The organism is Paenibacillus sp. OAS669, from assembly GCF_014873645.1.
Taxonomy (GTDB): Bacteria; Bacillota; Bacilli; order Paenibacillales; family NBRC-103111; genus Paenibacillus_S; species Paenibacillus_S vulneris.
The window spans coordinates 1,006,947-1,237,632 of record NZ_JADBDR010000001.1 but is presented as its reverse complement, the minus strand read 5'-3'; the positions used below and the strand labels follow the sequence as shown (position 1 = coordinate 1,237,632).

201 protein-coding genes, 1 tRNA gene, 2 pseudogenes and 2 riboswitches (1 of these 206 running past the window's edge) are annotated in these 230,686 nt (G+C 50.4%); of the genes and pseudogenes, 157 read left to right on the top strand and 47 right to left on the bottom strand.

Annotated features, from left to right (window positions below; translation table 11 throughout):
• Positions 1-1,416, top strand: the 3' portion of a protein-coding gene (locus tag GGC63_RS05035) for a copper resistance CopC/CopD family protein (protein WP_192701312.1). 261 nt of this gene lie to the left of the window's left edge; the window shows 1,416 of its 1,677 coding nt (coding positions 262-1,677); its start codon lies beyond the left edge, outside the window; it ends in the stop codon at positions 1,414-1,416.
• A gap of 60 nt (positions 1,417-1,476) precedes the next feature.
• On the opposite strand, the gene GGC63_RS05030 is transcribed toward GGC63_RS05035, so the two are convergent.
• Entirely contained in the window at positions 1,477-1,848 is a 372-nt protein-coding gene (locus GGC63_RS05030; protein ID WP_079914435.1) for a winged helix-turn-helix transcriptional regulator, read from the bottom strand.
• 216 nt (positions 1,849-2,064) lie between these two features.
• Between GGC63_RS05030 and GGC63_RS05025 the strand changes: the two genes are divergently transcribed.
• On the top strand, positions 2,065-2,424 hold the full coding sequence (locus GGC63_RS05025) for a DoxX family protein (RefSeq protein ID WP_192701311.1): 360 nt from the start codon (positions 2,065-2,067) through the stop codon (positions 2,422-2,424).
• Positions 2,425-2,500: 76 nt separating this feature from the next.
• Here the strand turns inward: GGC63_RS05025 and GGC63_RS35305 are convergent.
• Positions 2,501-2,589: pseudogene (locus tag GGC63_RS35305) on the bottom strand (EamA family transporter); the annotation flags it as partial.
• A 197-nt stretch (positions 2,590-2,786) separates the two neighbouring features.
• On the opposite strand from GGC63_RS35305, the gene GGC63_RS05020 reads away from it, so the two are divergent.
• The 3 genes from GGC63_RS05020 to GGC63_RS05010 are packed head-to-tail and all read left to right on the top strand — an operon-like array spanning position 2,787 to position 6,480.
• Entirely contained in the window at positions 2,787-4,292 is a 1,506-nt protein-coding gene (locus tag GGC63_RS05020; RefSeq protein ID WP_192701310.1) for a spore germination protein, read from the top strand.
• A gap of 6 nt (positions 4,293-4,298) precedes the next feature.
• A complete protein-coding gene (locus GGC63_RS05015; protein WP_225947901.1) occupies positions 4,299-5,390 on the top strand; it encodes a GerAB/ArcD/ProY family transporter in 1,092 nt (363 codons plus the stop codon).
• Positions 5,383-6,480: a Ger(x)C family spore germination protein gene (locus tag GGC63_RS05010; protein ID WP_192701309.1), complete on the top strand. Its 1,098-nt coding sequence runs from the start codon at positions 5,383-5,385 to the stop codon at positions 6,478-6,480. The genes GGC63_RS05015 and GGC63_RS05010 overlap by 8 nt, the downstream gene beginning before the upstream one ends.
• Before the next feature lie 74 nt (positions 6,481-6,554).
• Here the strand turns inward: GGC63_RS05010 and GGC63_RS05005 are convergent, their stop codons facing one another.
• A complete protein-coding gene (locus tag GGC63_RS05005) occupies positions 6,555-7,475 on the bottom strand; it encodes an aldo/keto reductase (RefSeq protein WP_079914439.1) in 921 nt (306 codons plus the stop codon).
• A gap of 157 nt (positions 7,476-7,632) precedes the next feature.
• Between GGC63_RS05005 and GGC63_RS05000 the strand changes: the two genes are divergently transcribed.
• The 6 genes from GGC63_RS05000 (at position 7,633) to GGC63_RS04975 (ending at position 11,161) form a co-directional block, all read left to right on the top strand.
• On the top strand, positions 7,633-8,076 hold the full coding sequence (locus GGC63_RS05000) for a hypothetical protein (RefSeq protein ID WP_192701308.1): 444 nt from the start codon (positions 7,633-7,635) through the stop codon (positions 8,074-8,076).
• 86 nt (positions 8,077-8,162) lie between these two features.
• Positions 8,163-8,690, top strand: coding sequence for a signal peptidase I (gene lepB, locus GGC63_RS04995; protein ID WP_192701307.1), 528 nt, complete (start codon positions 8,163-8,165; stop codon positions 8,688-8,690).
• 135 nt (positions 8,691-8,825) lie between these two features.
• Positions 8,826-9,344, top strand: coding sequence for a DUF402 domain-containing protein (locus GGC63_RS04990; protein ID WP_192701306.1), 519 nt, complete (start codon positions 8,826-8,828; stop codon positions 9,342-9,344).
• Positions 9,345-9,361: 17 nt separating this feature from the next.
• Entirely contained in the window at positions 9,362-10,141 is a 780-nt protein-coding gene (locus GGC63_RS04985) for an HAD family hydrolase (RefSeq protein WP_192701305.1), read from the top strand.
• 142 nt (positions 10,142-10,283) lie between these two features.
• Positions 10,284-10,354, top strand: a tRNA-Gly gene (locus GGC63_RS04980).
• A gap of 285 nt (positions 10,355-10,639) precedes the next feature.
• On the top strand, positions 10,640-11,161 hold the full coding sequence (locus tag GGC63_RS04975; protein ID WP_192701304.1) for a hypothetical protein: 522 nt from the start codon (positions 10,640-10,642) through the stop codon (positions 11,159-11,161).
• Positions 11,162-11,346: 185 nt separating this feature from the next.
• On the opposite strand, the gene GGC63_RS04970 is transcribed toward GGC63_RS04975, so the two are convergent.
• Complete coding sequence (locus tag GGC63_RS04970) at positions 11,347-11,631, bottom strand: DUF4183 domain-containing protein (RefSeq protein WP_079914444.1); 285 nt, start codon at positions 11,629-11,631, stop codon at positions 11,347-11,349.
• A 466-nt stretch (positions 11,632-12,097) separates the two neighbouring features.
• Here GGC63_RS04970 and GGC63_RS04965 point away from each other — a divergent pair, with 466 nt between their 5' ends.
• The 3 genes from GGC63_RS04965 to GGC63_RS04955 are packed head-to-tail and all read left to right on the top strand — an operon-like array spanning position 12,098 to position 14,047.
• On the top strand, positions 12,098-12,709 hold the full coding sequence (locus tag GGC63_RS04965; protein ID WP_192701303.1) for a DedA family protein: 612 nt from the start codon (positions 12,098-12,100) through the stop codon (positions 12,707-12,709).
• A 28-nt stretch (positions 12,710-12,737) separates the two neighbouring features.
• Positions 12,738-13,304 (top strand): class I SAM-dependent methyltransferase, encoded by a 567-nt coding sequence (locus GGC63_RS04960; protein ID WP_225947900.1) that lies wholly within the window; start codon positions 12,738-12,740, stop codon positions 13,302-13,304.
• A 59-nt stretch (positions 13,305-13,363) separates the two neighbouring features.
• Positions 13,364-14,047, top strand: a complete 684-nt coding sequence (locus GGC63_RS04955; RefSeq protein ID WP_192701301.1) for a response regulator transcription factor — start codon at positions 13,364-13,366, stop codon at positions 14,045-14,047.
• 414 nt (positions 14,048-14,461) lie between these two features.
• Here GGC63_RS04955 and GGC63_RS04950 read toward each other — a convergent pair whose 3' ends face one another.
• The 3 genes and pseudogenes from GGC63_RS04950 to GGC63_RS04940 all read right to left on the bottom strand — a co-directional run.
• Entirely contained in the window at positions 14,462-15,187 is a 726-nt protein-coding gene (locus GGC63_RS04950) for a hypothetical protein (RefSeq protein ID WP_192701300.1), read from the bottom strand.
• A gap of 444 nt (positions 15,188-15,631) precedes the next feature.
• Positions 15,632-16,165, bottom strand: a complete 534-nt coding sequence (locus tag GGC63_RS04945; protein ID WP_192701299.1) for a DUF3221 domain-containing protein — start codon at positions 16,163-16,165, stop codon at positions 15,632-15,634.
• A gap of 219 nt (positions 16,166-16,384) precedes the next feature.
• Positions 16,385-16,633, bottom strand: a pseudogene (locus GGC63_RS04940) (transposase); the annotation flags it as partial.
• A 541-nt stretch (positions 16,634-17,174) separates the two neighbouring features.
• Here GGC63_RS04940 and GGC63_RS04935 point away from each other — a divergent pair.
• The 7 genes from GGC63_RS04935 to GGC63_RS04905 all read left to right on the top strand — a co-directional run bounded on the left by GGC63_RS04935 (position 17,175) and on the right by GGC63_RS04905 (position 30,214).
• A complete protein-coding gene (locus GGC63_RS04935) occupies positions 17,175-21,026 on the top strand; it encodes a helix-turn-helix transcriptional regulator (protein ID WP_192701297.1) in 3,852 nt (1,283 codons plus the stop codon).
• Positions 21,027-21,457: 431 nt separating this feature from the next.
• Positions 21,458-25,423 carry an S-layer homology domain-containing protein gene (locus GGC63_RS04930; protein WP_192701296.1) on the top strand — a complete coding sequence of 1,322 codons (3,966 nt, stop codon included), beginning with the start codon at positions 21,458-21,460 and terminating at the stop codon, positions 25,421-25,423.
• Between the two features lie 167 nt (positions 25,424-25,590).
• Entirely contained in the window at positions 25,591-26,043 is a 453-nt protein-coding gene (locus GGC63_RS35300; protein ID WP_412973850.1) for a stalk domain-containing protein, read from the top strand.
• 101 nt (positions 26,044-26,144) lie between these two features.
• Entirely contained in the window at positions 26,145-26,309 is a 165-nt protein-coding gene (locus GGC63_RS04920) for a hypothetical protein (RefSeq protein ID WP_192701294.1), read from the top strand.
• A gap of 187 nt (positions 26,310-26,496) precedes the next feature.
• The gene (locus GGC63_RS04915) at positions 26,497-27,234 is read left to right on the top strand and encodes a tRNA(His) guanylyltransferase Thg1 family protein (protein ID WP_192701293.1); all 738 of its coding nucleotides are present in this window, start codon (positions 26,497-26,499) and stop codon (positions 27,232-27,234) included.
• 2 nt (positions 27,235-27,236) lie between these two features.
• On the top strand, positions 27,237-27,677 hold the full coding sequence (locus GGC63_RS04910; protein WP_192701292.1) for an AAA family ATPase: 441 nt from the start codon (positions 27,237-27,239) through the stop codon (positions 27,675-27,677).
• Positions 27,678-28,111: 434 nt separating this feature from the next.
• Entirely contained in the window at positions 28,112-30,214 is a 2,103-nt protein-coding gene (locus GGC63_RS04905) for a TerD family protein (RefSeq protein ID WP_192701291.1), read from the top strand.
• 113 nt (positions 30,215-30,327) lie between these two features.
• Here GGC63_RS04905 and GGC63_RS04900 read toward each other — a convergent pair whose 3' ends face one another.
• From GGC63_RS04900 to GGC63_RS04890, 3 genes are all read right to left on the bottom strand, one after another.
• Positions 30,328-31,074, bottom strand: a complete 747-nt coding sequence (locus GGC63_RS04900) for a sulfite exporter TauE/SafE family protein (protein WP_192701290.1) — start codon at positions 31,072-31,074, stop codon at positions 30,328-30,330.
• 315 nt (positions 31,075-31,389) lie between these two features.
• Complete coding sequence (locus GGC63_RS04895; RefSeq protein ID WP_192701289.1) at positions 31,390-32,025, bottom strand: TetR/AcrR family transcriptional regulator; 636 nt, start codon at positions 32,023-32,025, stop codon at positions 31,390-31,392.
• Between the two features lie 110 nt (positions 32,026-32,135).
• Positions 32,136-32,750, bottom strand: a complete 615-nt coding sequence (locus tag GGC63_RS04890; protein WP_192701288.1) for a VC0807 family protein — start codon at positions 32,748-32,750, stop codon at positions 32,136-32,138.
• Between the two features lie 301 nt (positions 32,751-33,051).
• Between GGC63_RS04890 and GGC63_RS04885 the strand changes: the two genes are divergently transcribed.
• From GGC63_RS04885 to GGC63_RS04865, 5 genes are all read left to right on the top strand, one after another.
• Positions 33,052-33,558: a hypothetical protein gene (locus tag GGC63_RS04885; RefSeq protein ID WP_192701287.1), complete on the top strand. Its 507-nt coding sequence runs from the start codon at positions 33,052-33,054 to the stop codon at positions 33,556-33,558.
• 89 nt (positions 33,559-33,647) lie between these two features.
• Entirely contained in the window at positions 33,648-34,112 is a 465-nt protein-coding gene (locus tag GGC63_RS04880; RefSeq protein WP_192701286.1) for a hypothetical protein, read from the top strand.
• A gap of 638 nt (positions 34,113-34,750) precedes the next feature.
• Positions 34,751-34,951 (top strand): hypothetical protein, encoded by a 201-nt coding sequence (locus tag GGC63_RS04875; protein WP_192701285.1) that lies wholly within the window; start codon positions 34,751-34,753, stop codon positions 34,949-34,951.
• 32 nt (positions 34,952-34,983) lie between these two features.
• Positions 34,984-35,439 (top strand): signal peptidase II, encoded by a 456-nt coding sequence (lspA, locus tag GGC63_RS04870; RefSeq protein WP_192701284.1) that lies wholly within the window; start codon positions 34,984-34,986, stop codon positions 35,437-35,439.
• A 36-nt stretch (positions 35,440-35,475) separates the two neighbouring features.
• A complete protein-coding gene (locus GGC63_RS04865) occupies positions 35,476-36,003 on the top strand; it encodes a hypothetical protein (protein WP_192701283.1) in 528 nt (175 codons plus the stop codon).
• Positions 36,004-36,146: 143 nt separating this feature from the next.
• Here GGC63_RS04865 and GGC63_RS04860 read toward each other — a convergent pair whose 3' ends face one another.
• Positions 36,147-36,845 (bottom strand): helix-turn-helix domain-containing protein, encoded by a 699-nt coding sequence (locus tag GGC63_RS04860; RefSeq protein WP_225947899.1) that lies wholly within the window; start codon positions 36,843-36,845, stop codon positions 36,147-36,149.
• Positions 36,846-37,474: 629 nt separating this feature from the next.
• Here GGC63_RS04860 and pheS point away from each other — a divergent pair.
• From pheS to GGC63_RS04820, 8 genes are all read left to right on the top strand, one after another.
• On the top strand, positions 37,475-38,509 hold the full coding sequence (pheS, locus tag GGC63_RS04855) for a phenylalanine--tRNA ligase subunit alpha (protein WP_079914466.1): 1,035 nt from the start codon (positions 37,475-37,477) through the stop codon (positions 38,507-38,509).
• Between the two features lie 22 nt (positions 38,510-38,531).
• Complete coding sequence (gene pheT / locus GGC63_RS04850; RefSeq protein ID WP_192701282.1) at positions 38,532-40,979, top strand: phenylalanine--tRNA ligase subunit beta; 2,448 nt, start codon at positions 38,532-38,534, stop codon at positions 40,977-40,979.
• Positions 40,980-41,712: 733 nt separating this feature from the next.
• Entirely contained in the window at positions 41,713-46,155 is a 4,443-nt protein-coding gene (locus tag GGC63_RS04845) for a hypothetical protein (protein ID WP_192701281.1), read from the top strand.
• A gap of 9 nt (positions 46,156-46,164) precedes the next feature.
• Positions 46,165-46,710 (top strand): CvpA family protein, encoded by a 546-nt coding sequence (locus GGC63_RS04840; protein ID WP_192701280.1) that lies wholly within the window; start codon positions 46,165-46,167, stop codon positions 46,708-46,710.
• A gap of 224 nt (positions 46,711-46,934) precedes the next feature.
• Positions 46,935-48,242 (top strand): spore germination protein, encoded by a 1,308-nt coding sequence (locus GGC63_RS04835; protein ID WP_192701279.1) that lies wholly within the window; start codon positions 46,935-46,937, stop codon positions 48,240-48,242.
• 64 nt (positions 48,243-48,306) lie between these two features.
• Positions 48,307-49,404 (top strand): hypothetical protein, encoded by a 1,098-nt coding sequence (locus GGC63_RS04830; RefSeq protein WP_192701278.1) that lies wholly within the window; start codon positions 48,307-48,309, stop codon positions 49,402-49,404.
• Between the two features lie 18 nt (positions 49,405-49,422).
• Positions 49,423-50,502 (top strand): Ger(x)C family spore germination C-terminal domain-containing protein, encoded by a 1,080-nt coding sequence (locus GGC63_RS04825; RefSeq protein ID WP_192701277.1) that lies wholly within the window; start codon positions 49,423-49,425, stop codon positions 50,500-50,502.
• Positions 50,503-50,529: 27 nt separating this feature from the next.
• On the top strand, positions 50,530-51,117 hold the full coding sequence (locus tag GGC63_RS04820) for a uracil-DNA glycosylase (protein WP_318780981.1): 588 nt from the start codon (positions 50,530-50,532) through the stop codon (positions 51,115-51,117).
• 91 nt (positions 51,118-51,208) lie between these two features.
• Here the strand turns inward: GGC63_RS04820 and GGC63_RS04815 are convergent, their stop codons facing one another.
• Both GGC63_RS04815 and GGC63_RS04810 read right to left on the bottom strand, forming a co-directional pair.
• The gene (locus GGC63_RS04815; protein ID WP_079908135.1) at positions 51,209-51,607 is read right to left on the bottom strand and encodes a cupredoxin domain-containing protein; all 399 of its coding nucleotides are present in this window, start codon (positions 51,605-51,607) and stop codon (positions 51,209-51,211) included.
• A gap of 198 nt (positions 51,608-51,805) precedes the next feature.
• Positions 51,806-52,165, bottom strand: coding sequence for a phage holin family protein (locus GGC63_RS04810; RefSeq protein ID WP_192701276.1), 360 nt, complete (start codon positions 52,163-52,165; stop codon positions 51,806-51,808).
• A 232-nt stretch (positions 52,166-52,397) separates the two neighbouring features.
• Between GGC63_RS04810 and GGC63_RS04805 the strand changes: the two genes are divergently transcribed.
• From GGC63_RS04805 to GGC63_RS04625, 37 genes are all read left to right on the top strand, one after another.
• Positions 52,398-54,761 (top strand): endonuclease MutS2, encoded by a 2,364-nt coding sequence (locus GGC63_RS04805; RefSeq protein ID WP_318780980.1) that lies wholly within the window; start codon positions 52,398-52,400, stop codon positions 54,759-54,761.
• 132 nt (positions 54,762-54,893) lie between these two features.
• Positions 54,894-55,571 (top strand): PspA/IM30 family protein, encoded by a 678-nt coding sequence (locus tag GGC63_RS04800; protein WP_192701275.1) that lies wholly within the window; start codon positions 54,894-54,896, stop codon positions 55,569-55,571.
• A 209-nt stretch (positions 55,572-55,780) separates the two neighbouring features.
• On the top strand, positions 55,781-56,179 hold the full coding sequence (locus GGC63_RS04795) for a DUF350 domain-containing protein (protein WP_412973849.1): 399 nt from the start codon (positions 55,781-55,783) through the stop codon (positions 56,177-56,179).
• A 138-nt stretch (positions 56,180-56,317) separates the two neighbouring features.
• On the top strand, positions 56,318-56,833 hold the full coding sequence (locus GGC63_RS04790; protein ID WP_192701273.1) for a hypothetical protein: 516 nt from the start codon (positions 56,318-56,320) through the stop codon (positions 56,831-56,833).
• Positions 56,834-56,957: 124 nt separating this feature from the next.
• Positions 56,958-58,268, top strand: a complete 1,311-nt coding sequence (locus GGC63_RS04785; RefSeq protein ID WP_192701272.1) for an MFS transporter — start codon at positions 56,958-56,960, stop codon at positions 58,266-58,268.
• A gap of 124 nt (positions 58,269-58,392) precedes the next feature.
• Positions 58,393-59,322 (top strand): cysteine synthase A, encoded by a 930-nt coding sequence (gene cysK / locus GGC63_RS04780; RefSeq protein WP_192701271.1) that lies wholly within the window; start codon positions 58,393-58,395, stop codon positions 59,320-59,322.
• Between the two features lie 183 nt (positions 59,323-59,505).
• Positions 59,506-59,784 carry a hypothetical protein gene (locus GGC63_RS04775; protein ID WP_079908143.1) on the top strand — a complete coding sequence of 93 codons (279 nt, stop codon included), beginning with the start codon at positions 59,506-59,508 and terminating at the stop codon, positions 59,782-59,784.
• Positions 59,785-60,060: 276 nt separating this feature from the next.
• Positions 60,061-60,552: an Lrp/AsnC family transcriptional regulator gene (locus tag GGC63_RS04770; protein ID WP_079908144.1), complete on the top strand. Its 492-nt coding sequence runs from the start codon at positions 60,061-60,063 to the stop codon at positions 60,550-60,552.
• A 13-nt stretch (positions 60,553-60,565) separates the two neighbouring features.
• Positions 60,566-61,756: an aminotransferase class I/II-fold pyridoxal phosphate-dependent enzyme gene (locus GGC63_RS04765; protein WP_079908145.1), complete on the top strand. Its 1,191-nt coding sequence runs from the start codon at positions 60,566-60,568 to the stop codon at positions 61,754-61,756.
• A gap of 123 nt (positions 61,757-61,879) precedes the next feature.
• Positions 61,880-62,146, top strand: a complete 267-nt coding sequence (locus GGC63_RS04760) for an aspartyl-phosphate phosphatase Spo0E family protein (protein ID WP_079908146.1) — start codon at positions 61,880-61,882, stop codon at positions 62,144-62,146.
• 132 nt (positions 62,147-62,278) lie between these two features.
• Positions 62,279-62,821 (top strand): hypothetical protein, encoded by a 543-nt coding sequence (locus GGC63_RS04755; RefSeq protein ID WP_079908147.1) that lies wholly within the window; start codon positions 62,279-62,281, stop codon positions 62,819-62,821.
• A 44-nt stretch (positions 62,822-62,865) separates the two neighbouring features.
• Positions 62,866-63,065: riboswitch (cobalamin riboswitch) on the top strand.
• Between the two features lie 188 nt (positions 63,066-63,253).
• Positions 63,254-64,282, top strand: a complete 1,029-nt coding sequence (locus GGC63_RS04750) for an ABC transporter substrate-binding protein (protein WP_192701270.1) — start codon at positions 63,254-63,256, stop codon at positions 64,280-64,282.
• A gap of 1 nt (position 64,283) precedes the next feature.
• Entirely contained in the window at positions 64,284-65,321 is a 1,038-nt protein-coding gene (locus tag GGC63_RS04745) for a FecCD family ABC transporter permease (RefSeq protein WP_192701269.1), read from the top strand.
• A 42-nt stretch (positions 65,322-65,363) separates the two neighbouring features.
• Positions 65,364-66,185: an ABC transporter ATP-binding protein gene (locus GGC63_RS04740; protein ID WP_192701268.1), complete on the top strand. Its 822-nt coding sequence runs from the start codon at positions 65,364-65,366 to the stop codon at positions 66,183-66,185.
• A 44-nt stretch (positions 66,186-66,229) separates the two neighbouring features.
• Entirely contained in the window at positions 66,230-67,294 is a 1,065-nt protein-coding gene (cobT, locus tag GGC63_RS04735) for a nicotinate-nucleotide--dimethylbenzimidazole phosphoribosyltransferase (RefSeq protein WP_192701267.1), read from the top strand.
• Positions 67,295-67,313: 19 nt separating this feature from the next.
• Positions 67,314-67,931 carry a bifunctional adenosylcobinamide kinase/adenosylcobinamide-phosphate guanylyltransferase gene (locus GGC63_RS04730; RefSeq protein ID WP_192701266.1) on the top strand — a complete coding sequence of 206 codons (618 nt, stop codon included), beginning with the start codon at positions 67,314-67,316 and terminating at the stop codon, positions 67,929-67,931.
• Between the two features lie 142 nt (positions 67,932-68,073).
• On the top strand, positions 68,074-69,057 hold the full coding sequence (gene cbiB, locus GGC63_RS04725; RefSeq protein ID WP_225947898.1) for an adenosylcobinamide-phosphate synthase CbiB: 984 nt from the start codon (positions 68,074-68,076) through the stop codon (positions 69,055-69,057).
• Positions 69,030-69,854: an adenosylcobinamide-GDP ribazoletransferase gene (cobS, locus tag GGC63_RS04720; RefSeq protein WP_318780979.1), complete on the top strand. Its 825-nt coding sequence runs from the start codon at positions 69,030-69,032 to the stop codon at positions 69,852-69,854. Before cbiB ends, cobS begins: the two co-directional genes overlap by 28 nt.
• Positions 69,855-69,910: 56 nt before the next feature.
• Positions 69,911-72,760: a cobyric acid synthase gene (locus GGC63_RS04715; protein WP_192701265.1), complete on the top strand. Its 2,850-nt coding sequence runs from the start codon at positions 69,911-69,913 to the stop codon at positions 72,758-72,760.
• Positions 72,757-73,323 carry a cob(I)yrinic acid a,c-diamide adenosyltransferase gene (locus GGC63_RS04710; RefSeq protein ID WP_079908155.1) on the top strand — a complete coding sequence of 189 codons (567 nt, stop codon included), beginning with the start codon at positions 72,757-72,759 and terminating at the stop codon, positions 73,321-73,323. Before GGC63_RS04715 ends, GGC63_RS04710 begins: the two co-directional genes overlap by 4 nt.
• Positions 73,320-74,273 carry an RluA family pseudouridine synthase gene (locus GGC63_RS04705; protein ID WP_192701264.1) on the top strand — a complete coding sequence of 318 codons (954 nt, stop codon included), beginning with the start codon at positions 73,320-73,322 and terminating at the stop codon, positions 74,271-74,273. Before GGC63_RS04710 ends, GGC63_RS04705 begins: the two co-directional genes overlap by 4 nt.
• 142 nt (positions 74,274-74,415) lie before the next feature.
• Complete coding sequence (locus GGC63_RS04700; protein WP_079908157.1) at positions 74,416-74,781, top strand: arsenate reductase family protein; 366 nt, start codon at positions 74,416-74,418, stop codon at positions 74,779-74,781.
• Positions 74,782-74,788: 7 nt separating this feature from the next.
• The gene (locus tag GGC63_RS04695; protein WP_192701263.1) at positions 74,789-75,883 is read left to right on the top strand and encodes a site-2 protease family protein; all 1,095 of its coding nucleotides are present in this window, start codon (positions 74,789-74,791) and stop codon (positions 75,881-75,883) included.
• Positions 75,884-75,908: 25 nt separating this feature from the next.
• Positions 75,909-77,099, top strand: a complete 1,191-nt coding sequence (locus GGC63_RS04690) for an LL-diaminopimelate aminotransferase (RefSeq protein ID WP_192701262.1) — start codon at positions 75,909-75,911, stop codon at positions 77,097-77,099.
• A 218-nt stretch (positions 77,100-77,317) separates the two neighbouring features.
• The gene (locus GGC63_RS04685) at positions 77,318-77,881 is read left to right on the top strand and encodes an RNA polymerase sigma factor (protein WP_318780978.1); all 564 of its coding nucleotides are present in this window, start codon (positions 77,318-77,320) and stop codon (positions 77,879-77,881) included.
• Entirely contained in the window at positions 77,878-79,251 is a 1,374-nt protein-coding gene (locus GGC63_RS04680; protein ID WP_192701261.1) for a DUF4179 domain-containing protein, read from the top strand. Before GGC63_RS04685 ends, GGC63_RS04680 begins: the two co-directional genes overlap by 4 nt.
• 184 nt (positions 79,252-79,435) lie before the next feature.
• Entirely contained in the window at positions 79,436-80,518 is a 1,083-nt protein-coding gene (locus GGC63_RS04675) for a Gfo/Idh/MocA family protein (RefSeq protein ID WP_192701260.1), read from the top strand.
• An 89-nt stretch (positions 80,519-80,607) separates the two neighbouring features.
• The gene (locus GGC63_RS04670) at positions 80,608-81,624 is read left to right on the top strand and encodes a Gfo/Idh/MocA family protein (RefSeq protein WP_192701259.1); all 1,017 of its coding nucleotides are present in this window, start codon (positions 80,608-80,610) and stop codon (positions 81,622-81,624) included.
• A gap of 215 nt (positions 81,625-81,839) precedes the next feature.
• Complete coding sequence (locus GGC63_RS04665; protein WP_192701433.1) at positions 81,840-82,775, top strand: AraC family transcriptional regulator; 936 nt, start codon at positions 81,840-81,842, stop codon at positions 82,773-82,775.
• 158 nt (positions 82,776-82,933) lie between these two features.
• On the top strand, positions 82,934-83,815 hold the full coding sequence (locus GGC63_RS04660) for a 5'-3' exonuclease (RefSeq protein ID WP_412973844.1): 882 nt from the start codon (positions 82,934-82,936) through the stop codon (positions 83,813-83,815).
• Between the two features lie 520 nt (positions 83,816-84,335).
• Positions 84,336-85,097, top strand: coding sequence for a DeoR/GlpR family DNA-binding transcription regulator (locus GGC63_RS04655; protein ID WP_192701257.1), 762 nt, complete (start codon positions 84,336-84,338; stop codon positions 85,095-85,097).
• An 83-nt stretch (positions 85,098-85,180) separates the two neighbouring features.
• Positions 85,181-86,272, top strand: a complete 1,092-nt coding sequence (locus GGC63_RS04650) for an alcohol dehydrogenase catalytic domain-containing protein (RefSeq protein WP_192701256.1) — start codon at positions 85,181-85,183, stop codon at positions 86,270-86,272.
• Positions 86,273-86,481: 209 nt separating this feature from the next.
• Positions 86,482-87,360 (top strand): carbohydrate ABC transporter permease, encoded by an 879-nt coding sequence (locus GGC63_RS04645; RefSeq protein ID WP_079908166.1) that lies wholly within the window; start codon positions 86,482-86,484, stop codon positions 87,358-87,360.
• 151 nt (positions 87,361-87,511) lie between these two features.
• Entirely contained in the window at positions 87,512-88,285 is a 774-nt protein-coding gene (locus GGC63_RS04640) for a carbohydrate ABC transporter permease (protein WP_079908935.1), read from the top strand.
• Between the two features lie 26 nt (positions 88,286-88,311).
• On the top strand, positions 88,312-89,604 hold the full coding sequence (locus GGC63_RS04635; protein WP_192701255.1) for an ABC transporter substrate-binding protein: 1,293 nt from the start codon (positions 88,312-88,314) through the stop codon (positions 89,602-89,604).
• Positions 89,605-89,637: 33 nt separating this feature from the next.
• Positions 89,638-90,399, top strand: coding sequence for a glycerophosphodiester phosphodiesterase family protein (locus tag GGC63_RS04630; protein WP_079908168.1), 762 nt, complete (start codon positions 89,638-89,640; stop codon positions 90,397-90,399).
• Between the two features lie 97 nt (positions 90,400-90,496).
• Positions 90,497-90,814 (top strand): cupin domain-containing protein, encoded by a 318-nt coding sequence (locus GGC63_RS04625; protein ID WP_079908169.1) that lies wholly within the window; start codon positions 90,497-90,499, stop codon positions 90,812-90,814.
• A gap of 91 nt (positions 90,815-90,905) precedes the next feature.
• Here GGC63_RS04625 and GGC63_RS04620 read toward each other — a convergent pair whose 3' ends face one another.
• Positions 90,906-91,199 carry a DUF3055 domain-containing protein gene (locus GGC63_RS04620; RefSeq protein ID WP_079908170.1) on the bottom strand — a complete coding sequence of 98 codons (294 nt, stop codon included), beginning with the start codon at positions 91,197-91,199 and terminating at the stop codon, positions 90,906-90,908.
• 206 nt (positions 91,200-91,405) lie between these two features.
• Here GGC63_RS04620 and ilvD point away from each other — a divergent pair, with 206 nt between their 5' ends.
• Positions 91,406-93,091, top strand: coding sequence for a dihydroxy-acid dehydratase (ilvD, locus tag GGC63_RS04615; protein ID WP_079908171.1), 1,686 nt, complete (start codon positions 91,406-91,408; stop codon positions 93,089-93,091).
• Positions 93,092-93,244: 153 nt separating this feature from the next.
• Here the strand turns inward: ilvD and GGC63_RS04610 are convergent, their stop codons facing one another.
• Positions 93,245-93,556: a hypothetical protein gene (locus tag GGC63_RS04610; RefSeq protein WP_079908172.1), complete on the bottom strand. Its 312-nt coding sequence runs from the start codon at positions 93,554-93,556 to the stop codon at positions 93,245-93,247.
• Positions 93,557-93,757: 201 nt separating this feature from the next.
• Here GGC63_RS04610 and GGC63_RS04605 point away from each other — a divergent pair, with 201 nt between their 5' ends.
• On the top strand, positions 93,758-94,768 hold the full coding sequence (locus tag GGC63_RS04605) for an HRDC domain-containing protein (RefSeq protein WP_192701254.1): 1,011 nt from the start codon (positions 93,758-93,760) through the stop codon (positions 94,766-94,768).
• A 151-nt stretch (positions 94,769-94,919) separates the two neighbouring features.
• Here GGC63_RS04605 and GGC63_RS04600 read toward each other — a convergent pair whose 3' ends face one another.
• The gene (locus GGC63_RS04600) at positions 94,920-95,549 is read right to left on the bottom strand and encodes a universal stress protein (RefSeq protein ID WP_192701253.1); all 630 of its coding nucleotides are present in this window, start codon (positions 95,547-95,549) and stop codon (positions 94,920-94,922) included.
• Positions 95,540-96,475 carry a magnesium/cobalt transporter CorA gene (gene corA, locus GGC63_RS04595; protein WP_192701252.1) on the bottom strand — a complete coding sequence of 312 codons (936 nt, stop codon included), beginning with the start codon at positions 96,473-96,475 and terminating at the stop codon, positions 95,540-95,542. The genes GGC63_RS04600 and corA overlap by 10 nt, the downstream gene beginning before the upstream one ends.
• A gap of 544 nt (positions 96,476-97,019) precedes the next feature.
• A riboswitch (SAM riboswitch) is annotated at positions 97,020-97,162 on the top strand.
• Between the two features lie 122 nt (positions 97,163-97,284).
• Here corA and metA point away from each other — a divergent pair.
• The 10 genes from metA (at position 97,285) to GGC63_RS04550 (ending at position 108,275) form a co-directional block, all read left to right on the top strand.
• Entirely contained in the window at positions 97,285-98,211 is a 927-nt protein-coding gene (gene metA, locus GGC63_RS04590; RefSeq protein WP_192701251.1) for a homoserine O-acetyltransferase MetA, read from the top strand.
• Positions 98,208-99,389 (top strand): aminotransferase class I/II-fold pyridoxal phosphate-dependent enzyme, encoded by a 1,182-nt coding sequence (locus GGC63_RS04585; RefSeq protein WP_192701250.1) that lies wholly within the window; start codon positions 98,208-98,210, stop codon positions 99,387-99,389. Before metA ends, GGC63_RS04585 begins: the two co-directional genes overlap by 4 nt.
• 233 nt (positions 99,390-99,622) lie before the next feature.
• Positions 99,623-100,996: an EAL domain-containing protein gene (locus GGC63_RS04580; protein WP_192701249.1), complete on the top strand. Its 1,374-nt coding sequence runs from the start codon at positions 99,623-99,625 to the stop codon at positions 100,994-100,996.
• Positions 100,997-101,157: 161 nt separating this feature from the next.
• Positions 101,158-102,294: a cyclic dehypoxanthinyl futalosine synthase gene (gene mqnC / locus GGC63_RS04575; protein WP_192701248.1), complete on the top strand. Its 1,137-nt coding sequence runs from the start codon at positions 101,158-101,160 to the stop codon at positions 102,292-102,294.
• Between the two features lie 224 nt (positions 102,295-102,518).
• Positions 102,519-103,448 (top strand): putative sporulation protein YtxC, encoded by a 930-nt coding sequence (ytxC, locus tag GGC63_RS04570; protein ID WP_192701247.1) that lies wholly within the window; start codon positions 102,519-102,521, stop codon positions 103,446-103,448.
• 307 nt (positions 103,449-103,755) lie between these two features.
• The gene (thrS, locus tag GGC63_RS04565) at positions 103,756-105,696 is read left to right on the top strand and encodes a threonine--tRNA ligase (protein ID WP_192701246.1); all 1,941 of its coding nucleotides are present in this window, start codon (positions 103,756-103,758) and stop codon (positions 105,694-105,696) included.
• A 378-nt stretch (positions 105,697-106,074) separates the two neighbouring features.
• Positions 106,075-106,779: a 3D domain-containing protein gene (locus GGC63_RS35070; protein ID WP_079908181.1), complete on the top strand. Its 705-nt coding sequence runs from the start codon at positions 106,075-106,077 to the stop codon at positions 106,777-106,779.
• A 65-nt stretch (positions 106,780-106,844) separates the two neighbouring features.
• Positions 106,845-106,973 carry a hypothetical protein gene (locus GGC63_RS34840; protein ID WP_264082003.1) on the top strand — a complete coding sequence of 43 codons (129 nt, stop codon included), beginning with the start codon at positions 106,845-106,847 and terminating at the stop codon, positions 106,971-106,973.
• A gap of 221 nt (positions 106,974-107,194) precedes the next feature.
• Positions 107,195-107,545 carry a hypothetical protein gene (locus GGC63_RS04555; RefSeq protein WP_225947896.1) on the top strand — a complete coding sequence of 117 codons (351 nt, stop codon included), beginning with the start codon at positions 107,195-107,197 and terminating at the stop codon, positions 107,543-107,545.
• 241 nt (positions 107,546-107,786) lie between these two features.
• The gene (locus GGC63_RS04550; RefSeq protein WP_079908182.1) at positions 107,787-108,275 is read left to right on the top strand and encodes a hypothetical protein; all 489 of its coding nucleotides are present in this window, start codon (positions 107,787-107,789) and stop codon (positions 108,273-108,275) included.
• 108 nt (positions 108,276-108,383) lie between these two features.
• Here the strand turns inward: GGC63_RS04550 and GGC63_RS04545 are convergent, their stop codons facing one another.
• Complete coding sequence (locus tag GGC63_RS04545) at positions 108,384-109,676, bottom strand: ammonium transporter (protein ID WP_192701245.1); 1,293 nt, start codon at positions 109,674-109,676, stop codon at positions 108,384-108,386.
• A 190-nt stretch (positions 109,677-109,866) separates the two neighbouring features.
• On the opposite strand from GGC63_RS04545, the gene GGC63_RS04540 reads away from it, so the two are divergent.
• The gene (locus GGC63_RS04540) at positions 109,867-110,283 is read left to right on the top strand and encodes a YugN-like family protein (protein WP_192701244.1); all 417 of its coding nucleotides are present in this window, start codon (positions 109,867-109,869) and stop codon (positions 110,281-110,283) included.
• 17 nt (positions 110,284-110,300) lie between these two features.
• On the opposite strand, the gene GGC63_RS04535 is transcribed toward GGC63_RS04540, so the two are convergent.
• Positions 110,301-110,603, bottom strand: a complete 303-nt coding sequence (locus GGC63_RS04535) for a hypothetical protein (RefSeq protein WP_192701243.1) — start codon at positions 110,601-110,603, stop codon at positions 110,301-110,303.
• A gap of 245 nt (positions 110,604-110,848) precedes the next feature.
• Here GGC63_RS04535 and GGC63_RS04530 point away from each other — a divergent pair, with 245 nt between their 5' ends.
• From GGC63_RS04530 to glnA, 7 genes are all read left to right on the top strand, one after another.
• Entirely contained in the window at positions 110,849-112,408 is a 1,560-nt protein-coding gene (locus GGC63_RS04530; protein WP_192701242.1) for a S1C family serine protease, read from the top strand.
• Positions 112,409-112,529: 121 nt separating this feature from the next.
• The gene (locus tag GGC63_RS04525; protein ID WP_079908186.1) at positions 112,530-113,222 is read left to right on the top strand and encodes a response regulator transcription factor; all 693 of its coding nucleotides are present in this window, start codon (positions 112,530-112,532) and stop codon (positions 113,220-113,222) included.
• 1 nt (position 113,223) lies between these two features.
• Positions 113,224-114,747 (top strand): sensor histidine kinase, encoded by a 1,524-nt coding sequence (locus GGC63_RS04520; RefSeq protein WP_192701241.1) that lies wholly within the window; start codon positions 113,224-113,226, stop codon positions 114,745-114,747.
• Positions 114,748-114,771: 24 nt separating this feature from the next.
• Positions 114,772-115,728, top strand: a complete 957-nt coding sequence (locus GGC63_RS04515; RefSeq protein WP_192701240.1) for a 4-hydroxy-3-methylbut-2-enyl diphosphate reductase — start codon at positions 114,772-114,774, stop codon at positions 115,726-115,728.
• Positions 115,729-115,750: 22 nt separating this feature from the next.
• Positions 115,751-116,287, top strand: coding sequence for a DUF2062 domain-containing protein (locus GGC63_RS04510; RefSeq protein WP_079908189.1), 537 nt, complete (start codon positions 115,751-115,753; stop codon positions 116,285-116,287).
• 156 nt (positions 116,288-116,443) lie between these two features.
• The gene (aroF, locus tag GGC63_RS04505; RefSeq protein ID WP_079908190.1) at positions 116,444-117,487 is read left to right on the top strand and encodes a 3-deoxy-7-phosphoheptulonate synthase; all 1,044 of its coding nucleotides are present in this window, start codon (positions 116,444-116,446) and stop codon (positions 117,485-117,487) included.
• Positions 117,488-117,739: 252 nt separating this feature from the next.
• Complete coding sequence (gene glnA, locus GGC63_RS04500; protein WP_079908191.1) at positions 117,740-119,164, top strand: type I glutamate--ammonia ligase; 1,425 nt, start codon at positions 117,740-117,742, stop codon at positions 119,162-119,164.
• Between the two features lie 86 nt (positions 119,165-119,250).
• Here the strand turns inward: glnA and GGC63_RS04495 are convergent, their stop codons facing one another.
• Entirely contained in the window at positions 119,251-119,736 is a 486-nt protein-coding gene (locus GGC63_RS04495) for a GNAT family N-acetyltransferase (RefSeq protein ID WP_192701239.1), read from the bottom strand.
• 296 nt (positions 119,737-120,032) lie between these two features.
• On the opposite strand from GGC63_RS04495, the gene GGC63_RS04490 reads away from it, so the two are divergent.
• On the top strand, positions 120,033-121,349 hold the full coding sequence (locus GGC63_RS04490) for a DUF1800 domain-containing protein (RefSeq protein WP_192701238.1): 1,317 nt from the start codon (positions 120,033-120,035) through the stop codon (positions 121,347-121,349).
• A gap of 17 nt (positions 121,350-121,366) precedes the next feature.
• Positions 121,367-122,608 (top strand): DUF1501 domain-containing protein, encoded by a 1,242-nt coding sequence (locus GGC63_RS04485; RefSeq protein ID WP_192701237.1) that lies wholly within the window; start codon positions 121,367-121,369, stop codon positions 122,606-122,608.
• 66 nt (positions 122,609-122,674) lie between these two features.
• Here GGC63_RS04485 and thpR read toward each other — a convergent pair whose 3' ends face one another.
• Positions 122,675-123,250, bottom strand: a complete 576-nt coding sequence (thpR, locus tag GGC63_RS04480) for an RNA 2',3'-cyclic phosphodiesterase (RefSeq protein WP_192701236.1) — start codon at positions 123,248-123,250, stop codon at positions 122,675-122,677.
• 177 nt (positions 123,251-123,427) lie between these two features.
• On the opposite strand from thpR, the gene serC reads away from it, so the two are divergent.
• A complete protein-coding gene (serC, locus tag GGC63_RS04475) occupies positions 123,428-124,516 on the top strand; it encodes a 3-phosphoserine/phosphohydroxythreonine transaminase (RefSeq protein WP_079908196.1) in 1,089 nt (362 codons plus the stop codon).
• Between the two features lie 130 nt (positions 124,517-124,646).
• On the opposite strand, the gene GGC63_RS04470 is transcribed toward serC, so the two are convergent.
• Entirely contained in the window at positions 124,647-125,360 is a 714-nt protein-coding gene (locus GGC63_RS04470; protein WP_079908197.1) for a response regulator transcription factor, read from the bottom strand.
• A 151-nt stretch (positions 125,361-125,511) separates the two neighbouring features.
• On the opposite strand from GGC63_RS04470, the gene trmL reads away from it, so the two are divergent.
• Both trmL and GGC63_RS04460 read left to right on the top strand, forming a co-directional pair.
• Entirely contained in the window at positions 125,512-125,976 is a 465-nt protein-coding gene (gene trmL / locus GGC63_RS04465; RefSeq protein WP_192701235.1) for a tRNA (uridine(34)/cytosine(34)/5-carboxymethylaminomethyluridine(34)-2'-O)-methyltransferase TrmL, read from the top strand.
• 130 nt (positions 125,977-126,106) lie between these two features.
• A complete protein-coding gene (locus GGC63_RS04460) occupies positions 126,107-126,352 on the top strand; it encodes an AbrB/MazE/SpoVT family DNA-binding domain-containing protein (protein ID WP_028551173.1) in 246 nt (81 codons plus the stop codon).
• A gap of 298 nt (positions 126,353-126,650) precedes the next feature.
• On the opposite strand, the gene GGC63_RS04455 is transcribed toward GGC63_RS04460, so the two are convergent.
• From GGC63_RS04455 to GGC63_RS04440, 4 genes are read right to left on the bottom strand one after another with little or no spacing between them, the layout of a single operon-like run.
• A complete protein-coding gene (locus GGC63_RS04455) occupies positions 126,651-127,727 on the bottom strand; it encodes a phosphodiester glycosidase family protein (RefSeq protein ID WP_192701431.1) in 1,077 nt (358 codons plus the stop codon).
• 15 nt (positions 127,728-127,742) lie between these two features.
• Positions 127,743-128,174 carry a hypothetical protein gene (locus tag GGC63_RS04450; RefSeq protein WP_079908200.1) on the bottom strand — a complete coding sequence of 144 codons (432 nt, stop codon included), beginning with the start codon at positions 128,172-128,174 and terminating at the stop codon, positions 127,743-127,745.
• On the bottom strand, positions 128,171-129,787 hold the full coding sequence (locus GGC63_RS04445) for a response regulator (protein WP_192701234.1): 1,617 nt from the start codon (positions 129,785-129,787) through the stop codon (positions 128,171-128,173). The genes GGC63_RS04450 and GGC63_RS04445 overlap by 4 nt, the downstream gene beginning before the upstream one ends.
• A gap of 40 nt (positions 129,788-129,827) precedes the next feature.
• The gene (locus GGC63_RS04440) at positions 129,828-131,609 is read right to left on the bottom strand and encodes a sensor histidine kinase (protein ID WP_192701233.1); all 1,782 of its coding nucleotides are present in this window, start codon (positions 131,607-131,609) and stop codon (positions 129,828-129,830) included.
• Positions 131,610-131,760: 151 nt separating this feature from the next.
• Here GGC63_RS04440 and GGC63_RS04435 point away from each other — a divergent pair, with 151 nt between their 5' ends.
• From GGC63_RS04435 to GGC63_RS04425, 3 genes are all read left to right on the top strand, one after another.
• Positions 131,761-132,645, top strand: a complete 885-nt coding sequence (locus GGC63_RS04435; protein ID WP_079908203.1) for a carbohydrate ABC transporter permease — start codon at positions 131,761-131,763, stop codon at positions 132,643-132,645.
• Entirely contained in the window at positions 132,645-133,481 is an 837-nt protein-coding gene (locus GGC63_RS04430) for a carbohydrate ABC transporter permease (RefSeq protein WP_192701232.1), read from the top strand. Before GGC63_RS04435 ends, GGC63_RS04430 begins: the two co-directional genes overlap by 1 nt.
• A 167-nt stretch (positions 133,482-133,648) precedes the next feature.
• A complete protein-coding gene (locus GGC63_RS04425; RefSeq protein ID WP_079908205.1) occupies positions 133,649-134,950 on the top strand; it encodes an extracellular solute-binding protein in 1,302 nt (433 codons plus the stop codon).
• Between the two features lie 90 nt (positions 134,951-135,040).
• Here GGC63_RS04425 and GGC63_RS04420 read toward each other — a convergent pair whose 3' ends face one another.
• The gene (locus tag GGC63_RS04420) at positions 135,041-135,415 is read right to left on the bottom strand and encodes a nuclear transport factor 2 family protein (RefSeq protein WP_192701231.1); all 375 of its coding nucleotides are present in this window, start codon (positions 135,413-135,415) and stop codon (positions 135,041-135,043) included.
• Positions 135,416-135,861: 446 nt separating this feature from the next.
• Here GGC63_RS04420 and GGC63_RS04415 point away from each other — a divergent pair, with 446 nt between their 5' ends.
• Positions 135,862-137,133, top strand: a complete 1,272-nt coding sequence (locus tag GGC63_RS04415; protein ID WP_192701230.1) for an MFS transporter — start codon at positions 135,862-135,864, stop codon at positions 137,131-137,133.
• Positions 137,134-137,422: 289 nt separating this feature from the next.
• On the opposite strand, the gene GGC63_RS04410 is transcribed toward GGC63_RS04415, so the two are convergent.
• Positions 137,423-138,574 (bottom strand): hypothetical protein, encoded by a 1,152-nt coding sequence (locus GGC63_RS04410; RefSeq protein WP_192701229.1) that lies wholly within the window; start codon positions 138,572-138,574, stop codon positions 137,423-137,425.
• A 165-nt stretch (positions 138,575-138,739) separates the two neighbouring features.
• On the opposite strand from GGC63_RS04410, the gene GGC63_RS04405 reads away from it, so the two are divergent.
• Positions 138,740-139,669: an NAD(P)/FAD-dependent oxidoreductase gene (locus tag GGC63_RS04405; RefSeq protein ID WP_192701228.1), complete on the top strand. Its 930-nt coding sequence runs from the start codon at positions 138,740-138,742 to the stop codon at positions 139,667-139,669.
• A gap of 14 nt (positions 139,670-139,683) precedes the next feature.
• On the opposite strand, the gene GGC63_RS04400 is transcribed toward GGC63_RS04405, so the two are convergent.
• Both GGC63_RS04400 and GGC63_RS04395 read right to left on the bottom strand, forming a co-directional pair.
• Positions 139,684-140,553, bottom strand: coding sequence for a polysaccharide deacetylase family protein (locus GGC63_RS04400; RefSeq protein ID WP_225947895.1), 870 nt, complete (start codon positions 140,551-140,553; stop codon positions 139,684-139,686).
• Between the two features lie 164 nt (positions 140,554-140,717).
• Complete coding sequence (locus tag GGC63_RS04395) at positions 140,718-141,557, bottom strand: DUF2161 family putative PD-(D/E)XK-type phosphodiesterase (RefSeq protein WP_192701227.1); 840 nt, start codon at positions 141,555-141,557, stop codon at positions 140,718-140,720.
• Positions 141,558-141,675: 118 nt separating this feature from the next.
• On the opposite strand from GGC63_RS04395, the gene GGC63_RS04390 reads away from it, so the two are divergent.
• The 3 genes from GGC63_RS04390 (at position 141,676) to GGC63_RS04380 (ending at position 145,625) form a co-directional block, all read left to right on the top strand.
• Entirely contained in the window at positions 141,676-143,004 is a 1,329-nt protein-coding gene (locus tag GGC63_RS04390; protein WP_192701226.1) for a sn-glycerol-1-phosphate dehydrogenase, read from the top strand.
• Between the two features lie 195 nt (positions 143,005-143,199).
• A complete protein-coding gene (locus tag GGC63_RS04385) occupies positions 143,200-145,095 on the top strand; it encodes a PrkA family serine protein kinase (protein WP_192701225.1) in 1,896 nt (631 codons plus the stop codon).
• 233 nt (positions 145,096-145,328) lie between these two features.
• Positions 145,329-145,625 carry a cobalt transporter gene (locus tag GGC63_RS04380; RefSeq protein ID WP_192701224.1) on the top strand — a complete coding sequence of 99 codons (297 nt, stop codon included), beginning with the start codon at positions 145,329-145,331 and terminating at the stop codon, positions 145,623-145,625.
• Between the two features lie 96 nt (positions 145,626-145,721).
• Here the strand turns inward: GGC63_RS04380 and GGC63_RS04375 are convergent, their stop codons facing one another.
• The 4 genes from GGC63_RS04375 to GGC63_RS04360 form a co-directional block, all read right to left on the bottom strand.
• Positions 145,722-147,266 (bottom strand): ATP-binding protein, encoded by a 1,545-nt coding sequence (locus GGC63_RS04375; protein ID WP_192701223.1) that lies wholly within the window; start codon positions 147,264-147,266, stop codon positions 145,722-145,724.
• A 56-nt stretch (positions 147,267-147,322) separates the two neighbouring features.
• Positions 147,323-148,615: an arsenic transporter gene (locus GGC63_RS04370; protein WP_318780985.1), complete on the bottom strand. Its 1,293-nt coding sequence runs from the start codon at positions 148,613-148,615 to the stop codon at positions 147,323-147,325.
• A gap of 264 nt (positions 148,616-148,879) precedes the next feature.
• The gene (locus GGC63_RS04365; RefSeq protein WP_179135820.1) at positions 148,880-149,050 is read right to left on the bottom strand and encodes a hypothetical protein; all 171 of its coding nucleotides are present in this window, start codon (positions 149,048-149,050) and stop codon (positions 148,880-148,882) included.
• 45 nt (positions 149,051-149,095) lie between these two features.
• Positions 149,096-149,857, bottom strand: a complete 762-nt coding sequence (locus tag GGC63_RS04360; RefSeq protein ID WP_192701221.1) for a TIGR02206 family membrane protein — start codon at positions 149,855-149,857, stop codon at positions 149,096-149,098.
• A 202-nt stretch (positions 149,858-150,059) separates the two neighbouring features.
• Between GGC63_RS04360 and GGC63_RS04355 the strand changes: the two genes are divergently transcribed.
• The 15 genes from GGC63_RS04355 (at position 150,060) to GGC63_RS04285 (ending at position 170,211) form a co-directional block, all read left to right on the top strand.
• A complete protein-coding gene (locus GGC63_RS04355; protein ID WP_192701220.1) occupies positions 150,060-150,827 on the top strand; it encodes a methyltransferase domain-containing protein in 768 nt (255 codons plus the stop codon).
• Between the two features lie 239 nt (positions 150,828-151,066).
• Positions 151,067-153,004, top strand: coding sequence for a DUF2334 domain-containing protein (locus GGC63_RS04350; RefSeq protein ID WP_192701219.1), 1,938 nt, complete (start codon positions 151,067-151,069; stop codon positions 153,002-153,004).
• Between the two features lie 122 nt (positions 153,005-153,126).
• A complete protein-coding gene (locus GGC63_RS04345) occupies positions 153,127-153,819 on the top strand; it encodes a response regulator transcription factor (RefSeq protein WP_225947968.1) in 693 nt (230 codons plus the stop codon).
• A gap of 186 nt (positions 153,820-154,005) precedes the next feature.
• Complete coding sequence (locus GGC63_RS04340; RefSeq protein WP_192701217.1) at positions 154,006-155,301, top strand: Gfo/Idh/MocA family oxidoreductase; 1,296 nt, start codon at positions 154,006-154,008, stop codon at positions 155,299-155,301.
• 193 nt (positions 155,302-155,494) lie between these two features.
• On the top strand, positions 155,495-157,300 hold the full coding sequence (locus GGC63_RS04335) for a sensor histidine kinase (protein ID WP_192701216.1): 1,806 nt from the start codon (positions 155,495-155,497) through the stop codon (positions 157,298-157,300).
• Positions 157,287-158,837, top strand: a complete 1,551-nt coding sequence (locus GGC63_RS04330; RefSeq protein WP_192701215.1) for a response regulator transcription factor — start codon at positions 157,287-157,289, stop codon at positions 158,835-158,837. Before GGC63_RS04335 ends, GGC63_RS04330 begins: the two co-directional genes overlap by 14 nt.
• Before the next feature lie 150 nt (positions 158,838-158,987).
• Complete coding sequence (locus tag GGC63_RS04325) at positions 158,988-160,088, top strand: Gfo/Idh/MocA family protein (RefSeq protein WP_192701214.1); 1,101 nt, start codon at positions 158,988-158,990, stop codon at positions 160,086-160,088.
• Positions 160,085-161,131, top strand: coding sequence for a Gfo/Idh/MocA family protein (locus GGC63_RS04320; protein ID WP_192701213.1), 1,047 nt, complete (start codon positions 160,085-160,087; stop codon positions 161,129-161,131). Before GGC63_RS04325 ends, GGC63_RS04320 begins: the two co-directional genes overlap by 4 nt.
• Positions 161,121-162,080, top strand: a complete 960-nt coding sequence (locus GGC63_RS04315; RefSeq protein WP_192701212.1) for a sugar phosphate isomerase/epimerase family protein — start codon at positions 161,121-161,123, stop codon at positions 162,078-162,080. Before GGC63_RS04320 ends, GGC63_RS04315 begins: the two co-directional genes overlap by 11 nt.
• Positions 162,081-162,096: 16 nt before the next feature.
• The gene (locus tag GGC63_RS04310) at positions 162,097-163,851 is read left to right on the top strand and encodes a hypothetical protein (protein WP_318780977.1); all 1,755 of its coding nucleotides are present in this window, start codon (positions 162,097-162,099) and stop codon (positions 163,849-163,851) included.
• Between the two features lie 302 nt (positions 163,852-164,153).
• Complete coding sequence (locus GGC63_RS04305) at positions 164,154-165,119, top strand: ABC transporter permease subunit (RefSeq protein ID WP_079908226.1); 966 nt, start codon at positions 164,154-164,156, stop codon at positions 165,117-165,119.
• A gap of 21 nt (positions 165,120-165,140) precedes the next feature.
• Positions 165,141-166,013 carry a carbohydrate ABC transporter permease gene (locus GGC63_RS04300; protein WP_079908227.1) on the top strand — a complete coding sequence of 291 codons (873 nt, stop codon included), beginning with the start codon at positions 165,141-165,143 and terminating at the stop codon, positions 166,011-166,013.
• 82 nt (positions 166,014-166,095) lie between these two features.
• Complete coding sequence (locus GGC63_RS04295; RefSeq protein ID WP_079908228.1) at positions 166,096-167,766, top strand: extracellular solute-binding protein; 1,671 nt, start codon at positions 166,096-166,098, stop codon at positions 167,764-167,766.
• A 235-nt stretch (positions 167,767-168,001) separates the two neighbouring features.
• Complete coding sequence (locus tag GGC63_RS04290) at positions 168,002-169,342, top strand: jacalin-like lectin (protein ID WP_225947894.1); 1,341 nt, start codon at positions 168,002-168,004, stop codon at positions 169,340-169,342.
• A gap of 260 nt (positions 169,343-169,602) precedes the next feature.
• The gene (locus GGC63_RS04285) at positions 169,603-170,211 is read left to right on the top strand and encodes a TIGR00730 family Rossman fold protein (protein ID WP_192701428.1); all 609 of its coding nucleotides are present in this window, start codon (positions 169,603-169,605) and stop codon (positions 170,209-170,211) included.
• A gap of 141 nt (positions 170,212-170,352) precedes the next feature.
• Here the strand turns inward: GGC63_RS04285 and glsA are convergent, their stop codons facing one another.
• The gene (glsA, locus tag GGC63_RS04280; protein ID WP_192701211.1) at positions 170,353-171,291 is read right to left on the bottom strand and encodes a glutaminase A; all 939 of its coding nucleotides are present in this window, start codon (positions 171,289-171,291) and stop codon (positions 170,353-170,355) included.
• 377 nt (positions 171,292-171,668) lie between these two features.
• On the opposite strand from glsA, the gene GGC63_RS04275 reads away from it, so the two are divergent.
• From GGC63_RS04275 to GGC63_RS04260, 4 genes are all read left to right on the top strand, one after another.
• Positions 171,669-173,090 (top strand): polysaccharide lyase family 1 protein, encoded by a 1,422-nt coding sequence (locus GGC63_RS04275; RefSeq protein ID WP_192701210.1) that lies wholly within the window; start codon positions 171,669-171,671, stop codon positions 173,088-173,090.
• Between the two features lie 17 nt (positions 173,091-173,107).
• Entirely contained in the window at positions 173,108-174,655 is a 1,548-nt protein-coding gene (locus tag GGC63_RS35065) for a pectinesterase family protein (RefSeq protein WP_318780976.1), read from the top strand.
• Between the two features lie 229 nt (positions 174,656-174,884).
• The gene (locus GGC63_RS04265) at positions 174,885-175,817 is read left to right on the top strand and encodes a manganese-dependent inorganic pyrophosphatase (RefSeq protein WP_192701209.1); all 933 of its coding nucleotides are present in this window, start codon (positions 174,885-174,887) and stop codon (positions 175,815-175,817) included.
• Between the two features lie 112 nt (positions 175,818-175,929).
• Positions 175,930-176,649: an NAD-dependent deacylase gene (locus GGC63_RS04260; RefSeq protein WP_192701208.1), complete on the top strand. Its 720-nt coding sequence runs from the start codon at positions 175,930-175,932 to the stop codon at positions 176,647-176,649.
• A 130-nt stretch (positions 176,650-176,779) separates the two neighbouring features.
• Here the strand turns inward: GGC63_RS04260 and GGC63_RS04255 are convergent, their stop codons facing one another.
• The 8 genes from GGC63_RS04255 to GGC63_RS04220 all read right to left on the bottom strand — a co-directional run bounded on the left by GGC63_RS04255 (position 176,780) and on the right by GGC63_RS04220 (position 185,278).
• The gene (locus GGC63_RS04255; RefSeq protein WP_192701207.1) at positions 176,780-178,204 is read right to left on the bottom strand and encodes a SpoVR family protein; all 1,425 of its coding nucleotides are present in this window, start codon (positions 178,202-178,204) and stop codon (positions 176,780-176,782) included.
• The gene (gene yhbH, locus GGC63_RS04250; protein ID WP_079908296.1) at positions 178,201-179,358 is read right to left on the bottom strand and encodes a sporulation protein YhbH; all 1,158 of its coding nucleotides are present in this window, start codon (positions 179,356-179,358) and stop codon (positions 178,201-178,203) included. The genes GGC63_RS04255 and yhbH overlap by 4 nt, the downstream gene beginning before the upstream one ends.
• A 284-nt stretch (positions 179,359-179,642) precedes the next feature.
• Entirely contained in the window at positions 179,643-180,683 is a 1,041-nt protein-coding gene (locus GGC63_RS04245; RefSeq protein ID WP_192701206.1) for a copper amine oxidase N-terminal domain-containing protein, read from the bottom strand.
• A gap of 160 nt (positions 180,684-180,843) precedes the next feature.
• Positions 180,844-181,170 carry a cytochrome o ubiquinol oxidase subunit IV gene (cyoD, locus tag GGC63_RS04240; RefSeq protein WP_079908298.1) on the bottom strand — a complete coding sequence of 109 codons (327 nt, stop codon included), beginning with the start codon at positions 181,168-181,170 and terminating at the stop codon, positions 180,844-180,846.
• Position 181,171: 1 nt separating this feature from the next.
• Positions 181,172-181,786, bottom strand: coding sequence for a cytochrome o ubiquinol oxidase subunit III (gene cyoC / locus GGC63_RS04235; protein ID WP_192701205.1), 615 nt, complete (start codon positions 181,784-181,786; stop codon positions 181,172-181,174).
• A complete protein-coding gene (locus GGC63_RS04230) occupies positions 181,786-183,759 on the bottom strand; it encodes a cbb3-type cytochrome c oxidase subunit I (protein ID WP_079908300.1) in 1,974 nt (657 codons plus the stop codon). Before GGC63_RS04230 ends, cyoC begins: the two co-directional genes overlap by 1 nt.
• Positions 183,760-183,782: 23 nt before the next feature.
• Positions 183,783-184,745 carry a ubiquinol oxidase subunit II gene (cyoA, locus tag GGC63_RS04225; protein WP_192701204.1) on the bottom strand — a complete coding sequence of 321 codons (963 nt, stop codon included), beginning with the start codon at positions 184,743-184,745 and terminating at the stop codon, positions 183,783-183,785.
• 257 nt (positions 184,746-185,002) lie between these two features.
• Entirely contained in the window at positions 185,003-185,278 is a 276-nt protein-coding gene (locus tag GGC63_RS04220; protein WP_079908302.1) for a hypothetical protein, read from the bottom strand.
• A gap of 420 nt (positions 185,279-185,698) precedes the next feature.
• Between GGC63_RS04220 and GGC63_RS04215 the strand changes: the two genes are divergently transcribed.
• The 13 genes from GGC63_RS04215 to GGC63_RS04155 all read left to right on the top strand — a co-directional run bounded on the left by GGC63_RS04215 (position 185,699) and on the right by GGC63_RS04155 (position 202,572).
• Positions 185,699-186,502, top strand: a complete 804-nt coding sequence (locus GGC63_RS04215; protein WP_079908303.1) for a heparin lyase I family protein — start codon at positions 185,699-185,701, stop codon at positions 186,500-186,502.
• 188 nt (positions 186,503-186,690) lie between these two features.
• On the top strand, positions 186,691-187,878 hold the full coding sequence (locus GGC63_RS04210) for a glucuronate isomerase (protein WP_192701203.1): 1,188 nt from the start codon (positions 186,691-186,693) through the stop codon (positions 187,876-187,878).
• Between the two features lie 43 nt (positions 187,879-187,921).
• Entirely contained in the window at positions 187,922-188,881 is a 960-nt protein-coding gene (locus GGC63_RS04205; protein ID WP_192701202.1) for a Gfo/Idh/MocA family protein, read from the top strand.
• A gap of 180 nt (positions 188,882-189,061) precedes the next feature.
• A complete protein-coding gene (locus tag GGC63_RS04200) occupies positions 189,062-190,621 on the top strand; it encodes an extracellular solute-binding protein (protein WP_192701201.1) in 1,560 nt (519 codons plus the stop codon).
• A 93-nt stretch (positions 190,622-190,714) separates the two neighbouring features.
• The gene (locus GGC63_RS04195; protein ID WP_192701200.1) at positions 190,715-191,734 is read left to right on the top strand and encodes a response regulator; all 1,020 of its coding nucleotides are present in this window, start codon (positions 190,715-190,717) and stop codon (positions 191,732-191,734) included.
• Positions 191,731-193,539: a sensor histidine kinase gene (locus GGC63_RS04190; protein WP_192701199.1), complete on the top strand. Its 1,809-nt coding sequence runs from the start codon at positions 191,731-191,733 to the stop codon at positions 193,537-193,539. The genes GGC63_RS04195 and GGC63_RS04190 overlap by 4 nt, the downstream gene beginning before the upstream one ends.
• Before the next feature lie 243 nt (positions 193,540-193,782).
• Positions 193,783-195,381, top strand: coding sequence for a glycoside hydrolase family 28 protein (locus tag GGC63_RS04185; protein ID WP_192701198.1), 1,599 nt, complete (start codon positions 193,783-193,785; stop codon positions 195,379-195,381).
• A 21-nt stretch (positions 195,382-195,402) separates the two neighbouring features.
• A complete protein-coding gene (locus GGC63_RS04180; RefSeq protein ID WP_192701197.1) occupies positions 195,403-196,422 on the top strand; it encodes an NAD-dependent epimerase/dehydratase family protein in 1,020 nt (339 codons plus the stop codon).
• A gap of 176 nt (positions 196,423-196,598) precedes the next feature.
• Positions 196,599-196,892 (top strand): DUF3817 domain-containing protein, encoded by a 294-nt coding sequence (locus tag GGC63_RS04175; protein WP_079908311.1) that lies wholly within the window; start codon positions 196,599-196,601, stop codon positions 196,890-196,892.
• A gap of 200 nt (positions 196,893-197,092) precedes the next feature.
• Positions 197,093-199,408, top strand: a complete 2,316-nt coding sequence (locus GGC63_RS04170) for a glycosyl hydrolase family 95 catalytic domain-containing protein (protein ID WP_192701196.1) — start codon at positions 197,093-197,095, stop codon at positions 199,406-199,408.
• A gap of 163 nt (positions 199,409-199,571) precedes the next feature.
• Positions 199,572-199,874, top strand: coding sequence for a hypothetical protein (locus GGC63_RS04165; RefSeq protein WP_079908313.1), 303 nt, complete (start codon positions 199,572-199,574; stop codon positions 199,872-199,874).
• Between the two features lie 116 nt (positions 199,875-199,990).
• Positions 199,991-200,371, top strand: coding sequence for a DUF423 domain-containing protein (locus GGC63_RS04160; RefSeq protein WP_192701195.1), 381 nt, complete (start codon positions 199,991-199,993; stop codon positions 200,369-200,371).
• Positions 200,372-200,640: 269 nt separating this feature from the next.
• Positions 200,641-202,572 (top strand): EAL domain-containing protein, encoded by a 1,932-nt coding sequence (locus GGC63_RS04155; protein WP_192701194.1) that lies wholly within the window; start codon positions 200,641-200,643, stop codon positions 202,570-202,572.
• Positions 202,573-202,698: 126 nt separating this feature from the next.
• Here GGC63_RS04155 and GGC63_RS04150 read toward each other — a convergent pair whose 3' ends face one another.
• Positions 202,699-203,202: a hypothetical protein gene (locus GGC63_RS04150; RefSeq protein ID WP_192701193.1), complete on the bottom strand. Its 504-nt coding sequence runs from the start codon at positions 203,200-203,202 to the stop codon at positions 202,699-202,701.
• Between the two features lie 183 nt (positions 203,203-203,385).
• Here GGC63_RS04150 and GGC63_RS04145 point away from each other — a divergent pair, with 183 nt between their 5' ends.
• The 6 genes from GGC63_RS04145 (at position 203,386) to GGC63_RS04120 (ending at position 209,404) form a co-directional block, all read left to right on the top strand.
• The gene (locus GGC63_RS04145; RefSeq protein WP_079908317.1) at positions 203,386-203,688 is read left to right on the top strand and encodes a YunC family protein; all 303 of its coding nucleotides are present in this window, start codon (positions 203,386-203,388) and stop codon (positions 203,686-203,688) included.
• A 167-nt stretch (positions 203,689-203,855) separates the two neighbouring features.
• Positions 203,856-204,380 (top strand): hypothetical protein, encoded by a 525-nt coding sequence (locus tag GGC63_RS04140; protein ID WP_192701192.1) that lies wholly within the window; start codon positions 203,856-203,858, stop codon positions 204,378-204,380.
• Positions 204,381-204,631: 251 nt separating this feature from the next.
• Positions 204,632-206,254 (top strand): LytS/YhcK type 5TM receptor domain-containing protein, encoded by a 1,623-nt coding sequence (locus tag GGC63_RS04135; RefSeq protein WP_192701191.1) that lies wholly within the window; start codon positions 204,632-204,634, stop codon positions 206,252-206,254.
• Positions 206,239-206,988 carry a LytR/AlgR family response regulator transcription factor gene (locus tag GGC63_RS04130; protein ID WP_192701190.1) on the top strand — a complete coding sequence of 250 codons (750 nt, stop codon included), beginning with the start codon at positions 206,239-206,241 and terminating at the stop codon, positions 206,986-206,988. Before GGC63_RS04135 ends, GGC63_RS04130 begins: the two co-directional genes overlap by 16 nt.
• A gap of 132 nt (positions 206,989-207,120) precedes the next feature.
• Positions 207,121-209,208 (top strand): carbon starvation CstA family protein, encoded by a 2,088-nt coding sequence (locus GGC63_RS04125; protein ID WP_192701189.1) that lies wholly within the window; start codon positions 207,121-207,123, stop codon positions 209,206-209,208.
• Positions 209,201-209,404: a YbdD/YjiX family protein gene (locus GGC63_RS04120; RefSeq protein ID WP_079908322.1), complete on the top strand. Its 204-nt coding sequence runs from the start codon at positions 209,201-209,203 to the stop codon at positions 209,402-209,404. Before GGC63_RS04125 ends, GGC63_RS04120 begins: the two co-directional genes overlap by 8 nt.
• 74 nt (positions 209,405-209,478) lie before the next feature.
• On the opposite strand, the gene GGC63_RS04115 is transcribed toward GGC63_RS04120, so the two are convergent.
• Positions 209,479-209,961 (bottom strand): dihydrofolate reductase, encoded by a 483-nt coding sequence (locus tag GGC63_RS04115; protein WP_225947892.1) that lies wholly within the window; start codon positions 209,959-209,961, stop codon positions 209,479-209,481.
• Positions 209,962-210,085: 124 nt separating this feature from the next.
• Between GGC63_RS04115 and GGC63_RS04110 the strand changes: the two genes are divergently transcribed.
• Positions 210,086-211,855: a glycoside hydrolase family 36 protein gene (locus GGC63_RS04110; protein WP_192701188.1), complete on the top strand. Its 1,770-nt coding sequence runs from the start codon at positions 210,086-210,088 to the stop codon at positions 211,853-211,855.
• Positions 211,856-211,911: 56 nt separating this feature from the next.
• Here GGC63_RS04110 and GGC63_RS04105 read toward each other — a convergent pair whose 3' ends face one another.
• The gene (locus tag GGC63_RS04105) at positions 211,912-213,216 is read right to left on the bottom strand and encodes an ABC transporter substrate-binding protein (protein WP_192701187.1); all 1,305 of its coding nucleotides are present in this window, start codon (positions 213,214-213,216) and stop codon (positions 211,912-211,914) included.
• 144 nt (positions 213,217-213,360) lie between these two features.
• On the opposite strand from GGC63_RS04105, the gene GGC63_RS04100 reads away from it, so the two are divergent.
• Together GGC63_RS04100 and GGC63_RS04095 are read left to right on the top strand one after the other, a co-directional pair.
• The gene (locus GGC63_RS04100; protein ID WP_192701186.1) at positions 213,361-214,215 is read left to right on the top strand and encodes a helix-turn-helix domain-containing protein; all 855 of its coding nucleotides are present in this window, start codon (positions 213,361-213,363) and stop codon (positions 214,213-214,215) included.
• A 75-nt stretch (positions 214,216-214,290) separates the two neighbouring features.
• Positions 214,291-215,829 carry an FAD-dependent oxidoreductase gene (locus tag GGC63_RS04095; protein ID WP_192701185.1) on the top strand — a complete coding sequence of 513 codons (1,539 nt, stop codon included), beginning with the start codon at positions 214,291-214,293 and terminating at the stop codon, positions 215,827-215,829.
• Positions 215,830-215,895: 66 nt separating this feature from the next.
• On the opposite strand, the gene GGC63_RS04090 is transcribed toward GGC63_RS04095, so the two are convergent.
• Positions 215,896-217,866, bottom strand: a complete 1,971-nt coding sequence (locus tag GGC63_RS04090) for a beta-galactosidase trimerization domain-containing protein (protein WP_192701425.1) — start codon at positions 217,864-217,866, stop codon at positions 215,896-215,898.
• Between the two features lie 219 nt (positions 217,867-218,085).
• On the opposite strand from GGC63_RS04090, the gene GGC63_RS04085 reads away from it, so the two are divergent.
• The 12 genes from GGC63_RS04085 (at position 218,086) to GGC63_RS04030 (ending at position 230,609) form a co-directional block, all read left to right on the top strand.
• Positions 218,086-218,958 (top strand): helix-turn-helix transcriptional regulator, encoded by an 873-nt coding sequence (locus tag GGC63_RS04085; protein WP_192701184.1) that lies wholly within the window; start codon positions 218,086-218,088, stop codon positions 218,956-218,958.
• 197 nt (positions 218,959-219,155) lie between these two features.
• Positions 219,156-219,869: a FadR/GntR family transcriptional regulator gene (locus GGC63_RS04080; RefSeq protein ID WP_079908329.1), complete on the top strand. Its 714-nt coding sequence runs from the start codon at positions 219,156-219,158 to the stop codon at positions 219,867-219,869.
• A gap of 173 nt (positions 219,870-220,042) precedes the next feature.
• Positions 220,043-221,143 (top strand): GerAB/ArcD/ProY family transporter, encoded by a 1,101-nt coding sequence (locus tag GGC63_RS04075; RefSeq protein WP_192701183.1) that lies wholly within the window; start codon positions 220,043-220,045, stop codon positions 221,141-221,143.
• Entirely contained in the window at positions 221,140-222,576 is a 1,437-nt protein-coding gene (locus GGC63_RS04070) for a spore germination protein (RefSeq protein WP_192701182.1), read from the top strand. Before GGC63_RS04075 ends, GGC63_RS04070 begins: the two co-directional genes overlap by 4 nt.
• Positions 222,573-223,754 carry a Ger(x)C family spore germination protein gene (locus tag GGC63_RS04065; protein ID WP_192701181.1) on the top strand — a complete coding sequence of 394 codons (1,182 nt, stop codon included), beginning with the start codon at positions 222,573-222,575 and terminating at the stop codon, positions 223,752-223,754. The genes GGC63_RS04070 and GGC63_RS04065 overlap by 4 nt, the downstream gene beginning before the upstream one ends.
• Before the next feature lie 383 nt (positions 223,755-224,137).
• On the top strand, positions 224,138-224,881 hold the full coding sequence (locus GGC63_RS04060) for a (Fe-S)-binding protein (RefSeq protein ID WP_079908333.1): 744 nt from the start codon (positions 224,138-224,140) through the stop codon (positions 224,879-224,881).
• The gene (locus GGC63_RS04055) at positions 224,865-226,367 is read left to right on the top strand and encodes a LutB/LldF family L-lactate oxidation iron-sulfur protein (protein ID WP_318780975.1); all 1,503 of its coding nucleotides are present in this window, start codon (positions 224,865-224,867) and stop codon (positions 226,365-226,367) included. Before GGC63_RS04060 ends, GGC63_RS04055 begins: the two co-directional genes overlap by 17 nt.
• Positions 226,357-227,133, top strand: a complete 777-nt coding sequence (locus tag GGC63_RS04050; RefSeq protein ID WP_192701180.1) for a LutC/YkgG family protein — start codon at positions 226,357-226,359, stop codon at positions 227,131-227,133. Before GGC63_RS04055 ends, GGC63_RS04050 begins: the two co-directional genes overlap by 11 nt.
• 378 nt (positions 227,134-227,511) lie before the next feature.
• Positions 227,512-228,270 (top strand): IclR family transcriptional regulator, encoded by a 759-nt coding sequence (locus tag GGC63_RS04045; RefSeq protein WP_079908336.1) that lies wholly within the window; start codon positions 227,512-227,514, stop codon positions 228,268-228,270.
• Positions 228,271-228,297: 27 nt separating this feature from the next.
• On the top strand, positions 228,298-229,071 hold the full coding sequence (locus tag GGC63_RS04040) for an SDR family NAD(P)-dependent oxidoreductase (RefSeq protein ID WP_192701179.1): 774 nt from the start codon (positions 228,298-228,300) through the stop codon (positions 229,069-229,071).
• A gap of 52 nt (positions 229,072-229,123) precedes the next feature.
• On the top strand, positions 229,124-230,047 hold the full coding sequence (locus tag GGC63_RS04035) for a fumarylacetoacetate hydrolase family protein (RefSeq protein WP_192701178.1): 924 nt from the start codon (positions 229,124-229,126) through the stop codon (positions 230,045-230,047).
• Between the two features lie 241 nt (positions 230,048-230,288).
• Positions 230,289-230,609 carry a UxaA family hydrolase gene (locus tag GGC63_RS04030; protein ID WP_192701177.1) on the top strand — a complete coding sequence of 107 codons (321 nt, stop codon included), beginning with the start codon at positions 230,289-230,291 and terminating at the stop codon, positions 230,607-230,609.
• Positions 230,610-230,686: the final 77 nt, after the last annotated feature.

Sequence of the window (230,686 nt, the reverse complement as noted above, 5' to 3'; positions counted from 1 at the left end):
AAGAAGCAGGTGACCGCGAATAAAGCTCAATTGAATGCCAACCGGACTTCCGTTGAACTGCAGCTGCCCAAGCTCGGGCAAGGAAGCTATCTGGTCACTTATCATGTCATCTCAGCTGACGGACATCCCGTAGAAGGCACATATTTATTTGCCGTAGGCCAAAGCTTGGGCAATCAGCCTGCGGAGGCGCTGCCATCGATGGAGCATATGCATTCCCATGGCTTGTCGACGCAGCTCGGATTTATGGAGATTCTTCAATATATATCCAGAATCCTATATTATGCATTGATGCTGCTGTTCACCGGCTGGGTCGTATGGCAGAGATTTTATGGCAGCCGCAGCGACAGTGTGTCATCATTGCTTCAACAATGGAGCATGCAGCTGCAGCGCGGATATTTACTTGCCTTCTTGTTCTTTATGTTCACTCACGTGTTTGCACTTATCGGGGATGGCGGACCGGAAGCGTTCGCAGTCATTTTTACCAAAACGATTATCGGCTATATTTGGATAGCCTCTCTTGTAGTGTCCCTTTTGGGCCTTGTCCTGCTGTACCGCCGTCTCTGGCTGGATTTGACCTGGGTAGCGCTTGTATGGCTGACCAAAGGTCTCAATGGCCATGCCGCCGCATTTCAGCCTCTGAAGCAGACCTTGCTGCTGGATATCATCCACTTGGCTGCTGCAGCTCTATGGGTAGGCGGTCTGCTGATGCTGATCGTCCTCTGGAGGCACAGCAAGGAAGAAGGCTTGCGGTTCTTCCCGCGGTTTTCCTCCACTGCGCTGGCTTCCATTGTCCTGCTGGTATTGTCGGGAATATTGTCCGTTCTGATCTTTTTGCCGAATGTCGAATATATTGTGGAGACCCAATGGGGCAAGCTTCTGCTCGTCAAATGTGCTCTGGTGCTGCTGGTTATTTGTACGGCGGCATGGCTTCGCTGGGCATACAGGAAGCGCGGCGAGGGCAGGATCGCAGCATTGCTTAAAGCGGATGCTGTACTGGCGCTTCTCATCGTGTTCATTGTCGGCGTGTTCACGTATTTGACGCCGCTGCCTGCGAACGAGCCGCTGAATTGGCATGTGATGGGAGACAAGATCCACATGACCACGCAGATCACGCCTAACGTGCCGGGAGTGAATGATTTCACGGTGAAGGTGTGGCTGCCGGAATCGTTAGGCAAGCCAAAGCAAATGATCTTGAAGCTCCACGATGCCAGTGCCAAAGATATAGCTCCTATCGAGGTTCCTCTCCAGTATACCGAGGATGCCAGCGTGGAAGACAGCTTTGGGGGACTGAAGAAGCATACGTATAAGGCCAAAGGTGCTTACCTGCCTTATCCAGGTTATTGGGACATCGAGGTCCGGGTTATGGACAGCAATGATGACGAAACGGTCTACAATAAACAAATCCGTTTATTTTAATTCGAAAAGAATACTTATGTAACAACGAACCCGGCGCGAACGCCGGGTTTTTCTTTGGATTTATTTATCTATTGCATCATTGGTTTGCGGTTCCATTGAATGATTCGTTCCGTATAATTCATTTAAATGCTCCACATGAGCTACTCCCCAATCATTTAACGCCTGCAAAATGGTTGCCATCCCTTTACCGTATTCTGTGATGGAGTATTCTACCTTGGGGGGAACTTGATGATAGATCTCACGATGAACAATATCGTGATATTCCAACTCCCGTAATTGTTGGGTCAGCATTTTTTTGGTGATATCCGGTATCGATTTTTGAAGCTCGCTAAATCTCATAGTTCCGTTTGAAAAAAGGCGAAGAAGAATAACTGGCTTCCATTTCCCGACAAGGATCTCCAACGCCGTCTCGAATTTACAAAAGGTAGACATGAATATTACTCCCCATTCCTTTACCCGCCTTAGGTTTCTTTTTGTATACTACGTTTATTTTAAGTAACTACTTCCTTAAGAGATTCCTATGGATTATTATGCATCTAGAGCTCAATAGACACAAGAGGAGTAGATGTTGAAGAAAAAACAGTATGGATTCTCGTTAATCAGGTTGGGATATCAACATATGAAAGTGATAGGGAGTGGGCGTCATTTATGAATGTCGGTTTATGGATCGTACAAGGGATATTGGCATTGGGATTTATTTATTCCGGTTGGTTGAAGGCGTTTCAGTATGAAGCAGCAAAAACGTCCTGGACATGGGTGAGTGATGTTCCCCGAAATCTCGTTTTCTTTATTGGTTTAGTGGAATTGCTTGGAGTAATAGGGTTAATTTTGCCTCAAGCTTTCAAAATCGTCCCTGTTTTGACACCGATTGCTGCGGCCGGACTTGCTGTAATCGTTCTTTTGGGTGCAGTATTCCATATTATGCGCGGCGAATATGGGGAAATTGTCGTGAACTTCATTTTCTTAGCGCTTGCCTTATTTGTTGCGATTGGCCGTTTAAAGTATTGAGCTGCTGTATCCTATTAGCGTAATGATTCTCGGTTAAACAAAACCAAACCCCTTCAGCCTAGATGAAGGGGTTTTCGGGTTGAAAGAAGAAAAACAACCTGCCGTAGAGACGTTAAGCATTTGTAATCCACGATTCCAGAGCAGAAATCCGCCTGCCGTTTTCACTCCACTAAGGGCGCGGAAGTGCTGCTGGTACATCATTTTCAAATAATGGAGAATAATACATTTGGATCAACCTTTCTGAACAGACAAACAGCAATTTAGTAAATCCTAACTGCATGCAGCGGCATCCAATACATCCTTATTTCCCCTTTCCATGAGTAATTCCATGAAAATGCTGCAAAATACAGAAGAAGCACAAAATGAATTTGGGGTGGCATATGAACATCATCCATCGACTGTTTCATTGGACGCTTAAAAAATCCGGTCAAGCTGAACCCCATTCCAATAAGGAAGAACATAACGACATGCCTTCCCTGAATCAAACGCTGAACGAATTCAGGGATTGTGCCGATTTAGTACATCGTTCGTATGCAGATATCGGCATAGATTTGTTATATTTTGGCCCCTTGGTCAAAAGCGATACTCTCCTAGGGGACGTGGTGAATTCGTTACTAGGATTACAAAAGGAGCAAGTGGCCCGGTATCTGCAGCAGTCCCAATTTCACCTGGCTTCGAATATGAAGGATGTGGTTAAAGGGATTTTGGCGGGTCAGGCAGCCATCTTTTTCAAAGAACAAGCCTATCTCGCGGACGTATACGGGCCTCCTTCCCGTTCTGTATCGATATCGGAAACGGAGACCGTCATTACCGGTCCTCATGATGCGTTTACGGAAGAAGCGGGAGTGAATCTTTCCTTAATTCGCCGAAGGGTCAAGAGCTCTCATCTGAAGGTGATTAAACTATCAGTAGGCGAGGTCACCAAAACAGATGTGTACCTCTTATATATCCAAGATATTGCCAATGAGGCTTATGTGGAGGAGGCCATCCTCAGGATCAGAAACATTGAAATCGACGAGGTTTTCGATACGAATATGCTTATTCAATATATTGACGATAGTCCCTATTCCATCTTTCCTCAGTTTCATACCTCCGAACGACCGGATGCTATCGCTTCCAAGCTGGTCGCAGGCCGTATTGTCGGAATTACGGACGGCAGCCCTTCCGCTTTCAGCGCGCCGACCTCATTTTTTGAGTTTTTTTCCTCGTCGGATGATTATTACCAACGATGGCTGATCGGCACGGCGACACGCCTGTTAAGGCTACTGGCTTTCGGAATTACCATTATCTTCACAGCTCTGTATGTTTCGATAACAACTTACCATTATGAAATGATACCTGAGAATCTGCTCATTACGATAGCCGAATCGCGAAGTAGAGTCCCATTTCCACCTGTTTATGAGGCATTCCTAATGGAAATTACGATTGAGCTTCTGAGAGAGGCAGGCGCGAGGCTGCCGACGAAGATAGGTCAAACCATCGGTATCGTTGGAGGTATTGTAATTGGGCAAGCTGCCGTACAAGCGGGGCTTACAAGCAATATATTAATTATTGCCGTGGCTTCCTCTGCCATCTCCTCATTCGTTATCCCGAGCTATGTTATGAGCGCTTCTATCCGACTTCTTCGTTTCGGGTTAATTTTGCTGGCGGGCTTGGCGGGCAATTTCGGTCTGGCGGTAGGAATTGCAGCGATAGTCGTTCATATGAGCGGAATCACAAGTCTCGGGACGTCTTATCTAACCCCTGTAGCTCCATCTCAAATGAAGGATTGGAAGGATATGTTTATCAGGGCCCCTTTCAATTTACTGACCGCCCGGCCAACGCAGAGCAATACGCCCAATAAGGTGAGAAATAAAATGAGGAGATAACGCCAGTTGAGAATTCAAGAGAAACTATCCTACTTTCACGCTTCCATCCTTATTTTTATGATTCAAACCGGAGTCGTGCTGTTCAGCCTTCCTCAGCTATTGGCCCAGCAATTTGGCACCAACGGATGGATAATGCTGTTTTTCTTCGGGGCAATTGCGCAAGCCAATATTTATTTAATATCGCTTGTGTACCGTCTTGGCCAAGGCAGGTCTCTGTTTGAAATCGTAGAACAGTCGGTTCCTAAATTCATTCTATACCCTCTTTATGTAGCTTTGGTGAGCATATGGGCGTTGTTAGGTTGTTTGGTTAGCAAAGAATATGTGCTTATTTTCCAAATGGTTGCTTTCCCTACGACAAGTCCGATGGTTTTCAAGCTTATTGTCGATATTCTTGTCTACGGTTTATTGATTAAGGGCATATACAATATTTCCAAAGCCGCAACCGTCTTCTTTTGGCTCGTCGTATGGATGAATCTTTTGATCTTTTTTTTATACGAGGAATTTAACTGGTCAAGACTGACTCCTTTCTTTTTGCAGGGGGGAGATAATACGGTCAAGGGATATTTTCAGGTATATTCTGCGTTTCTCGGGTACGAGCTTAGCCTTCTTCTCTTCCCCTATTCCGATAAAAAAACGAAGCTGATGAAAGCCGCCACATGGGGAAATATGATCTTGTGCGTAACTTACGCTTACCTCTGCTTGATCGTCTTCGGTTTTCTTGGTGCGGAACAGTTGAAAGTGATGCTGTTTCCCGTTCTGGATATTTTGGCCTACATTAAATTCCCGTTTGTGGAACGTATAGAAAATTTGTTTTACGGTTTCTTCTTATTCACGGTAATGATCACCACCGTTATGTATACCTGGTCAGCTAATGAAGTAGGCATAAGGTTGATCCCCAAAATGAAGGAGAACGTCATGGGATTTCTGATTGTTGGCCTTGTTTATCTCGTATCCTTTATCCCGGATATATTAAGTAAAGTCCAGCATTGGTTAAACGTGCTGTCTATGATTGAAATGGGCATCGCTTTTGGATTGCCTATCTTGGCCATCTTCATACTGCTCTTGCAGAAATCAAAGGGAGAATTGCCGGATGGATAAAACAAGATGGATGGCAGGCCTGCTTCTTCTAATTTTTCTTACCGGCTGCGGGGACCAGCGTGTATTGGAAAGAGTGGGGTTTATTCAGACCACGACATATGATCTGATGCCGGACGGCACCTACAAAATTGTTATCGCTCTGCCTAAGGTGGATCCCGAATCGAAGGTATCCCGCGATATTCTTGCTACTGTCGCACATAGCGTTAAGGAAGCCAAGATTAACCTTTCCAAAAAAAGCAGTCTGATGTTAGTCAACGGGCAAATACGGAATGTTCTTTTTGGTTTGGCGGTTGCCAAGAAAGGATTAGACAATCACTTTGATACGTTGGCTCGAGATCCGTCCATTTCCCCTCATATGAAAATAACGCTGGTTGATGGAAATGCGGGAGCCATCATGGAGAAAACCTATTCGCATCACAAAAACATAGGGAAATATATCGATCATTTACTGGAAAAGGAATCAAAACAGCACGCAGTGCCTAAAGTCACTTTATACAGCTTTTTGAGAGATTACTATGATGATGGTATTGATCCGGTTGCCCCTGTGATTAAGGATATCGGGGAAGGGATAACTATCGATGCCGTTGGATTGTTCCGGGATAACAAGTATATCGATAAGATCAGCTCGAAGGAAACGATGATTCTCGCAGTTCTAAGGGACTCGTTCAAAAGAGGGAATATCGCTATTCCTTTGGACAAGAATAATCCGACGGAAGTGGCCATGTTCAATTCTTTGATCAGCCGGAGGAAAGTAAACATTATACCAAATAGCGAAGGGAAGCCCGCCGCTCGCATCCTTGTTCGTATCAAAGGAACCCTGTTGGAGTATACGGGTGATTTAAAGCTAGGGGAAGACAAGGATAGGCGGGAGCTGGAGAAGAAGATATCGGCCTTTCTTACGGCTCAAGGTAACCAAATGATTCGGTTCATGCAGAGCAAAAAAGTCGATAGCCTGGGAATTGGAACCTACGTTAGAAATCAAATGAGCTATAGCGGATGGAAAAAGATGGACTGGCACGAGGAATATTCGAAAATGGATATACAGTGCAGGATTCAAATGGAGATAAAAAATTACGGGAAGATCAAATAGAAAGCCTGCGACTGGAGTCACCTCGGTGAAACAACGAGACGCAGGCTGTTGAAGCAAGGAGGAAAAAGTCCGCTTTATTCTTTCCAGCTTTGCTTGTGCAAGTCGGACACGTACTGAGCAGCTGCCGCGTTGGAAATGACCTGCTCCGGACTTTTGCAGCCGGGAATAACGGCCGTCACCGCAGGATGCTTCAAGCACCAGGCCAGCGCCCAAGTGGCCATATCCATTCCGGCGGGAACCTCATGCTCACGGATCCGTTCCACTTCCTCCAAACGGCGGATGGTTTGTTCACGGTCATGGCGGTTGCGGACGTCGTTATCTGGGAATACGGCACCCGGTTTGTACTTACCGCTCAAATAACCGCTTGCCAACGGCACGCGCGCCAATACGCCCAAATCCTGTTCTTCGCAGGAAGGGAATACGCGTTCTTCGGGCTTGCGGTCCAACCGATTGTAAACGACCTGAATCGTTTGAGAATGAACCTTGGTCGATGCCGCAGTCTGGTGCAGATTATCGTTGCTGGCGATCGAGGTACCCAGATGACGGATTTTGCCTGCTTGTACCTGCTTGTCCAGTAAGGTCCACAGATCGTCTTGATCGAAAGCCTCATCCGTTCCCGAGTGGAACTGGTATAAGTCGATATAGTCCGTCTTGAGCGCCCGTAGAGATGCTTCCAGCTGCTCTAGCACTTCCTTCGGAGACCAGTGCTGCGTACGCTCCTGGTGGCCGTGAAAATGATGGCCGAATTTGGTAGCGATGATCCAGTCCTCGCGGCGGTTGCGGGCTACATAATCTCCAATAAGCGATTCGGAAGTATGATCACCATAGCATTCGGCCGTATCGATCAAGTTAATGCCGGAAGCTTTGGCCTGGTCCAGAATGGCGTCCGCTTCGTCTTGCGTAAATGCCTTGCCCCATTCTCCTCCGAATTGCCAAGTTCCTACTCCAATGACGGATACCTTCAAATTGGTTTTGCCTAATCTGCGGTATTTCATGCGGATCCCTCCCTAATATGGATGACTCTCTTTTATTTAACGACAACGGAGCGAAGAAGTCAAAAAGCGGCGCAGCTTGAAAATACCTTTTTAAATCGCATAAAATAATGCCAGCAGATACAAATTAACACTAAAGCAAGTTAGGAGGACAATCCGTATGACTCGCAAAAGATTCGCACTATCAACACTATCCTTATTAATAGCGGTAACGGCTTTAACGGCGTGCAACAAGAACACCGCAAATCCGAACGATCCTGGAACGAAGCCGGCGACACTGCAAGGAGAATCGGAGCATTGGAGGGTGAAGGTTGATTATACGGCCAAAGGCTCCAAGCTAGAAGAAAGCGTTACGGTCGAATATAAAATTGATGAAGAGATAAGTGATGCTGCGCTAGCTGTCATTCATGCAGACGGTACCTCTCTAGTGAACGCTATAACGGAGCCTTCCTTGGCAAAACCGGGACAGCCGATTACGCTGGATAAAAAAGGGGAAGTCACAACATGGACAGGAACAGATCAGGCTCAGGTGGAGTGGAAGGTTGGAGAACAAAGAACAAAGGAATATATAACGTTAAAGAATAAAACATCCGCTACCCCATAATCACACAAAAATTTATGTTAAATTAATCTTTCTTTTGCCAATATGTTGTAGAATGGACAAATGAAACGGCAAAAGGAGCTGAAATAATGCAACGGGTGAAACGATGGATCAAGGAATGGGTTCCAACGTTGGCAATCGCTGTGATTGTCAGCTTTACCTTTAATACGTATGTTGCCCAAGGGATGAAGGTACCGACCGGCTCGATGCTGCCTACCATTCAGCTGGACGATAAAATACTGGTGGAAAAAATGGTCAAGCTGACTGACTTTCAATTCGGCGATATCGTCGTGTTCTATCCCCCGCTGCCTGATGAGGCCGATCAACGCTTTGTAAAAAGGCTAATAGGTCTTCCAGGCGATACGATAGAGATTAAGGACGGAGCCTTGATTCGCAACGGGCAAAAAGTAGATGAGCCTTATTTGAAGGAGAAAATGAATTACACCTACGGACCGATTACGGTGCCCGAGAATAAATACTTTTTCCTCGGAGATAACCGCAACGAGAGTCTCGATTCCCATTTATGGGCTACGACCCCTTTTGTAGATAAGGATAAGCTGATAGGCAAAGTTATGTTCCGTTATTTTCCATTCAATCATATCGGGACCTTGGACTGATTCGATCTGATGCCAACTTATGAAAATACCTTCTATCCCTATGGGGAGGAGGTATTTTTTGGTATAATCGTCTTTATATTATCATCTATTGAACTGCAGGACGGTTTTTGTAACTAGATAAGGGAGTGGAGCCGTTTGGACAAGGAGTACATTACGATTCAGTCGAGGAAATACGGGAACCGTCTCCATTATGAATGGAAAGCAAGGCCGCTCGAAAAGACGGACAAGCATATCTTCGTACTGAGCGAGCCCGGCCGTGAACTGCATCATTACACTAGAGGCAAAATCTTTATTTGTCAGCATTGGACGATTGAATATTTCTCCTTTGCCTCCTGGTTTACCGTGAGTGCCGATGTAGTGGACGGATCTATCACGCAGTATTATTGTAACATCAACCAACCCGCCACATGGGACGGGAATACGGTAACTTATGTTGATCTGGACCTGGATTATGTCCGAAGGAACAACGTTTGGAAGGTCATCGATGAAGATGAGTTTGCGAGTAATGCGGTGGAGCTTGCCTATCCTCCGGAGCTAGTTGAGAGAGCGAAGCTGGAATTAGAGAGCCTTCAGCAGCGCGTAGCGAATGGGCAGTTCCCTTTTGACGGGACGATAGAAAAATATGTTCAGGCGATCCCGAAGGGGACGCAGTGATGGGGGGAGATAAGCGGATGAAGGTTTCCGTGGTCGTTTTGGATTTGGACGGGACCTACCTGGATTCCCGCAAACAGGTGAGCGAGCGTAATCTGAAAGCAGTTCTAGCCTGCCACGAACAGGGCATACCGATCCTCATCGCAACCGCACGCCCCCCAAGGTCCGTTCAAGATTTGCTTCCAGAGCCCATACGGAATATCGGAATTATTATTTATTATAACGGGGCGCTTATCATTCACGAGGCCTTGAACCTAAGAGAGCATTATCCGATAAACCCGACGATTAGTAAAGAATTGATGGATTATATTTTTACGCATGAAAGCGATACTTATCTTTCAGTTGAGGCGGAGGACAGCTGGTTTAGCAGCAGGGAGCTGGACTATATGGAAATGATGCATATTAACCATAAGCCGCGTGTTGTATCGTTAGAGGAAATGCAGCAGCTGTCGCCTTCCAAAATTTTGATAAGCCATTATGACGATGTGCAGCCATTAATAGATCGTTTCGGACATAAGGTGAATCTGGTGGTCACGGACTCCGGGACATTGATTCAAATCTCATCGAAAGAAGCCTCCAAGGAAAACGCAGTTTCGCGGATATGCGAACGCTTGGGTGTTCCAATGGAGGAAGTCATGGTATTTGGAGATGACTTTAATGATGCAGGCTTATTCCAGTGCTGCGGCTATGCCATTGCCATGGGAAACGCCATTAAGGAGTTAAAGGACATGGCCTATGAGGTTACGGAAACCAATGATAACGATGGGGTTGCCGTTGTGTTGGAGCGGTTATGCAAATGATCAAGTATGTAGTAAGTCCTGCGCGTAAAGGAAGCTTGCGACGCGGGCGGCATACGAATTGTCTAAACGCGGGTAGTTGTAAACGTTATCTAGACAGGATGCCAATAACTGTATATAATATAGAAGAGTTATTTCATCCCGCGCGGGTGTAGTTCAATGGCAGAACTCCAGCTTCCCAAGCTGGTGGCGTGGGTTCGATTCCCATCACCCGCTTAGTGTGAAAACCCTTGATGCATAAGGGTTTTTTTTCTTTTTATTGGAGAATTGATTGAGTGCTATTTTCTTTCTATGGGGACGGAATGGGGACAAAACTGTTTTTGGGGTTCAATTGTTCGAATTGCTAGCGAATGTGTGGAAGCCCGTGCCGTTTTAGAAATTTACGCCATGTTACCGTTGCTGTGTTAACAAAGTGCAATACACCTATTTTTTTACATGGTAAAAAATGTAATAATATTCATGTAGCTGGCCAGCTATAGAATTTATTATAGGAGGAAGTGTATGAAGTTTAAAAAACTCTTTAGTATTTTACTTTTGGTTTTTGTAGTGTTGGTTTCAGTACAACCTACATTTGCTCAGGCTGGGCCTATCCAATGGACTTATTATGATGTTGCAACATCTGATAATAATTGTAGAAATAGCAAATTAATTACAAATTTCACTCCAACTAGTGCATTTATCAGTGAGGATTCTGGCGGGGAGAGATCTTACTGTTATGGCCAAGTTTGGGGTGAAACCTACGTTGAAAATATCAGTCAAGTTACTTTCAATTGGTACTACCTCCTAGAAGATCCATATTGCAGTGTCGAAATGCATGTAATTACCGATTCTCCATACAGCACTGATTTTTATTTCAATGATGATACGTACTCCAAGGAAGACTTCAGTGATGGTGGTGTACATACAGTCCAATTGCCTCCCAATTACACAGGCAAAGTTTACTTCTATATTTCAGTTGATGTTGGCTCTTGGCCTTCTCCTCGAACTGCTTGGGCAGGCTTCGAAAATATTACGTTTCAGTAATACGTAAAATAACAATGGCGGAGACTCTTACTGTCTCCCCTTTTTATTAATCTGACTGTGGAACCTTTTCAGCTAATAGCGCATCACCATACAGTGTATCTACTGTGCAGATAAGCGAGTAAGTCTGATTGGTTAAAGGAATCAGCCCTTTCTGTCAATTGACTGAAAAGGCTGATTGAAAGAGATTAAGTTACAACAAACTCTACAGTAATTGGATTTCCGGGATCCAGAACGTCCCCTCCAGGGATGGTGATAGCGGTGGTTGTTACAGTGGAAGTATCGGCTGTTTGGATCATACCATTGATGTATAGATTATAGTAAGAATATAATCCAGGAAAAGCAGTTGCTGCAACACCAGCGTCTGTTGTAAAAGCAGTAGCGGCGATAGCAAAAGTCGCGCCTGTTCCTGTTCCGAGTCCTGCAGTTGAATTAAAACGTCTAGAATTGATATATGGTGTAGTTATTGGCATCATTTTCACCCCCTTGTCTTATTTCAATAAATGCGGGGAAGTCATTTTATGGAAGGGCAAATCATGTGCTAAATATAACCAAATTGTGGAAAATGAGAAGAAGCCCCGGAGAATGATCCGAGGCTTTTTTTATGGGGACTATTTGGGGACGGATTAATGACTTGAACCCTTGAGCCGTAAGGGTTTTTTCTTTGCATATTTTTCGGTAAACAGATGACGACTTTCGGCTTATGGGGCCAATCATGGGGTGAATGCTCACCTCTAGGGTTGAGAGCCTCAAAACGGGGGTGTGAACCAAACCCCCAGGCCTGATTAGCTAAGCTATGAGCTAATCAGGCCTTTCATGCATTCTGCGTGACCAAAGGCTGCTTTTGCTTCCTTCAGAATTTCTTTAGAAATATCCCCATAAGCTCCTAAGATTTTTACATTAACATACTCTTATCGACATCAACGAGGAGGTTAGAGAGTGATTAGCGATATCATCATACAGTTAGTCGGACACTATGGATATCTGATTTTTTTCCTAGCCTTCTGCCTAGGTCCATTCGGGATCCCTGTTCCTAATGAAATAACCATACTAACAGGCGGCATTTTGAGTAACAATGGGGCTTTAAACCCGTGGATTGTATATATGGCTATCTTCGCAGGCTTATTTACAGCCATTACATTTGCTTATTTTGCGGGCAGAATCTTTGGGGAAAAATGTAAAAGCAAGCTCCAAAACAGCAGACATTTCCAGAAAGCAGAAACCCTTTTTAAACAACATGGAGATATTGCAATGTGTCTTGGATTATTCATTCCGATCGTACGGTATATTCTGCCCGTGTTTACTGGTTTTAGCGGTATCTCGTACAAAAAGTTTGCTTTGATTTCTTATCCAAGCGCTTTGGCTTGGACCGCCGCATTTTTTACAATCGGTAAGTTCTTTGGAAGCCACATATTGAATTTGCTGGCTTTATTTGATCTTAAATCGGCCGCAGTTGGTTTGATGATAGCTGTCGGTGCCTTTATCATAACCAAGCTATTAAGGTTAAAAGCTTCAAGCCGCTCTTTCTTGCATGAGCTATTCAACAAATGAAGTAATTAAAGAAACGGGAGGGAATCATTTGAATTCGAATCAGAATCTAACGTTCTTGCTGCGGTTTATCCAAAATCCAAAACAAGTGGGGAGTGTTATTCCCAGTTCTCGATTTTTAGCGGAAAAAATGGTTCAATCTGTGCCGTGGGATCGTGTATCCGCAATCGCTGAGCTTGGCTCCGGTACGGGAGCTATCACGCGATTTATCAAACCGCGGGTTAGTGATGCTGCTAAGGTGTTATTGTTTGAAATGGACGATACGATGAAGAGCGACTTGCAAACAAACTATCCCCATTTTTCAAGTTATTCAAACGCCTGCCATTTAACTAAAATAATGAGTCAACATGGTATTCATCAATTAGATTGCGTGATTAGCGGGCTACCCTTTTTTAATTTTAAGAGCGATCTCAGAGAAACGTTACTTCATCAAATTACCGAAGCATTAAAACCGGGAGGCTACTTTATCGCCTTTCAATACTCTTTACAGATGAAGAAACATTTATCCGAGAAATTCATCATTGAAAAAATTGATTTTGTGCCCCTTAACTTTCCTCCAGCCTTTGTTTATATATGCCGTAAAAAGGAGGAGATTTAATGCTGACCTGATCATCTTCATATTTCGTTTATTAAAAAAAGGAATAGGGGCAAAGCAGGATGATTACAGTACTTGTCGTCGATGATGACCCCGAAATTCGGGATGTTATTCACGTATATTTGCGGAATGAAGGATATCGTGTTCTAGAAGCTGCAGACGGTCTGGAAGCACTGGATCTATTAAAGTCAAACCTCATCCATCTGGTTATCTTAGATGTAATGATGCCCCGAATGGACGGGATTAAAGCTTGTATCAAAATTAGGGAAACTTCAACGCTCCCTATTATCATGCTCTCAGCAAAGGAAGAGGATATTGATAAAATTACTGGTCTTACGACCGGTGCCGACGATTACGTTACGAAGCCTTTTAATCCATTAGAATTACTGGCCCGGGTCAAAGCCCAACTAAGGAGGCAGACGTTTGCGGAGAAAGGAACAAACGATTCCCTAATCCGCATCCGAGACCTCGTTATCGACAAGGTCAAACATTCCGTAACATTGAAAGGAAAAGAAGTTTCGCTGACACCGTTAGAATTTACCATATTAGAATTACTCGCAAGCCATCCAGGGCAAGTATTTAGCGCGGATAAAATTCACGAAAGCGCATGGAAGGAGCCTTCCGGATATTCAGAAAATACGGTGATGGTTCACATTCGGAATATTCGCGAAAAAATAGAGGATACCCCAAGAGAGCCGCGATATATTAAAACCGTTTGGGGAGTCGGGTACAAAATGGAAAAATAAACGGGTCCGATCTGAAAGGGGGCCAGGACGTGGTTATACTGCTTTTAGTTGTGATAGTATTCATTTTACTTTACGTTGCCGTCAAGGTACGCCGTGATAGTATGTTGGAGATGATATTCATCATTCTTCTTTTAGTTGGAGGCATGATCCTCTTTTATCAAATCCTCTATTTTGAAGATAGAATACCGTTTTATGGAGTAAGCAGACTGGGACACTTTCTTTGCCATGCTATTATTTCCTTCTCATAGATGTATAATAATTCCTCTATCAATTTAGAATAATATCACATAGTAAGCACAAAGTCACTGTTTATCCTTTTTCATATAGTTCTTTAGGTATAAATAAGAATAAAATTGATATCAGTAATAGATCTGAAAAAATAGAATGAAACATGCCTTTTATCACAAATTTCAACTAATTAATACCTTTTCTTTTTAATTTTATAGCCCTCCAAACTTTTTCCGCAATTTCAACAGCATCATTAAAAAGAAACTGTGTTCTTCCATGTTGTTCATTAGTATTTTCTTTAACATATGCATAAACAAAATCTCTTCTAAGTTGTTTATTAGTACATAAATGAAATTGATCATTATTAATCAATTCATCTTCAAGTTCCTTTAGGAGTTTGTTTTGTGCTTCTAATTCTTTTTCTCTCTTTTCGTGGTTTATCTTATTAATTGCATCCCTATGATCTTCAATAATTTCTTTTAATACTTCATCAGGATCTTCAACTAGAAGCAAATCGTCATTAAAAAAACTGATTGAATAGGTAGTTCCATAAAGTGAAAAAAATAATATTAAAAAAATAGTTTCCCCTATATATTTGGACTTGAATATTAAATCATCATTGTACTCTTCAACTTCCTTTTCAATAACATTCATTAATTCATCTGGAACATAATTTCGGCTTATCATTTCTTCTGTAATTAGTTTTTCATCAATAAGGCTTTGTGAGAATTTGTCTTCTAAATAAAAAATATATTTAATATCCGAATTATGTGCAAAATCCAAGAATTCTTCAAAAGAACCGTTTTCCACATCACTAAATTCTATATCAATATTCTTTGTGCGACCTATAATTGTTTTAATACCAATTTGATTTACCCTAGATATGATTTTTTTCGTGTTTATTTTTGGCATAATAGATCCTCCAAAGAAATAGCCATTTCATCGTTTTTGTGCATCCACTCACATAATTTCCCTTGCACTTACTCTTTGTCTTTTATTTTTATTATTATAAAATCCTCTTCATTAGTAAGTATTCTATGTTCAATACTAAATTCTTTTAAGACTGCATGGACTTTCTTACTAAATTATACAGGATTTTCGTAGTCTGTCGAATTTATAACCAATTCTTTAAAGTGTTTCAAATTTTCTATTACAACAAACAATCCACCTAAATCATTTTTGAATTTCATTAATTATCCCCCACATAAATAACCTTTTTTTCTAAATTGCTACTGACCAAACAATGACTATGAACTATTAATAAATTCCATTAATATATCCACTGTACAAAAAAATCATGTAAACAATAAATCATATTTTATTTATTTTAATGAAGAGAGAAACTCCCTTCCTTTTTCATCTAGCGATAACCTCACCAGTGTCTGAGTTGATTTTTTTTACGATTATCTTTGCTTCATCTAAAAAGTTACCAATCTCAACATGCCATTGCTTAATTGCGACGTGAAATTCAGCTTTCCTTATATATGGGTTATTAATTTCATCTTTAGAGTATCCTAACGCTTTTCCTATTGCTACCTCTTGACTTATTGAGCTTCCACTTTTGTTTTCCAGCGTTTTAATAACTAATTTTGTACCCATTGCTTGTTCAGGATATGATTCTGCAATTTCATCAGTAACCCATACTTCAACATTCATTCCAAGCTTTAATTGATCTTTATTAAGGAAATTTTTCTTTTCATCAATGATTTTTGCATTAGTGATGGATACATAAATCGCTCTTGGTTTGTTTTCTTTCTGTTCGACAACTAAAACAGAGTTTTCTCCTAATTTTACAATAAGTCCTGTCATTACAGCTCTTTCATTCTTTCCACAACCTGTTGTAGTGAAACTAAGGATTAAAATTACAATAATAAAACACTTATAGTTCACTTCATCATCTCCTTCCAATATGGTAATTAAAGAGTAAGATAGCTATTAATATAGCTATCTTACTTGAAAAAAACTATGGGCTTGTAGTAACCGGATAAACCCCTAGAGCACTAATTACATTTTGGACTTGCGTATAAATTCCACCTGACCCAGTATGAATACCCATGATTGTATATCCAGCCCAGATAGTAGAACCGCTATCTCCTTTCATTGAAGAATAACTAGCCTGTTCTCCTCTTCCAGATCACGAATCCGTTTCTGAAGATCACGTATGGCCTTGTCTTCCGGTTTTAGTTGCCCACTACCGGGAAACGCCCCGCTGCCGTCCTGTTTAAACTCGGCGATCCAGCGATAGATCGTATTCTCATGCAGATCCATCTCACGGGCTACCTGCGCCACCGACTTCCCTTCTTTTTGAACGAGTCGAACGGTTTGAAGTTTGAATTCTTTGTCGTATTTTTTCGTCATGTCGGACACCTCGATTATGAATGCTTTTATTTTCGCACTCTCGGTTCTCCGTGTCCAATATTGAGTCTAGCACCACAATTGATGGAATACATCATTGGGGAAAAAAACAGGAAATATCTTGAAATACTCAGGAATCATAATGCTATCATACTTGTTCCCGTCAGTCATGAAATGTTATTAGGGGATTTAGCGGATGAATGGATCCATTTGTAATTGCTCAACGAAATACAGAATTTTTTACCTTGAGTTAGCTTCAAGCTAGCGGCGCGGGTTCGATTCTCAATACCTGCTTCTACCAGATTGGCTATTGAATGTTGGTTTGTAGCATACAAGTAAGGTCTTTTCCAATGCATTCCCATAAAAACTATCCCAATGCATCAATATTCGCCGGTGACTGTGCGAGTATTATGCATTTTTTTGTATCAAAGCAATTAGAGAAGAAACGAGCTTGCAGCAAAAAGGGGAACAGCGCACATTGTCGAATTATTGTAGTTACATGCAATATGGACGTATGCTGCTTATAAAGGGGTAGTGTTAGACAATGCAAGAGCTTCACAAAACCTTCCAGATCCCGGATGAAATCTATGGAAGAGATGAGGAATTGACTGTCCTGCAACATGCATTTCACTGGGCTTCTCTGGGCTCAACCGAGGTGGTGGTTATTTCGGGGCAGCCCGGCGTGGGGAAAACCTCCCTCGTGCAAAAGAGCTTTAAGTCCGGCGTTATCGGGGCTTGCAAGTTTGCGTCAGGAAAATTTGATCAATATAGTACCGGAACCCCTTACGAGCCCTTCATCAAATGCTTTCAAACCGTCATTAGGCAGGTGCTCACGGAGCCGGATTCCGTACTCCAAGCATGGATTCAACGCATACGAGAAGTGGTTGGATCGAACGGTGCGGTCATTACGGAAGTGATTCCAGAGGCAGGGCTGCTTCTACAGCCTGAGCTTCCGCTAGAGGAGCTGCCTGCTATAGAATCCCAGAACCGCTTTGAATCGGTTTTTTGCCGATTTGTTCAAGTGTTTGCCCAGATGGATCATCCTCTCGTCTTATTTTTTGATGATGTACAATGGGCGGATGAGGCTTCTCTTCGGCTGCTGCACTCCTTGATTGTCTCTCCGGAAAGTCACAATTTGCTTGTTATCGCGGCTTATCGGGAGCAGGAAAGCATAGGGAGGATCGAACAATGGCTATTGGAGGAGCATACCGGATATTCGGTGCGCAGAATCTCTCTTAAGCCTCTCGAATTCGGGCATATTCAAAGCATAGTGGCGGCTTCGCTTGGCTGCACTCCTGCTGAATGCTTGCCATTGGCCCATTTGCTGTTTGCCAAATCAGCAGGCAATCCGTTCTACATGAAGCAGCTGTTCAAATTGGCGCAGGACGAGCAGTATATCCGATTTAATGTCCAAGATAATATGTGGGAATGGCAGTTGGAGGCCATGAAGCATTTTCAGGAAATGGATGGGCAAATCGAATATTTGGAGGAACGTATCAACAAGCTGCCGATGCGCTCCAGGCAGTTGCTTGTCATCAGCGCTTGTCTGGGGAACAGGTTTCATGCTGCGCTGCTTAGTGCTGTAAGCGGTTATAAGGAAAATGAAGTTTATGAGCTATTGTCCCCTGCTGTTGAAGTGGGCCTCTTGGCTGCGGTTGAGGAAACGGAAGCGGCTAGGGGATATCAATTTATACATGATAAAATCCGGCAAGCGGCCTATTCCATGCTAGATCCTCAACATTTAATGGAGGCACATCATCGGGCAGGACATTATTTGCTGAAGGAACATGCCGATAAAGAGCCATTTTTGTTCGATATTGTGAACCATTTCAACCGTGCATTGGATTTGCTATCTCCCGAAGACCGTATAATGGCCGCAGGTTTGAACGAGGAAGCGGGCAGGAAAGCATTGCAATCCTCCGCCTATTCGACAGCCCTGCATTATTTTCAAACAGGGATGGATTGTGTCCCGGATACCTTCTGGAACGATCGATTTGAATTCATGTTTCAGCTCCATCTAAAGTATGCCGAGTGTGCTTACCTATGCGGTCAATATGAACAGGCCGATGCGGTGCTGAATGCACTTTTGAACCGGTCGGAGCATTGGCCGGATCGGGTGCAGGTTTATAAATTACAAATTGATCGGTACAGCAACACTGGAAACTATTCGCAAGCCATCGATTTAGGACTTCAATCGCTGCGGGAGGTTGGGATTCGAATAGCGCAACAGCCGCATAAGTTGGTCATTCTAAAGGAGGTTTTTTTGACCAAACGGTTACTGCAGAAGAGGATGGAGGAGCTGCCTTCTTTACCAGAGGTTACCGACCCGCAAGCCAAAGGGGTGATGGAGCTGTTAGTAGCTCTTGTAGCGCCGACGTTCTTCTTCAACCGCGCCGTATTTGCTATTATTGCTTCCAAATTCATTCGCCTCGTTTACGAATATGGATCTTCTACTGTAGCTCCCAGCTTATATGCGGCTTATGGCATGCTGTTAGGTACCGCACTTGGCCAATACCAGATGGGCTACCGCTTGGGGCAAATAGCAATTGAGTTGGCCGATCGTTCTGGTGTGGCCTCCATTAAAACCAAAGTACATGTCATGTTTTACGGTGTCATTTCTCCCTGGGTGCGGTTTGACCGGGATGATGAGGTTAAGCTGGAGCAGGCGGCCCGATTAGGCCTGGAGGCAGGGGATTATGTCTATGCAAGCTACGCGATCGGCAGCCTCATCAATTTATCTTACGTTCGAGATTCCATGGATCGCATGTACGATGTCAATCGCAGAAATTTGCAGGTGATCGAGCAAACCAAAGAGGATTTGGTATACAAGAACGCTCTGATTTACATGGAATTGGCCAACAGCTGGAGGTTCTCTCAGGGAGAAATTTTATCTATTACGGACGGCAGGGGCAGCGAAACGGAATTTTTGGAAGAAGTCATGAAGGATGAGGGAAAAGCTGTCACGCTGTATCAAGTATGTACGTACAAGGCACAAATGTACTATTTGTTTGGATATTACCGGGAAGCGGTCCGCTTATCGGAGCAAGCCAATCCCTATGAGCATTTGTCAGCCCATGCACCTCACTTATCGGAGCATCACTTCTATGAGGCATTATCCATAGCAGCCGCGTGGGAGGAATTGACGGCAAGCGAACGAAGTACATATTCCAAAACGTTAAAGCGAAGATATAAGCAGTTCAAGGCATGGGATAGGATGTCGCCGGAGAACTTCAGACATAAGCTGCTGCTGATTGAAGGGGAAATAGCCCGTTTAAAAGGGAATGAGCAGGAGATGACCGATTTATATGACCGTTCCATACTGTTTGCCCGTGAGCGGAATTATGCGCAATACCAAGCGATTGGCTGCGAGCTGGCCGCGAAGTATCATTTGCATAAAGGCAGGGAAAGAATTGCCCTGGGCTACATGCAGGAGGCGTATGAGCTGTACGGTGTATGGGGTGCTGAGGCCAAACGATATCGATTAAGAGCACAATACCCGCAATGGCTGCAGGAGCCTTCCAACAACCAGCCACTAGCATCCTTCGACATTTCAGACGTTGGCTTGGGGCAATCCCAGCAAAAGGATATAGACATTCATGGTACACCAGAGGATGTGAATGTAAGGAAAGAGACTGCTGCAAAAGAGATCGATTTTGGTGCGATTGTAAAAGCGTCCTTATCTATGTCACAGGGGCTAGATCTGAAGGAGCTTCAGAAGCATCTGCTTGAAATTATTATGGAGACCTCGGATGCAGAAAAGGGATGCCTGCTTGTACTAAGAAACGGCGAGTTGCGATTGGAAGCCGTTATGCGAGGTAAGGGGGAGGCGGCGGATGTATCTATCGCATTAGAGGATAGCGAGGAAGTTCCGGTCACTATGATTCAGTACGCATCCCGTCTGGGGCATTGGGTACAATCCGAAAATGCTTCCCAGGATGATCTTTTTCAAACAGATCCCTATATTATCCGAAAGCAAAGCCGGACGGTTTGCTGCTTACCGCTTTATTTGCAAGATCGATTTTCAGGCATGCTTTATTTGGAAGATAGCAGACGATGCCATTCTTTCTCGGATGATAGGATCGACACTGTTCGTATACTGGCCTCCCAAGCTTTATTTGTCTGGAAGCTGTCCGGTTCATTCGGAGATCATTCGGATTCTCCTCCCGCGACAACAGAGATTAAGCAGGAGGAGGGCATTGTTGACGCCTTGACCGACCGCGAGCTTGAAGTACTGAACCTGATGGCCTCCGGAATGACGAATAAGGAAATCGCTTATCAGCTGGGAGTAACGGCAGGAACGGTTAAGGTTCATATCCACAACATCTTCAGCAAACTGAATGTGAACCGGAGAACGAAAGCTATCGCCGAAGCCAAAAAGAAAAACATACTGAATTAGCAAAAAGGATGCGCGAAGCATCCTTTTTTTACATAATTTATAAATTTCGGGGCACCCCGCAAAGTACCTGAATCAGCTTCGAAGCTAAGGCTCCACTACTTTGTGGGGTTATTTTACCATAATAGAGTTTATAAGACTCCGAGGTCATCGGATGCGAAAATTCTATTTGGCGATAAAACCTACCTCTAAACGCGGTCGCACGTCTTTGAAAGGCCTCGATAGAGGTTTTCTCATGCGAAAAAATGGTTTTTTCTTTGGGTCTATACCATTTGGTATATGCGGTTTTTTGTCGAAATAGATACAATCGTAGCGTACTTCAAACAGAGAAAACGGTTTGAAGCATATTCATATAGGCAGGAGGAACTAATTTATGGGAGCCTCATAGACATCGGTACGAAGGATAGAAATTATGAAGTAGGGAGGATACTGTTTTGCAATCGGCATGGTCCAAAAACAGCTTCAAACACTGGCGAATAATTATCACTTATATTCTTATTGCAGGGTTGACAGCGCTTGGTGGGGTGCTTCCGGTTCAAGCCGATTCAAGTGCTGCCGGCAGCTCTTTCAGCAGCTTTACGGTGACTACGGATACCCCCGCTTATTTTAGCGGCTACATGGATAACCAAGGGGGCTATTCAAAAGAAACGCCGGTCTATCATTTTAAGTTCACTGCTGCTGATCCTGTCCAAGCGGGTGATATCGTACAAGTTGAGCTGCCTTATCAGTATAATTTTGTAGGGAACCCAAGCTTATTTATGTGGACAGCTAACCAGGCGATTCCGACAGTCAACATGGCTGTTATGGTTAATGGAATATCCAGGAGCATCGTTGATACAGCAGCTACACAATACTCCGAGAATGGGAAGCCGGCCTTGCAATTCAAAATGTCCGGCGGCATCGTAAGCGGTGATAGTGTGGATATTCGATTGGTGAATTTTTTGATCACCCCCGATTATCATTTCATGAGACCGGGGCCGCAGGAGTATGCGATCAGCACGGACAAAAACGTGACCCCTTTACCAACGACACACAATCTGTTCACCAATAATGTTGCGGATTATTACCCGGATGCCGATTCGTACGCGGCAGCAGCCGTTACGGGGTATCACTTCAAGTTTACTGTGATGCAGCCCATTGATCCAAGCTCAAGCATCACGATAGTGTTTCCTCAAGAAAGTACGAGACCAGCCGTGGCAGATGCCTCCAAAATAAAAATCAATGGAATGGCTGCTTCTTCGGCCGTTTGGTCCGGCAATGAATTGACGGTCCAGTCCTCGATTGCATTGCCAAGCTTCTCAACCGTTCAGATTGACATGGATTCCGCCGCTCAAGTGACGAATCCGTCCGTACCGGGCTATTACAATTATGACATCAAGACCAGTGTCGATCCAAAACCAGCGTCCCGGAAGATCGGAATCATGCCCTCATCAGGGGGTTCTTTGGCAGATAATCCATCTCATAACGCGGGATATGTAAACAGTAATGGTAATCAATTGCGCTTTATGTTTGCTGCGCCTACTATACTGAAGGCAGGGGACACCGTTACTGTGTCCAGCGCTCCCGGTACTATATTGAGTGATCCTAATATAGTCTCCGGAGATATTAAATTGGAATGGTCAGCCCCATACCAAGAGCAAAACGAAGCCTCTCCGAGCTCAGTAACTCGGTTAGCAGACAACAAGCTTCAATTCGTACTTCCTGCAGAATATTATTGCGATCCTGATTATCATCTCGTCTTCAACCTTCCGAACGTCATTGCCCAAAGCTATGGGGAATATGAATTTCAAGTAACCACTTCGCAGCAGCGTATCCCTGCAAGCGTAACGCTGCTTGTTACACCTCCGCAAATTCAAAATCTGAAGCTGAATGTCAGCTCGACAGTGGCAGACACTCCCAATGTGTCCTATTCGTTTGCTTTCGAGACGAACGAGCCTTTGGAGGAGGGAGACGCATTTCAAATCGTGATTCCTCGGGGAATGACCGTTCCGGAAGGGATACAAGCCAGGGATGTTAGCGTTAATGGCGTGCAGGCAGACAGTGTTTCGTATGATCGATTTCTGCGTAAGCTTAGTGTTGGGGTCCCCATGAATCTGCACTTGATGGATCCGGTTACCATCACCATCGCCGGCAGTGCGGGGCTGACCAATCCGGCTATTGGGGAATACTCGTTCAGCGTCTATCCTATGTGGTACGACTGGGAAGCAGCTGTCGTAAAAATTAGCTTTACCGAAGCGCCGACTATGACGGGAATTACGATTTCTCCGAGTACTGTAGATCTGAAGCTGGGAGAAAGCGTGAACAAGCAGCTTCAGGTAACGGCGAATTTTTCAGATCAATCGGTTAAGGACATAACAGCCTCAAGCGCAGGCACGACGTATAGCAGCAGCGATACGAATGTGGCCACCGTCAGCGCAGACGGACTCATTGAAGCCAAGCAGGCAGGACAAGCGGTGATTACCGTTACCAGCAGCGGTTATACCCATGCGGTGAACGTAAAGGTAGCCAAAGCCGATGCTCCCCCTCCTGCTACTGTAACAGGAATTACCGCTTCTCCCAAAGTGGTCGAACTGAAGCTGGGAAGCAATGTCAGCCAGCAGCTTCAAGTAACAGCCAGCTTATCAGATCAAACGGCCAGAGATGTTACCGCGGCAGACACAGGTACGACGTACAGCAGCAGCGATACCAATGTAGCGACTGTCCAATCGAACGGTTTGATCGAGCCTAAGCAGTCCGGTCAGGCGGTCATCACGGTAACCAACAGCGTCTACACCGACAAAGTGAATGTTACAGTAACCAAAGCCGACACCCCGACACCGAATATTACGATGACGGGAATAGCCGTCTCACCCAAGGTGGTAGAACTGATGCTGGGGAGCAATATTAGCAAGCAGCTTCAAGTGACGGCGAGCTTATCGGACCAAACGACCAAAGACGTCACGGCGGCAAGCACTGGCACGTCGTACAGCAGCAGCGATACCAATGTAGCGACCGTTCAATCGAACGGTTTAGTCGAAGCCAAGCAGTTCGGTCAGGCGGTCATCACGGTAACCAACAGCGTCTACACTGACAAAGTGAATGTTACAATAGTCAAAGCCGATACCCCGGCACCGAATATTATGATGACGGGAATAGCCGTCACACCTAAGGTGGTAGAACTGAAGCTGGGGAGCAATGTCAGCAAGCAGCTTCAAGTGACGGCGAGCTTATCGGATCAAACGACTAAAGACGTCACGGCGGCAAGTACTGGAACAACGTACAGCAGCAGCGATATGAGCATAGCGACCGTCCAATCGAACGGTTTGATCGAAGCCAAGCAGTCCGGACAAGCGGTCATCACGGTAACCAACAGCGTTTATAGTGAAAAGGTCAACGTCACGGTAGCAGCGGCAGATCAACAAGGCGGCGGTTCATCCACTACGAGACGTCATCATTCATCTTTACCTTTACAAGATCCGGACAGCGTAGAGAAAGACATCATTGCCGCTGAAGGTGGGATTGTAGACCTTAAAGGCACCGCTTATGTACAAATACCTCCGGCTGCGCTGCCTGCAGACGGGAAAATCAAAGCGGCCAAGCTGCCGGCAGATCAGGCTGCAGGCATGGAGCGGTATAGTCCAACGGTGGAGTTCAGCAGCAGTACCGGAAAAACGTTCAAATTACCTGTTACGTTAGGCTTTGCCTATCAAGCTCAACAAGCACCAGCGGGTTTGAAGCCGGCGGTATATTACTACAACGAATCCCAAGCACGGTGGGTCTACCTTGGCGGTAATTGGAAAGACAACGGTACTATTACCGTGGAAGTGACCCATTTCGGCAAATTTGCCGTATTTGCATCCGAGTCCGTCCAATTTCAAGATTTAAACGGACATTGGGTGGGGGGCTATGCGGACCGCTTAGTCGGCATGAAAGTCATTCGCGGATTTGAAGATCATACATTTCGGCCGGATCAGAATGTCACCCGGGCAGAATTTGTGAAAATGATTGCAGATTTGATGGGATTACCATCTACTGCGGCATCTACTGCATTTGCCGATAATGAATCGATTCCGAATTGGGCTCGAGGAGCGGTTGCCTCGGCAGTGCAAGCTGGAATTATTAGTGGATATGAAGAGAAGGGCAAGCTTTGGTTCAAATCGAATCAATCGATAACGCGTGCGGAGATGGCAGTGATCTTTAATAGAGTACTGGAGCGGCATCTGACCACTACGAACACGGATAAGGTTGTGTTTTCCGATCAGGCTAGCATTCCGTCATGGGCTCAATCTGCGGTAACCGCGATAGCAGGCCATAAACTGGTTAGCGGCTATCAAGATGGTTCATTCCGTCCTGATCAAAGCGCTACGAGAGCAGAAACGGTAAAAATGCTTTATATGCTATCAGACCTATTGCCGATGTAAATTAGATACTGATGAGTTTAAAATTTACGAACCCAAACAATAGCATGAACGTGTCCATCCTGGTTTCTTATATAACCAGGGTGGCTTTTTTACTATGCGCTGAGTGTGCGTTAATTTTGTGATATTTTCATAGCAACAGAAGTTATTTTGAGGAATGAACGGAATTGGTGGCCGAACTGCTCCCGATTTGTTCACAAAAATGGTCCAAGGTTTTCCAAATCATTCTATTCAAAATACGGTTGGATAAGGTAGGATATAACAAAGTCCGGAAATATCTAACTTATAATAGGAGAATCTTATCTCTCAACATAAAGCTTAACGGAAATTCGTATGTCCCCACTGATAGCGAAGGGACGAAGTTGAGTCCTATAGTCTATAATGGGAATTCCTATTTACCTGTACGTTCAATAAGCCAGGTACTAGGTATAGCAGTAAACTATGATGAAGCCACAAGTACAATCATGTTAGGTGAACAGGAAGGAAAGGGGACGAAACTAGAAGGTTTAAGGGCAAGTGGTGGTTCCTCCGTTGTTGCTTCCAGGGATGCGGATATTCTTTCTATTCATGGCGAAACCATAAATGATGGCTTTTATTCGCTGACATTCTACCAAGTACAATAAACTTTCGATTCCATGAAAAATATCAAAAGCTTTCGTTCCGGGTAGGCGTTATAGGAAGTCCAGCTACCATTGTTGTTTCGGACCAGAAAAACAAGGTGGAATTGAAGAAATTTACAGTAAGTGAATCCGATAAATTAAAACAAATCGAAATAGCAGCTATTGCAGATGTCGATTATCTGGATATTCACATCTTTGGAAGCGCGGACAGCAAAAGGGAACAGTTCACAACAGAAAAAGTGGTTATTGCAGATGCATTCGTGAAATAGAATCTGGATCAATTTATCATTTAAGGAATGAAGTCTATGAAGCTGATGGAGTTATGAATCCCTCAAGGGTATGCGATGGGATATAACAAATTTTATGATGGGTATAAGGAAGCTATATCCTGAACCCAAGTTGGGACAATAATGGTACAGATTGTTTTTCGTCTGAAAATAGAAAGGATGGGTAACCATGAGTAAAGACGATTTCGGAAATCGGATGAAAGGGTACGAGAATGCCTTCCGTCATTCATTGCCGCAGCGTATGCCTGTGATCCTGAGAATTGACGGCTGCCACTTTCATACGTTTACGAGGGGGATGAAGAAGCCTTTTGATGAGCAGCTAACCGGCGCCTTATGGGAAACCTGTAAGTATCTTGCAAGCAACATTATGGGCTGCAAACTGGTGTATCATCAAAGCGACGAGATCTCGATTCTGCTCACCAATTACGATAAATTGACCACGCAATCATGGTTTGAAAATAACATTCAGAAGATGGTATCCGTTTCCGCATCGCTGGCTACGGCCAAGTTCAACGAAGTTTTCAGAAAGCATGCTCCCAATAAGGAATTAGCTACATTTGACAGCAGGGCGTGGGTATTGCCGCACGACGAGGTGACCAATTATTTTCTATGGCGGCAGCAGGATGCGACGAAGAACAGCATCTCTATGGTCGCGCAAGCTCACTTTGCACATGAAGAGCTTCAGGGACTGGACGGAAAGCAGCTGCAGGATAAATTATTTCTGGAAAAAGGCATCAACTGGAACGACCTTCCTGTCTGGCAGAAGCGGGGCGTTTGCATAACCAAGCAGGTTTATTTCAAAGGAGAAGCCCGAAGAAGCAAATGGGATGTCGATCACGACACTCCTGTTTTCTCGCAAAACAGGGACTACATTAACCAATACGTATACTTGGATAAGGAAGAATAATCGTGGAATGCATCATTTTTATCGGGATTCAGGCTTCGGGCAAATCGACTTTTTTTAAGGAGCGGTTTTTCAATACCCATATGCGGTTGAATTTGGACATGCTCCGCACCAGGCATAGGGAAGACATCTATCTAGCGGCGTCCCTCCAAGCGAAGCAGCCTTTTGTCGTAGATAATACGAACCCAACGAGAGAGGACAGGAGCAAATACATAGCGCTTGCCAAACAATACAAGTTTCGGGTAGCCGGGTATTACTTCGAGCCCGATTTCGAAGCATCGCTAGTACGCAATGAAACCCGTATGGGCAAAGAAAAAGTTCCTGAGGTCGGCATTCGAAGTGTGATGAAAAAGCTTCAGCCTCCGGATTACAGTGAAGGATTCGATGCGCTGTATCGGGTGAAGAGCGGGGACGGCAAGTTTACTATTGAGGAGATTCAAGGATAGAAAGCTGATTTGGTATTTGCCAAGTCGGCTTTTTTTTGATACTTGAGTCTATACATTTCGGGGTTCTCCGTAATGGAATGCTTGTAGGGGCAGGTTGTTGAGTAACTTATTCATCATGTCGTAATACTTTCACCCTGTTCGCAAGAGGAAGGATATGGGAAGATAAATACACGAAAGGCCGGGAACACGGACTTTCACGTACCTTCAGGCTATTGCGCTCCTTCCTTCTACAACTATCTTGGGTGATCTAGGGGCGCAGCTTTCTTGAAGGCAGATCAGGCTATCGCATCTCTTCCTTCTAAAAAACTCCGTTAAAGTATAGAGATGCGAATTTCCTGGTTTATTTTACAATCGGAAAGGAGGCATCCAGGCTATTATATTCCTTCCTTCTCACTATTCCACGATTAGGGATATTCATTTCCTGGAGTCTTTATATGAAAAATGTGATTTATCTGCGTAGAGAAAACAAGCTGATTATAGAACCGGGTTCGGGCTCCAGTCCGCTTCCCGAGAGATATTTGGCCACGGCCATGAAAAATATCGAGTACCTTGGATTTACCTTCTCAAAGCGGCTCATGGATACAGTCCGGACGTTATCCGTCGAAGCGTTCACGCAACTGTACGATCAGTTGGTTGCTGATTTGAAAACCCTCGTCGGTGCTCATGTGAATTACAAGCCGATGTACCCCAACTTTCCTCAACAAGTCATGCTGGCAAGTGAAGCAGAGCTTTATATCAACGCCATCCTTCATTACATCACGCTTGAATTGCCGCAATATAAAGCTAACGACCGGTTTCCTATGCTGGAGCAAGTGGACTTGAAGGTCATCGATCTGGGGAGCGAAGCGGAATTCGATCAAATGATTCGGCAGCTCCTTCAAGCGAAGGTATCCATCTCGGCATCGGACAAGGAAGATATCGATTGGGCCATTGCGCATTATGAGGATTTGGAAACCATTCTGCCATTGGAAATCCCTCTGAAAGAAAATGTAGGATTGGTAGTCGGAGCGCTGATCAAACACGGCAGAGCAAGCGTTAAGCTTGTCGGCCGATACATTAAAACCGCAACGGACGTCCTTCGGCTGGCGGCTGCACTATCAGACGGGGATATCAGCCTGGCCAACCCTACGAAATTCCGGAAGTACAAACGGTCCGAAAGACGATTGCTTTTGGGGCTGTTGGAGCAATGCCATCCTATAACGGAAGATATGCTTAGATACAAGCATCGCTGGATTCGTTTGGGGGAGATTTTGCATCCTTCGGAGTACAAAAACCAATTCTTTCATTGTAAAGAGGCGTTTGATATTCTTCGGAATAACAAGCCTTTTGAGACCTTTAGAGGAAGACTTGAACTGGCGCTTCTCTATAACAATGTGTGGACAGCGGTCGATTTGTTAAGAACCCGTCCCGGCGAGTTTGCCCGAAAACTGGACCATGTATTGAGAATAACGGACATAACGGATGATGCTCTGCTTGTTGTTGAAGCGTTCGGGGAAGTGATTGAGCAGGTAGCCACTCCGGTGCTGCTGCAAGTACAGAATCATTTTCAGCATAGAAATGATCTGCAGGGGCTTCGCACCTTTTTTCCAAAGGGGAATGTAGCTAAAGCGGTTGCGATTCAAAATCGGCTTGTCCAGCTGGCCCCCGAGGTATGTCAAGCCATCGTGGATTTGTGCCGGAGCACATTGATCAGGCGCTTTGCAGCATTGCCGCCATTAGGCAGCATCTACATGGATGAACGCTTGCAGTCCTACAAGGTTCCCTTCTCCCAGAGATCGGCCAGCAAGTCTCTGCGAACAATAGTAAGGGGGAGCCAACTGGAGATGCCGCAGGGGAATACGATCCGTTTTTTCACTTGGTGGAAGGAAGGCGTTATCGACGGGAGACCTACGGGACGAGTAGATATTGATTTGTCGGCGGTTATGTACGATGAGAATTGGCAGTACGTAGAGCACATCTCCTACACGAATCTTCGCTCTGACAAGTACAAGGCTGCCCATAGCGGGGATATTACCTCGGCGCCTAACGGGGCTTGCGAGTTCATCGATCTCCATATTCCTTCCATTGTAAGCTACGGGGGGCGGTATATTGTGGCCTCGCTGAATTCCTTCACGGAGCAGCCTTATTGCGATCTGCCGGAATGCTTTGCCGGGTGGATGATCCGAGCCAATCCGGGTAAGGGCGGGGTTTTCGAGCCTTCGGCCGTGGTGGACAAAATCGATATTACAGCGGATACCCAAATTGCTATCCCTGTCATTATGGACTTGGTCGAGCGAAAGGTCATTTGGACGGACTTGGCTCTTACCAGACATCCTAACTACCATAACAATGTTGAAGGCAATCAACGCGGGATGGTTCTGATGGGGCGAGCGATGACTTCTCTAAAGAAGCCGACTCTGTACGATCTTTTCCTGCTGCACGCCGAGGCGAGAGGCCAGCTGGTCCGCGATGCGGATGCGGCGGATACGATATTTTCCGTGGATCGGGGAATTACGCCTTTTGATACAAGCAAGATCATCGGGGAGTTTATTGTTTAGAAGAAAAGATGGGGTGTATAAAAAGAGAACGGTTGCCCCTTAGCCAATGATGCTTTGAAAAAAACCAGCTAATGCTTGATAAACATTAGCTGGTTTTTAGTTTCCGCTGTGCCTCACCGTGGAAACAGCAGCAAAATTCCCAGTACCATGATGAGCATAAACAAGCTGCTTTCGAATTTGGCTGCGGGAATCCGTTTGTTCAGATAGAGACCGAGCGCGGTTGCTCCGAGAATCGCAGGCAAAGAGCAGGCATACAACTCCAGCGCATCCGTTGTCCATAATCCGCCGAGCGCATGGCCCGCCACCACAAGAACGCCCGAAATAAGAAAATGCGCCTGCAGGGTGCCCCGGAAACGGTCCGGGCTCCAGCGGCGAAGCGTGCCGAAGACAACGACGGGCACGCCATTGAAATTGTAGGCGCTGCCAAGCACGCCCGAGGCAAAGCCGAACGGCAGTACCCAGCCGCGCTCATTCAGCAGTGGACGCTCCATGGCCCGGGACAGGCTCTTTTTAGCCAGACAGTACCCGCCATAGACGATCAGGAAAACCCCGAGTCCGGAAGTGATCACAATTGAAGGAGTCGTTCGAAGCAGGAGCAGCCCTGCGGGGATTCCGATCACGGCAGTGAACGCCAACCGGATCAGCACGGCGCGGTCAACATGCCGCCAACCGCTGAATATTGTGAATAGGGCGACTGTTAGCCCGGCTAGCCCGATGAGCGATACGGAAGTTTGCAGCGGAATCGGGAGCAGGGCAAGCAGAGGCATGCTCACGATCGCTTCTCCAAAGCCGAACACCGCTCTCATCAAAGCTCCGATAAAAACAGCCGCTACTGCCAGCGTCAGCACCGAAGCCGTCATAGTCCTATTCTCCTGTTGGGATAATTGGCTGTTGTTTGAATTTCCAAATCATTTCCTCCTTTCGTTTCTGGTATCATATCATAAAGAAATATGGGTTAAAACACGAATTTTAAGGCGTTTAATCACACTTATACTATGCTAAAAATGATCTGACATAGGGAACTACAATCTTATAATTTGAATTGTCAAAAACGGAATGTGTTCGTCTGGCGACGTTGGTTCGAGACGTGATTTGCATAAGAATCTATCGATGTTTCCAGAGGGAACCATGCCCAAAAAGCCCTCGTTTTTACGAGGACTTGTCATAACGTATGTTTACTTCCTGCCGGCAGGATTGCCGGATTCTTGAGTCCTGCCGCCTCCTAGCGCGTGTAACATGAATTCGTATATATCCTTATCGCTGATTTCGCTTCGATCGGGCGACAGGATGTGCTGCACCTGCAGTCCGTTTTTGAATAGCGCGAACATTCGAGCTGTTTTCTCCGCGTCGATATGGGAAGGGATGACCCCATGCTGCTGTCCGAATTCGATCCATTTCTTGGAGGCTTGGACTGCGGATTCGTAATAACGGCTCAAGATGCTTGCCACGGCGGGTTTATCCTTTTGGCTGAGCAAATAGATAAAGATCAAATTAGCGGCATTATCTGCACGATTCAAGTTGCCAAGCCGACCGGTCAACGTATCCAGCGGCGCTTCCAGCTCCTTCTCCTCTTCCGGCACCCGGGAGACAGATTCGTAAAAGCGTTGATTCGTTGTCTCGATCCCCGCCTCGAGAATCAAGCCGAACAATTCGTCTTTGCTTTTGACATAATGATAGATGGCCCCCTTGGTCAAGCCGCCGCGATCGGCGATCTCTTGAAGTGTCGTCGCCCGGCAGCCCTTTTCCAAGATCATTTCCTCGGCAATATCCAGCAGCTTTCTAAGGCTGGCGTTCATCGATTTATCCTGCATGGTTTTCTACCTCCAACCGTTCTTTAGTTTCTTACTGTACTCTGGACAACCCTGCTTCGGTTCATTATACCTGTACCTTCGATCCCTCTACAAATGAACCGCCTGATGGCCTAGGTTTGGGGATTGGCTGCTGCACGTCTTTTTATCCGCTTCACATACACGACATTCCACCAGATCGTCAGTCCGAGAATCCCGTAAGTGGCGATCGGCGATACGGCAAGAAACGTAGAAATCGGCAACGCATACACGAGTACAACCTTGACGCATGCCTCCAGCAGCAGGCTGATGCCCCAAACTGCCGTAAGCAGGCGGAACGTGCGACGATAGTTCGGAAGCCGCTCCCATTTGTCGTTCATTTGGGGATCATGTCCTGTGAACCGCTCGGCGAAATGATAAATGAGCGGCCGGGCCAATAGAAGCGATACCAGAAAGAGCAGGCCCATGATCCCGGTTACATAAGACTCCCTCAGCAGAATAAACCGTTCGTCGCCGCCCATAAGAACTGCGATGATGCCGAGAATCAGGCCAAGAAAGATGAAGCCGGAAAACATATCCGCCTTGCGGTGCTTGATCAGGCTGTACAGCGAGTCGCACAGCGGAACGAAAGCCGCGGCGGACAGCGCCGTCAGGCTGCTCGTATGGGGAACCAGCAGCTGATAAATCGCATAAGGCAGTACGATATTCAGGATGATTGTAATAATGATTTCATTGCGGGTTTTATTCATGTTCATTCATCCTTTCTTTGGGACCGATTAATAAATGTTCACGATCGATGATTCACAATGCTTTGTTGTCAGCAGCTGTTTCATTTCAATCGACCGACCTTCGGTAGGTATCTTATAAGTATGAGTATACATACCTTCGGTAGGTATGTAAAGGGGCAGTGCAACTTTTTTTGTATGAGATGAGAAACGGGTATGTGTCCAGTGGACGGGAACCATAGTAGGATAAACAGATAGAAAGAAGGGAATCGATTCATCCGCATCAAATGATATATAGATCCATACTGAAAGGGAAGAGAACCGATTGAACATTCAAACCCCTATAGATCTGTCGGCCCATGTTGACCGTATGCTGCAGGAAAGAGGAAGCCGCTCGGATGCTTCGCTGGAATCTTATCTTAGGTCGCTTTATGTTAATGTCTTGTCTTATAAAAATGAAGTCATGACCTACTCTTTGGTAGGTAAGCTGCTGGAACAAAGCTTCGATACAGCGCCGATACAATACATGGAAGAGTGGAACCAATGCAGCAGACCTCCCGTTTTGGAAACAGCCATTGACGGTTTTACTTATACAAGAGAGGTTTTGCAATTTCATATTTTTGATTTGAGGGAGATGGAGCGGCAGGAAGAGGAGAACCGGTACCGATTTTTAGGGACCACTTCAAGGACGAACCACACCTGGTACAATTTTGACGTTCATTCGTATCTGGAGTGTGCGGCATCCGGACTGGAAGACCGCCTGGGCGACGATCCCCATTGCGATTGGTTCACCTTGGGAGTATTTTTGGAGCTGGGGCGATTGTATGAGTAATGCACAACCCGGCAGATGAAGCATCGGATCGGCTTCTATAGCAGTTTGCGCCGACATATGGTAAGATTTTATCGCGGAAATGCAGCATCATGGCGTTATCTTTTTACCAAACGTATCTTCACATCGAATCCTTTATGAAATACGGTGATCCCATGCAATCGGTTTTCTCGTCCCGCGTCATTGACCGGGCATTGCTTCGAATCGAATCCTACAAGAAGCTGACTGACTTATTGCAGTCCACGGCGAATAACGAAGGCAAATGCAGCTTATCTGTCAAAGTATTAAGCAATTTTATGGATACGACTACGCAGGACATTACCAGCACTTTAAAGAAGCTCTCGGATTTTGGCATTATCCAAAGCAACCGGTCGCTGAATGAGTTCAAAGTGCTGCAGCCGGATCTGGAGCAGTCCCCCATCGGGCTGGCGCAATCGCTGCTACGGCTGTTGGTGGATAAACCGGATTGTTCGTTCCAGCAGCAGGCCGATGAGCTTCAGGTTTCGTTGCAAGAGCTGGAGATCCTGTACGGATATTTCGTTATTATTTTGAAATAATAGCGTCAATGGAAGGGATGGAGACCTGTAACCCGCTGGACTGCGAGCCCGAGGGTTATTTGGTTTAAAATCGCCGGAATTAGGGAGCAAGACCACCTTTCACACGCATCCGTGTTCCATGCGGACTCCCGATAAAAGTCCCGGCTGCTTGCCGCCGAAAGGCGGTTTTACCGCAGGGGGAGGTGCCTCCTAATAACCAGAAGAAAATAAGAAGAGAACAAGGATATAAGAAAAGGAATATAGCGTCATGCAGAATGCTTGCTAAATTTGGAGAAAATAGAGAGTAAGGAAGGATTGGACAACGCAGCAGGAGGTCACCTAATGCCAGTGGAAAGTCTATCAACTAGACTCCAAATAGTTCGTCGGAGGATGGAATCATGTCGTACGGAATAAGCTTCCGATGCGGCTGATGATCCCCATTACGGCTCCGCCAACAAAGAAATAACTGATGAGAACACTAAAGGCTACAAGAAATACGCTTTTCAATACTTTGGTAAAAATGATGGTTCAACTCCAATTCGAATCTATTAAAATAAGCTGTGCAATAATAGGCACTTGTCTAAGGTACATGATTATGAAGGAAAGTTCAAGTTTTACAAAAAAATGGAATTGGTAGATTCGAGGAGAAAGGAACGAGAATGAAAAATAAATTTGAAATCGACTCCGCTTGCGGTATACTCGGTTTGCGGCTGGATCAGGCGTTGGAGCATTTACACGAACATCACATTCAGGTTCATGAAATGAACGGAAAGCAGTACACTGATGAGACTGGAATTGAGGAGCTGGAGAAGCTGGCGGCCGCTCTGCGCAATGCAGTACCGCGGACTCTCGAGCCTTAAGGACTGCTCAAAGAAAGAAGTGAAATTGTCTCATGCTATTTTATTGTATAGCCATTATGGTTATTGCAGTGGATCAGCTGGCCAAAATAGCGGTACGGGGCTCCATAGAGGTCGGGTCCACGGTTACGCTGTGGGAATCCTTTCTCAACTTGACCCACTACGAGAACAGCGGGATGGCTCACAGCTTGTTTCAAGGATATGGAAGGCTCTTTGCCGTATTCGCGGTTATCTTTATTGCAGGAGTGCTGTATTACCGGCAGAAAGGCGAGATCAAGGGGAAGCCGATGGACATAAGCATGGGGTTTCTGGTCGGCGGTGCAGCCGGCAATGCGATTGACCGTATATTATTCGGTAAAGTTACGGATTTTCTGGAGTTTACCTCAGGCCATGGCATTCTTAATTTGGCGGATGTGGCCATTAATATTGGGGTCGTTCTTTTGTTAATAACCGCAGCCGTGTCCATCATTTTAAGAAAACCCGTCTCATAAAAAGTTAAACCAATCGTTCAGATAGGAGAGAAAGAAATGGATTCCAACATGCAAGTGCAGGCAATGCTTTCCGAAAATCCGGATATCGTATTTGATGAGGTTGTCAGCATCATTATCGATCATAACGATATAGAATTTTGGCTGAAATTCACCTCGGAATGGGGAGGCATCCTGTATTACCTGGATGAGAGAAGTAAGAGACAGCACGAGCAGGGGCTTATCGGGCAGGAGCAGTATGAATTTATTAGAAGAACTTACCGGCTGGGATTGATAACGACGACAGGATTGTACGACAAGATGAAGCAAAGCAAGGATGAGGCGGGAGAAGCGGGCGACGCCGATTACACCTTCTCTATGGACTCGCTGGAATGCTACTTTATCCCGGCTTACTTGAAAGAATACTGCAGCTCCAGCGAAGCCCTCAAAAAGCTGGGCGACAAATATATTCAGGCCATGACACAGGCTTTGGAGAGCTATGGCCATCCGGAGGAGAAGCTTGCCTCCATTCAGCGGCTGGTTGAGGAATACATTACGAACATGCATAAGTATGCCAAGCAGCAATGAGAATCGCTTGGGCTGCCATTAACTACGGCGAACGGACGCATCCTGCACACGAAAACAAGACCCGAGGCTTATCCGCCCCGGGTTTTCGACTGAAAAGGGGCAGACGGTAAGCTATCCTCGTGGGCCCACGTGTCCAAAGCCGGTCAGCCGATCGGTTCCGGTGTAACCAACGGATTATGAGTGATGCCGAGAAAAGCATAGGCTTGGGCAACGACGTCCTCGTTCCCGTCCTTATAGAAATGCCGGGAAATTTGCTTCATCCCGGTCCGGCTGCCCAGACGATCCATTTGATTCTTCATCAGCTTGGAATTGCACAGCACCGCGACCTTCTGACAGTGAGGAAACATCCACTTCTGAAGCTCCTCGATCCTTTCATTCGTATCCGGCGAAAAAACAAACGGATGTCCGTTCGCTACCATCCCCCTGTTATCGATCAGCAGCCGTATATGGCCTTTGGTCAAGTAAGTGCAGGCGATCTTCAGATCGAAGGAAAGCTTACCGACATCGTCTGCGCTGAGAACTCCCTTGACCTGCCAGGAGATGACCTGTTCGTCAAAGTCAATGTGGTAAACAAACCGTTCGCTTAAGGCGCGTTCATATTCGCTCTTTACATAAGCGGAGTGCATGGAGAAGCGCTCATTATCAAAAAAATAGCTCATATCGACATCCAGAGCATTTGTTATGATCGATATGTTTTCCAGCGAAATGTTCCGCTCGCCCCGCTCGACGCCGCCAATATAAGAACGGTCCATTCCGCAGCGCACCGCAAGCGCCTCCTGCGACATCCCTGCTTTTAACCTAAGCTCCCGCACCCTTTGTCCAAAGTTAGATAAGATAGCCAAGCGCTAACCTCCTGACCTTAACTTCATGGTTATTATAAGTACCATTATGCAAGAAGTAGTGTGAAAAGTCATCAAATTTCGACAAGCTGCTCACATAAAACAAGTGGATATAGTGAAAGATGGGCTTGCAAATCTGGACCGGTACTTGCAATGAAGATGCAATTTTCATATAATAAGCTCAAGTTTCATATCCAAAAATGCGTTGACGGAGAAAAGTAAGCAGTGCCTCTTTACAGGGAGGAGCCGCCGGAGATTGAGAGCGGTTCTACAGAAACAGGCTGCCGAAGTTCCCTCCCGAGCAGTCCTTTGAAACCGCAGCTGCCGCTGGGGCAAGTAGGAGGGATCCGGCCAAGAACATGAACGTTCGGAACCGTTACTTTCAATGAGTGAGAAGGAATCCTTATCCTTATTTTGGCGCTGAAGCGCCAGTCGGGTATGGATCTGGAGCCTTCTAACAAGGGTGGTACCACGGCTTATTCGTCCCTTTACCGGGATGAATGAGCCTTTTTTTGTTGCCTGGAGCAGGATGGTTAACAAAGGTTAGCGGCTAACCGGGGGTTATGAGGCAGCGCCTAAATACGGCGGTCCTGGAAGGCTTTGAAGCAAAAAACTAAAAGGAGGATGAACACATGAAAGAGCGTTTGGAAGCACTAAAAGTCGAAGCGCTGCAGGAGCTGGCTCAGGTGACGAACCAACAGCAGCTTGCTGAAATGAAAATCAAATATTTGGGCAAAAAAGGTCCTTTGACCGAAATTTTGCGCGGTATGGGCGCTTTGAGCGCTGAGGAGCGTCCGGTGATCGGGCAGGTCGCCAATGAGGTTCGCGGTGCCATCGAAGCCGTCATCGAGAGCAAACAGGAGGAGTACCAGAAGGCTGAGACGGAAGCGCGTCTGCGCGCCGAGACGATCGACGTGACGCTACCGGGTAGACCTTCGCCTGTAGGAGCGACGCATCCGATCAGCAAAGTCATTCAGCAGATCGAGGACATTTTCATCGGGATGGGCTATACGGTAGCTGAAGGTCCGGAGGTCGAGCAGGACTATTACAACTTCGAAGCGTTGAATCTGCCTAAAAATCACCCGGCCCGCGATATGCAGGACTCCTTCTATATTACTGAAGAAATTTTGATGCGCACGCAAACCTCCCCGGTACAGGTTCGTACTATGGAGAAAATGAAAGGCGAAGTGCCGGTCAAAATCATTTGCCCGGGTAAAGTATACCGCCGTGATGATGACGATGCGACTCATTCCCATATGTTCACGCAAATCGAGGGTCTCGTAATTGACCGCAACATTCGCATGAGCGATTTGAAGGGCACTCTGCTTCAGTTCGTGCGCGAGCTGTTCGGGCAAAATACGCAAATTCGTCTGCGTCCGAGCTTCTTCCCGTTCACGGAGCCAAGCGTTGAGGTTGACGTGACCTGCGCTATGTGTGGGGGAAGCGGCTGCCGCGTATGCAAGCAAACGGGCTGGCTCGAAATTCTCGGCGCAGGCATGGTGCATCCGAACGTGCTGGAAAAGGGCGGCTACGATCCTGAGGAGTACAGCGGCTTCGCCTTCGGACTAGGGGTTGAACGCGTAGCGATGCTCAAATATGACATTGAAGACATCCGTCATTTCTATACGAACGATCTGCGTTTCTTGAAGCAGTTCGCCCATTTGTAATCGAGAGGAGTGTTAAGAGGACATGAAAGTATCTTACCAATGGCTATCCCAGTATGTGGATGTGAATGGTTATACAGCCGACGAGCTGGCCGAAAAGCTGACGCGAAGCGGCATTGAGGTCGATATTGTAGAAAAGCGCAACAAAGGGGTAGAAAAAGTATTCGTCGGCTTTGTCAAGGCGCGCGAAAAGCATCCGGATGCCGATAAATTGAGCGTATGTACGGTGGATGTTGGGCAAGGCGAGGATTTGCAAATCGTGTGCGGAGCGAAGAACGTGGCCGCAGGCCAAAAGGTTCCTGTAGCCATTGTCGGCGCAAAGCTGCCTGACGGATTGGTGATCAAACGCGCGAAGCTGCGCGGTGTGGAATCCCAAGGCATGATCTGCTCGGCGAAGGAGCTTGGACTGAACGATAAGCTGCTGCCGAAAGAAATCCAGGAAGGAATTCTGGTGCTGCCGGAAGACACTCCGATCGGGGAGAGCATTCTGGACGTACTGGCGATTAATGATGAGGTGCTTGATTTCGACCTCACGCCGAACCGCTCCGACTGTCTGAGCATGCTGGGAGCAGCGTACGAGATCGCGGCGATTCTTGGACGTCCGGTTCAACTGCCGGATGCCGAGCAGGGCTTGAATAAGAATGGTGCTGCGAGCCAAGCATCGAATCATATTTCCGTTGAAATCACGGCAAAAGAGCAATGCTCGCACTATGCTGCGCGCTATATCGAAAATGTTAAGATCGGCCCTTCGCCGTTATGGATGCAAAATCGTCTGATGGCGGCGGGAGTTCGTCCCATCAACAATATTGTGGACATCACGAACTATGTGATGCTGGAGTACGGTCAACCGCTGCATGCGTTTGATGCGGATAAATTGGCGAACGGACATATCGATGTCCGCATGGCGAAGCCGGGAGAGAAGATCGTCACTCTGGACGGAGTGGAGCGGGAGCTAGAGCCGCACATGCTGCTGATTACAGACGGAACGAAGCCTGTCGCGCTTGCCGGAGTTATGGGCGGAGAAAATTCCGAGGTAACCGACGGAACTGTGCGCATTTTGCTGGAATCGGCGAAGTTCGACGGCGGAACGGTGCGCAAGACATCCCGCCAGCTCGGCTTACGTTCCGAAGCTTCGCTTCGTTTCGAAAAAGAAGTGAATCCGGAGGCGGTCATTCCTGCGCTCAACCGTGCGGCTTCCCTTATGGCTGAGTACGCCGGGGGGGCGGTAGCAGCGGGTATCGTGGAAGCGGTGACCAAGGAAAACAAAGCGGTCCAAATCGAGCTCAGCGTAAGCAGAATCAATCAATATTTGGGTACGGAGCTCACGGCGGAGCAAGTCGGCGCCATTTTTGAAAGACTGCATTTTGCGGTTGAAGCACAAGGCGAAGCCTTCACGGTTCATGTGCCTAGCCGTCGCGGCGACATTACGCGCGCTGTCGATTTGATTGAAGAAGTGGCTCGTCTGTATGGCTACGATAACATTCCAACGACATTGATGAGCGGTGTTACGACTCCGGGAGCCTTGACGAAGGAGCAGGCGGTACGCCGTTTGGTACGGAACGTGCTGACAGGAAGCGGCTTGCATGAAGCGATTACGTATTCCTTCACGCATCCGGACCAAATTGCCGAATTCCCGGGTGCCTACCCTAAGGCGAAGCCGATTACCTTGTCTATGCCAATGAGTGAAGAGCGCAGCACGCTGCGTACTAGCTTGATTCCTCATCTGCTGGATGTGGCGGCATACAACCGGAACCGCAACACGGACGATGTGCAGGTGTTCGAAATCGGCAAGGCGTTCATTACAGATGAAGAGTCCTTGACGAAGCTTCCGGAGGAGCGTCTGATGCTGGCTGCGCTTATTACAGGCAAACGTCATGAAACGCACTGGACGGGCAAGGCAGGCGATGTCGATTTCTACGATCTGAAGGGCGTATTTGAAAGTGTTGTAAGCTACCTGGGCCTGCAAGGTATCGGCTATAAAGCGGCTCAGCCTGAAGGCTTCCATCCGGGCCGTACGGCGCATATTACGCTGCAAACAGCGGAAGGAGAGCAAGTGATCGGGACGATCGGGCAGCTCCATCCTTCGTTGCAGCAGAAGAAGGATTTGGCGGACACTTACGTGCTGGAGGTTGAATTCTCCGCGTTGGCCGAGCAGGCAAGCGGCCGCATCACGCACAAGCTGCTGCCTCGTTATCCGTCCATCGGACGCGACATTGCCGTTGTTGTATACAGAGACGTGCAGGTTGGCGACCTGATGGCCAAAGTTCGTGAAGTCGCCGGCAGTCTGCTGGAGTCGATTCAAGTATTCGATATTTATACAGGCGAGCGTTTGGGCGCCGACAAGAAGAGCGTGGCGCTTGCTCTCGTGTACCGGACTCCTGAACGTACCCTGACCGATGAGGAAGTCAGCGAGCTTCACGCAAAAGTCGTGGAAGCATTGGAACAAACGTTTGAAGCCGAGCTGCGAAAGTAATCGGCAGTATCATAAAGAAGCAAGCTTTTGATGCAAAAGGTTCCCGTATCGCGAGATACGAGGAGCCTTTTTTCTATGCACCTTATAAAATTCAGGGCACCCCGCAAAGTACCTGAATCAGCTTGGAAGCCAAGGCCCGAGTCTGTCGAGAAACCTAGTTTTGCGAGAACTTTGCTAAATATGGAGGTGGGGTATTCCTCGGAAGAGTTTACGTCCGCCTTTGAAACCCGTGAAAATACCACTAAATCTGATCCCTTTCACGGGTTTCAACAGCGGCTGGAGGGGCATACCCCACCGTAGTATATTAGCAATAGTTCAAGCCTTATAGGTTTCTCGACAATCTGGCCCCACTTTGTGGGGTTATTTTGCGGATTTCAACATTGGCTGTATAGGGATATCCCACCTTCGTATATTGGCAATAGTTCAAGCTCTATAGGTGTTTCAATAGACTCTCCTCACTTTGCAGGTTTATCCCCGTCAAAAGGCTCGCAATTTGTCATAAAGTATGCCTGCTACAGCAGGAAAACACGTTCCGCTTATCGAAATATATTGGGAAACGAGGAACTTGATTTAGATTTCCAAGTGTTTACAAATGTCTGCCGTTCCATGGAATGAATCGCGGCCTTTGAAGGCGTATGCCGGGTTCTTATTTCAACTAGATCGGACATCCGGCACATTCCGCGCGGAGACTTTATAAACCTCCTCTGTGAAGGTAAGAAAGGAGAGTTTACTTGTGAGCAATGAAGAGAAAATCCGAATGACGGTAGATATATTCGGCACCCCTTATAAGCTGGTTGCCAAAACAAGCGCGACGAACATGAAACGGGTTGTGGCGCAGGTGAACGATCAAATGCATAAAATCGCCGAGGGTTCGCCGCGTCTCGATACGCCTAAAATAGCCGTGTTGGCGGCAGTAAATATATCAGATGATTACTATAAAATGCAGGATGAGCTGGAAGAGCTGCTGGAGAAGCAAAAGCAGCTGGAGAAATCCAAGGAGGAGCTGGGCCACCTTAAAGAGCGTCATGCGGTGGTGCTTCAGGAATTGGAGGTAGAACGCGAGCGGCTGCAAGAGCTGGAGTCCGAGCGCAATAAGCTTGAGGAAGAACGGACCCGATTCGAGGCGGAGGCCTCCAGGCTGCAGAATGCATTAAACCTGTCGGGGCAAGAGCGTGAACGGTTGGAGGCTAAGGTCAAAAGCGAGTCGGAGCGGAGCCGGAGCCTGGAAAAGCAGCTGGAGGAGCAGCGTAAGGCCGTAGCGGATTTGGAAGAGCTGAGCGCTTTGCAGGAGTCGGAGCTGACCGCGCAAATCGAGCAGCTGGAATCCGAAGCGGCAAGACTTCGGTCGGAGCTGGAGCAGCTGGATCAGGAACGCGAACAGCAGCTGGAGGAGCTGCGGGGCCTGCAGGCCAAGCTGGAGGAACAGCTGAAGAATGAGCAGGAACGCAGCACCGTTCTGGAGCGGCTCAAGCGTGAACGGGAGCAGGAGCTGGAGCAGCAGCGCGCCGGGCTGTCAGAGCTGGAGGAGCAGCTAAAGCTCGCCAAGGAACGCAGCAGCGACCTTGAGCAGGAGCTGGCGAAGGAGCGTGAATCGGCGGCGGAGCTAGAAGAGCTGAGCCGGATGCAGGAGGCCGAGCTGACGGAGCAGCTGGAGCAGGCGAAGAGCGAAGCGTCCCAACTGCAGACGGAGCTTGCGGCGCAATCGGAGCAAGCGCAGGTGGAGCTGGCGAAGCTGCAGCAGCGTCTGGAGCAGCTAAAGCGCGAGCGGGAGCAGGAAGCGGAGCAGCAGCGCAGCGTGCAGTCGGAGCTGGAAGCCCTTCTGAAGGCGGAGCAGGAGCGAGGCAGCGGCCTGGAGCAGGAGCTGGCGAAGGAGCGTGAATCGGCGTCGGAGCTGGAAGAGCTGAGCCGGATGCAGGAGGCCGAGCTGACGGAGCAGCTGGAGCAGGCGAAGAGCGAAGCTTCGCGGCTGCAGACGGAGCTGTCGGCGCAATCGGAACAGGCGCAGGTGGAGATAGCGAAGCTGCAGCAGCGGCTGGAACAGCTGAAGCGCGAGCGGGAGCAGGAAGCGGAGCAGCAGCGCAACGCGCAGACGGAGCTGGAAGCCCGTCTGAAGGCGGAGCAGGAGCGCGGCAGTGAGCTCGAGCAGGAGCTGGCGAAGGAGCGTGAATCGGCGTCGGAGCTGGAAGAGCTGAGCCGGATGCAGGAAGCGGAGCTGACAGAGCAGCTGGAGCAGGCGAAGAGCGAAGCATCGCAGCTGCAGACGGAGCTTGCGGCGCAATCGGAGCAAGCACAGGTGGAGCTGGCGAAGCTGCAGCAGCGTCTGGAGCAGCTGAAGCGCGAGCGGGAGCAGGAAGCGGAGCAGCAGCGCAGCGCGCAGATGGACCTGGAAGCCCGTCTGAAGGCGGAGCAGGAGCGGGGCAGTGAGCTCGAGCAGGAGCTGGTGAAGGAGCGTGAATCGGCGGCGGAGCTGGAAGAGCTGAGCCGGATGCAGGAGGCCGAGCTGGCAGAGCAGCTGGAGCAGGCGCGCAGGGAAGCGGAGCAGCTGCAAACGGAACTGGCAGCACAATTGGCGCTCTGGGAGTCGGAATCGGCAGAGCTGCGCGAGAAGCTTGAGGTGCAGGCCAACCGGATGCAGGAGGAGCTGTCGCAGCTAAGGCTGGAGCACGAACAGAAGCTGGAGCAGCAGCGAAGCGTACATACGGAGCTGGAGGCACGGCTGAGAAGTGAGCAGGAGCGCGGCCTCAGCCTGGAGCAGGAGCTGGCGAAGGAGCGCGAATCGGCGGCGGAGCTGGAAGAGCTGAGCCGGATGCAGGAAGCGGAGCTGACAGAGCAGCTGGAGCTAGCCCGCAGGGAAGCAGAGCGGCTGCAAGCGGAACTGGCGGCGCAAGCGGAGCGCTCGCAGTCGGAATCGGCAAGGCTGCATGGGGAGCTTGAAGCGCAGGCCAGCCGAATGCAGGAGGAGCTGTCGCAGCTAAGGCTGGAGCATGAGCAGAAGCTGGAGCAGCTAAGGCTCGAGCAAGAGAGCAAGATGGAGCAGGAGCGGAGCGTGCAAGCGGAGCTGGAGGCGCGGCTGAGAAGCGAGCAGGAGCGCGGCGGTAGCCTGGAGCAGGAGCTGGCGAAGGAACGCGAATCGGCGGCGGAGCTGGAAGAGCTGAGCCGGATGCAGGAAGCGGAGCTCATGGAGCATCTGGAGCAAGCGAAGAGCGAAGCGTCGAAGCTGCAAACGGAGCTGGCTGCCCAAGCGGAGCGTTCGCAGTCGGAATCGGCAAGGCTGCGTGAGGAGCTCGCAGAGCAGGTAAGCCGTCTGACTGCGGAGCTGGAGCAGCTAAGGCTTGAGCAAGAGCGTAAGCTGGAGCAGGAGCGGGGCTTGCAAGCGGAGTTGGAGGCGCGGCTGAGAAGCGAGCAAGAGCGTGGCAGCAGCCTGGAGCAGGAGCTGGCGAAGGAACGCGAATCAGCGGCAGAGCTGGAGGAGCTGAGCCGGATGCAGGAAGCAGAGCTGAGCGAGCAGCTGGAGCAAGCGAGGAGCGAAGCGTCGAAGCTGCAGACGGAGCTTGCCGCTCAAGCGGAGCGTTTGCAGTCCGAGGCGGCCAAGCTGCGTGAGGAGCACGAGACGCAGACCGGCCGCTTGCAAGCGGAGCTGGATCGGATGCGCAGCGAAGCAGAGCAGCTGCAAACAGAGCTGGCTGCCCAAGCGGAGCGTTCGCAGCTGGAAGCAGCAAGGCTGCGTGAGGAGCTCGTGCAGCAGGCTGCCCGTCTGACTGCGGAGCTGGAGCGGCTGAAGCTGGATCACGAGCAGAAGCTTCGCGACCTGCAAGAGCAGCTGCAGCGTCAACAAGACGACGCATTGGAGCTGCAAAGGCAAAGCGAGGAGCAGCTCCGGCGCTATGAGGAGCTAGGCCTGTTGAACGAGCAGCTGAACGAGCAAATTCAGCTTCAGCAGAAGGAATACGAACAGCTGCTGGAACGGAATCAGGAGCAGCAGAAGCAGGCGCGTACCGAGCAGTGGCAAATTCAGGCATTGGCTAACCAGCTTCAGGAGCAGCTGGTGGAAGCAATGGAGCAGAAGCAGCAGCTTCAGCTGCAGCTGAACGAGCAAGCGGAAGAGAGCAGAGCGGCCCTGGAGCGCCTGGAGAATCACCAGCAGCATAGCGAAGCTCTGCAATCCGAGCTTGAGGCACAGCGTGAGCTGGCTGCCGAGCTCCAGCGCAAGCTGGACCTTCAGCTCGAAGAGACGCAGCTCCAGGAGGAGATGTACGAGGAACTGCAGTCCTTGCATAGCGCAGCGGAGCGCCGCTTGCAGGAGCAGGCGGAGAGCAGCGCCGAGGCGCTTCGCGAAAGCGAGCAGCAGCTTGCCTCTTTGCGCGAGCAGCTTGGCCAGCGGGAAGCTCAGCTTGCGGATCAGCAGCAGCAGCTGGCCACGATGCAGGAGGAGCTCCGCGCATTGATGGCGCAATTCCGCGAGCAGCAAGCGTACCAGCTGCAGCTGCAAGAGAGCGCAAGCCAGTGGCAGCGTCGCTGCGAAGAGCTGACCGCGCAGACGGATGAGCTTCGCAAGCTCGGCGGAGAGCAGCGGGAGGAGCTGCAGCTGCAAGAAGAGCTGTATCAGGAGCTGGAGGGCCAGCTAGCTGAGCTGCAGGCCCGCATGAAGCAGCAGGAGACGGAAAGCCGAGCTGCCAATCAGCAGCTGGAATCGGAGCGAGCCGCCTTACAGGAACAGCTGTATGGCCAGCGGGAAGCCGCCGCTGCTCTTGAAACTCAGCTGCTTCATGGAAATGAGCGTTTGGCGGAGCTGGAGCAGCTGTACCGGCAGCAGCAGGAACGTAATCAAAGCCTGCTGCAGGAGCAGGGGCAGCAGGCCGCGCGAATCGAGGAGCTCGAGCGTCAATATCGCGAGGGGCAGCAGCTCCAAAGCGAGCTGTCCGCTCAGATTGAGCAATCGCGGATTCAATTCTCCACCCAACAGGAAGAGCTGCAGCTTCAAATCGAGCTGTATAATGAGCTTCAGGAGCAGTTTAACGAGCAAGCCGCTCGCAACAAGGCTTTGCAGGAGGAATATAACGATCATCGCGAACGGGCTCAACAGGTATATACCGAATTGCAGGAGTTGAAGTCCGAATATGAGAAGCTGCAAATTGAATATAACGAATGGATTGAACTGGTTGTCGAAAATGAGTGACGACTCCCGATGAACGGATTGGATTGGGCGGCGGCAGTGATCGCGTTAACGGGTACGGTGTTAGGCTATTACCGGGGATTGGTTAGCCAAATCGTATCCGTGGCCGGCCTCTTTATTGCTTATCTGGTGGCGTTTGCTTTGTATCCGTATATGGCGCCATTGGTTGCGGGGGTGCTTGCCCTGCCGGATAATGAAACGTTCCGGCAGTATGAGCAGATGATGAAGGGGCTCCATCTCGATACATATATTTACAATGCTATAGCGTTTGCTGTGCTGCTTTTCGGAGTGAAATTCGCATTAAGCCTCGCAGGGCGCATCCTGAACTGGATCGCGCTCACGCCAGGGCTCAAGACGATCAATCAATGGAGCGGCGCTCTGTTGGGCCTTGCTGAAGCGGCATTGATCATTGTCATCGCGGTGCAGGTCATGTCCGTTATTCCTAATGAAACGGTGCGGCATTTATTGGATGGTTCGAAGTCCGCGCCTTATATTTACAATGCTTTACCTTCGGTTACCGATAAGCTGCATGAGCTATGGAACAAAAAAACAGTCTAATCGCACTGCCATAGCTGCTTCAAAAATAAAGTCGCTGGTTTCCGCCTCGTGCGGGATCAGCGGCTTTTTTTGATATTTTCGAGGCTTATTCAACAGCTACGCCCCCCTGCAGCGAGCTATTTTTGTCGTTGTATATGCTGTACAAACAGGTAGGAACCGGATGCTGCCGCGGCATAGTTTTCCTTCTTCCAGGGTAATCTATGCCAGATAAGGAGTGGATTGCTATGCTGGAGCAAATCAAAAAGCTGCTTGGTTCTCCCGCCGATTTGCTGGCACAGACGTTAGATAATGGAGAGGCAAGAATGGAAATGTGCCTGTTCCCCAGCATGACCGATATCAATCATGTGAAGGATATGCTCATGGTTCCTTTCTCCTATCGATACCGTCCCGACGAATTCAGAAGGATGCTGCGGAGCAACCCGTGCTTCAAGCAAGTGGACGACCCCGCCGAATGGACGGCGCTATTGCTGAAGGGCTGTACGCTGTTTGAATACGAGGGACATGTTCATTCACTGGAGTCGGTCCGGAAGATGCAGGACCAGCCCGAGAACACGGAGGTGGAGGCGTCCCTGCAGGGTCCCCAGTCCGCGTTCACCGAGGATCTGGACATGAATACAAATCTGGTGCGCTTGCGGTATAATTTGCCGACGTTATCGGTGGAGAAGATGGAGAAGGGAGATGATTCCAAAACCAGAATCATGATTTTGTACGATCGGGACAAGGTAGACCACAAACCGTTGAAGGAGCTGTCCCAAAGGCTGGAGGATATCCAGATGAAGCTGTTACAGGCGGCCGGTCAACTCGCGATGTATCTGGGCAACTCCCGGTTCAGCATGTTCCCCGTCACGATGCAGACGGAACGGCCCGACCGTGTAGCGCAGTTTCTTTCGAGGGGGAAGATTGCCATTCTGGTAGACGGCAGCCGATTCGCCGTTACGCTTCCGGTTCGTTTCTTCGACTTTATGCATGCGATGGACGATGATTACGAGCCGTTCTGGATGGGGAGAGTCATCATTTTGTTCCGTTATGTCGGTATGCTGCTCTCCATGACGCTGCCTGCTCTCTACATCGCCGTATCGGAGTATAATCCGGAATTTTTCCGGGTGCAGCTGGCTTTCTCCATTGACGGCAGCCGGGCGGCGGTACCGTATCCGGCTTTCATTGAGGTCTTCATTATGCTTTTTATGATTGAGGCGCTCATTGAGGCCAGTATCCGTCTTCCCCGATTTGTCGGCTCTACGGCCGCAACTGTTGGAGGTCTTATTTTGGGGCAAGCCGCCCAGCAGGCAGGACTGGTTAGCAGCATCATGATCATAGTGACATCCGTTGTTGCTATTTCCAATTTTGTTATACCAAGCAGCTCGTTCAGTTACTCCATCCGGGCTTTGAAGTACGTCTTCGTCGTTGCGTCCATCTTTTACGGCATGGTTGGTGTGATTGTGACGATGTTTCTCGTTATTGTCTACTTGTGCCATTTGCGCAGTTTTGGGCAGCCGTATCTTTCGATATTTACGCCGAATAAAAATCGTTGAACCATAATCGGGGGGATCTATTCTGATCCGTTACTTTTACTATCATTTCATCTATGTTGGGTTCATGAACGTCATGCTGTTTGTGCCGCACATGTTGATTAAAGAACGGTTTAACGGTGCGGTAATGAGCATCCTGATCGCCATTGTTTGCGGGACAGTGGTCTCCATCGTGACGACTAGCTGTTTTCAGCGGTTTCCGGGTATGGGACTGCCGGAAATTCTTCATCAATATCTTCCACCCGCTATCGCTATTCCCTTGATCGTCCTCGCGGGCTTGGCCTGGATGACGGGAGGCGTTCTTGTCATATACAACTTTACCCGGACGATGGGGATGTTTTTTAATCCGGAGATGAATGAATTTTCATTTTTGTTTATTATTGTTGTCGCCTGTATTTTTGCCGGCTCCAGATCCTCCAGGTCCGTACAGTTTTCCCTTGAGATGCTGCTGCTGCTAGTAGCTCCAATATGCCTATTCATCCTGTATAAGTCGGTTACCGACGATCAGCTCAGCTGGGATGCGATGAGAGTAGTGGCCGGTTATGTGGATCGGGCGCCAACCTTTGAATCGATCGCCGCGGCGTCATTTTTGTTCAGCGGATATTTGAATATCCAACTCTTCAATCGTTTAAACATACAGCCGTTTAAATTCAAGTATCGCTGGATCATCCCCGTTTTGGGAACCGGCTTTGCGTTTTCCTCGTTCTTTATCCCTATCGGATTTCATGGAACAATGGCAGCAGAGCAGTATATCTTCGTATGGAGCGTGACAGCTGATTCCATGATCATGAAATACGGCTTCATCCAACGGGTGCTGTTTATCTTCTTGGTTGTCTTTACGATTCTATCCTTGATGTTTGTCATGAACACCTTTCATTGCGCCATGGAATTTTTCAAGGGCTGTTCTCCTCGCCATAAACCCAAAGCAGAAGAAATGCCTGTTCCTCTATCTAATTGGATATTATGCACTGTATTTGGAGGGCTGTCGTTCGTTTATTCCTTGTGGGCCAACGAGCAGAGGAATCAATGGGCGACGGGGTGGTGGCTCATGGCCCGGTTTTGTGTCGAGGTGTTTGCCATGTTCGTCATGATTTTTATCGTATTCTTGGCGAGAAAAAATTCAACCGGGCGCGATGCCTCAGGAAGCCGTCCCAAATCTTCGTGAACAAAGGAGGCATACAGCATGATCAGGGCATTCATGGTCTTCTTGCTTTGCCTGCTTCTCGCAGGCTGCGGGATGAAGGATATCGACAAACGCTTCTATGTGGTGGCCATGGGAATCGATTGGAGCGGAAACCCGGAGAAGCCCTTTCGGGTCTCGATCCGATTGGCCATCACATCGGCAAAGGTAGAAAGCGGGTCGTCCAAGACCCAAATCCAAACCATCGACGCCCCATCGATTGCCGAAGGCGTTCGTCATTTGAAGTCGTTTGTGGACAAGGAGCTTGATTTCGGACACTGCCGTATATTTGTGATGGGGAAATCGTTGTTCGATCATAACGATCCCAGCAGCATGAGCTGGTTCGCCCGAAGGCGGGACATTCAAGCGGTCAGCTACGTAGGTGTGGGCGATCCGGATGCCTTGTCCGTGCTGAAAGTTACGCCGAAATCGGAACGGTACCCCGGCAATGCGCTGACCTTGACCTTCGGCAATGAGGGCTCGGAATCTCCCTATACCGTGACGACGTATTTCTTTGATCTGACCCGGCGCCATTTTGAAAAAGGCCTTGATCCGGTACTTCCTATTATTCGAGGCAAAGAGAGCACCTACGAGATCGATCGTGTCCTGATTATGGGCAAAAGACGGCCTCATTTCATACTGGATCCGGAAGAAACCATGGTGTTTAATATGACGGCCAGACAATTTCCAAAGTCCGAGCTCAAGATGCCTTACGGAAAAAAAAGGATTGTCCTGACCGTCAATCAGATTCGATCCAAAATGAATGTCAGCAAAGATGATATTCCCAAAGTTACTCTGAACGTCATGATCACTGGTATTCTGGAGGAAAGCCCTCCTTTTGTTCTGGAGAAGGACTGGCAAGGGATCGAGCGCAAGCTGGGCGAACGGTTCTCCCGTCAAGTCGAGAGGCTGCTCTATAAAATACGGGATTCCGGAACGGATCCCTATGGATTCGGGCTTCACTACCTGGCCACTTACTTCGGTGATGAACAGGATTACAAGCATTGGGAATCGGTATATCCGCAAGTCGAGTTTAAGGTGAACACGCGGGTGAAGATCTCGGGACCGGGAGTTGTACGTTAAGGATAGAGATCAACATGAGAAAGGAATTTGCGAAAAAGAATGACAGACTTTACGCCAGTGATGTTAGAGGAAGAAGCCCCTCCGGCGCATGCGGTTCATTGCTTGAATTGCGAGCTATGCAGTCATCGTCAGCGAGTCATCTGGGGAGAAGGGAACCCTGATGCTCCTGTTTTTATTTTACTGGATAACCCGGGGTTGAGGGAGGACCGGGAAGGGAATCCTTTCGTTTGCGGCACACGGGAGACGCTGCAGCGCGGAATGGGAGATGCGGGGCTGGCGCTTGAGATGATTTACGTCACTTTTCTTTTAAAATGCCGTCCCAAACGGGCCTATAATAAACCGCTCGCGAGGGCGGCTTGTTCTTCTTATTTACAAGAGCAGCTTGAAGCCAAAAAGCCAGCCGTAATCCTTGGTTTGGGGAATACAGTCGTCCAATCTTTATTTCCGGATGAAGAGGCTGACGTGAAAAGCTTCAGAGGAGCATGGCATAGCTATCAGGGTATTCCGGTTACTTTCTCCTACCATCCCCTGGCCGTGAGGCGAAGACCGGTGCTGATGAAATATTTCGTTGAGGACATTAAGTTGGTCGTTTCTACAATCAAAGAAGAAAAATAAATGATCGGCCTAGCCTAGAAAAAGCCTGTGTACCTGGCTATGGACAAAATAAAGAGGCACCCCTATCGGGCGTGCCTCCGGTTATGAACCCTTAAGATTCAACGATCAGCTTCGATTTCATATTGATATGGCCTTGGCCGCATGGTACCGAGCAAATGATATCATAAGTGCCTTCTTTGTCTGCTTTGAAGGTTTTTGTTTTGGTGCTGCCGTCCAGCTTGACGTTCAAGCCCTTAATTTCTACACCGTGCATGCCTTCTTTATTTTCCAAAGTGACGGTAATGTCTTGTCCTTTTTTCACTTTATATTCCGCCTGATCGAACTTGAAGTTCGAAGCGACAAGCTTCAGTTCGTTGGAAGCTCCGGCGGATGCGGAACCCGATGCTGCATTTGAAGTAGGCGCCGGCGCACTGGCCTCCTCTTTTTTACCGCAAGCGGACAATGCCAATACAAGACAGACGGCTACTGCCAACATAATAAGTTTTTTCATCCGATACCCCTCCATTTTATGGTTGCTCACTGATTATGATACACGAGCGGCGTATCATTTGCAGTGACAAACCGGTGAATAATGGAAGGCAAATTTGCAACAATCAAAGAAAATCAGCCTTGCGGAAATCCGCAGACTGATTTTTGTCCCCTTTGACGGCAAACGCTCGAAGACCTCGCTTGCTTCGTGGGGAGAAGCTTACTTTCGATCCCGGGTTCCTTGCTCAAACGGTGTTTTGACCGGAATGAACAAGTCGATAATGCCGATGACCAATGCAGCAAGAATGGCGCCGATAAAGCTCGTTGTAACTCCACTTACAACAAATTGGGCCAGCCAAATGATTACGGCGCTGGTGATGAACCCTACGATCCCTCGACCGAACGGTGTGATCTTTTTGCCGAAGATGCCTTCAATGACCCATGCCGCAATCGCAATGACCAAAGCCAGGAAAAAAGCGCTCCAGAACCCGCCGACCTTAAATGCGGGAACGATGAAGCTGACGAACATCAAGACCAAAGCAGATACGATAAACCTGACGATATGTCCAAGCAAATGCATCGGCTTTAAACCTCCCTCTCTAGTAGCATTTTGGATCTGACGGCGGTGAACGGCGTACCTTTGACGATTTTTCTCGCTGCACATAGTATTATGGCCTGCGCCATTGGGTTTATGTAAACCATATTTTAGAACCGGCGGAGAGAACGGCTATAGCAGAAAATTAGCTTATCCCCAAGGCATCGGATATAATATAATGAATAGATGGGTAACGGAAAAGAAAGGTAGGATGGAATTGAACAGCAAAATTTTAAAGACATTGGATTACGCCTCCATATTAGATAAATGCGCCAATCACGCGGAAACCAGTCTGGGAAAGGAACGTGTGGAGCAGCTGCTTCCGAGCGGAGATTTTGAAGAAGTCAAGCGGCGTTTAAAGTCTACGGACGAAGCGGTTAACGTGAACCGGCTCAAAGGAAGCGCTCCATTCGGTGGCATTCGTGATATCAAGACGGCGGTTCATCGTGCGAGGATTGGCGGTGTGCTGAGCCCTTCGGAACTGTATGATACTGCCAATACAATCTATGGCGGCCGAAGGCTCAAGCGGTTTTTGAATGAGGTGCATGAGGATTATCCAATTCCCTCTTTGGTCATGCTTACGGAGCAAATAGAGGATCTGAAGCCGACGGAGGACAGAATCAAGCAGTGTATCGACGAGAATGCGCAGGTGGTGGATTCGGCCAGTCCGGAGCTGGCTCGTATCCGTCAGGAGCTGCGAACCAGCGAAACGCGTGCAAGGGATCGTCTGGAGCAAATGGTACGCACCCCTTCCATCCAAAAGATGCTGCAGGATAACCTCGTTACCATCCGTAACGACCGTTATGTTATTCCTGTGAAGCAGGAGTACCGTGGCCATTTTGGCGGGATGATACACGACCAATCTGCTTCCGGCGCTACGTTGTTCATCGAGCCTGAAGCCGTCGTTCAATTGAATAACCGCGTCCGGGAGCTGAAGCTCAAGGAAGAGACGGAGATTGAGAAAATATTGCGTATGCTGACCGAGCTGGTAGCCGAGTCTGCCGACCTCCTGTTAGGCAATCTCGATGCGCTGGCCGAGCTGGATTTTACCTTCGCCAAAGCAGGGCTGTCCCACGAGATGAAAGCAACGCTGCCGATATTAAATGACCGCGGATTTATAAAGATCAAGCGCGGACGGCATCCTCTCATTCCTGCGGATAAAGTCGTGCCGCTCGATATCGAGCTTGGGAACCGGTATACAACCATTATTGTAACGGGCCCCAATACCGGCGGTAAAACGGTATCGCTCAAGACGATCGGCCTGCTGTCCTTAATGGCGATGTCGGGGTTGTTCGTTCCTTCGGAGGAAGGCAGCCAGCTATGTGTCTTCGACGCAATCTATGCGGATATCGGAGATGAACAGTCCATCGAACAAAGTTTGAGTACGTTCTCAAGCCATATGACCAACATCATTCGGATTCTTCGCGATATGACGCCCAAAAGCCTGGTGCTTCTTGACGAGCTGGGTGCGGGTACCGATCCGGCGGAAGGCTCGGCTCTGGCCATATCGCTCCTGGAATATATTCATAAAATGGGGTGCCGCATCGTCGCCACGACCCACTACAGCGAGCTGAAGGCTTATGCCTTCGACCGCCAGGGGATCATTAACGCCAGCATGGAATTCGATATTCAGACACTCAGTCCGACGTATCGCCTGCTGGTCGGCGTTCCGGGCCGAAGCAACGCATTCGCCATCGCCGAGCGGCTGGGCCTTGCCAAGTCGATTATCGAGCATGCCCGCGGACAGGTCGGCGAAGAGGATCAGCGCGTGGAATCGATGATTGCCACGCTGGAAGAAAACCGTTTGACAGCCGAAGCGGAGCGTCAAACGGCCGAACAGCTCCGCCGCGAGGTGGAGAGCCTGCGCGCGAAGCTGGAAGCCCAGCAGCAGCGCTTTGAAGAGCAGCGTGACCGGATGTTCGAGAAAGCGGAGCGCGAAGCCCAGGAGGCTGTCGCCAAAGCCCGGCGCGAGGCGGACGAGATCATCGCCGATCTGCGGCGCATGCAGCGGGAAGCCCATCTGGTGAAGGATCACCAGTTAAGCGACGCCAAGCGAAGATTGGATCAGGCCGTGCCGGAGCTTCGGCAGAAAAAGGCGGCGCAGCCTTCCAAGAAGAAGCAGGATAAGCTGGAAGCCGGAGACGAGGTGCTTGTAACCAACCTGCGTCAGAAGGGCCATATCGTTGAAGTGGTCAGCGATACCGAAGCGATGGTACAGCTCGGCATCATGAAGATGAAGGTTCAGCTGGCCGATCTGGAGCTTGTTAAGGCTGCATCCGCCGCGGAGAAGAAACCGCAGCAAGCCGCAGCAAGCCTGAAGCGGACACGGGATGAGAACGCCAGAATGGAGCTGGACTTGCGAGGGCTTAATCTGGAGGAATCGCTGATTGAGGTCGACCGTTTTCTGGATGAATCGTATTTGGCCAATTTCGGCCAGGTCTATATTATTCATGGTAAAGGCACCGGAATTTTACGGACGGGCATTCAGGAGTTTTTGCGCAAGCATAAGCACGTCAAGAGCTATCGTATCGGCAATTATAATGAAGGCGGTACTGGGGTCACCGTAGCCGAGCTGAAGTGACAAATTTTTTTGCAGCGCGATGAAACTCCGAGCAGGGTTGCCTCGTATGTATAGTGTAAACATCGATGTTACTGTAAGATAAGAACTAAAGCTTTTCCAATACAATAGAACATTCATGGGAGGAATTTAGGTATGGGAATCTTCAAGAGATTGCGTGACTTAACAATGGCTTCGATTAACGATTTGTTGGATAAAGCGGAAGATCCGGTGAAAATGCTGAACCAATTCCTGCGCGATATGGAAGAGGACATTAACGAAGCCGAAGTGGCTGTAGCGAAGCAAATTGCGGTTGAGAAGAAATTCAAGCAGCAATACGAAGAAGCGTTCGAAATGGTGCAAAAGCGTGAAGAGCAGGCTCTGAAAGCTCTGGAGCAAGGCAATGAAGATTTGGCCCGCCGTGCGCTGCAGGATAAGAAAGAGCATCAAACCCGTTATGAAGAAATGAAAAAGCAATACGATATCGCCAAAGGCAATGCGGATCGTCTGCGCGATCAGCTGCAAGAGATGAAAGACGAGTTTACCAAAATGAAAAACAAAAAGGATTTGCTCGTAGCTCGTGCGGAAGCGGCAAAAGCGCAAAAGCAAATCAACCAGGCGATGTCCGGCTTTGGAACGGATAATGCGGCTAAAGGCTTTGATCGTATGTCGGAAAAAGTATTGCAAATGGAAGCGGAGGCGGAAGCAAGCAACGAGCTTCGTTCCAAAAACCGCAGCCTGGATGATGAATTGGATCAATTAGGCAAGAGCGACGGCGTTGACGATGAGCTTGCCGCTTTGAGAGCCAAGCTGGCAGCAAAGAAAGAATCCTAATCCACCCCGAACAATAGTATCGACCAAGCAAGAGACTGCGGCTTCGGCCACAGTCTCTTCAAGCGTTAAAGCCGTTTCATATTCAATCCCGTACCCGAATATGTTTTTCTTATCCGGGGAATTCCCCGAAATGCAACGAAACAATCAGGATTCGCTACTTTTGAGGTTTTGTAGGGAGGTGTCGATACTTGAATGAAGAGGTGGATGTCATGCTAAGTAATCCTTATATAGAGACGCTGGCTTTTTTCTCCGTTGCCGTCGTAGCTCTCATTGTTTTCCTCGCCATCTTTGAGATAGTAACCCGATATAAGGACTGGGAAGAAATCAAGAATGGAAACCTGTCTGTAGCTATGGCTACTGGAGGCAAAATATTCGGGATTTGCAACCTGTTCCGCTTTGCTATTTTAAATAACGATTCCGTGCTCCATTCGCTGATTTGGGCCGGCTATGGCTTTATTTTGCTTCTGGTCGCCTATTTTATATTTGAATTTTTGACGCCATACTTTAAAATAGATGAGCAGATTCAAAAGGATAACAAGGCGGTTGGATTCCTGTCGATGGTGATTTCCATCTCCATGTCGTATGTTATCGGTGCGAGTGTAACTTAAGATGGCAGGGCTAGATCCGGAGGGCATGAAATGAAATATTTATGGGGCAGTTTGCTGGCCCTGGCGCTTGTGTTTTTCGTCTGGGGCACGTATTATTTTATTAAACACGGCTAGTAAGTTGAATCGGAGGAATGTACGGTGCCGCAATCGCATGATCAAGTATGTCCATGGTGCCAAACCGAGATTGTATGGGACCCCGAAATCGGTCCGGAGGAAACCTGTCCGCACTGCTTTAATGAGCTCGGCGATTACCGCAGCATTAATTTGAAGGTAGGGCAGGACGAGCAAGAGGTGGATTTGGACGAAGAGGAAGCTGACGATCCTGAGGATGATGAGGACCTCGAGGACTACGAGGACTACGAGGAGTTTGAAGGGATCGAAGACTACGAGGAAGGCGTACAGCGTGTACTGGACACGCAGGAGGATACGCCGGAATGTCCGGTCTGCCACAGCTTTATGCTGCTAACAGGTACGCACACCATGCCGCAAGGCTTCGTTCCTGTTATCCCGCCGCGACTGAACCAGCCTTTGGTTAAGGCGGCTCACAGCACGAAGGTCTTCGTCTGCCCTTCCTGCTTCAGAGTGGAGCAGGTATTGTCCGAGGAAGACCGTCTGGCGATGATCGAGCTGTTAAAGCAGCATGGCCATCAATAAGCTCGGCTCTCAAAAAGGAAATTCCCACTAGGATGGGATTTCCTTTTTTTTCATTCCCTCATGTTTTTCATAGAGAGGGGAAGGTTAACAAGGACGTCATAATCCTACATAACAGGTGAGCACAATGCATTCTGGAACCAAACAATTTCCCCACAAATGGGTGCGGAGCAAAGAGCAGCGCACAGGGTGGCGCTACGACGGCCACGAGAGTGAGACTTCCTCCGGGAAGGGAAGCAGGCTGACAGGACAATCCAGGCTGCTTCTGACCGTTCAAGGCTTGGTGGCTGCGGCCAACGCTTTGTCAGGTACGTTTGTCAACGTCTATCTGTGGAAGGCGCGGCAGGACTTTGCTCTTATCGGCTGGTTTACGCTGATTAACCATGTGGCGATGGCTCTGACCTTTTGGCTTGCGGGAAAATGGGTCAAGGAGCATAACAAGATGAACTGTTTACGGGCCGGAGTGGCGGTATCCGCCTTGTTTTATACGCTGGTGCTGTGGTTCGGAACGAATGCGGTTCATTATTACCTGCTCTTGGGGGTTATTCTCGGGATGGCTTCCGGTTTATTTTGGCTAGCCTTCAACGTAGTATATTTTGAGGTGACGAATCCGGCGAATCGGGATCGTTTTAACGGATGGGCCGGGTTGTTAGGGTCCGCGGCAGGGATGATCGCTCCGTGGATCTCCGGCTTTTTAATCATTCATTTGAAGCAGACGAACGGATATCGCGTGATCTTTACTCTGTCACTTGTCATTTTCGTGATTGGTGTCGTATTCAGCTTTTTTCTGAAAAAAAGAAAGTCGCAAGGACATTACGAATGGTTCCTTACCCTGCGCTGTCTGAGTCAAAAGGAGACGCTGTGGCGTACGGTGTCACTCGGCTTGGTGGCTCAAGGCGCAAGGGAAGGCGTGTTTGGTTTCATGATTGGTCTGCTTGTTTATGTTCATACCGGCAATGAGATGAAGCTGGGGAACTTTGCCCTGATTACCTCGGCCGTTTCTTTGGTCAGCTTTATGATTACAGGAAGGCTGCTGAAGCCGAAATACAGGAAGAAAGCGATGCTGATCGGAGCGGTCATGATCGTCCTTGTCATTCTGCCCTTTTTCTGGAAGGTCAATTTTTTGACTTTGCTCATTTTTGGGGCCGGCGTCGGACTTTTTTTTCCGATGTACTCGATTCCTATGACCTCCTCCGTATTTGATTTGATCGGCAAGCATGAGGATAGCGTGAAGCATCGGGAGGAGTATATCGTGATGCGCGAGCTTGCTTTGAATGCGGGCCGGATTACGGGGACGGCCGTTTTTATCGCTGTGGTGACGATGACTTCCTCTCCTGCCGCGATGAACTGGCTGCTCCTGGGCATCGGCTGCACTCCGATTGCATCCTGGTTTTTCATGCGAAAGGTTCCGATGGATAAACCGGTTAAGGCGTCGTAATCATCCTGCTATGGAGCCTTCCGGCAGTATCCAGGCTGTTGACAAAATAAGGAGCGCCGTTACAATTAGGACGGAGGTGTAGAGCATAGAGCGACGAGTCCTGTGCGGAAAGGAGTGGCTTTAGATGAGCAAAAACAATCGAATGGTCAACAGCGTTACGGAACTTATTGGGGATACGCCGGCGGTACGGTTGAACCGGTTAACAGGAGATAATGACGCCGAGGTATACGTCAAGCTGGAATATTTCAATCCGAGCGGAAGCGTGAAGGATCGGGCGGCCATGAACCTGATAGCCCAGGCGGAAAAAGACGGGATCTTGAAGCCGGGCGCTACGATTATCGAGCCGACCAGCGGCAATACCGGAATCGGGCTTGCCATGAATGCGGCGGCCAAGGGCTATAAGGCGATCCTGGTCATGCCGGATAACATGACGAAAGAGCGTATTAACATATTGAAGGCGTACGGAGCTCATGTAGAGCTGACCCCTGCCGATCAAAGAATGCCGGGGGCGATCCGCCGCGCGCTGGAGCTTCGAGATGAAATACCGGACAGCTTCATTCCGCAGCAATTCGAAAATCCGGCGAATCCGGATATTCACAGAACGACTACGGCACTGGAAATTATCGAGCAGACGGAGGGCAAGCTGGATGCTTTCGTGGCTTCATCGGGAACGGGAGGCACGATTACCGGGACAGGCGAGGTGCTTCGCGAACGCATTCCGGGCATTCAAATTTATGTCGTCGAGCCTAAAGGCTCCCCGGTATTATCGGGCGGCAAGCCGGGCCCGCACAAGTTGGTAGGAACGAGTCCCGGCTTTGTTCCGGCTATCCTTAATACGGAGGTGTACGACGAGATCGTACAGGTGGCCGATGAGGACGCGCTCCGTACGACCCGGGAGCTGGGCAGCAAGGAAGGCATTCTGGTCGGTCCATCCGCCGGCGCTACGGTGTGGACTGCGCTGCAGGTAGCCAAGAAGCTCGGTAAAGGGAAGAGGGTATTGTGCATAGCTCCGGATACGGGAGAACGGTATTTGAGCATGGGCATCTTTGTTTAAGTTGGGACGAGCACCTCGTGAGAGGTGCTTTTTTGTGTGTGAAGGAACGCAAGGAAGCTCGCTCGGAAGAAGCAGCAAGCCATTCAAAATTAGGCAGGAATATTTGAAAAACAAGTTGAATAAAAATGCATTTAGATGTATAATTATAAGTAAAGAACAATACAAGGTAGGATGGTGATTGACTTGATTATAGCATTAGAAAATGAGCCTCCTGCACAAGGACAGTTTGAGCAATTGCTGGCATCCGTCGAGGATCATGCAGCCGATGCGGAACTTCTGTATAAAACGTACTGCCAGAGCCCTTATGTGATCGCCGCTTATGACAAAGGCCGGCTGGTGGGCATCGGAAGAGTGACGGGAGAGTCGGATGGGCAAGGCGGGCTGCAAATTACCGTGCTTGAGGATTACCGCTGCCACGAGATTGAAGCGAACATACGCAGGCTGTTATCGATCCACCGTTAATAGCATTTTTACAGCAGCCTATTATTTCTTATATAGATTTTATGCAAGCCCGAGGCTATTGTGCCCTGCGGGCTATTTTTGCGTTGAAGGGATGGCTTGCAGATTTGGCTCAGCCCAAGCAAGAGCAATTTTATTTTGCAAAAAGCCGCCGGTTGGGTGTAATATGGAGTAATAATTTATCTATCCATGACATGTAAGCGGAAGACAGGTTTTGTCTAACGCAAAACCTGGAAGGAAGCTAATGTAAGGCACAACTCTTGGGAGGGTTAACCACCGATGGAACAGTTTAAAATGCGAATTATTGAGCTGCTTAAGGAAGACGCGAGAAGAACCCCGGCGTTAATAGCGACTATGCTGGGTGCGCCGGAGGCGGAAGTGGCGGAAGCGATCAAGCAATTGGAGGATGCGCACGTCATTATCAAATACGCGCCGATTGTGAACTGGGCGAAGGTGGACAACGAGAAGGTAACCGCATTGATTGAAGTTCAGATCACGCCGGAACGCGGACGCGGCTTCGATGCGATCGCCGAGCGCATTTACTTGTATCCGGAAGTCAAATCCGTATATTTGATGTCCGGAGCCTATGATTTGCTGGTAGAGATCGAAGGGAAAACGCTGAAGGAAGTCGCTTCTTTCGTATCCAATAAGCTGTCGCCGATAGACCGCGTTTTATCGACCAAAACACATTTCATACTTAAAAAATATAAGCAGGACGGTATCACCTTTGAAGATCATGAGGATGACCGCCGTATGTTAATCTCCCCGTGAAGGATGATGAGTGATGATCAAACAACATGAGCCTTCTACAAAGTCGATGTCGGGTTATTTGGCTCCCTTGGTGAGAGAAATCCCTCCATCAGGGATCCGCAAATTTTTTGATCTGGTCAGCGCCAGCAAGGATATCATTTCCCTTGGTGTCGGCGAGCCGGATTTTTGCACGCCTTGGCACGTGCGTGAAGCCTGCGTGTATTCCCTTGAACGCGGCAATACGAAGTATACGCCGAATGCTGGAATGCCGGAGCTAAGGGAAGCGATCGCCGAGTATTTGTACGATTCGTTCCATGTGCCGTACGAGCCTTCTGACGAAATCCTGGTTACGGTGGGCGGCAGTGAAGCCATTGACTTGGCCTTGCGTGCCTTGATCGTCCCGGGGGATGAAGTGCTTGTTCCGGAGCCTTGCTATATCTCCTATTCTCCGATTACGAAGATCGGCGGGGGGATTCCTGTCGGGATCGAGACATTCGCGAAGGATAATTTCAAGCTGACTCCCGAGGCCTTGAAGGCGAGCATTACACCTAAGTCTAAAGTACTGATTCTGTGCTATCCGAGCAACCCGACGGGCGGCATCATGACGTACGAGGATTGGCTCCCGATTGCAAAAATTGTTGAGGAAAACGACCTTATTGTCATTTCCGACGAAATCTATGCAGAATTGACTTACGAACAGAAGCATGTCAGCTTCGCTTCCTTGCCGGGCATGAAGGACCGCACCATCCTGGTCAGCGGCTTCTCCAAAGCCTTCGCGATGACCGGCTGGAGGATGGGCTATGCTTGCGGACATAGGGATCTAATTTCAGCGATGCTCAAAATTCACCAATACACCGTCATGTGCGCACCTGCTATGGGGCAAGTCGCAGCTCTCGAGGCTTTGAAAAACGGTATGGATGAAAAGGATCGCATGGTAGAGTCCTATAACCAACGGCGCCGGCTCGTCGTTCAGGGCTTCCGGGACATCGGGCTCGAGTGCCATGAGCCGCAGGGAGCGTTCTATGCCTTCCCTTCGATTGCTTCTACAGGGCTAAGCTCGGAGGAGTTTGCCCAGCGTTTGCTCCTTGAAGCGAAGGTCGCTGCGGTGCCGGGATATGTGTTCGGCTTGGGCGGAGAAGGCTTCGTGCGCTGCTCCTATGCGACTTCCGTCAATCAATTGCTGGAAGCGATCGAAAGGATCGGAAATTTTATACGTAAATTATAGTTTCGACAAAAGTAGTCATTTCCATCTCCGACAAAAACTGTTATCTTTAATAGTATAGAAGTTTCATATCCTTTGGGGTTATGGGACTTCCGAATCTAAAGATATGCCAGGGGGGGATGAAGAATGGCTTTTCCGGAATATCAGCTTAGGCATTACCCGCAAATCGGTTGGATTCGAGAGAATAATCAGCAAGCCAAGTGGTTTTTTGGGAAAAAGAAGCGGTCATCTTCTGACGTATCTTTGGAAGAAGAGATTTATAGGTTGCGCCAGGAGCTCGAACGACTGGTTCAGAGCGAGCAATGCTTGACCTCACCGGAAGTTGTGAAGATCAGCATGATCCTGGACAAAAAGATAAATGAGTATATGAATCGAAATAAGAGGAGCCGGTAACGGTTCCTTTTTTTACATTTCAGCCTGCGGCCTTCTCCTTTTTTTATCTCTAGTTTTGAAAGAAACGAGACATTTATGATATGATTGGGGGTAACAGCAATCCAAGAAAGCGCATCTATAAGGAGAGGGAACATGAAAGGGAAATTCATGCTCATCATCATGCTGCTGCTGGTGCTAGCCGGCTGCGGCGGGGGACCCAAGGCTGATGTATTGATTTTTATGACAGGCCCCAATGGAATTCCGAACGAGGTGGGAGATAAGCTGCAGGCTGCGCTGCAAACGAAGCTTGGCGAAGCTCCGACCGTAAAGATTCAGACCACGCCGATGTTTTCTATGGATAAATTGGTTGTAGAAATTGCGGCGGGAGATAACAGTATTATTATTGTGCCGACGGAGCAGTTTAAAACGATAGGCCAGCAGGGCGGATATGTCAGTCTGGATGATGTGGCGAAGCAGGAGGATTTTCCCGGAGGCGTGCTGGAGCTCCCGGTAGATTCCAAGGATAAGAATGCAGCGCCCAAGAAAGAGAAGCATTTGTACGGTATTCCTTTGGAACAAACCAAATGGTTTACAGAGCTTAATTTGAATGGCAAAGATTTGGTAGCCTTCATTCCGGCCAATGCCAAAAATCTGGAAAAAGGCTTGCAGGTGATGAAGGTCATCGCGCAAAAATAGACCTAATGGACGTTCCTGCTGCATAGGCAGGTCTGACTTTAATTTCATAGAGTTACCGACTAGGTGCCTGTCTGCTTAACAAGCCGGCAGGTTAAAAGGGAAGCCGGTGTGAATCCGGAGCGGTCCCGCCACTGTATTTTGGAGGGAGAGTCTCATATTGCCACTGTTCTGAACCGGAATGGGAAGGCGAGGCCTCCGTACAACTCCATAAGCCAGGAAACCTGCCTAATCGGGAATAGACCGGGCCTTTCGAGGAAAAAGGAGCGTCGTTTGCACGCGCTGTCGTTCAGAATAACGGACAGCGTCTGCAATCGCATGCCCTCTGCTTCCTAATTGCAGCGATCAGGATCAGAGGGTTTTTGACGTGCATGCAAACCGGGACATGGAACAGGAACGATACAATGGGATGGAAGGACAAAGGGAGGTACCACAATGTGGAGTGAAATGAAACGAAGCGGCAGAAAAAAATGGCTGGCGGCCGTATTGGGCCTGGCGCTTGTGTTCAGCGCAGCCGGCTGCGCGCCGAAGGAGACGAAGCCCTCGGGGACGGCAGATTTGAAGGAGCCGGCTAAAGCGAGCAGCGGAGAACAGACAAGCCCTCCAGCCGCGAACGCAAAGGCTACAGTATATCCGTTGAAAGTGAAGGATGCAACAGGCAAGGAGTTTACCTTTGAAAAGGCGCCGGCCAAGATTGTGTCGGTGTCTCCCAGCGAGACGGAGACTCTGTTCGCTCTAGGCTTGGGCGACAAAGTCGTCGGCGTATCCGACTTTTGCGATTATCCGGAGGAAGCGAAGAAGAAGCCTAAGATGGGCAGCATCGTGAAGCCGAATGAGGAAGCGCTGATTGCGGCTAACGCGGATGTCGTGCTGTCGGGCGTATCGCTCAAAACAGCAGCCGTCGAGCAGCTGAGGGGCTTGAATGTAAATGTGTTTAAGGTAGAGCCCAAGACGATTGACGACGTCATGAACAATATTTTGAAATTCGGACAAATTTTTGACAAGCAGGAGCAGGCGGAGAAGCTGGTGGCTTCTATGAAGGCGGAGCGTCAGAAGGTTACGGATGCCGTCAAGGATCTGAAGCCGGAGCAAAAGAAAAGGGTGCTCATGGAATTTTCTCCTGGCTGGACGGTAGGGAAGGGAGAATTCATGGATGAGCTGATCACCTTGGCTGGCGGTATTAATGTCTCTTCCGACATTACCGGGTACGCGAAGCTGAATGAAGAAAAGGTGATCGCGGATAATCCTCAAGTGATTCTGTACCCGAAAAATCTGATCGATGAAAATTCCAAGAAGTCCATGGATCAAATCATTAGAGAGCGGACCAGCTGGGCTAATGTCGATGCGATCAAAAACAACAAGCTGGCGGGGTTGGATAAGGACTCGATCAGCCGTCCGGGACCGCGGATTACAGCAGCGCTGGTAGATGTAGCCAAAGGCATTTATCCGGAATTGGTGAAATAAAATGAAGCGGAAGCTAATGGCATGGGGAGGAGCGGGGGTGCTGCTCCTTCTTCTTTCCGTGACGATCAGTTTATCCATCGGTACGGTTCATGTGCCGCTCCTGCATGTATGGGGCATTCTGGCGCATCATCTGCCCGGAATCGGAGGCTCGGTTCCAGTAGATTGGCAGCCGGCCTCCGAGCAGATTATTTGGCGCGTCCGGCTGCCCCGCGTACTGCTGGGGGTGCTGGTCGGCGCCTCCTTGGGTATTGCGGGAGCGGCCTTCCAGGGAGTGCTGCGCAATCCGCTGGCAGATCCCTATACGCTGGGGGTTTCTTCGGGCGCCTCGGTCGGCGCTGCTTTCCTGATCTTGTTCGGGCTGCAGTTTGCCCTACTGGGCTCGGCAACCGTTCCGGTTGTCGCATTCATTACAGGAGCGCTATCCTTGATTACTGTGATTATTATCGCAAGAACGGGCGGCAAGATACGGATGGAAGCCCTGATTTTATCCGGGGTCGTCATGCAGGCCTTTCTCGGGGCCTTCGTCTCGTTTATGGTCGCGATGTCCAAGCAGGTTATTAATGAAATTGTGTTTTGGCTGATGGGCAGCCTGGCGCTTCGGGGCTGGATGTATTCGCTTGTGCTGCTGCCCTACTTGGCGATCGGCGTCATGATCCTGTTCGGCTATGGAAGAGCGATGAATTTATTCGCTTTGGGCGAGCAGCAGGCGGCCTATCTGGGTATAAGGGTCGAGCGAACGAAGCTTATTGTGCTGGCGGCTGCAACGCTGATTACGGCAGCGGCCGTGTCGGTCTCCGGGGTCGTCGGCTTTGTCGGCCTGATTGTGCCGCATTTGCTGCGGCTGATCGTTGGGCCGGACTATCGGCTGCTGCTGCCTCTTTCCCTTATCGGGGGAGCAATCTACGTACTGTGGGCGGATACGCTTGCCCGTACGGTCCTGAGTCCGACGGAAATTCCGCTCGGAGTGGTAACCGCGTTCATGGGGGCTCCGTTTTTTGCCTATTTGTTAAAAAGAAGCAAGCGATTGTCGAACGAATAATTTACGATGCCAAGATGTTGAAGGGAAGGGGGGCGGCAGGAAATGAACAGTGAGGAAGCTCATGCAGATGAGAAAGTTATTGCCGTGGAGGGTGTGGGATTAGCGTATTCCTCGAGGCAGGTGCTCGATAAGGTGAGCTTTTCCGTATCCTCGGGCGAATGCTTCGGCATCATCGGTCCGAACGGCAGCGGCAAGTCGACGCTGCTGAAGCTGATCTCCGGCGTCGAGAAACCTTCTGCTGGCCGGGTCCTTCTGAACGGTAAAGAGGCGTGCGAATACCCGCGCAAGCAGCTGGCCCGATGGGCGGCCGTGCTCCAGCAGGATGCCCTTCCCCCGCTTGGTTTTACCGTCCGCGAGGTCATTGCGATGGGCCGCTATCCGTTTCAAAACTGGCTCGGCGATGAAGCCGGGGCTGTGGACTCGGAGCGGCTAATCGATGACATCCTTGAGCGGCTGGAGCTGCGACCGCTGGAGCACCGCAGCATCGACGCCTTGAGCGGCGGCGAACGGCAGCGCGTCGCGCTCGGTAAGGTTATGGCGCAGCAGCCGAAGCTTCTGCTGCTGGACGAGCCGACCACGTATCTGGATATTGGCTATCAGGTCCAGATGATGGATTGGATTCGCTCCTGGCAGCAGGAATCGGGTCTTACCGTTATCGCCGTGCTGCACGAATTGAATTTGGCCGCGCAATATTGCGGCAGGCTGTTATTGCTGCAAAACGGCCGTATAGCAGGGATCGGCGAACCGGAGGAGGTTCTCCGAAGCGAGCTGCTGGAGCGGGTATACCGTACACAGCCGATCGTGCTTAAGCATCCGGTTACCGGTGTACCGCAAATTCTTTTGCAGAGCGGGGCCGATTCATAGCAGATTAAAGGATATAGGAACCAGATTTGGGAGGGACACGAACGATGTACAATAGAGATTGGCTGAACCGGGCGGTGTCAGAGATAAAGCCTCTGGATCAGGAGGCGATGGAGGCGGCGGAACGCCATCTGGACCAGTTGACCAAGCCTCCGGGCAGCTTGGGCAAGCTGGAGGAAGTGGCACGTCAGCTGGCCGGTATTAGCGGCCAAGTCGTGCCTGAGCTGGGGAAGAAAGCCGTCATTGTGATGGCGGCGGACCACGGCGTATGCGAAGAAGGCGTCAGTGCGTTCCCGGCTGAGGTGACTCCGCAAATGGTGATGAATTTCCTGAACGGCGGAGCGGCGGTTAATGTGCTGTCAAGGCATACGGGCGCGGACGTCGTCTGTGTCGATATCGGGGTGAATGCGGATTTGGAGCATCCCGGGCTAGTTTCGAGAAGTGTTCGCAAGGGCACTCGCAATATGGCGAAGGAAGCGGCAATGACCGAAGAAGAGGCCATTCAGGCGATAGTTACCGGCATGGACCTGGTCAAGGAGCTGGCAGGTCAGGGTTACACCCTGTTTGCAACAGGCGAGATGGGGATCGGCAATACGACGGCCAGCTCAGCGCTATTAGCGGTATTAAGCGGAACCGACGTCGGCGTTACGGTTGGCCGTGGGACCGGAATCGACGATCAGAAGCTGCTGCACAAGCAGGCCGTCATTGAACGGGCGATTGCCGTCAATCAGCCTGATCCGGCAGACCCGATCGATGTGCTTGCCAAGGTAGGCGGCCTGGAAATCGCCGGGTTGACCGGCGTCATCCTCGGAGCTGCGATGCATCGCCGGCCGATTGTGATCGACGGCTTCATCTCCTCGGCGGCCGCCTTGGCAGCAAGCCGTATTGCTCCGCTTAGCGCGTCATACATGATCGCTTCGCACTTATCGCAGGAGCAAGGACATGCGCGCTTGCTCGAAGCGGTGGGCTTGTCCCCTATGCTGCGCATGGATATGAGGCTTGGAGAGGGTACGGGAGCCGTGCTGGCTTTCCCGCTTATTGAAGCGTCGGTGAAAATCATGAAGGAGATGGCTTCCTTCGCCTCGGCAGGCATCTCTACCTCCAATAATTAATGGAAAGGCTGGACGGCAAATGCTGGTATTGGTGACGGGCGGAGCCCGCAGCGGCAAAAGCTCCTTTGCCGAAGCTTACGCATCGCGGCTTGAGCAGCGCGGCATTTACATCGCGACAGCCCAAGCGTATGATGAGGAAATGAAAGCACGGATCGGCCTTCATCGGAAGCAGAGAGACGAAGCAGGCTTCCCATGGACGACGCTGGAGGAGCCGTTTGAGCTGGACCGATTGTTAAACGGCTGGTGCGATCAGATGGCTGATCATTCCGGCAGCCAGCCTAACGTGCATCCGCAGCCTATTGCTGCTGAAGGAGCCGTTGTCCTGGTCGATTGCCTTACCCTCTGGCTGTCCAACTGGCTGCTTCGATACGAGCAGGATGCCAATGCCGAGCAGCTGCTTAGGCAGAAGGTAGACGAGCTGACTGCCGCCGGACGGCGATTCGCTGATCAGGGGCGTCATCTGGTGCTGGTAACCAACGAGGTTGGTTACGGTCTCGTGCCGGAATATAAGCTGGGGCGGCAGTTCCGGGATTTGTCGGGGATCATGAATCAACGGCTGGCACGGGAGGCTGAGCAGGTGTTCCTCGTAACGGCAGGAATTCCGATGGAAATCAAGAGCCGGCAATTCCAATGGTAGACACCGGATTTGGACCCATCCTCGTTCGCAGCCGCTTATCTGCATGATGGGCTTGGACAGAGGAATTATTACATATACAATGAATTGACTTTGAGCAAGCAAAAATGGCGATCAGGCAGTTCAAACGGGCGGGTGGATTTGGTTGTTGTTTTATTCTTGGCAGGAAACCGCTGTGATGCTGGTTTGCGCGATGATGATCGATTGGTGCATCGGGGACCCGCGCTGGCCGACCCATCCCGTTATCCGGATAGGACAATGGATACGCTGGGTCGAGTCCAAGCTTCACCCGGAGGGAGTCCGTCGCTCGGAGGCCGATGAACGATGGAGAGGCTTCCTGTTAACCGTATCGACGTTGGCGATTTCCTTTGGAGCCATGTGGCTTCTGCTTTGGGCTGCCCGGTGCATTCATCCGTGGCTGGGCTACGCGGTAAATACATGGTTCATCTCGACGACGATAGCGATTAAGGGCCTTAAGGATGCGGCCATGAAGGTGTACGTTCCTTTGATGCAAGGACGTATGGAGGAAGCGAGAACCTATACCGGCTATATTGTCGGCAGAAATACGTCGGAGCTCGACGAAGCCGAGCTTACGAGGGCAACGGTAGAAACTGTAGCCGAGAATACGGTGGATGCGGTCGTATCCCCGTTGATGTATGCGTTTCTAGGGGCGGCGCCACTGGCTATGCTGTACCGCGCAGCCAACACGCTGGATTCCATGGTCGGCTATAAAAATGAGAAGTATTTGTTCTTCGGCTGGGCTTCCGCACGCTGGGACGATGTGATGAATTGGGTCCCCGCGCGGTTAACCGGTGCCTTTCTGGTGTTAGTATCGGCCGTAACCAGCGGCTGCTCCGCCTTGCGGGCTGCGCAAGCGATTCGCCGGTTTGCCCGGCTTCATCCAAGCCCCAACAGCGGCATTCCCGAATCGGCGGTCGCCGGAGCGCTCGGCATCGAGCTTGGCGGTGTGAACGTTTATCATGGGAGAATCAGCGAGCGGGCACGAATGGGCTGGCCGCTTCGTGAAAGACGGATGGATGATATATTGAATACCGTTCGTCTGCTCTATGGGGTTAGTATTTTGATTGCAGGAGGGCTGCTGTGCGCATATTGCTGGACTTTATGGTAAAAGGGTTGGCTGCGTGTGCCGCAGCCTTTCAATTTCTAACGCGGCTTCCTGTGCCGGTTACATTGGAGTATAACGATGCACTGTTTCGGCGCAGCGTCGTCTTCTATCCGTTAGTAGGTGCGGTAATGGGGCTGCTGCTTGGAGCCGCAGGCTGGCTCCTGCAAGGCTGGCTGCCGCCGGGAGTGACTTCCGCCCTGCTGCTGGCCCTCTGGGTCGCCATGACAGGGGGGCTGCATCTCGACGGATTAATGGATACAGCCGATGGCATTTTCAGCTACCGGTCCCGGGAGAAAATGCTGGAGATCATGAAGGACAGCCGGGTCGGCGCGATGGGGGTTATTGCCTGTGTGCTGGTTCTTTTGTGCAAATGGACCCTGCTGCAGCAATGGCTGCCGCTCTCATGGGCGGGATCTTTATTCGTGCTGCCTCTGGCCGCCCTATGGAGCCGATGGTATATGGTGGTCGCCATTGCCTTCTGGCCTTATGCGAGGCAGGAGGAGACGGGACATAACCGGATAGGGGCTTTCTTCCGCGGCCTGCAAGCGAAGCATGTGATCCTTCACACGGGTTTGGCGCTATTGTTAACCTGTTGTTTGGTATGGATGATGGGAGAGTCCTTGTTGTTTTCCGTACTCATTATAGGGGCAGCGGCTCTGGGCTGTTTGGCAGCCGGGGTGTCGATATCCGTATTTATCAGCCGCAAGCTCGGCGGGCTTACAGGGGATACCTACGGGGCTATCAACGAGCTTTTGGAAGTCTTTCTGCTGTTATTGTTATATATGGTCATACATTCGTAGATAAAACGGTTTATCCGGTTGTTATCAAAATGGTTTAAGAGAATGGGGGAGCCTGAATGCTGGAACGATACGGGCATGGGGGAGATTTATGGACGGCCGCCGAGGCGTTCGGCAGAGGCAAGGACGAATTTCTGGATTTCAGCTCGAATATGAATCCGTTAGGACCGCCTGCAGCGGTGGAGACCATATTGAGAGAGCGTTGGAGGGACGTCGCCGCTTATCCCGATCCCGCTGTGCGTGAACTGCGGAGGAAGCTCGCGGAGCACTATGAGGTACCCATGGAATCGATTCTGGTCGGGAACGGCGCGGCGGAGCTGATTGACCTGGCGGTTCGGGTTCTTAAGCCTCATGTGACGGCGTTGGCGAGACCGTCCTTTTCGGAATATGAGGAAGCGGTGGATAAAACGGACGGGAGCATCCACGAGCTGATGCTGCGGGAAGAGAAGGGCTTTGTCATGCAGCTTGACGATGTGGAAAGAGCCGTCGAAGCCTCGGACATGCTCTTCTTCGGTTCTCCGAATAATCCGACAGGCAGGCTGCTGCCGCAGGATGTCCTCAGGCTGCTTGTGCAAGCCGATAAGCCCGTGATCCTCGATGAAGCGTTTATCGATTTTTGTCCGAATGAGGATCAGCTGACGATGCTTCGTCAGGCGGCGGACTCACCCCAGCTCATGGTCATTCGGTCGATGACGAAATTTTATTCGATTCCCGGCCTCAGGCTCGGGTTTATTGTCGCACATCCCGATACAATTACGAAAATGCGGAGCCAGCAGGTACAATGGAGTGTCAATACGATGGCCCAATTGATCGGTGCTGCGGTGCTGGACGATAAAGATTACGCGCGGCGGACTCATGCTTGGCTGGCGGAGGAACGTCCGTGGCTGACAAGCAGGCTGCAATCCTTAGGCCTTATTGTCACTCCAAGCGATACAAACTATCTTTTGTTTTCACTTCGTGGGCTGGGCCTTACGGTGAAGGCGCTGCAATCCGAAATGGGGCGGCGCGGTATTTTGATCAGGGACGCGTCACTGTTTCCGGGCTTGGACGAAACTTACGTTAGAGTTGCGATCAGGCTGCGCGAGCATAACGAAAGGCTCCTTACCGGGCTTCAGGAATCCATTCAAGCCTTGCTTGAGCAATCCAGTCCGCCGATCGTCTTAGCGGCTTCGGATCTATCGAGTCGTTCACCGGAGCAGGCTGCCCCTCACGCAGCGTCAGGACAATCGGAGCTTCCTGGCAGTGCGCCCGCTGTAACGAGCAGCGCAGCAGACCCATCGTTGGCAGCTCCGTTAGCCGCAGCCTTGATGGTTCAAGGAACATCCTCCGATGCGGGCAAGAGCCTGATAACGACGGCCCTCTGCCGAATTTTGCTCCAGGACGGCTTGCGAGTCGCTCCGTTTAAATCGCAAAACATGTCGTTGAACTCCTATGTGACTCCTGACGGGAAGGAAATCGGCAGAGCCCAAGGGATGCAGGCGGATGCCTGCCGGATTCCGGCCACGACGGATATGAATCCGATCCTGCTGAAGCCGAAGAAGGACATGGTATCTCAGGTCGTCGTTCACGGGAAGCCTTATCGTGATTTGGATGCGCGGACGTACCGGGAGAACTATTTAAGCGAAGCGGAAACGATCGTCAAGGACGCGCTGAACAGGCTGAGAAGATCATTCGATGCGGTCATCCTGGAGGGAGCCGGCAGTCCTGCGGAAGTGAATTTGAAGGATCGGGATATCGTCAATATGCGCCTCGCCGGGTGGGCGGATGCTCCAGTCGTGCTTGTAGCCGACATCGACAGAGGAGGCGTGTTCGCGTCTATTATAGGCACCATGGAGATTTTCACCCAGGAGGAGAGGGATCGAGTAGCAGGATTCATCATTAACAAGTTCCGCGGCGACGTGACGCTGCTCTATCCGGGATTGGAATGGCTGGAGAAACGGACAGGCAAGCCGGTTCTCGGCGTCGTCCCGTACTTGCCCGATCTGGAGCTGGAGGACGAGGATTCCGCCTCGCTCGACCGGAAGCTGGCCACGGGCATTTTGGCCAAAGGCAGCTCCGCTGCGCCATATTTGACGGGTGAGAGGGGAGCCAGGGAGACCGATCAGGAACTGCTGGATATCGCCGTCATCCGGCTGCCCCGATTATCCAACTTCACGGATATAGACCCGCTGCTGTATGAGCAGGACGTGCGGCTTCGCTTTGTCAGCTCGCCGGAGGAGCTCGGGCGGCCGGATGCCGTCATTTTACCGGGCAGCAAAAATACGGTGGATGATTTGCTGTTTTTAAGGCAGAACGGCTTGGAGCAGGCTCTGCTGCGCCATGCGGAGCACGGTGGAGCCGTGGTGGGCATTTGTGCCGGCTACCAAATGATGGGCAGCAAGCTGCTGGACCCGGACCTGGTGGAATCGGATCATCCGAAGCTGGACGGACTCGGCCTGCTGCCTACGGAAACGGTGTTTACCCCGGATAAGCGGACGGTCCGTGCGGAAGGAACGACCTTCCTGCAGGAAGGAATTCTTGCAAGTCCGGCGCCGCTGCCGATTACAGGTTATGAGATTCACATGGGGAGAACACGGTTTTTGGAGCCCGTGAAGCATCCTTTTCTCATTAAGGAAACGGGCGGTAACGAGAGCTTGCATGAAGATGGGGTTGTCGCTGCGAACGGCAGGCTGTGGGGGACGTACATCCACGGCATTTTACATAATGACGACTTCCGCAGGCATTGGCTGAATACGCTCCGGGCAGAGAAAGGCTGGGGACCCAAGCTGGCTGAGCTCCGCTTTCAAGAGCGTAGAGAGGCGGCCTTCGACCGGCTGGCGGATCATGTAAGACGCCACTTGGATATGAAGCGGGTCTATGAGATGATAGGGAGAAAGGCCAAACATTTTGAAGGAGGCGATCCTCAATGAGAATTTATACGCGCACCGGCGATGCCGGACAAACGGGCGTTATTGGCGGACGTGTCGATAAGGACGATGTACGTGTAGAGGCTTATGGCACGGTTGACGAGCTGAATTGTTTTGTCGGGCAGGCAATGGGCTTTTTGGATGAAGAAAGGTTTGCCGACCTGCTAGCCGACTTGCTGGAGGTTCAGCATGAGCTGTTCGACTGCGGCTCCGATCTGGCTCTTTTGAAGCAGGAGCTTCGCCCCTATAAAGTCACCTCCGAGATGGTGGACCGGCTGGAAGCCTGGATCGATAAATACGATGCGGAGACACCGGACATCAAAAAATTTATTTTGCCGGGGGGAGTCCAGGCCTCTTCCGCACTTCATGTGTGCCGGACCGTCTGCCGCCGTGCTGAGCGCAGGGTAGTAACGCTGGCCAGAACACAGCCAATTAACGAGCAGGTTCGCCGCTATTTGAACCGGTTATCTGACTTGTTCTTCACCGTAGCCAGATTGGCCAATGCTCGAAGCGGAGTCGGTGACGTGGAATACGCTCGCAGTGCCGAGGTGTTCCGCCGTAAATGAATTCGTATTATGAACCTTTAGTATACCGTGTCTCGCAGGAGGAGGAAGGGTTTCTTCTGAAGACGATCCTGCAAAGCCGGATGCACTTGTCGCGCAAGCTGCTGTCCCGGTTGAAGCTGACTGAGCAGGGGATAACGGTGAATGGCCAGCGGCAATATATCAGCATTCGCGTTCATGAGGGCGATGTAATCGAGGTTCGAATGCAGCAGGAGGAGTCGGATGACATTTTGCCGCAGGACCTTCCTATCTCGATCTTATATGAGGATGACCATCTGCTGGTCCTGAACAAGGCGGCCGGGATGATCGTACATCCGACTCACGGGCACTATGTAAATACGCTCGCGAACGGCGTCGTATATTATTGGCAGCAAAAGGGACAGAGCTTTCGTTTCCGGCCTATCCACAGGCTGGATCAAGAGACATCCGGCACGCTTGCCGTCGCTAAAAACCCGTTCGTCCACCAGCAGGTATCTGAGCAAATGCAGGCGCATCAGGTGAAAAAGGAATACATCGCTCTGGTCCATGGTGTTATGGCAGAGGATGAGGGTACGGTTGATGAGCCGATCGATCGCGATCCCGAGCAGCCCCATATCCGGATTGTTACAGAGACGGGGTATCCTGCGGTTACGCATTATAAAGTAGAGCGCAGGTTCAAGGATGCGACCATGGTGCGGCTGTGGCTTGAAACCGGCCGGACGCACCAGATCCGCGTTCACATGAAGCATCTCGGTCACCCGCTGCTGGGCGACAAGATGTATAAGCTGTCCAGCGCGAATGAAGCAAAGGAAGCGGAAGTCGAACGGCTTCAAGTCTACGGGTTGGACCGGCATGCTCTGCATGCCTGTACGCTCGGCTTCGTGCATCCTTCGACGAAGGAGTGGATGGAATTCCATGCTCCGCTTCCCGAGGATATGGAGCGGTGCATCCGCTTGCTGGAGGAACAGGGTTGAGGGAGCAGATTCTGCGGAAACCGCAGAATCTTTTTTTCGTAGTGATAAGGGAGCGTTTTCCCGGCTGCGACTTGACATTGCTTCAGCTTTCACCGAAAATTTAATGAAAACCAATGATTTTCCAAAAGGAGCTCTTACCATCATGAGTAAATCTGTCATCGTCTATCAATACCCGCAATGCGGCACTTGCCGAAACGCCTTGAAATCTTTGAAGCAGAAGGGCTTGGACGTACAAGCCGTGCATATATTCGATAATCCGCCGAATCGTGAGGAGCTTAAGAAAATGATCGCGGATAGCGGGCTGGATATTAAAAAATGGTTCAATACATCCGGTGAGGTTTACAAAGAAATGCAGCTGAAAGACAAGCTGCCGCAAATGACCGAGGAAGAAAAGATCGATTTGCTCGCATCGAACGGCAGGCTGATCAAAAGGCCTGTGGTGACCGACGGGTCTACCGTAACGGTAGGCTACAAGGAAGAGCAATACGAAGAGGTTTGGGGCCGCTAAGTGCGGAATGCGAAGGAGCGTGACAGGATTGCAGCAAAACAATAAGAAGAAAAATCCGTTCTGGATGATCGGCACGGTAGTTGTTTTTCTGTTAGCCAAAGGAAAATGGCTGCTGTCGCTGTTGAAGTTCGGCAAGTTCGGCGGCGTATTTATCTCTATGCTGCTCTCGATAGGCGGCTATGCGTTGTTGTTTCCATGGTGGTTCGCTGTAGGGCTTGTTCTGCTCATTCTGGTCCACGAGCTGGGACATGTGATAGCTGCGAAGCAGAAGGGGCTTCCTGTCAGCGCTCCGGTGTTTATTCCGTTTCTCGGAGCATTGATTACGATGAAGCGCCATCCGAGAGACGCGGTTACCGAAGCGTACATGGCTTTCGGCGGTCCGATTCTGGGCACGGTAGGCGCGCTGGTGGTGTTTGGCCTGGGGTATTTGATTAACAGTCCCACCTACAGTCCCTTATTTTACAGCTTGGCTCTGGCCGGGTTTATGATCAATTTATTTAACCTTCTCCCGATCCATCCTCTGGATGGAGGGAGAATCGCGACGGCAGTGTCCAGATGGCTGTGGCTCGTGGGATTAGTCGGAGGCCTTGTGTTAATCATTTACAACTTCAGCTTCATTCTGCTCATCATCTGGGCTATGTTTGCTTACGATCTGTATAAAAAATTCGTCAAGCACCGCAAGCACGGGGAGCAGAGGATGGTCAGCGCAAGCTTCCTGGTTCCGGCGGAGCCTCTCATAGAGCAGGGATATATCATCCCTGGAGAAGAGCATAAACGCGAGCTTCCTTTTGTTACTTATTCCGATCTGGAAGGACAGCAATTTGTCCATGTCATCTGGGAAGGCCTGAAGTTTCAGGGGACCATACCGCTGATGCAGCAGGGGATTATTCAAAAGGTGCATGTGACGCGGCTGGAACGGCTGCAAAAGGAAGAGGGCCTGCACTTGATGGTGCATTGCCAGGTCGATTACGAGTTATTTGAAAATGACCGTTATTATGAAGTACCGAACGCAACCCGCTGGACGTACGGGATTAGTTATTTGGCGCTTGCCGCATTTTTGTTCGGGATGATGGCGGCGGTTCATAAAGTAGGCAGCATATAATCGGAGCAAAGAGGTCGTTGATCCAATGAAACAATTTCAATCCAAGCGGTTATCCCATCTGGGATCCGCTGTTTTTTCTGAAATGGCGCAGTGGAAGCAAGAGGTGATGAGCCGCGGAACCGACGTCATAGATCTGGGCATCGGCAGCCCGGACCGCCCGCCTTCGGAGCGGGTCATCCAGGCAATGGAACAGGCGGTTCGCAAGCCTGAAGTATACGGTTATCCGACATCGGAAGGAAGTCCGGCTTTCCGGCAGGCCGTAGCCCGCTGGTACCAGCATCGCTTCCAGGTTTCTCTTGATCCGGAGACGGAAATCGTGACCTTAATAGGTTCGCAGGACGGCTTATCCCATCTGGCCATGGCGGTCGCCGACCCTGGAGATTTGGCCATGGTGCCTGATCCGGGATATCCTATCTACTCAGCCAGCCTGGTGCTTGCGGGGGTGGAGCCCTATTTTCTGCCGTTAAGAGAAGAGAACGGATTTCTGCCAAAGCTCGAAGAGATACCAGAGGAAATAGCCCGTAAAGCCAAGTTCATCTTGTTGAATTACCCCAGCAATCCACTATCTGCGGTTGCGACGCGTCCGTTCTTCGAGCAGCTTATCGCCTTCGGCAAACGGTACGGCCTGCTTGTCGTGCATGATCTTGCTTATTCGGAAATGGCCTTCGACGGATTCCGTCCGATGAGTATTCTGGAAATAGATGGGGCGAAGGATATTGCCGTAGAGTTTCACTCCTTATCCAAGAGCTTCAATATGGCAGGCTGCAGAATCGCCTTTATGGTGGGCCAGCCTGATGCGGTGCGAGCGCTTCGGATACTGAAGTCCAATATCGATTACGGCGTGTTCAAGGCGGTTCAGGAAGCGGGAATTGCTGCGCTGGAGGAAGATATGGAGCATGGCGAGACGGTTGCCGGTTTATATGAACGCAGGCGCGACCTTGTTATCGACGGGCTTGCAGCGGCAGGCTGGGTTATCCCGAAGCCCCAAGCGACCATGTTCATTTGGGCACGCATTCCGGAGGGATGGACCTCTCGACAAATTTCCCGGGAAATCCTGTACCAGGCTGGCGTTGTCGTCATTCCGGGGGATGCATTCGGCAAGGAAGGCGAAGGGTATGTACGGATCGCGCTTGTACAGGAGGAGGACCGCTTGCGCGAGGCCGTGAGCAGAATAGGACGTTTTTTAGAGACGGCAAAGCCTCCACAAAAGGTTTAATTTTAGCAGAACGGTGCAGATTACAATCCCTGCCTGGTTCATGACGCAAATCAACTTATCGGAAAAGATAAGAAGACAGGCGTTCTGGAACCGGCGGGGATTTTTTTTGGAGATTTCGGCTTTCAACGAAAAAAAGTGATGTGTCCTTTTTCCAGATGCATCTCTTGAACTTTTTTCACCCCCCATCGAACTATTTCCTTCTCCAAGGCGTATTTACAGTGAATACAGGAACGGAGGATCGTTCATTGATGGATTATTCGATCTCTGAAGAGCAATCGCGGGCTATCTTTGAAGAGCATGCCCCCTATGTTTATGGAATCGCCCTGATGATCACCAAGTCTGCCATGCTGGCTGATGATATCACTCAGGAGACCTTTTTGCGCGCGTTTAACAAGTACCATCTGTATAACCCCGATAAGCCCTTGCGCCCATGGCTGTACCGGATCACGATCAATTTGGTGCGAAGCACGCTGCGCAAGCAGCGGTGGCTGACCTTCTTCGGTCAAGTGCCGGTTGAAGCAAGCGGCGGCTCGGTAGAGTCTATTGTTTTGAAAAATGAAAGCGAGCGTGAGCTATGGCAGCTGGTCAACCGGTTATCTCCTAAGCGGAGAGAAGTGCTCATTCTGGTCTACTATGCCGGCCTGCCGCTGCATGAGGCTGCCGCGCTTCTCGATATCCGGCTCGGCACATGCAAATCGCGGCTTCATGCGGCTCTTCAGCAGCTTAGACAAAGCGACGCAGAGGATTATCATCTTACTTCGATTAAGGAGGCGCTCAAATGACATTACATCACGCTGCAGGGAAGCAGGAGGATGCATCGCTTGAACCCTCCAAAGCCGTTCAAAGGCGGATTCGTCAGCTGTCGCCCTCCTTTACCTTTGAAGAGCTGTGGGAGAAGCATAGGAGGGACCTGGGAGAGAAGAGGAATAGAGCTTCGCAAACGACCAAGCTGCGGACAAGATGGCTTTGGGCGGGTCATGCGGTGCTTTTGTGCGGAATATTGCTGGGAGGGCTCGGCTGGTACTCTCCTTCGGTCGGTGCCGCGTTGAAGAAGATTTTCTTTATTGATCTCTTTTACCAAAAGAACGGTGGATTGCTCGATGACGGGCTATATCAGATTGAAAAACAAAATTTGGGCACCCCGACAAACATCTCGGTAACGGATAAAAATATTCAACTGACTGTAGCCGAAGTGTTCTACGATGGCGTTCAGCTGGTGATCAATTATCAGGTCGACTACCTGAAGAAGAATAAGATAACGGAGGAGGACGCCTCCTTCTATTATGAATATGACTTTGAAGGTGTACATCCAACGATGATGGGGACTCATGAATTCAGCATTACAGGCGATCATACCTTCGTAGGGACGATGGTGTACAATATGGAGCCGGTGCCCGACCATACGATCCTGAATGTCAAAATTCCGAAAATCGGTACTACGTTCGGCAAGTGGGATGTTGCGGTTCCGATTTCCGTCGATAAAGCAGAGCCGCTGACTAAGATCATTCATCCTCAGCTGAAGGGCACCTATAAAGGGCACTCCTTTGAGGTTGAGGAGCTGACGCTATCTCCGGTAAGCACTCAGGTGAAGGTCAAGAGAGATGAATCCGCGGAGCTGTATTATCTGCTCGAGGATGACCTGCAAACTCCGTTTCTTTCCGGAGGCGGAATGGGCGGACAGGGGGAAGACCGGGAGAACTTCGGTCCTTTAACGGAGATGAATCCTCATCCGGCGTATGTAACCCTATTAGTCGGTGAGAGGAATCAAGGCCCGTCGATTCCATTTACACAAAGAGAGGAGTATGCGGACCTTTCGGGAGGGCTTCCGTTGACTCTAAAAGGAGCGGACGGAGGAGGCATCGAAATTACCGGCATCCAACAGCTGGAGGACGCCACGGTCATTTACTATGAGGCCAGCAATGCGGCGAATCAAATTCCTTTTTTGATGTTCGAAAGCCCATCGGGAGAAAGAATCTCGTCCAAGAAAAGGCCTGTCCGGCTTTCCAGAGACTCGTTCTCCTATCAATGGGAATTTCCCGGCATCTCCTCTTTATCCGAAATGAAATTACTGCTGATCGTAGACGAATTTTCCGAAGAATTTGAGAAGCCGATGAAAATCCGTATACCGCTGGATTGGGGTACGCGGCCGTAACGCTTTAAGAATGTCCGGTTCCGGGACGCATAAGCATTAAGGGGAGCCAAGGCCCCACTTGCGCTTCCCCAAAGATACGATGTCGCCTTTTTGCACTTCGACTTGTCATGTATTTGAAATTTAAACGATTTCACAAACATGCTAAGATAAAGCCAAGTCGCTATTTCAAAGGAGAGATTATCGTATGTCTAAGAAGCTAAAAGTAGCTGTTATCGGCTGCGGAGGCATTGCCAAAGGGAAGCATTTGCCGAGTCTTGCCAAGCTGGAGCAAGTGGAGCTTGTCGCTTTTTGTGACATTATCGTGGAGAGAGCCGAGCAGGCCGCAGAGAAATATGGTGTCGCCGGAGCAAAGGTATACGAGGACTATCGGGAGCTGCTTAAGGACAAAAGCATTCAGGTGGTTCACGTATGTACACCTAACGATTCCCACGCCGACATCTCGATTGCCGCATTGGAATCAGGCAAGCATGTTATGTGCGAGAAGCCGATGGCCAAGACGGCAGCGGATGCACGGAGAATGGCAGAAGCTGCGGAACGGACCGGATATAAGCTGACCATCGGTTATAATAATCGTTTCCGCCCCGACAGCATGTATTTAAAGCAGCTATGCGAAGCCGGAGAGCTTGGAGATATTTATTATGCCAAGGCTCATGCCATTCGCAGACGTGCCGTACCGACATGGGGAGTATTCCTTGATGGCGAGAAGCAGGGCGGAGGCCCGTTGATAGATATCGGTACGCATGCGCTTGATTTGACGCTGTGGCTGATGAACAACTATGAACCCAAGGCCGTACTAGGTTCCACCTTTCACAAGCTTTCCCAAAAAGAAAACGCTGCCAATGCCTGGGGGCCATGGGATCCCAAGAAATTCACTGTTGAAGATTCCGCTTTCGGCATGATCACGATGAAGAATGGAGCCACTATCGTATTGGAGTCGAGCTGGGCGCTGAACACACTCGATGTGAAGGAAGCGAAGAGCACGCTGTGCGGTACGGAAGGCGGCGCGGATATGGAGGACGGCTTGCGTATTAACGGCGAGAAGCACAGCCGGCTGTTCAAAAACCAGATTCAGCTGGATACGGGCGGCGTCGATTTTTATGACGGGAAAAAAGAGAACATGCAGGATACCGAAATCCGGTTATGGATCGATGCTGTATTGAATGACAAACAGCCGATTGTAACTCCGAGGCAGGCGTGTGTCGTATCGGAAATTCTTGAGGCGATTTATAAATCCGCCGAGACGGGCGAAGCCGTATATTTTGATTAAGGATCAAGAAAAGGTTTATTTTGATAAAAGTGCTTGTCGTATTCAAAACGAAGATGCGATATGATTCTAAATGACGGAGGGTACATAGAATGATCAGAGTAGCAATGCTGAGCTTCTGGCATGTGCATGCCAACGATTACGCCCGCCAGGCGACCGAGCATCCTAATACGGAAATTGTGGCTGTATGGGATGAGATTCCGGAGAGAGGACGCAAGCAGGCGGAGGAACGGGGCGTGCGGTTTTACGGGGATTTGAAGGAGCTGCTCGCTCAAGATGATATTGACGGAGTTATTGTTGATACGCCGACCAATATGCATCACGAGGTTATGGTTGCGGCTGCACAGGCGGGCAAGCATATTTTTACCGAAAAGGTCGTAGCGACCACGCTGAAGGAATGCAATGAAATTTTGGCGGCAGTTCAAGAAGCAGGGGTCAAGCTGACGGTGTCATTGCCTCGCTTGAATGCGGATTATACGCTGGAAGTTCAACATATTTTGCGTGAGGGGATGCTGGGGGAGATTACGCTGGTGCGTACCCGCTTATCCCATAATGGCGCCATTCCGTCCGAGCGCGATCCGAACGGCTGGCTGCCTGCTCATTTCTTTAACAAAGAACAATGCGGCGGCGGTGCCATGATCGACCTCGGCTGCCATCCGATGTACTTGGCGCGCCTGTTCTTAGGTCTTCCGGACAGCGTTTCCGCCAACTATGGCTATGTGACCGGTAAAGAGGTAGAGGATAATGCAGTGAGTGTGCTAAGCTATTCGAACGGTGCGTTGGCGGTCGTCGAGGCCGGCTTCGTTAACCGGTTCTCGCCGTTTGTTATCGAGGTCCATGGGACGGAAGGAAGCCTGCTGTACTCCACGCATGATAACAAGCTGCTGGTCCAAAGCTCGAAGCTCGGGGGGCAGAAGGAATGGCAAGTGCGGCAGCAGCTTCCGGCGAATCGTCCGTCCGCTTTCGATCAATGGGTAAGCCATATCGAGAACGGTACGACGGCGGATGAAAATATTCAGCTGGCTCTGGATTTAACAAGACTGATGGAGGCGTCCAATATCTCGGCGGGCACCGGAAAATCGTGCAAGCTTAGCGATTTGGCGCAATAATTATGACGGGAAGCATGGCGGAGGCCCTGCTTATCCGTGGATAGCTGAGATAGAGGAAGGCAGGGAGGGCTGACACAGTCTGGAGTGCCGTTCCCTGCCTATCCCGGGTTTTTATAGTCCACCACAGGGCCAATGCCGCCCTAACAGCTGCGGAGGTGACCCATTCATTGGAATGCTCGAACAGGACAACGTCCAAGCCATATGCTTTCGAACTGATGCTCGGCCAGCCGTATGCGCTGGACCGGCTTGATCTTGAATTTCGCTGGGGCCACTACGGGATCCGTATGCTGCGCTTTCATCATACCAGCTTCCCGGCGGGAAGATCCGTCAGCTTTCATAAGCATTCCGATTATGAATTTCACTATATTCCGCGCGGGAAGGGCAAGGTGATTCTGGGCGAGGTCCCGTATGCGCTGCAGGAAGGCATGCTGTACTTGACTGGGCCGAATGTGCTGCATTATCAGGAGGCCGATGCCGTGGAGGCCATGGATGAGCTGTGCCTTCATATTGATATCGTTAAGCTGGATGAGGAGACCGATGCTGCCGAGGGCAGCGCAAATTCGAAGGATTGGGGCCGGAAATGGGAGATTGCCGAGGCAGAAGCGTGTATTCAGCAGATTCAGTCGCTCCCCGCCAGACCGGCAGCAGACCAGTTTCGGGCGATGGACTGCTTCTTGACCGCGTACAGGGCATGGTATGAGAATCAGCCGGGGCTGTTCACGGTGCTGAAGCAGTCCATCATCCAAATTTTGCTGCGCACGGCGCGTACCTACGCTTCGGTTCCCCAGCCGGATTTGCCTTCCCGCGATATGAAGCATTACCGGTATCAGCTTGCCGTTCAATTCATCAACGACAATTATATGGAGCCTTTAACGCTGGACATTGTGGCTGAGAGGGTGCAGATCAGCTCGAGGCAGCTGCAGCGAATTTTTCGGGAGCATACGGGGTCGACGTTCAGCGAATATATCGAGCAGCTGAGGCTCACCCATATTTGCAGCGAGCTCAGCTTAAGCACGGAGACGATCGATCAGATCGCTTTTCGCAACGGTTTCTCCAGCTCCAATTATTTGCATTATGTGTTCAAAAAGAAATTCGGCATCACTCCCATGCAGTACCGGCAGCAGCATCAGGTTGCGGCCACGTTATCCTGAGATGGAGCCGAGGGTGGAGGCCGTGATCTGTGAAAACCAGGTTGCGGTCTTTTTCATGCTGCTTCGTTATTTGGGTATGAGGCAAATTAGACCATCTCCCCCCAGCTAGCCGTTGCCATGGTATAATAGAAGTCAAAATGGCTTTGGGAGAGATGATATTGAATCCATATGAAGAACAGCCGCAATCCGTCCTGCTGGTCGACGGCATGGCGCTATTGTTTCGCGCCTTCTACGCGACCTCCTACAGCGGCTACATTATGAAAACAAGCGGCGGAATGCCGACGAATGCGGTATTTGGCTTCGTCAAATACTTTTGGGATGCCGTACAGACCTTTAAACCGACTCATGTCATCTGCTGCTGGGATATGGGCGGCAAAACGTTCCGTACGGAGAAATTTTCGGACTACAAGGCGAACCGTGCCGACTGTCCGGAAGAACTGATCCCACAGTTTGATCTCGTAAAAGACGTCGTTGAGAGCTTCGGCGTACCTAATGTCGGATTGAACGGCTATGAGGCGGACGATTGTATCGGGACATTAGCGCGTACATACAGCATGGAGAACGATGTGTATATTTTGACGGGCGACCATGATATGCTTCAGCTGCTGCAGGAGCGGGTGAAGGTGGTCATCATGAAGAAAGGGCAGGGCAATTACGCCGTCTACAGCCCGGAAACGCTGATGGAGGAGAAGCAGCTGACGCCTGAGCAGTTTATCGACCTGAAGGGCTTGATGGGCGATACCGCCGACAACTATCCCGGCGTGAAAGGGATTGGAGAGAAAACCGCGCTCAAGCTGCTGCAGGAGCACGGCTCCGTGGAAGGCATTATCGGGAATTTGCCCCTTCTGCCCAAAGGGGTTCGCGCCAAAATTGAAGCAGAGCTTGAAATGCTGCATCTATCCCGCGATTTGGCGCGTATACGTACGGATGTGCCGGTCATGTGCGAGCTGGCGGCAGCCAGCTGGGAGGTAGACCGCGGCCGGGTTATTGCGAAGTTCGAAGAGCTGGAGTTTAAGGGATTATCCAAATTGCTTGATTGAAATCATTTTACATAATGAACTTATACATGCAGCCGTTTCTTTAAGGCCTCATCTTCCATGGAATATGGAGGATAGAGGCTTTTTTAAATTTATAAATTTCGGGACTCCCCGCAAAGTACCTGAATCAGCTTCGAAGCCAAGGCCCCACTTTGTGGGGTTAATTTATATTTCGACGGTAGGATTATGAACCATAAGCGCGCATAGAGGAGTGCATGTTGACGCTGGTTTGCGCCTTTTGTTCATATGAATACGACAGTATGCCATGAAACAAGCAAAAATGAGCTTGATTTCACACAGGCTCCCGCAGGGGGATTTCCAGGTCATTGGCCTTTGTAAATCCGATAATGGACCATTCATATAGCCTTAATAATAAAAACATAAGATATGAGGCTAAGGAACTAGGGAAAATGTATTGACAAAACGTATTTTGGCAATGTAATCTAAAGTTACAAAAACAAGCATAAATAAGCATATAAATGCGCATCAATGCTTGTTTCGTGGGTGTGAAGGGGGAGATCGATTGCTGGCTGCCGAGAGAAAGCGAAAAATCGTGGAATATGTGAGGCAGTATCAGGCGGCTTCGGTTGCGGCGCTGGCGCAGGAGTTCGGCGTGCATGAAGCCACAATCCGAAGAGATCTGGCCGAGGTCGAGCATGAGGGGCTATTGAAGCGAACTCGAGGCGGGGTCGTTGTTGAAGGATTGACCCATAACGAGCCTTCGTTTAATGAAAGATCGAATGCGCAGCTTGAGCAGAAAATGCGCATCGGCAAAATGGCGGCCAGTCTCGTGGAAGACGGTGATCATATCATCATCGATTCCGGCACGACGACACTCCATATTGCCAAAAACCTGGTTCATCACAACCATATCACCGTCGTTACCAACGATATGAATGTTGCTGCGGAGCTAAGGGATGCCCCGGGGGTAAGAGTGACGGTGACGGGCGGGGAATTGTACCCCTCAAGCTACATGCTTAACGGTATGTTCACCGATCGAGTGCTTCGCTCGCTTCATGTATCCAAAGCGTTTCTCGGAACACCTGCCATTCACCCTAAGCATGGCTTAATGCATCCCGAGGCTCAGCTTGTATTGGCAAAGCAAGGGATGATTGCAGCCGCCCAGGAGGTTATCGTCGTAGCCGACGGCACCAAGATAGGGAAAATTTCACTTCACACCGTCGCACCGAACAGCTCCATCCATACTTTGATCACCGGTAACGAAGTGCCGGATTATGACGTGAAACCGTTCCGGGATGCCGGAATCCATGTCATTACGGTATAGCTCCAGGTGAATCTTTCCTGATCGGTATTCCGGTCGGAAATTCATATTATACAGGATTCATGATTATGGAGGTGTTTCGGTAAGTGGCTACAGCAACAGCGAAAGTACATTCGCGAACTCTACGCTTGACTCAGCCCCATACCGTTCAAGAGCTGCTCATCGAACGGGAGGTTAGGGAGGGATTTGTCGTCGTGGAACCGACGATCGCAAGTATCTGCCATGCGGATCTCCGCTATTTCGGCGGATTAAGAAAGCCGGAGGTGTTGGAAAGAAAGTTGCCGATGGCCCTGCTTCACGAGGGAATAGGAACCGTCGTTAGAAGCCATTCGCAGAGGCTCAATGAGGGGCAGAGAGTCGTCATCGTACCCTATGTTCCCGGTTATCTTCTTAGAGGGCTCCAGCCCGAACAATGCTGTCCGGCGTGCAGAGGGGAGATCGAGGACAATTACTGCTCCAATGGCCAATTTCTAGGAAGCGGGACGGACGGCATAGCCCAGAGCAGATTGGTGCTGCCGGAGCCTTGTGTCATTCCTATTCCGGATAACGTCCCGGATGAAATTGCGGTGCTGGCGGAGCTGTGCAGCGTCTCGTACCGGGCGCTTCGAGGAGTCCGGCCTATGCTGGCACAGGCTAAGGTGGCCGTATTCGGCGACGGCCCCGTCGGTTATTTGACTGCAGCGATGCTGCATCATGCTTACGGGCTGCAGAGAGATCGTCTGACCGTTTTTGGAGCCATTCGGGAAAAGCTGGATGAGTTTAGCTTCGCGGACACGAGAATGGTCCAAGGCTATGATTTTGCCGCCGGTGACAAGGTGGATATTGTAGTGGAATGTACAGGAGGACGTTTTAGCGAGAGTGCGATTAATCAGGGGATCGACATCTTGAAGCCGGGAGGCCAGCTTATCGCGATGGGAGTTAGTGAAGATCTGGTTCCGGTTAATACTCGCGATGTGTTGGAGAAAGGCATAACGCTTCACGGGAGCAGCAGAAGCTCCGCCAAGGATTTTCGGGAAGTGCTCCAAGTGATGGAGCGGGAGGATTGCCAAGCAACGTTAAGGCGATTAGTACCGGATGGCTTCACCGCAGTGAGCAAAGCAGATGACCTAGCTGGCGCAATGGAATCTGCTCTGGCTCACCGGGACTGGAAAAAAACCTATCTCGACTTTCACTGGTGACACAGTGAAAGTCGTGTACAAATTGTACTATAGAAGCGAAGGGAAGTAAACGGCTCGAAAGGCAGAGCAGGAAAGCAAACCAAGATTTGAAAGCGCAATCATTAAGGTTTCGTAAAGGGAGTACATATTCATTAAGGGGGGATGAGGTTGGCTGCTTTGGGAGTAAGGATTCGCCATTATCGAGGTTGGAGAGGAGGGAAGCCGCCGGTATGAACAGGAAAAGGCTGTGGGAATCCGTACGTCCCTATGTCATGGTCGCACCGGCCATGCTCGGTATCATCCTGTTTGTCCTCTATCCGGTACTGTATTTGGTCAAATTAAGCTTCTACAAATACAACTTGCTGAATAAGGACAAAAGCAAATTCGTCGGACTCGATAACTTCATCGAGATATTCTCTCGCGAGGATTTTTACAGGGCTTTGCTGACTACCGTCATTTATACGGTTGGCGTCGTTGTGCTGACGATGTCCCTGTCCTTGCTTATCGCCGTATGCCTGAAACGGAAGTCGCGTATGAACGAAATCGTGCAGGCCGGCATTTTCACCCCCCATATTATTTCTATCGTCTCGGTCGCTCTTGTGTGGATGTGGCTGATGGAGCCTAATCACGGCGTGCTCAACTTCCTTCTGAAATCAGCCGGACTGCCGTCCCTGCCCTGGCTGCAGAGCTCGAGCACCTCGCTCTTGTCCGTTATTATCGTTTCCGTATGGCAAAATATCGGCTACTACACGCTGATTATCGTCGCTGCGCTTCATGGGGTCAATCCCCAAATCTACGAGGCGGCCGAACTGGATAACGCCAGCAAAGTCCGCGTCTTTTTCAACATTACACTGCCTCTTATTTCACCACAGCTGTTCTTTATATTGGTCATCATGACCATCGGCTCGTTCAAGGTGTTTGACACCGTCAAAATTATGACCGGAGGCGGACCTAACGGCTCCACGACGACGCTCGTGTATTACATATACGAGTTCAGGTCCAACAGCATCGGCTACGCGTCGGCGACCGGGGTTGTGCTGATGGCAATTATCGCCATTCTGACGTTCATTTACTTCCGGGTGCTGTCCAAAAGAGTTCATTATCAGTAATTCCCCCAGCTTCAACCGAATGCGGCAAGGAGGTGCTTAATAGGTGCTCGCACAGGAAAAAAGTGTAGAAACAGCACAAGCTTACAGTATCCGATCGGCAGCGGTTATCAAGCCGTTCCGAAAATCGCTTGGCTTTTTACTGAAGCTGCTTATGCTGCTGATGTTCATTTTCCCTTTCTTATGGATGATTTCGACTGCATTACAGACGCTGGAGGAGACGCTGACGTTTCCCCCGACCTGGATTCCGTCCGTTCCCCAGTGGATCAACTTTGTCCAGGCGATGAGCGCGGGTCCGTTCGCCACCTACGCGAAGAACTCCATCATCATTACGCTCTCCATTATCATCTTGCAATCGGCGGTGATGATTCCGGCGGCTTATGCGTTTGCCAAATACAAGTTCAAAGGAAATGCGCTGATGTTCGGAATGGTCTTGCTGGCGTTCATGATACCGGGGCAGGTGACCTTCATCCCGGTTTACTTGATGCTGGCGGACGCAGGACTTATCAAGTCGCTGCTTCCCCAGATCATCCCGTTCATGTCCAATGCTTTCGGGATCTTCCTGCTCCGTCAATATTTTATGCAGATCCCCCATGAGCTTATTGAAGCCGCACGGCTGGATAACGCCAGTGAGCTCGGCATTATGCGTTCGATCATGATCCCGATGTCGATGCCGGCCCTTGCGACGATTGCGCTGTTCAGCTTCGTCAGCCATTGGAACGATTATTTCTGGCCCTTGGTAATGACCGATTCGGCATCCGTCCGGCCGCTTACGATGGGGATAGCCATGCTGAGGGAAACGGAAGGGATCAGCAATTGGCATATCATTATGGCCGGCAACGTCGTCCTGGTCGTTCCTATTCTCATCGTGTATATGTTTGCATCCAAGCAGATTGTCAAAGCTTTCGTGCATTCCGGTATCAAATAATAATGAGCAGAGAAGGGGATATTCCAATGAACAAAAGATTTCCAGCCGTGCTACTGGCAGCGGCAATGACGACCGGTCTTCTTGCGGGATGCTCGGATAACAAGACAGAGCAGGCTTCCTCTAATCCTTCGGGAGCTCCGCAAGGCAAAGTAACCGTGCAGTTCTGGCACTCTCTGGGCGGGAAGAACGGCGATTACATCAACGAGATGATCAAACGGTTTAATGAAACCCACGACAAAATCGAAGTGGTGGGCACGTTCCAGGGCTCCTATGACGAGACGGTAACCAAGCTTCAGCAGGCGGTTGCGGCCAAAACAGGACCCGATATCACCATGCTTGAACGCGCTTATGTTCAAATGTTTGCGGATGCGGAAGTATTGGAGGACATGACGCCGTATATGAAGAAGTCGCAGCTGAACGTCGACGATTTCCCTCAAGGGCTTATGGGCCATTCCACTTTTAACAAAAAGCTGGTGTCCCTGCCATTCAACCGCTCCACTCCGATTCTTCATGTCAACAAGACGATGCTGGACGAGAAAGGGCTCGCGATTCCGAAAACCTGGGATGATTTGAAGAAGGTGGCTAATGCACTGGTCATTAAGGAGAACGGGGAATTTAAGCGTTACGGGTTCAGTATGCCTTACGATACATGGTATCCGATAGCGATGATCTCCCAGGCCAAGGGGAAATTTTACAATGATGCCGGCACCTCTATAGGCTTCACTAACGGAGAAGGGGTCAAGACGTTCAAATTTCTGAAGGATTTGCAAAATACAGGCGCTCTCTATTATCCTCCGGCCCAGGATTCGGGCAATATCGTCAATCAGATGTTTACAAGCGGAAAAATCGGCATGATGTACCAGTCCACGGGTGTGATCGGCAGCTTGAAGGATAATGTCAAATTTGACTATGTGACAGCATTCCTGCCGATGGATCAAGTGTATGCCACTCCGACCGGCGGAGCTAACCTGGCATTAATGTCCGCTTCCGCCAACAAGGATGCCGCCTGGGAATTCATCAACTGGGCGATGACCGATCCCAAGGGAGGCCTGCAGTTTATTCTGGATTCGGGTTACCTGCCGTTTACGAAAAAAATGGTCGAGTCGCCGCAAATGAAAGCATTGTGGGAAAAAGAGCCTAACCGCAAGGTCGCCTATGATCAGCTGCAGTACGCGGTCGATACGAATAAGCATGTAGCCTGGCCGCAGGATATGCAGGAGTTTTTCAAAGCGATTCAAGCCATTATGTACGACAACAAGGATATCGAAAGTACGCTCGATACGTTCAAGAAGGAAACGGAACGTCTGCTCAAGAAATAAAAACATACCATGCGGAAAGGAATGGAGAGAACCATGATATCTCGCCTTCAAGATCAACGATCGGTCATTGTAGCAGGACATAGAGGATGGAAATCGGATTACCCGGAGAATACGCTGCTTTCCTTTCAAAGGGCTATTGAGCTGGGGGTCGATATGCTGGAATTCGACCTGCGCTTCTCCAAAGACAAAGCGGTGGTGGTCATTCATGACGCTACTGTGGACCGGACGACCAACGGCAAGGGCAAGGTAAGCGATTATACGCTGGAGGAGCTTAAGCAGCTCGATGCAGGAGGATGGTTCGGCAACCTGTTCGAGGGGCTCAAGATTCCGACGTTTGAGGAATTATGCGAGCTGATGCAATCGCACCCGGACATTCTGTTGAATGTAGAGATCAAGCCAAGCCAGGATGCGAAGGAAGTGGCGGATGCAGCCATTGCGATTCTCAAGCGGTACGAGTACCTGCCCCGATGCGTATTCACTTGCTTCGACGCCGAGGTACTGGCCCATATTCATGACCATCACGGGCTCAAGACGCAGGGCTTCCCCGAGGAGCTCATGTCCAATTATGTGCCGGGTGCCGGCGGGACCTTATCCAAGATGTGGGCGGTCGGCATCAGCATGAAGCTGCTCACTCCGCAGCGCGTACAGGAATATGAACAGCAGGGGATTCTTCCCTGGTGCTATTGCCCGGATACGGAGCAGCAGGTGCTGTATGCGCTTGGCACAGGGTCCCTTCTGATGACTGTCAACAACCCGCAGCCCGCCTTGCGAATCCGCCAGCAGCTGGGGCGTTAGGATAGCCAAAGCTGGCGCTGATCAGGTATACTAGATGATGTTAGCAAACGTTACCAAGGACTGAATTAGCGTCTAATAGCAGAGGAGGCACTAACGGATGAGCAATATCGGAGTGTGGGAAAATGCGGAGCCGGGCGTGAAACGTAAAATTTTTGCGCCGGGCCAAACCATTATGATGATGGAAGTCCATTTTGAGGAGAACGCGGAAGGGTATCAGCACAGCCATCCACACGAGCAGCTGTCCTACTGCCTGAAAGGAAAACTGGAATTCACCATAGACGGCGTTGTGCACGTTATTTCGCAAGGAGAGACCATCTTCATTCCTAGCGGAGCCAAGCACGGCTGCCGTGCGCTGGAGCCAAGCGCGCTGCTTGATTCCTTCACCCCGGTGCGCGAGGATCTGGTCAAGCGGTAAAATGCCGGATGGCGCCTATGCAAAAAAAAGACCGTCAGACACTGCGTATCAGATAGCAGCTGTTCGACGGTCTTTCTATTCGAGCTGAAGTCTAAATATCGGTGAAGTTGATGGCTCCGACGACTTGGGACAGGAAATGGGTCAGCTCTACAGCTTCCTCTTCCGTAATTTTGTATACGTGCTCCAGGTAGCCTTCTTCCTCCAGATCATCCGGTCCAATAACCGCAGTCCGTCCGGATTGAAGGTCTGTTACAAGCTTTTTGCCGTAAAAACGGTTCGTATTGGTGATGGCCAAATCAAAGCGGCGCATGGACTCTCCGACAAAGCAGACGAAGCGGGTCGTCGTCTCCTCGGTAGAATCATATAAGTAATCCAGTTCTGACATGTAAGCGTCACTCCGTTCTCGCATTTCATCGAATTGTACCCTGTATTATACATGAAGAAACGCCTGGGGGCAAAAGGCAAGCATAATATTTCGCATAAGAACATTTTACGTTTTCAATTCTTCATAAACATGATAGAATTTATAGAATGATAGAACGACAAAAGTCTGTTTACCAGCCAAAACTTACCTAGGAGGTCTCACCAGATATGTCCAAACCGAAAATGAGAAGCGACATGATTAAAAAAGGCTTCGATCGTGCTCCGCACCGCAGCTTGCTGCGTGCAGCCGGTGTTAAGGAAGAAGATTTCGACAAGCCGTTCATCGCGGTTTGTAACTCTTATATCGATATCGTTCCGGGTCACGTTCATCTGCAGGAATTTGGTAAAATCGTTAAAGATGCAATCCGTGAAGCGGGCGGCGTTCCTTTCGAATTTAATACAATCGGCGTAGATGACGGTATTGCCATGGGACACATCGGTATGCGCTACTCGCTGCCAAGCCGTGAGATCATTGCAGATTCCCTTGAAACTGTAGTATCTGCTCACTGGTTTGACGGTATGGTCTGTATTCCTAACTGCGACAAAATTACACCAGGGATGATGATGGGAGCACTGCGCGTGAACATTCCTACGATGTTCGTCAGCGGCGGACCTATGAAAGCCGGCAGAACCAGCGATGGCCGTGCGATCTCCTTGACCTCTGTATTTGAAGGCGTGGGCGCTTACCAAGTCGGCAAAATCGATGAGAAGAGCTTGCTTGAGCTCGAGCAATACGGCTGTCCTACCTGCGGCTCATGTTCCGGTATGTTCACAGCCAACTCGATGAACTGCCTGGCAGAAGGTCTTGGACTTGCGCTTCCAGGTAACGGAACGATTCTTGCGATCTCTCCAGAGCGTAGAGAATTCGTTAAACGTTCTGCTACGCAATTGATGGAACTGATCAAGAAAGATATTAAGCCTCGTGATATCGTTACTATGGAAGCTATCGACAATGCTTTTGCATTGGATATGGCTATGGGCGGTTCCACGAATACAGTTCTTCATACATTGGCTTTGGCTCATGAAGCTGGCTTTGAATATCCAATCGAGCGGATCAACGAAATCGCTAACCGTGTTCCACACTTGGCGAAGATTGCTCCGGCTTCCGATTATCATATCGAAGACGTTCACAACGCCGGCGGCGTGAGCGCGATCATTAACGAACTGCTCAAAAAACCAGGCGCGTTGAACGGCGACTGCATCACCGTAACCGGCAAAACGCTTCGCGAAAACGTAGAAGGCTGCGAGATTTTGGACAAGGATGTTATTCATCCGCTGGATAACCCTCACTCCGAGCGCGGCGGTCTGGCTGTATTATTCGGTAACCTGGCTCCAAAAGGCTCCATCATTAAAGTGGGTGCGGTTGATAAATCCGTAGGCGGCTATCATAAAGGTCCTGCTATTTGCTTCGATTCCCAAGAGGATGCGCTTTATGGTATTGCTAACGGCCATGTCAAAGAAGGTCACGTTGTCGTTATCCGTTATGAAGGCCCTAAGGGCGGCCCTGGTATGCCGGAAATGCTGGCTCCTACTTCCCAAATCGTAGGTATGGGCCTTGGTGCGAAGGTTGGTCTTATCACTGACGGACGCTTCTCGGGTGCATCCCGCGGTATCAGTATCGGTCACATCTCTCCGGAAGCGGCTGAAGGCGGACCTATCGCATTCGTAGAAGACGGAGATATCATCGAGCTGGATTTGGAAAATCGTACCATTCAGCTGCAAATTTCCGACGAAGAATTCGAGAAACGCAGAGCGAACTGGAAAGGCTTCGAGCCAAAAGTAACGACAGGCTATCTGGCTCGTTATTCCAAGCTCGTTACCAATGCAAGCACAGGCGGAGTTATGAAGGTTTAATTCATATTATTGGACTAAATCAGATGAAGGCAGAGAGGATATTCTCCTCCCTGCCTTTTTTGATTGCTCAGAAAGCAAACCTGTTAGCATCCCAGGCTTTTTAAGAACCTCCATACCAAAACATGGTTCTCATAGACTCGGGAAGGTCGGCAATTATTCCTCCTGCAAGCCATGCTCCTCATCGCCGTCAACATAAGCATGGGTAGGATGAGAGCCCGGATAGTCTCTGGATATTCCGGCATGGAGCTCACGGTTCTCATACGTATACGTGTTAGGCGGATGCTGGTCAATGCGCCATGGCGAGCTTTTCTCTGATGTAGCTTCATGCAGGTCGGCTCCATAAGGACCTTCAGGGAACTCTTCGGCCGTTAGATCGTTTCTTTGCGATTCGACGGTCTCGAGATCCGTGTATTTATGCCGGTCCTCTTCGAGGAAGCCGCCTTTTTGTTCTTCGGCTTGACTCATACCCTTTCACTCCTTTAGTGGAAGTTTGCTAATTAGAATGCCCTGCACAACACTTGGGCTATGCGCCATTGATTTGTGCCGCGGTCTATGATATAATGGAAATAATTTCAAAGCGCTGAGGAAGCACCTCTTTTTCCATGTTATTTATGGAGGAAGTGGTGCTTTTTTGCGTTTGGAATAATAGATTTAAGGAGGAATTGTATGAAGCTTTTATTTCTGAACAGTATGGAAAAGCAAGTAGGGGAAGGGCGTGCCCGGAGCGCACAGGTTTCCGTCGGTGAAAGCAAAGGACAATGGTATTCCGGGTGGCAGGAGACGAAGGAGGATGGGAAGCTCATTCAGGAAACATGGTATGAAGGACCCAGCTGGGAGGAATTGCAATTAACCGTTCGCAGACAGCTGCTGGTGAAGCAGCAGGAAGGATTCAAACCGATGCTTGGTACCGGATGGTTTGCTGAAGCCCCGACTTTGGGAAGCAAGTCCAGGTACGCGCAGCTGCTGCATTACTACAGCGAAGAGCACTCTAACGAGAAGCTCTATGAAGAGCTCAGGCAGTGGAGGCTGAAGCAGGCAAGCAAGGAGGGCAAATCGCCGTTTCTCATTGCAACCAACCGTCTCCTTCGGATGATATGTGCCTTTTTGCCGCAAACGACGGAGGAGCTTGTTCAGCTTCCCGGCTTAGGGCCCAATAAAGCGGCGCTCTACGGGGAGGAGCTGCTTCAGTATACGATGGAATATCCGCGCAGCACGACGTTTCCGCTTCACTGGGTGGAGGAACAGGTTGACCTGCTGGAGTTTCAAAATTGGCAGCAGAGAGAGCAAGAGCGGAAAAGCCAGGCAGAGCAGCACAAACGGGAAATGAAAAGCAGGCTGCTGGAAGCCGTTTCACGCGGAGATAGTCTGGAGATGCTTCAGGATGCAACGAAGCTGCAGCGAAAAGAGCTTGTTATGTGGATCGAGGAGCTGGATCGGGATGGATACGAGCTGGATGCTTACATTGAGACGCTGCTTCATCCGATTCCGGAGGAGGAGCTGCATTTGGCTTGGTCGGCCTTTGAGCTTCAAGGGGACCGGTACTTAAAGCCTGTGCTTCAAACGCTGTATAAACAGGAAGAGCTCGATAGCAAGCAGATGGATACCATTTATGAATGGCTTCGGCTGCTGCGGATTAAATTCAGAAGGGTTCAGAATGCCAAACCGGCGGCAGGGTAATCGGTATATACACGAATAGGTACCAAGGACTCATTTGCCGGCCATGGGGAAGCTTCAAGAGTATTGTGAATAACCTTTGCTAAAGCTTCCCCGCTGTGGCTGGGTCCGAAGATGATGGTTTAACTGATGTTGGCAAGCTCAGGACTATAGTCTATTTCACTACCAGTACGGGTATGGTGGCATGCTGTACAATCTCATAGCTGACGCTTCCGAGAAGAAGCTCCTTAAAGGTGCCGAGACCGCGGCTTCCGACAATGATAAGATCGAACAGCTGGTCGTTTGCATAGTCCAGAATCATTTGGGCGGGAGTCCCGCCTTCCAAGAGGGTCGTTGTGGCAAGACCCAGGTGAGAGATCCGTCTTCTTGCTTCATCCAATACAGCCTCCGCAGCATCATGCAGCTCATCTTGGATCACGGCGCTGCTGGTGATGAAGGCATCACCTACAATAACGTTTTGCAGCTGGGCCACATGGACAATTTCGAGGATGGAATCGGGGAGCATCAGCTTCAATTCCATAGCTTGCTCCAGTGCGTTTTTAGCTGTTTCCGAGCCGTCATAGGCCAGTAATATTTTGCCGAACATAACCTTCACCTCGACTTTATCAGGATGCTTACTATTACACGAGGTGCTGTCCGGTTGAAACAGGAATAAAATAAACCCTGTAAAACGGGATAAGGTTGTTGAGAATCCTTGAATGATGGATATTAGAATGTAAAAAAATCCTGCCCCGACCAACTCATCGGCCAAGGCAGGATAATCGCGAAATGAAGTTACAGCCAACCCTTTTTGCGAAACAGAACAAACATCGAAATGCCAATAATGAACATAAAGATCACAGCGGCTACACCGCCGTACTCCCAGTGAATGCCTGGAATATGCTCGAAGTTCATCCCGTAAATCCCGGTAATGAACGTCAGCGGCATGAAAATTGTTGTCAACGCAGTAAAGATGCGCATAATTTCGTTGGCGCGATTCGACAGACTCGACTGGTAAGCCTCTCGCAAGTTGCCCATCAAATCGCGGAACGTATCGAACGTTTCCGAAATTTTTACAGCATTTTCATAGATGTCTCCGAAATATTTTTTCAGCGGATCGCTAATGAGCCGCAATTCTTTTTTATTCAGCGTATTGATAACTTCTTTTTGTGGAACAAGAACTTTTTTGAGCCACAATATTTCACTTCGAAGACCGATAATCTCGTTCAGATGCGATTTTTTCGTATTCATGAGGATATCTTCTTCGAGCTTCTCGATCTTCACTTCAATCCGGTCACCTACATACGTATAGTTATCGACAACAAGGTCTATGAGATGATATAGGAACCGGTCAGGAGCGTTGACTTCCTCTTCCCAGAGCACCGGCTTCAGGATGCGAAGCTCGTTGATTTTTTGGCGCGTAACCGTAATGATATAATGCTGGCCCAAAAAGATATTGAGGGATCTGAGGAAAATTTCTTCATCATCAAACCGGATGCTGTTAACCACAATGAAATAATGCTTGTCATACAGCTCGATCTTTGGTCGCTGCTCTTCTTCCGTCAAGCAATCTTCCACCGCTAATTCATGAAGATGAAATAAGGGCTGTAAAATCGTCAAATCATCGACATCGGCGTCGATCCAATAAAACCCGTGCTCCGGCGGTTCTATCGTTTGGGTAATGTCTTCAATTAATGTAAAAATGCCGTCCTGAACCAAACGTGCTTTCATTTGCTCCACCCCTTCACGTAGTTCGCCGTCCGTTCCTTTAAGACAGGAACCGGAGGCCAAACCTTTCAATTGATCGTGAGGAATACAAACGGAAGAAACGTCGTTGATTCACGTGACGGCACCCTTTACCTGCGTACTTGGGCAGGATAAAGCTAAGCCTTATGGTTATAATGATCATCAGACAAAGGATAAACCGGCGCATCGAAATCAACGGCGTAAGCCGTCAGCATTCCAAACGAAATATTCAGTTGTTGTTGAACGCAGATACTACTCCTCGGGTCTCCGTCCATTCGTTTGGTGCACCCCTTTGCTAGTGTTGTCGAATTACTTGTCTAGTATAACTGTTCATTCATTATGCATCAAGGTGAAATTGAACGATTTTCATCGTTTTTCAGGTCTATGTTACATTATGCGATTCCACGGCAATGGTGTCGGCATAATAGGAACGGCAGCTTTACGAAACGTTATTATTTTTCCCTTCTTGACGTTGCCGTCGTTTTCGTATACAGTAGGACTATAAACAACTTCATAAATCAAGTTGCAACTCTTATCAAGAGCAGGTGGAGGGACTAGCCCGATGATACCCGGCAACCGACAGACCTTTCGGCATTCACGCTTATTCGGCGCGAATGTAGGTGTGCACGGTGCTAAATCTTGCGGAAGCGATAAGCTTCTGAGAGATGAGAGAGGACATTGTTGAATGAACAAGGCCTTTCTCGTGCGCGCGAAAAAGGCCTTTTTTGTGCCTTTTTGCTGGAGTTTCCAAGCTTAAATGAATGTAACACCTATCAAAAAGGAGTGATTGACCTATGCCTATTAAAATTCCCGATCATTTACCCGCAAAAGAAATTTTGTTGAACGAGAACATTTTCGTCATGGATGAAACGGTGGCTTTCCACCAAGATATTCGTCCGTTGAGAATTGCCATATTAAATTTGATGCCTACCAAAGAAACGACGGAGACTCAAATTTTGCGTCTGATCGGCAATACCCCGCTGCAGGTGGAGTTCGTGCTGCTGCATCCCAAGACACATACGTCGAAGAATACATCCGCCGAGCATCTGGAGCAGTTTTATAAAACCTTTGATGATGTGCGCAACGAAAGATTCGACGGGCTCATCATTACAGGAGCGCCGGTAGAGCAGCTGGATTTTGAGGATGTGAACTATTGGGAAGAGCTGAAGCAAATCATGGATTGGAGCCGTGATCATGTCACGTCCACCTTGCATATATGCTGGGCGGCTCAAGCTGGCTTGTACCACCACTTCAGCGTTCCTAAATATCCGTTGGAGCAAAAAATGTTCGGTGTGTTCACGCATATTGTAAGTGCCCAGAACGTGAAGCTGCTTCGCGGCTTTGATGAATTGTTCTTCGTGCCTCAATCCCGCCATACCGAAGTGCGCAAGGAAGATATTGAGAAGCATCCGGAGCTTGAAATTTGGTCCGAATCTCCGGAGGCAGGCGTATACATTGTCGGAACGAAGGATGGCAGGCAAATTTTCGTAACCGGACATTCAGAATACGATGCGTGTACACTGAAATACGAGTACGACCGCGACGTGAACAAGGGCATGGAGGTCGCCGTTCCGAAAAATTATTACCCGAATGACGATCCGTCCAAACCGCCGCTCGTATCGTGGAGAGCGCATGCGAACCTGTTGTTTTCCAATTGGTTGAACTATTATGTATATCAAGAGACGCCGTTTGATCTGCACAAGGAGGAGTACTGTATATGAGCGAACAAAATAACCCGTTAAAAATAGAGAGCCGATTAGCACAGATCGGTTCTCAGGAGGAGCCGGTTACGGGAGCGGTCAGCTTCCCGATCTACCAATCGACCGCCTTCCGTCACCCGAAGCTGGGGCAAAGCACAGGCTTTGACTATGCGCGCACGAAAAGCCCGACACGCAAGGTGCTTGAGGATGCGATTGCCGAGCTCGAGTCCGGCGATGCTGGATTCGCCTGCAGCTCCGGTATGGCCGCGCTGCAAACGATTTTTGCCTTGTTCAGCCAAGGCGATCATTTGATCGTATCCCTGGATCTGTATGGAGGAACCTACCGTTTGCTGGAGAAGATCATGTCCCGTTTTGGCGTCACCGCTACCTATGTGGATACGAATGATCTGGATGCGTTGGAGTCGAATTATCGCTCCAACACGAAGGCCGTGCTGATCGAAACGCCTACGAATCCGCTCATGATGATTACCGATCTCGAGCTCGTATGCAGCTGGGCCAAGAAGAAGGGCATCCTGTTGATCGTGGACAATACGCTGCTGACGCCGTTCTTCCAGCGTCCGATCGAGCTCGGAGCCGATATCGTCATACACAGTGCGACCAAATATTTGGGTGGGCATAACGACGTGCTTGCAGGCCTGATCGTGACCAAAGGCAAGGAGCTGTCCGAGCAAATGGCGTTCCTGCATAACTCCATCGGTGCGGTGCTGAATCCGCAGGACAGCTGGCTGCTGATGCGCGGCATGAAGACATTGGCGATCCGCATGGAGCGTCATCAATATAACGCAACGAAGATCGCCGAGTTTTTGCTGAATCATCCTCAAGTGGAATCCGTCTATTATCCTGCTTTGGAGAGCCACCCGGGCTACGAGATTCAGAAGAAACAATCCTCCGGCAACACCGGTATTTTCTCCTTCAAAATGAAGGATGCCCGTTATATCGAGCCTATTTTGCGTCACATTCAACTCATCGCGTTCGCCGAAAGCTTGGGCGGCGTTGAATCCTTGATGACCTATCCTGCAGTTCAGACGCATGCGGATATCCCGGAAGAAATTCGCCGTCAAGTCGGCGTAGACGACCGTCTGCTTCGCTATTCGGTAGGCATTGAGCATGTAGATGATTTGATCGCGGATTTGTCGAGAGCTATTGATTTGGCTCAAGCGGAAATTGAGGGAGCTTAAGCCCTTATACTATTCGCCATAGTTATAGTAAAAGCCGGTACATGCTCCGCATGGATCGGCTTTTTGCATGCCGACAGCACCTTTTCAAGGTTTGACAGCATGTTTCGACAGCGGTAGTTCTTAAGCATTATTTTGGGTGAAATTCCCTTTTTCTAGGACATTATGTCTATTCATGACCAGGGTCTCATGTTATGATGGTTCAAAAAGGTCCATGCAGGCAGAGGGGGAAGAAAATGCCGTCGCTTTTTATCGATAAGTGGAAACAACGTTTCAAAATGCTCTGCTATTTACCCTTCTCCAACCGATCTCTAAAATATTTTCCTCCAGATTTTACCTTACGCGATCCGGTGGCTGCATTGGCAAAAGAGCAGCGTGCAAAAGGAAAAGGCTGCTATCTGATCCTGTTTCATTTGGAGGATTTTCCTCAGCTGTTTTTAACGTATCCGTATTCAAGCATTCAGGAGCTGCAACAGCAGATTAATCATATGATGCTGGACATGCTGCCGCGTTTTTTCAAGCATCAGGACATTATCGGCATCAAGCGGTTCGGTCAAGAAGATATCGGTCTGTTCGTTAAACAGCAGCCGGGTGTTTCTTATGATCAGCTGCAGCAAAAAGGGCAGGGGATGTGCTCGGAGCTTCAGGCACGTTTGCGCGCGGGCTTTGCCAAGCAGGAGGGGCTTCTCACCTGTTCAGCCGGCTGCTACATGATGGGTCCTGATATAGAAAATATAGAAGCGGCGATTCAATTCGCCTACCGTTACGCGTTATCCATAGCTATGAAGAAGCTGCCGGTTCATTTCTCCCAATCCCGGCAGCAGCTGATCGATATCATTCAGACGGAGAATATTGCCGTATTGGCACAGCCCATTATGAATTTAACGAGCGGGGATATCTTCGGATGGGAGATATTGACCCGGGGTCCGCAAAACACTCCTTTTCACAGCCCGGCCGAGCTGTTTGATTATGCTTATCAGGCGGATGTGCTGTCCAAAATGGAGTTTTTGGTTATGAAAAAAGCGTTCGAGGAGATGGCCAAACGAAGCATCAAGGAGCAGGTGTTCATTAATGTAACGCCTGTAACGCTGTCGCATCCGTTATTGCTGCGGCATTTGATGAAGCTGCTTGATGCGTACCCGACGGTAGCGCCTTCCCAGATCGTTCTTGAGATTACGGAGCGTCATGCCATTAAGGACTTCCGCTTTATGGGCGCCCTGATGAGTAAATACCGTTCGATTGGCTTCCGGTTCGCGGTAGACGATGCCGGTGCCGGGTATTCCAGCCTGCAATCCATTACGGAGCTCATTCCCGATATTATCAAGATCGACAAATCGGTCATTCAAAATATCGATCAAATGACGGTGAAGCAATCGCTGCTTCGCTCGCTGGTTCACTTTGCCGAGAACATTAACTGTCAAGTCATTGCTGAGGGTGTGGAGCGCGCGGAAGAGGCCGAGATGCTGTATGATTTGAAGGTGCAGATGGGCCAGGGATTCTATTTTGCAAAGCCGGAGCCTCTCGAGGCGGATCAGGATCGCATTCAGCGTTGTGATCTGCTCAAGGCCAAGGTTAAGCGCAGCCGGCAGGCGAGCATGATGCCCGCATAATTGCCAAAAGTGTGTCAGGAGATTGTCCGAACGGGGCTTGGCCTCGGGCCGGCAGTCTCTTTTTTAATGACTAGGCTCCCCGTTTGTGGTACGATAATGGTAACGTTTTTTCGTATGCAAAATAATTTTTGGCAATAGCTAGCAAAAAGGAGTGAACACGGATGAGTTCGATCGACCGCATCCTCGACAGTGCGCTGGCCGGAAACCGAATCAGTCTCGAAGACTGCATTCAATTATATGAATCGGATCAAATTGAAAAGATGGGCCACGTCGCTAATCAAATTATGCTGAGGCATCATCCGGACCCGATTACAACCTTTGTTATCGGCCGCAATATTAACTATACGAACATTTGTGATGTATACTGCCGTTTTTGTGCATTTTATCGTGCGCCGGGCTCGGCGGAAGGCTACGTGCTTCCGGATGAGACGATTTTCCAAAAGATTCAGGAAACCATTGATGTGAACGGAACTGAGATTCTTATGCAGGGGGGAACCAACCCGAACCTTCCGTTCTCTTATTATACGAACCTGCTGCGCGAGATTAAGAAGCGCTTTGACATTACGATGCATTCCTTCTCTCCGGCCGAAATTATGAAGATGAAGGAAGTATCCGGCGGGCTCACGCTCGAAGAAGTGATGAGAGAGCTGAACATGGCTGGCCTGGACTCGCTTCCCGGAGGCGGAGGCGAAATTCTGGATGACCGTACAAGACGCAAAATCAGCCGTTTGAAAGGCTCCTGGCGCGATTGGATGGACGTTATGCAAACCGCTCACAAGATCGGAATGTCCACTACGGCAACCATGGTTATCGGCTTCGGTGAATCGATGGAAGAGCGTGCGCTGCACCTGCTTCGTGTTCGTGACGCACAAGACGAATGTATCGCCAACAAATACAATTCTCCGGGATTTTTGGCGTTTATCTCCTGGACGTTCCAGCCTGACAACACCAATTTGAAGGCCGACAAGCTCGGACCGGAGGACTATTTGAAGAACGTGGCGATCAGCCGCATCATGCTCGACAACATCCCGAACTTCCAATCCTCGTGGGTGACGATGGGTCCTGAGGTTGGCAAGCAGTCGCTTCATTTTGGCTGCAATGACTTTGGAAGCACGATGATCGAGGAGAACGTCGTCTCCGCCGCAGGAACGACGCATAAAGTCAATATCGGCTCAACCCTGCAAATCATCCGCGAAGCAGGCAAAATCCCGGCTCAGCGCAATACGCGCTACGAGATTCTGCGAGTATTCGATAATGAAGAAGAGAAAGTCGACAACGACTTTGTCATGCAGAATTAATAGTTTAAGCCCCTGTAAAGCGTTAGTCTTTATGGGGGCTTTTTGCAATATCCAAGGCTTTACTTTACAGGGATATTTCGCTTATGGGTGCTGCTGATAGCCTTGGTTCAGGCGATTTATGCTTCTTTTCACTTCTATCCCATGGGAAATTGTTGTTTGTATATATGCCCTCCCCCGACCATATACTTAAAAAAGAGAAGTAAGGGAAGGAAGGAGTGAATGGGATGAAGCTGTTTGCCTTAACCTTGACGAAAACATCGGAGCCCTCCGTTCGTAAGCTTCATGCGGCTGTGGAGGATGCTGTCAGAAGCGTATATAAGCAGCATGTGGCCGTCCGCCTGCATCAAGATCAAACATCCTTTTTTGTACAGGCTGAAGGGATATTTCCCCTTTTTCAATTGGATAGAAGAACCGATGCGCTGTATTCGAAGGTCGCTGAGGTATTGGCGGAGTGGATTGTTCAGGAAGAAGAGGGACGATTGATTCGAACCATGATTGTCCGTGATTTTGATTACAAGCGGGAAGAGGATATCGTATCCATCATGGGCTATTGCCGTCCTGCTCCTTTTCCTGAAGAGGGTGAGGAAGCATTCGAGCCTGCCTTGGAGCAATCCGTTTCGAGACGCAAGCAGATGATTGCACAGGCCATCAGCGCGTTTTTGCAGGAATATACCGATTTGAATGTTCAGGGCTTTCTTCAATTCCGGCTGCAGGACTATATGAATGAGCTTCGTGAAGCGGTTGAATATGCCATTGATGAATTTTTGATGGATCAGCAATACCAAGAGTTTATTTCCCTGTTAAAATATTTCGTTTACATTCAGGAAGCGAAAATTCCGACGGCCCACCTGATACATAAGGGCGGAAACGAGTTCGTTCTGCTGAACGACCGAATGGAGCTCATTGACACGAGCCAGACCGACGCCACCTTCACTGTGGAAATGATCGAGAAGGACATCAATTTCGAAGATGTCATAGTCAGTACCTTGATTTCCGTATCTCCGCGCCAAATCTGCATCCATACCAGAGACCCGGAGGTCCAGGTGATCAAAACGATTACCCAAATCTTTGAAAATCGCGTGCAGCTTTGTGAATACTGCAGACTATGCCACAATCTTGACCGATCGGCAGTGTCTGACTATAATAAAGGGTAAGGCAACAATCAAAGACAACAATGGTTGAAGTGCTGTACAGAGAGAGGAGACCTGGCTGTAAGCTCCTTCAGTTAACGACAATCATTTACCCCTTTGTAGCTGGGATATGGAACACAGTTTGCTTCAGGAAGCATGCTCGTTAAGTATATATCTCCGGATCATTCCCGTTAATGAATGCTTATGAGGATTCGCGGAGCTTTGGGCGGATCGAACTAGGGTGGAACCACGAGACCAAGCGCTCTCGTCCCTTTTGGGATGAGGCGCTTTTTTTGTTGCAAGCTTTACTATTACAGGAGGTCGAACAAAAATGGCAGTAAAAGTTACTTTTCCGGATGGAGCGGTAAGAGAATATGAACTGGGCACTACGATTGAAGAAGTAGCGGGTTCTATCAGCTCCGGACTGAAGAAAAATGCGGTTGTCGGCAAGTTGAACGGCAAAGCGGTTGATTTGAACACGCCTATCGAGCAGGATGCGGCATTAGAGATCGTAACGCTGGATAACGAGGCCGGGCTGGAAGTATACCGTCACAGTACGGCGCACTTGATGGCTCAGGCGATTAAGCGCATTTACGGTGAAAAAGCGGTTAAGCTTGGGATAGGACCGGTTATCGAGGACGGCTTCTACTACGATATCGATCTGGAAACACCGGTAACTCCGGAGGATCTTACTAAAATCGAGAAGGAAATGGAGAAAATCGTTCAGGAAAACCTGCCGATCCGCCGCAGAGTCGTAAGCAGAGAAGAAGCGATCCGCATCTTCACTGAGCTTGGCGATCCGCTGAAGCTGGAACTGATTCGTGATTTGCCCGAAGATTCTGTGCTGACGATTTATGATCAAGGCGAATTTTTCGATTTGTGCCGCGGACCGCATTTGCCGTCTACCGGACGTATTAAAGCGTTCAAATTGTTGAGTGTAGCAGGTGCTTATTGGCGGGGAGATTCCAAGAATAAAATGCTTCAGCGCATTTACGGTACTGCATTCCCTAAAAAGGCTGAATTGGACGAGCACCTGCACTTGCTGGAAGAAGCCAAAAAACGCGATCACCGTAAGCTGGGTAAAGAGCTTCAAATGTTCACCTTCTCCCGTGAAGTAGGACAAGGCTTGCCGCTGTGGCTTCCTCATGGCGCCAAAGTACGCCGTACGATGGAGCGTTATATCGTTGACTTGGAGGAGCGTCTGGGCTATCAGCATGTATACACGCCGGTTCTGGCCAATGTGGAGCTGTACAAAACGTCGGGGCACTGGGAGCACTATCAGGAAGACATGTTCCCTAAAATGATCATGGACAATGAAGAGCTGGTTCTTCGTCCGATGAACTGTCCGCATCATATGATGGTCTACAAGAGCGACATGCGTAGCTATCGCGATCTGCCGATCCGCGTTGCCGAGCTTGGAACGATGCACCGTTATGAAATGTCCGGAGCTTTGACAGGCTTGCACCGTGTACGGGCGATGACTTTGAATGATGCGCATATCTTCTGCCGTCCGGACCAAATCAAGGAAGAATTTGCCCGCGTGGTGAACCTGATTCGCCAAGTGTATGAGGATTTCGGCATCAAGGACTACCGCTTCCGCTTGTCCTACCGTGATCCTGCGGATACGGAGAAGTATTTCCCGGACGATAACATGTGGGAAATGTCTCAACGCATGCTGCGTGAGGTTGTAGAGGAGCTGGGCTTGCCGTTCTACGAAGCGGAAGGCGAAGCGGCATTCTACGGCCCTAAGCTGGATGTTCAGATCAAGACGGCTCTGAAGAAAGAAGAAACGCTGTCCACTGCACAGCTGGACTTCCTGCTGCCTGAACGCTTCCAATTGGAATACGTCGGCGAAGACGGTCAAAAGCATCGTCCTGTCGTTATTCACCGCGGTATTATTTCCACTATGGAGCGGATGACAGCCTTCCTGCTTGAAAACTTTGCGGGCAATCTGCCAACCTGGTTGTCTCCGGTACAAGCGAAGGTCATTCCGGTTTCCACCGCATTCGAGGGCTACGCCAAAGAAGTGGAAGAAAAGCTGCAGCTGGCTGGTATTCGTGTTGAATCCGACCTTCGCAATGAGAAGTTGGGTTACAAAATTCGTGAAGCGCAGCTTGAGAAAATTCCTTACATGCTCGTTGTCGGCGAGAACGAGATGAACAATAACAGCGTCTCCGTACGTAAGCGCGGCGCAGGCGATTTGGGTGTCCAAAGCCTGGATAGCGCGACTGCATTAATCAGTGAAGCGATTCGTACGAAGCAAATCGATTAATGCGGCAGAACAATCCCTTTTCGAAGGGATTGTTTTGTTTTGAGAAACCTGTGGAAGTTGAAAATGTTTCTAATACTCCGATGGGGTATCCCATTCCAGCCGCTGTTGAAACTCGTGAATTATTTATTTGAATGTAGCGGTATTTTCACGGGTTTCAAAGGCGGACGTAAACTCTTCCAAGGTATACCCCATCTCCTTATTAACATTTTCCCGTAAAACCTGGCTTTCTCAATAACCAAGAACAATCCTTTCTCCAAGGGATTGTTCTTTTTTTTGGAGAAGGAAGGTTCCGTGCCTGCTCAGCTAGTATGGAGTTTTTGTATAATCCTAGTAGTAATTGGTTAGCCTCTTATAGTAAGGGGAGGTTTTAAACCAAGTATGTTACCAAAAGCCGTAAGTCATGCGAAATGGATCTGTTTCATTGCCGTACTGCTCGGATTGTTTCTGGCGCTGGAGCAAGAGCAGCAGTCCTTGGCACAAAACGGTCCTGCCGACCATGGTCAAACCAGTCAAGTCTTGCCGTCGTTGTCCCAAAACGTTCCGGCGGCTGCAGAGCCGCAATCCTTGTCCCGTCCGCAGGAGGAGAACGCAGCAAAAGAGACGAAGGCTGTTACAACTGTAAAACAGAACACTACCGTTACCTCTAATAAGAAGAGCGACAAATATACCTTTTTACCAAATATGAAAAAGGACATATCCCACTATAAGGCCGTGGAAGTAACAGCTACCGGCTATTATGCAGGGAAGGAATCGACCGGGAAAACACCGGGGCACCCTGAATATGGGGTTACTTTCTCTGGGATGAAGGTACAGCGGGATAAAAATTCGTTCTCCACGATCGCTGCCGACCCGGCCGTGTTCCCGCTTGGAACCGTGCTATGGATCCCAGGTTACGGATATGGAATTGTCGCAGATACTGGCAGTGCCATCAAAGGGAACCGAATCGATCTGTATTTCGAAACCAAGGATCAGGTGTACCGGGAATGGGGCAAAAAAACGTTGAACGTGTTTATCGTTAAAAAAGGTGACGGCAAAATAACAAAAACGATTTGGAGCCAGCTGGAGAATGAGATCCTGTTTTAAACTTCCAACATAAAAGCCTTTCACCGAACCCATACTAATGGATGTAAGGGGAGGTGAATGACAACATGGCTAAGAACAGAAATAAAAAGCAGCAAAATGATACCGAGTTTGCACAAGAGGTAACAGCTAAAAATGTGAAGCAAGCTGGTCAAAACAATGCAAACGAAGGTGCGAACCAAAACGCTAAATATTAAGGTTATGTGAGATAAAATGCATAAAGAAGCGGGCGTAGCATAACGTTCGCTTCTTTTTCTTTAAATAATGAGGAAACCCCCATTAATTCCTAACATCGTTCTTGAATTGGAGGTTTTCAAAGCGGATGTTTTAGTGTAAAATAGGATTTATACTGTAATATAAGTTAACATGAAAAGATAGGTGATGTCCCATGCGAGACGCTTTATTGATGGGGAATTCAATGCCGATAACTAGACGGAAAACAGCAGAAGTACTGCCTTTTTTAGAGGCTTATATAGCCCGAAAGGAAGAGCAGATTGCTGAAATCGAGCAGGTTATCGAACGCTATGAGAAAAAACGGCTGATGGAGGAGCGGAGCTACAGGGCTATGTCGTCGTTTCGTCGGATCTTTGCCGGTAAAAAGCCGGACCATCATCTGGCCGTAGAATATATCCACTACGTCAAAAAGCCTATGGAACAGGTTCGGCAGCTGCGCATGGAAGTTGAAAAGGCGAATTCAATCCTGAACAGCAGCGAATCGTCCGATGATGTTGCTATCAGCGAAGAATTCATGAAGGAACTGGGCATATAATCCGAGTGTATTGTTATAAAATTCACCTGTTTGCAGTCTGTATGGCTCCGGTTGCATTGCTATTAAAAGCGATGCTGACGGGGTTGTTTTTGTTTGTGCAGACGATTGACATGATGCCGGGTGAAACTGGAATCGACACAGGACTTTGCTTTACGACAAAAAAATCGTTATAATGGGTTCAGTCGGGCGGCTGCAGGGTTCAATATCATCTCTGGAATACAATCTTGAATGGAGGGATTTGATGATGCGCCAAGTACTCATCATATGTTTTGCTTTAGCTTTATTAGCAACAGGATGTACAAGCAAACCAGCGGATCAGGCGGGCACGACTCAGCCTAATCAACAGCAGACACCATCACCGTCACCATCACCACAGGCTTCCACTGCTCCTAATGCAACGGATTCGGCAGCAAAAGGCGATGACGCCAATAAAAACAAGCCGGCAGATCAAGCAAGTAAACCAACACCACCGCCTGAAGCTCCAAAAGGAGCTAAGGAGCAGCCGATTGTTACTACGGATCAGTATGGTAAAGTCGAAATGGGCATGACCTACGACGAAGTTTCTAAAGCGATGGGCCAAATGGGTAAGTTGATCAATGAGTTCTCGGAAGGGGAAGGCAGCAGTCCTGTCCAGACCTATGAGTATAAACTAAAAGACGGCGGATCCGTAAAAATCACGTTCAACAACGGAAAAGTCACTTCCAAGTCGGAAAGTGGCGGAAGTAAATAAAGAAAAACAAGGCTGGCAAAAGCACATGTGCTTTTTTGCCAGCCCTTTTAATATTCCGTAAAGCACCTGAATCGGCTTCAATAGCGTTGAATCTGTTTGTAGGGTATTTCAGTTTTTCTTTAGCTGCTCGAGCTCAATAAAATCATGATCCTGGCTGTACGCAGGAACGCCGTGAATGCCGACATCCAAGCCGACAAGCTCCTCGTCCCGGCTGACCCGAACAGGGACTAAACGATTAATTAGCTTCAAGGAAGTCCACGTTAAAATAAAGCCCCACACAGAAACGATAACCAAACCGAGAGCCTGCGCGCCAAGAAGGCTCCATCCTCCGCCATAAAACAACCCGCTGTAGCCTTGGCCGATGCCTTCGGTAAGTTCGGGTTTGGCGAATAACCCTACTGCCAGAGTCCCGATGCTTCCGCTGACTCCGTGGACAGCGAAGGCCCCTACAGGATCGTCGACTTTTTTGGAATCCAAATATTCGGTTGCGAATACCATGGCAATGCCGCTGATGGCTCCGATGAAAATGGCGGCTCCGTCACTGACGAAGGCGCATCCGGCCGTTATGCTGACCAGTCCGGCCAAGGAGCCGTTAATGACCATAGGCGGGTCGGCTTTACGGTATCGGAATAAAGTAAACAGAATGCAGGTTGCTCCTCCTGCTGCAGCGGCCAGCATCGTGGTCACTGCGATATGGCCGATCGAGCCGTTGGTTGCGCTGAGCGTGCTGCCGGAGTTAAATCCGAACCAGCCGAACCAAAGAATGAATGCGCCGACAGAGGCTAACGGCAGGTTCGACGGAGGGACGATGTTAGGTGTTCCATTATCGGAAAATTTTCCGATGCGGGGGCCGATGAATATGGCGGCAGCCAAGGCCGAGAAGCCGCCCATGGCGTGAATGACGGCAGAGCCGGCGAAATCGATCATTCCAAGTCTTCCGAGCCAACCGCCCGCACTCCAAACCCAGTGCCCGGCGATAGGGTAGATGAGGCCGGTCATGGCTATCGTGTATAGAATGTAAGCGTGAAAATGAATACGTTCGGCAACGGCTCCCGATACGATGGAAATGACCGCGATGACGAAGGCACATTGGAAGAGCCAGTACGTATCGTTAGAGATGGTAAGCTTGATGTGTGTCAGGTCTCCTCCCATCATGAAGCCGCTTGTTCCGATGAGACCTAAGGCATCCTTGCCGTACATAAGGCCAAAGCCGATGAAATAAAAAATAAGCGCGCCGAACGTAATGTCCACGAACACCTTCATTATGATGCTGACTGCGTTCTTCTGCCGTACGAAGCCTGCTTCCAGCAGGGCGAAGCCTCCCTCCATCAGCAGAATCATGGCCGCTGTCAGGACTACCCAAATCGTATCCAATCCACTCGCCAAAGCGGACAAATCCATACGTTCAACTCCCTTGTAACCTGTATATTGGTCCATCTACGCCAATCATTATACGGTTTTCATGACAATTATGTCAACGAACTACGTAAGATAAAATGACATGACAGGTCGAATGATCGTTTTTATTCGAAAGGGATAAATTCCAGCGGCTCCGTTCATTCTATTACTAAAAGGTACTGGAGGATGGACCATGATTTCATTAGATTCTACCCTGGTCAACCGGGAGGAAGCATACGATCAAGTTCGTAACGCTTTAGAGAGTCATCAATTTACTTTGGGCGGGAATTGGGAGTACGATCATGGTTACTTTGACCGGGCGCTGGATACCGAAAATAAGGTTTGGCTTCGCATTCCTTTTGCCGTTATTAGGGGAGAATTGGATGGGAATTCGGATTCGGTCGATGCCGTGATTCGCATGGGCACACCTTTTGTGCTCAAGCATCTATATAATGAAGGCTTGGATAGAGAAGCTCAGGTTAATACCTACGGCGCGTTGATCGATCAGTTCCAGGAGCCCGTTGACAAGGATGCGCCCGTCAGCGATGAGTGGGCGAAAAAGGCGGAAGCTATTTTGCGTGAGGTCGAAGTGAATTGGTCAGGACGTTAGGGCTCGTGAGGGGTTAGTCATTTGTCATCTGCTTTTGGTGCTATGAGCATGCGCATTTCAATAAGAAGAGAAGCTGCCGCAGCAGCTTCTCTTCTTATTGAAACAGCCCAGCGAATAAAAACTCTTTTTTCGCTCCCGACGTAAAGCGTGTCCAGGGCGAAGCTTTGCTTGCAAAGCCGTCCAGGACAGTCGCGCTCCCAATAAGCTAACGTAACTCCAAGCACCAGCCCGTTCCCCCACAGATGAAAGCGTGTCAAAGTCTTGATTTGCTTCAGCAAATCAAGACTTTGACTGACGCGCTCCCCCCTCAACCGTCTCATCGAAGCGGCTATAACCCTCTCCCTGCACCCAGCTTGCGGGGTCCAGGGGCGCCAGCGCCCGGGGTCCCCCTTGAGAGCAAGGGGGATATAGGGGGATTGTCATCAGTTAGGTGGGATTGACAAATCTTTTTACCTTCGATTCATATAATTTTAAGGTTTCTTTAAGGTTACAAAGGCATTATATAGTCAAAGATAGCAATTAGCATAGATAACCTTAAAGCCTGATATGAACGGAGGGTTTTTCAATGGACGATAACAAAAATAATAACGACTTCTTTCGTCGTCAAGACGGCGAAACTAACCATATCTCTTCTCACGATGCCGATAAATCGGATCGGAATGAAGCGCAGCAGGAAAGACCTTCATACTATTACTCCTATGGGCCTTATAAATCTACTATGGGAAATGAAGAAACGACCGGCTCGACGATGGCAAGCTCCACGGAAGGAGATACTCGCGTAGAGATGACACCGCCCAAGCCGCTGCGTACGTTTTCTTACAATGGACAGGAGGGCGGAATGCCTCAGGACCCGATGAGAAACTGGCAGTTCGAGCCAAAGAAACGGAGCTCTTCGTTCAGAAGCGCCTTCATCTCTTTCCTGGCTGGGGCCGTGGTAGTGGGGAGCCTGATGTTCGCTTCCGACAAAATGAACCTGTTCACCGGCTCTCATGGGGTCATGGGCAATACTTCGACTTCAGGTGCATCCTCATCCCAATCCTCGAACGGAAGCGGAGCAGTGAAGCCAACCTCACTCAGTCTCGGCAGACCGGATAACATCGCCCAAATCGCAGAGCAATCCGGACCGGCCGTTGTAAAAATTGAAACGAAGGTGAAGGCAAAAGCGAGCAGCGGCAATTCCATCTTCGATGATCCGTTCTTCCGTCAATTTTTCGGGGATAACGGTCGTTCCCAGCAGAAGCCAAAGAGCAATTCAGATCAATTGCAGCCTGGCGGAATGGGTACCGGATTTATTTTTGAAAAATCCGGCTATATCTTGACCAATGAGCACGTGATTGACGGCGCGGATGAAATATGGGTAACGGTACAAGGCTATCAAGAGCCGTTCAAAGCTCAGCTGCTCGGTAACAGCTATGACCTGGACTTGGCCGCTTTGAAAATTGAATCGACGGACGGCAAAGAGTTTGCTTCCCTGCCGCTCGGTAAAGCGGAGGATACGAATGTAGGTGACTGGGTTGTCGCTATCGGGAACCCATACGGCTTTGACCATACCGTTACGGTTGGGGTATTGAGCGCGAAGGAGCGCCCGATCTCCATTCCAGATACGCAAGGAACGCGCGAATACAAGCACTTGCTGCAAACAGACGCTTCCATTAACCCTGGTAACTCCGGCGGTCCCTTGTTGAACCTGAACGGTGAAGTCATCGGGATTAATACCGCGGTCAGCGCCCAAGCTCAAGGTATCGGCTTTGCGATACCGACCAGTACGATTTCCAGTGTTTTGGATAACCTGAAAAACAACGTGAAAATTCCGAAGGAACCATCTCCGTACATTGGTGTTGCCATGTCTCCTATCGATAAGGACTGGGTGGCCGAGCTGAAGCTCGAAAATACGGACGGCGCTATTATCTCGGATGTCGTTAGAAAAAGCCCTGCCTTTAAAGCAGGCCTGAGACCATACGATGTTATCGTAGAGGTGAACGGGGCCAAAGTAAAAACGACACAAGAGGTGCAGGACAAGATTAAAGCCTTGAAGGTTAATGATAAAGTGACGCTTGGCATTATGCGAGACGGTAAAAAGGAAAATGTGACGGTTATCGTCGGAGATAAGAACGCCACGGAATAAAGACCTACACAGAAAAAGGTTAGAACAGAAGAAGAAGTAGAGCGACCTTTCGTGAAGCTCTGCTTCTTTTTGTATCTGGAAGCAGGATTTTGTTACAATAGGATGAAGGTGGTGCTATAAGATGAGAGAAAAAATATTGGTAATAGATGATGATGAGAAAATTACATCCATGCTGAGAAGGTCGCTGGCCTTTGAAGGGTACACCGTATTTACGGCTAATCACGGTATGGATGGATTAAAGCAAATTTTGGAGCATGATCCGGATGCCGTTATCCTGGACGTCATGATGCCTCAGCTGGACGGGTGGGAGGTGGTTCGCCGCATTCGAGAGGGTGGCGCTACCGTACCGGTGCTCATGCTGACCGCCAAAGACGAGATCGCAGACCGCGTTAAGGGGCTCGACAGCGGCGCGGATGATTATTTGGTGAAGCCTTTTGCCCTGGAGGAGCTGCTTGCGAGAATTCGCGTGCTGCTCCGCAGAAAAGCCTCGGAGAAGCCGGAGCAGGCGACGAACCGGCTGCAGTACCAGGATGTCTTCATGGATCTGGATACCCGTGAGGTATTCCGCGGCGGACAATTGGTTGAGCTAACGACCAAAGAATTTGAGCTGCTGCATCTGTTTATGCAAAATCCGAAGAGGGTTCTTTCCCGCGATCTGATTATGGAAAAAATATGGGGATACGATTACAGCGGTGAGTCGAACGTGCTTGAGGTGTATATTGCGCTGCTGCGACAAAAAACGGAGGAGCATGGGCACAAACGGATTATTCAGACCGTTCGCGGCGCCGGATATGTACTGAGAGGAGAGGGATGACGTGACCATACGTCTTCGTCTGACTTTATGGTATACGGGCATTTTGTCGGTCACAGTACTGCTGTTCGGCTTTGGCTTGTACGGATTGCTCTACTATAATAACTACACCACTTACAAAGACAATCTGATTAATCAGACGGAGGATGTTTACACGCGTATTCAGCCTCGAATGGTCATTACTTTGGGCGGAGGCGTCAGTTGGGACTTTTTCATGCCTCAAGGACGGGAACTGCTCAAAAATTCAACGACATTTTACCAATTGAATAATTACCTGAATGGAAAATCGGACCAATCCGCGAACCTTAGGGACCTAAGCATGTCTTTGCCGGATTTGACTGAAAAACAAAAACAAGCCTTGGTGGAGCAGGGCAACCTGTTCCAAAGGGTAAAAATCGAGAATATGGATTTTATGGTGTACAGCCTGCCGATATCAGCGCTAAAAAACGGCCAGCAGCAATTGGCGGGTGTATTTCAAGCTGCAGTCTATACGGGAGATTTCGAAAAGCTGTTTTCCCTGCTGCGCTTGATTCTTATATTTGCCTCCGTTGTAACGATTTTGCTGGCTGCATCCGTCGGATGGTTCATGGCCAGGAAGGCGCTCAGACCCATCGATCAAGTTATCGCCGCGGCGAACCAGATTGAGAAAGGAACCGACTTGGGCAATAGAATCAACTATGACGGTCCAGAGGATGAGATCGGACGGCTGACGAGCACGATCAACGGCATGCTGGGCAGGCTGCAGACGACCTATTCCGATTTGGAAGAAGCGTATAGAAAGCAAAGGCGCTTCGTATCCGACGCCTCCCACGAGCTGCGGACTCCACTAACAACCATCCGTGGGAACGTGGATTTGCTGGAAAAAATGTGGAAGCGGACAGCGGTTAACGGAACGCCTGAGGATAGACAGCAGCTCGAGCTGTCGCTCGAAGCCATGCATGACATTGCCGGAGAGTCCGAAAGAATGACCCGTCTCGTGAACGATCTGCTGGCGCTTGCCCGAGCGGACGCAGGCTTTGTGATGGAGAAGACGGAGGTTGACTTGAAGCCGATTGTCGAGCAGGTCATTCGGAAGGCCCAGCTTCTGCCGCATGCAGCAGAATGGTTGGCAGGCGATTTGTCGGCATTGGAAGGTGTAAGGGTCAATGGTAACAAGGATTATCTGCAGCAGCTGATCTTTATTTTTGTCGAAAATGCTTTTAAATACACTGAAAGCGGAATGGTCAAGCTGGATGTCAAGAGGATGAATGACCAGATCGGCATCCGGATAGAGGATACGGGAATCGGCATGGATAAAGAAGAGGTTCCGCTTATTTTCGAACGTTTTTACCGGGCGGATCCATCCCGGGGGCAAACCTCGGGTACAGGACTCGGATTATCAATTGCCAAATGGATTATTGACGAGCATCAAGGGTCCATTGAGGTAACGACCCGCAAGGGCGAGGGGAGCACTTTCATTATTTGGCTGCCCATACTATCGACAACATTCGAGCAGCAGCATTCCCTAGAAGCGGGGAATCAGGTATAATGGACTAGAGAGGACGGTGCAGTGATGGATGTGATCAAAATCTCTCCGAGGGGCTATTGCTACGGAGTTGTGGATGCCATGGCGCTGGCCATGCAAACGGCAAAAAATCTGGATCTGCCGAGACCGGTTTTTATTTTAGGCATGATTGTGCATAATTCCCACGTGACGGATTATTTTGATAAAGAAGGCGTTATTACGCTGGATGGCCCGAACCGGCTGGACATCTTGAAGCAGGTCGATAAGGGAACGGTTATTTTTACAGCTCACGGAGTTTCCCCTGAGGTGCGTCAGCTAGCAAGAGAAAAGGGGCTGACCGTGGTGGATGCGACTTGTCCGGATGTAACCAAGACGCATGATCTGATCAAGGAGAAGACGGCGGAAGGCTACCACATTATTTATATTGGCAAGAAAGGCCATCCTGAGCCGGAAGGGGCTATTGGAGTCGCTCCGGATCAAGTTCATCTAATTGAGAGGCTGGACGAGATCGACCGTTTAGAGTTGGATAACTCCGCCAGAATCATCATTACGAACCAGACGACGATGAGCCAATGGGACATTAAACACATTATGAACGGGCTTTTGGAGAAATTCCCCAAGGCGGAAATTCATAACGAGATTTGTTTGGCCACGCAGGTTCGTCAGGAAGCGGTAGCCGAGCAGGCCAAGGATGCCGATCTTGTTCTGGTTGTCGGGGATCCGCGCAGTAATAATTCCAACAGGCTGGCACAGGTAGCTGAGGAAATCGCAGGTGTGAAAGCATACCGAATTGGGGATATTACAGAAATCAAGCGTGAATGGCTGGAGCCGGTAAGACGCGTTGCGGTGACCTCCGGAGCCTCTACGCCGACACCAATTACCAAAGAAGTCATAAACTATTTGGAACAGCTTGATCCACAAGTGGAGTCTTCTTGGGAGATTAAGCGAACGATTAATATGAATAAATTAATTCCGTCAGTGAAGCAAAAGGCTGGAAACGAATAACAAAATGTAAGGATGAAGGGACATGCAGCTGAAGAAGGCAAAAAGTAAAAAACCTTTTCACTTCCGGAATATTAAACGCTGGTTTAAATTGAAGTATTTGCTGCTGACCCGGGCCAAGGGGGGACCCGGTATGGTAGCTGCCGGTTTCTCAATCGGTCTGGCAATCGAAATGTTCACGCTGCCTACCGTTGGATTGGCCTTTTTCCTTATCTTCCCTTTAGTCTATTTGTTTCGCGGCAGTATGGCCGCGGCTTTAATAGGATTCGTGTTCGGGAAGGTGATCTATCTCCCGATGACCTATTTTCATATGAAGATCGGCGGCCTGCTGTTACCGCGCGGTACGCGCAAGTTTTTGGCGGATCATTTACCCGACTGGATGGACGCCTTTATCCGCTCCAACTTGAAATTGTTCATTGGAGGCGTCGTAGTAGGCATTATATTAGGATTAATTGTTTATTACCCTATTCGCTGGGGACTTGAAATGTACCATTCCAAGAGAAAAGAAAAACGAAAGCTGAGAAAAGCTCAATTGATGATAAGCTCTGAGTCAACGCATTGAGGAGAAAAGCAAGCTCCTGCACTTGACGAGGAGCTTATTCTCGTTGTATAGTTACTTTAGTGATTAAAAGCTTAAAAGCGTATAAGCGTTGAAGCGTGTCAGTGGATTTGGATCGTGAAGGTTAACTTATATTCTATTTACGGGAGTGTTGCTATTATGATCGTTATTATTTCTAATAAAGTATCTGAAGAACGTATCCAGGAGATTGTTCAGCACATTGAAAAGCACGACGTTCAAGCCCATGTGTCCAAAGGAGTGGACCGTACGGTCATCGGAATCATCGGGAAAGCCGATCCGATGCTTGCCGAGCAGCTGCGCCAGCTGTCCGGCGTAGAGCAGGTCGTCAAAATTTCGAAATCCTACAAGCTGGCGAGCCGTGATTTTCACCCTGAGAATACCGTAATTAAAATCAAGGATGTAGAGATCGGCGGAGATCAGCTCGTCATTATGGGCGGTCCGTGTGCCGTAGAATCCCCGGAGCAAATCGATGAGATTGCGCGATTGGTTAAAGCGGCAGGCGCTCAAGTGCTGCGCGGCGGGGCCTTCAAACCGAGAACCGGACCCTACAGCTTCCAAGGTGTCGGCGTAGAGGGCCTCGTGATGATGGCGGAAGCCGGCAAGAAGCACGGGCTGCTGACTATTACGGAGGTTATGACGCCGGAGTATGTAGATGTGTGCGCCGAGTATGCGGATATCCTGCAGGTTGGCACGCGGAATATGCAAAACTTCGATCTGCTCCGCAAGCTGGGAACTATTAAAACGCCGGTGCTGCTCAAGAGAGGATTCAGCTCCACGTACGATGAATTTTTGAATGCGGCGGAGTACATATTGGCGGGAGGCAATCCGAATGTGATGCTCTGTGAGCGCGGAATCCGAACATTCGAACCTTACACGAGAAATACGCTGGATCTGGCAGCCATCCCGGCGCTTCAAACTTTAAGCCATTTGCCGGTCATCTCAGACCCGAGCCATGGCACGGGACGCAGAGAGCTGGTAGAGCCGATGAGTAAAGCTTCCGTGGCCGCAGGCGCGAACGGCTTGATTGTGGAAATGCACACGGATCCGGACAATTCGATGACAGGGGACGGCGTACAATCGTTATTCCCGGATCAATTTGCGAAGCTGATGCTGGATTTGGAGAAGCTTGCTCCATTGTGCGGCAAACGGTTTGACACAAAAAAAGAAGCAATTAACGTGTAATTAAATAGGAATGTTAACAAATCAGAAGGCTTGATTCCTTGCTTCTAGGGGGATCAAGTCTATTTTTGTCGAAATTATGAACGAAAACCTATGTATGTGTAAGGATACCTCACATAATCATAAAAAATACCTCACATAAGTATTGACGATCATTCATGAAAAGCTATATAATAACACCATGATAAATAAAAAACTTGAACAATGTACGAACAAACCAAGAAGAATGTTCGGAAATTAGGAGGTTGGCGATTCATGTCAGTTCAAAACGTATTAAACATCCTTAAAGAAAAAGGCATTGAGTGGGTCGATTTTCGTTTTGTAGATCTTAACGGTAGAGCTCATCATATCTCCTTGCCGGCTAATGAAGTTGACGAAGCTACATTTGTGAACGGGGTAGCATTCGACGGATCTTCCATCCCAGGCTTTAAAGGTATTGAAGAATCTGACATGGTTATGCTTCCTGATACCGAGACAGTATATGTTGATCCTTTCACAGCACATCCTACATTGATCGTTATGTGTAACATCCACACTCCAGATGGCGAGCGCTATGATCGTGACCCGCGCAGCATCGCTCAAAAAGCGGAAGAGTACTTGCAAAAAGCTGGAGTAGGTACAACAGCAAACTTTGCTCCGGAATCCGAATTCTTCATCTTTGACGAAGTTCGTTTCGAGAGCGGTCAGAACAAAGCTTCTTATTTCGTTGATTCTGAAGAAGCTCACTGGAACTCCAACCGTAAAGAAGAAGGCGGAAACCTTGGTTTTAAAGTAGGCCACAAGGGCGGATACGTGCCAGTAGGTCCTACCGATACACAACAAGACATCCGCAGCGAAATGTGCCGTCTGTTGATGGAATCCGGTCTTCGCATCGAGCGCCATCACCATGAAGTGGCAACGGCGGGTCAAGGTGAAATCAACTTCCGTTTTGACACATTGACAACAACAGCGGACAACCTGATGAAATACAAATATATCGTACAAAACACAGCTAGACAATACGGCAAAGTAGCAACCTTCATGCCTAAACCATTGTTTGGCGACAACGGTAGCGGAATGCACGTTCACATGTCCATCTTCGATGGCGACACTCCTCTTTTCTATGAAAAAGGCGGCTACGCTAACCTGAGTGAAATGGCTTTGAACTACATTGGCGGTATCCTGTACCATGCACCGGCTTTGATCGCTTTGACGAACCCGTCCACGAACTCCTTCAAGCGTCTGGTTCCTGGTTATGAAGCGCCAGTTAACCTGGTATTCTCCAAAGGTAACCGTTCCGCGGCAGTTCGTATCCCGGTTGCAGCTGTAACTCCAAAAGGCTGTCGTATCGAGTTCCGTACTCCGGACTCCACAGCGAACCCTTACTTGGCATTCGCAGCTATGCTGATGGCTGGCTTGGACGGCATCAAGAAGAAAATCGATCCTCGCGCTCTTGGCTATGGCCCATTGGACAAGAACATCTACGACCTGTCCGATGCAGAAAAAGGCGAAATCCGCAGCGTACCTGGTACTTTGGATGAAGCTCTTAACGCTTTGGAAGCTGATTATGAGTTCTTGACTGAAGGCGGCGTATTCTCGAAAGACTTCATCGATAACTACATCGGCTTGAAACGCAGCGAAGCTAAAGCCGTATCCATCCGTATTCATCCGCATGAATACTCCTTGTACTTCGACCTGTAAGAACTTATTGATTCTTCATATAGAGAACAGCCTCCCGGATTTTTCAGGGGGCTGTTTCTTTTTTCCGCTGCAGGCTTAGTTCCCCATCATGCTTCGTCCGGTCGTCGCCAGCCATTCATAGGATACATGTACACTATCTTTTGTTCCATCCATAGAAAGCCAAGCTCCTCATATAAAGGTCGTGCTGCTTTGTTAGTAAGATCGGTTTCCAGCTGCATCCGATTGGCGCCAGCCTTCTCAGCTATTGTACGGGCATGGAGAAGCAGCTGTCTGGCTGCTCCCTTCCGCCGGTAAGGTGGGGCGGTATACACGTCTTGAGTTCGTAGAATAGGCAGTCCCCTTGACGTGGAGAGGCCCCAATTATAGGTTAAAAATCCGGTGTACTGATCTTCGATGCGGGCCAATAAGCAGAAGGCGTGCGGATAGCGGAGAAGCCGCAGCAGCGTCTCTTGGCATTCTGAGAGCCGTTGCTCGTTAGAGACATCCAGATTCTTGAACTGAGCTATCAGCCGGCTTGCCTCCGGAATGATATCTTCACTTAACTCAACAACCTGTACGTTACCATGATCCATTACAAACAACCTCCCTTTTATGCGATACATTGAAATTGTTACATGAATTGGAAAAAAAGAATAGACTTATCCTTAACGGATAGTTATGATGTTGAATTAGGTACGTTTAAAAATTCGGACTCCCTAAGTGGGGCGGGTTGTAAAATGGATGTGCGATTTTTTATATGAATGGGTTTTTACAATAACTTGCGGCCGCTCATGAAGCGGTCTTTTTCTTTTTTACGCCGCGTCACTGATTTGTAATAAATCTTCCTTATAATAGAAGCATAAAACCTAGTGAAACGGGTGGTGCGAAGATGGGGGCAGCATGGACGGAGAAGGAAGCTGTACACCTGCTGAGCCGTACAGGCTTCTATGTGGATAAACGGGATGTTAGCGTTTGCATTGAATTGGGAAAGGAAGAAACGGTACGGCGGATCCTCGCCGGAGAAGCGTTAACCGGGGGCGGGAGCGAGCTGCTGCCGCTTGCTCAGGTCAAGGCCGACGGCAAGGAGCTGAAGGCGGATTCTATCGGGGACCAGCAAACGTATTGGCTGTACCGTATGGTCACATCCGAGGCACCGTTAATAGAGAAGATGACCTTGTTCTGGCATGGTCATTTCGCCACCTCCTACCAGAAGGTTAAGGAGGTTTCGCTGATGGTCAGGCAGAACGAGCTTTTCCGGAAATATGCTCTGGGCAGCTTTCACGATTTGGTGCTGGAGGTCGGCAAGGATCCGGCAATGATGCTGTATCTGGATTCCAACAATAACAAGAAGGGGAAGCCCAACGAAAACTATGCCCGCGAGGTAATGGAGCTGTTCACCCTGGGGATCGGCAATTATACGGAGCAGGACATCAGGGAAGCGGCACGCGCTTTTACCGGTTGGTCCTACAGCAAGCAGAAGGATGAGCTGAAATTCAACAAAGGCCAGCATGATGGCGGCACCAAGACCATTCTCGGAGAGAAAGGGAATTTTGATGAGAGCAGCACCATTGACGTGCTGTTTAAGCAAGAGGCGCTCTATCACTTTATGGCGACCAAGCTGCTGAAGTTTTTTGCTGTGGATGATCCGCCGGAGGAATGGGTCCAACAGGTGGCCGCCGATTTCGCCGAATCGAACAACGTGGGCGAGGTGCTGTCGAAGCTGTTCTTGTCCGACACGTTCTACGATCCCAAGTATCAGGGGAGCTTGGTCAAGACGCCTGTTGAATACGTCGTGGGGATTCTTCGGGCGTTCCGCATTCCCATGTCCAAAGGCTTCGCCCAGGCTTCCAGGAAGATGGGGCAGGAGCTGTACCTGCCGCCCGATGTGGCCGGCTGGAGAGGGGGAGCCACCTGGCTAATGACAACCAGCTTGCTGGCGCGGTACCTGTTCGCCGAATCGGTAGCCAAACGCATTAACAATGCGCTGCTTGGCGGGAACGACTACAAGCTGGATGCGGAAGCAACAGCCGAGGATTGGGTGCATCAATTTGCGCAAAATGCGGGTGTATGGTATCTCGGTGAACAAACCGCACAAGTACTTACGAAATACGCGGAGGATACCTTCGTACATTCGGCACAAAAAGCCGCAGGGATGAAAGGGCTGCTTCAGCTCATAATGATCAGTCCGGAAGCACAGATGAAATAAGGGGGAGTGAGGGCGGAATGAAGCTGACAAGAAGGGATTTTTTGTTAAAAGGAACGGCTTTGCTGGCCACGCTCGGGCTGGGAGGACCGATGATTTTCGCACAGGATGGCTCTCCGCTGAGCAGTGCTTCAGAGGATCAGCCGCAAAATGTCGATGCGCCGGTCCTCGTCGTCATTCAGCTGTCCGGGGGTAATGACGGGATTAATACGCTCATTCCTTACGGCATGGGAGGGTATTTTGACGCTCGCCCGACGCTCAAAATTATGGAGAATGAAGTGCTCGCCATTAATAATGAGGTAGGCCTTCATCCGAGCCTGACCCGGTTGAACGAGTTGTATAAGAACGGCAAGCTGGCGATTATTCAAGGCGTGGGATACCCCAAGCCGGATCACTCGCATTTTCGTTCCATGGAAATATGGCAAACGGCGGAGCCGGAGAAATACATACGGTCGGGATGGCTGGCACGGTATGTGGAGTCTTCACTGGCCCAATCGAGGAACCCGCTCAAGGCGCTCCAGATCGGGAATAACGCGAACAAGGCGTTTCATTCCGATACGATTAACGTTCCTGTCATTCAATCGGTAGAAACCTATACGATGTTTGATCCCAAAACGCCGAAGGCTGAGCAAAACCGGTTAGCCAAAGCCTTTATCGATATGTACGATCCGAATCGCCAAGGAACGCAAATCAAGGTGACCTGCCAACGGGGCGCCGATGCCTATCAGAGCGTGGAAGCCATTCACAGCTTGACGAGCGGGTATCAGAACAAGGTGGAGTATCCCAAATCGGGCATTGCGCGCGATCTTCAGCTCGTTTCCAAGCTGCTGTCGGGTCAGTCGGGAACCCGGGTGTTTTATGTAGAATTGGGTGGATTCGACGATCATGCCCAGGAGAAGGAGCAGCATGCGAAGCTGCTGAAGCAGCTGGACGAAGCGATTGGTACGTTCTATAAGGATCTGGAGGCGCAGGGGCTGCAGGATCGTGTCGTCACGATGGCCTTCTCTGAATTCGGCCGAAGAGTGAAGGAGAACGGCAATGTAGGAACGGATCATGGAACCGCGGCCCCGGTATTTGTTCTGGGCGGCAAGGTGAAGGGCGGTATGTACGGAGTCATGCCAAGCCTCACTAATCTGGATAACGGAGACTTGAAGTACGAGGTCGATTTCCGCTCGGTTTATTATACATTGGTAAATAATTGGCTCAAGGGCGATGCCGGTAGCGTCGTGAAGGGCTCCTTCGAAAATTTGGCCTTTATTTGATTATTTTAAAAGGATAAAACCGATCCTGTCCTTCGGGGCTTGATCGGTTTTTGCATGAAGGTCCGGTTACAAAGAGCCTTCCAGCGGATAGATACCGATGGTTTCGTACATAGGCTGCCGGTACATATGGGTGCGGAACAAAACAATACGATCGACGGTCCACGATGCGGGTTCCCCATTAGACCCTTCAATATCCTGGAGAGGGGCTACCGTATAGGGGGCTTCACCCGTATATTTTTTGGCAAGGGTAATATGCGGTCTATAAGGACGGTTTTCAGGCTGAAAGCCTAGAGGCTCCATGGCCTGCACGATGTGGGCTTGAAGCTGCCGTAACGGCTCCATTTGGCCGCTCAGTCCCTTCCACAGTATAGAAGGGGCATCCGGCTTGCCGAACGTACCCAGCCCCCCAAATTGCAAGCGGAACGGACGTATCGGCTTAGTTAGAGAGGTGAGGGAGCTCTTCACTTGTTCGGCCGTCTGCGGGTCGGTATCTCCCAGGAAGCACAGCGTAATATGCAGGTCTTCGGGGTGAACCCATTTTCTAAATGAACGGCTCGCCCGAAGCTCGTCCATCTCTCTTTGCAGGAAGGAACGTTCAGCGGTATTGAACGGTATAGCTATAAACAATCTGTCTGTGCTCATGCCAATCCCCCTTTATTTCTTGTTCTTTGAAATTAAGATATCCGGCTCTTTGTGAAATATGTATCAATGATGTGAAGAATGAGCATAACTACTTGATGGATTAGGACAAACTTTGCTATCATACCTATATCAAATCTAAAGATGCTGATGCTAATAACAAGGTGAAGGTGTGAAACCATGACGAAACGAGCGTATAATTTTAACCCGGGTCCTGCGGCTCTTCCGTTGGAAGTATTACAGCAAGCTCAACAGGAATTTGTAGATTATAACGGAATTGGCATGTCCTTGATGGAAATTTCCCATCGCAGTAAAGAGTATGAAGCTATCAATGCGGAAACGCAAGCTTTATTGCTGGAGCTTCTGGGAATTGAATCCGGATATAAAGCATTGTTCATGGGCGGCGGCGCAAGCACCCAATTCGCCACTATTCCAATGAACTTCCTGAAGCCAGGTAAAGTGGGCAGCTACATCATCACCGGCAGCTTCTCCGAGAAAGCTTATGAAGAAGGCAAAGTGGTAGGAGAAGCCGTCATTGCGGCATCCAACAAGGAAGGCAAATGGAGAAGCCTGCCTAAGCAGGAGGATATCCATATTGATCCTAACTCGGCCTATGTCCACATGACGACGAACAACACGATCGAAGGCTCGCAGTTCTCCTACATTCCGGAAACGGGAGACATTCCTTTGATCGGCGATATGACGAGCGGAATTTTGAGCCGTCCGATCGATGCAAGCAAATTTGCGATGATCTATGCGGGCGCACAAAAAAACCTCGGTCCATCCGGCGTAACCGTAGCGGTAATCCGCGACGACCTGCTGGCTGAGGAGCCGAAGCACATTCCTTTCATGCTTCGTTATACGACGCATGCCAAGAACAGCTCCCTGTACAATACGCCTCCGGTTCATTCCATTTACATGGTGAACCTGGTATTGAAATGGGTTAAGAACAACGGCGGCGTTGCTGCGATGGAGAAGAACAACATTGAGAAAAGCAAGCTTGTGTACGATGTTATTGACGCCAGCGGCGGCTTCTACAGCGGCAACATTGATCCGGACAGCCGTTCGATCATGAACATCACCTTCCGCCTCCCAAGCGAAGAGCTGGAGAAGAAATTCGTGAAGGAATCCGAGCAGCATAACTTCGTTGGCTTGGCCGGACACCGCAGCGTAGGCGGCATTCGTGCTTCGGCTTATAACGCAGTTCCTTACGAGGCTTGCAAAGCATTGGCTGAGTATATGATCGATTTCCAAAAACGCAACGGATAAAAGAGGAAGCGGCAGTCCTTACTGCACAAGGGGGACTGTCTTTCTTTTTGCAATCGGGGATGGACATAGAAAAAATGAGCACCGCTACATCCTGTAAGGCGGCACTCATTTTTTATCGAATAAAATCGGATTAGGCGAGAGACTCCTTCATGGCCGGTTCGGTCAGCTTGTAGCCGACATTCCGAATAGTGACAATGTATTCAGGATTTCGCGCGTTGTGCTCAATTTTATCCCGCAGATGGCTGATATGGACGTCCACAATCCGCGTATCGCCAAGAAAGTGATAATCCCATACGCCGTGAAGCAGCTGCTGGCGGCTCAGTACTTTGCCGCGGTGCTTGCATAAGAACAGAAGCAGGTCGAATTCCTTAGGCGTAAGCTCTATCGTTTGGCCGCGTAAGGTAACCTCGCGCTGGTCGGCTTGAATCTCGATTTGCCCGACTGTAAGCGGTGCATTCTCTACAGTGGACGGAAGGGTTTGCAGACGGCGCAAAATTGCCTGAATACGGGAAATCAATTCCTGAGGACTGAACGGCTTGGTCATATAATCGTCGGCGCCGTTATCAAGACCGGCAATTTTATCCGATAAGTCCTGCATCGCGGTCAGCATAATAATGGGTACCAGGTTGTTTTGTTCACGCAGCTTGCGGCATACTTGAATACCATCCATTTTGGGCAGCATCAGGTCCAGTACGATCACATCGGGCCGAAAATGTTGAATAGCTTGGAATACAGCTTCGCCGTCATATACGCAGTGTACCTCGAAGCCTACCAGCTTCAGGTTAAATTCTATAAGCATCGAAATGGAAGGTTCGTCGTCAACAACAAGAATTTTCTTCTTCATCCTTCGAATCTCCTTTTGTAGGTTAGCGCTTGATAGTTCTATTATGGCAGGCTTCTATCAACCGCATATTAAGGATAGGTAAAGTGAATGTTAAATCTCACGGCTTATGTATAAAATAGTAAGGTAGAACAAACGAGGTGACGATTGAGCTATGGCATTTCATATTGTACTAGTGGAACCGGAAATTCCGGCCAATACGGGCAACATTTCAAGAACATGCGCAGCGACAGGAACGTGGCTGCATCTGGTAAGACCGCTTGGCTTCAACACGGATGACAGGACTCTAAAGCGTGCGGGGCTGGATTACTGGCATTCCGTAAAGCTCGAATATCATGATTCCTTTCAGGAAGTGAAGGATAAATATAAGGAAGGGCGCTTCTTCTTTGCCACGACCAAGGCAAGCCGCGTTTACACCGATTTTACATTCCAGGACGGAGATTTTCTTGTCTTCGGTAAGGAAACGAAGGGGCTGGCGCCCGAGATTTTGGCGGAGCACCCGGAGCAGCTGATGCGCATGCCGATGTCGGATGCGGTACGTTCCCTGAATTTGTCCAATTCAGCGGCTATCATTTTATATGAAGCTTTACGTCAAAACGGGTTCCCAGGCCTTACTTAAATTACAAACAATTAAGGGGGATATGGCAGGAATTTTGACACAAGCCACGAATAGTATAAAGACAAGCTTTTGTTCGTTCCGGGCTTGGTTATACGGTTCTTTTTGTTGTGGAAAGTGAGGTGAATTAGTGATGAAACCGGCAGGTGTAGTTAGAAAAGTAGATCAGTTGGGCCGTATCGTACTTCCGAAGTCGCTGCGTAAACGCTATCAGATGAATGAAGGCGACCCTGTTGAAATATTAGTTAGCGGAGATCACATTATTTTGGAGAGATATCGTCCACGCTGTGTGTTCTGCAGCTCGATGGAGCAGGTCAGCGAGTTTAAGGAGCGTCACATTTGCGCCGAATGTTTGGGCGAAATGAGCGTTCTGAAGTAGAGGGCTGCAGGAGATAAAAAGCAGAAAGCATCACATCCTTGAATTAAGGAGCGTGATGCTTTTTTTCATTCGTTATCGATAGTCGTAACGGTAGGTTATCTCATCATGATCTCAAGAAAGGCCCTTAGGATTAAAGACCTTTCGTCTTGTCGTCATTATAAGCTGCAGTGCACATAGCTACGAGAAACATCAAGAAGACTAAGTTGACAATCCAAAATGTTGCTGACATCAGTCTGCACCCCCTGCCCCTTATTATAACCAATCACTGCCTAAAAAAATATTACCAAAATGTGAACATTTATTTAAAAAACAAGAAATGCGTCGGTAACGGACGTAGTTTTCCATCAGAAGGACGATTGATGATCTGCCCCTCATAAATAAGGCTCGAGGAGCCGCCGCCATCCAGATTATACGCATCCTTCACGCCTAGCTGGATCAGCTTGTCCTGCAGCTCGGCAAGCGTAGCTCCCGAATTGCCCCGCTCGTCGTACCCGTCCGTGACCAAAAACAGCAGCTGGTCATTCTTGAAGTTGCCGACCACGGTTCTTGGAGCCCGGGCAGGCGAGGTTTGCCATTGCGGCGGAATCGTTTGCTTCTTGCCGTTTTGCAGCAGCACAGGAACGAAGGTGGCGCCAAAGGCCGGCTTCAGCTTGTCCAAATCCTCCTGGCGTGAGAATTTGCCGCCGATCAGCTTGCGGTCCGTACTGAGCCCGATAAACGCAAGATCCTCAAAGGTCGGCTCAAACCCATACACATATTTGCTGTTATAGACGGTCGTGCTAAGAGGATATCGTTTCCCCGATTTATTATCATCGGCAAACCCGCCTGCATTGATACCGGCGACAGCACCATAGCGGCGGGCGGCGTCCAGGGTCGTCTCGCTTCCGCCCACGGCATCCTTGCCGAGCACCATCTTCATCGCTTTGTCGGATTTCATATTTACCTTCAAAGCATAGCCCTTATAGTTCTTGTCGCTGAAATTATAAAGCTTCAAATCAATATTGGTGCTGCTGGTTTGTCTCGCGACCTGGCCTCCAAGCTTGGTGGCCACCCGGGAGTCAAAAATAGCATTCGGCTTGGCGGATGCGGCCTCGGCCGTCGCTACCATAGCGGTCACTTCCGAAGCGCTCTTGTCATAGAGCTGAAAGAAGCGCTCGATGGTCGATTTGGTCTGGGTTGCATCCTCCTTGGCCTTGTCCAGCTGCTTGCCCGATGCTTCCAATTGGGATTGTATCGAAAAATCGGTCTTGGCAAACCTCTGGAATTCGGGAAGCTGGACGGAAACCTGGGAACAAAGTAAAAAAATCATCATACCGAGAAAAGGCGCCAGTGCCAGAAGGAGGGTTCGATTTATAAGTTGAATGGGATTATGCATTCTCATGAAGTCTCCTTATTGCAGTACATCCAGGTTTTTCTTCAACTCATCCAGCTTTTTCTTCACTTCATTAAGCTGCGTATACAGCTGGTTGCTGTTATCCGTCTTGTTATTGGCGCTATCCTTGGTGAAGGCGAGCAGCTCGTTCAAGGAATCGATCTTTCCCTGCATCTTCGTAAGGTCGCCGCTGACGCTTTCCTTCAGCTCCGCAATCTGCTTCTGGTAGTCTTCCTGGACCGCCTTCAGCTGCGCCTCAGTCTGTACCGCAATTTCCGCGGCGATCTGCTGCCGCAAATGATCGGTATACAGCTTGGCGCCAAGCGCTCCTAACGCAATCAATAGCGTCCATCCCATAAATAAAAAAACATAGGTTTTCTTCCTGCCTTTAGCCGGCTTGCTTTTTCGCACCACCAGCTGCTCGGAAGCAGGCTCCAGGGGCATATTCATGGTTGATTCACCTTCCTGTACTCGTTCGGTGAGAGGCCAACCGTCTTTTTAAACACCTTACTGAAATATTTCTCATCGTCGTAGCCTACCATCTCGGCGACCTGGGCAATCCGTAAATGGGGATTTAACAGGAGAAGCTTCGCCTTCTCAACACGAATGTCACTAAGATAATCGGATAAATTGACTTTAAACTCTTGTTTGAATTTACGGGAAATATATTCACGGCTTAAATAGAAATGATTGGCAATCTCTTGTAGCGTAATATCCTGATGATAATGGTTTTGAATATACTTTGCAATCTCGTAAATGACGTTCTGATCCCGGTGCTGATGATCGAGTAAATGCTTGGACAGCTCGGTCAAGCTTTCAGTCAGATGCTTCCTCCACACCGGGATGGACAGGGAGCCTGCTTCGTCCGAAGGAATCGTAAACGGAGCGGAGTTCAGCCAGGTTTGCAGCTCGGGCGGCTTCTCTCCGAACCATTCGGCGAGCCACCGGCTGCGCATGACATTGTATTCGTTCCACCACAGCTCCAGCTGCTCCAAGGTGATGACTTCGAGCTTGTTTACGGCGGCTATCCAATCATCGACCGCCTTGCCGATTTGTTCGGTGCTGCCGCTTTGGACGGCCAGACGAAGCTGCTCGGCAAAGTCGCTGAAGGAAAGCATAGGCTGCAAGGCAGGGAGCGGGTCCGGCAGCAGATAGACCCGTTTGTCCTTGGTAAGCAGATTGCGTCGGCGCAATGCGGTTCTCGCATCCTTATAGGCGGCAGGCAGGCCTGCCGGGAACGGATGGACACGGCTTACGCCGATGTCAAGGCTGCTTCGCAGCGCTGCCGCCATCCCCCGTTGAATGGCGGTGAGAAGGTTATTCCAGGAATCATCCGGGCCGAACAGGAGAATGATGATTTCACCTTCACTGTTCCAGTAGCGATAGGCGACGCCGCGGCGGCCCTCACGAAGGATCTCATTACCTATATTCGTAATGGAGAAGAATAATAGGTCGGAATTGGCGTCGAACTTCTTTTTCAACACTGCGTTCATCGTATCCAGCGTCATGATCGCTAACCGGCATTCCTTCACGCTGCGGCTCAAGCCGAATTCCCGGTCTAAAGCCGAGGCATAGGCTTCATACGTAGAGGGCTCCGCTATCAGGTTGGAAAGCAGCTTCTCCCAATAGACAGGACGGATTTGGTTCATTTCGATGTTGCTTAACCGCTGCCGGTGACGCTCCTCCTCCTCGCGGACCCAGCATTCCAATGCTTTGCTGACGGCGGCATGAAGCTGCTCCGCGTCAATCGGCTTCAATATGTAATCAACCCCGCCATGCTTGACGGTATGACGCACCAACTGAAAATCATCGTGACCGCTGATGACGATCGTTTTGCCGGAGGCATAATGAGCAGCGAGCCATTCCAGCAGCTCCAGACCGCTCTTGACCGGCATCATCATGTCCGTAAAAATAAGCTGCGGCTGATGCTCCTGAATCAGCTTAATCGCTTCTCCACCGTCCTGGGCCTCGAAGATCTCGTCGATGCCGAAATGCTTCCAGTCGACGAGCAGCTTGACGGCCTCGCGGACATGCTTTTCATCGTCTACTATGATGGCTTTCATGATGTGGTCCTCCTAAAAGTGCCAAGGCACATTAAACTGACTATCGTGTTACGGCAGCTAGCGGAATCGTAATGGTGACCTTTACCCCGGAAGGGTCGCAAGCCTCGATATTCATGGCAGCTCCGGGGAAATACAGCTGCAGCCGCGAGCTCACATTGAGGAGCCCGATGCTTTCCGACGGCTCGGCTGACGCCTTCAAATGCTTGCTTAACTGCTTTTGCAGCTTGGCTAGCTTCTCTGCCTCCATCCCACTTCCGTTATCCTCCACAATAAGCTGAAGCTGCTCCTTCTCCAGAAGCTTTCCTGCTATTCGCAGGCTGTTCGACTTCTCACGGGGGTCGAAGCCATGCTTGAAATAGTTTTCGACCAGCGGCTGAAGGATCATTTTGGGCACCTCAATGTCCAGCGTATCGCCTTCTACCTCGAAGGAAACGGACAGATCATTTTCAAATCGCTGCATTTGCAGCTGCAAATACGATTTGACATGGTCCAGCTCTTGCTTGAGCGGAACGATCGTTTCATCCGTATTCATGCTGTAGCGCATCATTTTGGCCAGGGACGACAGCAGGGAGTAGATCTTCGGCGCCTGATGCTGCAGTGCGAGCGTCCCGATGGACTGCAGGCTGTTATATAAGAAATGCGGGTTGATTTGTGCCTGCAGCGCCTTCAGCTGGTTTGTTTTATTAGCCAGGTCGAGCTTATATTCACTTAAGATCAGATTGTTGATCGTCTGCATCATGAGACGGAACCGCCGGGCAAGAATCCCGATCTCGTCGTTGCTGTTGACCTGAATATCGACCTGCATATTCCCGGTCTGGATTTTGTTGATATATCCGATCAAATTTTTGATCGGTGCCGTGAACCGGAACGAAATATACAGGGTTGCCGAAATGACGACGATCAGGAACAGGCTGAAAATCAGCGTATTGATTTTGGTCAGCTCGCGCGCATTTTTGTACAAGCTCTCGTATGGAATCCGCTTCACCAGCGTCCAGTTCATATAGGGAGTCGACATTCGCTCGTAAATATGGATACCGGAGAACGACTTGCTCTTCCATTCGAAGCTTCCTTTGCTATCGGGCATGGCCAGCAGATGCTCCGCCCAATCCTCATGCAGCACATGGCCCACCGCAGCGGGATCGGTCCCATAGATAACCGTGCCGTCTTGATCCAGTATGTAGAGCTCATCCTGTCCCGGTGTCGTCAGCTGCTCGCTGATGGTTCGTATCACATCCAGGCTGAAATCGATTGACAAGATTCCCAGCTCCTGCTGGGTCAGCGCGTTTCGGATCGACCGGTGGAGTGTAATAACCGATGACGGAGGGACATAGAAGATGCTTCCCATCTTGTAGTCATGGATGAGATGGGTCGGCTCCAGCCGCAAATCGACGCCCTTCATGTCAGGAAGATATTTGGCTACCTGGCCTTCGTTGCGCAGCGGGTTCCCGAGCAGAATCGAGAACGAACGGTCGCTCTTGGCTATATATAAATACGTCTGCCGAATCTCCTTGACGGAATTATACAGAGTTTGCAGCCCCCTGGATATTTCGCTGATGCTCAAGTAATCCGAGTCCCCGTTCTCGATAATTTTGTACAGCGTCGTATCGTTGTACACGGATAAGGAATTCTGCTCTAATACCTTGAGGTAGTTCATGATATTCGTTTTTCCTTGGTAGATGAGGTTCGAGCTGCTGGCAATGGCCTCGGCTGAAATCGTCTGCTTCGTGAAAAAATACGTAATGACCATCGAAGTGGAGATCGGGATGATCGTAGCGGCGAGCAAAAAAATAATCAGCCTGTTGCGAATGCTGTTACGAATCATAGACGTCCCCCTTCATGATCTTTTCCAAATGCAAGTTTATTGTAACAAGCGACATCAATAAATTCCACCTGATGGGTCACCATATTCGGTGTTTTTCAACCGCTTCCGTTTTTATACTAGGGTTATACTTATCAAAAGGGGGAAAGATGCTATGAAAGCTAAGCATCGCTTGTCGGATTGGATGCTTCAGACGGTTTTCGTCGGTCCGGCGCTCGTCTTTTTCTCCATTATCGTGATCGTTCCGTTTCTGATGAGCATTTACTATTCTTTTACCGAATGGAACGGAGTCACCTCGACGATCAAATGGATAGGACTCGATAACTTCAAAAAAATTATCGTAGACGATAAAGATTTTCACTCGTCCTTCTGGTTTACAGCCAAATTCACCATCACGAATGTACTGCTTGCCAATGGTGTCGGCTTTATCCTGGCGCTACTGCTGACACAGGCTTTGAAAACCCGTAATATTTTGCGTACGGTGTTTTTCATGCCTAACGTCATCGGCGGCCTGCTGCTCGGCTTTATCTGGCAGTTCATCTTCGTCAAAGGGTTTACCACGATCGGGGAAGCAACGAACATCGGCTTCTTCCAGCTGCCTTGGCTCGGAGATGCACCGACCGCCTTTTGGGGTCTCGTAATTGTAAGCGTATGGCAAACCGCAGGATATTTGATGGTCATCTATATCGCTGCGCTGGCGAATGTGCCCAAAGATATCGTGGAAGCGGCATATATTGATGGGGCAAGCCGCTGGCAAACGCTTCGTCAAATTACGATTCCGCTGATTATGCCTGCCGTGACGGTCTGCTTGTTCCTGACCATCTCTTGGGCGTTCAAAATGTACGATCTTAACGTATCGTTGACCAAAGGCGGACCGTTCAACTCGACGCAATCCGTGGCGCTAAACATTTACGACGAGGCGTTCCGCAATAACCGGTATGGTCTTGGTACGGCCAAAGCGTTTATATTCTTTATCGTTGTAGCCCTTATTACGATGGTTCAGGTTTGGATGACGAAGAAGAAGGAGGTTGAAGTGTAATGGAAGCGAAACACACTTACAATCTTCGCTTGCTCACATTGGAAATCGTCGGGATTATACTTGGACTCCTGTTTCTGGTCCCGTTTTATTTTGTTATCGTTAACTCCATGAAAAGCTTCGGCGAGCTGCTCATCAACTCGGCCAGTCTGCCGCAATCGCTGAACTTCAGCAATTACGTCAAAGTATGGGGCATCATGAAATTCCCGAAAGCGTTCTGGAATTCGCTCCTCATTACCGTATTCAGCAATCTGGGGCTGATCGTCATCAGCTCGATGGCCGCCTACCGCCTTGTCCGGGTGCCGTCCCGCTTCAATAATCTGGTGTTTCTTGCCTTCGTTGCGGCAATGGTCATTCCGTTCCAGTCGATCATGATTCCTCTGGTCCGCGTTGCCAGCGAAGTCGGTCTTATGGACAGCATTCCCGGGCTTGTCATTTGTTATTTCGGTTTTGGCGTATCGCTTAATGTGTTCTTGTACCATGGCTTCATGAAGTCGATCCCTCTGGAGATAGAGGAATCCGCTACGGTGGATGGCTGCTCTCCAATGGGCGTATTCTGGAAAATTGTATTCCCGCTGCTGAAGCCGATGACGGTAACCGTCGTTCTTCTGAACAGCTTATGGATCTGGAACGACTTCCTGCTTCCGATGCTGATCTTGAACAGCCCGGATCTGCGTACGATTCCGCTGACTACCTATTCCTTCTTCGGTCAATATACGAAGCAGTGGGATTTGGCTCTCGCGGCGCTGGTGCTCGGTGTCATTCCAATCGTACTCTTCTTCCTGGCTATGCAGCGCCATATTATCGAGGGCATTACAGCCGGTTCGGTAAAAGGGTAAGCTAATCATATCCCGGCATCACCGGTCAATACGTTACACCTTTTCGTTCAATATAGTCCGTGTTCGCGGAAAGTGATCTTTTTTACAATAAAAGCGTAAACAAAACAAACCCGATTCATAGAGACACATGCTTTATAAATGAACAAACATAAGGGGAGGCTTCTCTAATGAAAAAGAAGATCGCAATATTAGGCTTAACTACGGTAATGCTCGGTTCCCTGCTGGCCGGCTGTGCCAAGAGCGACCCGGCTCCGGGAGCGGGAGGAACTACAGGCGGAGATGCCGGAGGCAAGAAAGTCACGCTCAAGATGTTCCAATTCAAGGTCGAAATTGCTGAGCCTTTGGCTAAGCTGGCCGCTGAATACGAGAAAGCTAACCCAGGGGTAAAGATTCAAATCGATACCGTTGGCGGCGGCTCCGACTATGGCGCGGCACTGATGGCGAAGTTCAACTCGGGTGACAAGCCGGATATTTTCAATAATGGCGGCTTCACCGATCTGGACAAATGGATCGAGCATCTGGAGGACTTGTCCGATCAGCCTTGGGTGAAGGATATGGTTCCTGTAGCCAAGGAGCCAATGACCAAGAACGGCAAGCTGTATGGCCAGCCGCTGAACCTGGAGGGCTACGGCTTCTTGTATAACAAAGATTTGTTCGCTCAAGCGGGTATTACCGAGCTGCCTAAGACGCTGTCCCAGCTCGAGGATGCCGCCAAGAAGCTTCAAGACAAAGGCATTCAGCCATTCGTCAACGGTTATGGAGAATGGTGGGTGCTAGGCAACCACTTCGTCAATATTCCGTTCGCTCAACAGCCTGATCCTAACGCATTTATCGACGGCTTGAACAAAGGGACAGCGAAAATCCAAGGCAACGCTGGCTTCGAGAACTGGATGAAGCTGTTCGACCTGCAGCTGAAATACGGCAACAAAAACCCGCTGCAAACCGATTACAAGACCCAGGTTACCGAATTTGCAACAGGCAAAGCGGCAATGACGCAGCAAGGCAACTGGACGCAGCTGCAAATTACGCAAACGAACCCTAACATTAAAGTCGGCTTCCTGCCGATGCCGATCAGCGACGATGCCGCAGCTAATGATAAGCTTCCGGTCGGCGTGCCTAACAACTGGGTTATTAACAAAAACTCTCCTAACAAAGAAGAAGCCAAGAAGTTCCTGAACTGGATGGTTACTTCCGATATCGGCAAAAAGTATATTACAGAAGAATTCAAGTTCATCCCGGCCTTCACGAACATTCCGGCAGATGAGAAAATCTTGGGTCCTTTGGCCGCCGACATTATCAAATACAGCAAAGAAAACAAAACGCTCAGCTGGAACTGGTTCAAGTTCCCTGGCGGAGAAGCCAGCAGCCAGAAATTCGCCGCTGCCATGCAAGCCTATGTTGCGAAGCAAAAGACGAAGGATCAAATGCTGGACGAATTCCAAAAAACATGGGATAGCCTGAAAAAATAAATAATGCTGCAACATAGACCTCGGCGCAAGCCGGGGTCTTATTATTTTAGATACGATGAAGGTAGTCCGATCAACTGCTGGTCCCCAACATTAGAACATGCCATTCTCATTGGGAGATTCCTCCGGTATGGGCTGGCCCACATCCCAAAATTCGACGATGAGGCCGTCATGGAAGCGGAAGATATGGACCACAGCTCCTCCAAGGTCCTCTTGCTTTTGCTTTACATGGGAGTGAACCGCAACGATATCGTCCTCTTCGATGGCAAGCTTGACCTCAAGGATTTTGTAGGGGTTCTTGGCGGCGTTCTCTTCCATTGCGAGCATTAGAGAATCTGCATCTCCGCGGAAAAAGGGATTATGGTGGCGGAAACCCGGACCAATGTACCTCTGGTATGCTTCACGCACTTCCCCTGACGCCACCAATTGTAAAAACAACACCGCTTGTTCCTTGAGAGAAGTTTTCATTACAAATCATCCTTTCTTCTAAGGGTTGTCTGTCTGGTACCTATTATATCCAATTAGTAGTTTTGCCACCGTTCTATGCTTTGCCTCTGTTCCTAAGCAATTGCTTCAACATGTCCCGTGCATGTCCTGCGAGATCAATACGCACTCCCTTCATGCGTACACCATCTTCTATGAAATGGATGTTCCTTTTTTAAGCATTTGTTCGAGTTGGGCGTTCTGGCGGGTTTTTCGACTGGATACCAGGGAACTATTTTACAGCAAAGCGAGCAATAGGAAGCAATGGGGACGAAACAGCTATCAAGGGATGATTAGCCAGCAAAACCAATGCTAAATCCGCTTACAGGTGCTTACGAGGGGATTTGGCGCGAATCTGTCCGTTTAACAGAAGCGGGGTTCGCTGTTACAATGAGTATGAATTAGCGGCCAGATGGTGACGGAGGATGGACATGATAACAAGGCTTATTTCGGGTGGCAGACAGTGGTATGTGGCAAAAAAACGGTATTTACCTGAGGATAAGCGGTTATCCAGGGATGCAAAGGTATCCTTATTTATTCACTTTTGCTTTCAATTCGGCGCGTCCATGTCAGGAATATTTTTGACGCTGTATTTGTGGAGGCTGACCGAGAGCCTGTGGATTAACGGGATGTACTACATCGTGAACTACGGCATAGCGCCGCTGGCATTTGCCATGGGGGGCTTCATCATCAAGCGGAAGGACCGTATGGTATCCTACCGCATCGGCATCGGATTGATAGCGCTTTTTTATTTGATTGTCGTATTTGCACAGGAGAAGGTCGTAGATTATTATGTCTTGTTTGCGATTTTTGGAGGCGCGGCCGGCTCGTTCTACTGGGCAGGCTATTTGACCCTTATGTACGACGTATCGACAGAGCAAAACCGGATCCGGTATCTGGCTATCAATATGATCGTATTTACATTGGCCGGCTTGATTGGTCCTGCCCTGGCAGGATACATTATCCGGCAAAATGACGGGCTTCAGGGGTACACGATCGTGTTCTCCATCGCCTTCTTCATGTTCCTGATCGCTACGCTGGGAAGCTTGAAAATCAAGACGAAGGTTTCCCATCATAAAGCATATTATTTGAAATTCGTCGGTCTGCTGATGAACAAGAACAAGCGATGGTTCAAATCCCTCATCGGCTTCTGGGTGATGGGCTTGTTCCAGGGGATCATGCTGTTCTTGCCCAATATCCTGCTGTTTCAAATTGTCGGCAGGGAGGATCTGGTGGGCTATCTGGGTGTCGTCTATGCGACGCTGAGCATCGGCATGGGTCTGGTTCTTTCCCGTTACGGCCGGGAAGACCGAGCCCGCAAGTTTCTGGTCATCTCTACGGTGGGCTTTGTCCTGGGTACCTTGTTTATTTTATGGAAGCTGACGCTCACAACTGTCATTTTGTTTATGGTGCTGTACTCGATCTGTTCTCCGCTGCAGGGGAATACGATCACCTCGTTCTACTTCCGCCTGATCGGGGCGCTCCCTTTGAAGGGGCAGCTGAGAGTGGAGTCTGTCGTTATGCGGGAGACGTTCCTCAATTTCGGGCGAGTCGTCTCCATTCTTAGCCTGATCCTTATTACCCGTTACAGCGGGAATGAGCTGCTTCCTTGGGTGCTGTTTGTCGCTGCGTTGACGCAAATAGGGATGGTCTGGCTGCTGGAGCGGGTGTCGGAGGATGAACCGGTGAAAAAATCCTCGTAGAAAAAAAGAAGAGCTTACCCTAAGGGGAGCTGGTCATGTTGGGAATCCTGTAGAGCTTAGAATTTTTGCCAATATACTCCGATGGGGTATGCCCCTCCAGCCGCTGTTGAAACCCGTGAATTTGATTATATTTAGCGGTATATTCACGGATTTCAAAGGCGGACGTAAACTCCTCCGAGGCATACCTCACCTCCATATGCAGCAAAAGTTCACGTTAAAACAGGGCTTCGCAACAACATGAGCTTCCCTTAAGGGCGAAGCTCTTCTTTTTTTGGGGTAAAAGTAATAGTTAAGATATTTGCACCCATTCTTCGCCGTCGGCGCCATCGAAGCGGTACCAGACTTCCCCTGTGCCGGATATCCATTTTCCGCTGGATGTAACCTTTTGCGGAGCATAGTAGCCTGCCGGATGCTTTACTTCATCCTTGATGGGGAAACGGTATGTAACCGTTTGATCCGTAAGCTCGATCAAATCGGTGACGGTCTGTACGTCATGCGGCTTTTCCAGCGGCGCTCGAGCCGTCCTGAGCCACACACGGCCTGTATCGGTTTCGATGCAGGACCATTCACCCGAATTACCGGTGATGTCATAGGTACCCGGAGGCAGCCATCCGATTTCCGCTGCTTTATCATAGGGCTCGGTAAATAGTCTGGTTTCCGTAAGAAGGGTTGCTTTCAACGGAATATCTCGGTTCCACAGAAGCCAGCGGTCACCTTGAGGGAGAGAAATGTTCAACCATACCGACTGGTCCAAGGGGCGGTTTCCGGGTCCCCAGAGTCCATTGACATGAACGGTGCCGGCCGGCAGCGTCTCCTGCTGTTCCTTCAGCTGTGTCGGATAGGGAAAGACTGCGGCCGGTTCAGCAAGCACCGCATCGAACGAGACGGAAGCGGCCTTGACGTTTTCCGGAATGAACGGCTCTGCAATCCATTTGCTTCCGTAGCTCGTCTCTATCCGGTACCACGTATGCTGGCTTAATCCTACGCTTGTGACGTTATGCGCTTTGTAGTTGAAGGTAGTAAACCTTCCAAGGACCCTCACCTTCTGCGGAGGAAGCATCCGTTCTGTCGGTTCAAAGCTCTGCTGCAAGTCATAGAGTCTTGTGTCTTGTACCAAAGTAATATCCCTATCTAACGTTTCAAAGTTTCCGGTCGCTACTTTATCCGAAGCCGGAATCCATTTGTCCCCGAGCCAGGTTTCGACCAAAAACCATTCAATATCGCCCTCGTCCGTCTTGGGAAGGGTCTCCTTGACGTTGACCTGCTGAGGACCGGAAACGATACCGGCCGGCTCCCCTGACAAGCTGCTATTGTACATCGGGGAATCCTTCAGGATGACAAGTCTGGATACTGGCAGATTAGCATGGGCCTGCACGGCAAATGACAAGGATATCAGGAACATTCCTAACCCAATGATCCGTCTTTTTCGCTTTACGCTCATCTTAGCTCCCATCCTTTCATAACGATAATGACGCAAGGATGCCGGATAGAGTTGCTGATCTACTTTGAAAAAATTGTAAAAGACGCCATCCTTGATTTTCGCGTATGGCCCTTTTTGGGCTTGGACAACCTATTGGAAAAACGCGGGAAGGGATGATTGTGAAAGGTGAATAAGGAAGAAGCGTATGATTGCATCATCATCGGGGGAGGCATAGCCGGACTTCAAGGAGCGATTCAGCTCGGACGATATAAGCACAAAACCCTGGTAGTCGATAAAGGTGTGGGAAGATCGACGCTGTGCCAATGCTACCATAATGTGCTGGGATGGCCGGATGGCGTATCGGGACCTGAGCTTCGGAGGCTTGGAAGGCTGCACGCGGAGCGGCTTGGCGTTCAATTCATGAAGGATGAGGTCATCGGACTTCAAAAGGAGGAGGATAGCTTCAAGGCTCAATTCAAGGAAGGACGACAGGAGCTGAAGGCGTCGACGCTGTTGCTTGCAACGGGGCTTATGGACCGATTTCCGCAGCTGCCCGGCTTGGAGGGCTGCCTTGGCTTGACGGTCTACGTCTGTCCGGATTGCGACGGATATGAGGTCAGCGGCAAAAAGACGATTGTGCTCGGAGCGGGCAATACAGGAGCTTCCATGGCCATAACGCTGTCTTATTGGACGCAAGAGCTAATCTATATCAATCATGAGCCGGGGAGCTCTGAGATTTCCTCCGAATGGCAGGAGCAATTAAAGGATAAACGCATTTCGCTGATCGAGACACCAATAGCAGAGGTGCTGGTGACGCAGACAGGAGACTTCGGCGGTGTTCGGTTGACAGATGGACGGAGTGTAGAGGGAGAACGCGGTTTTATTGCTTTCGGGGGCAATGAGGTGATGTCCGGGCTGGCGGAGCAGCTGGGAGTGGAGCGGCTTGAGAATCGGCATATCGCCGCCGACCCCCGGTCCAAAATGACGAATGTGCCGGGGGTATGGGCAGCAGGAGATGTCGGCGTGCATTCGGAGCAGGTGACGATTGCCATGGGAGAAGGCTCTCAGGCGGCCATCTGGATACATAAAGAGCTGCTAAAGCGTAAGCAGACCTGAACGCCGGTGCTGCATTAATTCGGTGACAACCGGGCGATCCATTTCTCTATAGGTTCTTCTCCGTTGACGAAAATCCGCTTGAGCTTCAGCGGGTCCTGCTTGGAAGTGGTCATTCCTTGCTCGATAGTAAAGGCGTACCGGAATTCGTGGTCCTTTAAAATCTTAAGCGTGGTCTGATTCCATTCGCCGTACGGATAGCAGTACACATCGGCGATCGTTCCCAACTGCTCCTCAATTTGACGTCGGGCTTCCGTAATTTCATATTCCTGCTTGTCTTTCTTCAGCAGCGGCAGATGAGGGTGAGTCATGCCATGAGGCTGAATATCCCATCCGGCTTCATGCATCTCCTTGATTTGATCCCAATTGAGAAAATACCCGTCCTCGACCATGCCGGGAGACATGAACAAGGTGGCGTGAAAGCCGAGCTTCTTGAGCAGCGGAAGCGCATGCTCGTAATTATCGGCATAGCCGTCGTCGAAGGTGAGCAATACCGGTTTCTCAGGAGCGCTTTCCACGCCCTCCATAATGTCGGTAAACTGCCGGAGCGACAAAGGGGTAAAGCCGTTTTCGGATAAGTACATCATTTGGGCTTCGAATTTTTCCGGGGTTATGGTCGCTCTGTTGCCGGGGTCGACCGTGATGCTGTGGTAATTGAGCACGGGAATAGGCGGCGGGGGCTTGGGCGGCGAGGAGTCCCCCGCTTTGGCCGCGGCGGTCTTCTGCTGAAGGAAGGCAGCTTCATCGTCATAGGCAAAGACCGTCGGAGCAAGCGATCCCCACAGGACCAAGCTCATGGCGAGCAGCCACGATACCGCAAGAGTACTGCGGCGCATCGCTCTGCGGACAAGATGAAAACGCATACAATTCAGCTCTATTGAACTCATAGACAGGCTCCTTTGCTTAGAACTCTAGTACTCTATTTATATAAGGAGCTAGACAGGAATATGTCTGTTTTGTATGGAATCGTCTTGATGACCCGGTGGAAAAAGGGGCGGCGTCTTGGAGAAGCGCCGCAGTTAGTGAGCTTTAAGCCGAGGGAGCGGGGAAATTAGGAAGAGCTGGAAGCAGGCGCGGGATGTGGAAGCTGCTCCACTACCTGTGCGTAGGTTTGCAGCGCTTCTTCACCGAGTGGCGTAAGCGAGTAGATGCCTCTCTCCACGCGCAGAAACCACCGGTAGAAGTTTTTTTGCAGCAGGCTCGCCGCATTGGCGATACCGGTTTGCTCGCGGAGCTTGCGCGGACTCATAGGTCCGTTCTGCCGGATCAGGTACGCCATATGGAGCGCTTTTTCCCGATAGGAGGTGACGAGCTTGCGCTTGCTGCTGCCTCCTACATTGTAATCGGCGCGGCGCTCCTTGAATTCCTGGACGATCCGCTCAGCCGCTCTTTTGTTATGCCGCGGCAGCACGGCAGGTGCTGCAGGAGCAGTTCCGGCTTCCAAAGAGGCCGCATAATCCGTCGGCTCCGCAAAGCTCTCCTGAAGGGGGGAGTAGGAGAGCGAACCCTCTTTGGATGAAGCTGCCGCCGGAGGATGGCATTCTATAATGACCTGCGGTTTTTTCGTCTTATAAAATTGTACCGTTATCATCCCGATGCCGAGCATCTGGCACAGCTTGCGCAGCTCAGGCCACGTCGCGCCGTGCGGGGCGCGCTTTTTGTTCGGCATTTCGAAGGCTACGTACACCTGCCGGGTTAGCCGAAGCCTGTTGATGCCCTGAAGGAGCAGCGGTACCGAAAAGTTTTTTTTGAGCTCGACGATGACGGGCGGCTCTTCGCCGCGAATCGCGACAAGGTCGCAGTGATGGACTTCGCCCCGGACATGGTAGCCCTGCTGCTCGAAGAAGCTTTTGACGGGAGCGTACAGCTCCGTCTCGGTTTTGATCGCCACAGCGGCTCGTCTCCTTTGAAATCTTGGGTTCATGTTGCTATGTAAAATTATGTTCATTATAGCATAGTTTTGATAAGATAGATCCTAAAGACTTGCAACTATAGAAAGGGAAGAAACCATGATAGAACAAGTTGGTCAAATCGAACCGTGGCTTGGCAAACGGTTTATGTGCCAGTGCGGTCAAGAGCACGCGGCTCCGATCCGCAAAATTGTCATAGAGCGCGGCGCGCTGGCGGAGCTCGCGCCATATGCCCGGGAGCGAGGCTACACCGAGCTCCTGCTGGTCTGCGACCGGCACACGCTGGAAGCGGCCGGTCGTGAGCTGCTTCAGCTGTGCGAGGCGGCACAGCTGAAGGCGCATTTGTGCGTGCTCGCGGAAGACGAGCACGGGGAGCTCGCCGCCGACGAGCGCGTCATCGTGCAGCTGATGCTGCACGTGACGCCGTCGGCGCAGGCGATCGTGGCCGTCGGCTCGGGCACGATCCACGACACGGTTCGTTTCGTCGCTCACCGGACGAACCGTGCGTTTCTCTCCGTGCCGACGGCCCCGTCGGTGGACGGCTTCGCCTCGGTCGGAGCGCCGCTCATTATCGGCGGCTTCAAACAAACGATTCCGGCCATGGCGCCGGAAGCTATCTTCGCCGACTTGACGCTGCTCGTCAAGTCACCGCGAGCGATGATCGCCGCAGGCTTCGGCGACATGCTGGGCAAATACACCTCGCTCGCGGACTGGCAGCTCGGGCGGGTGCTGTTCGGCGAGCCGTACTGCGAGCTCGCCGCCGAGATGACCCGGCAGGGTCTCGCGCTGTGCGTCGACCATGCCGGGGAGATTGCCGCCGGGACGGAGCTCGGCGTCCGCAAGCTGATGGAGGGCCTGACGTTGTCAGGCATCTCCATGCTGCTTGTCGGCCACTCGCGGCCGGCCTCCGGCGGAGAGCATCATCTCTCCCATTATTGGGAGATGCGGTTCATTCAAGAGCGGCGCCGAGCCCTTCTGCACGGCGCCAAGGTCGGTGTCGCGGCCGTCAAGATGGCCGCGCTGTATGAGTCGGCCGCTGCGCTTACGCAGGAAGCGGCCGCCGAAGCTATCGCCGCAAGGCAAGCGCGCGGCGACGTGCCGACCCCTGAGCGAATGAGCGCTCAGATCAGGCAGGGCTACGGCAGCATCGCCGATCAGGTGCTGGCCGAGAATGGACTCGGGGACGGCGCGGACCCCTCGTGGGACCGTGAGCTGCCTGAGCGAATCATCGAACGCTGGGACGCTATCCGCGGCATTTGCCGGAGCGTGCCGTCAGCCGCAGCGTTGGCACAATGGCTGCAGCAAGCCGGCGGCCCGACGACGATAGAGGAGCTCGGAGTTGAAGAGAAGCTGCTGCAGGAAAGCTTGCACTACGCGATGTATGTACGCAATCGGTATACGATCATGCGGCTTGGACAATGGCTGTAAGACGGCATTGAACAGCGGCGGGACATTCCGGGGACGATCTTGAAGGAGAGCGTCCGCCCGGAGCGGTCCCGCCGCTGTTTTTTGTTTTTGTCTAAAATTTCGGGCAACTTATCCCCGCGCCCTGCATAATTATTTAATACACTTCGTTTCTTTGATGTAGTGACCGCAAATGCACCGTACGGAGGAGGTTAACTCATGGACATATTCAAGAAAATTTCAGATTACCGAACAGAAACCGAACGACTGGCTTGGACCGGAACCTTTGCCGATTATATCGCCCTGGTTCGCAAGAATCCCCATTTGGCGATGACGGCGCATTCCCGTGTTTACGAGATGATCGCAGCGCAAGGCATCGGAGAAGATAACGGCAAACGCAGGTATCATTTCTTTGAGAAAGAAATATTCGGCCTTGATGCGGCCATTGAAAAACTGGTCGAGGAATACTTCCATTCAGCCGCGAGACGCCTGGATGTGCGTAAGCGTATCCTCCTCCTGATGGGTCCGGTCAGCGGCGGCAAGTCGACGATCGTGACGCTGCTTAAGAAAGGACTCGAACAATTTTCGCGTACGGATAGGGGCGCGGTATACGCAATCAAAGGATGTCCGATGCACGAGGAGCCGATGCATCTGATACCGCAGGAGCTGCGGCACGAAGTGGAGGAAGAGTTTGGCATCAAGATCGAGGGCAACCTGTGCCCGTCGTGTCAAATGCGGTTGAAGACCGAGTACAACAGCCGCATAGAGGATGTGCTGGTGGAACGGGTCCTGATCTCCGAGGATAACCGGACAGGAATCGGTACCTTCAGTCCATCCGATCCGAAATCACAGGATATTGCAGATTTGACCGGCAGCATCGATTTTTCAACGATCACGGAGTACGGGTCAGAATCGGATCCGAGGGCATACCGGTTCGATGGGGAGCTGAATAAAGCAAACCGCGGGATTATGGAATTCCAGGAGATGCTGAAGTGTGACGAGAAATTCCTGTGGAATTTGCTGTCATTGACTCAGGAGGGGAATTTCAAGGCCGGACGCTTTGCGCTGATTTCCGCCGATGAGCTGATCATTGCCCATACGAACGAATCCGAGTACAAATCCTTCATTGCGAACAAGAAGAATGAAGCGCTCCAGTCGCGGATGATCGTCATGCCGATCCCTTATAACTTAAAGGTGTCGGAGGAAGAGAAGATTTATGCGAAGCTGATCCGGCAAAGCGACATGGCCCATATTCATATCGCGCCTCACGCTCTGCGGGCAGCGGCGATCTTCTCGATTCTTACCCGCTTGAAGGAATCGAAGAAGCAGGGAATGGACCTTGTCAAGAAAATGCGCATGTACGACGGGGAAGAGGTCGAGGGCTTTAAAGAAGCGGATTTGAAGGAAATGCAAAACGAGTACCTCGAAGAAGGCATGTCGGGGATCGATCCCCGGTATGTTATCAACAGGATTTCCAGCGCTTTGATCCGGCAGGGACTTGAATTCATCAACGCCTTGGATGTGCTGCGTGCCCTGAAGGACGGCTTGGATCAGCACCCTTCCATTACCAAGGAAGAACGGGAGCGTTACTTGAACTTCATCTCGGTTGCCCGTAAGGAATATGACGAGCTGGCGAAGAAGGAAGTGCAGAAGGCGTTCGTTTACTCGTTTGAGGAATCGGCCAAAACACTGTTCAACAACTACCTCGATAATATCGAGGCTTATTGTAACTGGGGCAAAATTAAAGATCCTTTGACCGGAGAGGAGATGGATCCGGACGAAAGGCTGATGCGTTCTATTGAGGAGCAGATCGGCATTTCGGAAAACGCCAAAAAAGCTTTCCGCGAAGAAATTTTGATTCGCATGTCGTCCTATTCGCGCAAAGGGCATCGCTTCAATTACAGCAGTCACGAACGGCTGCGTGAAGCGATCGAGAAGAAGCTGTTTGCGGATTTGAAGGATATCGTGAAAATTACGACTTCAACGAAAACTCCGGACGAAAACCAGCTGAAGCGGATCAACGAAGTGATTAAGCGTCTCGTGGAAGAGCATGGCTATACAACGGCATCAGCCAACGAGTTATTGAGATATGTGGGTAGTTTGCTGAACCGCTAAAAAGCCTTTCGCCGATTACCCTAAATAAATAGGAGTGTATCTAGAGGGGCCATCCGATTGATGGCTCTTACTGTTTGTTTGGGGCTGCTTTGGTTACGTGACTTTGCTTGCCTGCAACGAGATATGAATAGGTATCCGCCCATTTTTCTATAGGCATTCACCCTTCTAGGCGCATCGACATAAACTACACTATGACAAATGCCTATATCACTTGAGAAAGCGGGAGATACCGAATGACGAATACTCAACTCGAACATACGGAGGAAATTCGCCCGGATGGTCACGGAGGCGGTCACGGAGGCTCACATGGAGGATTTCACGGAGGCCATGGAGGGTTTCATGGAGGTTACCACGGAGGCGGCTACCATGGCGGGGGGTACCACGGACATGGGGGGTATTACGGAGGCGGCTTCTATAACCCATACATTTTTCCAATTGTGATAACCGATGGAGGGTATAATCCATATCCATACCCGTATCCGTATCCTGATCCATACTATCCTTATTCCTATCCGTATCCTTATTATTGATTACGTGACGGATGCTATAGAGCTATAGAGAAAGAAAGCTTTCGGAACCGCGTAAAACACGGAACCGAAGGCTTTTTTGAATTATTGGCGGAAAAATCACGAGGAAGTAATAACAGGCATCGTAATTTCAACGACGGTTCCCTCATTGACGACACTGTGAATTTCCATACGCCCGCCATGGTTCTCAATAATTTTATAGGTTACCATCAGACCGAGACCGGTTCCCTTTTCCTTGGTTGTGTAGAACGGCTCTCCGAGCCGTGGAATCCGTTCCTCGGGAATACCGCAGCCCTGATCGGTGAAGCGAATCAGCAGATGGTTGTCGTCGCGGGAGCGGATTTCCATCAGGATCTCTCCCCCGTCCGGCATCGATTCAATCGCATTATTCAAGATGTTAATGAACACCTGCTTGATCTGATTTTCGTCGCAATTGATGAGAGGCAGCGGCTCCTCGATGTTCATCATCAGCTTTACATTATGTATCATCGCTTGTGAGCTGATTAAAGCGACGGTGCTTTGCAGTATCTGACCGGCATCCCTCGGCTGTGAACGCAAGGATTGAGGCTTGGCAATGACCAGAAATTCGCTGACGATGAAATTGATCCGGTCCAGCTCGTCCATCATGATGTTAAAATACGATTCGAAGCCCGAGATTTTCGTTTGCATCAGCTGCACGAAGCCCTTGAGTGAAGTAAGCGGATTGCGGATTTCGTGAGCCACACCGGCGGCCAGCTGGCCAACAATCGATAGCTTTTCGGAACGGAGCAGCATTTCCTCGGCTCTTTTTCGTTCACTGATATCCTTGCCGATCATATATACGCCATTCATTTGGCCGTTAACCACGATGGGGACATTCAGCACACTCAGCTCGACGGTGCTTCCGTTTTTATGCAGGAACGTAATTTCATATTGATGATTTTGTCCGCGCAGCGTCCCCGCAAACTGCTCCTGCCAGCGTGTCATATGCTCCGGGATGATAAGATGGTGTATGGACTTGTTCAACAGCTCTTCTTCCGTATAGCCGGTCATTTGAAACAGAGCGGGGTTGGCGCTGGTACAATACCCGTAGCTGTCGAATGAGCATATAGGGTCGGGATTGTGCATAAACAGTGATTTGTACCGCTGCTCGCTTTGCTCAAGCTTTTTTTCCGCCTTTTTCTTTTCATAAATCGCCTGGATCATCGCATAGGAACGCGCGAATCGGCTGTCTTCTTCCTGGGCCAGTATAGATTCGAAGATATCGCTTTGAAATTCATCCGGATCACTGCTCTTGTCCAGCTTCTTAACTTCACCGATCATCGTTTGTACATTGGTAATATGATCCTTATGAATCCATGCGGCGGATGCCGTTTTGTACTGGCTTCCTTGACCGGTGCTCAAATAAACGATGCCCTTCTTGACATCGTACCCGTCCACGTGGTTCATATTGACCACGTTCATCTGGTCGATCAACCGGAACCCTTCCTCGTACATCCATTCTTCAAAGGCTTCGAGAGAAGCCGTCCAATAAAATTTATCGTTGATCGTATGGATGACGTATTCCTTTTCCCTCAGGCATTCTATTTTGACGACGTCATCGGAATTGACGATCATAATGTCGGAGCCTTTTTTTCCGTCTCGGGTGACGGGAATTTTCTGCATGTCTTTGGTTCACCTGCCTGCCTGCATCTTATCATTGATATGAATCACAGCTTATGTCAAACCGAGAGGCTTAGATAAAGTCCAAGTAATGTTAGGAACAGGGTTGGTATCGTAAGAAGGATCCCTGTCTTAAAGTAGTACCCCCAGCTCACGTTAACGCCTTTTCGGGATAAAATATGGAGCCATATTAACGTAGCCAAAGAACCGATAGGGGTCATTTTGGGCCCCAAATCACAGCCTATGACGTTGGCGTAAATCAGCGCTGCCTTGATGGCTCCGCTGGCATGAGTCGTATCGATGGCCAGCGCGCCGATCATGACCGATGGTAGATTGTTCATGATCGAGGACAAGAAAGCCGAAAGAAAGCCCATTCCCATGGCGGCGGCAAACAAGCCGTGCGCGGCAAAGGAATCGACCCAATGGCCCAATAGGGAGGTGAGTCCCGCATTCTTTAGCCCATAGATAACCACATACATTCCAATAGAGAAAAGGACGATGGACCATGGCGCTTCCTTCATCATGCGGCTTGCGCTCATCACCTTGAACCGATGGCTTGTCCAAATAAGCAATCCGGCTATGAAGCAGGCGATAAGGCTCACCGGAATCCCCATAGCTTCACCGAATAAATAACCAAGAAAAAGCAGGCCTAACAAATACCAGGACAGCTTGAACATGGGCATGCTTTTAATGGCTTCCCGGGGCGGGTGTGCAAGGGAAGTATCGTAAACCGCCGGAATGTGTTTTCGGTAATAGAAATAAAGAACCGTGATGCTGGCTGATAAGGAAAAGAGATTGGGAAGCATCATCGTCAAGGCATACTCAGAGAAGGATATATGGAAGAAATCTGCAGATACGATATTAACGAGATTGCTGATGATAAGCGGAATCGAGGTGGAATCGGCAATAAAGCCGCTGGCCATGACAAAGGGCAGCACAGTAAGGCTGGGCAGCTTGAGGGCCCGCATTTGTGCCAGAACGATAGGCGTGAGAATTAAAGCGGCCCCATCGTTAGCGAAAAAGCAGGATACCAGCGCTCCAAGCAAAATGGTGAATAAGAACAGCCGAATACCGTTACCTCGGGATAATCGTACCATGTGCAGAGCGGACCATTCGAAGAAGCCCAGCTCGTCCAGAACTAATGATATGACAATTAATGCAACGAATGTAAGGGTAGCATTCCATACGATGTGTGTGACTGCTGCAACATCCGCCCATGAAACGACGCCTGCCAGCAAGGCAAGAACCGCCCCGCCGACGGCTGACCAGGCGATATTGAGCCCGCGCGGCTGCCAAATGATCAACGTGATAGTAAGAATAAATAAGAGAATGGCAACAACCGAACTCATAATTTCATTTAATCCTCCAGCCAAATAAACACAATGAATTCATTATAGCCTTATAAGTTTTGAGAAGTAAATGCAATAATTAGCAAAAACGATTTTTAAATAAGAAGATTGACAGGATCGTACGTTTTTAGACGTTTTTATGAGGGGAGCTTAGAGCGTATTCAATCCACAGGGGCAACCTCTCCTGCCTATTTATCAGAGTTCCTCCATGGCCAGGTTTCTTAAACGGGCTCAGACCGCCATTGGCGGTCTGAGAGGGGACAAAAATCAAGACTCGTCGACATATTCGTCCTGATCACTTCCCCAAATAAAGTCTTTGGTATAGTCGATGCCGGGGGCATCATCCTGTCCGGCGTTTAGACTCTCGTTGAGACTTTCGGAAGCGGGGGCCGTCTCTTCTGCCTCTTGAGTCGATTCGGGATTCAAATGGTTATCCATCGTACTCCTCCTTTCACGAGGGTATTTTTACCAACGTCCTGGATATTATTCACCAGCTGAATCGCACGCTTGGTTCCCGTAATTCGCTCGCTTCCGCTGGCGGGGCCAAAGGAAGAAAACGGCATGTATCATAGCAAACATCCCTAGAGCAATCGCTTCCTCGGCCAGAAGATAATAGGGATGCGGCCCCAGCCAATCCAACAAGGATGCTGTCGGCGGCTTGTGCATAAGGAACATATAATTGGATTGAAGCAGCTCGTTCAAGGCCCATACGATAGCTGCCAGCCCGTTCAGAACTATCATGGTTCGGCCGACAGCTCTCCAATCGGGCCTATAGCCGCGAATCCAGGTCATGTATAAAGCCGCCATAATAATGGCGCTGTGCACGATGAAAAAATGAAAAAAACGAAAATGAGGAAACGCATACCCTAGGCTAGGGGTAACAAGGGCCTGCAGCGCGCCTCCGATTCCGGCGAAAAACACGATCCCGTACAGCCGGCGGCCGCCGGTTAACAGGAGCAGGATGGATAGAAAAACCATAATGCTGCACAGCTCCAACGGAAGCGTCCTGCGAACATCCCACTGCCCCTGCTGCACGTACCAAAGGTTCAGCATCGTTTCCGGAACGGCCAATGCCAGCAGGATTCCCCAGCGAATTGCGGCTTGCAGCGCAGGGACGGCTTGGATACCTTGCCTGCTCCTATAAAGTAATGAACATGCAATGCCCAACAAAATGATGGCTGCCAGATGGGACGGGGAAAAAAGCAGGAATGGCTGGCTTGCGAATACATCCCAATATGGATTCATTATGTCTGCCCCCTCATGTAAAAACTTGGATTGTAATGTAGTGTAACGCGGTTACAGGGAAGTGCATAAGTACTAATTTCGACTAGTACCATGAAGTATAGGTTATAGGTTTTATCTATAAAATTGATTTCTTTTATATATTTCAAGTGATAAACAAAATACCGCATAATAGAGGAAGAGACAAAGAGAGGAGCGGATATTCATGAACGGAAGCGGGCAGCAGTGGAATGCATCCTTCTACGACAGCAAGATCGGTTTTGTATCACGTCTGGGCAGAGGGGTTATCGATTGGCTGGCGCCGGCACCCGGTGAACGAATTCTGGATCTGGGCTGCGGAACCGGCGATTTGGCGCATGAAATTACGAGTCTGGGGGCGGAATGCAAAGGAATTGATAGCTCTCGGGACATGATTGAGCAAGCCCGGAGCAAGTATCCGAAGCTTACCTTCGATACGGCCGACGGACACACGTTCCGGCTTCAGGAGAAGTTTGATGCGGTGTTCTCCAATGCGGCGCTGCATTGGATGAAGCGTCCGGAGCAGGTCATCGAATCGGTAGGCCTTGCATTACGGCAAGGAGGGAGATTCGTGGCTGAGTTCGGGGGCAGCGGGAACGTGGGGCGGATCCGCCACGCTATTGCCGAAGTGCTGGGTACGCTGGGTATCGATGCGGAAGAGCGGAATCCATGGTACTTTCCCACCATTGGTGAGTACAGCTTCTTGCTGGAGCAGCAGGGGTTTGAGGTCCGCTCTATGGAGCTCTTTGACCGCCCGACCGAGCTGCCTGACCGGGAATTAGGGATGGAGCATTGGCTTCGTACGTTTGCCGGCATGTTTTTCTCCGGTTTGATAGAGGACGAGAAGCAGGAGGCTTACAGGCAATGCTGCACCCTCCTTCGTGCCGAGTTGTTTAACGGTCAGTATTGGACGGCGGATTACCGCAGACTTCGGTTTGCGGCAGTGTTGAAATAATAGGGAACGGAAGGCCGGGGAGCCGCCTGTAACAGGGCGAAGGCACCCTGGCTTTTTTTGTGCTGCGGACTTGCAAAACCTTAAGCGGGATACCGGCTGGAAGCGCTTTAAATTTTGAAAGAAAATCGTATTCGCCGAGACAGAAATCTGATACAATCATCCTAGGAAAAATGGAAAGCGTTTAAGTCAGGCGCAACTTTTTTATGTTTTATACAGCAAGAAGGGAGCACGATGATTGAATGTCCGCCATATTTCGTTCCAAATGGCTGCGTTATGCAATATCCGGACTCATTATTTTTATGATGTTTGCCTCTTATCATATCAGGGTGGAGGGGGAATCGACGAATCCCCGTTTCGTGCTGATGCGGCTCGAAGATATCGGCCCCGGCGGGCAGTATGGATCGATAGAGCAGCTCGGCAAGCTGAGAGCGGTTATGGAGTATTTACGGGACCAGCATGTGGCGTACCACCTGGCCGTCATTCCGCGCTGGCTGGATTATCCCGCCGACGGATCCCGTTATGACGTCTCGTTGGACCAGACGGATAATCCCTACGTGGCCGCCTATCAGAAGCTGTTGAAGCAGGCCGTTCAAGACGGTGCCGTGCTCGGAATGCACGGTTATACGCATCAGGTTGGCAACGTGCGTCGCGACGACGGGCACCATGAATCCGGGATCGGCAACGAATTCGACGAGCCGGGAGAGAGCTCTACGATGTCGGCTGCGTTCGCGGAGCCCAGATTGAAAGCTGGCCTGGCTATACTCAACAAGGCGGGGCTTACGCCGGAATTCTGGGAATCGCCTCATTATCGCTCTACTCCCGAGCAGGATGAGCTGTTCCGCTCCTATTTCGGTTTGAATTACCAGGCGGATGTCCAGGTGAACCGCAATTCTCCCGCTGCCCAATATATGAATGTGCGTAATGACAAATATGGTGCGGCGAGCATGGGAGCGGCTTACGTTCCAACGCCGTTTGATTACATTGCTTATAACAAGGATGAAAAGGTGATTCTCGACCGGCTGGGCAAGACGAACAATATCAATTCGTTCTTCTACCATCCTTTTCTTGAATTTAAATATTTGACTCCGGTTACGGATGAGAATGGGCAGCCGGTGATGAGAGACGGTCTACCGGAATATAAATACCCGGATCAGGATAAAGGCGTGCTGCAAAAGCTGATCACCGGCATTCGTGCCAAACGCTACGTGTTTTACTCCATTCATGACTATGTGCCATTCACACCGTCGCAAAGTGTGAAATGGGCCGGAAACCAATCGGGAACCGGGCCCCAGGCTTCAGGAAAGCTTACCGAGCAGAAAAAACTCATGCTTGCCGACGTTACGGGGGACGGCCAGGCCGACCTCGTTGCATGGGATGTGAAGAACGGAGTGATCACCGTAGCTGCCGGCTCCTTCAAAGGGATGCGTAATGAGCCTCAAGGGCAGCCTGCCGAATGGGCTCGTGTCACTTATACGAACGGGGCGGCAGCAGCCGTAAGCAGCACTAATGCGGCCGAGAGCGCCTCCCTGTGGGTCGTTCAACCGGGCGGCAAGCTCCAGCGTTACGTGTCCGACGGACGGCAGTTTGTTCTCAAGAACAGCTGGACAACGGAAGCCCGCAGCTGGGCGAATCTGCAAGTCATTCAGCAGAAGGACGGCGATATAGTGCTTGCCGGGCTCTCCACGGACCGCAGGCAGGTTAACGGCCTATGCGTCAGCAAGGGCGAGGTGAAATCGTTAAAGCCTTACCCGCTGAAGAGCGAGTGGAAGAATGAGCTTCAGCAGCGGACGGAGATTAGCGGAGAAAAGGTATTGTTTCTCTCTCGCCCGAGTACCATCGGAGGCTTGGAGCTTTCGGCGGATAAGACGGCAGGGGAATGGAAGACTAACCGGGTTCAACTGAATGTTCCCGATGAATTCGGAGAAATCCGAATCGGTGATTTTAACGGAGACAGCCAGGAGGATGTGCTGCGCTGGAACCCGGAGACCTCCCGGTTCACCGTTTATTTGCGTAAAGGGGAGAACGAATATCAGCTGCTGTCAACCTTTGGTCCGTGGGGAAAGCCGGGAGCGAAGCTGATCATTCACGATTTTGACGGAAACGGGAAAAGCGATCTGGGGCTGCTGGACCGTCAGGATGGCTTTTTGGATACGGCCCTTTCCTTTGAAAGCCAATAAAATAGGATAACCTGGCACACCGCCGGGTTTTCTTTTGGTTTTTTCATTGACCAATCGAATAACATTCTTTATTCTTGAATCAATTAATGACGATCATTTGTTTGGTGGTGTGACAATTCGTGATGGATCAAACGATTTTCATCGTAGAGGATGACCCCGAGGTTCGGGAGCTGATGAGCACGTATCTGGAAGCGCATCAATTCCGCGTTGCCTGGACGGATCGAGGCGACGAAGCGATAAGGCTTGTTCGGGAGCTGCGGCCCGATCTTATTATTTTGGATATTGTGCTGCCGGGGAAAAACGGCTTTGAGGTCTGCAAGGAGGTTCGGGAAATCTCGCCGGCTCCGATTATTTTCGTCAGCTGCCAGACGGAGGAGCATTATAAAATCACCGGTTTGGGAATCGGCGGGGACGATTATATAACGAAGCCCTTCAGTCCGAATGAATTGATCGCCAGGGTCAAAGCCAATCTAAGACGGCCCCATCTGCAGAGCGAGAAGACAGGAGCATCCTCTAAGCTGAGATTCGGCGCCACAGAAATCGATACCGTCAGCAGGACGGTGAAGGTCCATGATGAAGAGATTCTGTTGTCCAAAAAAGAATATGAGCTGCTGAGCTATTTGGCGGGAAACCCCGGACGGACGATCACTCGCGAGGAGCTGTTCCGGGAAGTGTGGGGACAAGAAATCTTCAACGACACGAGAACGATCATCGTCCACATCAGCAATCTTCGCAAAAAAATTGAACGCGACCCCGCGAACCCTAGACATATTATTAATGTTCATGGCGTCGGTTATAAATTTATCTATACGTAACCTGCCTGGTGCGGATGAGGCCATCCGGCCAGGCTATTTTTTGCATTTTTGCGGGTCATCCGTATCGAGCCTCTTCTTACTTGGAGAGGCGTTGCTGCTTTCGAAAAAAGGATTGATTATTTTGGCCTATATCCCTATGATGAACTTGTAGATTTGTACAAAATTGTAGTTGTGGGAGGTTTTGATATGAAAGCGCTTTTAGTGGGAGTGGGGGGGTTCGGTTCCGGGTGGTACCGGAGACTTCGCAATCAGTACAGCGAGGTGGTACTGGCGGTCGCCGATAGCGATGAGAGCAAGCGAAGCCGATTTGAGGAGGACGGAGTGCCCTTTTACACTTCGATTGCGGAAGCTATTGACCAGGAAAAGCCGGATGTGCTGCTGAACGTTACGCCGAGGCATGTACATAAACATATCAATCAAATCGCCTTTGATCATAAGCTGCCGGTATTTAGTGAGAAGCCGATTGCGGATAATTACGCGGACGCCAAGGAAATGGTGGAGCGGGCCGAGAAGGAAGGCATCCCTTATATGATAGCGGAAAATTACCGGCGATTCCCGTTCATAAGAAAGCTGAAGCAGCTGCTTGAGGAGGGAAGCATCGGGACGATCTTGACCGTCGATGGGGAATTTTACCGCAGCACGGACAGACCTCTGCCGGATAAGCTGGATATATTGGAAGAGCTGGTCGTTCACCACTTCGATTTGGTGCGCTACTTGACGGGGCGTGAGGTAGGCAAAGTGTTCGCGACGTACCGGCACCAGCTTCATATCGTTATGGATATGCAGGCAGGCATCACTGCCACCTTCACCTGCTCGACGCGCTCCAAGGGCAAGACAACGGATTGGTCCGGCAATTGGCGTATAGAAGGCTCGGAGGGCTGTCTGGAGCTGATCGACAACCAGATTTATTTGACCAAGGATGGGGAGACGGCTCATTACGACGATTTCAGCGATGTGGACGCGCCGGGTGCCTTCAGTGAATTTTTGCAATCGCTGGAGGAGCAGCGAGAGGCGGAGACGAGCGCCAAGGACTACCTGCGAAATCAAGCGCTTGCTCATTATGCAAGGGAGTCCATTCAGCAGGGGCAAATGGTCGATACGTCTGCCAGCTGGGGCTACGGTCCGATGATCGTACGCAATTATTTGGAGGCGGAGTTCGGGGAACCGGGTGTCAGCCACCACGGCAAAGGGTTGACCTACGGCAAACGTTTGTTCTCCAAGGAGGATTTCGACACGCCGATCATGTTCATGGGGTATTGCGAAATTCCGCCAGGCTCCTCCATCGGGTACCATGGTCATCGGGAGGATGAGGAAGTGTTCATTATTCTGGAGGGTACCGGTATCATGACGGTGAACGGCGTGCAGCGGCAGGTCAAGGCAGGAGACATCGTGCTGAATAAGCCTTGGTGGAAGCATGGGCTGGAGAATAACAGCGATGAACCGCTTCGTGCGATCATTTTTGAAGTGATGAAAAAGGGTTGATCCTTAAAGCATCAGCAAAACAGGCTCGACCTCGCATTGCGGGAGATGGCCGCAACCTTCTACGCCCGGGTTCGAAGTCTTTCGGATTCGGGCATTCCTATCATCCGATATTTACATCTCGTTAATACGGGGATAATACTATCGGCCTATCATAGAGCGACAGCAGCTCCAGCCTAACGACAGGGGACATGATATGGGAATTGGGTATCGATGGATCATCGGCATTAACAAGAGCTTTAAGGTGAAGCTCATTTTGAGCTTGTCATTTATTATTTTGCTATCGTTCGGCATTACCGGTTATTTGACCTACGAGAATAATCTGAGACTTTTTGAAGAGGAGATCAGCAAGCAGTTTTCGCGAACGAACGATGAAGCGTTGAACAAGCTGGAGCTGAAGGTGCAGGAAATCAGCCGGATTTCGCAAACGATCGTGTTCAATCCGCAGATTGAGAAAATGATCATCCGCATCAACGAAAATGAATCAGTGGACCCTTACAATCTGTATTATGACAAAAAGCAGATCGAAGAGCAGATGTATCAGATCAAGTTCGATGCGCCCTATATTACAGGGATGTATTTATATGATCTGAACGGAAATCCTTCCTACTTCAGCTATACCAGCTCCTCCATTAACAAGTTCGACGCTTACGTGTTCCGGGTTATCCGTTCCAAAATCAACGATTCTTACGGAGATCTCGTATGGATGAGCATGCCGCTGCCGAGCACGGTCGAACCGAGCGGCTTCCGTCAGACGATCATCGTCGCCCGTTGGATGAAAAACAGCTTTTTGCATACCTACGGCATGCTCGTGATGGCTATAGACGAATCGTTCTTCTCCAGCTCCTTGAAGGAGCTGACCAAGGACGGCACAGGCGAAGTGTACTTATTCAATCAGACCCAGGATTTGCTGTACAGCAACGTTGAGCCCGAATCCGGCGATAAGCTGCGTATGCTCAAGCAGCTGGACGATACCCGGCTCATGGAGAACCATTTGTTCGTCGAGAGTGAATCCCAGACTGTATCGTTTAAGCTGGTGAGCGGAACCTCGTTGGCTGAAATTCGCAAAAAAAATCAGATTTTATCACAAAAAATCGTATTCTCCGGTTTAATCAGCATTATCCTTGCCAGCGTGCTGATCATTCTGTCTACGGGCCAGCTGCTGCGGCCGCTTAAGGATTTACTGCAAGGATTGCGCAAGGTGCGCTCCGGCGATTTCGATGTACGGATCGAAGTGCGGACGAAGGACGAGCTGGCTTATATCGGCGAAAGCTTCAATGCGATGGCAGAGCATGTGGGACATTTGATCAAGGAAGTCTACTTGACGCAGATCAGCGAGCGGGAGGCCGAGCTCAAGGCGCTGCAGGCCCAGTTAAACCCGCATTTCCTGCACAATATGTTTAACGAGATTTATTGGAAGCTGTATCTGCAAAATGAGAAGGAAACGGCGGGCCTTATCGCCGCCATATCGGAAATGCTGAAGTATTCGCTGATGCCTGTAAGGACGCCGACGACGGTCAAGGAAGAAATTCAGCAAATCCGCAACTATGTCAAGGTGCAGACGGAGCTGTTCGAAACCGATCTGGAAACGATGATTCAGGTAGAGGAAGAAGTGCTGAACTGCAGGATGATGCGTTCCTTGCTGCAGCCTTTGGTCGAGAACGTATTCCTGCATGCATTCCGCAAGAAAGTATCTCATAAAGTGCTGGTGATCAAAGCAAGGAAGCAAGAAGGGGCCTTGGAAATCGAAGTGATCGACAACGGCTGCGGGATGGATGCTATGGCTTTATCACAGCTGCTCGGCAGCCCCGGCGCTTCGCTGCCTCAGCGCAACGGCCGGGAAAGCTTGGGAGTACGAAGCGTAATTAGACGAATAGAGCTCGTATACGGCAAGCCTTACCGGCTGGAAATCATGAGCGTGCCGGAGAGCGGCACGACGATGCGATTGATTCTGCCGTTGGATATTGCAGAGAAGGGGGATATAATGCATGCTGAACGGTAAAGTACTGATTGTGGAGGATCAGCCTCATTTTCGTAAGGGGCTTGCGCGGATGGTAGAGGACGGCAAGCTCGGCTGGAGCGTAGCCGGGGAGGCCGGTAACGGCCAGGATGCGCTGGAGCTGCTGGACCATGTACAGCCGGATCTGGTGCTTACCGACATCCGAATGCCGATGATGGACGGGATTGAATTTGTAGGGAGGCTTCGGGAAAGATACCCGGATATGCTGGTCATTATTTTGACGGCTTACAAGCATTTCGAATACGCTCAAGCGGCCGTCCGCCATGGCGCGCTGGATTTCTTAATCAAGCCGTGCACGGAGGAGGATGTGAGGCAGGTGCTGGTCAAAGCGTCGGAGCGCTTCTACGAGCAGTATGCGCAGAAGCAGAGCCGGAAGCTTCAGCAAAGGCTGGAGCAGGACCAGACGCTTCGTGCAGCCCTGCTCGATTTGCCCTATACGCCGCAGGATGCCTCCCGCCTGCAGGAGCTGCTGGAAGGAACCGAGTTGTGGCAGCTGCAGCTGGATCAAGAGGATTTGGCGAAGAAGCAGTATGGCAAGAGCGATTTGAGTCTTATCCAATTCGCGCTTTCCAACATCGTCGAGGAGCTGCTTCGGGCGGAAGGACTTGAGGCCAGGCTTATCCTAATCGAACATGACCGGTTTGTTCTTGTTTCAAAGCGCCTAAGCCTCGGGAATTCGATTCGTCAATCGATAGAGGGCTCCGCTCTCCAATATTTGAATCTTCGTTTGCATTGGGTTTCGATGGGAGTAGCGCCCCAGGTCGGGCAATTGGCCGGCTTGTATGCAAAGATGAAAAGGGCCGATCACGCAAAGCCGGAGCTGTCGGCGGCTGCCGACGAAGCAGGAACCTCTGCATCGCTGTCCTTGAATCAAGCGCGCGTGAAGGAGATTGAGGTGCAGCTCATAAGCACCATCATGACAGGCCAGGCGGAGCAGCTTCAGCAGCTGCTGGACCTGATGCTCGGGGAGCTGCAATCCATGTCGGCTGATGAGATGAAGCTGTATGCCTTGTCGTTATCCATAGCCATGCACAATACCGTTCACAATCAATTTGAAACGGAGGAAGGCGCCGTAACAACCGGGATCCCCTATCATATGCCGCAGAGCGACTGGTCCTCAGGTGAGGTTATTCAGTGGGCTCGGGAGCAGGTACAAGGCTTCGTACTGCTCTTTAATAACTGGCAGGCCTCCAAAAGCGATAATTTGATTGAACGGGCGGTCAAATATATCGAAGAGCATTACAGCGAGGAATGCCGATTGACAGATGTGGCTTCCCATATTCATTTGAATCCAAGCTACTTTAGCGTTTTGTTCAAGAAATCGACGGGAGAGAGCTTCACCCGTTACGTTACCCGCGTTCGTATGGAAAAAGCAGCCCTGCTGCTTCGCAATACCGATATGAAAATATTTGAAATTGCCTGCGCGGTCGGCTTTGATGAGCCGAATTATTTTACCAACGTGTTCCGGCAGCAGTATCGGATGTCGCCGAAGGAGTACCGCAGGGTTCCCATTCCATGAACCGCAGGGGAGCTCCACTCTTTTACAGAGCTTTTACACACACCCAATGAATTTATAGATTCCTCTATAAATTTTTAAGGGTTCTTTTTTTTGTCCGCCTATAATGATCCATATAGACTATTTGAACATTCATAGGAGGCCAAGAAGCTAATGGGAGAACAAGTAAACGTCGCTATAATCGGCTGCGGGGGAATCGCGACAGGCAAGCATTTGCCGAGCCTGAAGAAGCTGGAGCAGGTGGCGGTCACCGCTTTTTATGATATTTCCATGGAGCGGGCGCAGGAAGCGGCCGGGACATTCGGCGCCCCGGGAGCAAAAGTGTATGAGGATTACAGAGAGCTGCTGGCCGATGCTTCGATAGATGTTGTTCATGTGTGTACCCCTAACGACTCTCATGCGGAAATATCGATTGCGGCTCTCGAAGCGGGCAAGCACGTCATGTGCGAGAAGCCGATGGCGAAGACGGCCACTGACGCCCGCCGTATGGTGGAGGTAGCAAAGCGCACCGGGAAAAAGCTCACGATCGGTTACAATAACCGGTTTCGTGCGGACAGCCTATATCTGAAGCAGCTGTGCGAGGATGGCGAGCTGGGTGACATTTATTTTGCCAAAGCCCATGCCATCCGCAGACGTGCGGTTCCGACATGGGGAGTGTTCCTGGACGAAGAGAAGCAGGGCGGAGGGCCGTTAATTGACATCGGTACGCATGCGCTCGATCTGACCTTATGGCTGATGAATAATTATGAACCGAGGGTGGTGTTGGGAACGGCTTATCATAAGCTGTCCCCCAGGGAGAATGCGGCCAACGCCTGGGGCCCATGGGATCCTGCCAAGTTCAAGGTCGAGGATTCCGCTTTCGGGATGATCGTTATGAAGAACGGAGCAACCATTATGCTCGAATCCAGCTGGGCGCTGAACGTATTGGATGTGAAGGAAGCGAAATGCACGCTTTGCGGTACGGAAGGCGGAGCGGACATGCAGGACGGACTGCGGATTAATGGTGAAAAGCACTCGCGTCTATATGTCAATCAGCTGCAGTTTGAAGCTAAGGGCGCGGACTTTTATGAGGGCAAGAAAGAGAGTATGCAGGATAAAGAAATCCGGCTATGGATCGACGCGGTCATTCATGATAAGCAGCCTTTGGTCACTCCGGAACAGGCGTGCGTCGTATCGGAAATACTCGAAGCGATCTATGAATCCAACCGGACAGGCCGGGCCGTCTATTTTGACGACAAGGAGAGCTGGATATGATCAAGATAGCCATGCTAAGCTTTTGGCACGTTCACGCCAAGGATTATGCGAAGCAAGCTTTAGAGCACCCGGATACGGATATTGTGGCCGTATGGGATGAAGATGCGGATCGGGGCAGGGAGCAGGCGGCCGAACGGGGCGTCATGTTCTACGACGATTTGGAGCAGCTTCTGGCACAGCCTCATATCGATGCGGTCATTGTCGACGCTCCGACGAGCATGCATCACGAGGTAATCACTGCCGCCGCCAGGGCAGGCAAGCATATTTTTACGGAGAAGGTCATCGCTCCTACGACGCAGGAATGTCTGGACGTGCTGGAGGCGGTGGAGGAAGCGGGAGTCAAGCTGACCGTATCTCTGCCCAGGCTGAATATTCCGTTTACTTTGGCGGTACAGAACATTTTGAATGAACGGCTGCTGGGGCAGCTCACGCTGGTGCGGGTGCGTCTGTCCCATAACGGGGCTTTGCCTTCGGGGAAGGCTCCGAACGGATGGCTTCCGCCGCATTTCTTCAGCCTGGAGCAGTGCTGCGGGGGCGCTTTGACCGATCTGGGCTGTCATCCGATGGTTCTAGCCAGGCTGTTCCTCGGCATGCCGGACAGCGTCAGCACAAGCTTCGGCCACATCACGGGCCGCGAGGTTGAGGACAATGCCGTCTCCGTACTTCGCTATGCAAGCGGGGCGATGGCAATTGTAGAAGCGGGCTTCGTCAATCCCTTCTCTCCGTTCGTCATTGAGGTGCACGGAACCGAAGGCAGTCTGCTGTTCTCCCGTCACGATGAACGGCTGCTGGTGAAGAGCGTGAAGCTGCAGCGGGAGGGGGTTCCGGATTGGCAGGAACAGGAGCTTCCCGCCGCCAGTCCGTCTGCCTTCGAGCAATGGGTATCGCATATTCAAAATAACACGGTCGCGGAGGAAAATATCCGGCTGGCGCTTGATTTGACCCGACTGATCGAAGCATCCAATCTCTCGGCGCGTTCTGGCACAGCTGTTCGATTAAGTGATATAGCCGAGCAGACAGGGGGAACAGAAAATGAACGATAAAGGAGCCTATTCGTTTTCCACGTGCTGGAACATCAAGCGGCATAAGACCGGGAAGGAAATGATCGAGGAGATCAAGGAGCTCGGGTTCCGGTACGTAGAGCTGAATTACAACGTGAACGATGATCTGCTGGCCACAATAGAGCCGATGATAGAGAACGGGGACATTCATGTATCCAGTGTACATAATGTATTTCCATTTATAGACGATAAGGATTACGATACTGATTCGGTCATGCTCGGCTTTGATGATGAATCCAAGCGCAAACGCTCCGTGGAGCTGTTAATCCGTTCCATGGAATATGCAGACCGGTACGGGGCGAAGGCGGTCGTGGTCCATCCGGGCGAAGTACCGTTCGATACTAATATCGACTCAGAGCTTAAGCGGCTGTATCGGGAGCGCGGCAAGGAATCTCCGGAATATGCGCGGCTGTGGGCGGAGATGTCCGAACGCCGGGAGCGGCTGAGTCCGGTCTACGCCAAGCGGATTCAGGACAGCCTGGAGGAGGCCTGCAGCTATGCAGCCCGCAAAGGCTGGAACGTGGCAATAGGCATCGAGACGCGGTCGCGCTGCTATCAGATGCCGACGCTGCTGGAGGCCAAGTCCATCTGTGATGGCTTGAAGGGCAGTCCGGTTTATCTATGGTATGACATCGGTCATGCGATGATGATGGACCGTATGGGCTTGTACGATAATTTGCGGCAGCTGGAGCTGGTGCTGCCTTACATCTATGGGGTACACATCCACGAGACGCTGGAGCTGTCCGATCATTGGTGTCCCTATGTTCACAGCAAGGATATGGACTACTTCGACCACTTCCTTGGAGCGGTTGATGCCGCCAAGGTGAAGGTGTATGAATTGAAGGCGGCGTGCCAGCCGGAGGATATTCACCGAAGTCATGCCCTCATCACCGGGAAAATTGCGGCTCGCAAAGAACGGCTGACATCCTAGGAACGGAGTGACGATAGTGAAACCGATAATGGAACGGTTAACGGCTATGAACGATGAATGGTCACAGGAGGCGCTGCTCCGTCAGGTTCATGACCCGCATTCCAAATATGCGGGAGGGATCCTTGACGATACCGGCACCGCGCAGGCGAACCATCTCGGCACCCCGGCCCTGATGGCCGTATGGGCAGCGGCGCTGGTGAATCCGGCATCGCGCTATTACCGCGATGAGGTCTTGCTTCGGGCGCTGGAGCAGGCAGCGCAGTTTATGCTGTCCCGTCAGCATGCAGACGGGACGATCTCCCTCGGCGCGACGAATTACCATTCGCCGCCGGATACCGGCTTCGTCATCGGCGGTGTTGTGCCGATGGTTCAGCTGCTGCAGGCCCATGAAGAGGGATGGCCAGAGCTTGGCGGTGTAATCTCCAAGCTGAAGCTGTTCCTCGGGCGCACGATCCCGGCGATGCTGACCGGCGGCTGTCATACGCCGAATCACCGGTGGGTGATTACAGCGGCGCTTGGCCTGCTGTATGAGCTGTTCGGACGACCGGAGCTGGCCGCAAGGGCCGACGAGTGGCTGAACGAAGGGATGGACATCACTGCAGACGGAGAGTGGACGGAGCGGAGCAACGGAATCTACAATGCGGTCAGCGATATCGCTTTGTACCATACCGCCCGTACATTGAACCGTCCCGAGTGGCTGGACGCCGTTCGCCGTAACCTTCGGATGATGGTATACCTGGTCCACCCGTCGGGCGAGGTCGTGACCGACTATTCAGGGCGTCAGGATTACGGGCAGCAAGCGGATCTAGCCAGCTATGCGCTCATTTACCGCTTGATGGCAGCGATGGACCGGGACCCGCTGTTCGCAGCGATGTCGGATTATGCTGCCTCGTTCATAAAGCAGCCCGGCGCCGTCAACAACAGCGCGCTGCTCGCTTATTTGCTGGTTCCTGAGCTGCAGCAGCTCCCAGGCATAGACCGGTCCGAGCTGCCGCAGGAATATAAGAAATTCATCAATGCCGGTCATCCGTTAGCAGCGCATTTGCGGCAGCTTGGCAGCGTGGGACATCATCAGCGCATTCAGCACAGCAGCATGCATCTGGCTTTCGGAGCGCCGATAGTCCGGATTCGCGAAGGGCTAACAAGCGTGACCTTGATGAGTCAATCGCCTTCGTTCTTTTCTCTGCGGCATGGAGACGTGAGGCTGCTTGGGGTCAAGCTGAGCACTTCCTTCTCTCCGGGTATTGTCAAATTCGATGATCTGGCAGAGAAGCAGGGGATGAATTCCTTCAAGCTCACGGCAAGACGAACCAAAGGCTATAACGGGCCGATTCCGGATCGTCTTCTCCCGGGAAGCCCGGCGGACCGGCTTCGGCTGAGCCCGTGGTACTTGCTGCCGCACCAGCATCGTCCTCTTACGCACGAGCAGACACTTAGGCTGTCTGCGGAGCTGACGCAGGGGGATGCCGGGTGGAAGCTTCGCCTTCGCTCGGAGGAGCTGGAGGATGTCTATACACAGCTAACGTTTATTTTCAGTGCGGAGGCCCATATCGCTGGGGAAGACCTGCACCAAGCGGGGCAGGGCAGCTTCTTTCTGAAGAGCGGGGCCGCCCGCATTGCGGAGGGGCAGGATGCATTAGAGATTGCAGGCGGGGCGTACGAGCATTGGCTGCCCGTACTGCGGGAGGACGAGCATCCCTCCGGATGCCAATATGTGCATTTGAATCTGATGACACCGTTTGACCGTACATTTACGATAACCTTCTCGTGAAGAAGGCAGTGGCTGGATTTCATTTACGGAGGTTTTGGAAGCGCTGCCTGACGGGCATGTAGCCTGTGAGGAGCTGATTGATTTTTTTCAAAGAGCTGTATGAGGGGGATGCGGCTTTGCAGTCTGGCAGCGGATCGAGATACGCCTTCCCGGCTTGACGGATACGGATCTTTACAGAAACATAACAACGATCCAATGAAATTATAGATTCGTCTAACATTTTTTAAGGGTTGCCGGCTGAAAGCCTTTTATAATGAATGTATAGAAATGAGCTAACCAAAGAAATGAGGAGTGATGCGGTCATGAGAGCAAATACCGGAGGCGCTCCCGGCTCCGTCGCGACAAGCGAAGCGCGCAGATCTCCCCTCCTGCAGCGAAGAAGAAGGCTGAAGCAGAATATCCCGCTTTGGATCATGCTGATCCCTGTCATCGCCTTTTATATCATCTTCAAATACATCCCGATGGGCGGACTTATGATCGCCTTCAAAAACTATAACTTTGCCGACGGCATTCTGCACAGCCCCTGGGTCGGCCTTAAGCATTTCAAGCTGTTGTTTTCCTCCGCCAATACGGTTCAAATCATATGGAATACCTTTTGGCTCAGCTTTTTAAATCTGGTGTTCGGCTTTCCTATCCCCATTGCCCTCGCGATTTTGCTGAATGAAGTCAGACAAATGTGGTTTAAGAAATGGGTCCAGACCATCGTCTACTTGCCTCACTTTTTCTCCTGGGTTATCGTGTCGGGGATTGTCCTGACGTTGTTCGCTACCGACTATGGTTCGGTCAATAAAATCCTTAAGCTGTTCGATATGGAACCGAAAACCTTCCTGTATGACTCGTTCTCCTGGATCTCGATCTTTGTCGGTTCGGGCGTATGGAAGGAGATGGGCTTCAGCACCATCATTTATTTGGCGGCGCTTACCACTATCGACCCCTCGCTGTATGAATCAGCCTGCATGGATGGGGCCACTAAATGGAGACAGATCTGGCATATCACGCTTCCCGGCATTCGCCATACGATCGTTCTGCTGCTTATTCTGGCTATGGGGAGGGTGATGGAGGTCGGCTTCGATCAGGTCTACAACCTGCAAAATTCGGCCGTAGCCGGTGTATCCGAGGTCATCAGCACCTACATATATAAAATCGGGCTACAACAGGCCCAGTTCAGCTTGACCACCGCCATGGGACTGTTCGAATCGGTCGTCAGCTTCACCTTGGTGCTTCTGGCCAACTGGATTGCCCGCAAATTCGATCAAGCGCTGTTCTAATTGAAAGGAAGGAGGGATCGCATGAAAGCGACAACCGGTGAAAAATGCTTCTACGCCCTCAATTATATGGCTCTGGCGGCCATTGCCTTAACCTGCTTGCTGCCGTTCCTCCATATTATCGCGGTCTCGTTCAGTGAAAGGGGGGCTGTCGAATCCGGACATGTCTTTTTGTGGCCGGTCGGTTTTCAGCTCACCGCTTATAAATTTTTCTTCATTGCTACTCCGGCTGTCAAGGCGTTCCTGAACAGCTTATGGATTACGATCGGAGGCGTCACCCTGAGCATGCTCTGCACCGTTCTGGCGGCCTATCCGCTCTCACGGCCTTATTTGTACGGGCGCAAATATATGGTCCTTGCGATGGTATTCACGATGCTGTTCTCAGGCGGGATGATTCCCACCTATCTGGTTGTCAAAAGCCTTTCGCTGATAGATTCTTATTGGTCCATCTGGCTTACCGGACTGATAAGTACCTATAACATGCTTCTGATGCGGAGCTACTTCGAGAACATTCCCCGCGAAGTGGAAGAGGCCGCCCAAATCGACGGCTGTAATGAAACGACGCTTCTCGTCCGCATCATTTTGCCTCTGTCGCTACCTATGCTGGCTACGCTGGCTCTGTTTTACGGTGTCAGCTACTGGAACGCGTTCATGAACGTGCTGATGTATATCAACAAAAGCGACATGCAAAATTTAACGGTCATTGTCCAGGCCATGCTGCAAAAAAACGATGTTTTGGCGGCCGCTTCCACGGATATCGTCGAACAGCAGCTGGTGATGAACGAAATGATCAAATCGGTAGGGGTCGTCGTCATGGTGGTTCCCATGCTGCTGGTGTATCCGTTCCTGCAAAAGTATTTTGTCAAAGGCGTTATGCTGGGGTCGGTCAAGGGTTAACCGCAAAAGAAAGGCTGTACTGCAAAGTTTCCGCATGCTTCTTACCAAGGCTCTCTAACAAATTCAAGGAGGAGAAAGGGTCATGAACCAAAAGAAACTATGGGTAGGGATGAGCTTGGCGGCTGTATTGGCTATGGGAGCCGCTCTCGCCGGATGTACCGACAAGAAGGAGACGCCTGCAGCGTCCGGCAAAACCGACGACAAGGCGCCTGCCAAACGGGGGGATATCACCGTTACGATGTATGACCGGGGAGCCGTTCCGGCATCGGAGGGCTCGTACGAGGAAAACCGCTGGACCAAATGGATTAACCAGAACGGGCCTGTCAATGTCAAGTACGTACCGGTGCTGCGCAGCGAGTCCACGAAGAAGCTGAACGTGCTGTTCGCTTCCGGCTCGGCACCCGATGTTATTAACGAATATAATACGCCATTCCGTCACGGAGTGTATGAACAAAAGCAGCTTCTTCCGCTGGATGATTACTTGAAATTCATGCCGGAATACCAGAAGCTCCTGACTCAGTTCCCTCAACTGAAAAAAGCCGGTACCAAGCCGGACGGCAAGCTTTACGAAATCGGCAAGCTGAAGGAGGCTTCACCACTGCATGTGTTCTTCATCCGTACCGACTGGTTGAAAAAGCTGAACCTGCCTATGCCGACGACAGCCGAAGAGATGATGACCGTGGCCAAGGCGTTCGCCGATCAGGACCCGGACGGCAATGGCAAGAAGGATACCTACGGCATGAACATCAGCACCTACTCGGAGACGGCTCTTAATGAAATGTTCGGCGATTCCATGTCCAAGAGCCAGATTTCTTGGGGGATCAAGGACGGGAAGGTCGTTCGTTTATGGGAAAATGAGCTGGCTTCACTTTCCTTCAAAAAGCGTCTCTACGATGACGGCATCATCGACAAGGACTACATCAACGATAAGGACGGAGCAAAGGCGAAGCAGGACTTCCTGAACGGCAAGATCGGTATCTATATTAATTCCAGCGTAAGCTGGTTTGACTTTGCGATCAATGATCTGGCTACGCTGAAGAAAAATGCCCCTGGAGCGGAAGTTGCGCCTCTGCCTTATCCGAAGTCGCAGTTCGGCCAATTCACCGGGGCGATCGATAATCCGGTCCAAATGACGACGGTTGTCAATGCCAAGGCAAAGGACCCTGAAGCGGTAATGCGCTATCTCGACTTTATGATGAAGCCGGAAACCGGCATCAAGATTACGTTCGGAGACGAGAATGTTCATTGGAAAAAAGGCGCGAACGGTTGTCCGCAAATTATCGACCCGGCCAAATCCAAAAATGAGGTCGGCTATGCCGGCGACTATGAAATGTTCCTGACCCGGGCGACGGACAAATGCAGCTTCGTGGTGAACCAGTTCAACCCGGATGTGCCGGAGCAGAAGGCGGGACTTGAGCTGTATAAGGAAGCTCAAAAAACATATCTGGACCCGTCAAGACAATATCCGGGGATTACAATCGGCGAACATATGCCTCCGTTCCCGAATGATCTCAATGTGATTCATACGAGCCTGTTGAAGGACATGACGGATATTTATGTAAAGGCGATCATCAGCGGAAGCAAGTATTCGCCGGAGCAGGCCATCAAGGATGCGCAATCGGCGTGGGATAAAGCGGGCGGCAAGCAGCTCGAGGATTATATGAACAAATGGTATTCGGAGAACAAGGATAAAGCGTTCCTGGCCAAGGACGTCTGGGATATCGTCAAGCAGCAGAAGGACCAGTTTAAGTAAATCATGCCATAGTAAAGATGCATCAAGAGGAGCTTATTGCCATATGTAGTAAGCTCCTCTTTCCTGTTTGAGCATAATTCCATTCATACCCCATAGGTATGAAACAGCCTCTGGAGGAGGTGATCCTGAACCTGCGAATATGCTGAAGGAAGCAAGCTTGTCCGGTAATTTGATCATGGTTGATTGAAGCAAAGCAAGCGGTACATTCCAATCTCAGGAAAGGAAGTTGTGATGGATGAACAGGTTGAAGAAAGGCTGCTGCGCTCTCGTAATGATGCTGTCTATCGGTTCTTTATTCGGGGGTGCTGCCTCGGCGGAAGCTGCTGCCCCTAAGTCGTTTTCGGTGCTGTCCCTAAATGTGGCCGGGCTGCCCGATGTGGTATCAAGCGGAAGTCCGGCCGCTAATACGCAAAAAATCAGCCCTTTGCTTAACGACTACGATATCGTCGTAGTCCAGGAGGATTTCAACTACCATAATGATCTCATCAAATACGTGACCCTTCCGTATACTTCTACCACGAGCGGACCAGCCGGAATAGGAAGCGGGCTCAACCGAATGTCCAGGTATCCTTTTACCGATTTTATCCGAACCAAATGGAACAAGTCCTACGGCATCTTCGATAACGGAAGCGATCAATTGACGCCCAAGGGCTTCGATGTGGCAAGACATCAGCTGGAGCCGGGAGTCAATATAGATGTGTACACACTTCATGCCGATGCAGGGACAGACAACGGTTCGATGGATGCACGCCGGGATAATATCCGCCAGCTCAAGGATTACATCAAAACGTACTCGGACGGGAATGCCGTCATTGTTATGGGGGATACGAACTGCCGGTATACCCGCAGCGGGGATGTGATGGAGGAGCTGCTGGATGAGAACCATCTGAAGGATGCCTGGATCGAGCTGGTGCGTAACGGCAGCATTCCTCCCGACGGGGATGCGCTTATGGATTCGAGCCAGCTTAACGGACCGAACTACGAAGTCGTCGATAAAATATTGTATCGCGGAAGCAGCATCGTTCAATTGCAGGCGACCTCCTATAAGCTGGAGGATACTAAATTTACGGACAGCAGCGGCAACCAGCTCTCAGATCATTATCCCGTCTCCGCTGTCTTCCAGTACACGAAAGCTTCCAATGTGTCCGTGAGCAGCCCTTTCGGAGGATCAGGGGGTAATTTCTTCAATCAATTGGATCATCTTCCTGCCCAATCCAAAATAACCAAGGTAGAGCTCAGCTCAGGGAACCGTGTGGACGGCTTCCGGTTAACGTTCGGCAATGGTACGGTGTTGACGGCAGGTGGTGCGAGCACGAACGGATATCAGGCATTGCAGCTGGCTAATGACGAGTATATAAAGGAGATTACGGCGCATAAGGGACAGCGGAACGGCGATGACCGAATCTTTTACCTGGAATTCAAGACGAACAAGGGGAATGTTCTGTCCGGAGGCACCAAGACGTCTTCAGCTGCAACCTTCAAGGCTCCGGACGGTTCGTATATTGCCGGCTTCTTCGGCAAGGCAGAGGCGGAGCTGGATCGAATAGGAGTCATTTATAAGCAGCTTGCGCCATAATGAAGGGGCCAAGGTGCTAAATAAGCGGTGCATCCGTTAACAGAAGCCCGGTTGGACAATCGTTGTAAATCACTATTTCCAATCGCGTAATAAGGATAGGATAAACCTCCAAGCCATTTGGAGGTTTATTTATGCGTTAAGCCAATAAAACGCGGATGCCCTGACCTCCATAATTTGCTATAATTATAGGAATTGAACGATTGTCAATTATCGATCATGATCTTTGTATTGGAAATGAGCAGGGGGTTACTATGAACAATATTCAACGTATTTGCGTTTTCTCCGGTTCTAATCCCGGGAACCATACCGATTACGAGGCTGCTGCACTGCGCTTGGGAGAGGTGCTGGCCGCCCGCGGCATCGACCTGGTCTACGGCGGAGCGAGCGTCGGGCTGATGGGCCGTGTTGCGGATAAAGTGCTTTCCATGGGAAGAAAAGCGATTGGCGTTATGCCAACAGGCCTCTTTCGCGGGGAAATCGCCCACACCGGCTTGACCGAGTTCCACGAAGTAGGTTCCATGCACGAGCGGAAGAAGCTGATGGCTGACTTATCCGATGCGTTCATCAGCATGCCGGGAGGCCTCGGAACTTATGAGGAGCTGTTCGAAGCCGCATGCTGGTCGCAAATCGGAATTCATCAGAAGCCGATTGGGCTATTGAATGTAAGAGGCTTCTATGATCCTCTCATCGCCATGCTGGAGCATACCATAAGAGAGGGCTTTATGCGCGAGGAAAATCTCGGACTGCTCGTGGTTGAGTCCGATCCTGAGCTCTTGGTGGAGCGTCTTCTTCATTATGTTCCTGTGAAGCAGGGACAGAAATGGGTGGAATTAACATCCGAATGTTGTGCCGTGGATAGAGAGCTATAAACACCAAAGGACCCATAACCCGCCGGTTGGCGAGAGGGTCCTTTTAGTTATTACCGCTAACTTAAGATTATCTGGAGCGGGCTTCCAGTTGGTGTAAAAAGAGGGCCCATCTCCTCTTGCGGATAAGCCCTGACATTACGTTTAAAAAATACTCCAGTCAAAAGCAGCCGATAGTGTCTCCAGCAAATGCACACCAGCGGTACTGTTCCCCTTTGCATTCAGCGCAGGACCTACAACACCGATACCGTATTGGCCCGGAACGAGGGCAAGCACACCCCCGGAGACGCCGCTCTTGGCCGGAAGCCCGACACGAATGGCGAAGGCGCCGGATTCATTATACATCCCGCAGGTTATCATGAACGATTTGGCGATCTGCACATAACGGCGGGGGATAAGCTGACGGCCGGTTTGCGGATCGGTGCCGTCATAAGCCAGCACCAACGCCATTCTCGCCAGATGCAAGCAGTTCACTTCGATGGAGCAATGCTTGAAATAGACCTCCAACACTTCCTCTACATCGGCATCCAGCACACCATTGGCTTTAAGAAAATAAGCCAGCGAGCGATTGCGGTGAGCGGTAGCCGTCTCCGAACGAAATACGGCGTCGTTATAGGTTAACGAGCTATCGCCGGCAAGCTCCCGGAAGAACGACAGGATGCGCTCGGTCTTCTGAGCCGGTGTATCTCCGTCAATAAGCGAGGAGACCGTGATGGCTCCAGCATTGATCAGGGGATTAAACGGAATGCCCGGATCGACAAGCTCCAGCTTCAGCATGGAGTTAAAGTTGTCCCCGGTAGGCTCCATACCCACCTTGGCGAATACGCCGTCCTCTCCTTTATCCATTAAGGCAAGCAGCAGTGTAAATACTTTGGAAATGCTCTGTAATGTGAAAAGCAGCTCATGGTTCCCGGCGTTGACCCTTCCGGAAGAACCGTCCAGGATGGTCACTCCGAGTGCATCCCAAGGAGCATGGGCCAGCTCCGGAATGTAAGAGGCCACTTTCCCCTGAGATGATTGCTTGCGGCTTGCTTCCACCCAGCCGGGAAGCTCTGTGCTAAGTCGGCTCCATTCGGAATCCATACATTTATCCTCCACTCGATTCCTTTTTTTTATCTTTTTCGACATGGGCGTCTTTCATCCCTTTGTGATGCAACAGGGAATTTTGAAAAACTTTATTGCCATACATTTCTGGAAAAAGTTAACTGAAGCACAGAGTCAGGTTAGCTCGGAGGTATTTTCATAAAAATGGGAGCCGGAAAGGAAGAGGTTATATACGGACTATAGATGTTTACGCTTACAAGGGTGATAATCGGTGTGATTCCGTTCTCCTCTATGCATTATGCTGGCCGGAGACGGCAATTCCATCCGGAAGCCAATAGGAGGTGACTCTGCAACGAATCCTTATGCTATGTAAAGGCTAGATCATTATGAAACCTGAAGGAGGTAAAGTAAAGGTTATGAGAATGAAAAAGGGATCATGGAGTTCATTTTTGAAGCTGTGGGTTGCGTTATGCACGGTGCTGCTTGTGTGGACACCCATTCCAAAAGCGCAGGCGGCGGTTACGCAGGCTGGGGTTGTTCAGAACATTAACATAAACGACAGCGCGAATGCCGCAGCCTGGTCACTGCAATACAGCCTTCAACCGGGGGATAAACAATATGGAGACCGTGCGACGACCATCACTACGCTGCCGGATCCATATTACGGATGGCAGTGGTTTCAAGCCGCAGCGAGCTCCAAGAATTACACGGGTTCTACACTGCTGTCTTTTCAAGTGCTGGTAAAAGCCCAAATTTATGTGGCATGGGACTCAAGAAAAACGCTGCCAAGCTGGCTGTCCGGCTGGTATGATACCGGAGATGACATGGTCAACAGCGATTCCGTGAGGTTTCGTGTCTATAAGAAAGATGTAAGCGCTAACACAAACGTTGCTTTGGGCAATTCCTCCGGAGGGGACAGCTATACGGTTATCGTAAAGGATTTAAGCCCTATCGGCTGGGCAGGCTACGACGCTCTCGGGCAAAACGGCACGACAGGCGGAGCGGGAGGAGCGATTGTTACAGCCACGAATCAGCAGGAGCTGGAGGCTTATGCCAACTCGGCAGATCCGCTTACCATTCGCGTTCAAGGGACCATCTCCATGTCGCCTTGGGGCTATAAGGTGAAAGTAAAATCGAACAAGACGATCATCGGCTTGGGCACCAACGCAGCGCTGGTCTACGGGGGCTTGGAAGTAACGAACAACGAAAAAAATGTCATCATCCGCAATCTCACCATCAAGGACTCCTTCCAATCCTGGGACGGGAAGCTGGGGGATTGGGACGCGATTACCGTTCAAAATGGCGCCCATCATGTTTGGATTGACCGCTGCACGCTGACGCATATGGAGGATGGCTTGATGGATGTTGTGAAGGGCGGCGATTACGTCACCTTGTCCAATACCGTGCTATCCAACCATAACAAAACGATTGGCATAGGGACGGACGGTTATGCGAACCGGCCTCGCGTTACGATTCACCATAATTTTTTCAACGGAACGAATCAGAGGAACCCAAGGGTCAATAGAGCCGATGTCCATGTGTTCAACAATTATTATCTGAACATTGGGGACTATGGTATTACAAGCCATAATGATGCGGATGTTTTGGTCGAAGGCAACTATTTCAAGGATTCGGAGGATGTCACGCAGATCGATCTGGCTACCCTGGGAGATATTGTATTTACGAGCGACAACATCAAGGATAACTGCACCGGGGCCAACGATACGAGAGGAAGCGTGTTTAATCCGGCAGACTACTATTCCTATATCAAAGACAGCGCGTCAACTGTGCCCGCCAATGTTCTCAAAACCGCCGGCGCAGGTAAAATCCGCAAATAGCAGAAAGGATGGTCCATATGCTGAAATGGTGGAAGATGGTTTGCGGCGCAGCGCTGCTGGCGGTTTCGCTGGCTTCAGCCCTGCCTGCAGGGCAAGCTTATGCTGCTGCCCCTTTGTGGGATGATGATTTTAACGGCGGCGCGGCAGGAGCGGCACCCTCGGGATATACTTTATCCGAAGCGGGAGGTACCGTTAGGGTCGTTAACGTGCCCAGCGCATCGAATAAAAGCGTCTATCTGAACGATACCAGCACAACCGGGCTGGTCAATTTGAAGAAGACGTTTGCGTCACAGACGGGAACGACGGAGCTGGAGCTGAAATTTATGCAGCCGGCAATGGTGAATAATACGAAGATAATCCGCTTGTTAAGCGGTAATACGCCTGCCGTCTCCATTGAAACGATATCCGGCGGCATTGCTTACCGCAACGCGGACAACACCTATACTACGCTGATAAGCGGCTACCAGCCGAACATTTGGTACAGCATCCGGATTGTGGCCAACGCTGCCACCGATAAAGCAGACGTGTATTTGAATGGTGTCAAGAAGGTGAGCCAGGCGTCCTTTTATTCCGCCGTTTCGGTCATTGACGGATTGGAGTCGTATACCCCCAACTCCTCGGCAGGGTCTCATTATTTGGATGATATCGTTGTGAAACCGGCCGCTTCCGGCGTGCCATCCGGAGCATTGATCGTTGACGCCGCAGGCGGCTCGGGCGTCTACACGACCGTTCAAGCGGCCATTGATGCGATCCCGGTGAATAATACGACCCCCAGGACGATTTATGTGAAGAACGGCACCTACAATCAGAAGCTTACGTTCCCGGCCAATAAGCCGTATATCACTCTGCTCGGCGAAAGCGCGGCCGGTACGATTCTCACCTATAACGACAGCGCTTCCTCAGCGGGAGGAACGACCAACAGCTCGAGCGTATTCGTCTACGGCAATGATTTTACGGCGGAAAATATTACGTTCCAGAACACGGCGGGACCGGCCGCAGGGCAGGCGGTTGCGCTGTACGTGGGAGGGGACCGGGCCAGCTTCCGCAATGTGCGAATCCTCGGCAATCAGGACACGTTATATGCCAACGGCAGCGGGAGACAGTATTACCGGGACAGCTACATCGAGGGCACGGTCGATTTTGTCTTCGGGTCGGCTACGGCCGTCTTCGAGAACTGCGAGCTGAAGAGCAAGAACGGCGGCTATGTCACTGCCGCATCCACGGACCAAAGCAAGGCTTACGGCTACGTATTCATTACCAGCAGCCTGACGACCGGCGGGGCGGGGAATGACACTGTCGCTTTGGGACGCCCTTGGCGGCCTTATTCCTCGGTCACCTATTTGTACACCTGGATGGATACCCATATCAAGCCTGCCGGCTGGGATGATTGGGGGAATGCGGCGAACCAGAGCACAGCAAGGTACAAAGAATTCGGCTCTACGGGACCCGGAGCAGACGCAGCCTCCAGAGTCAGCTGGGCAGGGCAGCTGACCTCATCGCAGGCGGGTGCGATGAGCGCACAGAGCGTGCTGGCGGGCAGCGACGGCTGGGATCCGACGTATTAGGAAGAAAGCCTTCGAGCTTGCTTTTATAGCAGATCGAGGGCTTTCTTGTTAAGCCTCCCCGCAAAGTGCCTGAGCCGCTTTCGAAGCCATGGCTCCACTTCTTTGTCGGGTTATTTTAATATTCACGGTAAAGTCATGGGAATAAGGAGGATCAGGGTTATAATCTAGATACGGAAATCATTCTATGATATACTTTTCTAAGCAAAAAATACGATTAAGGAGTAAAATAATGGAGAAAACATTGATTTTCGGTCACAAAAATCCTGATACGGACTCGATTTGCTCGGCTATTGCGTATGCTGATTTGAAGACGAAATTAGGCGCTAACGTAGAGCCTGTTCGCCTTGGCAATATCAGCAGCGAAACTCAATTTGTTTTGGATTATTTTAAAGTAAGCGCGCCGCGCTTGGTTGAAGCTGTGGCTAACGAAGTGAAGGACGTTATTTTGGTCGACCACAACGAGCGCCAACAAAGCGTAAGCGACATCGAGAAAGTCCGTGTTACTGAGGTTATCGACCATCACCGTATCGCCAACTTCGAAACCAGCAATCCGTTGTACTATCGTGCCGAGCCTGTAGGCTGCACAACAACGATTTTGAATAAATTGTTCAAGGAAAACAATGTACCGGTTCAAAAAGAAATCGCAGGCTTGATGCTTTCCGCCATCATTTCCGATACCCTTCTTTTGAAATCCCCGACTTGCACAGCTCAAGACGTAGCGGCGGCTCGTGAATTGGCTGAAATTGCAGGCGTGGAGCTTGAAACATACGGCTTGGCTATGCTGAAGGCCGGCGCAGACCTGAGCGACAAAACCATCGCTCAACTGATCTCCCTGGACTCCAAAGAGTTCCAAATGGGCGGCAGCAAAGTAGAAATCGCTCAAGTGAACGCTGTGGACGTGAACGACGTTCTGTCCCGCCAAGCGGAGCTGGAAGCGGCTCTTGCCCAAATCATCGCCGACAAAGGGCTGGATCTGTTCCTGTTCGTCGTTACCGACATCTTGAACAACGACTCCATCGGCGTAGCATTGGGCAGCAAAGCCAGCGCGGTAGAGCAGGCTTACAACGTAACATTGTCCGGCAACAAAGCGGTGTTGAAAGGCGTTGTATCCCGCAAATCGCAAATCGTGCCGGTATTGACCGACATTTTCAACAAGCAATAATTGAGCTTCGGATAAATAGCTCCCCAACAGGAAATGGCTTCATCAGCCTTGCTCCTGTAAGGGGAGCTTTTTTTGAGGAATTATTAATATCTGAGATATAGAGGTGAGAGCTATGCTAGCCAAGCTGCTATTGGAATCGAACGCCACGGTCATTTTCTCGGGTGCCGGGATGTCCACCGAAAGCGGACTGCAGGATTTTCGCTCAGCGGATCGGGGGATGTGGAATAACCGGAATCCAATCGAGCTCGCAGACATTGAAGCTATCCATTCGAACCGGGCGGAGTTTGTCCGTTTTTACCAATGGCGTATTCAAGAGATGAACTCACATCAGCCCAATGAAGGACACCATATTCTAGCAAGCTGGGAGCAGCAAGGACATATCCGCGGCATCATTACTCAGAATGTGGAAAATTATCATGAACAAGCGGGCACAAAGCGGATAGCCAAGCTGCACGGAGATCTGGGGAGCATGCGCTGCATGAGCTGCGATAAGCAGTATGAATCCCGAATGTACGGTCCACCTGTCACGATGACGACATGCAGCTGTGGAGGGTTTATCAGACCTAATGTCGTGCTCTTTGGAGAAATGCTTCCAGATGCTTCGCTTCGGCTAGCAGAGAGCCTCATAGATGGAGTTGAGCTGTTTATTGTGTTGGGCTCCTCATTACAGGTAAGCCCAGCCAACCAGCTTCCTAGAAAGGCAAAAGCTCAAGGAGCGAAACTGGTCATTGTGAATTTTGACCCGACTCCTTTGGATTCTTATGCAGATTTGGTCATTCATCGCTCTATAGGTGAGACATTGCTAAAGGCGGATGAGGAGATAAGGGGATAGAAGGCGTATATGGAGCAGGATACGGTCTGTTCCCATATATTTAAAGACTTGCAGCTATCCTTAAACAAACTGTTTACTCTGGAATAAACACAACAAAACCGGCGAGACGTTTCTCGGCCGGTTTTCCTTCTTACAAAAACTTCCTGTTATGCTTCTTCCCGTCATAGGTGAACAGCACAGGCTTCGACTCCACGACCGTTTCCAGGTGAACGGTCTTGCCCCACAGCTTCTGAATATAAGGGAGCGTACGCTCCACATATTTCAGATCCAGCTCAACGCCTTCGTAGGAGTGCTTCAGGTACAGCTCCCCGTTCTTCTCGTAATCGCCGTTTTCGACGACGATGTAAGGGAAGCCGCCATTGACGCGGGAATAGACGAGCTGATCGCGAATATGGGCCCAGGTTTTGTCGGTAATCTTCCATTCGGGGCCTTTCTTCTCGAAAATGTACAGGTCCATATCGTCAACGAGCTGCTTGGTCAGGTAGTTGCGGATGAAGGACAGGTCGGAGTCGTATTCGCGGACGTCGAATATTTTGCGGCGTCCCTGGCCTTTCTGACGTCCGTACCGCTCCTGTTCTTCCTCTGTCGGATTGTCCCAGCGCTTCTCGATATCCTCGAAAATTTTTAACCCCAGATAGTAAGGGTTCAAGCTGTGCCGGGACGGAACGACGACGGAGGAGTTCAGCTTGGCGAATTCGATCGTCTCATCCTCGGTCAGATCCAGCTCGCGGAGAATCCGTTGATGCCAGTACGAAGCCCAGCCTTCGTTCATGATCTTCGTCTCCAGCTGCGGCCAGAAATACAGCATTTCGTCGCGCAGCATTGTCATGATGTCTCGCTGCCAATCCGTAAGGTAAGGCGCATGCTCCTCGATAAACAGCATAATGTCCTTTTCGGGCTTGGCCGGGAATTTCGGCGTTTCTTCCTTAAGCGCAGGCTTTGAGGATACGTTGTCCAGGTCCCACAGGTCCTCGTAGCCGAGCTTACGTTCGGCAGGCACTTCTTTTTTCTTTGGCTTTCGCTCCAGGTTTCTGCGGGTTGCATCGTACGGCTTGGAGATGGAAGGATCGACATGCTCCTGGATGGCCAGCACAGCGTCGATGAATTGCTCCACCTCGTCGGTGCCGTACAAGATTTCATACTGCCGGACACGCTCCGCCGTAGCGGACATGCTCTCGACCATGTTGCGGTTCGTCTTGGAGAAACGGGCGTTATTTTTGAAAAAGTCGCAGTGTGCCAGCACGTGTGCGACAATGAGCTTGTTCTGGATCAGGGAGTTGCCGTCGAGCAGGAAGGTGTAGCAGGGGTCGGAGTTGATGACAAGCTCATATATTTTGCTTAAGCCGAAATCGTACTGCATTTTCATCTTATGAAACGTTTTTCCAAAGCTCCAATGGCTGAAGCGGGTAGGCATCCCGTAAGCTCCGAAGGTATAGATAATGTCAGCAGGGCATATCTCATAGCGCATCGGGTAATAGTCCAGACCGAAGCCGGTCGCGATTTCGGAAATTTCGGCAATGGCGTATTCCAGCTGCTTGATATCGTCGGCATTCATCGTGCAGCCCTCCCTTCGGATTTAGGAAAAAAGGTTCGCAGCGCTTTATAGACTTCACCTTTTTCCCTTATGACATAATGCACGAATTTCGGATCATGAATATTGCGGTAAGCGGACATCAGGGTGCTGCTGCGGTTGTATTGATTGACTTCGCCATATCCGAACAGGTTCGATCGCTTCACCAGCTCATGAATCAGCTTGACGCACCGCTCGTTGTCCGAGGTCAGATTATCTCCGTCGGAGAAATGGAACGGATAGATGTTATAACGGGCCGGGGAGTACCGCCGATCGATTAAGTCTACCGCCAGCTGATAAGCCGAGGAACAGATCGTACCGCCGCTCTCGCCTTTGGTGAAAAATTCCTCCTCCGTAACCTCCCTCGCTTCGGTATGGTGCGCGATGAACACAATCTCGACATGCTCGTATTTGGTGCGCAAAAACCGGGTCATCCAGAAGAAGAAGCTTCGTGCGATATATTTTTCAAACGAGCCCATGGAGCCTGAAGTGTCCATCATCGCAATGATAAGCGCATTGGATTGGGGCACGGTGATTTCATCCCATGTTTTGAAGCGGAGGTCATCCGGACTGATGCCATGAATGCCGGGAATGCCTGCTCCTGCGTTGCGGCGGAGATTTTCGAGAATCGTCCGTTTCTTGTCGATGTTGGACATGATTCCTTTTTTGCGGATATCGTTGAAAATAATGTCCTTGGTCATTACGTTGTCTTTTTCCTTCTGCTGCAAGTTTGGCAGCTCCAGCTCCTCGAAGAGCATCGTTTGCAGCTCCTCGAGCTGTACCTCGGCGTCGTAATAATCGTCTCCCGGCTGGTCGCCGGCGCCTTCTCCTTTGCCCGGACCTTGAGAAGGGGTAGGGTCTACGCCGAGCACATCGCCGACCTGGCTTTCTCCGTCGCCCTGGCCGACGTGCTTGCTTTTGTTGTAGTTGTATCGAAACCGGTATTCGTCCAAGCTGCGAATCGGTACTTTGATAATGTGCTTGCCGTCAGACATAATAATGCTCTCATCCGTAACAAGGTCAGGCAGGTTCTGCTTAATCGCTTCGCGTACTTTTTGCTGATGCCGGGTTTGGTCCTGATACCCTTTGCGGTGCAGAGACCAATCCTCTCGGGAAACGGTAAATAATGGTTCTGTCATGTCGGACACCTCCTGAAATGGGTTGGTTTCATGCATAATGAAGCGGACGGTTGACAGGACAATAAGGGAAAAAAGTGCTTGTTACTAAATATATTCAAGTGGGAGGGGGATATGTGAGGGGGACAAGGGCCTTTTTTTGTACCGTAACCCGTTTATTAGAGGGCAAAAAGGTCCCGAAAGGAACTAATGGGTAGACACCCCAGGAGCCGAAAAAAGTCTTCCTGATGCTCCAGCTTATCGTGGAGATCAAGAAGACTTCTATTGGTTGGGTACCTTTGGTTCAATTATTCAGCGGCAGGCTGAACGACGATTTTCCATGCTTTGCCGATAGGAGGCAGGCTCTTGGTCATCATCGCATCGTAGAAGGCGATAACTCGAGTGCCTTTTGCCAGAGTGCTCTTATCTACAGCTTCGCCTTTCAGATTGACGACAGTTGTTTGATCCGTCACTTGCAGCACAATCTCCTTCTGGGATTGCTCGTTCAAGCCGGTACCTTTAATCAGCAGGCTGGTTGCTCCGCTATCGCTCGTACGGACTTCTTCAATATTGCCGGCGGTGCCCAGGATGCCTTTTTTGTCGGCTCCGTCCAGTACCGTAATTTTATAAGTCGGCGTTTGCGGCGGCAGGCTCAAGGTAGCCACCAGAGAATGCTCGGCCTCGACCTTTTGACCGAGTGTCAGATCGGCGAAGGTCAGCGGAGTGCCGTCCGCCTTCTGGTATGTAGTTTCATCCGATAATGTCAGTACGGTGCCTTCCGTTCCGATTCCGTTAATTTGAACGGCTTTGTGGCCGTCTACGTCACGAATAGCGGTAATGACGCCCTGAGTCAGTACGGTTTTTTTCTGTTCTGCTGCAGATACGGCAACGGAGTTACCGTCTTTAGTGACGGATGCGTGCAGAATCTCTTGGAAAAAGGAAGCCGGAACGTACATCGTGTTATCCTTCAATTCAGGTGCGGTCCCGAGCGTTTTAAGCATTTTATTGACGCTGTAGCGGTCGTCGCCTACTTTGACGTTAGTCCATTGCGGACCTTTGCTTAAGTCTACAGAAGAGTCCTCCTGCTTCCAGGTCAAGGTGAAGCCAAGGGATTCGGCAATGGCGCGCAGCGGCAGCATAGCTTCTTGGGCTCCGGATGCTTGATACCCGGTAAGGGAAGCGGCTTTGCCGTTAACGGTAACTTGAATCTGCTCTGCCGCAAGGGTTGCGGATACGGCTTGCGGTTCCTCTGCCAGAGGCATCATATTCGGCGCTGCATAAGCGGCTCCTCCGCCAAGTGCCATGGAAAGGGCCATAAGAGCGATTCCTTTTTTCATTACATTGTTCATAGTCTGGTTCTCCTTTTGTCTGAGCTTCGAATGTAACAAAATCAATTACAATACCATAGACGGGGAAGGGCTCCCAATTGTTGCACGAAATGCAAAGAAAAAGGCTACCCCTCGATCATTCAAAGGATAGCCTCTTTCATTCAACTTCATTCAAACAGGATTAATGTGCTACTTGGTTGTAGGTCATAATCCAGATGGAGCCTGCTACAATCGTCAACAGGATGACAAGCCCGAGAGCCAGCGCCATCATGTTCCAGCGCGCGTTTTCTCCTTCTTTCAGATGCATGAAGAATACGAGCTGAACAGCGAACTGCAGGATCGCCATAATCAGGATGATGACGATTCTTGCGCCTTCACTGAACATGTGGTTCAGGATGACGACGAGCGGGATGATGGTCAGCACGATCGACAGGATGAAGCCAATGACATAAGACTTCAACGATCCGTGAGATTCGGAATGTGCGCCGTGTGAATTATGTTGACTCATCTTACATCACCCCCATCAAGTAAACGACCGTGAAGACGAAAATCCACACAACGTCAAGAAAGTGCCAGTACAAGCTGATAACATCGACTTTCCGTTTGGTAACCGGTGTAATGCCGTGTTTTTTCAACTGGAACATAAGACCGATCATCCAGCATAGACCGAGCGATACGTGAAGACCGTGCGTACCGACCAGCGTAAAGAAAGCGGAGAGGAAGGCGCTTGTCGAGATCGTTGCACCTTCATGATTTACCATAGTGATGAACTCATTAACCTCAAGCGCAACGAAGGAAGCGCCGAGAAGTGCCGTTACGGCCAGCCAGCCGATCAGCTGGTTTTTGTTGCCTTTGTGCATAGCCAGTACGGCAAGACCGCTCGTAAAGCTGCTTGTCAAAAGGATAAATGTCTCAGCAATAATGCCGGGCATTTCGAACAGCTCTTTGGGTGTCGGTCCGCCGTTGGTATTGCCATGAAGAACGATATAGGTAGCGAATAAAGTACCGAATAAAATACAGTCCGTAATCAGGAAGATCCAGAACCCGAACGTTTTGAGCGACTCATGATCATGATGACCGTGGTCATGATGGTCATGTCCGCCGTGCGCTGCCGCATGTGCCATTAGACCTTCGCCCCCCTTAATGCAGCTTCCGTCTGTTTAATTTCATCTACCGGAATGTAGTAGTCCGTGTCATACGAGAACGAACGCGCCAGCATGCAGATGAGTACACCGATCATCGCCGGAATAGCAAGCCATAGCCAGCCCCATACAAAACCGAATCCGGCAAAGAACCATAGAGTCGATTTGATGAACGGAATCGCCGAGTTTTTCGGCATGTGAATCGGTTCAAGCGGAGCAGTAGGCTCCGGTTTGATGCCTTGAGCGAGCTTTTGTTTTTTCTCCCACCAGTCATCCACATCGTGAACATGAGGCTCAACAGCAAAGTTATACATAGGTGCAGGAGATGGAATGGACCATTCCAGCGTGCGGCCGTTCCATGGGTCACCAGTAACGTCGCGCTCATGATGCTTGATACTGTAAGCAATTTGCCAAACTTGGAAAATGAACGCGATCCCCATAAAGAAAGCACCGACAGTCGAAATCAAGTTCAGCGGGCCCCAGCCCATATCGAAATCGTAAACGGTCGTACGACGAGTCATTCCGTCGAGACCCAAGAAATATTGAGGCATAAAGCAGACATAGAAACCGATGTTCCAGAACCAGAAGGCCCATTTGCCCAAATGCTCATTCAGCTTGAAGCCGAACATTTTTGGCCACCAGTAGTACAGCCCTGCGAAGTAACCGAACACTACGCCGCCGATCAATACTTGGTGGAAGTGAGCGATCAGGAAGTAGCTGTTATGGAACTGGAAGTCTGCAGGCGCTACGGACAGCAGAACCCCTGTCATCCCGCCGATAACAAAACATGGGATGAAGGCTACGGTCCACAGCATCGGCGTCGGATAGGATACCCGGCCGCGGAACATCGTGAACAGCCAGTTGAATATTTTAACCCCCGTCGGGATCGCGATAGCCATCGTCGTTATGGCGAAGAAGACGTTAACGTCGGCACCCGAGCCCATGGTGAAGAAGTGATGCACCCAAGTAAAGAACGAGAGTACGCTAATAATAATCATGGCAAAAACCATGGAATTATATCCGAACAGCTTTTTCTTGGAGAAGGTAGCAACGACCTCGGAGAAAATACCGAATGCCGGCACGACCACGATATAAACCTCCGGATGTCCCCACATCCAAATCAGGTTGATATACATCATCGGGTTACCGCCGCCGTCAAGCGTGAAGAAGTGAGCACCCAGGAAGCGGTCCATGAATAACAGTGCCAAGGTAATGGTTAAGATAGGGAAAGCGAAAATAATCATGATACAGCTGGAAAATACGGACCAGGAGAACATCGGCATTTGCATCAGCTTCATGCCTGGCGCGCGCATTTTCAGAATTGTTACGATAAAGTTAATACCGGTCGCCAAGCTTCCGATACCGGAAATCTGGATACCCCAGATATAGAAGTTTTGTCCGACACCCGGGCTGTGAGACAGCTCGGAAAGTGGCGGGTACGCAAGCCAGCCTGCATCCGGCGAACCGCCGATGACGAAGGAGACGTTAAACAGCATAGCGCCCCAGAAGAACATCCAGAAGCTCAAGGAGTTCAGGAACGGATAAGCAACGTCGCGCGCTCCCAATTGAAGCGGCACAACGATATTGAACAGACCGAACATAAGAGGCATCGCCATGAACAAAATCATGATAACCCCGTGTGTCGTAAAGATCTGGTTATAGTGCTCCGGCTCCAGGAATTTCATATCAGGCATGGCAAGCTGAAGACGCATGAGCAGGGCGTCGACGCCGCCGCGGAATAGCATTAGAATGGAACATAGAATGTACATGATCCCGATACGTTTATGGTCAACGGTCGTCAGCCATTCGCGCCAAAGCCAAGTCCATTTTTTGAAATAGGTTAGCACGAACACGATGGCAACCATAGCGAGCCCAATACTGACTTGCGCTCCTAAAATCATCGGATCGCCTGTTACAAAAAACCAGGATGCAAAATCTTTTATTTTATCCAGCATGTGTATGCCTCCTTTCGTTAGTGTTAATGTCCAGCATGCGGATTCGAGGTTGTTGCAGGCTGAATAGCTTTAGACGGCTCCTGCTTGGCAGAAGGTTCGCTGCCGGCAGAACCATGATGGGCATGAGTGCTTCCATTTACGGCATATTTCGTCACGATCTTATTGAATAGTCCCTCAGGGAAGGAAGAGAAGTACTGCTTGGTTGACGTACCCGGTGCAGCCAGCTGGTTATATCCGTCCATTGTCAACGGGCCCGAGGATTGCTTCACTTCTTTAACCCAATTATTGAAATCTTCATCCGATGTAGCGTGTACCTGGAATTTCATATCGGTGAAATGCTTGCCGCTGAAATTCGCTCCGGTTCCGTAATAAACGCCTTGTTCATCGGCTTGCAGGAACAAGGTCATGGCCATGCCGGACATCGTATACATTTGACCGCCCAGCTGTGGAATCCAGAAGGAGTTCATCGGAGCATCGGAAGTAAGCTCGAATTTAATAGGTGTGTCTTCAGGAATTTCAATGTAATTGACGGTTGCAATGCCTTGCTCAGGATAGGTGAAAAGCCATTTCCAATCCAGAGAGGTTGCTTGAATCGTAATCGGCTTCTTATCGGAAACAATCGGCTTGGATGGCTCCAGGGCATACGTTTCGCGAGCCGTAACAGCGGCCAACAGGATGATAATAACAATAGGAATCCCCCACCATACTACCTCCATCATCGTACTGTGCGACCAGTTCGGTTTGTAAGCAGCTTTGTTGCCTGGTTTGTCTCTATACCGCCATACGATGTAAGCGGTCAGTATGAGCACAGGGACCAGTACGATTCCGCATAAGATAGAAGCGGTAATGATCAGATCCTTCTGACCAGCGGCGATAGGGCCCTTCGGGTCCATAACCATAATGGATTCGCAACCCGAGAGAAGCACCAGCATGGTCAGAAAGATCAGCGGAGTCACAATCCGAGCAGCTTTTTTCGTTAGTCGCATGTGTAATATCATCTCCTTAAGTTTCTCGAACGCTCGGATAAAGCAGGTTGTGAAATGTGGAACGTTCTTAGCTATTTCTTAAGATAGCAGATATTAACCGAGATTTCGCCGTTGTTAACAAATACGTCAAGGTTTCGTCTTTTTTCTGTAATATAAAGTTCACGAAAATGACGACTATTAATTTTTGGAAAAGAAAAACCCCTCTAAGATCGCTCTTAAAGGGGGTGAAATGTGAAAATATGTCAGGTTTTGTGGAACTATTGTTGAATTTTGTCATTTTCGTCATCCAGCATACGGGAATGAACGAGATGAATGGCGGTGCGAATCACATAAATGTGAACACTGCCTACCAAGAAGCCGACTCCCACCATGAGGGACGTGTTACGATCGCTAAAGTGATGTAAATTAAATAAACATAAGACAAGACCAATGCCAAGAATGCCCCAAGCTGCAGCCGTCATCCAGTTGACAAGACGTTGTACATCCTTCACATTTTGACGTACGCCGCTAACCGATGCTGTTTTCGTAGTCATAATGGTCACTTCCATTTCCTTTGTAAGTGTTTTCTTGATACCAGTATAGCATAAAATGGTTGGTTTGTTCAAGGAATGTTCAATTTTTGATCGAAATTCAGACAAATTTAGATAAAGGGTCACTGGAAATACGCCTTGAGGGATGAAAGCCGCCAGCCCATACTGCGCTCTACCTTATAGAGTGCTCAGAGTACGGAAAACATAAAAAAGAACAGGTTACCATAAATTTTTCCATTTTATCCATCCCGTGTTTATTTTAAGATCGATTTTGTAAGCGTAAACATTAAATCGGCTTCGGGAAGGAGGAGTCATCTAACCAGTCAAGGATAGGTTTAGAGCTTGTTGAGCTGCTGCAGGGAGGAAGGTTCGCTAGTCCGTATGGCTGCAAGCAATCATTTATTTATCAGGAGGGATTGGATAATGAAGAAAAAGGTCAAAACAATGGTAGCGGGAGCTTTGTTAGTATCTGCAATGGTTTTGCAAACTGCGGTAGCCTGGGCGGCAACCACAACGACTATTGATTCGGATGGGCCTAATACCGGACAGGACGCTTATCAAATCTTCAAGAGCAAGCTGGGCTCCGACCCCATTGACGGACCGGGGGATGCAAGCCACATTTGGGAGACCACCTCGTCACCGGTCGGCAACGTATTTCAGTTCAAGCTGAACAGCACAGGAGACTACGATGGCTCCAATACGGATCGGCAGCGCAACGAGCTGAAGGCTTATAACAGCTCTCCAAGCGCAGTCAAAGGAACGAACGGGACGACAATGACGTATAAATGGAAATTTAAAGTGCTGAACGGGTTTCAGATGCCGCCGTCGGGGAACTTTTGCCACATTTTTCAGCTGAAAGCATCCGGCGGCGATGACGGCGCGCCAATTTTGACCTTCTCGGTTGAAAAAAACAAGCTGACGTTCCGCCACAGTCCGATAGGGGCCGATATGAGTCAGGTGACGACGCTTGCTTCAACGGATTGGTCCAATGTCCTGAATACTTGGGTAGAAGCTACAGTAACCGTGAAAAACTCGGATAACGGAACGGTATCGATGACGCTGAAGAAGCTGGACGGAACGACCTTGATGTCTTATAGCGGAAGCAAGGATATGTGGAGAGACGGAGCGGATTTCAATCGTCCCAAGTGGGGGATTTACCGCAAAATTTTCTCCGGCATGACTGAAGCGAATATACAGTTCGCCAATTTCAGCATTACGAAGCAATAATATTTCTTCATTATAGTACAGACTTTGGGCACTCCTCTGATGGGAATATCAGGGGAGTGCTTTGTTTTATGACAACTAAATCGTAAAAAATCACAACCTCCAGTTTAAGTAAAGCCATGGAAGCGGTTGAGTACAAGTAGTATGATGGGGGAAGAACCTTATTTCATGAAAGAAGGGAACAAAAGCTCATGTTAAACCAGAAAGCATTCATTGAAGAGATCATGGGATTTGACGTTCTGGATACACATACCCATTTGGTAGGACAGCAGCTGAGTGCCCGTGATTTTTGGGAAATTGCGCATTATTTTTGGCTAAACCGGGAGATGCAGGCCGCCGGGTACCCGGATCAGGCGATGGAGCTGCCAGAGGATGAGCGCATCGAGTCTTTCTTATCCGCTTATAAGGCGAGCCGCAATACGTTAATGAACTGGGTATTCACGCATATATTCAAAGATTTGTACGGCATCGAAATCCGCGACGCCCAATCCATCCGCGAAGCCGATGCCGCTGTTCGTGCTTCCAACGACCGCCCTGGCTGGGCGCAGGAGGTGGCGGACAAGCTGAACATTCGCGCTTTCGTAACGAATATGCCGGATCACGCGAAATGCAGCCATATGAACAGAGACGCCATTCTGATTCCGCGCGTTGACGGCAGACTGTTCGAATGGACCAAGCAAATTCATCAGGCCGACCAGCGGGAGCAAGCCCTGGAAGAAGTGACTCAATCGATCCGCGATTTGATAGCTTCCTATAAGGAGTGGGGCTGTCCGGGCATCATGACGACGCTTCCCGGCTACGATGCCAGGGCTAATGAGGAGGTTCCGCTGCAAACGGCAACGCGGGATCAGCTCATGATGCGGGTACTCCACACGATTTGCGGGATATTGGAGCAGAACGGAATGTTCCTGCAGCTCTTCCTCGGCGTGGAACGCTCATGGTGCGACACGGCGATACCTGTCAATGATCCGCTGCGCATAGCGAAGCTGTCGGGATTGTTTGCTCGCTACCGAATTTCCTTCGAGCTGGTCGTTGCTTCGGAGTTAAACAATCTGGATGTTGTGCAGGCGGCCTGGAACTATCCTAATGTTCATGTGGGCGGCATGTGGTGGTTTAACTTCCGCGCAAGCACTTACCGCGATATCATGCAGTATCGTATGGAAGCGTTACCTGGAATCAAAAGCTCGCTTATCGTGTCGGACGCAAGGAATATCGAATGGTGCTACGGAAAAATTCTTCTTATTAAGAAGCTGATGGGCGAATATTTATATCAGCAGATCGAAGCGGGCTGGCTTGATTATGACACGGCGATCCAGCTTGCAAAGGATTGGCTGTATAACAGCGCGGCGCAGCGTTACGGGTTCAGCTTGAATTCATAAAAATACAGAATTGGCGATATAGCCAATGAAGGGGAGAATGAAGATGAGGGCACTTTTGGTTGGCTTGGGAACCGCAGGCTTTTCGTGGTACAAAAGATTGAGAGACAAAGGATTATTGGCCGCCGTAGTGGAGACGGATGCTTCGATGAAGGAGAAGATGGGGGACGATCCGTTCCCGTTCTATACATCGCTTAGCGAGGCGCTGGAGAAGGAGCAGCTGGATTTCGTCGTCAATGTGACCTCGCCGATGGCGCATACGGTCGTTAACAACGCCGCTTTCGATAAGAAGCTGCCGGTTTTGTGCGAGAAGCCGATATCGTTTGATTACGAAGAATCCATCGAAGTGGTGGAGCGTGCCGCTAAGGAGAACATTCCCTTCATGATCGCCGAGAATTACCGCCGCCACGCCGCCGTGCGCAAATTGAAGCAGCTGCTGGATGAAGGCGCTATCGGACGGATTTCCGCTATAGACATCCTATTTTATCGATATCACCATGTGCAGCGCAAATATACGGTCAGCCTGCTGGACGATATCGGCGTCCATCATTTTGATATGATCCGTTATTTGACCGGCGAGGAAGGAAAAAGCGTCTATGCGGACATGTATAATCCTATCGGTGGATGGGATGAAGAAGGCGCTATCATTAACACCAGCGCTCTCCTGGAGATGGCGAATGGTGTGAAGGTCAGCTATACCGGTTCTATCGCCTCCAGGGGGGAACAGACACCTTGGCACGGCAACTGGAGGATCGAAGGAACGGAGGGCACGATCCAATACGAGAATCAGGAGATCCATCTCATTAAGGATGGAGTCAAGGAAACGATTACCAACTACAGCGGGGTAGATACTTCCGATACGTTGGCGGAATTCCTGGCATCGCTTAAGGAGCAGCGGGATTCGGAAACCAGCGGTGCGGATTATTTGAAATCGCAGACCCTGGTGCACTTCGCAAAATTATCGAGTGCCGAGGGACGGAAGGTAGAGATCAAGTACCCGAGCTAGCGTCTGCTCCCAGGGGACTCCGGTGAAGAAAGGGGCTGTACTTCAGGTGAACAGGCAACCTGCGGGCAGCCCTTTCGTATGTCTTGCTCACCACAATACAATGTAAAATTTAAGGGCTGCCCTCAATGTACCCTTTTTGTGGGGTCAGCTTATTCAATTCTTGGGATGGAAGGGAATCGTATGAAAAGAACCGTCGGCACATGGATGATCATTGCGATTGCAGCTGCTGGTACTGCCGGTTGTTTCCACGACGATACAACAAAGCATCCGGCGGCTGAGCAGGACAAGCCTGCGAAATTTTCCATCTCTTACACGACGACCTCAAGCAGCGGATATTTTTCGCGGATTGGGGATCTGAGCCGGGAAAAGTGGGTCCTGAAGCTGGGGGAGCTGACCCATACTTCCCTCGAAGTCAAGGTGATAGAAGAATCGAAGCTTCCGGTCATGTTTGCAGGCAGCAGCATTCCGGATGTCGTCGGAAGCAACGGTACGCCTACCAGTACGATCATGTCGGGGTCGGTAGAGGCCGGCGTCTTCATGCCGATCGATGATTTGTTAAAGCAGTACGCCCCCAATTTGCTCAAGAACGTGCCAAAGGATGCATGGGAGGCGGTATCCTACAACGGAAAAACGTACGGTATTCCAACCTATTTGACGAACCCTTCCCGGAGAGCGACCTTTATCCGGTCAGATCTGCTGGAGAAGGCAGGTCTCAAGCCGCCGCAGACGGTGGAGGAGTTTCTCGATGTGCTCAGGGCCTTTAAGAAGATGGGAGTTGAGCATCCTTATTTAATGAGGGAGAACCTGAAGTACGCCGACATCATCCTCGGAGCTTACGACGTGCTGCCATACCGCGATCAGTTTGAAGTGGTGAACGGGCAGGTTGTGCCCAAGTTTTTTGATGTCGGACATATGGAAAAAGCGCTGGAGACCTACAAGACGATGCTGGATGAGGGGCTGATCGCCAAAGATTTCGCGACGATCTCGTCTGCGGATTTTATAAGCTATATCCGCTCGGGCAAGGCGGGAATCTGGTCGTCCAATGCGATCGGTCTGGTTGATTTCCGCACCTCGATCAAGCAGGCCGTTCCTTCGGCCCGAGTAGATATTATCCCTTCTCCGAAAGGTCCGGAAGGCACCGGCGGGTACTTCCACTATACGCCCGTCATTTCGGCTTTTTACATTAATAAGAACGTAAAGCCGGAAACAGCGGCGCGCATCATACAGTTTTTTGACTGGATGCAGACGCCGGAGGCGGAGAGGTTCTTTACTTTTGGCATTGAAGGGGATACCTATACGATAGTAAACGGCAGGATCCAGTACCAATTTCCTCAAACGAAGGAAGCGATAGAAGAAGAAGGCTGGCGCAGCGGCACACTGTGGGGGGCTCATGACGCCGTAGCCAATAGAATGCGGCTGCAGCTGGATCAGAACGGGCGGGATACGCTGTTTGCGCTCGACCATATTGTCAAACATGAGGGATTGCCGGGCATCGGCTTTAATCCGGATTTGATTTCATTCGCCAAATACCAGGATCTGGCGCCTATTACGCAGGATGGTGCTCCGAGACTCATTATGGATCATATCATCAAGATGATTTACGGCAAAGAGCCTATCACCGATTGGCCCAAGGTCATCCAGGAGTACAGGCAAAAAGGCGGAGAAGAAATCATCAAAGAAGCTACCGAACGCTATAACCGCAGGGAAGGAATCGTCAACCTGTATAAAACCCGTCTTTAAATAAAACGATACGATTGCGGAAAGCGTTTGTATTTCTTTCCTTCGCAAAGAGAGGATTCGTGCTTATGACCGTTGCAAAAGGAGCTGACTTCCATGCATTTGCTCATCGTTGATGATGAACCGATTATTCGTTTGGGACTGGTCAAAATGGCAGAGGTCTATGCCCCTTCCTTTGAAGGGATCCGAACGGCAGAGAACGGCTTGGATGCATTGGAGAAAATTCAAGCATTGGAGCCGGACATTGTCCTGACCGATATTCGGATGCCCAAAATGGACGGATTAGCGCTTTGTCAGGCGATACATAGCGATTATCCTTATATTCAAACCGCTGTCATATCCGGCCATAACGATTTTGAGTACGCGCAAAAGGCGATGACCTATGGAGTTAAGCATTATTTATTGAAGCCGCTGATGAAAAATGACTTGCATAAGATGCTGGGGCAGCTGGTTCAGGAATCGGCGACAGGCTACTTCTCTGTCTCCCGGTATATTGAATGGATCGATGCGATGGAGCAGTGCATCTGGTCGCTTCAGATGGATGAATTGACCCGGCTCGCAGATTTGTGGAGACAGTACTGCCTATCGGCCAATTTCACATTGGCCAAGCTGAAGGAGCTGCTGGAGGACTGCACGGCGATGCTGATCAAACGGTTTCATGCAAGAGGCGTATTAAAGGAATACGTGAGCCCGGAGCTTCAAGGCTCCAGCACGAAGTCGCTGCTGGATTCTTTTGAAGAACGGCTTCGTCAGATGGCGTTCAGCCTGCTTGCAACCCGCAAAGGGAACTACAAAGATCCGATGGAGGAAGCCAAGGCTTACATCGACAGCCGGCTGTCCGAGGATATTACGCTCGATCAGGTTGCGGCGATGATCGGTCTGACTCCGACGTATTTCAGCGCTTTATTCAAACGAATGACCAACGAAACGTTCGTCCGTTACCGGATTAACCGGAGAATGGAGAAGGCCAAGGAGCTTCTGTCCGTTCCTCATATCCGGATCGTCGATGTGGCGGAGCTGGTAGGGTATGACGATTATCCGCATTTCACCAAAACATTCAAAAAAATGTACGGCATCTCGCCGTCCGAATTTCGCAGTCAAATGGGGATCAAATGAAGCGTGGAAGTGTGTACCGCAAGCTGTTTGTTTACTTTTTAGTCGTCATCGTCCTGTCCTTGTCGAGTGTCGGCATCTTCTCTTACACCACTTCGTCGCAGGAGCTGGATGTATTAGTGAAAAATCAAATGACGCAAATTGTGGCTAACGCCGTCCATCATACCGATCTATATCTGCAATCGTACGAGCGCTCGATGGTTTCTTTGTTGACGAACAGAGAGGTGAAGAGGTTCCTGGATTTGCCGCCCAAGCCGGAGTTTTACGAGTTCTTCGAATACCGCAAAACGATTAAGGAAGCAGGGGTCGATCCGGTATTTATCCGCAATCCGGAAATCGCCTCGATCTATATCATAAGCTTCAATGAGAATGCGGCCTATTATTTCTACGATGTGCCGGAACAATCGTTCAGCGCCCATGATATACGCGAGCAATTGAGCTATTACCGTGCCAATACCAATGAGGACGGCAGTCTCAGTATATTAAATCACAGTATATTGAACGACACACGGTCCCCCATGCTGACGCTCATCCGGCAAATTAAAGGCTTGTCTTCCCCGGCACCCAAAGGAATTCTTGCGATAGAAATGCGGGTATCGGATCTCGCCGCGATGTGGAAAGGAGTCGAGCTTGGGCCTAAAGGATACTTTTTTATCCTGGACGGTAAAGGGCAGATCGTCTACCATCCGCAGCGCGAAAAGGTAGGCTCCTTCGTCAACGACGACCTAAAGCGTAAGCTTAGCGCCAGCGAGCTGTCGCTTGTTGATAATACGGAGGATGGCATTCGGCGAATCTACATGTCGCAGAAATCCGACTATTCGGGCTGGAATCTCGTTGTTTCCATGCCCCTCGACGAGCTGCGCAAGCCCGTATCCAAAATACGTACGACAACGATCATCGTCGGCTTGTTTACGCTGTGCATTGCGCTGCTGTTGGCATACCGTTTCGGCAAATCCATTACGGAGCCGATCCAGGTGTTGAAGAACGGGATGCGGCAGACGGAGAAGGGCAACTGGGCTATTATTCCGCTGCCGGAGCGCTATGATGAAATGGTAGAGCTCATGATGCGCTACAATCTCATGGTCAACCGGCTGTCCGAAATGGTGGAAAAGGTGTATCAGGTCGAGCTGAAGCATCAGGAAATGCAGCTTGAACGGCAAAAGGCGGTGCTTCAATCGCTGCAGCTGCAGATCAATCCTCATTTTATGTACAACACGCTGGAAATGATCGTATGCTACGCTTTCATCAGGGATTCGGAGGAAATATCCGAAATCGTCAATTCCCTGGCTTATATGCTCCGCTATTCGGTTCAAACGAACCTGGAGGAAATCACGATAGCCAATGAGCTGAAGCATGTGATGTATTATCTCGTCATTATCCGTCATCGCATAGGACGCGAGTTTGAAGTCGATGTGGCTGTTCAGCCGGATTACCTGCTGCATAAAATGGTCCGGCTTACCCTGCAGCCGCTGGTCGAAAATGTATTCCAGCACGCATTCCCCGACGGAGTGGAGGATTATCATTATATCCGGATTGACGCAGGGGAGAACGACGGCATGTTCTGGGTCAGCGTCGAGGATAATGGTATCGGCATTAGCGAAGAGGAGCTGTCACGGCTGCGGGCCAAATTAAATGCGAACCGGTTGGCGGACGAAGAGGCCGGCAAGAAGGGCGGCATCGGGATTCTGAACGTGCACCGGCGTATTCAAATGGTATTCGGGGAGTCTTACGGCTTGCGAATTGAGAGTGCACCCGAGCAGGGAACGAAGCTGATTATGATGATGCCGTCTGTGATTGATAACAAATAGGAAGCTAACCTCATGAAAAGCTTGTGTTCCATGGGATTCGAGGGATACAGGTTAAATAATGAATATGCCGAGGTTAAATTAAGACTATCCATTAAGCCTTAATCTCCGGTTCCTGAGCGCTTTCGGTTAAATTCGGGAGATTGTCTGGCATTCTCTCTTAATAGATACTAGAATAGGAGTAATATATTAAAAGAGAATCATGGAGGGCGGCGAGAGGCCTTTCGCATGATCAGGAGGGACATCATGACTGTGTTTAATGTATTGGAATACGGAGCTGTCGGAGACGGCGTAACGATGAATACGGAGGCCATTCGACGCACGCTGGAGGCTTGCGAGGCTGCCGGTGGCGGGACGGTCTATTTTCCGGCGGGGACCTATTTAACCGGCGCCGTTCATCTGAAAAGCAATATGACAATCCATATCGATTCGGGGGCCAAGCTGTTGTTCTCAACGAACCCCGACGATTATCCCTTTGTGAAAACCCGTTGGTCCGGGTATGAATGCTACGGCTATTCTCCGCTCGTCTATGGGGCGGATCTGACGAATATATCGATCGTGGGAGGCGGCATCATCGACGGTCAAGGCGCCGCTTGGTGGCAGCAATACCGTGAATGCAAGGCGGGACGCCGTCCTTCTACCGAAAGAGAGCTACAGTTATTTGACCTGAACCGTCATCTTATGGATATCAAAAGCAACATTGTGGAATGGGAGACGCAATTTTTACGTCCGGCCCTCTTCCAGCTGTTCCGCTGCACGAATGTGCGTCTGGAGGGCATCACGCTGCAAAACTCACCGTTCTGGAATACCCATCTCGTGTACTGCGATAACGTAACCATTCATGGCGTTTTGATTCAAAACCCTTCGGACACGCCGAACGGCGACGGCCTGGATATCGATTCCTGCCGTTATGTCCGCATTTCCGACTGCCAGTTTGACGTAGGGGATGACTGCTTGTGCTTGAAATCGGGCATTGACGAGGATGGAAGACGAATCGGCATCCCGACGGAGAATGTGACGATAACGAACTGCACGATGCGGGCAGGCCACGGCGGAGTCGTACTGGGCAGCGAAACGGCGGGCGGCATTCGCCATGTGACGATTTCCAACTGCGTCTTCATTGGAACCGACCGGGGCATCCGCTTCAAATCAAACCGTGCGCGCGGAGGAACGATCGAGCATGTACAGGTGAATAACATCTTCATGAAAGGTGTGCTTTGCCCGATCGCAATCAATTCCTTTTACCGTTACGGCGTCGATCCTTCCAATCCTTCGATTTCCAGTCCTGAGCCTCAGCCGATTTCGGAATCGACACCGGTATTCCGTCACATCCGCCTGAGCCATATTACGGCAACGGAAGTATTAGGCGCTGCAGGGTTCCTGTACGGTCTGCCGGAAATGCCGATTGAGGATGTCGTGATGGATCATATCCATATTGAAATGACAACGGATCCGAATGAACAGGGCGGCGAGCCGGATATGGTGCGTGAGGAGCTCGTCATGGCGGGCAAAGGAATGTACTGCAAATATGTGCGCTCGCTTCAGATGCATCATGTGCGTATCGAAACAAGGGAAGGCGCTGCGCTGACCATCGATAACAGTGATGATATCGAGTTGATCGGCTTCGGAATGAAGAAACCGCATCCTGCCACGCCGGTTATGGAATTAAGGAATACGCAGGAGGTCTTCGTACAAGGCGGCTCGGCGGCACGAGGAACCGATGTTTACGCTAAAATCAGCGGGGCCGATACACGGGATATCATGTTTGCCGGCAACCGGCTGGACAAAGCGGTTCAGGATGTACTCGCGGATACTGCGGTGCAAGGGTCCATTGTGGTAAAATAAGGCTAAAAAAAAGCAGGTGACATGATGAAAGTATTGGTTCTTGGCGGAACAGGTGTAATCAGCCGTTCTGTGGTCGAACAAGCTCTGGCTCAGGGTCATGAGGTGACCGTCTTTAACCGGGGCAGCAAAAATCATTTGTTCGCAAATGACGTACGCGTCCTCATCGGCGATAAGTCCAACCGGGAGCAGTTCCGTGAACAGATGAAGGATCAGGAGTTCGATGCGGTCATCGATATGATTTCGTTCGACGCGGCGGATGCGGAATGTACGCTGGAAGCCTTCAAGGGAAGAGCGGGACAGTTTATCGTTTGCTCCAGCACAGCCGCTTATAAGAGACCGTTCCGCACCATTCCGACCGTGGAGGACGCGGAGGAGCTGTTCGATGATCCGGCCTTTCCTTACGCTTTCCATAAAGCCGAGATGGAGCGCTACTTGCGCAAGGTAATCGAACGTGGAGAAGCCGCGGTGACGATGATTCGTCCTTCCTTAACCTATGGTATAGGATGTGCCAATCTTGGCGTCCTAAGGCAAAATGTCAATATAGTGCACCGTATTCGTGCCGGCAAGCCTCTGGTGATGTTCGGTGACGGAACCGTTCCATGGAGCTTCAGCTTTGCTCCGGACGTGGCCAAAGCGTTCGTCGGAGCCGTAGGCAACAAGCAGATGATCGGCCAAACCTATCACGCAACGAGCGAGGAAGTGCATATCTGGCAGGATCTATATCTGGAAATGGGCAAGCTCCTGGGCATAGAGCCGCATATCGTTCATCTAAGCTCCGATCTCCTTGTGGAGGCGAATCCGTCTTTATTCAGTCACTTGTATTATGAGAAAAGCTACTCCGGCTTGTTCGACAACAGCAAGCTGAAACGAGATCTGCCCGGCTTTCGGGCGGAAATCTCTCTATCCGCAGGCCTGTCCATGCTGCTAGATTGGTATGAGCGGGAAGGGCATCAAGCCGATCAGGAGAAGGATCTTCTGGAAGACCGGCTAGCCGGGGCCCATGCGGATTTCTGCAAGCAGCTAAAGGATATGAAGCTCTAGCTTGAGATGACAAAGAAGCCGATGATGCGTTGGTGCTGCAGTGGTGCGCACCGAGTGTCCTCGGCTTCTTCAAAAATGACTATATTATGACAAATGCCGATTTTCATAGGAAGCCGGCATTTTTTTATATATAATGTCATTGATACTGAATAATGCTAGGACAGGAAGGTGTCTCCATGCTGAAAACTCCCATCGGGCGTTTGCGCGCCGTCGGCCTTTATGAGGGAATTTCATTTCTGGTGCTTCTCATCATTGCCATGCCTTTGAAATATTATGCAAACTTTCCGCAAGCCGTCAAAGTTGTCGGGATGCTTCACGGGGTTTTATTCGTTCTGTATTTGTTAGCTCTTGCTCATGTGACGTTTGCACATCGTTGGAACATTTTGAAAGTACTTGGAGCCATTATTGCATCGCTGCTTCCGTTCGGAACCTTCGTGATGGAGGCCCGATTGCGTAAAATCTACGGATAGGTGTAACGGAATAGAAGGACAGAAAAACTGGCCATTCGTGCCGGTTTTTTTTATTTCCAACAAAAAATCTTAGGTTTATGCAAATACATATGAGCATTCTACATGTTAATGCAAGATTTCTTTTTTTATAATAGAAAGGATGCACTTACTAGGATCAGCTAAGCTCTAATAGCTTTCAGTAAAGGAAGGAGTCTCACAATATGACCCGTTTAGTCCAAGACACGGATTCGCTCCGTTCAACGTTATGGTATCAGCAGCCGGCAAGCAAGTGGCAGGAGGCCCTCCCGATAGGCAATGGACGTTTGGGCGGAATGATATTCGGAACGGTAGCCCAGGAAAAAATTCAATTAAATGAAGATACCGTATGGTACGGCGGCCCTAAAAAGGCGAACAGCCAGGACGCGATTCACCATGTGGACGAGATTCGCCGTCTATTATTCGAAGGCAAGCAGCAGGAAGCGGAGCATTTAAGCCGGATGGCGCTTATGTCAGCTCCGAAGTATCTGCACCCGTACCATCCTTTGGGGGATCTGTTCTTCTATTTCCTGAATCACGATAAAAAGACGGAGGCGTACCATCGGGAGCTGGACCTGGAAACGGCGACCGCCAGCGTCCGTTATCAGATAGACGGCTATGAATATTCGAGGGAATATTTCAGCAGCGCAGCGGATCATGTCATGGCCATCAGGCTCAAGACGAATAAGCCGGGCGGGCTTACGTTCGGCGTTCACTTTATGCGCCGTCCATTCGATGGCGGCAGCAAATGCATCAGCTCCGATACGATCATGATGGTCGGCGAATGCGGCAGGGACGGCGTGCAATTCCGCGCCGGACTTAAGGCTATCGTAAGCGGCGGGTCCGTCCGCACCGTCGGAGATTTTCTGTCCGTGACCGAAGCGGACGAGGTGACGCTGCTGCTGGCGGCTAACACGACGTTCCGGTACGATGATCCGGAGAAGGCGTGTCTCGAGCAGCTGGAGCTTGCATCGGGTAAATCCTACGAGCAGCTGAAGCAGGCTCATATTGCCGACTATTCGGAGAAGTTCGGCCGTGTCCGTCTGGAGCTTGCGTCGTCCGACGCTGCTTCGAAGCTGAAGCTTCCTACCGATGTTCGTCTGAAGCAGGTGCAGGAGGGGCAGGACGATCTGGAGCTGGTCCGGCTATTCTTCGACTTCGGACGTTACTTGCTCTTGTCATGCTCGCGCCCGGGCAGTATTGCCGCGAACCTGCAGGGGATTTGGAACGACAGCTACACCCCGCCGTGGGAATCGAAATTTACGATTAACATTAACACCGAGATGAACTATTGGCCTGCTGAGCTGTGCAACCTGGCGGAATGTCATGAGCCGCTGTTCGATCTGATCGAAACGATGCTGCCGAACGGCCGTGTGACGGCACGTGAGGTCTATGGCTGCAGCGGGTTCGTCGCTCACCATAATACGAATATTTGGGGCGACACGCATGTCGAAGGGATTCTGGTATCCTCCTCGATATGGCCGATGGGTGCCGCATGGCTCTCCCTTCATCTATGGGAGCATTACCGCTTCGGCCTCGATCCAAGCTTCTTGGCCGACCGCGCGTATCCGATTATGAAGGAAGCCGCTCAATTTTTGCTGGACTATATGACGGAGGATTCGAAAGGACGCCTGGTAACAGGGCCATCCATGTCGCCGGAGAACAAGTTCATTTTGCCGGACGGAACGACAGGCAACTTGTGCATGGGGCCTGCCATGGACATGCAGATCGTGTATACGCTGTTTAAGGCCTGCACGGAAGCGGCCGGCATTCTTGGCTGTGACGACGAATTTTGCCGGAAGCTGAATTCGGCGCTCGAACGCATTCCAATGCCGACAATCGGCAAATACGGTCAGGTGATGGAGTGGCTCGAGGATTACGAAGAATTCGACCCGGGCCACCGCCACATCTCCCAGCTGTTTGCGCTCCATCCGGGCGAGATGATTCACGCCCGCCGTACGCCTGAGCTTGCGCTTGCAGCCAAGCGTACGCTGGAGCGGAGGCTCTCCCACGGGGGAGGCCATACCGGCTGGAGCCGTGCATGGATTATTAATTTCTGGGCAAGACTCGGGGAAGGCGATACGGCTTACGAGAACGTAAAGGCGCTGCTGGCCAAATCAACCTATCCGAACCTGTTCGACGCGCATCCGCCGTTTCAAATTGACGGGAATTTCGGCGGTACGGCCGGCATCGTAGAAATGCTGCTGCAATCCCACAGCGGGGAGCTCTCCTTGCTTCCGGCATTGCCGAAAGCTTGGCAGGAGGGCACGATTACGGGAATTTGCGCCAGAGGCGGCGTTGAAGTGGATCTGGAGTGGAAGCAGGGAGCTTTATCCAAAGCCGTGCTTCGTCCCAGCCGCAGCGGGATTATCGCCGTCTATTATGCCTCGCCGTTACAAGCTCATTGCGAAGGCAAGCCGGTCTCCGCATCCTACGAGGAAGAGCTTCTGAAGCTGCCGGTAGAAGCAGGTGCCTCCTACGTGCTTACACCTGGCGTATAATCTGTTACTTCCGACCTGCCGAGTCCCGATGGGGCTCGGCATTTTTTTGTCCCGTAGACATAAAGTCATGAACATAATCTGAACATTGGAAAGGAAAGGCAGGAGTTTTGGCGGATTGCGTCGAAATGGAGTGCATGCAGGATAAACAAAGGGAGGCATATGTATGCAATATTCTATTTTCCAATCGGTCAAAATTGTGGATATGAATGATGAGATTATGTCGGAGGTCCTGTTCCACCATGGGGAGCACGAGCTGGTTGCCTTGTCTGTGGGCTCTTCGGTCATTACGCATCAATTGGGGCTCCGCCAGTTCGAGGTCGTGTACGACAAGCGGGAAGGGAAGCAGCAAAAGGTTAGTATCGTCAATATCGAGACGGATTTAATGGTAAGCCCTGCGGTTACCCGTGTCTATTTGGAGCCGGTAACGCTTATTATCGGTCAACATGACGTTGGCCAGATTTTCTAATTTCAGCTCCTAGGGGCTGAGCAGCCACCGGTCTCATTGGCAACAGGATCGGAAATCGGATATGATGGTATGTGCAAGAGGATCGTGATGGAATTGCCATATCGGAGGTAGATAACATGAATACACGCTTTGTGGTGACCGGCAGCATTTGTGCGTTTTTGTCGGTGGCATTAGGAGCTTTCGGTGCCCATGCCCTCAAGACGAAAATCCCGGCGGACATGCTGGCGGTGTATGAAACCGGCGTACAGTATCAAATGATGCATTCGCTTGGGCTCATCGCCATAGGTCTCATCGCAGCCATGCTGCCGAATAACAAGCATCTGGCCAGAGCGGGATGGTCGATGCTGATCGGTATCGTGCTGTTCTCCGGCAGCCTGTATGTGCTCGCCGTTACGCAAATCAAGCCGCTGGGTGCGATCACCCCGTTCGGCGGTGTCGCCTTTCTGTTCGGCTGGCTGTCCTTGGTGCTGGCCGCGCTGCAATATAAGAAGCAATAGGGAAGCAGGAGAAGAACTCTGGCCGAATGAGGCCGGAGTTTTTTGCGCTCTCCCAAGGGAATTTCAGATACGGTTTGAAAATAGTTCCAAAGAACTAGATGAAAGAAAATGTATAAATAATTGAGATGTAAATAAGGCTTATTGACGATAAAATCGTCATAATATGGCGAAATGCGCACTTATTATCATTTTGAGGCAGGAAAATCGTACCTGTATGTAGAATTAAGCAGTGAATCTCATTGTCGAAAAATCCGCGCAAAGGAGGGGCAATGATGTGGAAAAGGACAGGCTTTTTAACGGTTATGAATAACAAAGGGCCGCTTCTGCTGGTTGGCTTGCAACTAGTGCTGTCGGCCAGTGCGGCATGGTGGGTCGATCGTCCTATGGAATGGGGATTGCTTGCTCTTGGTAACCTGTTAGTCGTCCTGGTGCTTTATCGCATTGCTCGGCTAAGGTTCGCACAGGCTTGCAGCGTGGAAACCGGCGAAACCATGAAGATTAATGAAAAAGTATTTGAATCGTTATTCGAGAATAATCCGAATGTAGTCTGCTTGATGGACAAGGAAGGAACCATCGTTAAAGTCAATGGGAACACGGAGCAACTTCTCGGTTATACGAAGCAGACGATGGAAGGAGGCCCCTTGTGGCCGTTTCTTTCAGAGGAAAGCTTGAGTAAGACAAGGAGTGCGCTAGATCAAGTTCGCCGCGGGGTGCCGCAGACGTTCCGGACGGGTATGCTTCATAAGGACGGTTACCGCCTCGATTTGGAAACGACCGCAGCACCGGTCAAGGAAGGCGATATGTTAAGCGGAATCATCGTGATCGGCCAAGACATTACGGTGACCAAGCGAACGGAAGAGCGTATTCGCCACATGGCTTATTATGATGATATGACAGGGCTGCCTAATCGAAGAATGTTCCATTCCCAGCTGAATGAGGCTATTGACTCGGCTATGCAGCACCGGCACTTGTTGGCTGTTTTATATGTTGATATAGACCGGTTCAAAATTGTTAATGACTGCTTCGGCCATGATTATGGTGACATGCTGCTGCTGCAATTGGCTGAGCGTTTTTCCCGATGCATTTCGGAGAATGATTACCTGGCAAGGACGGAAGGCGATGAATTTGCCTTTATGTTTACGGATCTGAGGCACCCGGATGAGGTCCATTCGATAGCCATGCGCATATTTGAGATGCTTGTGGAGCCGTTCCTGTTAGAGGAGCATCAGGTGCATGTGACGGCCAGTATCGGAGCCGCCGTGTTGTCCGATGAGGAGAAGGACGCTGACTCTCTTACCAAATGCGCGGATATTGCATTAACCCGGGCTAAGGATAAGGGGAAAAACAATATTCAAGTGTTCCATTCGGCTATGAAGGCCGTTTCCTTGCAAAGGCTGACTCTTGAAAGTGAATTAAGAAAAGCGCTAAACCAAAATGAATTCGAATTGAAATACCAGCCGCAGATGGATATCAAAACGGGAGCTATCGTAGGCTTCGAAGCGTTGATCCGGTGGAATCATCCGGAGAAGGGAGTTATCCCTCCTATGGACTTCATCCCTTTTACGGAGGAAAGCGGGATGATTATCCCGATAGGAGAGTGGGTGCTGCAGGAAGCGTGCAGGCAAAACAAGATGTGGCAAAAGCAGGGGCTCGCTCATATTCCCGTCTCCGTTAATCTTTCGACGCGCCAGTTTCTTCAGCATAACCTCCGCGATAAAGTGGCTGAGGTGCTCAACAATACGGGGCTTGATCCTTCGTACCTTGAGCTGGAAATTACCGAAAGCAGCACGATGGACGTGGACTATGCAACGGGCTTGCTGCTGGAGCTCAAGTCTCTCGGCGTCAAGATCAGTATTGATGATTTCGGGACCGGCTACAGCTCGCTATCCTATTTGAAACGGTTTCCGATCGATAAGCTGAAGATCGACCAGTCTTTCGTTCGGGACATTATGACAGATCCGAACGATGCCGCTATTGTGGCATCCATCATCTCGATGACCCGGCATATGAATCTCAAGGTTATTGCCGAGGGAGTCGAAACGGAGGAGCAGCTCGGCTTCCTTCATCATAACCATTGCAATGAAATTCAAGGGTACTGGTTCAGCCCTCCCTTGAGCGCGGATCAGGCAGAGGCTTTGCTGCTTGATCTGCATGAGCCTCAGTCTGCGGCTGCGTCGACCGCCAGCCGGATTAACGAATAAGCGAGCTTTTGGGTTTCCCCTAAAGCTCGCTTTTTGTTCACGTTAACATCACAATCAAAGATGGGGGAGGAGAATGGCTTAAAGCCGACTAAACCCCGGATTGAAACGCTTTCTCAATTGTCCATATTAGGTGATGGAGAAATCGTCAATTTCATTAATTTTAAACAAATAGACTTGTTTTTCATCGACATGATAGACCGAAACATTTTCAGTTGGCGGGTCGAAATTCAGGATACGACAGGGAATGTTGAGCTTGACTCCCTTTCCCTTAACGACACTAAGTCTAACCAGAGAATTGTTTTGCTTAAATTGCTGGAGTTGATCCCAGATCGCTTGATGCGGATCCGCCTTCGGAGGAACACTCTGTTCCTTGGGTTTGGCAGGCGATGGCTTCGGCTCCTTGGCGGGCTCAACCGGCTTTTCCTTGGGTTGACTGTTCGCTTCCCGCAGGGCTTGTTCAATAATCTTACCTAATTCAACCCCTTCTTTAATTTGGTAATCCTCGATGTCATCTCCATTTAGCAAGTGAAGCAGCCTCTCCAGAGCACGCCCATTAGTCTCGTCTTCGATGAGAATGTCTACATTAAAAAGGAATCTGCGTTTGCCGATTCGGTTTTGATCGGACTTCATGGATGCCCCTCCTTTAGACCTATAACAAACTAACTATACCATTTTTTGAGCATCGAAAGTAGACAAAATTTCAGTGAAAGCATATTTTGTTGAAATTTTGGATAATCGCTCCATTTGACTCACAAGCGGGCGGGCAGTCACATACAATAACCTACAGTGCTGAATGAGAAGGAGTTGCTGACGATGATGCGCATGGAACCCGTTTCACTAGACGGCTTCACCGCTCTGGCTATTGAGGTTAAGCTTCCCAAGACCACCTTGCTGGCGGTTACTACGGATAAGGGCTACATTATGTGCGGAGCCTTGGACGTCGGGCTGCTGAACGAGCGGCTGAAAGATCGGCGTATTATAGCCGGAAGGGCGACTGGAGTACGGACCATCGAGGAACTGCTTAACGCCCCTCTGGAATCTGTAACCTACGAAGCGGAGGAACTGGGAATCGTTCCGGGTATGATTGGCCGGGATGCGGTTCTGAGAATGAGATAACGCATATTCAGGTAATAACGCAGCTATAGAGCAGCCTGCAGAATTCGTTCTGCAGGTTTTTTAGTACTGTTTTACTTCCCTATTGAGCTATTCTGCCCGAAGGAAATCATTTTTCTATGTCGAATGATAGAGTAGGTTTCTATCCCTCAAAAAAAGAAGGTGTCCGCATGAGCGAATTTAGCGAAAGCTATCATTTGAAAACGGCTGATAGAGATGAAGTGATCAGGCTCCTCAACCAAACCGGAAAAAAAGGATATGTATTTGAAGAGACCAACGGCTGGGTTACGTTTGTGATTGACGGAGAGCCCTTTCAGGCGGATGAAGCGATTGTTTCCTATAACCCTGGCCTTTTGGTCCATTATATTTATGCGGAAGATCATGGCTGGGAATTGAAAATATTCAAAAAAGCAGAGCTTGTGTTTGATTACCAATGTGATTGGACGGATGAAATCGAAGTGAAGAGAAATCTTTACGACATTCGCGTCATCAAAGAATTGGTTATGGATCAAGAAACGTCTTTGGAGGATTTGGAATCCGTTTTTATTAATGAGCATGAAGATGCCATTTTCGGCGACATTCCTCCTGCGCATCAATTTGCTTCCTTGATTGGATTAGTTCATGTCGATTGGATCTCTTTTGACTCTATGGAATGGCGTCCTGATATCGAGGAGGATATCGTAGTCGTAAAGTAAAGCGATTTTTAGAAGCACAGGACGGCAGCCGACCCGATGGGGCGGCTTTTTTTGTTGACCATAGAGATACATCAATTCGGGGCTGCCCACCAACACGGGAGTATACCGGCAATAGTTCAAGCTCTATAACCTTCTCAATAGACTCGCCCTGCTTTGTTGGGGCCATATCGTTGTTGAAACAGCTAGTTTAAGAGGAGCGGGAACGATGTATAATAGGAGGGCAGTCTACATATCCAATAAGGAGCTAGCTTATGTTTCACTTACTGGTCGATATGCTCGAACGCGTCGGATTTCTTATTGCGACCGCTTTCGTCTTTTCGCGGAGCAAATGGATGAGAAGCTACATGAGCTATCAAGGCGATAAACGCAATCATTGGCGTTTTCTTGTTTTTTTCAGCTTATATTCCATTCTTGGCACCTATTCGGGAGTGGAGGTCTCCCAATATGCTTATCAGCCGGCTCCTTGGATAGAAAGTGTCGCTCCGTCGGCGGCTATAGCCAATTCTCGTACGGTTGGCGTTATGATCGCCGGGCTGCTTGGAGGCGTCAAAAGCGGCGTGATCGTCGGAGCCGTTGCCGGTCTGCACCGCTTTTCCTTGGGAGGCTTTGTGGCGGTAGCCTGCGGCTTGGCTCCTGTCCTGCAAGGCTTGCTAGGCGGCTTGTGCCGGAATGCCTTAAAAAGAAGATTCCGCAATATGTCTTCGGTGGCATTGGCGTTTATCGTCGGGCTGGTGGGAGAATTGCTTCAAATGGCGCTGATCCTGCTGCTTTCCAGGCCTTGGGACGAGGCTTTGGGGCTGGTTCTGCTTATCGGGATCCCGCAAACGATAGCCAACAGTACGGGAGTGGCGATGTTTTTCATGGTGCACAACACCATAGAAAGCGAAGAGGACCGGATCGGTAACGAGCATGCACGAAAGGCGCTGCATATCGCCGATATGACGATGCCGCTGTGGAAATTGGATACGGATAAGGCCATTCAGGCCATTACCGTTATTCTTCACGAGGAAACGCTGGCGGTGGGCGCTTTTTTCTACAAAAACGGAAAAGAGCAGGTGATGGAAGGCCGAAGAACGCCTTATTGGATCGACCTGCCTATCGAGTCGCAGAGGAACAAGCCTATCGGGTTCTTTCGCTTGTTTTATCCGAGACAGCAGGACGATAGCCCTTCCCGCCGCAGAATGCTGAAATCGTTGGCACAGCTGCTGTCTCAGCAATATACGTTCGTGGAGGCGGAACGCCATTCCCAGCTGCTGGCGGATGCTGAGATTCGATCCTTGCAGGCTCAAATGAGCCCTCATTTTCTGTTCAATGTATTGAACACGGTCAAGTCGTATATCCGCACCAGGCCGGACGATGCAAGGCAGCTGGTCATGCATCTGTCCAAATGGATGAGAAACAACATGAATAACAACAGCAAAACGCTGGTTCCGATTCGCGATGAGCTGGAGATGGTAACCGCTTATTTGACGTTGACCAAAGCGAGGCTGGGCGACCGGCTGCATTTTGTGACGGATATAGACGAGCAGGTACAGGATGAGTTGATTCCCCCATTTTCTATACAGCCGCTGGTTGAGAACGCTCTTGTACACGGACTCAAGCATTCAAGCAGGCCCGGTATCGTTAAGCTGTCCATCAAGAACGTGACGGAAGGAGACGAGCCCGGGATTCTCGTTACGGTAGAGGATAATGGAATCGGGATGCAGTCCGGTCCACAGCAGGGAGAGGAGCATGCAGGAATAGCGCTAAGCAATATTGAACAGCGGCTTCGATATCATTACGGGATGGAGCATGCGCTGGACATTGAAAGCAAGCCCAATGAAGGAACGAAAATCAGCTTCAAGGTGAGGAGACAAACATGGGATGGACAATAGTCATTGCCGATGATGAAGCGCCGGCCCGAGAGGAATTAGCCTACCTGATCGAACAAGTGGACGATGTGGATCGCGTGATTCAAGCGGCCGGGGGCATGGATGCGATCAAGAAGGTGAAGGAATTCTCGCCGGATGTGCTGTTTCTGGATATGGAAATGCCGGATTTGAACGGGCTTCAAGTGGCCCAGGTCATAGCGGAGCTGAATCCGCAGGTCAAGATCGTGTTCTCGACCGCTTACGATCAATATGCCGTCGAAGCGTTCCGGCTGCGCGCGTTTCATTATATTTTGAAGCCCTATGACGATAGGGATGTCTTTAGTGTATTCAAGGAGCTGCGCCGGGCGGAGCAGGGACCAAGGGTCAAAGCACCGGCAGAAACGGCTCGGCCCGCACAGCCGGCATGCGTCAAGCTTGCATTGGAGGTAGAGGGCGGAATCAAGTATGTTTCGCCGAAGGACATCGTATATATAAGCAAGGAAGGCAAGCATGTCCAGGTGCATACGACAGATCATGTTTATGATGCCGCTTATACGCTTCAGGATTTGGAGGAGAAGCTGCTCCCTTACGGCTTTTTCCGCTGTCACAAAAGCTATCTGATCCATATGGAAGCGATAGCGGAGTTGAAATCCTGGGTTAATGGAGCCTATAACGTCATGATGAATGACTCCCGGCAAAGCTTGGTTCCCGTCAGCCGCAACTATGTAAAGGACCTGCGTTTGAAGCTGGAAATTTAACATCTTGAGCATGATTTTGAACATGATGCGTCATAACGGTATTCACGGAAAATAAATCGAGCTATACTACATGCAAGCGTTATCATACGCATCATGTTCAAATTTTTTGTTCGATTATGGAGGGGTATCCTTATGGCTAAAGGCATAAAATCCATCGTGGTATGGGGGCTTATTTCTATACTGGGGGCTTTCGGCTTTGCCGCGCTGGCTTTGAACAGGGGAGAATCGATCAATGCCATTTGGCTCGTGGTGGCGGCGGTTGCTTTTTATGCGGTGGCCTATCGCTTCTACAGCAAATTTCTTGCTAATAAAGTGTTCGGATTGGACGATAACCGAAAAACGCCTGCCGAGATCAAAAATGACGGCAAGGATTATGTGCCGACGAATAAGTGGGTGCTGTTCGGCCATCATTTTGCGGCAATAGCCGGAGCGGGGCCGCTTGTCGGGCCGGTATTGGCAGCCCAGATGGGCTATTTGCCCGGAACGCTGTGGATTATTATCGGGGTTATTTTGGGCGGAGCCGTTCAGGATTTTGTCATCCTGTTTGCTTCCACACGGCGTAACGGGAAGTCGCTCGGCGAAATGATCAAGGACGAGCTCGGCTCTGTAACCGGTATCATCGCTATGATAGGGATTCTTGGCATCATGGTCATTCTGCTGGCCGTTCTTGCGCTCGTCGTTGTTAAAGCATTGATCGGAAGTCCGTGGGGCATGTTTACTATTGCAGCGACGATTCCGATTGCCATACTCATGGGATTGTACATGCGCTTTATTCGTCCGGGACGCGTATTGGAGGCCTCCATCATGGGAGTAATTCTCCTCCTGGCGTCGCTTATTGCAGGGAAATACGTAGCTGAGAGCCCGGCGTTATCCGCCATGTTCAGCTTTAGCGGCGAGACAATCGCCCTGATGATGATTGCTTACGGCTTTATCGCGTCCGCCATTCCGGTATGGCTGCTTCTAGCGCCGCGCGACTACTTGAGCACGTTCTTGAAGATCGGCACGATTGCGGGTCTTGCGCTTGGTATTCTTGTCGTTATGCCCGATCTTGCGATGCCGGCGACGACGAAATTTTTGGATGGAACCGGGCCTGTATTCGCCGGCAACCTGTTCCCGTTTCTGTTTATTACGATTGCTTGCGGCGCCGTCTCCGGTTTCCATGCGCTGGTTTCCTCCGGAACGACACCGAAGATGCTGGAGCGCGAATCCCATGCCCGTCCGATCGGTTATGGCGCCATGCTGATGGAATCCTTCGTAGCGATTATGGCGTTGATTGCCGCTTGTGTCATTACGCCAGGCACCTATTTTGCCATTAACAGCCCGGCTGCAGCTATCGGAACCGATGCGGTGAAGGCAGCGGCAACAATCAGCTCCTGGGGCTTCACGATTACACCTGACGATTTGACCACCATGGCCAAGGATGTCGGCGAAAGCACCATTATTTCCCGTACAGGCGGCGCTCCTACGTTCGCTATCGGGATGGCCCACATCCTATCCAATGTCATTGGCGGTAAAGCCTTAATGGCCTTTTGGTATCACTTTGCCATTCTGTTCGAAGCGTTGTTCATCCTGACGACGATTGATGCGGGAACCCGGGTCGGACGCTTCATGATCCAGGAAATTCTCGGCAGCGTCGTTAAACCTCTCGGCAATACAGAGTCGATGGCCGGCAATGTCGTGGCGACTGCCATCTGTGTCGCAGGCTGGGGGTACTTCCTGTATCAAGGAGTTATCGATCCGCTCGGAGGCATCAACTCCTTATGGGCATTGTTCGGAATCGCCAACCAAATGCTCGCCGGTATGGCGCTTCTGCTCGGCACGACGATCTTGTTCAAAATGGGGAAAAAGAAATATGCATGGGTTACGTTGCTGCCGACGGCCTGGCTGCTAATCGTTACTTTAAGTGCAGGCTGGCAGAAGCTGTTTCATAAGGCGACCAATATCGGCTTCCTGTCGCATGCCCGGCTTTACAAGGATGCATTGAACAGCGGCAAGCTGCTGGCGCCGGCCAAAAACCCGGCGCAAATGCAGCAGATCATTACAAGCGACTATTTGGATGCCATTCTGTGCGGCTTGTTCATGCTTATCGTTATCGCTGTCCTGATCTCCTCCATCCGGGTGTGGTTCCGGGTGCTGAACCATAAGCCGGCTCCGTTGGTGGAAGCGCCGTATGTGGAGCGGGGCGGTCAATCCGGCGGGGAGGTGCCTAAATATGTTTGAGGCAGTGAAGGAAGTGCTGAAATACCGGAATCAGTTTCTCGATCTGCTGGTAGGGATGCCTAATTATGAGCGATATGTTGAGCATATGCAGGAATGCCATCCGGACGAACCGGTACAAACGAGGGAGCAATTTTTCCGTGAAGCGCAGGAAGCGCGCTACAATGCCAAAGGCGGCAAAGTATCCCGCTGCTGCTAGGAATACTTTTTGAACTAATAACAATACCCGCAGCCTTCTGAGAAGGCATGCGGGTATTGCTGCAGTGCAGGGGATTACACCGTTTTTTTCCTCACCAACGTATAATTGGTGTAAGGGATAGAGGCGTCCACATGCTGCTCATAGGTGACAATGAAATCATCGGGATCAAACGGCGGGAAATATATATTACCGGGGACCTCTTCATCAAGAACGGTCAGATAGATGGTATCGGCCAGCGGCATCGCTTCGGCGTAGATTTGCCCGCCGCCGACGACGAACACCTCATCCTGATCCCGAACAAGACCGAGGGCATCCTGCAGGGAAGAGACCGTAGTGCAGCGGTCCAGCTCGATATGCTTTGATTTGGAAATGACAATGGTATTTCGTCCCGGCAAAGGCTTGCCAATGGATTCGTACGTTAACCGCCCCATAATCATCGTTTTCCCCATAGTCAGCTCTTTAAACCGTTTTTGCTCGCCGGGAATATGCCAAGGGATATCCGCGTCACGACCGATCACGCGGTTTTTGGCCATGGCTGCAATTAATGAAACTATCATAAGACCACCTCAGATTTTTACAGGAATATCATAAATAATAACATACAAATCCAATGGTGCATGCGGTAAAATGAGAGCGGTATACGAGTATGGGGGCATCGATTAAGAGGAGGGAATTCATTTCATGTTGATTGAAAGCGTTATCAAAACAAGCGGTTCAAGCATCCGCTTATCGGATGGCACGGTGGCGGCAGAGACGGATGTGCGAATAGAACAGGAATGGCATGGAGACAGGCTGAAGGCCAGGGTGGTCAACACCTCGAATCAACCGCTTCGAATCCAGGAGGCGGTTCTGTTCGCCGGCGAGCTGGCATTGAAGCCGGAGACACCTTTTTATGGAGAGGGCTTTATGATGCTGTGCCAATACGAAGGGACGCTGGCATCTCCCCAATTATTAGGAGCCTACGGGACGGATTGGGACTTTTTCCGGCTGCCAAGAACGCGGTTTAACGAGCATTTGTGGACGGTGTACAATCTGATACAGTTGTCGCCGGAGCATCAGGACCCTATCCTGCTGGCGTTTACTTCATGCAACCGTTTTGTAGGGGAGTTTCGCTTTAAGGACAATTATATGGAAATTGTGATGGATACCGAAGGGCTAGCCTTGGAGCCAATGCAATCCTGGGAGCTGGAGTCGTTTATCGCTATTAGCAGCCCGGACCTTCATACGCTGTATGAACGGCTCGCCGGAGACATTCAAAGCAATCATCCGCGGAAAACATATCCCGAAATCCCGAGCGGCTGGTGCTCTTATTACTGCTTACGGCCGATGAATGCTCTGGGCTTGTACGAGAATGCCCGCGGCATTGCCGAGCGGATCCCCGAGCTGAAGCGGATTCAAATCGATGGGGGATACGAGGCGCATAACGGGGACTGGCTCATTCCGAGGGCTTCCCTAGGCGCGGATATGAAAACGATCTGCGAAGGGATAAGAGCGGAAGGGGTGGAAGCGGCAGGCTACATTTCTCCATTTATCGTGAGCACGGAATCGAACCTGTTCAAGGAACATCCGGATTGGCTCGTACGTGACGAGGAAGGCAATCCGTTTAACGAAATCGGGCGCAAGCGCGAATGGTATATGCTGGACGGAACCCACCCTGAAGTGCAGAACTATTTGCGGCATATTTCCAGGGTCATGCATGACGAGTGGGGAATACGTTACTTCAAGCTGGATTTCCTGGCCTACGGCTGCCTGCCGGGAGGAGTCCGTTACGATCCGAAGGCGACAAGGGTGGAAGCGTTCCGCCAGGGGATGAAGGCCATCGTTGATGAGGTGGGGCATGATAGCTTCATCTTGGGCTGCAATGCGCCGTTCTGGCCGATTCTCGGACTGATTCACGGCAATCGGGTGACAAATGATATTTTCAGAGACTGGAAGCATGTTTCGAACAACGCCCGGGAGCTGTTTTACCGCAATTGGCAGCATGATACGCTATGGTATAACGATCCTGACGTCATCGTTCTGGAGAGCCTGGATTTGACCGGTCGAAAAAATGGGGAGGTCGTCATCAAGAAATCGACGCTGACCGAGCAGGAGTTTGAGTTTCATAAGGCATTTATCGCGGCTTCCGGCGGCATGATTCTAAGCGGTGATTTGCTGTACCAGCTCTCAGAGTCCAATATCCGGGTATTGAAGAAGCTTATCGCCGATACCGGCCAAGCGGCTCGCTTCGATGACACGACCTTTACCGTGGGCAGAATTCAGCAGGAGGATCGCCTGACGCTGTGTCTTTTCAACTGGGAGGATGAAGGCAAGGAGATGCGTGCTGCGCTTGAAGGCACCTACCGGGTAAGCGATTATTGGACGGATGAGGAGCTTGGCGAGTTCAGCGGGGAGCTTCGCATTCGTATGGAGCCTCATGGAGGCAGAGTGCTTGTGTGCAAGCCCGCTTAACGAAATAGAAAGGGCCTTCCGGCTATGCGGAGGGCCCCTTCTTCCGAGTAACGGTTTTATTTTTTCATATCGGCGATGGTTTTGGCGACACTCTCCTCTATCTCGCGGAATGCGGTGTTGATATCCTTCTTGCCCTGGGCCAGCGGAATGAGCGGAGCGCGGAATCCTTTTTCGGCTTCGGCGTCATATAACGTTTTGGGAGATATCGGGGCGAATTGGTTGAAGAATACCGATTTCAGGTTCTTATCTTTAGCATATCCCGCTTGGCCGAACACGCTCTGGACGTTTTTATCGGTCAAGACGGTCATAATGCCCTTCTTGGACAGCTCGGTCTGGAATTCCACCGATATCAAATACTTGATGACCTCCATGGCCTGCTCCTTATACTTGCTTGTGTTCGTAATGCTGAAATACGTAGGATAAGATTGCGATCCTACCCCGGGCAGCTCTTTAAAGGTCGGGTAGGAGACCATGTCCCAATTCAGATTGGACAAATCCTTTTGCACGAACAAGTAGGACTGGTAGCCATACATGGCAACCGTTTGATCCTTCCAGAACATCGTATCCGCCTCAGGCAGCAGGTTTCTGCTTTCGATGCTCGCCTGGAACCCTTCCAGCTGTGCAGGCCTTAATATGGCCGATTCATAGATCGTTTTCCAGCGGGGATCGGTAATGGTGGCCTTTTCGGTCTTAGGGTCTACATAGGGAATGGAGAAGGAGTTAAGCCGGAAATAATGAATGTTGGACATGCCGAAGCCAAGGTAGGCTTTGCCGTTATCGGTACGTGTAAGCTTCTTGTTCAGCTCGACCACGTCGTCCCATGTCATGCCGTCTTTAGGATACGGAACTCCAAAGCGATCGAAGATATCCTTGTTATAAAAGAGCGCCATATTATTATTGGATACGGGAAGGCCGTACATCCCGCCATTCGAAATCGCCTTCATAGCCTCTATGGTCGTCGGCTCAAAGCGGCTTAAGTCCACATTGTTTTTTTGGATAAGCGGGGTCATATCATACTCCAGCTTGTACTTTATCAATCCGCTGACGAACTGTCCGACCGATTCCCAGTAAATATCAATCGGCGCATTGGCGGCCATCAGCTCATCCAACGTTTGACCCTTTGTCTTTTGCAGGTACGTAATTTTATATTGAGGAAATTTTTTGCGGATCGCGTTGCCGAACCGGTCGTCGAAGCTTTCTACCGTGTCCCCGCTATTGGAGTAAAATACAAGCTCCGCAGGCTGGCTCAAATCGACGGCTGGTTCCGCCGGCTTGTCTGCCGGTTGATTATTGGAGCATCCCGCAAGCCAGCTGGTAAGGACCAGGCAGCCTGCCATCATAATGTTAGCTTTTGCGCGCATAATTTCACCTCTACATGAGTATTTGAAAGGGTTTTCATTAGTGTAATGCAATCGGTAATAGTTTTCTTGCCAGTAAATTGCTCAAAACCGGCATTCTTCACTTATATTGCGAAAAACGGCCTTTGTGGAAAGGGGTATCCAGAAATGCAAGAGTACACCTTGTTCCAGTACAACAATGCGCGCCGAACATTTCATTTCAGCCACCTGCTGCGCAAACATCCGTATGATCAGAAAAAAAGCCATGTTCATGAAAAGCACTATGAGATTTACTTTCTACTCTCCGGCGAGCGCAATTATTTCATTCAGGACCGTGTGCTGGCAGCGCAAAAAGGAGATTTGGTCATCATCAACAAAAATGAGCTGCATCATACCGCAGATCGGGGCAATCCCGGCCACGAAAGGCTTCTTATCAACTTTACGGAAGACTTTATCAATCATCCCATGGAAGATGAGCCTGCCGTCCTGCCTTTTCCTTGCGGTTCCGGGGTGATGAAGCTGAGCCGGGACGAGCAGGACGCCGTAAAAAGCCTGATGTTCAAAATGAAGCATGAATTAAAGAACGGCTCGACCGGCTATTCGATGTTCGTTAGGGCGCTGCTCAGCGAGCTGCTGCTTATGATATGCCGTTGGGGAGACCACCATGAGCGCGAATCCGACCCGTCCAATCCGCTTCATGGCAAGATTACGCAAGCGGCCCGTTATATGAGGAAGCATTATATGGAGGACATTACGATTGCCAAGCTCTCCGAGCAGTTTTACATAAGCCCTTATTATCTTTGCCGCATGTTCAAAAGGCTGACCGGGGTCGGCGTCGTGGAATATATCCAGATGGCCCGGGTCAAGGAAGCGCAGCGGCTTCTGGCAGAGACGGACGAGAAAATTATTGCCATTGCGGAGACCGTAGGCTACAAGCAGGTAGGACATTTCAACCGGGTGTTTAAAAAATGTGCGCATATGACCCCGCTGCAGTACCGCAAACAAATTCGATCTCATCATTAGGCCTATGAAAGGAATAGAATCTGCAGGTCCAGGACAACCTATGCAACAAAATTGGAAATAAGGAGTAATTGTACCATGACTTTGCATAGAGAGTCCTCCGCCGGCGGCCTGCCGCAATTCCCCGATTCTTACTGGCTTCGCTCCATGAATGTTCCCCGCTTCCCGGAGCTAACTGAAAATATGCAAGCGGATGTCGCAGTCATCGGAGGGGGAATAACCGGAATCACAACCGCTTATTTGCTGGCCAAGCGGGGCATGAAGGTCGTCGTCCTGAACGCAGGCCGTATTCTCCAAGGGACCACAGGCTCGACCACCGCCAAAGTGACGGCCCAGCATGATCTGATCTATGACGAGTTCATCTCCCACTTCGGGCTGGAGAAGGCTCGCCTGTATTATGAAGCCAACCAAGAGGCTATCACGTTTGTGAAGGATACCGTCACCGAACTGAATATCGATTGCCAGTTCAGTGAAGAGGATGCTTACGTCTATACGAGCCAAGAGGATTACGTTCAGAAGATTGAGAATGAATACAAGGCTTATGAGAAGCTGGGGATTCCGGGAGAAATCGTCTCCTCCGCACCGCTTCCTTTTGCAACCAAGGCGGCCGTCATTATGAACCGTCAGGCCCGTTTCAATCCGGTTCCGTTTCTGGTCAAGCTGGCGGAGGAGATTATCCGGATGGGGGGACATCTATACGAGGAGACCACAGTGATCGAGTCGACCTTGGAGAAGCCCGCGGTTGTGAAGACGAAGCAGGGACCCCAAGTCTCCTGTCATTATGTAGTCAGCGCCACTCATTTTCCGTACCAGGATATGAAGGGATTTTATTTTGCCCGTCTCCACGCAGAGCGGTCTTACGTGCTTGCCGTACGCACCAAGAATCCGTACCCCGGAGGGATGTACCTCAGTGCGGAGAATCCGAAGCGGTCGCTAAGACCCCTGCTCATCGACGGCGAGCCTGCCGTTCTCATAGGCGGTGAAGGGCACAAGACCGGGCAAGGACAGTGCACCTTCCAGTACTATGAGAATCTTCAGAGGTTCGGCCAGCAATCGTTCGGAATCCGGGAGATTTTGTACCGGTGGTCCGCCCAGGATATTTATACTTTGGATAAAATGCCCTACATCGGGCTACAATGGCCTGATGTTCCCAACCATCTGATTGCTACCGGCTTCCGTAAATGGGGGATGACGAACAGCATTGCGTCCGCGATACTGAATACGAAGCTCATTACAGGCGAGAAGAGCCCTTATGAAGAAGTGTTCACTCCCCGTCGGTTTCATGCCGATCCGAGCCTGAAAACCTTCATATCTCAAAATGCTAACGTAGCGGTTAACCTGGCCGCGGGCAAGCTTGAGCTGGTACGAAGACATCCGGAGGAATTGGAGCCTGGGGAAGGGTCTGTCGTACAAGTGAATGGCAAAAGAGCCGGGGCTTACCGGGAAGCGAACGGGAAGCTGTATATCGTAGATACCACTTGCAAGCATATGGGGTGCGAGGTGGAATGGAATGATGCGGAGCGGACATGGGATTGTCCATGCCATGGGTCGCGTTATTCCTTCCGGGGCGATGTGATTGAAGGACCGGCGAAGGAAGATCTTCCCCGGCTGGATTAGCCGCAAAATAAAAGCGTATGAAACAAGGTGCCTGCGCGGATAGCAGACACCTTGTTGGCTTTACGGCTAGCCTTCCAATACGACCATCTGGTGGTATTCCAGTTTCGGTACCGTATAGCTGATGGTATCGCCGTCTGTTTCAAAAGGCAGCTCCTCCATTTGCGGAGCGAGATAAACCCTGCGAATCGGCTTGCCCAGCTTTAGCGAGACGGAGATATCATAGAGAGGGATCAAATCCTCGATCACTTCGACTCCCGAGCCGCGTTTTACCGGAGTCGCATAGAGCAGATGATTGACATAGCGCTGCTCGGCAGGCTGCTCCATCAGAGTGACGATTCCTTGTGCAGGAAGATTGGTTCGCAGCGTTCTATCCGGCAACAGCCGGTTTAAGGCGTACAGTACGCATTCCTTAAGGGCAAGGCTTCCTTTATCGGCGTAATCGGCGAACACGTTCCAGGCGAAATAGATGCCGTTCGCACTCTCGACCATCCCCGGACCGTTATCCTGAAGGGCGCTCGGCGTATGCTGATGGGAGCAGAAGGTGAACACATCCCGGTTAAAGTAAGGATTCTCCCGATGCCCCAGTACGGTTCCGGCCGTCAGACGGACCTGCTGCCCCTCGGAGTAGAAGACGAAGGCGGCGTTGTGCAGGCTGTTCAGCTCGAAGTGCGGCCGGAAGTAATCCGGCCGGTAAGGATTCACTTGCTCCCATTCAACCCCAAGATCGATGGCGAAGGAGTCACCGGTCTCACTCAAGCCTGAACGTCCCGTGGCGAACACCTTGCCGCCTTGCGCGAAGAAGTCGTTCAATTTGGCTTGCAGAGCCGGTGTAATTGTAATTTGATCGGGCAGTATGACGACTTTGTATCGCGTAAAGTCATGCTCCAGATCGATAACGTCGAACAAAAGCTTCCCTTCGAGAAGCATTCGCACCGCGCCTGCATCCGAGGTTCCCGTACGGTCGCCGCGCTTTTCTTCCTTTTGCGAGGCGGCGGCCTCATAGGAGAGCAAAGCCACGTCGGCTACACTTGCTGTGCCGGTGCACCATGCTTCCTTGCTCTCCACCTCTCGGTAGGCGGCACCGATCAGCTCATAGGTGGCCGGGTCCATGAAGCCCTCCGGATGGAGCTGATCCCCGATCGAGCAGCGCGCTCCGTTCGCTATGCTCAGAGCAGTCTCATACCGAAGCGCATTCGGGTGCTTGTAGCCGCCGAATTCCCCCCAAGTCGTATGAAACTTGCCTGTCATGCCAAGGTAATCCATACCGAGTCCCTGCGCGTACCTGGCGGAGAGCGGGAAGTGATCGTAGCCCCAGCCTCCGGTCGGCAGAGACTCCAGCTCCAGATGCGAGTTCATCCCGGCCAGATCCCGTCTTCCCCGCCGAATATGCCCTCCATTGTGAAAGACGGGCAGACCGGGCTTGATGCTGTCTATCGCTTCGCGAATCCGGGCGGTATAGCTGGCGTAGATCCGTTCCCCAAGTGCGAGGACAGCGTCCTTGTCACGGGGATCCTGGCCCTCGCTGCGAAGCGTGCGGACGCAGGAGTGGCAGTAGCATTGGCGCACCCCTACAATGTCCAGGAAGATGCCGTCGGCGTCATAGGTGCGAACGACTTCCTCCACCTGACGCACCAGAATGTCCAGGTAGGGCGTATTAAAGCAAAGCTGATGGTAGCCCGGCTTCATAAAGCCGTCTACCCAATTCGTGTTATCGTTAATGTCGCGGATCAGCCATTCGGGATGGCGGCGCGCCAGCTTCTCGTCCAGTCCTGCAGAGAGGTAGACCGGCGTTTTGACGTTGATCTCATGAGCCGCTTCAATCATGGCGCCGAGCAAGTCAAAGTCAAGTCCGGGGTGGGTTTCATTCGCCTCCGACGGATGATAGGCCCAGCCGTGATGGCATTTGGAGAACACCGTGATCGAATCGACCCGGCCCCTTTGGAGCATCTCCTGAAATTGCTGCTTGGAAAATTGCCTGCCGATATGGGGTATGGCTTCCGAAGTGTGAAAATCCAGATGAACCTGGCGAAAACGCATGGACACTGCACGCTCCTTTGAGATAAGTAGTAGCTTGTATGAGATAACCTGATAGCGATTACATGTCTTCACTATATAGGATAGCGCTGCCGCGGATATAGGTAGGTGCACGACCATTTATAGCACATTTTCGACCGAATCTGCTGATTGAATTTGGCGGCCCGGTGCACTACACTAAGAGCAAGAAGGACGTGAAGGCTTGCTGCCGGGAGGAAACCGATGGATATCTTACAGCTGCCCATACCTCCGCTGCCCCAGTTTTTAACGGCGGGATTTTCGATATGGAAGAAAGGCATGCAGCACTTCGAGCGGTCGTTTGAGGTGTATGACCTCATCATCGTTTGCAGCGGAACCTTGTATATGACCGAGGATGGGGTTCCCTACGACATTGAGGCTGGCCAAATGCTGCTGCTTGAGCCCGGAAGGACGCATTTCGGACATCGTCCCTGCACGGAGGAGACGGAGCTGTACTGGCTTCACTTCCGCCACCAACGGGGCGTGGCGCAGCTTCCGGAGAAGCATATCCCTTGGTCGACACTCGTCCGCAGGGGGACGGACAGCGATCTGACGCCGGCGGAGCAATACTTGTTCTTGCCTAAATACGGGCCGGTGGACCGAAAGCCGCTGATCCCCGTCCTGAATGAGATGCTCCGGCTGCGGGAAAGTCTGACGCAGGAGCATGCCGTAGACCTGCAGGTCGTATTAGGGAGGCTGCTCTCGGTAATCCAGGCGGGGGTTCGCGAGCAGCGCAGGTCGACCCGGTCCTATCTCATCTCGGAACAGGTCAAGGTTTATCTGGAGGAACGCGTCACGGAGCCGTTTCAGGCCGCCCGCATGGCGGAGGAGCTTCATTTTAACTTTGATTATGCGGCTCGCTGCTTAAAAAGGCATACCGGGCTTAGCCCTCTGCAATACCACCACGCGCTTAGAATGGAGGCGGCCAAACGGCTTCTGACCGGAAGTGCGCTGCCGGTTCCCGAGGTCGCCGCTCAGGTCGGCTTCAGCGACTACAATTATTTCATCAGGCTGTTCCGCAAGTCGGTGGGCATGACGCCGGGGCTGTATCGTCAATCAGCCAAGGGCTTTATCTAATGGCTTGGCTTCATCCAATAGCACAATTACGGTTGGCAAGGTGGAGCGGGCCTGTTAGCACAGGATTAGGATAGAAAACGGCTTAAAACTGGCCTCGATAGAGTAAGATTTAGGGAACAATTGGCATTATGCATCGGGATGGGTATAATAAACGTGGGATAAGGAACGGAAACTTTCGTTAATAGGGGGCGGCCGATTTGGAAATTCAAAAAATATCGTCGCGTAAAATATATGAAGTCATAGCGGATCAAATCAAGGAGCAGATTGTCAGCGGAGCCTTGACGCCGGGACAAAAGCTTCCGTCGGCCAAAGAGCTGTCCGAGCGCTTTCAGGTCGGAAGATCAACCGTGAGGGAAGCGCTCAGCGCGTTGAAGGCGATGGGGCTGGTCGAAATCCATCAGGGAGAGGGCAGCTATGTACGAAGCATTGAAGCACAGGATGTCGATCTTCCGGTATTCGATTCGCTGCTCATGAGCCGTGAGACGGTGATCGAATTAATCGAGGCGAGGAAGGCGCTCGAAATTTCCAATGCAGCCTTGGCTGCGGAGAAGCGGACGGACGAGGATATCGCCAAATTTGAGGCAGTGCTGCGCAATATGGAAGATTTCCTGGGCAATGAAGAGGAAGGGGAACGTTCCGATATGCTGTTCCATCTGACTTTGGCGCAGGCGACACATAATTCCATTATGGAACGTATGATCGACTCCATCTCGACTCAAATGCAGACGGCTATCCGGGAAACCAGAAGACTGCAAATGTATTCCAGCAAAACCGTCTCCAAGCAGCTGCTGAAGGAGCATAAGGCGATCTATCAGGCTATTCTTAACCGGGATCCGGCTGGAGCTCAGGAAGCGATGCGGCATCATTTATTTCATGTAGAGCAGGTGCTATTGAAATTTTTGAAAAAATAGGGCTGGCCACTTTTTCCTACATTTAAGGGAAGGCTTTTCTTGCCGCTATAATGCGGGCAGGGGAAGCTTTTTTTCATTTCCAAATAACAGGAATAGAAAGTACCAACGGAGGAATAATACGGCTAACTTGTCCTTATTTTCAAAACAATATGGAAGCTGTCGGTGGTTCGAATATGGATGCTAACCAGAAAGTGCTGAATCTGCACCAGCTTGTTACCCTTTTTATGCTTTCCTCCGGACTTATGGATCACGTCATTGTGATACCGTTCCTGCTCGGAATCGGAGGACGAAGCGCATGGATCTCCGTTTTCATCGCAGGCCTGCTTATAACCTGCTGGCTTCCGCTGCTTGTCTATGTGATGAAAAGCACTAGCATGGCTCCGATCTTTTCATGGGTGAGGCAGAAATACGGAGCGTTCCTTTCCTTGCTTTTGCGCGTTCCCGTTCTGATTTATGTCTTTGTGCTCGGGACGGTAACCATCGTAGATACGGTCGGCTGGGTGAAGAGCATGTTTCTTCCCGATACCCCGACGTGGTTTATTACCCTTCTCTTGATGGGCGCATGCATCTGGGCGGCTTATTCCGGCATACAGACGATTGCGAGATGCGGTATTTTTCTGCTGCCCCTCGTTGTCTTATTCGGCATGTTTGTGGGTACGGCGAATATCCCGCGCAAGCATTACAAGTATTTGCTCCCTCTATTGGAAAATGGGTGGGATCCCGTGCTGAAGTGCATTTTTGTCGTGGGCGGCGGGATGGTGGAGATCGCTCTGGTGCTTCTGCTGCAGCATCATATGAAGGAGAAAGTAAAATTTCGCCATCTGCTGTTCACCCTATGGGCACTTGTTGGATTAACAATAGGGCCGCTCCTCGGGGCGATTGCGGAGTTCGGGCCGGATGAGGCGGCGAAGCTGAGGTTCCCGGCCTATGAGGAGTGGCGGCTGGTAAGGATCGGTCATTATGTGGAGCATGTTGACTTTTTATCGATCTTTCAATGGCTTTCCGGCGCATTTGTCCGGCTGTCGATGTCGATCCTTCTCGTTAAGGAATCGCTGATCGGCCATAAGGCGAAAAAAACAGCCTCTCTCGTTACGGTCGTCATCATTGCGGCTCTTATGACCGTATTTGTGCTGATTCCACATTCAGATAAGGAGTTCGTAAGGCTGTTGAATCAATGGTACTTTATCGGAGCGATTACGATCATCTTGTTCGTCAGTCTGGGTGTTGCGCTGCTTGCATGGATGAAAAGGACGGAAAGGAGCGGGTCTACGTGACGGAAGGGAATGTGCTGGATAGACTGAGCCTCGCGTTTCGCGACTGCGAAGATATATGTACCGAGAAGCTGGGCTTATCGGAATCGAAGGCGGTAATGCTTTATCAGCCGAATCTCGTGGATACGACCCGTTTGCGTGAATACTTCACTCCGGAGCTGACTCGTTCTTTGTCCGGCGAAGGCAGGGAGCTGGACAAGCTGATGAACGAAACAGGCGCAGCGCTGCTTCAGGAAGCTCAAATGAAGCTTGCGGACTATGCTTCGCTTATTTTCAGCGGCCAGCTGTTCTTGTATTTGGAACGCAGGGGGGAGCTGTACAGCGTGAACCTGGCTAGTGTCCCCCGGAGGGATCCGGAGGAATCTGCTCTCGAGCCCTCCATACGCGGAGCGCGGGACGGGTTTGTCGAGGAGCTGGACACGAATATCGCTTTAATCCGGAAGCGGCTTGCCACCACCGATTTAAGCGTAAAATATTACTATTCCCACGGCACGACTCGCACACGCGTGGCTTTGCTTTATTTTAAAGGCCGCGTGCCGGAGGTTTCCCTTTCTATTATTCAACAGCGTCTGGAGAATCTGGCACAAACGGTTCTTGTCGGGGGGAATGCCAGGCTGGAGGATGCGGTCACAGGCAATCGCTATACGGTTCTTCCGTTGACTAATTTCACAGGGAAGCCGGATTATGCAGCCGAACGGCTGATGCGGGGCAAATTTCTCGTGTTTATGGAAGGTACGCCTACGGCTATGATAGCGCCAGTCTCCCTGACGGAGCTGTTTATCAGCTCGGAGGATTCCTACTTTAATTATCATGTGGCTATCGCCAATCGGATGCTGCGGATCATCGCGGCTTTTATCGCCGTCTTTTCCCCTGGGGTCTTTATCTCATTGCTGATGTACAACCAGGATCAAATTCCGTTCCAGCTGCTTGCTACCATAGGAATTTCGCGTCTGGGGCTGCCTATTTCCGCTTTTGTTGAAATGCTGCTCAGCCTGTTCCTGCTCGATTTGCTGAGGGAGGCGGGAGCCCGCCTGCCGAGAGCGACCGGCTCGACGATTACGGTCGTAGGCGGGATTATTATCGGGGATGCGGCTTTGAGGGCAGGCATATTGTCTCCGAGTATGACGTTTCTCGCTGCGGTGGCTATTGTGTCCGGGTCTACCCTCGTGAACTTGAATTTGCAGAGCACGACGAGGATCATGCGGCTGTTCGTCCTGATTTTGTCTGCGCTATGCGGTATTTACGGCACCATCATCGCCTTGTTCTATATGCTGGTATACGCCATTAATACGCAATCGTTCGGTGTGCCTTATTTCAGCTATGAAAAATACGGAAGAAAAGAAAGCCTGCTGAAATTCATCCGCTTACCGTTCCGGAAAAACAGCTTGGACATCGTCGGCGAAACCTCCGGCTCGAAAGGGGAGGAAGGCTCTTGAAGCGCACTGGCTTCAAACGGCTCCGTCAATGCTTGCTGATCTCCATCACCTTTCTCCTGCTCACAGGATGCTGGGATGCGGAAGAGGTGCAGAGGTTGAATTATATCGTAGGGTTGGGCGTCGATTATGAGGACGATAAATTTGTCGTGTATGGACAAATGATCAACTTCTCTTCCATTGCGAAGCAGGAGCAGCAGAACGATTCGGTTCGAAACTGGGTTGGGAGGGGGAAGGGCGAGACCGTACTTGCCGCCATAAGCGATCTGATCGCGTCAGGCCAGGGAACGATGTTTCTCGGGCATGTCAATTACCTGATACTGACGGAAAACGTGCTGAAGGAGCAAATGCTGAAGAAGGTATTCGATTTCACCAACCGCAATAAGGAGACCAGGTATACCAAATGGTTTTACGGCACCAAGGAGAAAATGTACGATCTTCTCTCCGCCAAGTCGTTTTTTGACCGAAGCACGCTCGACAGCATCCTGGGTAATCCCGAACAAAACTATGCGCAGCTGTCGAACTTAAAGCCTTATTACGTCAATGAAATCGTAGCTGGCATGCTGGAGCCTTCCTCGACGGTCATCATACCTTCCGTGGAGTTAACCGAGAAAACGTGGATGGAACAAAATAAGCCGATGGGCATCCTGAAAAAGTCGGGAGGGTTTATTTTTAACGGAACCCGGTACGTGGGTTGGATGAAAATGAGCGACATTATGCTCGGCCGCTGGATGCAGTCAGCTTATGAAGCGTCCCCGCTGACGGTCCAGTCGGAACAGCATACGACTATTGCTACACTGGAGGTAAAGGATGCGAGGCATAAGATCGAGATTCTCGATCGAGGCAAAGGCATCCCTCGTTTCAAGGCGAAGCTGAAGGTCAAAGGAACTCTGATGGAGCTGGCGGAGGAGAAGCCGTTGGAGGAAATCCAGCATCTGGCCGAACAGACAATCCGCAGGGAGCTGATGGAATATTACAAAAAAGGGCTCGCCCTGCATGCGGATGTGATGCATCTTGGTCAACTGTATTATAAGCGTCACCCGGACAAGTGGCGGTCGATTCAGGTGGACGGCCAATTTCCTTTGAATGAGAATACGCTGGAGGAAGTGGAGGTCCATCTGATTATCAATCATGCGCAAAAATATAAGTCTCCTCAGGTTAGCGGTTCTTACAAAGACTAGAGAACCGTCGGCATTTGGCTGGTAAAATACGCTGATAAGTACGGTGCAGTATAAGCTGCCGATCCCGGATAAGAGAGGCCGAAGGAAAGCAAGGCCTATTGGGGGGAGGCGGCTTTTTTGACATGATTTATAGAAGGGCTTTGGGCAGCATAGCCTGCTTTGGAAGTCTGGTTGGAGGGGGATGCTCCACCGGAGGTAGTTGGTTGATCCTTCCAGCTTTGTAGTTTTCATCAGACCCGCCCCCTTGTTGGGTTATGTTGAGGACGGTATGAATGATGAACCGGCGGCTGTACTATAAATAAGGCTTTTCAAAATCGAACTTATCTGATAACCTGATAACATAAGAGTGAAACTACAAATTATAGCTAAAGGAAGGGTACCCCATGCGTGTCTCTTTATTCATTACTTGCCTGGCGGATCAGTTGTATCCGGAGGTTGGAGAAAGCGTTGTCCGTTTGCTGCACCGTTACGGCTGTGAGGTGGACTTCCCGCAAGCTCAAGTGTGCTGCGGACAGCCTGCCTTCAACAGCGGCTATCAGGATGAAGCGCGGGAAGTGGCTCGCGGCTTGATCCGGGCCTTCGAGCACAGCGATTATGTTGTATCCCCGTCCGGCTCCTGTACCGGGATGGTTCATCACTACTATCCGCAGCTGTTCGAGAATGAGCCCGAATGGAAGAAGAAAGCGGAAGATTTGATCGGTAAAATGTACGAGTTTTCGCAGTTCCTTGTGAATGTGCTCGGCGTGACCGATTTGGGAGCCGTATTCAACGAGAAGGTCACATACCATGCCTCCTGTCATGCGACGCGATTCCTGGGTGTGAAGGAAGAGCCGGGTAAGCTGATGGCGGAAGTGAAGGGCCTAGAGCTGATCGAGCTTCCGAGAAAAGAAGACTGCTGCGGCTTCGGCGGTACCTTTGCCGTGAAGATGGCGGATATGTCGGAGGCGATGGTCTGTGAAAAAGCGGGCCATGTGTGCTCTACAGGGGCCAGTGTGCTGGTTGGTTCGGATATGGGCTGTCTGATGAATATCGGAGGCCGTTTGAATAAAGACAACAAGCCGATTCGCGTAATGCATATTGCGCAGCTGCTGGAGGAAGGAGTGAAGAACGGTGAGTCAGGTCGATGAGAAGCAATTGATCGGGACGGGATTGAAAAAGAGAACAGAGGAAGCGCTTGCCGACGAATTCCTTCGCAAAGCGGTTGCATTCACTACCGATAAGCTGAAGACCGCCAAGCTGAAGGCGATGGACGACTTCGGACATTGGGAGGAGTGGCGCGAACGCGGCAAGCAGATCCGGAAGCATGTCGTGGAGAACCTGGATTATTATTTAACCCAGTTCACGGACAATGTCACCAAAGCGGGCGGACATGTCTATTTCTGCCAGACGGCGGATGAAGCGGTCAAGGTGTTCATGAAGCTTGCCGAGGAGCGCAAGGCGAAGCTGGTTGCCAAAGGGAAATCGATGGTATCGGAAGAAATCCATCTGAATCATCATCTGGAGGAGCGCGGCATCGAGGCGATCGAGACCGACTTGGGCGAGTATATTCTGCAGCTGGCCAAGGAAACGCCTTCCCATTTGATCATCCCTGCGATTCATAAGAACAAGCAGCAGATCGCCGATCTGTTCAATAACGAGTCGGGCGAGCAGTTTCCGCCGGAGACGAAGGTGCTTGCGAACTACGCCAGGCAGCGGCTTCGCAACTACTTCCTTGAGGCGGATATCGGCTTGACGGGCTGTAACTTCGGCGTTGCCGAGTCCGGCTCGATCACGCTCGTCTCCAATGAAGGGAACGGGCGGATGGTCAGCACGATTCCTAAATCCCATGTCGTCATTATGGGAATGGAGCGGCTCGTGCCGACCTATGACGACCTGGAGGTCGTCCTGAACCTGCTCGCGCGCAGCGCAACGGGCCAGAAGCTGACGACGTATACGTCGATGATTACCGGCCCGCGCCGCGAAGGAGAGCTCGACGGACCGGAGGAGCTCCATCTCATCGTCCTGGACAACGGACGCTCGGCGCAGCTCGGCGATCCGGTGTTCCAGGAGGTGCTGCACTGCATCCGCTGTGCAGCCTGTTTGAACGCGTGCCCCGTGTACCGTCACGTGGGCGGGCACACCTACGGCAGCGTATACAGCGGCCCTATCGGGGCCGTATTGACGCCGCTGCTGCAGCAGGACATGAAGGAAGCGGGCCAGCTGGCCTACGCTTCCAGTCTGTGCGGGGCATGCTACGAGGCATGCCCGGTCAAGATCCCGCTGCACGATATGCTCGTGCAGCTGCGCGCCCGCAAGGTCAAGATGGGGCTGACCCCGCTTGCCGAGCGCGCCGCGTTCAAGTCGTTCCAGACGGCGTTCGGGAACGTGACCTTGTACAAAATGGCGACCAAATCCGCCTATTATCTGCAGAAGCCGTTCATCAGCAAAGGCTTCATCAAGAAAGGCCCGGGACCGATGTCCGGCTGGACACAGTCGCGCTTCTTCCCGATGAAGCCGAAGCAGTCGTTCCGCGACCGGTGGGAGGCGCTGCAGCAGGAGCTGAAGAACGCTCCGGTCGTCGCGGAAGCTCCTAAAGCTCCGGTGAATAAGGGAGGTAAGCCTCATGAGCGTTAAGCCAGGACAAATGCACGGGCGGGATGCCTTCATCGCGAATATTTCGTCGCGATTAGGACGCAAAGCGCCGCCAAGTACTCCTCCAGAGCGGCCGTTCCGCGGCGCTCCGGAGTTCTATAAAGAGATCGAACGTACGACCGATGAGAAGATTGAGCTTTTCATTCAGAACTGGACGGCCTTAACCGGCAAGGTGCTGGTTGTTGAGGAAGCGGAGGCCAAGACCGCCATAGGCGCATGGCTTAAGGAAATTGCGGCCGAGCTGAACGTTACGCATGTTTCCCGCTGGGAGCATGAGGGCCTGATCGCGCTCGGTCTGGATGAAGCTTTGGCGGAAGCCGGAGTAACCGTCGTTCCTTGGAAGGAGATCGAGTCCGCCGGGAAGGAATCGGCGAGCGAGGCAGAAGCCAGCTCCAACTGGGCGAAGCGCAGCGAGCTGCTGAAGCGCACGGAGCGCTGCCAGCTCGGCATGATATGGCCTGATTATGCCATTGCCAATACCAGTACGCTGGCTCTGCAATGCTCGCCGCAGCGGGGCCGCTCCGTCAGCCTGCTGACGGATATCCTGTTCGCGGTATTCCGCGCGGATCAGCTGGTTACCCGTATGGGCGAAGCGTTTAGCGGCATTACGGCAGGCAAGGCTAATGGAAGCGACTATGCTTCCTCGCTGAATTTGATTACAGGGCCGAGCCGAAGCGCCGACATTGAGAACGACCTTACGATCGGGATTCACGGACCTGGCAAGGTATACGCGGTCATTATCAAGTAAACATACAGATCATCTCGTCAGGGGATGAGCTATCGAAGGATTGAGCAGTGCTAGGGGCTGCTCAATCCTTTTTTTTCATATTTCGGGATCTTCTCCAAAGTGGTTTCTCATCAACTTGAAGCCGCCCTTCTCCAGGCTGTTTCTAACACCAGTTTGCTCCAGTGAACCCGAAGCCTCAACACAAGCTCCTATAGGCTTGGAGCGGGTTTTCGCTTTGTTATGGAGGGGGCAAAAATCCGTTGACATATCGTACTCCCCGTTGTACGATGAAATTGTCAAATATACAAAACCTTGGTTTTGTATATTAAACCAAATGAAACAAGCACTATTTTGAAAAAGCAGTAGTCGCTTGTGAAGTGTAAGCTTGCAGGAGGACGCATGGAAAAGAAATATTGGGTACCTGCTCTAGAGAAAGCCGATGTTGTCCTTCAGGCGATATCCCTACAGCCTTCCAAGCTGAAGCTGATCGATTTGTCCAGACAGCTTGGCATTAATAAAAGCTCCATGTTCTCGCTGCTGAATACGATGGAGGCGCTGGAATGGGTTGTCCGAGAGCCGGAAGCGACCTATTCGCTGGGCTCTAAGCTAGGCTTTATCGGAAACATTTATTTTAAACAATTCAGCCTGATCGATCGGTTCCGCAAGGAGGCATCGGTTACCAAACATACGATTCAGGAAACGATCCAGCTCGCAAGGCTGGAGCAGAGCGACGTGCTGTATCTGGCCAAGGAGGAAATGCCGTCTCCCGTGAGACTGGCTTCCGAGCCGGGAATGAAGCTGCCTGCGCACGCTACGGCATTGGGCAAGGTTATGCTTGCCCATCTGGAGCCTGCCGCCGTCGAGACGCTGTATCCCGCAGAGGAGCTGCAGCAAGGGTTGACTCCGCATACGATCAAATCGCGGTCCGATCTGCTGAAGCAGCTGGAGCAAATCCGGGGAGAAGGCTACGCCAGCGATCTTCAGGAAGCCGTCATGGGCTTTTGCTGTGTCGCCGCGCCGGTGCGCGATGCTCAGGGGAGTGTCATTGCGGCTATAAGCTGCTCCATGTTCCAGCATGAATGGGAGCAGAAGCGGGAGCTGGCAAGGCGGGAAATTTGCGCTTTGGCTGACCGGCTGTCCCAGGGGACATGCAATTAACCAAACATTTGGAAGGATGTGCCGAAGATGAGATTGGAAAACAAAATTACGCTGATCACCGGTTCCGGATCGGGTATCGGTCAAAGCTCTGCGCTCTTGTTTGCAAAAGAAGGCGCTATCGTTATCGTGAACGATCTGGTGGAGGAAAAAGGCCTGGAGACCGTTGACATGATCACGAAAGCCGGCGGCAAGGCAGTGTTCATTCAAGCGGACGTAACGAATCCGGAGTCTGTGAAGGCCATGGTCGATCAAGCTATCGCTCAGTTTGGGCGCATTGACGTATTGTTTAACAACGCGGGCGTCAGCGGTGTAGGGGCGATCCATGAGGTGGAGCCGGAAGCGTGGGACCGCGTCATCAACATCAACATTCGCGGTGTATTCCTGCCTTGTAAATATGTGCTCCCTCACATGATGGAGGCGCGCAGCGGGTCTATTATTAACATGTCTTCCTGCATTGCCGAAATCGGTCTGGCCCGCCGTGCTTCGTATTCGGCTACCAAGGGCGCGGTGCTTGCTTTGACGAAATCCATGCAAGTGGACTACGCTCCGTACCAAATCCGCTGCAACGCGCTGCTTCCGGGCACGATTCTGACTCCTTTCGTTGAGGATTATTTGAAAAAATCATACGACAACGAAGAAGAAGCCTACGCGTCCCTCAAAACCCGTCAATTAAGCGGCGACCTGGGCAGACCGGAGGATGTAGCCAAGGCGGCCCTGTTCCTTGCTTCCGACGAATCCAAATTCATGATGGGCTCACCGCTCTATATTGACGGCGGTGTTGTTTTCGGCAAGAACGCTTAAATTTATAAATTATTAGCACTCATAACCATATTATTTTTTGGAGGTATATCTGATGAAGCTTCTTACTTTTATCGAAAATGGCCAGCAAAAGCTTGGCGTCAAAACGGAGCAAGGAGTCGTACATATTTCCGCTGCTCTGCAGGCGGTTCCGGCGGCCCCTGGTCAATCCGTACCGCAAAACGTGCATGGAGTCATTAACGGGGGAGCGCCTGCCGTTGCTTCCTTGCAAGCTTATGTCGATCAAGCGTTATCCGCTGCTGCTGCGGGCGGCACTGCCGGATATATTTTGAATGAATCTGATCTGAAGCTGGGTCCTTGCGTTACGCATCCCAACAAAATCATCTGCGTCGGGTTGAACTACCGCAAGCATGCGGAAGAGACGAACGCACCGATTCCGCAATATCCGATCCTGTTCAATAAATTCAACAACACCTTGACCGGCCATGGCGCCGATGTGCCTCTTCCGGTGAAAGTAACCGACCAAGTGGACTACGAGGCGGAGCTTGTGATCGTTATCGGTAAAGAAGCTAAGTACGTATCCAAGGAAAACGCACTGGACCATGTATTCGGTTATTGCAACGTGAACGATTTATCCGCACGCGACTTGCAAATGCGCACACAACAATGGCTGCTCGGCAAAAGCTGCGACGGCTTCAGCCCGTTGGGACCATACCTCGTAACGGCAGACGAAGTGGGCAATCCGAACGACTTGTCCATTCGCTGCATCGTGAACGGCGAAGTGCGTCAAAACTCGAACACTTCCGATATGATCTTCTACTGTGACGAGATCGTAAGCTACATCTCCCAACATATGACTCTGGTTCCAGGCGACATTATTTTGACAGGAACCCCGGAAGGCGTTGTGCTTGGATTACCTGAGGACAAACGCGTTTACTTAAAAGACGGCGATGTAGTTACGATCGAGATCGAAAAGCTGGGCTCGTTGACGAACAAAATGGTAGCCGAGCGAGTTTAATAAAGTTAGAGGTGAAGCTTTCCTAGAAAGCTCAGCTAATGCTTACGAAGATAGCTTTTCTACGAAAAGCTCAGTAACGCTTACGAAGAAAGTTTTCCTTCGGAAAACTCAGCTAATGCTTACGAAGAAAGTTTTCCTTCGGAAAGCTCAGCTAATGCTTACGAAGATAGCTTTTCTACGAAAAGCTCAGTAACGCTTACGAAGATAGCTTTCCTTTGGAAAGCTCGGAGGAGGTTAAACAATGGCAGGACATCAAATAGAAGCAGGCGCCGACGCTCTGGTCATGGACGCCAAGGATCACGTAGCAACGGCGATCAAGGACCTGGAAAAAGGGCAAAAGATTAGTTACCGCGTACAGGAACAAGTTCGCGAGGTCGTTTTGTTGGATGCGGTGCCTTTCGGTCACAAAATTGCTATCGAAGACATAGCCCAAGGTACTGATATTCGCAAATACGGCGAAGTAATCGGACGTACTACGGCGGATATCAAAGCAGGCCAGCATGTGCACGTTCACAATGTGGAAGGCATTCGCGGTCGCGGAGACCAAGCCGCAAAAGCTTAATTACTAAAATCAGCAATGCTTACGAAGATAGTTTTGCTCCGCAAAACTCAGCTTATGCTTACGAAGATAGTTTTTCT

Coding starts and splice junctions, on each gene's coding strand:
- serC (WP_079908196.1), top strand. CDS start 123,428: ATGACGAAACGAGCGTATAATTTTAACCCGGGTCCTGCGGCTCTTCCG.
- GGC63_RS05030 (WP_079914435.1), bottom strand. CDS start 1,848: ATGTCTACCTTTTGTAAATTCGAGACGGCGTTGGAGATCCTTGTCGGG.
- GGC63_RS04100 (WP_192701186.1), top strand. CDS start 213,361: ATGCAAGAGTACACCTTGTTCCAGTACAACAATGCGCGCCGAACATTT.
- GGC63_RS04625 (WP_079908169.1), top strand. CDS start 90,497: ATGAGCAATATCGGAGTGTGGGAAAATGCGGAGCCGGGCGTGAAACGT.
- GGC63_RS04175 (WP_079908311.1), top strand. CDS start 196,599: ATGCTGAAAACTCCCATCGGGCGTTTGCGCGCCGTCGGCCTTTATGAG.
- GGC63_RS04350 (WP_192701219.1), top strand. CDS start 151,067: ATGTCCGCCATATTTCGTTCCAAATGGCTGCGTTATGCAATATCCGGA.
- GGC63_RS04535 (WP_192701243.1), bottom strand. CDS start 110,603: ATGAGACGGTTGAGGGGGGAGCGCGTCAGTCAAAGTCTTGATTTGCTG.
- GGC63_RS04315 (WP_192701212.1), top strand. CDS start 161,121: ATGAACGATAAAGGAGCCTATTCGTTTTCCACGTGCTGGAACATCAAG.
- mqnC (WP_192701248.1), top strand. CDS start 101,158: ATGAGTTCGATCGACCGCATCCTCGACAGTGCGCTGGCCGGAAACCGA.
- GGC63_RS05000 (WP_192701308.1), top strand. CDS start 7,633: ATGACTCGCAAAAGATTCGCACTATCAACACTATCCTTATTAATAGCG.
- GGC63_RS04300 (WP_079908227.1), top strand. CDS start 165,141: ATGAAAGCGACAACCGGTGAAAAATGCTTCTACGCCCTCAATTATATG.
- GGC63_RS04330 (WP_192701215.1), top strand. CDS start 157,287: ATGCTGAACGGTAAAGTACTGATTGTGGAGGATCAGCCTCATTTTCGT.
- GGC63_RS04865 (WP_192701283.1), top strand. CDS start 35,476: ATGGATTCCAACATGCAAGTGCAGGCAATGCTTTCCGAAAATCCGGAT.
- GGC63_RS04690 (WP_192701262.1), top strand. CDS start 75,909: ATGAAACAATTTCAATCCAAGCGGTTATCCCATCTGGGATCCGCTGTT.
- GGC63_RS04530 (WP_192701242.1), top strand. CDS start 110,849: ATGGACGATAACAAAAATAATAACGACTTCTTTCGTCGTCAAGACGGC.
- GGC63_RS04880 (WP_192701286.1), top strand. CDS start 33,648: ATGGCGTTATCTTTTTACCAAACGTATCTTCACATCGAATCCTTTATG.
- GGC63_RS04345 (WP_225947968.1), top strand. CDS start 153,127: ATGGATCAAACGATTTTCATCGTAGAGGATGACCCCGAGGTTCGGGAG.
- GGC63_RS04835 (WP_192701279.1), top strand. CDS start 46,935: ATGCTGGAGCAAATCAAAAAGCTGCTTGGTTCTCCCGCCGATTTGCTG.
- GGC63_RS04970 (WP_079914444.1), bottom strand. CDS start 11,631: ATGCCAATAACTACACCATATATCAATTCTAGACGTTTTAATTCAACT.
- yhbH (WP_079908296.1), bottom strand. CDS start 179,358: ATGACAGAACCATTATTTACCGTTTCCCGAGAGGATTGGTCTCTGCAC.
- trmL (WP_192701235.1), top strand. CDS start 125,512: ATGGCATTTCATATTGTACTAGTGGAACCGGAAATTCCGGCCAATACG.
- GGC63_RS04185 (WP_192701198.1), top strand. CDS start 193,783: ATGACTGTGTTTAATGTATTGGAATACGGAGCTGTCGGAGACGGCGTA.
- GGC63_RS04440 (WP_192701233.1), bottom strand. CDS start 131,609: ATGATTCGTAACAGCATTCGCAACAGGCTGATTATTTTTTTGCTCGCC.
- glnA (WP_079908191.1), top strand. CDS start 117,740: ATGTCAGTTCAAAACGTATTAAACATCCTTAAAGAAAAAGGCATTGAG.
- GGC63_RS04260 (WP_192701208.1), top strand. CDS start 175,930: ATGCTAGCCAAGCTGCTATTGGAATCGAACGCCACGGTCATTTTCTCG.
- pheS (WP_079914466.1), top strand. CDS start 37,475: ATGAAAGAGCGTTTGGAAGCACTAAAAGTCGAAGCGCTGCAGGAGCTG.
- GGC63_RS04740 (WP_192701268.1), top strand. CDS start 65,364: ATGAACAGTGAGGAAGCTCATGCAGATGAGAAAGTTATTGCCGTGGAG.
- GGC63_RS04745 (WP_192701269.1), top strand. CDS start 64,284: ATGAAGCGGAAGCTAATGGCATGGGGAGGAGCGGGGGTGCTGCTCCTT.
- GGC63_RS04450 (WP_079908200.1), bottom strand. CDS start 128,174: ATGAATATGCCCCTGGAGCCTGCTTCCGAGCAGCTGGTGGTGCGAAAA.
- GGC63_RS04375 (WP_192701223.1), bottom strand. CDS start 147,266: ATGCAGAAAATTCCCGTCACCCGAGACGGAAAAAAAGGCTCCGACATT.
- GGC63_RS04490 (WP_192701238.1), top strand. CDS start 120,033: ATGGGGGCAGCATGGACGGAGAAGGAAGCTGTACACCTGCTGAGCCGT.
- GGC63_RS04165 (WP_079908313.1), top strand. CDS start 199,572: ATGCAATATTCTATTTTCCAATCGGTCAAAATTGTGGATATGAATGAT.
- GGC63_RS04750 (WP_192701270.1), top strand. CDS start 63,254: ATGTGGAGTGAAATGAAACGAAGCGGCAGAAAAAAATGGCTGGCGGCC.
- GGC63_RS04245 (WP_192701206.1), bottom strand. CDS start 180,683: ATGAACAATGTAATGAAAAAAGGAATCGCTCTTATGGCCCTTTCCATG.
- lspA (WP_192701284.1), top strand. CDS start 34,984: ATGCTATTTTATTGTATAGCCATTATGGTTATTGCAGTGGATCAGCTG.
- GGC63_RS04620 (WP_079908170.1), bottom strand. CDS start 91,199: ATGTCAGAACTGGATTACTTATATGATTCTACCGAGGAGACGACGACC.
- GGC63_RS04045 (WP_079908336.1), top strand. CDS start 227,512: ATGGAAAAGAAATATTGGGTACCTGCTCTAGAGAAAGCCGATGTTGTC.
- GGC63_RS04445 (WP_192701234.1), bottom strand. CDS start 129,787: ATGAAAGCCATCATAGTAGACGATGAAAAGCATGTCCGCGAGGCCGTC.
- GGC63_RS04400 (WP_225947895.1), bottom strand. CDS start 140,553: ATGAGTTCAATAGAGCTGAATTGTATGCGTTTTCATCTTGTCCGCAGA.
- GGC63_RS04665 (WP_192701433.1), top strand. CDS start 81,840: ATGCTCGGCCAGCCGTATGCGCTGGACCGGCTTGATCTTGAATTTCGC.
- GGC63_RS04645 (WP_079908166.1), top strand. CDS start 86,482: ATGAACAGGAAAAGGCTGTGGGAATCCGTACGTCCCTATGTCATGGTC.
- aroF (WP_079908190.1), top strand. CDS start 116,444: ATGATCGTTATTATTTCTAATAAAGTATCTGAAGAACGTATCCAGGAG.
- cobT (WP_192701267.1), top strand. CDS start 66,230: ATGTACAATAGAGATTGGCTGAACCGGGCGGTGTCAGAGATAAAGCCT.
- GGC63_RS04635 (WP_192701255.1), top strand. CDS start 88,312: ATGAACAAAAGATTTCCAGCCGTGCTACTGGCAGCGGCAATGACGACC.
- GGC63_RS04265 (WP_192701209.1), top strand. CDS start 174,885: ATGGAGAAAACATTGATTTTCGGTCACAAAAATCCTGATACGGACTCG.
- GGC63_RS04210 (WP_192701203.1), top strand. CDS start 186,691: ATGTTAAACCAGAAAGCATTCATTGAAGAGATCATGGGATTTGACGTT.
- GGC63_RS04585 (WP_192701250.1), top strand. CDS start 98,208: ATGAGCGAACAAAATAACCCGTTAAAAATAGAGAGCCGATTAGCACAG.
- GGC63_RS04320 (WP_192701213.1), top strand. CDS start 160,085: ATGATCAAGATAGCCATGCTAAGCTTTTGGCACGTTCACGCCAAGGAT.
- GGC63_RS04915 (WP_192701293.1), top strand. CDS start 26,497: ATGAGTAAAGACGATTTCGGAAATCGGATGAAAGGGTACGAGAATGCC.
- GGC63_RS04190 (WP_192701199.1), top strand. CDS start 191,731: ATGAAGCGTGGAAGTGTGTACCGCAAGCTGTTTGTTTACTTTTTAGTC.
- GGC63_RS04195 (WP_192701200.1), top strand. CDS start 190,715: ATGCATTTGCTCATCGTTGATGATGAACCGATTATTCGTTTGGGACTG.
- GGC63_RS04800 (WP_192701275.1), top strand. CDS start 54,894: ATGGGAATCTTCAAGAGATTGCGTGACTTAACAATGGCTTCGATTAAC.
- GGC63_RS04610 (WP_079908172.1), bottom strand. CDS start 93,556: ATGAGTCAAGCCGAAGAACAAAAAGGCGGCTTCCTCGAAGAGGACCGG.
- GGC63_RS04680 (WP_192701261.1), top strand. CDS start 77,878: ATGACATTACATCACGCTGCAGGGAAGCAGGAGGATGCATCGCTTGAA.
- GGC63_RS04900 (WP_192701290.1), bottom strand. CDS start 31,074: ATGACGGCTTCGGTGCTGACGCTGGCAGTAGCGGCTGTTTTTATCGGA.
- GGC63_RS04730 (WP_192701266.1), top strand. CDS start 67,314: ATGCTGGTATTGGTGACGGGCGGAGCCCGCAGCGGCAAAAGCTCCTTT.
- GGC63_RS04275 (WP_192701210.1), top strand. CDS start 171,669: ATGAGAATGAAAAAGGGATCATGGAGTTCATTTTTGAAGCTGTGGGTT.
- GGC63_RS04555 (WP_225947896.1), top strand. CDS start 107,195: ATGCCGATAACTAGACGGAAAACAGCAGAAGTACTGCCTTTTTTAGAG.
- GGC63_RS04160 (WP_192701195.1), top strand. CDS start 199,991: ATGAATACACGCTTTGTGGTGACCGGCAGCATTTGTGCGTTTTTGTCG.
- GGC63_RS04255 (WP_192701207.1), bottom strand. CDS start 178,204: ATGAATGCCGACGATATCAAGCAGCTGGAATACGCCATTGCCGAAATT.
- GGC63_RS04485 (WP_192701237.1), top strand. CDS start 121,367: ATGAAGCTGACAAGAAGGGATTTTTTGTTAAAAGGAACGGCTTTGCTG.
- GGC63_RS04955 (WP_192701301.1), top strand. CDS start 13,364: ATGATTACAGTACTTGTCGTCGATGATGACCCCGAAATTCGGGATGTT.
- GGC63_RS04825 (WP_192701277.1), top strand. CDS start 49,423: ATGATCAGGGCATTCATGGTCTTCTTGCTTTGCCTGCTTCTCGCAGGC.
- lepB (WP_192701307.1), top strand. CDS start 8,163: ATGCAACGGGTGAAACGATGGATCAAGGAATGGGTTCCAACGTTGGCA.
- GGC63_RS05010 (WP_192701309.1), top strand. CDS start 5,383: ATGGATAAAACAAGATGGATGGCAGGCCTGCTTCTTCTAATTTTTCTT.
- pheT (WP_192701282.1), top strand. CDS start 38,532: ATGAAAGTATCTTACCAATGGCTATCCCAGTATGTGGATGTGAATGGT.
- GGC63_RS05025 (WP_192701311.1), top strand. CDS start 2,065: ATGAATGTCGGTTTATGGATCGTACAAGGGATATTGGCATTGGGATTT.
- cysK (WP_192701271.1), top strand. CDS start 58,393: ATGAGCAAAAACAATCGAATGGTCAACAGCGTTACGGAACTTATTGGG.
- GGC63_RS04840 (WP_192701280.1), top strand. CDS start 46,165: ATGAACGGATTGGATTGGGCGGCGGCAGTGATCGCGTTAACGGGTACG.
- GGC63_RS04830 (WP_192701278.1), top strand. CDS start 48,307: ATGAACGTCATGCTGTTTGTGCCGCACATGTTGATTAAAGAACGGTTT.
- GGC63_RS04605 (WP_192701254.1), top strand. CDS start 93,758: ATGAAGCTTTTATTTCTGAACAGTATGGAAAAGCAAGTAGGGGAAGGG.
- GGC63_RS04715 (WP_192701265.1), top strand. CDS start 69,911: ATGCTGGAACGATACGGGCATGGGGGAGATTTATGGACGGCCGCCGAG.
- GGC63_RS04075 (WP_192701183.1), top strand. CDS start 220,043: ATGGATGCTAACCAGAAAGTGCTGAATCTGCACCAGCTTGTTACCCTT.
- GGC63_RS04495 (WP_192701239.1), bottom strand. CDS start 119,736: ATGGATCATGGTAACGTACAGGTTGTTGAGTTAAGTGAAGATATCATT.
- GGC63_RS04155 (WP_192701194.1), top strand. CDS start 200,641: ATGATGTGGAAAAGGACAGGCTTTTTAACGGTTATGAATAACAAAGGG.
- corA (WP_192701252.1), bottom strand. CDS start 96,475: ATGAAAGCACGTTTGGTTCAGGACGGCATTTTTACATTAATTGAAGAC.
- GGC63_RS04110 (WP_192701188.1), top strand. CDS start 210,086: ATGTTGATTGAAAGCGTTATCAAAACAAGCGGTTCAAGCATCCGCTTA.
- GGC63_RS04420 (WP_192701231.1), bottom strand. CDS start 135,415: ATGAAAACTTCTCTCAAGGAACAAGCGGTGTTGTTTTTACAATTGGTG.
- GGC63_RS04205 (WP_192701202.1), top strand. CDS start 187,922: ATGAGGGCACTTTTGGTTGGCTTGGGAACCGCAGGCTTTTCGTGGTAC.
- GGC63_RS04035 (WP_192701178.1), top strand. CDS start 229,124: ATGAAGCTTCTTACTTTTATCGAAAATGGCCAGCAAAAGCTTGGCGTC.
- GGC63_RS04515 (WP_192701240.1), top strand. CDS start 114,772: ATGGATGTGATCAAAATCTCTCCGAGGGGCTATTGCTACGGAGTTGTG.
- GGC63_RS04700 (WP_079908157.1), top strand. CDS start 74,416: ATGAGTAAATCTGTCATCGTCTATCAATACCCGCAATGCGGCACTTGC.
- GGC63_RS04640 (WP_079908935.1), top strand. CDS start 87,512: ATGCTGCTGATGTTCATTTTCCCTTTCTTATGGATGATTTCGACTGCA.
- GGC63_RS04710 (WP_079908155.1), top strand. CDS start 72,757: ATGAGAATTTATACGCGCACCGGCGATGCCGGACAAACGGGCGTTATT.
- GGC63_RS04425 (WP_079908205.1), top strand. CDS start 133,649: ATGAAAAAGAAGATCGCAATATTAGGCTTAACTACGGTAATGCTCGGT.
- GGC63_RS04760 (WP_079908146.1), top strand. CDS start 61,880: ATGGCTTTTCCGGAATATCAGCTTAGGCATTACCCGCAAATCGGTTGG.
- thrS (WP_192701246.1), top strand. CDS start 103,756: ATGGCAGTAAAAGTTACTTTTCCGGATGGAGCGGTAAGAGAATATGAA.
- GGC63_RS04435 (WP_079908203.1), top strand. CDS start 131,761: ATGAAAGCTAAGCATCGCTTGTCGGATTGGATGCTTCAGACGGTTTTC.
- GGC63_RS04460 (WP_028551173.1), top strand. CDS start 126,107: ATGAAACCGGCAGGTGTAGTTAGAAAAGTAGATCAGTTGGGCCGTATC.
- GGC63_RS04200 (WP_192701201.1), top strand. CDS start 189,062: ATGAAAAGAACCGTCGGCACATGGATGATCATTGCGATTGCAGCTGCT.
- GGC63_RS04290 (WP_225947894.1), top strand. CDS start 168,002: ATGAACAGGTTGAAGAAAGGCTGCTGCGCTCTCGTAATGATGCTGTCT.
- GGC63_RS04385 (WP_192701225.1), top strand. CDS start 143,200: ATGGACATATTCAAGAAAATTTCAGATTACCGAACAGAAACCGAACGA.
- GGC63_RS04340 (WP_192701217.1), top strand. CDS start 154,006: ATGAAAGCGCTTTTAGTGGGAGTGGGGGGGTTCGGTTCCGGGTGGTAC.
- GGC63_RS04525 (WP_079908186.1), top strand. CDS start 112,530: ATGAGAGAAAAAATATTGGTAATAGATGATGATGAGAAAATTACATCC.
- GGC63_RS04950 (WP_192701300.1), bottom strand. CDS start 15,187: ATGCCAAAAATAAACACGAAAAAAATCATATCTAGGGTAAATCAAATT.
- GGC63_RS04430 (WP_192701232.1), top strand. CDS start 132,645: ATGGAAGCGAAACACACTTACAATCTTCGCTTGCTCACATTGGAAATC.
- GGC63_RS04410 (WP_192701229.1), bottom strand. CDS start 138,574: ATGAGCGTAAAGCGAAAAAGACGGATCATTGGGTTAGGAATGTTCCTG.
- GGC63_RS04365 (WP_179135820.1), bottom strand. CDS start 149,050: ATGGATAACCATTTGAATCCCGAATCGACTCAAGAGGCAGAAGAGACG.
- GGC63_RS04675 (WP_192701260.1), top strand. CDS start 79,436: ATGTCTAAGAAGCTAAAAGTAGCTGTTATCGGCTGCGGAGGCATTGCC.
- GGC63_RS04545 (WP_192701245.1), bottom strand. CDS start 109,676: ATGGATTTGTCCGCTTTGGCGAGTGGATTGGATACGATTTGGGTAGTC.
- GGC63_RS04985 (WP_192701305.1), top strand. CDS start 9,362: ATGAAGGTTTCCGTGGTCGTTTTGGATTTGGACGGGACCTACCTGGAT.
- GGC63_RS04085 (WP_192701184.1), top strand. CDS start 218,086: ATGGATATCTTACAGCTGCCCATACCTCCGCTGCCCCAGTTTTTAACG.
- GGC63_RS04630 (WP_079908168.1), top strand. CDS start 89,638: ATGATATCTCGCCTTCAAGATCAACGATCGGTCATTGTAGCAGGACAT.
- GGC63_RS04380 (WP_192701224.1), top strand. CDS start 145,329: ATGACGAATACTCAACTCGAACATACGGAGGAAATTCGCCCGGATGGT.
- GGC63_RS04580 (WP_192701249.1), top strand. CDS start 99,623: ATGCCGTCGCTTTTTATCGATAAGTGGAAACAACGTTTCAAAATGCTC.
- GGC63_RS04150 (WP_192701193.1), bottom strand. CDS start 203,202: ATGAAGTCCGATCAAAACCGAATCGGCAAACGCAGATTCCTTTTTAAT.
- GGC63_RS04785 (WP_192701272.1), top strand. CDS start 56,958: ATGCATTCTGGAACCAAACAATTTCCCCACAAATGGGTGCGGAGCAAA.
- ytxC (WP_192701247.1), top strand. CDS start 102,519: ATGAAGCTGTTTGCCTTAACCTTGACGAAAACATCGGAGCCCTCCGTT.
- GGC63_RS04355 (WP_192701220.1), top strand. CDS start 150,060: ATGAACGGAAGCGGGCAGCAGTGGAATGCATCCTTCTACGACAGCAAG.
- GGC63_RS04705 (WP_192701264.1), top strand. CDS start 73,320: ATGAATTCGTATTATGAACCTTTAGTATACCGTGTCTCGCAGGAGGAG.
- GGC63_RS04875 (WP_192701285.1), top strand. CDS start 34,751: ATGAAAAATAAATTTGAAATCGACTCCGCTTGCGGTATACTCGGTTTG.
- cyoC (WP_192701205.1), bottom strand. CDS start 181,786: ATGGCACATGCGGCAGCGCACGGCGGACATGACCATCATGACCACGGT.
- GGC63_RS04670 (WP_192701259.1), top strand. CDS start 80,608: ATGATCAGAGTAGCAATGCTGAGCTTCTGGCATGTGCATGCCAACGAT.
- GGC63_RS35070 (WP_079908181.1), top strand. CDS start 106,075: ATGTTACCAAAAGCCGTAAGTCATGCGAAATGGATCTGTTTCATTGCC.
- GGC63_RS04295 (WP_079908228.1), top strand. CDS start 166,096: ATGAACCAAAAGAAACTATGGGTAGGGATGAGCTTGGCGGCTGTATTG.
- GGC63_RS04170 (WP_192701196.1), top strand. CDS start 197,093: ATGACCCGTTTAGTCCAAGACACGGATTCGCTCCGTTCAACGTTATGG.
- GGC63_RS04180 (WP_192701197.1), top strand. CDS start 195,403: ATGATGAAAGTATTGGTTCTTGGCGGAACAGGTGTAATCAGCCGTTCT.
- GGC63_RS04810 (WP_192701276.1), bottom strand. CDS start 52,165: ATGCATTTGCTTGGACATATCGTCAGGTTTATCGTATCTGCTTTGGTC.
- GGC63_RS04230 (WP_079908300.1), bottom strand. CDS start 183,759: ATGCTGGATAAAATAAAAGATTTTGCATCCTGGTTTTTTGTAACAGGC.
- GGC63_RS04510 (WP_079908189.1), top strand. CDS start 115,751: ATGCAGCTGAAGAAGGCAAAAAGTAAAAAACCTTTTCACTTCCGGAAT.
- GGC63_RS04030 (WP_192701177.1), top strand. CDS start 230,289: ATGGCAGGACATCAAATAGAAGCAGGCGCCGACGCTCTGGTCATGGAC.
- GGC63_RS04360 (WP_192701221.1), bottom strand. CDS start 149,857: ATGAATCCATATTGGGATGTATTCGCAAGCCAGCCATTCCTGCTTTTT.
- GGC63_RS04050 (WP_192701180.1), top strand. CDS start 226,357: ATGAGCGTTAAGCCAGGACAAATGCACGGGCGGGATGCCTTCATCGCG.
- glsA (WP_192701211.1), bottom strand. CDS start 171,291: ATGGATTCCGAATGGAGCCGACTTAGCACAGAGCTTCCCGGCTGGGTG.
- GGC63_RS04455 (WP_192701431.1), bottom strand. CDS start 127,727: ATGCATAATCCCATTCAACTTATAAATCGAACCCTCCTTCTGGCACTG.
- cyoD (WP_079908298.1), bottom strand. CDS start 181,170: ATGAGTCAACATAATTCACACGGCGCACATTCCGAATCTCACGGATCG.
- GGC63_RS04040 (WP_192701179.1), top strand. CDS start 228,298: ATGAGATTGGAAAACAAAATTACGCTGATCACCGGTTCCGGATCGGGT.
- cyoA (WP_192701204.1), bottom strand. CDS start 184,745: ATGCGACTAACGAAAAAAGCTGCTCGGATTGTGACTCCGCTGATCTTT.
- GGC63_RS04770 (WP_079908144.1), top strand. CDS start 60,061: ATGGAACAGTTTAAAATGCGAATTATTGAGCTGCTTAAGGAAGACGCG.
- GGC63_RS05005 (WP_079914439.1), bottom strand. CDS start 7,475: ATGAAATACCGCAGATTAGGCAAAACCAATTTGAAGGTATCCGTCATT.
- GGC63_RS04335 (WP_192701216.1), top strand. CDS start 155,495: ATGGGAATTGGGTATCGATGGATCATCGGCATTAACAAGAGCTTTAAG.
- ilvD (WP_079908171.1), top strand. CDS start 91,406: ATGTCCAAACCGAAAATGAGAAGCGACATGATTAAAAAAGGCTTCGAT.
- GGC63_RS04325 (WP_192701214.1), top strand. CDS start 158,988: ATGGGAGAACAAGTAAACGTCGCTATAATCGGCTGCGGGGGAATCGCG.
- GGC63_RS04115 (WP_225947892.1), bottom strand. CDS start 209,961: ATGATAGTTTCATTAATTGCAGCCATGGCCAAAAACCGCGTGATCGGT.
- GGC63_RS35065 (WP_318780976.1), top strand. CDS start 173,108: ATGCTGAAATGGTGGAAGATGGTTTGCGGCGCAGCGCTGCTGGCGGTT.
- GGC63_RS04090 (WP_192701425.1), bottom strand. CDS start 217,866: ATGCGTTTTCGCCAGGTTCATCTGGATTTTCACACTTCGGAAGCCATA.
- GGC63_RS04125 (WP_192701189.1), top strand. CDS start 207,121: ATGGCTAAAGGCATAAAATCCATCGTGGTATGGGGGCTTATTTCTATA.
- thpR (WP_192701236.1), bottom strand. CDS start 123,250: ATGAGCACAGACAGATTGTTTATAGCTATACCGTTCAATACCGCTGAA.
- GGC63_RS04975 (WP_192701304.1), top strand. CDS start 10,640: ATGAAGTTTAAAAAACTCTTTAGTATTTTACTTTTGGTTTTTGTAGTG.
- GGC63_RS04145 (WP_079908317.1), top strand. CDS start 203,386: ATGATGCGCATGGAACCCGTTTCACTAGACGGCTTCACCGCTCTGGCT.
- GGC63_RS04305 (WP_079908226.1), top strand. CDS start 164,154: ATGAGAGCAAATACCGGAGGCGCTCCCGGCTCCGTCGCGACAAGCGAA.
- GGC63_RS04135 (WP_192701191.1), top strand. CDS start 204,632: ATGTTTCACTTACTGGTCGATATGCTCGAACGCGTCGGATTTCTTATT.
- GGC63_RS04550 (WP_079908182.1), top strand. CDS start 107,787: ATGATGCGCCAAGTACTCATCATATGTTTTGCTTTAGCTTTATTAGCA.
- GGC63_RS04120 (WP_079908322.1), top strand. CDS start 209,201: ATGTTTGAGGCAGTGAAGGAAGTGCTGAAATACCGGAATCAGTTTCTC.
- GGC63_RS04695 (WP_192701263.1), top strand. CDS start 74,789: ATGCGAAGGAGCGTGACAGGATTGCAGCAAAACAATAAGAAGAAAAAT.
- GGC63_RS04905 (WP_192701291.1), top strand. CDS start 28,112: ATGAAAAATGTGATTTATCTGCGTAGAGAAAACAAGCTGATTATAGAA.
- GGC63_RS04390 (WP_192701226.1), top strand. CDS start 141,676: ATGATAGAACAAGTTGGTCAAATCGAACCGTGGCTTGGCAAACGGTTT.
- GGC63_RS04130 (WP_192701190.1), top strand. CDS start 206,239: ATGGGATGGACAATAGTCATTGCCGATGATGAAGCGCCGGCCCGAGAG.
- GGC63_RS04540 (WP_192701244.1), top strand. CDS start 109,867: ATGATTTCATTAGATTCTACCCTGGTCAACCGGGAGGAAGCATACGAT.
- GGC63_RS04895 (WP_192701289.1), bottom strand. CDS start 32,025: ATGCAGGATAAATCGATGAACGCCAGCCTTAGAAAGCTGCTGGATATT.
- GGC63_RS04815 (WP_079908135.1), bottom strand. CDS start 51,607: ATGAAAAAACTTATTATGTTGGCAGTAGCCGTCTGTCTTGTATTGGCA.
- GGC63_RS04795 (WP_412973849.1), top strand. CDS start 55,781: ATGCTAAGTAATCCTTATATAGAGACGCTGGCTTTTTTCTCCGTTGCC.
- GGC63_RS34840 (WP_264082003.1), top strand. CDS start 106,845: ATGGCTAAGAACAGAAATAAAAAGCAGCAAAATGATACCGAGTTTGCA.
- GGC63_RS04060 (WP_079908333.1), top strand. CDS start 224,138: ATGCGTGTCTCTTTATTCATTACTTGCCTGGCGGATCAGTTGTATCCG.
- GGC63_RS04890 (WP_192701288.1), bottom strand. CDS start 32,750: ATGAATAAAACCCGCAATGAAATCATTATTACAATCATCCTGAATATC.
- GGC63_RS04415 (WP_192701230.1), top strand. CDS start 135,862: ATGATAACAAGGCTTATTTCGGGTGGCAGACAGTGGTATGTGGCAAAA.
- GGC63_RS04215 (WP_079908303.1), top strand. CDS start 185,699: ATGAAGAAAAAGGTCAAAACAATGGTAGCGGGAGCTTTGTTAGTATCT.
- GGC63_RS04470 (WP_079908197.1), bottom strand. CDS start 125,360: ATGAAGAAGAAAATTCTTGTTGTTGACGACGAACCTTCCATTTCGATG.
- GGC63_RS04220 (WP_079908302.1), bottom strand. CDS start 185,278: ATGACTACGAAAACAGCATCGGTTAGCGGCGTACGTCAAAATGTGAAG.
- GGC63_RS04095 (WP_192701185.1), top strand. CDS start 214,291: ATGACTTTGCATAGAGAGTCCTCCGCCGGCGGCCTGCCGCAATTCCCC.
- GGC63_RS04935 (WP_192701297.1), top strand. CDS start 17,175: ATGCAAGAGCTTCACAAAACCTTCCAGATCCCGGATGAAATCTATGGA.
- GGC63_RS04765 (WP_079908145.1), top strand. CDS start 60,566: ATGATCAAACAACATGAGCCTTCTACAAAGTCGATGTCGGGTTATTTG.
- GGC63_RS04105 (WP_192701187.1), bottom strand. CDS start 213,216: ATGCGCGCAAAAGCTAACATTATGATGGCAGGCTGCCTGGTCCTTACC.
- GGC63_RS05020 (WP_192701310.1), top strand. CDS start 2,787: ATGAATTTGGGGTGGCATATGAACATCATCCATCGACTGTTTCATTGG.
- GGC63_RS04140 (WP_192701192.1), top strand. CDS start 203,856: ATGAGCGAATTTAGCGAAAGCTATCATTTGAAAACGGCTGATAGAGAT.
- GGC63_RS04755 (WP_079908147.1), top strand. CDS start 62,279: ATGAAAGGGAAATTCATGCTCATCATCATGCTGCTGCTGGTGCTAGCC.
- metA (WP_192701251.1), top strand. CDS start 97,285: ATGCCTATTAAAATTCCCGATCATTTACCCGCAAAAGAAATTTTGTTG.